Raw genomic sequence first — 225,241 nt, forward strand, 5'->3', positions numbered from 1 at the left:
GTCACGGTCGGCGCCTACATGCGCAACACCCTGCGGGTGGACAAGAACGACAACCGCGAGGACGCCCTGTTCGACGTCTATCGCGTGATGCGTCCGGGCGAGCCGCCCACCCCGGAAGCCGCCGAGAACATGTTCAACTCGCTGTTCTTCGACAGCGAACGCTACGACCTGTCGGCCGTCGGCCGGGTCAAGATGAACATGCGCCTGGAGACCCCCGAGGTTTCCGACGAGATCCGCGTCCTGCGCAAGGACGACGTGCTGAAGGTGCTGCAGATCCTGGTCGGCCTGAAGGACGGCCGTGGCGAGATCGACGACATCGACAACCTGGGCAACCGCCGGGTCCGTTCGGTCGGCGAGCTGCTGGAAAACCAGTACCGCGTCGGTCTGCTGCGGATGGAGCGCGCCATCAAGGAGCGCATGTCCTCGGTCGACATCGACACGGTGATGCCGCACGACCTGATCAACGCCAAGCCGGCCGCCGCTGCGGTGCGCGAGTTCTTCGGTTCGTCGCAGCTGTCGCAGTTTATGGACCAGACGAACCCGCTGTCGGAAATCACCCACAAGCGTCGCCTTTCGGCGCTTGGCCCGGGCGGTCTGACGCGTGAGCGCGCGGGCTTCGAAGTCCGCGACGTCCACCCGACCCACTACGGCCGCATCTGCCCGATCGAAACGCCGGAAGGCCCGAACATCGGCCTGATCAACTCGCTGGCCACCCATGCGCGCGTCAACAAATACGGCTTCATCGAGAGCCCGTACCGTCGCGTGAAGGACGGCGTGGCCCAGAACGAGGTGGTCTACATCTCGGCCATGGAAGAGTCGAAATACACGATCGCCCAGGCCAATATCGAACTGAAGAACGGCAGCATCGTCGAGGACCTGGTCCCCGGCCGGATCAACGGCGAATCCCAGCTGCTGAACCGCGACGCCGTGGACATGATGGACGTGTCGCCGAAGCAGGTCGTTTCGGTCGCCGCCGCCCTGATCCCATTCCTGGAAAACGATGACGCCAACCGCGCGCTTATGGGCGCGAACATGCAACGTCAGGCCGTGCCTCTGGTGCAGTCGGACGCGCCGCTGGTCGGCACCGGCATGGAAGCGGTCGTGGCCGTGGACTCCGGCGCCGTCGTGGTCGCCCGTCGTGAAGGCGTCGTCGAACAGATCGACGGCACCCGGATCGTCGTGCGCGCCACCGGCGACGTGGACGCCGCCCGTTCGGGCGTCGACATCTATCGCCTGTCGAAGTTCCAGCGTTCCAACCAATCGACCTGCATCAACCAGCGCCCGATCGTGCGCGTGGGCGACCAGGTGAAGGCCGGCGACGTCATCGCCGACGGCCCGTCGACGGACCTGGGCGAACTGGCCCTGGGCCGCAACGCCCTCGTCGCCTTCATGCCCTGGAACGGCTACAACTTCGAAGACTCCATCCTGATCTCGGAGCGCATCGTGCGCGACGACGTCTTCACCTCCATCCACCTCGAAGAGTTCGAAGTGATGGCGCGTGATACGAAGTTGGGTCCGGAAGAAATCACCCGCGACATCCCCAACGTCGGCGAGGAAGCCCTGCGCAACCTCGACGAAGCGGGCATCGTGGCCATCGGCGCCGAAGTCCAGCCGGGCGATATCCTGGTCGGCAAGGTGACGCCGAAGGGCGAAAGCCCGATGACCCCGGAAGAGAAGCTGCTGCGCGCCATCTTCGGCGAGAAGGCTTCGGACGTGCGCGACACCTCCCTGCGCCTGCCGCCCGGCGTCGCCGGCACGATCGTGGACGTTCGCGTCTTCAACCGTCACGGCGTCGACAAGGACGAGCGCGCCATGGCGATCGAACGCGCCGAGATCGAACGCCTGGGCAAGGACCGCGACGACGAGCTCAAGATCCTTGAACGCAACGTCTATGGCCGCCTGAAGCCGCTGATCATCGGCAAGAACGCCGTGTCGGGACCCAAGGGTATCGGCCGCGGCGAACTGACCGACGAGAAGCTGGCCGAGGTCAGCCGTGGTCTGTGGTGGCAGATCGCCCTGGACGACGAAAAGGCCATGGGCGAGCTGGAAGCGATGAAGCGCCAGTTCGAAGACGCGCGTAAGCAACTGGACCGTCGTTTCGAAGACAAGGTCGAGAAGCTGCAACGCGGCGACGAACTGCCCCCCGGCGTGATGAAGATGGTCAAGGTCTTCGTGGCCGTGAAGCGCAAGCTTCAGCCCGGCGACAAGATGGCCGGCCGTCACGGAAACAAGGGCGTCATCTCCAAGATCCTGCCGATCGAGGACATGCCGCACCTGGAAGACGGCACGCACGTGGACGTCGTTCTGAACCCGCTGGGCGTGCCTTCGCGCATGAACATCGGCCAGATCTTCGAAACCCACCTGGGTTGGGCCGCAGCCGGCCTAGGCAAGCAGATCTCCGGTCTGCTGGAAGCCTGGCAGGGTGGTGGCCAGAAGCAGGCCCTGATCGATCGTCTGACGCATATCTACGGCGCGGAAACCCCGTTGCCGCAGGATGAGGAAGAGCTGATCGAGCTGGCGAAGAACCTGTCCAAGGGCGTGCCCTTCGCGACTCCGGTCTTCGACGGTGCGCACATCGGCGACATCGAACGCCTGCTGGAAGAAGCTGGTCTGAACAAGTCGGCCCAGTCGATCCTGTACGACGGTCAGACGGGTGAGCAGTTCAAGCGTCCGGTCACGGTCGGCTACATCTACATGCTGAAGCTGCACCACCTGGTCGACGACAAGATCCACGCCCGCTCCATCGGTCCGTACTCGCTCGTCACCCAGCAACCGCTGGGCGGCAAGGCGCAGTTCGGCGGTCAGCGCTTCGGGGAAATGGAGGTCTGGGCTCTGGAAGCCTACGGCGCCGCCTACACCCTGCAGGAGATGCTGACGGTGAAGTCCGACGACGTGGCCGGACGGACCAAGGTCTACGAGGCCATCGTCCGCGGCGACGACAGCTTCGAGGCCGGCATTCCCGAGAGCTTCAACGTGCTCATCAAGGAAATGCGTTCGCTGGGTCTGAACGTGGAGCTGGGGAACAGCTGAGCCGGATCACGAGCCCTCTCCCGCCAAGGCGGGAGAGGGCGATCCCTCCGCTTCTCTCCGTTCTGAATAATTTTCGCGGGTCTACCCCGCAGAAGGAATCAAGATGAACCAGGAAGTCCTGAACATCTTCAACCCGGTCCCGGTCACCCCGACCTTCGACCAGATCAAGATCGCCCTGGCCTCGCCGGAAAAGATCCGTTCGTGGTCGTTCGGCGAGATCAAGAAGCCGGAAACCATCAACTACCGCACGTTCAAGCCCGAGCGTGACGGCCTGTTCTGCGCGCGTATCTTTGGCCCGACCAAGGACTACGAATGCCTGTGCGGCAAGTACAAGCGCATGAAGTACAAGGGCATCATCTGCGAGAAGTGCGGCGTCGAAGTCACGCTGGCTCGCGTTCGCCGCGAGCGTATGGGTCACATCGACCTGGCCGCCCCGGTCGCCCACATCTGGTTCCTGAAGTCGCTGCCGTCGCGCATCTCGCTGATGCTGGACATGGCGCTGAAGGACGTGGAACGTGTCCTGTATTTCGAGAACTACATCGTCACCGAGCCGGGCCTGACCCCGCTGAAGCAGAACCAACTGCTGACGGAAGACGAGTTCTATCGTTACCAGGAAGAGTTCGGCGATGACGGCTTCACCGCCGAAATCGGCGCCGAGGCAGTACGCAACCTGCTGATGGGCATCGACCTGCACGCCGAGGCTGAAAAGCACCGCGGCGAGCTGGCGGACAGCCCTTCGGAAATGAAGGCCAAGAAGGCGTCCAAGCGCCTGAAGCTGATCGAGGCCTTCCTGGAATCGGGCAACAAGCCCGAGTGGATGATCCTGACGATCGTGCCGGTCATCCCGCCGGAACTGCGTCCCCTGGTGCCGCTGGACGGCGGTCGTTTCGCGACCTCCGACCTGAACGACCTGTATCGCCGCGTCATCAACCGCAACAACCGCCTGAAGCGCCTGATGGAGCTCCGCGCGCCGGACATCATCATCCGTAACGAAAAGCGGATGCTGCAAGAGTCCGTCGATGCGCTGTTCGACAACGGCCGTCGCGGTCGCGTCATCACGGGCGCCAACAAGCGTCCGCTGAAGTCGCTGGCCGACATGCTGAAGGGCAAGCAAGGCCGCTTCCGTCAGAACCTTCTGGGCAAGCGCGTCGACTACTCGGGCCGTTCGGTCATCACCGTGGGACCGGAACTGAAGCTGCACGAGTGCGGCCTGCCTAAGAAGATGGCGCTGGAGCTGTTCAAGCCGTTCATCTATGCGCGCCTTGACGCCAAGGGCCTGTCGGGCACCGTCAAGCAATCCAAGCGCATGGTCGAGCGCGAGCAGCCCGCCGTCTGGGACATCCTGGACGAGGTCATCCGCGAGCACCCGGTCCTGCTGAACCGCGCGCCGACGCTTCACCGTCTGGGCATCCAGGCGTTCGAGCCCAAGCTGATCGAGGGCAAGGCCATCCGCCTGCACCCGCTGGTCTGTACGGCGTTCAACGCCGACTTCGACGGCGACCAGATGGCCGTTCACGTCCCGCTGAGCCTTGAGGCCCAGCTGGAAGCACGCGTCCTGATGATGTCGACGAACAACATCCTGTCGCCCGCCAACGGCAAGCCGATCATCGTGCCGTCGCAGGACATCGTCCTGGGCCTGTACTATCTGTCGCTGGTCAAGGACGGCGAGCCGGGTGAAGGCAAGCTGTTCGCCAACATCGGCGAGATCGACGCCGCGCTGGACGCCAAGGTCGTCACCCTGCACACGCGCATCAAGGCGCGCTGGACGGAACAGGACGCCGAAGGCAAGGAGATCACCAAGGTGATCGACACCACGCCGGGCCGGATGAAGCTGGCGGCCCTGCTGCCGCGCAACCCGAACGTCGGCTATCGCCTGCTCGAAAAGAACCTGACCAAGAAGGAAATCGGCAATCTGATCGACGTGGTCTATCGCCACTGCGGTCAGAAGGCGACGGTGATCTTCGCCGACCAGATGATGGGCCTGGGCTTCCGCGAAGCCGCCAAGGCCGGCATCTCGTTCGGCAAGGACGACATCGTGATCCCGGCCAAGAAGGTCGAACTGGTCGCCGAGACCCGCACCCAGGTCGAGGAGTACGAACAACAGTACGCCGACGGCCTGATCACGCGCGGCGAGAAGTACAACAAGGTGGTCGACGCCTGGTCCAAGGCTACGGACCGGATCGCCGACGCCATGATGGCCGAGATCGCGCAACCGCGCGTGCTGATCGAGGGTGAAAACCCCGACATCAACTCGGTGTTCATGATGGCCAACTCCGGCGCCCGTGGTTCGCAGGCGCAGATGAAGCAGCTGGGCGGCATGCGCGGCCTGATGGCCAAGCCTTCCGGCGAGATCATCGAGACGCCGATCACCTCGAACTTCAAGGAAGGCCTGACCGTCCTTGAATACTTCAACTCCACCCACGGCGCCCGTAAGGGTCTGGCCGACACCGCGCTGAAGACCGCCAACTCGGGTTACCTGACCCGTCGCCTGGTGGACGTTGCGCAGGACTCCATCGTCACCGAGATCGACTGTGGCTCGACGCGCGGCATCACGCTGCGTGCGGTTATGGAAGGCGGCGACGTGCTGGTCTCGCTGGGTCAGCGCATTCTGGGTCGCTATGCGGCCGAGGACATCAAGGAGCCGGGCACCGATAACGTCCTGTTCCCCGCCGACACCTATCTGGTGGAAGAGGTCGCCGAGGTCGTCGAGGCCGCCGGCGTCCAGTCGGTCAAGGTCCGTTCGGCCCTGACCTGCGAGGCGGAAGCCGGCATCTGCGCCCACTGCTACGGGCGTGACCTGGCGCGCGGCACCAACGTCAACATCGGCGAAGCGGTCGGCGTCATCGCCGCCCAGTCGATCGGCGAGCCGGGCACCCAGCTGACCATGCGGACCTTCCACATTGGCGGTACGGCGCAGGTGGCGGAAACCTCCTTCATGGAGGCGACCAACGCCGGCGTGGCCAAGATCACCGGCCCGACCGTCATCGCCGCCCACGGCGACCTGGTCTCCATGAGCCGCAACGTCATCGTGACCGTGGTCGTGGACGGCAAGGACCGCGAGACGCACAAGGCCCCTTACGGCGCCCGCATCCGCGTCAAGGAAGGCAGCGAGGTCAAGAAGAACCAACGTCTGGCGGAGTGGGACCCCTACACCACCCCCATCCTGACGGAAGTCGGCGGCATCATTCGCTTCGAGGATCTGGTGGAAGGCCTGTCGGTCAAGGAAGAAACCGACGAAGCGACGGGCATCGCCCAGCGCGTCGTCAGCGACTGGCGCGCCAGCCCGCGCGGTTCGGACCTGCGTCCGGCCATGGGCGTCACCCTGGGCGACGGCTACGCCAAGCTGGCTTCGGGCTCAGACGCCCGTTACCTGCTGCCCGTGGGCGCGGTTCTGTCCGTGTCGAACGGCGACGAGGTCAAGCCGGGCGAGATCATCGCCCGCGTTCCGACCGAAGGAGCCAAGACCCGCGACATCACCGGCGGTCTGCCGCGCGTCGCCGAACTGTTCGAAGCTCGCCGTCCCAAGGACTGCGCGGTCATCGCCGAGATGGATGGTCGCGTCGAATTCGGCCGCGACTACAAGAACAAGCGCCGCATCAAGATCACGCCGGAAGTCAACGCCGACGGCGTGCAGGCCGAACCGGTCGAGTTCCTGATCCCGAAGGGCAAGTACATCTCCGTCCAGGACGGCGACCTGATCCAGAAGGGCGACTACATCATCGACGGCAACCCGGATCCGCACGACCTGCTGCGCATCCAGGGCGTCGAGGCGCTGGCCGAGTATCTGGTGAACGAAGTGCAGGAGGTCTATCGCCTGCAAGGCGTGCCGATCAACGACAAGCACATCGAAGTCATCGTGCGTCAGATGCTGCAGAAGGTCGAAGTCCTGGATTCGGGTGAAACCACCCTGATCCGCGGCGACACCGTCGAAGTCGCCGAAGCCGTGCTGGAAAACCAGAAGGTCGAGAAGCGTGGCGGCCGTCAGGCCACCACCCAGCCCGTCCTGCTGGGCATCACCAAGGCGTCGCTGCAGACCCGCAGCTTCATCTCGGCGGCGTCGTTCCAGGAGACCACCCGCGTCCTCACCGACGCCTCGGTCCACGGCAAGAAGGACATGCTGGAAGGCCTGAAGGAAAACGTCATCGTCGGCCGACTGATCCCGGCAGGCACCGGCGCCTACCTGCGCGCCCTGCAGAAGATCGCCAACGATCGCGATGCAGAGCTGACCCAGGCCCGCGAAGACTCGATCGAGCCGTTGCCGGCCGATCTGCAACTGGAGCTGGAGAGCAGCGAAAGCTGATCTTCCGTTTCGGAAGCGAAGACATGAAGGGGCGGCGCTGGAAACGGCGCCGCCCTTTTTCTATGGCTGACGGCGACGTTCGCCACGGTTGATCGTCGTTTCTGCGCCCTGGCGCATGTCCACGCCAGGAACGTCAGGCAGTTGGGCACCGGCGCAGCCCGTGCCGAAGTTCGATCCCACGCAGTCCGCCGGGCCGACCACGCCCACGCCGCCTGACAAGGGGCGGCGGCGTTGCTCCCATTCCGCCAGACGACGCGCCCCCTCGCGGGCGAAGGCGGCGTCGCGCTCGGGATTGCCGGTGCCGGTGATGGGGGCGGCGTTCAGGCCGCGCCGCATGGCGTCCTCGCGACAGTTGGCGCGCTCGGCAGTGCTGAGCTGTTGGGGCGTTGTGCAGCCGATCAGGCCCTGACGCAGGGTGCGGGCCATGGCGTTCGAACGGTCATTCGGATTGACCGTCCAAGCGTCGGGCGGGGCGGTGACGCCCTGGGGCGAGGGGGCGGCGATCCGGGGACGGAGGGGCGCGGGGCGAACATCCTGCGGCGTCTCCGGGCGCGCAGAGGGGGCGGCGACCTCGCGGGCGTTGCGAGGCGTCGTCGTGGCGTCGCTGGCGGGGGGCGTCTGGACCGGGATGCGCGGCTGCTCGTCGGGCAGGAGAGGGCGCGGCGTGATGTCGACATAGATCGGCGGCGGCTCTGAAACGAAGTCGGGTCTTTTGATGCCGGGCGCCGTGAACGACAGGAAGGCGATCAGGGCCGTGTTGATGACGACCGAGGCCGTCGCCAGCCCAGCCTTGCGCCAGTCGGGCCGTCCGGGGCGTGGCAAGGGCAGGGCGGTCATTCGCGGCGCTTTCTGAGGTTGGGCAGGAAGCCGTCTCGCGAGGAGAATAGCTCGACTTGCACGGTCACGCCTTCACAACCGGCGATCGGATTGGGGCGTTCGCACGGCGGATCGCCTCGGGTCGGCATGGCGCGCTGCGCCTCCCACGCGGCAAGACGGCGCGCGCCGTGGCGGGCGAAAGTCGCATCGCGTTCCGCATTCCCCGTCCCAGCGATGGCGCGCGCGTTCTCGCGCCCGGCCCAGCGTTCGTCGCAACGACGTCGCGCCTCTGGCGACAATCGTTGTGGGGCGTCGCAGGACAGGATCGCGCCGTTCGATCCCGGCGTGACCGCGCCGACCCGCCACCGGGCGTCGATGGCGTCGTTCTCGGCAGGGCTGATCGAGGGCGCTGAGGCCGGCGCTGTTTCTGAGATCTGCGATCCCGGCGAATCATCCCGCGTCGTGGGTGTCATATCGCTAAGCGGGGTGGCGGACGCCGGTCTATCAGCGACATCAGCCCCTGCTTGCGGCGTGCGCGCCAGCCTTGGCCAGGCCTCGTCCAAATAGACGATCATCGGTTCGCTTCGCAGCGGTCGATTGCGCGGACCAAGGTCGGTCAGGGACAGTAGGGCGATCGCGCCGGCGTTGAGCCCAACGGCGGTCGCCGCCAGCCCGGCCCTGCGCCAGTCCAGCCGTACCTGCCCCGATCGACCGATCGCAGTCGCGGTCATCACCCCTGGCCCCTCCGTTCGGATCAAGCTGAACGCGAAGCGTGGCAGGTTTCAGGCAACTTGCGGTTCTATTGGAGACGGCCAAGCTTTGAGGGACAGGGCGGCGGTGGCGAGGTGTTAACGCCGCCTTCTTGACCTTGGCCCCTATCGCGCGTAGAAGCCGCCCACTTTCGAGGCGTGGCCGGTTCGCCGGTTGCTGAGATCGTGACAATCTAACGGACGGCCTGTGCGCCGCCGGAACGCCCAAAGCGCGCGTTCCGGTTTTTCTGTTTGTCGTTACGGCATCAGTCTCGATGACACCCGGGCGAGGGGATGGTCCCCCGTTCACAAGAAGGCGAGAGGCGCTTCGGTCGAAAGACACACGCCTCCATCAGAAGTCGAGATAAGTTTCGAATGCCTACGATCAACCAACTGATCCGCAAGCCGCGCAAGCCCAAGCCCACCCGTAACAAGGTGCCGGCTCTGGAGGGTTCGCCCCAGCGTCGCGGCGTTTGCACCCGCGTCTATACGACGACCCCGAAGAAGCCCAACTCGGCTCTGCGTAAGGTCGCCAAGGTCCGTCTGGCCAAGAACGGCTACGAAGCCGTTTGCTACATCCCCGGTGAAGGCCACAACCTTCAGGAACACTCGGTTGTTCTGATCCGCGGCGGCCGCGTGAAGGACTTGCCCGGCGTTCGCTACCACATCCTGCGCGGCGTGCTCGACACGCAAGGCGTCAAGGACCGCAAGCAGCGTCGTTCGCACTACGGCGCCAAGCGTCCGAAGTAAGCCATTCCTCTCCGGGCCGTCGCGCCCGGAGGCCTTTTCGAGATCTTCCCGGCGTGCGCCGGGCACTGCAAGGAATAACCTATGTCGCGTCGTCACCGCGCCCAGAAGCGTGAAGTTCTGCCGGATCCCAAGTTCGGGGACCTGATCGTCACCAAGTTCATGAACTACGTCATGTACGAAGGTAAGAAGGCCGTCGCCGAAAACATCGTCTATGGCGCCTTCGACATCCTGGCCGACAAGAAGAAAGACCAAGAGCCGGTCGCGACCTTCCACGCCGCGCTGGACAACGTCGCACCGTCGGTCGAAGTCCGTTCGCGTCGCGTCGGCGGCGCCACTTATCAGGTGCCCGTCGAAGTCCGCCCCGAGCGCCGTCGCGCATTGGCGATCCGCTGGCTGGTAAACGCTGCGCGCAAGCGTGGCGAGAACACCATGACGGAAAAGCTGGCCGCCGAGCTGCTGGACGCCTCGAACAACCGCGGCACCGCGGTCAAGAAGCGCGAAGACACCCACAAGATGGCCGAAGCCAACCGCGCCTTCAGCCACTATCGCTGGTAAGCGTCTTAAAACCGCCAACTGCGGTCACTATCTAAGACTATCCGGCGCGGGCGGTTTGAGTTAAATCGCCCGCGCTCGCTTATCCGCACAGACCGATCTCCCGAGGGCGCTGTTCGCGTCCTGAGAACATTCCCAAAGGGCGCCGGTGGCGCCCGAATTTCTGGCAAGGCACGCTTTCATGGCCCGCACGCACGCGCTCAAGGACTACCGCAACTTCGGCATCATGGCCCACATCGATGCGGGCAAGACGACGACGACCGAGCGGATCCTGTATTACACCGGCAAGAACCATAAGATCGGCGAAGTCCACGACGGCGCCGCGACCATGGACTGGATGGACCAGGAGCAGGAACGCGGCATCACGATCACGTCCGCCGCGACGACCGCTTTCTGGAAAGAAAAGCGCCTCAACATCATCGACACCCCCGGCCACGTGGACTTCACCATTGAAGTCGAGCGTTCGCTGCGCGTGCTCGACGGCGCCGTGACGGTGCTGGACGGCAACGCCGGCGTCGAGCCGCAGACGGAAACCGTCTGGCGCCAGGCCGACAAATATTCGGTGCCGCGCATCGTCTTCGTCAACAAGATGGACAAGATCGGCGCCGACTTCGACGCTTCGGTCCAGTCGATCCGCGACCGCCTGGGCGCCAAGGCCGTGCCGATCCAGTTCCCGATCGGTTCCGAGTCCTCGCTGACCGGCCTGGTCGATATCGTCGAGATGCGTTCGGTCGTCTGGGACAACGACGCCCTGGGCGCCAACTTCACCGTCGGCGAGATCCCGGCTGACCTGGTCGACAAGGCCAACGAAGCCCGCCAGTACCTGATCGACAACGCCGTCGAACTGGACGACGAGGCGATGGAAGCCTACCTCGAAGGCACCGAACCTTCGGTTGAAGTGCTGAAGAAGTGCATCCGTAAGGCCGTGCTGACCGGCGCCTTCTATCCGATCCTGTGCGGCTCGGCCTTCAAGAACAAGGGCGTGCAGACGCTGCTGGACGCCGTGGTCGACTATCTGCCGTCGCCTCTGGACATCCCGCCGACGCCTGGCATCGACTTCAAGACGGAAGAGCCGGTCGTTCGCAAGGCGTCGGACGACGAGCCCCTGTCGGTCCTGGCCTTCAAGATCATGGACGACCCCTTCGTCGGCTCGCTGACCTTCTGCCGCCTTTACTCGGGCAAGATGGAAACGGGCATGAGCCTGCTGAACTCCAGCCGCGACAAGAAAGAGCGCGTCGGCCGGATGCTGCAGATGCACTCCAACAACCGTGAAGACGTCAAGGAAGCCTACGCCGGCGACATCGTCGCCCTGGCCGGCCTGAAGGACACCCGCACCGGCGACACCCTGTGCGATCCGCTGAAGTCGCCCGTCATCCTGGAGAAGATGGAGTTCCCGGCCCCGGTCATCGAGATCTCGGTCGAGCCCAAGACCAAGGCCGACCAGGAGAAGCTGGGCGTCGCCCTGGCCAAGCTGGCTTCGGAAGATCCGTCCTTCACCGTCTCGACCGACCACGAGTCGGGCCAGACGATCCTGAAGGGGATGGGCGAGCTTCACCTGGACATCAAGATCGACATCCTGAAGCGCACCTACAAGGTCGAGGCCACCATTGGCGCGCCGCAGGTCGCCTATCGTGAATCGCTGGGCCGCAAGGTCGATATCGACTACACGCACAAGAAGCAGACCGGCGGTACGGGCCAGTTCGCCCGCGTCATGCTGACCTTCGAACCCGGCGAGCCGGGCTCGGGCTTCGTGTTCGAGAACTCGATCGTCGGCGGCGCAGTGCCCAAGGAATACATCCCCGGCGTCGAAAAGGGCCTGAACTCCATCAAGGACTCGGGTCTGCTGGCGGGCTTCCCGCTGATCGACTTCAAAGCGACCCTGACGGACGGAAAATACCACGACGTCGACTCCAGCGTGCTGGCGTTCGAAATCGCGGCCCGCGCCGCCTTCCGCGAACTGAAGGAAAAGGGCGCGCCGAAGCTGCTTGAGCCGATCATGGCGGTCGAGGTCGTGACCCCCGAGGAATACCTCGGCTCGGTTATCGGCGACCTGAACGGCCGTCGCGGCATGATCCAGGGTCAGGACATGCGCGGCAACGCCACTGTCGTGAACGCCTTCGTGCCGCTGGCCAACATGTTCGGCTATGTGAACACGCTGCGCGGCATGTCGCAGGGTCGCGCCCAGTTCACGATGCAATACGATCACTACGAGCCGGTGCCGCAACACGTCGCCGACGAAGTGATCAAGAAGTACGCCTAAGCTTTCCCTTTTCGGAAAGCGGACCTATATGCGCCCGGACCGTAAGGACCGGGCGTCCTTAACCCCCAAACTGCAGGACCCCCGGTTCGGGGACCTTAGGAGCTAGAAAATGGCCAAGGAAAAGTTCGAACGGAACAAGCCGCATTGCAACATCGGCACGATTGGTCACGTTGACCATGGCAAGACGACGCTGACGGCTGCGATCACGATGGCGCTGGCCAAGGCGAGCGGCGGCAAGGCGATGAACTACGCCGACATCGACGCAGCGCCGGAAGAGAAGGCCCGCGGCATCACGATCAACACCGCGCACGTGGAATATGAGACGGCCAACCGTCACTACGCCCACGTCGACTGCCCCGGCCACGCCGACTATGTGAAGAACATGATCACCGGCGCCGCGCAGATGGACGGCGCGATCCTGGTGGTTTCGGCCGCCGACGGCCCGATGCCGCAAACCCGCGAGCACATCCTGCTGGCCCGTCAGGTCGGCGTGCCGGCCCTGGTGGTCTTCATGAACAAGGTCGACCTGGTCGACGACGAAGAACTGCTGGAACTGGTCGAAATGGAAGTGCGCGAGCTGCTGAGCTCGTATCAGTTCCCCGGCGACGACATTCCGATCACCAAGGGCTCGGCCAAGGCCGCGACCGACGGCGTGAACCCGGAAATCGGCGAGCAGCGCGTGCTTGAGCTCATGCAGACTGTGGACGACTACATCCCGCAGCCGGCGCGTCCTCTGGACCTGCCCTTCCTGATGCCGGTCGAAGACGTGTTCTCGATCTCGGGCCGCGGCACCGTGGTCACGGGCCGCGTCGAAAAGGGTATCGTCAAGGTCGGTGAAGAAGTCGAAATCGTCGGCATCCGTCCGGTCCAGAAGACGACCTGCACGGGCGTCGAAATGTTCCGCAAGCTGCTGGACCAGGGTCAAGCCGGTGACAACGTCGGCGTTCTGCTGCGCGGCACCAAGCGTGAAGACGTCGAGCGCGGCCAAGTGCTGTGCAAGCCGGGCTCCATCACCCCGCACACCAAGTTCCTGGCCGAAGCCTACATCCTGACCAAGGAAGAAGGCGGTCGTCACACCCCGTTCTTCACGAACTATCGCCCGCAGTTCTACTTCCGCACCACGGACGTGACCGGCATCGTTCACCTGAAGGAAGGCGTCGAGATGATCATGCCCGGCGACAACGCCGAGCTGAACGTCGAACTGATCACCCCGATCGCCATGGACCAGGGCCTGCGCTTCGCCATCCGTGAAGGCGGCCGCACCGTCGGCGCCGGCGTCGTCGCCAAGATCGTCGAGTAATCGACGCACGATCCGGCCTTCGGGCCGACCAGTAAGCGTAACAGAGCGGCCCCTGGAGAAATCCGGGGGCCGTTTTGCTGTGCGGCAGCGGCGAGGATATTGAACGTCGATTGCGGCGGGGCGTTATGGGCGTCTCCCCAAAGCCAAGGTTCCCGATGCGTCTGATCTCGTTGCTTGCCTGCCTTGTGGCCCTGTCGGCCTGCGCGACCCATCCCGGCAAGGTCGATCATGTCCGGTTCGCCGGCGATGCGAAGACGGTGTTGGCGACGACCGAGGATGGCGTGCTGCGCGGCGTGGACGGGGCGGGGACGCGGGCGTTTCTGGGCGTGCCCTTCGCCGCGCCGCCAATGGACGACCTGCGTTGGCGCGCGCCGCAGCCGATGGAGGCGTGGAGCGGGGTTCGGGATGCGACGCGGATCGCCAAGGACTGCACCCAGGCCATCGGGCGGCGCTCGATCCTGGGAGGCGGCGGCGGGATCGTGGTGGGGTCCGAGGACTGTCTTTACCTGAACATCTACTCGCCGGGCGGGCAGGCGGACGAGGCCCGGCCGGTGATGGTCTATATCCCTGGCGGCGCCTTCACCGTGGGGTCGGGGGCCAATTATGACCCGTCGAAACTGGCTCGCGACCAAGGGCGGGTGGTCGTGACGATGAACTATCGGCTGGGCGCCTTGGGCTGGCTGGCCCATCCGCAGTTTCAAGGCACTGGCGAGGGATTCGGCGGCAACTTCGGCCTGATGGACCAGCAGGCGGCGCTGCAGTGGGTGCATCGCAATATCGCGGCCTTCGGCGGCGATCCGTCCAATGTCACCCTGTTCGCCGAGAGTGCGGGGGCGTGGACGGCCTGTTATCTGATGGCGTCGCCGCAGTCCGAGGGGCTGTATCAACGGGTCATCATGCAGAGCGGCGGATGTCTGGAGCCGTCGTCGCTGGTCAGTGCGCAGGATGCGGCCCAGTCCGGGCCGATGTTCGCCGAACGGCTGGGCTGCACGGGCGCGGATCAGATCGCCTGCCTGAAGGCCTTGCCGGCATGGCGGTTGTCGCGGGCGGCGTCGCTGAGGGCGGGCATCAATGGGCCTGGGTCGTGGGGGCCGGTGCATACGGATGCGACCGTGCCGGAAAGCCCGGCGGCAGCGATCCGCGAGGGGCGGTTCACGCGCGTGCCAGTGATCGTAGGCACGAACCTAGACGAGGGGCGGCTGTTCGCCAACGAGGTGCAGGACATGGACCGCTATCAGAAGGAGACGATCTGGATGTACGGCGACCAGGGCGAGCGGGTGCTGGCGCGTTATCCGGTCGGTAAGGATGGGCCGGCCTACGCCATCGCGACCAACTTCACGGACCAGAGGTTCGCCTGTCCGTCACAGGCGTTGAGGCGGGTGTTGGCGCAGCATGTGCCGGTGTGGGGCTATGAGTTCGCGGATCGCGAGGCGCCGTTCGTGCTGCCGGACTGGATCGTCGGTCTGGACCTGGGGGCCTATCACGCCAGCGAACTGGCCTATGTCTTCGGGACCAGTTGGGTGTTTGCGGACGTGAAGAAATTCACGCCGGAGCAGAAGGCCTTGTCGGAACGGATGCAGCGGCTGTGGGCGACGTTCGGAACGGCGGACTTCGCCGCAGAATGGCCCCGCATCGAGAGTGCGGGGCCGGTTCGAGTGTTCAAGCCAGAGGGCGATGCTATGGACGACGACTTTTTCGCGCGCCACCACTGCGACTTCTGGGACGGGACGCCGTTCGGCGCCGTCCACTGATCCTCAGATAAAGCGGACCGTGACGCCGGGCTTGACCTTGTCGGCCAAGGTCCAGGCATCCCAGTTGGTCAGGCGGACGCAGCCATGCGAGGCGGTCTTGCCGACCAGGTGCGGGTCGGGCGTGCCGTGGATGCCGTAGCTGGGCTTGTTCAGATCGATCCAGACGATGCCGACCGGATTGTTCGGTCCGGGTTTGACTATGACCTTTTCCTTGCTGTCGCCATAGCTGAGCTTTGACGGATCATAGGTGTAGTCGGGGTTCCGGGCGACGCCGTTGACCTTGACCGTGCCGGTCGGGGTCGGGTTGTCGCCGCTGCCGATGGTGGCGGGGAAGTAGGCGATCAGCTTGCCGTCGGCGTCGAAGGCCTTCACCGAGCCTTCGCTCTTGTCGATGTCGATGTGATCGACGTCGGCGGGCAGAGGCGTGGTGTTGACGGCCGGCACCAGCAGCGCCTGACCGACACGGTTGAAGTCGGCGCCCGGGTTCATGGCGCGCAGCAGCGCCTCGGTGACATGGAAACGTTCGGCCAGGGCCTCGACGACGTTGGCGTAGCCCATGTGCGCGGCCTGGCCCTGGGCCTCCAGGTCCGTGGGAACGACGCCCAGATAGGGACCGGCGATGTCCTGCTGCGTTATGGCGTAGGTGGTCGTGATCGCGCCCGGACCGGCGGCAGCGCGCAGCCGGCCCATCACTTCGGCGTCGAGTTCGCCGGTCACGGTCATGGCGTTCGCCTCCTGGAAGGCGGAAATGGCCTGACGCATGTTCGACCCCGCCAGACCATCGATGGCGCCGGGCGAGAAGCGGGCGCGTTCGAGCAGAACCTGGGCGCGGACCAGGGCAGGTTGAGCCTGAGCCTGAGCGGCGTCGGGCTGAGGCGACTGAGCGGCCTGGGGCGCCGGCTGGGCGGGCGGCGTATAGGCGGTGTTCTCGATGGCGTCGCGCGAGAGGGGGCCGGTCGCGCCCGCCTGCACCGCCGGGGCCGAGGCCGGCGCCTGTTCCTCCCTGGGCGAACATGCGGACAGAGACAGGGCGGCGAGGGCTGCGATGCAGGCGGATCGGTTCATTGCGGACTTTCGAGGCAGGCGGGACAGATGGGCGATATCAGTTCTGTTCGCCTGTGGCGGGATCGGTTTCGGTCTCGCCGGAGTTGGAGGAGCCTTCCGAGCCCTTGGGTTCGGTGGCGGGGCGCGGCGGCTCGCCGTCTGCGTCCGGGCGCAGGTTTTCGTTTTCGACGCTTTTGCTGTCGGGGCGTTGGTCGGTCATGGTGGTCTCCCTTTGGATCAAGGCAACGCGCAGGGGGCAAGGCGGCTCCGTCAATGCGCGTTCACCATGCCGGTGAACCCTGATGAAACGCGCGGGGTGCAGGGTGCGGTCTGGAATGGACCTTGCTGCACGGGGTTCAATGAGGATGCGTATGGCCGGAACGCTGCAGGTCGAGATCATGGACGCGGGGGCGCTGGACGCCGCCGCCGTCGCCCTGTGGCGTGCGTGGACGGACGGAAGTCCGGAGCTGGCCAGCCCCTATTTCCGCTGGGAATACGCCGAGATCGCTTCGAGGGTCTGTCCGGGCGCGGCGATCGCGGTGTTCCGGCGCGACGACGAGATCGTCGGCTTCTTCCCGCATCAGCGGCGCGGGGGGGGCGTGCAGCCGCTGGGCGCGCCGATGAACGACTATCACGGGGTCATCGCGCCGTTCGGCGAGACCATCACGCTGGAAGATGTGGCGCGGCTGCTGAAGGCCAAGCGGCTGAACGTGCCCGGCTGGATCGGCGTCGGCGAGACGGGGCAGGCGCGCGAGACGGTGCAGGTCGTAATGCCCGAGACGGGATACGACGCCTGGTACGCCGAGCGGCGCTCGACCTTCGGCAAATATTTTAAGGACAAGGAGCGGGCGCGGCGCAGCCTGGAGGCCGAACTGGGGCCGATCCGGGTGGAGCGCGGGCTGCGCGATCCGGCGCTGCTGGATCACCTGATCGCGCTGAAGGCGGCGCAGTATCGGCGGTCGGGCCTGCACGACATTTTCGCCTGCGGCTGGACGCGGGATCTGCTGCACGCGCTGATGAGCGAGCCGCGCGCGGACTTCGGGGCCTCGATGGCGTCGATGCATGCGGGCGACAAGCTGGTGGCGGTGGAGTTTTCGCTGCACGCCGGGCGGCACTATCATTTCTGGTTCCCGGTCTATGAACCGGCGCTGGCGCGCTGTTCGCCGGGCATACTGCTGAGCATGGACACGATGCGGCTGGCGGCAGCCGAAGGCTTCCGGGTGTTCGACTTCGGGTTCGAGGGCGAGACCTACAAGAAGTATTTCGTCAACGCCCGCCAGACGGTGCGCGAGGCCGTGGTGATGCGGCCCGGCGTGACCCAGGTGCTGGGCGACGTGACGGTGGCGGCGCTGAACCGCGCTGGCGGACGGGGCGAGGCGGTTCGGGCGTCGCTGCGCCGGCGCTGGGCCACCATCGAAGCCTGCGAGGCGACACCGGTCGGGCGGTTGAGAGGCGCAGCGGTTGCGGCGCGATCCGCCGTTCAGAAGGCCGCCGCCAAGAAGAAGACGCCGGCGCGCGTCGCCCACGTCTGAAGGAGAGGCTGCCATGACCGAACGCCGCACCCGCTATCCTGGGCCGATCGCCGAGGCGAAGACGCACGCCCATTCGCTGATCGATCAGGGGTTCGCCGAGGACGCGGCGCTGGCGGCCGTGCTGGATCGCTATCCGGCCGAGCTGTTCGACATCAACCTGTATGACTATGACGACGAGGGGCAGGTCAGCTTGCGCACCGGCGCGCGTGGGCGGCTGTCGGGCGAGGAACTGCTGGAGGCGATCAAGCAGGGACGGCTTTGGGTCAATCTGCGCGGGGTCGAGACGGGCTGGCCCGAGCTGTGGGCGGCGGCCATGAAGGACTTCGCCGCGATCCAGGCGACCTATCCGGGGATGCGGGCGGTGCGCAATGCCGGGCAGTTGATCCTGTCGTCGCCCAAGGCGCGAGTGCCTTATCATTTCGACGCGGCGGGGGTTGTGCTGTTCCACCTGCGCGGGCGCAAGCGTCTGTTCGTCTATCCGGGCGACGAAGGGCATCTGCCCGAGCGCAATATGGAACAGGTGGTGGCCCGCCAGACGACCGAGGAACTGCCTTATACGCTGGCGTTCGAGAACGACGCCCAGGTCATGGATCTGGAGCCGGGGCGGGCGCTGACCTGGCCGTTGTATGCGCCGCACCGGGTCGAGAATCTGGACCGGTTCTGCGTCAGCCTGTCGATGGATTTCCAGACCTGGCCGTCGCGGTTCAGGAACGGGGCGCTGTTCACCAATGCGGTGATCCGCAGCCGCGGCGGCCGGCCGCGCTTCACCGACGGCATGACGACGCCGGAGCTGGCCGCGCGCTGGGCCGCTTCGCTGGCGCTGAAGAAGGCGGGGGCGATGAAGAGCAAGATCGCAAACTTCGAACGCGATTTCGAACCCGAGGTCGGGGCGGCGGACGGGGCGGGCGTCATTGGCCGCCCATCCTGAACTCGGGGGGTTAATTCGAGTTCATGACCCCGAGTTAAAATGACTTCGGCGCGGGCGGCGCGCACCTTCTCCTCACATTCGGGAAAGGGAAGCCGCACATGAAGACCGCACTGATCGCCGCTGCCGCCGTCGCCACACTGACGGGTCTGGCCGCTGCGCCCGCTTCGGCCGCCGAGGTCGAAATCCGCAACGCCGTGGCGCGCGTCGTCGTCATCGTCGAGGATCGCCAGGACATCGGGGTCGAGGTCACGCAGGGCCAGACGCGCCTGCCGGCCATCCAGGTCCGGCGCGAAGGCGGCGACGTGAAGATCGATGGCGGTCTTCGTCGCAACGGCATGTGGGGCGGTAACGACGGCATCCGCAGCTGCAACTCGGGACGGTCGGACGCCGCCCAGCCCGGCCAGGGCGCGACGGTCGAGGTGCGCGACCTGGGGCGCATCCGTCTGGAAGACGCGCCGCTGATCGTGGTGCGCACCCCTCGCACCGTCGGTGTCAGCGCCAGCGGCGCCGTGTTCGGCTCGGTCGGGCGTGGCGCGCGGTCGGTCGAACTGAACAACGGCGGTTGCGGCAACTGGAACGTCGCCAATGTAGACGGCGATCTGGAACTGGGCCTTGGCGGGTCGGGGGCGATCCGCGCGGGCACGTCGCGTTCGCTGGACGCTAGCGTCGGCGGTTCCGGCTCCATCGCCGCCGGACCGACCGGCAGCCTGAAGGCGGCCGTGGGCGGATCGGGCAATGTGGACGTGGCCAGCGTCAACGGCCGGGGCGAGCTGTCGATCGGCGGCTCTGGCGGGGTGAACGTGCGCCAGGGCCGGATGGACAAGCTGTCGGTCGCCATCGGCGGCTCGGGCGATGTCCGCTACGGCGGCGCGACCCGTGATCTGGATGTCGCCATCGCCGGATCGGGCAGCGTTCGCGTCGCCTCGGCCACAGGCTCGGTGTCTCGCTCTGTCGTCGGATCGGGAACCCTGCATATCGGGCGCTAAGACCCGTTTCTCCGCCGCGAGAGGAAAGGCCTCCGGTCGTGGAACCCCGGGGGTCTTTTTCGTGCGTCGCGTCAGCCAAGAAAAAGCCCCGGCGGATCGCTCCGCCGGGGCTCTTCGTCTCAGATCAGACGTCGAGGATCAACGCAGGCCGAACAGCTTGGTGACGCTGCCCAGGTTGCGGCCCAGGGTGCCGCCAGCGCGGTCGCGCGATTGCAGATCGCCACCGAAGTTGTAGCGAACGCCGACTTCGAAGGTGTCGGTCGTCAGATCAGCGTCTTCCAGCTCAGCGCGGTCGTAGCCGGCGAAGACGCTGTAAGGCGTCGCAGCGAAGGCGTATTCGGCGCCGACGCCGGCCGACCAGCCGTCGGTGCTGACGCCAGCGAAGTCCACGTCCGAATAGGAGGCGCGAGCGGCCAGACGCAGGGCGGGCGTGGCGTAGAAGGCGGCTTCACCACCAACGGTCCACAGGTCCGCGTCATCGACGGTGCCATACGACACGACGCCGGTCAGCGTGGCTTGCTGGAAGTACTTCTGACCTTCAGCGCCGAACGTCATCAGCGTGTCGCCACCGGCGATTTCTTCAGCGCCGACGAAGCCGCCGAAACGCATGTCTTCGATGGCCTTGGTCAGGTGAACGGCGCCCGACAGGGTGGTCTCGTCGCCGAAGTCGTAGTCCGAATAGGTGCCGGCGGCGTTGAAGGTCACAGTCCAGTCGCCGAAGGCGGGGGTGGCGACCGTGCCGGCGACGGTGGCGCCGTCCAGGTCGGCGTCAGCGCCGGGAACTTCGATCTTGGAATGGTTGTAGGCGACGCCGACCGAACCGACGGCGTCTTGAGCGAAGGCCGGAGCGGCGAACAGGGTGGCGGCGGCAGCCGTGGCGAGGAGGATCGTCTTCATTTTCTTTTTGTCCTTAGCAGTCTGTGCCCGGATGGGGGTCCAGGGAGGGCGCCTGCTATCAGGATGTGCCGAAGCTGAGCAATAAACCGCCGTTACATAAATGTCTTGAAACTGTCGTGTGGCGGATCGGTCACGCCTTGTGGTTAGAATGTGTCAGTTCGGCGTGCTTCATGGGGCGATCGGTTAACAGAGCCAATCGCATAAACATATAAGCATATCCTTATGTATCTTGACGTGAGCCGTGCCTTGCGGTCATCTGACGGTGTCGTGGTCTGCACGCGCTCCTCGGGGTGCGTGGAGCTAAGAGGGAAGCCGGTGTGAAACCGGCGCTGCCCCCGCAACTGTAAGCGGCGAGTCGAGGGTCCATCTCGTGTCACTGGCGTTCGCGCCGGGAAGGCCGGGCCCGAGGCATCGACCCGTGAGCCAGGAGACCTGCCCCGACAGATAACGTCCTCCGGCGGGGTGCCCGGTCAGGCCGCATGCGCGCCGCCGGACCCATCGCGTCTGCGTCGGCGTCCGCGCGACCCTGTCCGAAACCTGGCCACAACACAGGTTTCGAATGTCATGACCCGCCACACCGTCCAGGTCGCCACCCTCGGCTTTCCCCGCATCGGCCCCAAGAGGGAGCTGAAGACCGCGCTCGAAGGGCACTGGGCCGGAAAGATCGATGTGGAGACGCTGCTGTCCACCGCCGCCGATCTACGTGGCCTCACCTGGGCGCGGCAACGCGATCTGGGCGCCGACATCGTGCCGTCCAACGACTTCTCTCTGTATGACCAGGTGCTGGATCTGACCGCCATGGTCGGCGCCGTGCCGGCGGCCTATGGCTGGAGCGGCGAGAGCGTCGATCTGGCGACCTATTTCGCCATGGCCCGAGGATCGCGGGGCCATGACCAGGTCTGCGAGCATGGCCATGTCCACGGCGGCGGCAATCCCGCCTCGGGGGGCGTGCCCGCCATGCAGATGACCAAGTGGTTCGACACCAACTACCACTACCTCGCGCCCGAGTTCACTGCCGACCAGGTGTTCCGCCTGGGTTCGACCAAGTCGCTGGACGAATATCTGGAGGCCAGGGCGCAGGGGATCGAGACCCGGCCGGTGCTGCTGGGGCCGGTGTCCTATCTGCTGCTGGGCAAGACGCGCGGCGAGGCCTTCGGCGTGCTGAGCCTGCTGCCGCGCCTGTTGCCGGTCTATGCCGAGGTGCTGCGGTCGCTGGCGCGGGCGGGGGCGACCTGGGTGCAGTTGGACGAGCCCTGCCTGGTCACGGACCTGAGTGACGAGGCCAGGGCGGCCTATGACCACGCCTATCGCGTGCTGACGGATGTGACGCCGCCGATCAAGGTGATGCTGACGACCTATTTCGGGGCGCTGGGCGGCAATCTGGAGACGGCGCTGAAGCTGCCGGTGCAGGGGCTGCACATCGATCTGGTGCGCGCGCCGGAACAGCTGGCGCAGGTGGCGTCGGCCGCTCGTCCCGATCAGGTGCTGTCGCTGGGCGTCATCGACGGCCGCAATGTGTGGAAGGCCGATCTGAACGCCGTGCTGGACCGGGTCGAGCCCTTGGTCGCGGCGGAGCGTCAGGTGGTGATCGCGCCGTCCTGCTCGCTGCTGCACACGCCCATCGATCTTGAGCGGGAAACGGCGCTGGATGCGGAGATCAAGGACTGGCTGGCGTTCGCAGTGCAGAAGGTTGGCGAACTGGCGATCCTGGCGCGGGCGCTGAACGAAGGTCGGGCGGCAGTGAAGACCGAGCTGGACGCCTCGACCGCGTCGGTCGCCTCGCGCCGCACCTCGCCGCACATCAACGATCCCAGGGTGCAGGCGCGGGCGGCCGATACCGATCCGGCGCTGTCGAACCGAAGCTCCAGCTTCGAGATCCGGCGCGGAGTGCAGCAGCGGCGGCTGAACCTGCCGGCCTATCCAACCACGACCATCGGCTCGTTCCCGCAGACGGCCCAGGTCCGCAAGGCGCGCGCCGAACACGGCAAGGGCGTCATCGACGATGCGGCCTATGCCCGGTTCCTGCGCGAGGAGACGGCGCGGACGGTGAAATGGCAGGAGGACCTGGGGCTGGACGTGCTGGTCCACGGTGAGTTCGAGCGCAACGACATGGTCCAGTATTTCGGCGAGCAGCTGTCAGGCTTCGTCTTCACCAAGGCCGCCTGGGTGCAGTCCTATGGTTCGCGCTGCGTCCGGCCGCCGATCATCTTCGGCGACGTGTCTCGGCCCAGGCCGATGACGGTGGAGTGGTGGCGTTACGCCCAATCCCTGACCGACCGGCCGATGAAGGGGATGCTGACGGGACCGGTCACGATCCTGAACTGGTCCTTCGTCCGCGACGACCAGCCGCGCAGCACGACCTGCCGCCAGATCGCCTTCGCCATTCGCGACGAAGTGACGGACCTGGAGACGGCCGGCGCCGCTGTGATCCAGATCGACGAGGCGGCGCTGCGTGAAGGCCTGCCGCTGCGTCGCGCCGACTGGGCGGGGTATCTGGAGTGGGCGGTCGAGAGCTTCCGCATCACGGCCTCGGGGGTCAGGGACGAGACGCAGATCCACACCCATATGTGCTATTCCGAGTTCAACGACATCATCCAGTCCATCGGGGCCATGGATGCGGACGTCATCTCCATCGAGACCTCGCGGTCCAGGATGGAGCTGCTCGACGCCTTCTCCGACTATCGTTATCCGGCCGAGATCGGGCCGGGCGTCTATGACATCCATTCGCCGCGCGTGCCGTCGGTCGAGGAGATGGCGGCCCTGCTGACGGCGGCGGCGGGCAAGCTGCCGGCGGATCGGCTGTGGGTGAACCCGGATTGTGGCCTGAAGACGCGCGGCTGGCCCGAGACCGAGGCGGCGCTGACGAACATGGTCGCCGCTGCGAAGGCTGCACGGGCTTGAGCGTCACGCTTATCGACATGGTGTTCCCTGGGGACGCCAATCACCACGGGACTTTGTTCGGGGGCGTCGTTCTGGCGCACCTGGACAAGGTCGCCTTCCTGGCCGCCGCGCGTCATGCGCGGCGGCCGACCGTGACGGCGGGGTGCGAACGGATCGACTTCGCCGTGCCTGCCCGGATCGGGGAGATGGTGGAGGCGACGGGCAAGGTCGTGCGCGTCGGCCGCACGTCCATGGGCGTCGAGGTCGAGCTATGGGCCGAGGCGCCGGTCAGCGGCGAGCGGCGGCTGTGCACACGGGGCGTCTTCAACATGGTCGCGCCGCGCGGGCCAGGGCAGGGCGACCTGCGTCCTCTTCAGGAAGATCCGCCCGAGGATGACGGCTGGCTGCGGGCGGTGGAGATGGTCTTCCCGACCTGGACCAATCACTACGGCACGCTCTACGGCGGCGACGCGCTGAAGCTGATGGGCAAGGCGGCCTTCATATGCGCCACGCGCAAGGCCAGGGCCGTCATGGTCATGGCGGCGTCGAACCGCATCGACTTCTCGTCTCCCATAAGAGAAGGCGACATGATCGAACTGGCGTCGCGCGCCATAAAGATCGGCCGGACTTCCGTCACCATAGAGGTCGAACTGTGGGCCGAGGGGCTGCTGACGGGCGAACGGAGACGGTCTGCAGCGGCCGAGTTCGTCATGGTGGCGGTGGACGAAGCCGGACGGCCCAGGCCGATTTACAGGCCGGCGTCGGCGCTGGAGATCGCCTGACGAAATCCTGTGTCAGCACGGGTTTGCGCGCTTGACGAAATCAGAATCGGTAGGCATAAGCCACCACTCTTGTTGGACCGGCTGTGCAGTTCGCTGCAAACGCGGTCCGCAGGAACGACCTAAGTCACTGTTCTTTGCAGCTTCTTGGGACTTCAGCGGCCTTCGCGGGTAACTGCGTGGGCCGATCGTTTTTGCGGATTTGCGTTCCCTGAGGGCTTTTTGCCCGAAGGCCTTCGGTCTTTGAAATAGTTCACAGGGACGCGGTCCTCCGACCGCATTGGAAGTAAGCACCGATATGGATCAAAGCATCCGCATCAGGCTCAAGGCCTTTGATCACCGCGTCCTCGATTTCTCGACGCGCGAGATCGTCAATACAGCCAAGCGCACCGGCGCGACCGTTCGCGGTCCGATTCCGTTGCCGACCCTGATCGAAAAGTTCACCGTGAACCGCTCGCCGCACGTCGATAAGAAGTCGCGTGAGCAGTTTGAAATCCGCACGCACAAACGCGTGCTCGACATCATCGACCCCACCCCGCAGACCGTGGACGCGCTCATGAAGCTCGACCTGTCCGCCGGTGTGGACGTCGAGATCAAGATTTAAAGTAGAAAGAGGCGGGATCCGATGCGCACGGGCGTGATCGCCAAGAAGCTGGGCATGACCCGCGTGTTCGCCGATGACGGCGCGCACGTACCGGTCACTGTGCTCCAGCTCGACGGCTGCCAAGTCGTCGGCCAACGTACCCAGGAGCGTGACGGTTACGTCGCCCTCCAACTGGGTGCTGGCACGAAGAAGGCCAAGAACACTAACAAGGCTCAACGCGAGACCTTCGCCAAGGCGGAAGTCGAACCGAAAGCCTATGTGACCGAGTTCCGCGTCGATGCGGACGGTCTGCTGGACGTGGGCGCCGAACTGTCGGCCGAACACTTCCTGGTAGGCCAGAAGGTCGACATCCAGGGCGAGACCATCGGTAAGGGTTTCGCCGGCGCCATGAAGCGCTGGAACTTCGGCGGCCTTCGCGCCACCCACGGCGTTTCGGTCTCGCACCGTTCGCACGGTTCGACGGGTAACCGTCAGGACCCGGGTCGCACGTTCCCCGGCAAGAAGATGGCCGGCCACTACGGCACGGAAACCGTCACCACCCAGAACCTGACCGTCGTCCGCGTGGACGCCGAGCGTGGCCTGATCCTGATCAAAGGCGCTGTCCCCGGTCATGACGGCAGCTACGTCAAGGTTCGTGACGCCATCAAGAAGGCTCGCCCGGCCGACGCTCCGTTCCCCGGTGCGCTGAAGTCGAGCAAGTCTGCTGCTCAACCCGCCTCGACTCCGGCTGAAGAAGCCCCCGTCGAAGCGACCGAAGGCGGTGAAGCGTAATGAAACTCTCTGTCATCCAACTCGACGGCAAGGCTGCTGGCGACGTGGAACTGTCGGACGCCGTCTTCGGCATCTCCGACATCCGCGGCGACATCCTGGCCCGCACCGTCAACTGGCAACTGGCCAAGCGCCGCGCCGGTACGCACAAGGTTCAAACCCGCAACGAGAACTCTCGTACGGGCAAGAAGATGTACAAGCAAAAGGGCACCGGCGGCGCTCGTCACGGTTCGCGCCGTGCACCGCAGTTCGTTGGTGGTTCGCGCGCCTTTGGTCCGATCGTTCGCGATCACGGCTTCTCGCTGCCGAAGAAGATCCGCGCGCTGGCCCTGCGTCACGCCCTGTCCTCCAAGGTCAAGTCGGGCGACCTGATCATCGTCGACACCGTCTCGGTCAAGGAAGCCAAGACCGCCTCGCTGCGCGAGACGCTCGGCAAGCTGGGCTGGACCAAGGCTCTCATCATCGCGGGTCCCGAAGTCGACACGAACTTCGGCCTGGCCGCACGCAACATCCCGCACATCGACGTGCTGCCGAACGCCGGCCTGAACGTCTATGACATCCTGCGGGCTGACAAGCTGGTGCTGACCAAGGCCGCCATCGAAGCGATCGAAGCTCGCTTCAGCGATAAGGAAGCCGCGTAATGGCCGCTCAACCTACCGCCAAGCACTACGACACGATCCTCTCGCCGATCATCACCGAGAAGGCGACGATCCTGTCCGAGCAGAACAAGGTCGTCTTCCGCGTCGCCGACACGTCGACCAAGGACGAGATCGCCGCGGCGGTCGAAAGCCTGTTCAAAGTCAACGTCCTGAAGGTCAACACCCTGGTTCAAAAGGGCAAGACCAAGCGCTTCCGGGGTATCCTGGGTCGCCGGGTCGACATCAAAAAAGCGATCGTAACGCTGGCCGACGGCCAGTCGATCGACGTCACCACGGGGCTCTGATCAGATGGCCTTGAAACATTACAATCCGACCTCGCCGGGCCGTCGCGCCCTCGTGCTGGTCGACCGTTCGGAGCTCCACAAGGGCCGTCCGGAAAAGTCGCTGACCGAAGGCCTGACCAAGTCGGGCGGACGCGGGCAGGGCGGTCGCATCGCGGTCCGCTTCCGTGGCGGCGGCGCCAAGACCCTGTACCGCCGGATCGACTTCAAGCGTCGTAAGTGGGACATGGTCGGCACGGTCGAGCGTCTGGAATACGATCCGAACCGCACGGCCTTCATCGCCCTCGTGACCTACGAAGACGGCGAGAAGACCTACATCATCGCGCCGCAACGCCTTAAGGCGGGCGACACGGTGATCGCGGGCGAAAAGACCGACGTGAAGCCGGGCAACGCCATGCCGCTCCGTTCGATGCCGGTGGGTACGATCATCCACAACATCGAAATGAAGCCAGGCAAGGGCGCTCAGCTGGCCCGTTCGGCCGGCGCCTACGCCCAACTGGTGGGTCGCGATCAGGGTTACGCCCAGATCCGTCTCGGCTCGGGCGAACTGCGCATGGTCCTGGACGGCTGCATCGCCACGGTGGGCGCGGTTTCGAACCCCGACCACATGAACCAGAACCTGGGCAAGGCCGGTCGCAAGCGTCATATGGGCTTCCGCCCGCACGTTCGCGGCGTCGCCATGAACCCGATCGACCACCCGCATGGTGGTGGTGAAGGCCGGACCTCTGGTGGTCGTACCCCGGTTACGCCGTGGGGCAAGGACACCAAGGGCACCCGTACCCGTAAGAACAAGGCTACGGACAAGTACATTATCCGTACCCGCCACGTTAAGAAGGCTCGCTAAGAATGGCCCGCTCCTCCTGGAAAGGCCCGTTTGTCGACGGGTATCTGCTCAAGAAGGCCGACGCCGTTCAAACGTCGGGCCGCAAGGACGTGATCAAGACCTGGTCGCGCCGCTCCACCATCCTGCCGCAGTTCGTCGGTCTGACGTTCGGCGTCCATAACGGTCAGAAGCATGTGCCCGTGTCGGTCTCGGAAGAGATGGTCGGCATGAAGCTCGGCGAGTTCGCCCCGACCCGGAGTTTCCCGGGTCACGCGGCGGACAAGAAGGCCAAAAGGAAGTAACTGATGGCCCAGACAAAAAATGAGCGTCGGGTCGCCCCGACAGAGGCCCGCGCAAAGCTGGTCAACGTACGCATCAGCCCGCAAAAGCTGGGCCTGGTCGCCGCATCGATCCGCGGCATGCCGGTCCAGAAGGCGCTGAACGAGCTGGAGTTCAGCCGTAAGCGTATCGCGACCGATGTCCGCAAGGTCCTGTATTCGGCGATCTCGAATGCCGAGAACAACCACAACCTCGACATCGACAACCTGATCGTCGCCGAGGCCTATGTGGGCAAGAACCTGGTGATGAAGCGCTTCGCGAGCCGTGCTCGTGGTCGTTCGTCGCGCATCCTGAAACCGTTCAGCGAGATCACCATCGTGGTCCGTGAAGCCGGCGAGGCCGCCTGATGGGTCAGAAAATCAATCCGATCGGTCTGCGCCTCGGCGTGAACCGTACGTGGGACAGCCGTTGGTTCGCCGCCGGCGCCGACTACTCCCGCCTGCTGCACCAGGACCTGAAGCTGCGCGAGTGGCTGCGGGAACGTCTGGGCGCCGCCGGTGTGTCGCGCATCATCATCGAGCGCCCTCACAAGAAGTGCCGCATCACCATCTACGCCGCCCGTCCGGGCGTCGTGATCGGTAAGAAGGGCGCTGACATCGAGAAGCTCCGCAAGGACATCTCGGCGCGCACCGAAGGTGAAGTTCACCTGAACATCATCGAAGTCCGCAAGCCGGAAACCGATGCGCAGTTGATCGCTGAAAACATCGCGCAACAACTGGAACGCCGCGTGGCCTTCCGTCGCGCCATGAAGCGTTCGATGCAGTCGGCGATGCGTCTCGGTGCCAAGGGCATTCGTATGAATGTCGCCGGTCGTCTGGGCGGTGCGGAAATCGCACGTATGGAATGGTATCGCGAAGGTCGCGTGCCGCTTCACACGCTGCGCGCCGACATCGACTATGGTTTTTATGAAGCCAAGACGACCTACGGCATCATCGGCGTGAAGGTCTGGGTCTTTAAGGGTGAAGTGCTGGAGCACGATCCCATGGCGCAGGACAAGCGTTGGGCCCAGGAAGCTTCGGGTCCGTCCTCGAACGAAGGCCGCGAACGCGGCGGCCCCCGTGGCGACCGCGGTCCGCGTCGCGACCGGGGACGTGAGAACTAAGTCATGTTGCAACCGAAGAAGACCAAGTACCGCAAGGCCTTCAAGGGCCGGATCCATGGCTCGGCCAAGGGTGGCTTCTCGCTGAACTTCGGGTCGTATGGCCTGAAGACGCTGGAGCCGGAACGCATCACTGCGCGTCAGATCGAAGCGGCTCGCCGCGCGATCACTCGCCAGATGAAGCGTCAGGGCCGCGTCTGGATCCGCGTCTTCCCCGACCTGCCCGTCACGGGCAAGCCGGCCGAAGTCCGGATGGGTAAGGGCAAGGGCGCCGTGGACCACTGGGCCGCGCGCTGCCACCCTGGCCGTATCCTGTTTGAAATCGACGGCGTTCCGGACGATGTCGCCCGCGAAGCGCTCCGTCTCGGCGCAGCCAAGCTGCCGGTCCGCACCAAGGTGGTGACCCGCATCGACGCCGGCGTCGCTCATGTCGAGGTAGCCGCCTGATGACCAAGATCGCCGACTTGCGGTCGCAAACGACCGACCAACTGTCCGACGAGCTGCTGAAGCTCAAGAAGGAACAGTTCAACCTGCGCTTCCAGGCGGCCACCGGCCAAATGGAAAAGACTCACCGCGTTGGTGAAGTCCGCAAAGACATCGCACGCATCTCGACGCTTCTGCGCGAGCAGCGTGCGGCCTCGTAAGGAAACGAATATGCCCAAGCGAATTCTTGAAGGCGTGGTCGTGTCCGACAAGGGCGAAAAGACCGTCGTCGTGAAGGTGGAGCGCACGCTGCTTCACCCCGTTCTGAAAAAGATCGTTCGTCTTTCGAAGAAGTATCACGCGCACGACGAAGCCAACGCGCTCAAAGTCGGCGACATCGCTCGCATCGTCGAGTGCGCCCCGAAATCCAAACTGAAGCGCTGGGAAGTCCTTTCCAACGCCTCGGCCTCGTAATCAGAAGGATCTGATCTTATGATCCAGATGCAAACTAACCTGGAAGTGGCCGATAATTCGGGCGCCCGCCGGGTCATGTGCATCAAGGTGTTGGGCGGCTCCAAGCGCCGCTACGCCTCGATCGGCGACACAATCGTCGCCTCCGTGAAGGAAGCCATCCCTCGCGGCCGCGTGAAGAAGGGCGACGTCGTTCGCGCCATCGTCGTGCGCACCGCCAAGGACATCCAACGCAAGGACGGCTCGGTCATTCGTTTTGACAAGTCGGCCGCCGTCATCGTCAACAAGCAGAACGAGCCTGTCGGCACGCGGATCTTCGGCCCGGTTCCTCGCGAACTGCGCGCCAAGAACCACATGAAGATCATCTCGCTGGCTCCGGAGGTCCTGTAACATGGCCGCCAAGATCAAGAAGGGCGACCGCGTCGTCGTCCTCACCGGCAAGGACAAGGGCCGCACGGGCAACGTGCTGAAGGTCCTGCCTACCGAAAACCGCGTCCTCGTCGAAGGCTGCAACATGGTTCAGCGCCACACGCGCCCGAGCCAGGCTGACCCGCAGGGCGGTATCAAGAACAAGGAAGCCTCGCTTCACCTGTCGAACGTCGCGATCGCCGACGCCAACGGCAAGGCGACCCGCGTCGGCTTCAAGATCGATGGGGACACCAAGGTCCGCATCGCCAAGACGACGGGAGACGTCATCTGATGGCTACCGAAAAGTACACTCCGCGCCTCAAGGACGAGTATCACGCTCGCATCCGCCAGGTGATGAAGGAAAAGTTCGGCTACACGAACGAAATGCAGGTGCCCAAGCTGGACAAGATCGTCCTGAACATGGGCATCGGTGAAGCTGTCGCGGACTCCAAGAAGGCGAACACCGCCCTCAAGGATCTGACGGCCATCGCCGGTCAGAAGGCCGTCGCCACCAAGGCCCGTAACTCCATCGCCGGCTTCAAGCTGCGCGAAGGCATGGTCATCGGTGGCAAGGTCACCCTGCGCGGCGACCAGATGTACGAGTTCCTGGACCGGTTCATCACGATCGCGCTGCCGCGCGTGAAGGATTTCCGGGGTCTGAAGGGCACGTCCTTCGATGGTCGCGGCAACTACGCCACGGGTCTGAAGGAACACATCGTGTTCCCGGAGATCAACTACGACCAGATCGATCAGATGTGGGGCATGGACATTGTCGTCTGCACCACGGCCAAGACCGATGAGGAAGCCAAGGCTCTCCTCACCGAGTTCAAGTTCCCGTTCGTGAAGAACTGAGCGGGAAGGGAAGAGCACAATGGCTAAGAAAAGCGCCGTAAACCGTAACGAAGCCGTCAAGGCCCTGGTTGCGAAGTATGCCGCGAAGCGGGCCGCCCTGAAGGCGACCGCCAACGACGAAAACCTGCCGCTGGAGGAGCGCTTCGACGCGCGCCTGAAGCTGGCTGAACTGCCGCGCAACTCCGCGCCGAGCCGCATTCGCAACCGTTGCGAAGTGACGGGTCGTCCGCGGGCGTTCTATCGCAAGCTCAAGATGAGCCGGATTGCGCTGCGTGAACTCGGTAACCAGGGCCAGATCCCTGGCCTGACGAAATCCAGCTGGTAAGGGGAGCGAACAGACATGATGATCAACGATCCCCTGAGCGACATGATCGCTCGCATCAAGAACGCGGCGACCCGCAAGCGTTCCAAGGTGCTGACCCCCGCTTCTCGTCTGCGTCAGCGCGTCCTCGACGTGCTGCAGGACGAAGGCTACATCCGCGGCTACAACCTGGTTCAGAACCCGGGTGAGTTTCCGCAGTTCGAGATCGAGCTGAAGTACTTCGACGGTCAGCCCGTCATCGCCGAGATCGCTCGCGTGTCCAAGCCGGGCCGCCGCGTCTATTCGGCGATCGGCGATCTGAAGCCGATCAAGAACGGCCTCGGCATCTCGATCCTCTCGACTTCGAAGGGCGTCATGTCCGACGCCTCCGCCCGCGACGCTAACGTCGGCGGCGAAGTTCTCTGCAGGGTCTACTGATATGTCCCGTATTGGCAAGAAAACCATCGCTGTGCCGAAGGGCGTGACTGTCACGCTCGACGGCCAGAAAGTCACCGTGAAGGGCCCCAAGGGCGAGAGCTCCTGGACCGTCGCCGAAGAAATCGAAGTCACCCAGGAAGGCGACGAACTGTCGCTTGGTCTGCGGTCGGACACGCAACGCGGTCGCGCGATGTGGGGCCTGTCGCGCACCCTGGTCGACAACATGGTCGTCGGCGTCACCTCCGGCTTCGAAAAGTCGTTGGAGCTGGTCGGCGTGGGTTACCGCGCCGCCATGAAGGGCGACGCCCTTTCGCTGCAACTCGGCTTCTCGCATGAAGTCGATATCGCTCCGCCGGCCGGCGTCAGCTTCGCAGTGCCGAAGCAAACCGAGATCAAGGTCTCGGGCGCTGACAAGCAAGCCGTCGGTCAGATCGCCGCGGTCATCCGCAAGCTGCGTCCGCCGGAGCCCTACAAGGGCAAGGGCGTCCGTTACGCGGGCGAGAAGGTCCGTCGCAAGGAAGGCAAGAAGAAGTAAGTCATGGCTCTTTCTCTTCGACAACAAGCCAAGCGCCGCTCGGAGCGCACTCGTCGCCGCCTGAAGGCTGTCGCCAACGGTCGCCTTCGTCTGTCGGTCAGCCGTTCGGACAAGAACATCTCGGCCCAGATCATCGACGACGCCCAAGGCGTGACCGTCGCGTCTGCCTCGTCGCTGGAAGGCGGCAAGGGCAAGCGTGGTTCGGACACCGCTGCGGCCGCCGCGATCGGCAAGCTGATCGCCGAACGCGCCATCGAGAAGGGCGTCAAGGACGTCGTCTTCGACCGTGGCGAGTACATCTATCATGGACGGGTCAAGGCGCTGGCGGAAGCCGCGCGTGAAGCCGGCCTGAACTTCTAAGGGACGCGACAGATGGCGCATCAACCCCAACGTGGCGGCGGCGGCAACGACCGCAACCGTCGTGACAACCGCAATGGCCCCCAAGCCGATGGTCCGGATTCGGACATCGTCGAGAAGCTGGTCCACATCAACCGCGTCGCCGCCACCGTCAAAGGCGGCCGTCGCTTCAGCTTCGCAGCCCTGATGGTCGTCGGTGACGGCAAGGGTCGCGTGGGCTTCGGTCACGGCAAGGCGCGTGAAGTGCCGGAAGCCATCCGCAAGGCGACCGAAGAAGCCAAGAAGACCATGATCCGCGTTCCGCTTCGCGAGAACCGCACCCTGCACCACGACGGCAACGGCCGTTGGGGCGCCGGCAAGATCATGATGCGCGCTGCCCCTCCCGGGACCGGCGTCATCGCAGGTGGTCCGATGCGCGCCGTGCTCGAAACCCTCGGCGTCCAGGACGTCGTGGGCAAGTCGACCGGTTCGTCGAACCCCTACAACATGATCCGCGCGACGTTCGAAGCGCTGAAGGTCCAGTCCTCGCCCCGTCAAGTCGCGTCCAAGCGCGGCAAGAAGGTCGCGGATCTGATGGGCCGTCGCAACGACGGCGCTTCGACGCCCGAAGCTGTGGAGTCCTAATCATGGCCCCGTCCAAGAAGACCGACGCCAAGACCGTCACCGTCAAGCAGACCGGTTCGCCGATCCGCCGCAAGAACGACCAGCGCGCCACCTTGGTGGGCCTGGGTCTGAACCGCCTGGGTCGTGAATCGACCCTGGAAGACACGCCTTCGGTTCGTGGGATGATCGCCAAGGTCGCCCACCTGACCGAGATCGTCGAAAAGTAAGCCGTTTCGCCCTCTCCCGAACCCGGGGGAGGGCGTTTCTGCACTTGCGAATACCCCAGGGGTCGCCTATCAGCGGCCCTTAAATTTTTACAGCCGAGTCCGGATCAGTGGTCCGGGCGCTAGCACCCGAAAGGATCAGGCATATGAAACTGAACGAAATCCGCGACAACGAAGGCGCGCACAAGAAGCGCATGCGTGTCGGCCGTGGCCCCGGTTCGGGCAAGGGCAAGACCGCTGGCCGTGGCGTCAAGGGTCAGAAGTCGCGTTCGGGCGTCGCCATCGGCGGCTTCGAAGGCGGCCAAATGCCGCTGTACATGCGTATGCCTAAGCGCGGCTTCAATAACGCCAACGCTCTGAAGCTGGCGGAAGTGAACCTGTGGCGCTTGCAGGACGCCATCGACGCCGGCAAGCTGGACGCCAAGTCGGAACTGAAGGGCGACGCCCTGGTCGCCGCCGGCGTCATCCGTCGTGTCAAGGACGGCGTGCGCCTGCTGGGCACCGGCGAGCTGAAGCAAGCGCTGAACTTGGTTGTCTGGTCGGCCACCTCGGGCGCCATCAAGGCCATCGAAGCCGCTGGCGGTTCGGTCGTTCAAGAGCGCATCGCCGCCGAAGCCAAGGCCGCTGCACGCGTCGAGAAGCGCAACCTGGCCAAGGGCAAGGTTCCGCCCGCCAAGGCACGTCTGGGCGACGAGAACAAGATCTCGGCCCGCACCAAGCGCGCCGCCGCCAAAGCCTGATCAACGCGTCGTTGCGGCTGATTGGGCCGTGGCCTGAACACATCGCAGCGACGAAAGAACGGAAGCGGCCTCGCAAGAGCGCCGCTTCTCGCCTATCTGACGACTCAATCAGTCGTGGGGACGCATAATGGCTTCGGCCGCAGAACAACTCGCCGCCAATATGAACATGGGCTCGTTCGCGAAAGCGACCGAGCTGCACAAGCGCCTGCTGTTCACGCTGGGCGCGCTCCTGGTCTATCGGATCGGGACGTATGTGCCGATTCCGGGCATCAACTCGCAGGCCTTCCTGCAGTTCTTCCAGGACCCGTCGGGTCAGCGCGGCATCCTGGACATGTTCAACATGTTCTCGGGCGGCGCGGTCGAGCGTATGGCCATATTCGCGCTGAACGTGATGCCGTACATCTCGGCCTCGATCATCGTGCAGCTGATGGGCACCGTGTATCCGCCCTGGGAGAAGCTGAAGAAGGAAGGCGGCGAAAGCGGCCGCAAGCAGCTGAACCAGTACACCCGCTATTTGACGGTGTTCCTGGCGCTGGCGCAGTCCTTCGGCATCGCAGCGGGCCTGAACAGCACGGCCGGCCTGGTCGACAATCCGGGCGTCTTCTTCATCGCCTCGACGGTCGTGACCCTGACCGGCGGCACCATGTTCCTGATGTGGCTGGGTGAGCAGGTGACGGCGCGCGGCGTCGGCAACGGCATCTCGCTGATCATCTTCGCCGGTATCGTGGCGGTCCTGCCGTCCACCATCGCCCGCCTTCTGGGCCTGGCCCAGCAAGGCCAGATGTCGGCCTTCGCCCTGTTGTTCATCGCCGCGCTGGCGGTGGCGACCGTGGTCTTCATCGTCTTCATGGAACGCGCCCAGCGCCGCCTTCTTATCCAGTATCCGAAGCGCCAGGAAGGCAACCGCATGGCCGGGGGCGAGCGTTCGTTTCTGCCGCTGAAGGTCAATACCGCAGGTGTGATTCCGCCGATCTTCGCCTCGTCGCTGCTGATGCTGCCGACGACGGTGGCGACCATGACGGCCAACGCCGACCTGCCCAGCTGGATGAGCTGGCTGCCGCTGGTGACGGCGCAGCTGACGCACGGCCAGCCGCTGTTCATGGCGCTGTACGCCGCCCTGATCGTCTTCTTCTGCTTCTTCTACACCTCGATCACCTTCAACCCTGAAGACACAGCCGAGAACCTGCGTAAGTATGGCGGCTTCCTGCCGGGCATCCGTCCGGGCAAGCGCACGGCGGAATATCTGGACTATGTCCTGACCCGCCTGACCGTGATCGGGGCGGCCTACATCACAGCCGTCTGCCTGCTGCCTGAGTTCCTGGTCGCCCAGATGGGCAACAGCCTCTACTTTGGCGGAACGTCTATCTTGATTGTCGTGTCGGTCACGATGGACACTGTGGCGCAGATTCAGTCCCAACTGCTGGCGCACCAGTACGAAGGCCTGATCAAGAAGGCGAAGCTGCGCGGTCGTGGCGGTCGTGGCGCGCCCACGCCTGTGCGCCGCTAGGTCTTAAGCTGACAGACGCCCAGGGGAGGGCTGAAGCATGAACTTGATCCTGTTCGGACCGCCGGCGGCGGGCAAGGGCACCCAGGCGAAGCGGCTGGTGGAAGAGAAGGGCATGGTCCAGCTCTCCACCGGCGACATGCTTCGCGCGGCGATCGCCTCTGGCTCGGAGCTGGGGCTCAAGGTCAAGGACGTGCTGGCGCGTGGCGATCTGGTCACCGACGAGATCGTCATAGCCCTGATCGAGGATCGCCTGACGGAGGCCGAGGCCGCCGGCGGCGCCATCTTCGACGGCTTCCCCCGCACCGTGGCCCAGGCCGAGGCGCTGGACGAGATGCTGGCCAAGCGTGGTGTCCAGATCGACGCCGTCGTGCGGTTGAAGGTCGATGACGCTGCGCTGACGGAACGGATCGCCAAGCGGTTCGCCGAGCAGGGCCGGCCCGACGACAATCCTGAATCGTTCAAGGTTCGGCTTGAGGCCTACAATCGCAACACGGCTCCGCTGCTTCCCTATTATGAAGCCCAGGGCAAGCTTACCGAAGCCGACGGCATGGGCACCATCGAGTCTGTGGCCAAGGCCATCGACGAGGCCCTGGCCTGATTTGCGATCTCAGGCGTTGATCGCCTGATGAACGAGCCTGCCGATCCCAGACCTGAGAAGAGCCGCCTGCGTCGCTGGCGCATGGCGGGCATCTTCGTCGCCGTCGCCGTCGCCGAGATCGGCCTGTTCCTGCTGCTGGGGCGGGTGAGGGGACCGGCGCAGACGCCAGTGGTCGAGCCGCCGCCGTTCGAAGTCGTGCTCTACGATCCCCCGCCGCCGATTTCCAACGAAGCGCTTGCACCCGAGACGGGCGGCGGCGCGCCCGCTGCGCCCTCCGTCATCCACACGCCTCCACATCCGCCCAAGGACCGTCCGCGCGAGGTTCCCGCGCCGGCTGTGAAGGCGCCCGAGCCTGCGCCCGTCGTGGGTATCGCGCCCGCCCCGTCGCCCCAGCCCGGTTTTGGCCAAGGCGGGCAGGGGACCGGCAGCGGATCCGGCGTGGGATCGGGCAATGGTCCCGGCAGCGGCTCGACCGGACCGCGCCTGGTCACTGGCCCCACCATCGGCCAGATTCGCGCCAATCACCCGTCGAACGCGCGCAGCCGTTATGGTCGGGTGGAACTGTCTTGCATAATCCGCCTGGACAGCCGTCTGGACGGTTGCCGCGTGGTGGACGAGTCGCCGCCCGGTATGGGCTTCGGCGCGGCGGGCCTTCAGGTCTCCGGCTTCTTCCGTTTTCAGCCCCCCACCGAGGACGGACGACCCGTCGAGGGACAGCGCGTCACTGTTGGTGTGGACTTCGGGCGTCCGCCGAACAGAGATTGACGAAGGCCGTGATGGATTTCATGGTGGCGGCGGAGGGAAGTATGTTCGCCGCATTACATTTTTCTTCGCCTCGACGCCGCAGCATGCGGCTCCTGACGGCGGTTCTGGTGGCTGCAATTCACCTAGCAGCCCTATGGCTGCTGGCGACCACGGCGACAAGAATGGTCGTGCCTTCCGAACCTCCAGTTTTCAATGTTGTTTTGTTTCCTCGCATCGGCGTCGGTGCGAACAGCGATTTGAGCACGTCGGGAGGCGCTCCTGCGGCGCCATCTCGTATCCACACGCCTCCGATCTTTCCTGATCTGGAAGAAGAGATCGCGGCCCCGCGCGCCCAAGACATCGCTCAGCCGTTGGTGACTGGCTTGGCCGATGTTGTAGGCCCCGCTCCCGGCATGGGCGAGGGCGGCGTCGGTGATAGGCTGGGTGCCGGGTTAGGGGCCGGCAATGGACTCGGAGATGGAGGGCAGAGCGGCCCGACGCTGATCCAGGGGCCTGCTCATTCAGTCATATCGGAATCCGTGTCCAGAGCCGCGCTTTACGATAGCGCCGGCGCGCATGTCGTTTTGCGGTGCCAGCTAAGGATATCCGAGCGGTTGGAACGTTGTCGTGTGATCGGAGAGCACCCTCGACCCTCTGGTCACCGACGAGAAGCTCTTGCGCGTGCAAGGGAGTTTCGAATTAAACCTCCTACGAGAAACGGAATTGCGATGGATCGTCACACGATGACGGTTGCCCTGGCTTTTCCGCTTCCAAAGGAAGAGGCGGACCAGCCCTCTGGTTGACGCCTCGTGAATCACATGTATAAGGGCGCCTTCCCGCGAAGGGCGCCACGCTCCTGGTCTGTTGACCGGAGCGTTTGTTGCGTCTGACTAACGCGTATCTGGAGAATTTCGTGGCCCGTATTGCTGGCGTCAACATCCCGACCAACAAGCGCGTAGAGATCGCGCTTCAGTATATCCATGGCATCGGCCCCGCCGCCGCCAAGGACATCACCGAGAAGGTGGGCATCGAGTCCGCCCGCCGCGTGAACCAGCTGACGGACGCCGAAGTCCTGTCGATCCGCGAGACGATCGACAAGGATCACACCGTCGAGGGCGACCTGCGCCGCGAGACGTCGATGAACATCAAGCGTCTGATGGATCTGGCCTGCTATCGCGGCCTGCGTCACCGTAAGGGCCTGCCGGTCCGCGGTCAGCGCACCCATACGAACGCCCGCACCCGCAAGGGTCCCGCCAAGCCGATCGCCGGCAAGAAGAAGTAAGACAGACACATGGCCAAGGAACCGGGTCGCGTAAAGAAGCGCGAGCGCAAGAACATCACCTCGGGCGTCGCCCACGTGAATGCTTCGTTCAACAACACCATGATCACGATCACCGATGCCCAGGGCAACGCGATCTCGTGGTCGTCGGCCGGACACATGGGCTTCAAGGGTTCGCGTAAGTCGACCCCGTACGCTGCCCAGATGGCCGCTGAAGATGCAGGTAAGAAGGCCCAGGAGCACGGCGTCAAGACGCTGGAAGTGAACGTCTCGGGTCCGGGTTCCGGCCGTGAGTCGGCTCTGCGCGCTCTGCAGTCGGTCGGCCTGACGATCACGACCATCCGCGACGTCACGCCGATGCCGCACAACGGTTGCCGTCCGCCCAAGCGTCGTCGCGTCTAAGCGACCCCGCCCAAAGCACCCCCATCTCCGTCCGCTCCATCATGGCCTCGTCGACAAGGCCGGAGCAGGCGAAACCCGTTCGAGGGACAAAATGATCGAAAGAAACTGGCAAGAGCTGATCCGTCCCGAGAAGCCGCAGATCGAGATCGGTTCCGACGCCCAGCGCAAGGCGCGCCTGGTGGCCGAACCTCTCGAACGTGGCTTCGGCGTGACGCTCGGCAACGCGCTTCGTCGCGTTCTGCTGTCCTCGCTGCAAGGCGCGGCTGTCACGGCCATCCAGATCGACGGCGTCGTTCATGAATTCTCGTCGCTGGAAGGCGTGCGGGAAGACGTGGTCGACATCGTCCTGAACATCAAGCAACTGGCGCTGCGCATGCACGCCGAAGGCCCCAAGCGCATGACCTTGCGCGCCACGGGCCCCGGCGTCGTGACGGCCGGCCAGATCGACGTGCCGGCGGACATCGAGGTTCTGAACCCCGACCACGTCATCTGCACGCTGGACGACGGCGCGTCGGTCCGCATGGAACTGACCGTCCAGAACGGCAAGGGCTATGTGGCGGCCGAGCTGAACCGTCCGGAAGATGCGCCGATCGGCCTGATCGCCGTCGATGCTCTGTATTCGCCGGTCAAGAAGGTGGCTTATCGCGTCGAGCCGACCCGTCAGGGCCAGTCGCTGGACTACGACAAGCTGCTGCTTGAAGTCGAAACCAACGGTGCGGTCACGCCGGTTGACGCTGTCGCTTATGCGGCGCGCATCCTGCAAGACCAACTCCAGATCTTCATCACCTTCGAAGAGCCCAAGAAGGCTGTCGAGCAGTCGGACGGCAAGCCCGACCTGCCCTTCAACCCGGCGCTGCTGAAGAAGGTGGACGAGCTGGAACTGTCGGTTCGTTCGGCCAACTGCTTGAAGAACGACAACATCGTCTACATCGGCGACCTGATCCAGAAGACCGAGGGCGAAATGCTTCGCACCCCGAACTTCGGCCGCAAGTCGCTGAACGAGATCAAGGAAGTTCTCACGACGATGGGCCTCAGCCTCGGCATGGATGTGCCGAACTGGCCCCCCGAAAACATCGAAGACCTGGCCAAGAAGTTCGACGACCAGATCTAAGTTCAACCCTCCGCCCGTCTCCCTTGGGAGAATGCCGGGGCGGTTAGAAGATTACGGTTCCAGGTCCCGCCATTCTACCATGGTTGGGGGATACCGGTTCCGGAGTAGGAGAGACCCTGATGCGCCACGGCGCCGCCCATCGTAAACTCGGTCGCACGAGCAGCCACCGCACCGCCATGTTCGCGAACATGGCCGCCTCGCTGATCAAGCACGAGCAGATCACCACGACCCTGCCCAAGGCGAAGGAACTGCGTCCCTTCGTCGAGAAGCTGGTCACCCTCGCCAAGAAGGGCGACCTGCACGCTCGTCGTCAGGCCATCAGCCAGGTTCGCGACGTGCCGCAAGTCGGCAAGCTGTTCGAAACGCTCGGCCCGCGCTACAGCGAGCGTAACGGCGGCTATATCCGCATCATGAAGGCGGGCTTCCGTCACGGCGACAACGCCCCGATGGCCGTTATCGAGTTCGTCGATCGCGACGTCGAAGCCAAGGGCAAGGACTCCGGTCCGGTCCTGGCCTTCGAAGGCGGCGACGAAGACTAGAATTTGGTCGCAGGACCAGACGCCGAAAGGGCGGTCGGAGCAATCCGACCGCCCTTTTGCTTTGCACGGACATGAGGCATGACGCGCGGATGAGCGTTTCGATCGTTGATTTCCGTCCTGATCACGCCGCTGCCTGGGCGCGGCTGAACACCGCCTGGCTGGCCGAGGGTGGATTCGCCATCGAGGCGAAGGACCGGCGGTCCATCGACGATCCGCACGGCGTCTTCCTCGCCGACGGCGGCCGTGTCTTCATCGTCGAGCGGGACGGCGAGGCGATCGGCTGCTGCGCTTTGATCCGGCTCGATGACGGGTTCGAGGTATCCAAGATGACAGTGACGCCGGCCGCGCGCGGCCTGGGCCTGGCGCGACAGCTTTTGCAGGCCTGCGAGGCTGCAGCGCGCGAAGCGGGGGCGGTGCGGCTCTACCTGGAAACCAACAGCGCCCTAACCGCGGCCATCGCTCTCTACGAGAGCTTCGGCTTCGTCCATCTGCCGGCGCGGCCGACGCCCTATGCCCGCGCCGATGTCTTCATGGAAAAGCGGCTCTAGCCTTCCGCAAAAAGCATGGCGGTGGACGCCTATTCCTTCGACAGGTCTTGGCGGTTGAACCAGGCGACTGCGGCGGCGAACGGGACGCCGATCCACAGGCCCAGGCTGATCACACCCTTGGCGAGGGCGTGATCGGGCACATCGGCCGCCGCCATTCCGCCCTGGATGACGGCTTTCAGCAGGTCCGTGGCCAGGCCCGGCGACAACAGGGGCATAAGCCAGCCGTCCGGCGTCACGCCCATGGGCAGCAGGAGCTGGGGCAGGAAGAACTGCGCGATGCCGATCACAAGCGGCGCGAACAGGGCCGCCAGCAACGACCGGGTCACCACGGCGCCGAGCAGGCCCAGCATGGTGAACTGAAGGATGCGCGCCCAAGAGGTCAGGGTCAGCAGGCCGAAATCCGCCGCCGCTGCGCCGGTCATCGAGAAGGTGACGGGGCGGCCGAACACCGCCGCCTGGATCAGGCTGGCGATCACGTCCGAGATCAGGGCGGCGAAGGTCGCCAGCACGATCACCAGGGCCACGACCACGACCTTGCCCGTCAGCAGGTTTGGGCGGGTGTTGCGCGCGCTGATCAGCCGCCAGGTCTCCCAGCGATAGTCGCCTGCGTAGATGGTGGCCGCGCCGATCAGGACGAACATCAGGATCGCGGGATTGGCGAAGTCGCCGGCGCTCTTGACCAGAGTCAGACCCAGATCGAGCGGTCCGCCCTTCATCAGTTCGGGCGGCAGCTTGCCGGCCAGCTTGGCCTCGTTGGCCTTGGCCACCACGAAACCCAGGGTGGCGAGGAGGATGCCCATGATCGGGATGAACAGCACGCTCCAGAACAGGGCGGTGCGGTTCTTGGACAGGCGGTAGGTTTCGGATCGGATCGCGTCAGCCAGCACGGTTTTGCTCCTGCACGCCGGTCCAGCCGGTTTCGCTCATGAAGACGTCTTCCAGGTCGGCGCCGATCCAGCGGGCCTCCTCGATGTCGACACCGCCTTCAACCAAGGCCTTGATCGCGGCGGCGGCCTCGGCGCGGGGCACGGCGGCCACCACGGCGTCGCCGTCCAGGGTGGCGCGGTCGCCCAGCACCGACAGGGCCTTGGCCAGGGGGGTGACGGACAGGCGCAGACGTTCGCCCGACGCGGTCAGGTCGGAGACCTTACCCTCGGTGATCACCTTGCCCTTGTTGAAGATGGCGACGCGGTCGCAGACGCGCTGAACTTCCTGGAGCTGGTGGCTGGCTAGGATGACGGTGACGCCGTCGTGGTCGGCCAGGCTGCGGATCAGGGCGCGCATTTCCTGGATGCCGGGCGGATCCATGCCGCTGGTCGGTTCATCCAGGATGACGAGGTCCGGCTTGGTCATCAGGGCGGCGGCGACGCCCAGGCGTTGCAGCATGCCGACCGAAAAGCCCTTCACGCGCCTGTTCGCCGCCTCGGTCAGGCCGACGCGTTGCAGCCAGTTGTCGATCTCGGCCGAGGTCACGCCGCCGTGCGCGCGGGCCAGCCATTCCAGCACCTGACGGGCGGTCATGAAGGGGGGAAAGCGCGGCGTCTCGATCATCGAGCCCATGCGGCGCATCGACGCCGGATCGCCGATCCGCCCGCCCATCACCGTCGCCTCGCCCTCGGTAGGGCGAATCAGGCCCAGCAGGGTGCGGAACAGGGTGGACTTGCCCGCGCCGTTAGGGCCGAGAACGCCATAGACCCCGCCACGCGGGATCGACAGGGTCAGGCCGTCCAAGGCCCTCACCGTCCCATAGGTCTTGGTCAGGCCGCGAATGTCGATGACGGTTTCCATGACGCAAGCTTGGCGCGAGAACCGTGTTCCCACAAGCCGTCGCAAGCCTGTCGTCCATTAAGTTTAGGCAATGGTTCAATGTCGTCTGTGAGTAAGCTTATGTCCCGTCTTCCCATCTCCTGTCTGGCCTTGGCCGCCGCCGTTGTGGTTGCGTCGTGCGCGAGCGCGCCAGTCTCGGTCCAACCCGTCTCGCAATCCCCGGTCGTTTCCGCGTCGTCGTCGCAGCCGGCGCGCCCCGATCTGGTGATTCTGGTCTCGATCGACGGCTTCTCGCCGGACTACCTGGGCAAGGGCCAGACGCCGGTGCTGGACGGGCTGGTGGCGGGCGGCGCCTTCGGGCCGATGCGGCCGTCGTTCCCCAGCGTGACCTTCCCCAACCACTATACGCTGGTGACGGGGCTGCACCCGGACCATCACGGCGTGGTCGGTAACCGATTCACGGACGCGCAACTGGGCGCCTTCACCATGGCCAGCAAGGAGACCGGCTTCTGGGATCAGGCCGAGCCGATCTGGGTCACGGCGGAAAAGGCCGGCATTCGCACCGGCACGATGTTCTGGCCGGGGTCGGAGGTGGATATCCATGGCGTCCGGCCCAGCCATTGGATGCCCTTCGATCAGTCCATGCCGGGCGATGCACGGGTGGATCGGGTGCTGTCGTGGCTGGACCTGCCGGCCGACCAACGACCGAAGCTGGAGACCCTCTATTTCGACATCGTCGATACGGCCGGACATCGCCATGGTCCCGACGGCGCAGAGACGCGTGCCGCCGTGGTCTCGGTCGATGCGTCCATGGGGCGGCTGGTCGAGGGGCTGAAGGCGAGGGGGCTTTATGACCGGACGATGCTGGTGATCGTGTCCGATCACGGCATGGCCGCCACATCGCCGGAGCGGGTCGTCTGGATCGACGACATCATCGACCCGGCGGCGCTGAAGATCGGCTATGGCGGGGCGGTCCTGACCGCCGACCCGGCGCCGGGCCGCGAGGCCGAGGTGCAAGCCAAGCTGGTCGGGCGTCATCCGCATATGGAATGCTGGAACAAGGCCGATGTGCCGGCGCGGCTGGTCTATGGCTCCAATCCGCGCGTGGCCCAGATCGTCTGTCTGGTCGAGACCGGCTGGCTGACGGCGACGCGCGACCGGCCGGTGACCCGCGCGGGCGGCGCCCACGGCTATGACAATCAGGCGCCGGAGATGGCGGCGGTCTTCATCGCCCATGGACCCGGCGTCGTCGCGGGGCGGCGATTGACCGATCTGGACAGTGTGGACGTTCAACCCTTCCTGGCGCGCATGCTGGGCTTCGACGCGCCTGCGGGCGACGGCCGAGCCGCCGACACCTTGCCCGTCACCACGCCCTGATCGGGTGCCCTGACTGAATAATTGGCGATCCGGCCAATTAAGCGCACAAAGGTCGGCAAGCGGGGGAGGCGGGAATGCGCAAGGTTCTGTGGGTGGCGACGGTTTCGGCCGCCTGTCTGATGGCGCCGGTCGCGGTCGCCGACGCCACGGCGACGGCGGCGACCCTGGCCCTGATCGCTAATCCCCAGGTCTGCGGTCGCGTGGACGCGGTCGGCGATGTCCAGCCCACGGCGGACATGGTCATGGTCCCCGGTTTCGGCGACGAGGCTTTCGCCGTCGATACCAAGAACCCCGAGGCCCAGGCCTGGTTCGACCACGGGGTACGGCTGCGCTGGGCGTTCGAACATTCGGAATCGGTGCGGGCCTTCCGCAAGGCGCGGCAACTGGACCCATCGTGCGGCATGTGCGCCTGGGGCGAGGCCTGGGCCATCGGGCCCAACCTGAACGGCGGCGGGAACGACCCTGATTCCGTCGCCACGGGCCTGAGGACGGCGCGCGAGGCGCGCAGGCTGGCCGGCGACGCCACGCCGATGCAGCGCCAGATGATCGACGCCCTGATCCAGCGTTATTCCGGCAAGGAAAGCACGCGCGCCCTGCGCTTCGCCCGCACCATGGACCGGATCGCCAAGCGCCATCCCGACAACGTCTCGGTGGGGTCGATCACCGCCGACGCCTGGATGTTGCAGCCCGAGGGCGACTGGTGGGACGAGAACGGCAAGGCGGCCGATCCCGCCGTGACGCGCGCCATGGCGATCCTGGAACACAGCCTGACGGTCAAGCCGAACGATCCGGCCTCCATCCACCTCTATATCCACCTGACGGAATGGTCGGATGATCCGCATCGGGCGCTGGCCTATGGCGAGCGGCTGGCGCTGCTGGCGCCGGGCGCCAGCCACCTGGTGCATATGCCGTCGCACACCTTCTATCGCGTCGGGCGGTACAAGGACGCGATGATGTCCAACGTCAACGCCGTGGCGCTGGACAAGACCTACGACCGGCTGGCTAGCCCGCCAGGCGGCATTCGCGGCATGAGGCTGCACGCTCACAACATCCATTTCGGCATGGGCGGCGCCCTGATGGCGGGCGGTGCCGAGCGGGGGCTGGAGCTGGCCGACTGGTATATGGCGACCTATCCGCAGCTGCTGGGCGCGCCCGAACCCGGTGACGACGGCTATGTCGTTTATCGTCAGATTATGGCGGCCGACGCCTATGCGCTTTACGGCCGGTTCGGGTCCGACGCCCAGGTCGCGGCCCTGCCCGAGCCGGACATCGGTCGGCCGCTGATGCGGGTCGGCTGGCGCTATGCGCGCGGCGAGGTGGCGGCCAGGCGGGGCGATGCGGCGGCCGTGCGGGTCGAGGCCCAGGCCATCGCGGCCCTGCTGGCGGACAAGGCGTTCAAGGGCGCGATGGCGGATCGTCAGATCGGTTTCGCCGAACTGTTCCAGAAGGTGCTGGAAGGCCGCGCCGCCATGATCGATCAGGATTATCCGACCGCCATCGCCGCCTATGGCCGGGCGGCGGCGATCCAGGCGATGAAACCCGAGGGCGGCGATCCGCCGATGATCTGGTACCCGACGCGCCGCAGCCTGGCCGCCGCCATGCTGGCGTCCGGCGATGCAGCCGGGGCCAAGGCCAAGATTATGGAACTGCTCAAGGACTGGCCCAGCGATCCGTACAGCTACTATGTGCTCTATCGCGCCGAGCAGACGCTGGGCGATGAACCGGCCGCGAACGACGCCCTGCGGCATGCGGGCGTCGAATGGATCGGCGGGGAAATGACGCTGGGTGAGGCGTAACGACCTTTTCCTTCTCCCGTTGGGAGAAGGTGGCCCGGAGGGCCGGATGAGGGTCGGCCGGTGGGCCAAGTCGCAAGACCCGACCCTCACCCTTTCGCGCCAGAACGACGGCTTCGCCGCCGTGCGCTCAAGCCCTCTCCCAACGGAGAGGGTTATTTCTTCGCCGCTTCGATCAGTTTGGCGATCTCGGCGGGGTCGATGCCGGGGCTGGCCTTGCCGTTGATGAAGAAGGTGGGCGTGCCGCGCAGGCGCAGGGCGGCGGCCGTGGTGTGGATGTCGGCGATGTGGCGTGTGGTGTCGGGCGAGGCGATGGCGGCCTTGGCGCGGGCCATGTCGACGCCGTTGGCGGCCAGGATGGCGTCGATGGACTGGATCGACAGGGCGCGCTCGGTCATCAGGGCGTCGTAGACCTCCAGATACTTGCCCTGCTGATGCGCGGCCAGGGCGGCGCGGGCGGCGTATTGCGAGGCGATGTCGTCGCCGCGGTCCAGGATGGGCCAGTCCTTGAAGACGAAGCGGACTTCCGGGTGGGCGGCCATCAGGGCGCGATAGTCGTGGGCCACGGCCTTGCAGCCGGGGCAGCGGAAGTCGAAGAATTCGACCACCGTGACCTTGGCGTTCGCCGGACCGAAGGCGGGGTCGCGGGCGTCGGGCGCCAAGAGGCCGGCATTGGCGGCGGCAGCCTGGTTGGTCTCTTCGACGCTGGCCTCGGCTTCCTTCGCCTGCAGCGCCAGTTGCGTCTCTTGCAGCACCTCGGGGTGCTCCAGCAGATAGGACCGGACGTCGGACCCACCGGCGCTGAAATAGGGCGCGACCGAGAACCCCAGGGCGATGACCGACAGGCCCAAGGCCAGATAGCCTGCGCGCGCGCCGCTCAGCCACGCAGGCTTGGCGGTCTTGGTTTCGGGCGCAGGCGTGGGGGCGTCGTCGGTCATACAGGCTCGCAGTCGGGGGAAGGGGTCAGTTGAGGGTGGCCGGTCGGCGCGCGGCGTCGCGACGGTCCAGGTCGTTGAGATCGTCGGGCGTGGCGCCCGAGGCCAGGACGATGTCCACGGCCCGGCGCCATTCCATGGAGCCGGGGTCCAGCATGGAGCGGGCGCGAAGGGCGAACTGGGTCGCCTCCTTCTCGCTGCCGGCCGCGAAATAGTATTCGGCGGACGCCAGGCGGGCCTCGCCTTCCTTGCCTTGCGAGGCATAGGCCTGGGCCAGCAGGCGCCAGGCCATGGTGTTGTCCTTTTCGGCCACCACGGCATGCTTCAACTGGTCGATGGCCTCGTCCAGATTGGCCTTGTCGTTGGTCTCGATCAGGGCGTGGGCCAGGTTGACGCGCAGCAGGGGGGCGTCGGGCTTGAGGCGCACAGCCTCGCGGTGGGCGGCGACGGCCTCGGCCGCGCGGCCTTCCTCGAACAGGATCTGGCCCTTCAGTTCCTGGAAATAGGGGTTGTTCACGTCGCCGGCGATCAGTTCGTCCACCGCCGTCAGCGCCTTTTCCGTCTGGCCGTCGCGATACCAGGCGATGGCGCGGGCGTAGCGGCCGGGCAGGGAGGTGTTGGTCGACGGATAGTCCCGCAGCGTCGCGTTCGGCGGATCCATGAAGGCGTGGATCTTGGCAAGGATCAGCGCGTGCTGGGCCATCCGTTCGGGGCTGTCGCGGTGATCGTAGTGCGGCTGTTCCTGCACATAGCGACGCAGGGTCTCGATCCGGTTCGACGACAGGGGGTGGCTGCGGAAATAGGGATAGCGACGGGCGTCGGAGAAGACTTCCTGCGATCTGAAGTTCTCGAAGAAGGACACCAGGCCGGCCCCGGATTCCCCTGCGCCCTCCAGTGCGCGTGCGCCCGTGATGTCGGCCTCGCCTTCCTGGCTCTGCATATAGTGCAAGGCGCCCAGGGCGCCGAAATACTGGCTGGAGCCCAGCAGGGCGACGCCGGCGTCGGGCGCGCCGGCGGCGATGGCCAAGGCGCCCAGGGCCATGGTCATCAGCATGGGCTGGCGGCCGGCGTTCTGGGCCCCGTCGCGCAGGGTGTGGCGGTTCTTGATGTGGCCCGCCTCGTGCGCCATCACGCCCAGCAGTTCGCCGGGCGTCTTGGTGCGCAGGATCAAGCCGGTGTTGACGCCCATGATCCGCCCACGCGTGGCGAAGGCGTTCAGGTCGTCGTCATTGACCAGCAGGACCTGGATGTCGGTCGGGTTCAGCCCCATCGAGACGAAGACCGGGTCGGCCCATTCGCGCACGATGCCCTCGACCTCGGTGTCGCGGATCAGGCTCTGGGCCGAGGCCTGGCCGGCGACGACGAGAGCCATCAGGCCCGCCGCCGTCGCCGCCAGAACACGAGATGCAGATCGGGGAAGCCATCTCATGGCTCTACTCCAATAGCGACCGGCCCCCGCCTGCATCCTGACAGTCTAATCGTGACCGATCAGCGGCGCCACCATCCACGCTTGGGCTTTTCAGGCGGTGCGACGATCTGGTTCGGATCTTCGGCGATGATCGCCTCGACATCGATCTCGGGGACTGGCGCGACGAACGGCTCGGCCAGAACAGCTTCTGCGACCGGAATCGGAGCCGGCTCCTCAACCGGCGAGACCTCGACAGGCTCAGCCGCCAGGGCCTCCTGCGGGGTCACGTCCAGTTCGACCGGCGCGCCCTCGACCGCAGCCTCGTTCGGCTCGATGGCCGTGTCGGGATGCGGTTCGGCCGCGATCTCGACATTGGCGCTGGCCGATTTGCGGCGAACGCGACGACGTTGCGGTTCCGGCGCGACAGCCGGGGTATCGATTTCGGTCGTCTCGGCGGGCGTATCGACCATCACGGCCATCGGCGTCTCGGGCGAGCCGTCGGGCGGCATGCCTTCGTTGGTGGCGCGGTTCTCGACCTTGATCTCGTGACCGACAGGCGCGTCGCCACGACCCCGACCGCGACGACGGCGACGGCGCGAACGGCCGCCCTCTTCGCCGGCGCCTTCACCAGCGACAGCGTCCAGGCCTTCGACCTCGGACTGAGCCACAGCGGGGCGTTCGACGCGCTCAGGACGCTCAGCCCGTTCGGAGCGCTCAGGACGACCTTCCGACCGGCCCGGATTCAGCGGGTCGAACCAGACATAGGGGTCGTCCAGCGACGGCGTGCGACCGCGCACCCAGGTATAGACGTCGCGCTCGCCATCCTCGCGGACACGGCGACCGCCACGGCGGCCACGGCGACGGCGACGGCCGTTCTCGTCTTCCTCGTCGTCCGAGGCGTCGTCGATGTTCAGGGTGTCGGCGGCTTCGACGGTTTCGGCGACCTCGGCGGTCTCGTCGTCGCGACGACCGCCACGACGGCGGCGATTGCGGCCCCGACCGCGATCGCGGTCACGACCGCCGGACTCGGCGCGTTCAGAACGTTCGCGCGGCTCGTCGTCGTCGCTGTCCTCGCGGTCCAGCGCCTCGACATCGTCGTCGTCGTCGTCGCCGACGATTTCCTCGTCGTCGTCCTCATCCTCGTCTTCGTACAGCGAGGCGTCGAAGTCGTCGTCGAGATTGGGCATCTCGATCTCGGGCGCGACGAAGTCCTCGTTGGTCTCGGTGCGCTCGATATTGTGTTCGCCCTGACCCAGGCTGTCGTCGATCTGGACGATGACGTTCAGGCCGCGACGTTCCAGCAGCGACTGCAGATAGGCGCGCTTGTGGTTCAGGATGTACAGGCCGACGGCGGTGCAGACCTTCAGCACCACGACGCCCGCGCCGTTCTTGCCGGCCTCGATGTCGACCGCGCGCAGGGTCATCAGGGCGGCGGATTCGGCCGAGCGGATGCGTCCCGTGCCCTGGCAGTGCGGGCAGGCCTCGGTGGCGCCCTCGATCACGCCCAGGCGGCGACGCTGGCGGCTGATCTCCATCAGGCCGAACGGCGAGATGCGGCCCATCTGGATGCGGGCGCGGTCGGAGGACAGGGCTTCCTTCAACACGCGCTCGACGGCGCGGTTGTTCTTGCCCTCATCCATGTCGATGAAGTCGATCACGACCAGGCCGGCGAGGTCGCGCAGGCGCAGCTGGCGGGCGGCTTCTTCGGCCGCTTCCATATTGGTCTTGAACGCCGTCTGCTCGACGTTGCGTTCCTTGGTGGCGCGGCCGGAGTTGACGTCGATGGCCACCAGGGCCTCGGTCTGGTTGATAACCAGATAGCCGCCGGACTTCAGCGGCACGACCGGCTGGTGGATCTGCGTCAGCAATTCCTCGATGCCGTTGGCGGCGAACAGGGGCCGCGAGCCGCGATACAGGTGAACCTTGTTGGCCTGGGCGGGCATCAGCACGCGCATGAAGTCGCGCGCTTCCTTGAAGCCTTCGACGCCCTCGACCTGAATGCCGTCGAAATCCTTGTCGAACATGTCGCGCACGGCGCGGCGGACAAGGTTCTCTTCCTCGTAGATCACCGAGGGGGCGTGAGAGGCGAGGGTGGTTTCGCGGATCGTCTCCCACAGACGCAGCAGATATTGATAGTCGCGCTTGATCTCGGCCTTGGTGCGCTTGGCGCCGGCCGTGCGGATGATCAGGCCCATGCCCTTGGGCACGTCCAGGGCCGAGACGGCGCTCTTCAGGCGGCGACGGTCGGAGGTGTTGGTGATCTTGCGGCTGATGCCGCCGCCCTTGCCCGTATTGGGCATCAGGACGCAGTAGCGGCCGGCCAGCGACAGCCAGGTGGTCAGGGCCGCGCCCTTGGCGCCGCGTTCGTCCTTGACGACCTGAACCAGCAGGATCTGGCGGCGCTTGATGACGTCCTGGATCTTGTAGCGACGCATCAGGCGGCGCTTCAGACGTTCCTCGTCGGCCAGGGCGCCTTCGGGATCGACGTCGTCGCCGGTGGATTCCCGATCCAGATCGTCCTCGTCCTCGTCGTCGTGCGCTTCGGCCATGATGGCTTCGCGATCGGCGACCGGGATCTGGTAATAGTCCGGGTGGATTTCGTTGAAGGCCAGGAAGCCGTGGCGGTTGCCGCCGTATTCGATGAACGCAGCCTGCAGGCTGGGCTCTACGCGGGTGACCTTGGCGAGGTAAATGTTGCCGCGAAGCTGGCGCTTCGCACGGGATTCGAAATCGAATTCCTCAATTTGGCGTCCGTCCACGATGGCGACCCGGGTCTCCTCGGGATGCGCCGCATCGATCAGCATTGTCTTTGACATGGATAGTCTCTCTCTGGCGCGCGCAGGCCGACCGTCCCGGAACACCGGGCAGGGTCATGGCGGCTCGCCGAATGAAGGTGAGGGCCGGCGCGCGCGACATCCCCTCGCCGAGAACGGCGAAGCGGGCTTGATCAAGCCGTTGGGGAACGCAGGCGGAAAGGCCCATTGAAGTCGTCGGTCCTGAACCGGGCGCGCCAATCCCTTGGGAAGGCCGCGTCCCTGGTCCGCTCTTCGAACCATCGGCGATGCCGGGGCGGTTCTCGGATTGGTGAAAGTCAACGCCGCGAGGAGGGCGCGCCAAGATTCGCAGAGGCGAAATCGGCGCGATCGGTTCGCGAGCGGTTCACAGCATAGTCACGCAACTGGAGAATTAAAAGGCGTTCGCCTTAACCCCCTGAATACGAGCCTCTGGCATGATGACGGCCTAGTAGGCTTTATTTGGGTTTGGCGTCGCAATGAGCGGTCGCGTTTTGACAGGTTTGATGCGCTGGGGCGCGAAGGAATGGGCGATGACCGCCTTGGCCTTCGTTGTCATCTGCATGGTCGGTCTGTCTGCGACGCGCGGTTTCGCCTGGGGCGCCCAAGGCGACGTGCTGGCGGTGCGCTTCGGCGCTGACGGCGACCGAACCCGTGTGGTCATCGATCTGGACAAGTCGGCGCAAGGGCGCGTCATCGACGCGGGCGGCGAGGGCCGCGTAATCCTGGCCCTGAACGGCGTTGCGCCGGGACGGGGACTGAACGGCGGCGGATCGGGCCTGGTAAGGTCTTACGAGGTGACCTCGTCTGGGGGGGCGTCGCGGGTTCAGTTGGAGCTGGCGCGCGGCAGCGAGATCGAGCGCCGTTTCCTGCTGCCGCCCGGCGACGGCGTCAGCCACTATCGTTATGTCGTGGATCTGAAGGCGACCGGCGCGGCTGCGCGCGCGTCCGCCGCGCCTGCGCCGCGCCGGGCCGAACGGCCGCTGATCGTCATCGACGCCGGCCACGGCGGCAACGATCCCGGCGCCAGCGGCGCTCGCGCCAAGGAAAAGGAAGTCACCTTGGCCGCCGCCCTGGCGCTGAAGACCGAACTGGAGAAGAACGGTCGTTACCGCGTGCGGCTGACGCGGTCCGACGATCGGTATGTCGACCTGTATCGCCGGGTGTCCATTGCGCGTCAGTCGGACGCCGACCTGTTTATATCCCTGCACGCTGACGCCGGGGCCGATCCAGCGCTGCGCGGGGCCAGCGTCTATACGCTGTCGGAACAGGGCGCCGGCCGGGCCGTGCGCGAGTTCACGCGCGGCGACAATTGGCACCGCGAACTGCACCTGCCGGGCCGCGACCCGTCGGTGGACCGAATCCTGCTGGACATGACCCAGCGCGCGACCCAGAATCGCTCGGCCCAGTTCGCCCGCGTCCTGCTGACCCATCTGGAAGGCTCGGACCAGCCCCTGCTGCGCCGCAGCCACCGCGATGCGGGTCTGGCCGTTCTGCTGGCGCCCGATGTGCCGGCCGTGCTGCTGGAGATGGGCTTCATCACCAATCCCGAGGACGAGCGGCTGCTGACCGACGAGCGCGCGCGCCGTCGTTTGATGAAGTCGGTCGCGGACGGCATCGACCGCTATTTCCGCGAACCGTCGGCGCCGATGATGACCGCTTCCAACAGCGGGGCGGCGGGTTAGGGCAGGCGCGGCGCAACCAAGCCCGGCTTCGCCGGTTCCAAGCCCATGAGAAAAGCAATCGTTACGGGTGGTGCAGGTCTGATCGGATCCGGCGTCTGCAAGGCCTTGGTCGCGCGCGGGTGGGAGGTGGCGTCCTTCGATCTGAAAGCCGGCAAGGCCGACGGCCGCCATATCCTGTGCGACATTGGCGACGAGGCCTCGGTCGCCAAAGCCTATGAGGACCTCGGCTGGTCGGAGCTGGACCTGTTGGTGAACAATGGCGGCGTGGCTGATCCGGTCAACGGGCCGCTGGCCGAGCTTTCGCTGGAGGACTGGCGCAAGACGGTGGACAGCCATCTGACGGGCGCCTTCCTGATGACCCGCAGCGCCATTCCGTTGATGGCGAAGGGCGGGAGCATCATCAACATGGCCTCGACCCGCGCCTTCATGTCGGAACCCGAGACCGAGGCCTATGCCGCATCCAAGGGCGCCATGGTCGCACTGGCTCACGCCCTGGCCATCAGCCTGGGGCCGAAGACGCGAGTGAATGCGATCGCGCCTGGCTGGATTTCCGGCGACGACGACCTGCGTCCCGTCGATCACGATCAGCATCCCGTCGGCCGGCTCGGACGCGTCGAGGACATCGCTCAGGCCGTGCTTTATCTGGCCGACGCGGGCTTCGTCACGGGTCAGGTGTTGACGGTGGACGGCGGCATGACGCGCAAGATGATCTACGCCGAATAGGCGAGATCAGGCCAGGCCGGCCTTCTTGAGCGTCTTCCAGGCCTTGATGACACGTTGCAGCTTGGCCTCCGCGCCCCGGTCGCCGTTGTTGGTGTCGGGGTGAAAGCGTTTCAGCAAGTCGTGGTACTGGGCCTTGATCTTGGCCTTGTCCGCGCCGGGATCCAGATCGAGATCGGCCAGGGCGGCGCGTTCCAGCTTGCCGATGCGGCGATCCTCGGTCGGAGACTGAGGCGCCTGATCGCCCTTGCGACCGAACAGGCCGAAGCTGTCGCGCCATGAACCTGCGCCGGTGGTGTTGGACGTGCCCATCTTGGCGGCGAAGGCGGCGGCTTCTCGCGTGAACTTGCCGGCCTGCATTTCCCAGGTCGGGCGGCCGCCGGTCATGGCCTCGTTTTCCTGAAGGTTGCGAATCTGGCCTTCGCTCATGCCTGCGTAGAAGTTCCAGCCCTTGTTGTACTCGCCGGCGTGGGGCTGGCAGAACTCATAGAAGTCGTTCAGCCGCTCTCGCGACTTCGGCGCCTTGGCGGCCGCCGCCCTGCGGCAGTCGGGCCATTGGCACGGCGTCTCGCCCGGCTTGAGGTGAAGGACGTCGGCTTTCGCCGCCTCTTCCTCGGGTTTGGGCGGCTTCACCCGAATGTCGGTGAAGCGCGGCTTGTATTGAAAGGAGGCGGACATCAGCCGAAGTGTAAGGCCGAATGGGACAGCATCAAGGAATCGATCATGTCAGAAGGCCCGGTTGCGACGATTATTCGTGCAAAACTGACCGATGGGCTCTCGCCGCAACGGCTGGAGGTCGAAGATGACAGCTGGCGACACGCCGGCCATCACCATGAAGGCGGGATGGATGCAAAGCCCGGTGGGGAAAGCCACTTCAATCTGGTGATCGTTTCAGCCGCTTTCCAGGGGCAGTCGCGTCTGGCGCGTCAACGGGCGGTCAACGACTTGCTCAAGGACGAGATGGCCGGACCCGTCCACGCCCTGTCGATCAAGGCGCTGACGCCGGAGGAGGCGGGGGAATCGATATGACGGAAAAAACAGCGTTCACATCGTCTTAGAACCTTCGTCTTAGCGTCACGCGACCAAACAGAACGTGGGGATCTGGGCTTATGGTGGAATCCGACGGCGTCGCGAAAGCGTTAGAGGGCGATCAGCGCGCCGGCGATGCAGCCCAGGCCCTGACGGCCATCCTGCAAACGCAATATCTGCGCTACCTGATCATTGCCTCGTGGGCTCTCGGGCTGCTAGGCACGGTGGGTCTGTGGCAGGCGGTGCTGTGGTTCGGCGTGACGGTCGCGGCGGGCGCGGTGCGCGGCTTGGTCGAACACCGGCTGAGCCATCGCGTGGGCACGAACTGGGGGGTCATCTTCCCCATCGTCGCTACGGTGACGACCGGCGCCTGGGCCATCGCGCCCTTGCTGGCCTGGTTTTCGCTTTCCGATTTCGGACGACCGCTGGCCCTGGCCCTGATTATCTCCGGCTATGTGCTGGTGTTCGCCCAGCTCCGCAGTTCGCCGCGTCAGGCCTTGATCATTTCGTCCCCCTACGGTGCGGCGGCGGCGGTCATTCTGTTCAGCCTGTGGGGCTCCAGCGACTTCTGGTCGATGCTGGCCGTCCTGCCGTTCACGGCGGCGGGGCTGTTCGTCCTGGTGACCATGACCCTGCTGCGCGAGGAACGCATCCGCGCCTTCCAGTCGCATCAGTCCCATCTGATCGAGGAACTGGAAGCTGCGCGCGACAAGGCCAATGCCGCCAACGACGCGAAGTCCAATTTCCTGGGCGTGATTTCCCACGAACTGCGCACGCCGATGAACGGCGTCCTGGGCGCAGCTCAACTGCTCAGCGCGACGCGTCTGGAGGCGACGCAGCGCGAGTATCTGTCGATCATCCGCAACTCGGGCGACAACCTGCTGTCGCTGCTGAACGACATCCTCGACATGACAAAGATCGAGGCGGGCAAGATGAACTTCGAGGTCGTCGATATCGCCGTCGACAGCCTGCACAAGCGGATCACCGGACCGTTCGAAGCCCAGGCCGAGGCCAAGGGGCTGGAGTTCGTCTCGACCCTGGAAGGTGAAATCCCGACGGTGGTGCGCGGCGACCCGCTGCGGGTCTGCCAGGTGGTTCAGAACCTGCTGTCGAACGCGGTCAAATTCACCGAATCTGGCCAGATCCATTACATCGTGCGCGGTCATCGCGTGTCGGACCAGCGGGTGCGGTTCGAGTTCATCGTCAAGGACAGCGGCACCGGCATTGCCGCGGCGGACCTGGAGCGGCTATTCCTGCCCTTCACCCAGGTCGACACCTCTTCCACACGCCGCTTCGGCGGCACGGGCCTGGGCCTGACCATTGCGCGGCGCATGGCCAACATCATGGGCGGCGATATCACCGTCACCTCAAGGCTGGCGGAAGGGTCGTGCTTCACCCTGGAGATTGAGGCCGAGGTGGTGGAGTGGGCCAAGCCGCTCGCGGCCGACGAAGTTCATGCCGAGATCAAGGGCGGCGAATCGCTGCGCGTGCTGGTGGTCGAGGACCATCCGGTGAACCGCATGATCCTGGAAGCCTGGATGAGTTCGGCCAGCCACGTCACCTCGACGGCCGAAAACGGCCAGATGGCGGTCGAGATCGCCAAGGATCAGCCGTTCGACCTGATCATCATGGACGTGAACATGCCGGTGATGGACGGCCTGACCGCGACCCGACTTATTCGCGACGGCGGGGGCCAGAATGCGGGCACGCCCATCGTCGTCCTCTCGGCCTCCGCCCGCAACGAAGACCACGAGGCAGGCCTGGAGGCCGGCGCCGACGCCTATCTGAACAAGCCCATCGATTTCAGCGCCCTGGCTGCCCTGATGGGACGGGTCGGGGGCGGACGCGAGGCGGTCGCGCAGATGGCGCTGCCGCCGTCCGAGACCTCCGTCGCCGCGTGATTGCGGCGGGGACGTGTTCTTAAGGTGAATGTAGGCCTCTGACGATGGTTCAGAAACGCCTCAGCCGCGAGGCTCCATAACTGCACTCAAGTCGAAACCCTTCGGCGCAGTTGGAGACACGATCATGAGAAAGATCCTTACCGCTACGATGGCCGCGTTGATGGCCACCACCGCACTGGGCGCCGCCGGCGCAGCCTCGGCCCAGTCGCGCGGCGATCACCGCTACGAGCAGCGCGATAACCGCCAGGATCGTCGTGACGACCGCCGCGAGTTCCGTCAGGACCAACGCCAGGACCGCCAGGAATATCGCCAGCAACAGCGCGCCTACGACCGTTGGCAGCGGGCCGAGCGTCGCTACAACGCCCCTCGCTACGTCGCCCCGCGCGGCTATGCGGTGCGGACCTGGAGCTATGGTCAGCGGATGCCGTCCTACTACCGGACCAACGCCTATGTGGTGAACGACTACGGACGTTATGGCCTGCGCGCTCCGCCCCGCGGCTACCAATATGTCCGCAGCGGCAATGACGTGGTTCTGGCCGCCGTCGCCGGGGGTCTGATCACCGCCGTGATCGCCGGCCTGTTCAACTGATCCCCCTGAGATTGAAGACGCGCCCCGGAGGGAAACCTCCGGGGCGTTTTTCGTTCTGCTATGCGGCGACGCTTCGAGCGCCCAAGATGGATGACGATGCGCGCCTTCGCCGAGCTTCTGGATCGCCTGTCCCTGACGGCTTCGCGCAATGCGAAACTGGTGCTGGTGAGGGATTATCTGAGGGCGACGCCCGATCCTGACCGGGGCTGGGCGCTGGCGGCGCTGACGGGCGACCTGACGTTCGACGCCGCCAAACCGGCCATGATCAGGAAGGCGGTCGAGGGGCGTGTGGACAGCGTCCTGTTCGGCTGGTCCTACGACTATGTCGGGGATTTAGCCGAGACGGTGGCCTTGATCTGGCCCGTCAGCCCCGATCACCGGCCCAACCGTGAGCCGGAACTGGCCGAGGTGGTCGAGGCCCTGCGCACCGCCAGCCGGGCCGAGGTGCGCGGTCTGCTGGAAGGCTGGCTGGACGCGCTGGAGCCGAAGGGCCGTTGGGCGTTGCTGAAACTGATGACCGGGGCCTTGCGTGTGGGCCTGTCGGCGCGGCTGGCCAAGACGGCGGCGGCGATGATGCGCCCGGACGCCGTGATGGCGCCGCCGTCGCCGGACGGCGACGAAGCCCAGATGACGCTGGACACCATCGACGCCTCGGCCATCGAGGAGGTCTGGCACGCGGTCGAACCGCCCTATGCCGACCTGTTCGCCTGGCTGGAGGGCAGGGCGGATCGGCCCAGCCCGGATGCGCCCGGCCGGTTTCGTCCCGTCATGCTGGCGGTCGCCATCGACGAGGCGGTCGATCTGCCCAAGCTGTCGCCGGCCGATTACGCCGCCGAGTGGAAGTGGGACGGCATACGGGTTCAGGCGGTGCTGGAGGGCGATGTCGGCAAGCTCTATTCCCGCACCGGCGACGAGATTTCGGCCGCCTTTCCCGATGTGATGGAGGCTCTGGCGTTCCAAGGCGCGATCGACGGCGAGCTGATCGTCTGGCGCGACGGGGCGGTGGCGCCGTTCGGAGACCTGCAGCAGCGGCTTAACCGCAAAACGGTGGACGCCAAGGCCATGCAGGCCTTTCCGGCGGCGGTGATCGCCTATGACCTGCTGGCCCAGGAAGGCGAGGATTTGCGCAGTTTGCCGCTTCGCCAGCGCCGGGCGCGGCTGGAGGCCCTGGTGGCCGGTCACACGGGTGAGCGGCTGCATCTGTCGCCGGTGGTCGATTACGCCGATTGGGGTCAGCTGGCGCGGCTCAGGGCCGATCCGCCGGTCGGGGCGGCAGCCGAGGGGCTGATGCTGAAACGTTGGGACAGCCCATATCTGGCGGGACGGCCCAAGGGGCCGTGGTTCAAGTGGAAGCGCGATCCCCACGTCATCGACGCGGTCCTGATGTACGCCCAGCGCGGACATGGGAAACGATCCAGCTTCTATTCCGACTACACCTTCGGCGTCTGGACGCCTGAAGGGGCGCTGACGCCGGTGGGCAAGGCCTATTTCGGCTTCACCGACGAGGAGCTGAAGCAGCTCGATAAGTTCGTGCGCGACCACACCATCGACCGGTTCGGGCCGGTGCGGTCGGTGCGGGCCGAACGCGACTTCGGCCTGGTGCTGGAGATCGCCTTCGAGGGGTTGAACCGATCGACGCGGCACAAGTCGGGCGTGGCCATGCGTTTCCCGCGCGTCAGCCGCATTCGCTGGGACAAGCCGGCGCGAGAGGCCAACACCATCGACGACGTGATGGACCTGCTGGACGCCATCGAAAGCGGCGGCGGGCGGATCGCCAAGGTCTGAAATCGGGCTTACGGGGGTTCCAATCGGCGCGTCAGGCGTTAGACCCGGCCCATGTCTTCGCCCATCCCAGCCGATATCACCCCTATCGCCGAAGCGGTCGCCGCAGGGCGCAAGGCCGTGTCCATCGACGCCGCCGTGATCGCCAAACTGACCGACATGGCCGGTGATTTCGCGATCAACCTGACCATCGCCATCCTGATCTTCGCCGCGACGGTCTTTGCGGCGAAATGGGCGTCAAGGGCGGCGCGAAACGGCCTGTCGCGGGTGCGCGGCTTCCGTCACGATCCGACGGTTCTGAGCTTTGCGGTGCAGGTCGTACGGGTGGTGGTGTTCATCATCGGCATGATCGCGGTGCTACAGCGGCTGGGCGTGCAGACGACCTCGATCATCGCGGTCCTGGGCGCGGCGTCGCTGGCGGTCGGTCTGGCGCTGCAAGGCACGCTGTCGAACGTGGCGTCGGGGATCATGCTGCTGGTGCTGCGGCCCTATCGCGTCGGGGACGTCGTGGACGTGGGCGGCATGTCGGGCACGGTGCAGCGGCTCGACCTGTTCACGACCCAGTTGTCGAACGCCAACAACCACAAGATCGTCATCCCGAATTCCAAGGTTCTGAGCGATCCTTTGACCAATCTGACGGGACAGCAGACGCGCCGGATTGAGATCAACTTCACCGTCGGTTACGGCGACGACCTGAACCAGGCGCGTTGCGTTCTGGCCGACATGGCCGAGGCGCACGACAAGGTGCTGCACGACCCGCACCCGTGGACGGGGGTGACGGGCCTGCTGGACAGCTCGGTCCAGGTGACCCTGCACGCCTGGGTCAAGGTCGGCGACTGGTGGCAGACCCAGGCCGACCTGATGCAGGGCGGCAAGGAGGCGCTGGACGCCGCCGGTATCGAAATCCCGTTCCCGCATCAGGTCGCCGTGCCTTATGGCGACGAGGATGTGATGCCCGTGGTCCGTGTGCGGACTGTCGAGGATGACGCAGCTGATTTGAAGGCGACGACCCGCTGATGCGCTACGATTTCGGATCCGACAACACCGCCGGCATGGCCCTGAGCGCCATCGAAGGACTGGTGCGCGCCAACAAGGGGTTCGCCCGCGCCTACGGCGGCGACGACGTCACCGCGCGCGCCGCCGATCAGATTCGCCAGCGGCTGGATGCGGACGCCGAGGTGCGGTTCGTCTTCAGCGGCACGGCCGCCAACGCCATCGCCCTGTCGATGCTGGCCCAGCCCTATGAGGCGGTTCTGACGCACAACGCCGCCCACATCTGCACGGACGAAACCGGCGCGCCGGGCTTCTTCGGTCATGGCGTAGGCCTGATCGGCCTGCCGGGCTTTTCGGGCAAGATCGATCCGCTGGCCCTGCAGGCGCATCTGGGCGAGGCCGAAGTCGGCCACCGCCAGCCGCCGGCGGCCTTGTCTCTGACCCAGGCCACCGAATATGGCGCGGTCTATACCGAGGAGGAGCTGCGCCACCTGATCGAGCCGACCAAGGCGCTGGGCTACGGCGTCCATATGGATGGCGCGCGCCTGACCAATGCGGTCGCGTCGGGGTTCGATCTGAAGGACATCCCGCGCCTGGGCGTAGACGTGCTGGTGTTCGGCGGGGCCAAGGCGGGCGCCAACTGCGCCGAGGCCATCGTCCTGTTCGACAAGCGCCTGGCGCGGCGTCTGGACAATCGTCTGAAACAGGCGGGGCAAACCGCGTCGAAGGCGCGGATGTTGTCGGGACCGATGCTGGGGCTGCTGGAAAGCGGAGACTGGGAATCGGGCGGCGCCCACGCCAATCTGATGGCGCAGAAGCTGGCGGCGGGGATCGCGGTACGCACGCCCTTCGTGCTGGCCCACCCGGTCGAGGCCAACGCCGTCTTCGTGCGGATGTCGCCTGAGGCGCACGCGCGCCTGAACGCTCTGGGCTGGGCCTGCTATCCGTTCGACGACGGATCGGTTCGCTTCGTCTGTTCGTGGGCGACGCAGGAATCGGCCGTGGACGAGTTGATCGAGGCGGTCGTCAGCCTGGGTTGAGCGACTAATCCCCGGTCGCGCGCCAGCGTGGCCTTTCCCCGGTCGCAATGGGTTTCCATATGCGGATCATGGCGATACGAGGCGAACGCTCCGGCGGCAGGCGTGACCCGATGGTCAAGGCGCAGCAGGCAGGCAGCACACAGGACAAGACGGACGGACCCCCGACGCTGACGGCGTTGGCGGACCTTGCGCGGCTGGTTGCCCGTTCAGGCGCGCCGCACCTGAAACTTAGGCTGACCTTCGCCATCCTATTGACGCTGGCGGGCAAGGGGCTGGGTGTCATGGCGCCGCTGGTGCTGGGCGCGGCGGTCAATCGGCTGGCGGCGGGGCAGGGCGCGGCGACTGCCGTCGGTCTGGGCTTTGCAGCCTTCGCCATCGGCTGGACCTTTGTGCGGTTCCTGTCGGCCGCCTCTCCCCTGATTTCGGACGTGGTGTTCGCGCCCGTGCGCGCCGCCGCCCAGCGCACCACGGCGGCCGAGGCCTTCGCCCACGCGTTGAGCCTGTCGCTGGACTTCCACCAGACCAAACGCTCGGGCGCCCTGTCGCGGACGATGGATCGCGGGTCGCGCGCGGTGGATTTCCTGCTGCGTATCCTGGCCTTCAACCTGATCCCGACCGGGGTCGAGCTGGTGCTGGCGGCGGGGGTGCTGGGCGCGAAATACGACTGGCGGTTCGCGGCCGTCGCCGTGGTCGTGGTGGTGATCTACACCGCCGCCACCTTCGCCATGTCCAACTGGCGGCTGGAACATCGCCGGATCATGAATGCGGCCGATTCCGAGGCCGCCGGCGTGTCGGTGGATGCCCTGCTGAACTATGAGACGGTCAAGTCGTTCGGCGCCGAGACGCGTGCGGCCGCCACCTATGACCGGGCGCTGGGCGACTATGCCGAGGCCTCGCTGAAGGCCAACAGCTCGCTGGCCATGCTGAACGGCATGCAGGCCCTGGTGATGAACCTGGGTCTGGGTGTCATGGCGGTGATGGCCGGGTTCGAGGCGGCGGCCGGGCGGATGGGGCCGGGCGACGTGACGGCGGCGGTTCTGATCATGATCTCGCTGTATGCGCCGCTCAACATCCTGGGCTTCGCGTATCGGGAAATCCGCCAGTCCTTCATCGACATGGAGGAGATGCTTAAGGTGACGCGTCAGACGCCCCAGGTCGCCGATGCGCCAAACGCTGTGGCCCTGCCGCGACCCGTCGATGCGCGGGGGGCGTCGGTCGCGTTCGAGGGCGTCGGCTTCCGCCACGATGCCCGCGCGAACGGCCTGGAGGACGTCAGCTTCTTCGCGGCGCCCGGCACGACGACGGCGCTGGTCGGGCCGTCCGGCGCGGGCAAGTCCACCATCGTCAAACTGGCGCTGCGGCTGCTGGATCCGCAGGAAGGGCGCGTGCTGATCGACGGGCATGACGCGCGGCAGGTGACCCAGGCGTCGTTGCGTGCGGCGGTGGCCCTGGTGCCGCAGGACGTGGCCCTGTTCAACGACACCCTGGGCGCCAATATCGCCTTCGCGCGGCCCGATGCGGACGAGGCCCAGGTCTGGGCGGCGGCCGAGGCGGCGGAACTGGCCGACTTCATTCGCGGCCTGCCGGACGGGATGGAGACCAAGGTCGGAGAACGGGGCCTGAAGCTGTCGGGCGGCGAGCGCCAGCGTGTGGGCATCGCGCGAGCCTTGCTGGCCGATCCCTGTATCCTGATCCTTGACGAGGCGACCAGCGCCCTGGACAGCCGCACCGAGGCGGCGATCCAAAGGACCCTGCAAAAGGCCCGACACGGCCGCACGACCCTGGTGGTGGCGCACAGGCTGTCGACCGTGGCGGACGCCGATCAAATCCTGGTTCTGAAGGCCGGGCGGATCGTCGAGCGCGGCGGGCACCATGAGCTTGTGGCGCGTCAGGGCGGGGAATACGCCGCCCTGTGGCGCAAGCAGACGCGCGCCGGCAAGGCGTCTCAGGTCGCGGACTGATCGCTCGCGGGCAGCTTCTTGCGAAGGACTTCGTGCAGATTGGTCAGGATGGCCGTTCGCGCGGCCTGTTCCTCGGCCGGCAGGGACAGCAGCAGCTTCATCGCCTGGGCGTGAACGGTGGCGATGCGCCAGTCGAATCCCCCCTGGCGCGGCGCGGCGTCCAGCAGGTCGCACAGACCCTTGGCCGCCGTGCACAGGTCGTCCATCGCAAACGGGCTGGCCGCGTCGATGATCTGGCTGGAGGCGGAATAGGCCAGGTCCAGCCGCATCGGCTCGATCAGCCCGGGCTCGGGCTTGGCCAGCAGGACGGCGATATTGTCGGCGATGATGGCGCGGGCCTGGTCCTGCAAGGCGTCCAGATTGGCCCTGGCCTGGGCCAGGGCGACGCCGACGCTGACGCCGCCGGGGCGATCCAGCATTTCGGACAGGCGCGACTTGCGCTGGGTGTGGGTGATGACGGTCATAGGGCCAGGCTCTCCATCGCATTGGCCTTGCGCAGCATGTCGGCCCGGCGTTCGACGCCCTCATAGCCGCTGTGTCGGAACCGGCGATCCGGTCCCAGATAGTCGCCGACCTCCAGGAAGGGCCGACTGTCGCGCGCGACCCACAGGATGCGCTCCAGCAGCATGGCGGGGCTGAAGGGTTTGGTGACGACGAAGTTGGCGCCGCAGTCGCGGGCCTCGGCCACGCGACCGCGCCGGATATGGCTGGCGGTCATGATGACGGGCGTGAAGGCGTTGGGGTTGGGTCCGGATCGACGCAGCCAGCGCACCAGCTCGAACCCGTCGATGTCCGGCATGTCGGTGTCCACCACCAGGAGGTCGATGGGCTTGTCGGTCAGCAGCTTCTTGGCCTGGGTTCCCGTGCTGCAGGCGAAGGCCGGGCGGATGCCGAAACCGGTCAGGGCGTTGGACGTCAGCGTCAGGGAGAAGGGCGAATCGTCGACGATCATCGTGATCGCGCCGCTCAGGTTGAAGACGGCGCTTTCGCGCAGGGATTCGCCGCTGCTCATGCCGCGTAGGCCTCGATCTGTCCCGCCGTCGTCGTGATCATGGCCGGTCGCAAATCCCGAAGCCCCTCGATAAAGGCCAAGGTTGGCAGACGATGGTGGACGCTGCGTTAACGCTGTCTGTTACAGCGCTCCGATGGAGTAGAAGCGGTCGGCGCGGCGCTTCTTGATCTGCTGGGGCGACAGGCCCTCGAAACCCTTCAGCTCTTCGGCCAGCACGTCGCCGACATTGGCCATGGCGGCGTCGCGGTCGGTATGGGCGCCGCCGACCGGTTCCTCGATCAGGCGATCCACGATCTTTAGGCCCATCAGGTCCGGGCCGGTGATCTTCATGGCCATGGCCGCGTCCCGGGCCCGCGCGCCATCGCGCCACAGGATGCCGGCCGCGCCCTCGGGCGAGATGACCGAATAGATCGAATGCTCCAGCATCAGCACGCGGCTGGCCGCCGCGATGGCGATGGCGCCGCCCGAACCGCCTTCGCCGGTGATGGTGGCGATGGAGGGCACGCCCAGCGTCAGGCAGCGCTCGGTCGAACGGGCGATGGCCTCGGCCTGGCCGCGCTCCTCGGCGCCCAGGCCCGGATAGGCGCCGGCGGTGTCGATGAAGCTGAGGACCGGCAGGCCGAACTGCTCGGCCATGTCCATCAGGCGCACCGCCTTGCGATAGCCCTCGGGCCGGGCCATGCCGAAGTTGTGGGTGATGCGGGTGGCGGTGTCGTGGCCCTTCTCGTGGCCCATGATCACGACCGGGCGACCGCGAAAGCGCGCCAGGCCGCCCAGTATGGCCTGGTCGTCGCCGAACTGACGGTCGCCGTGCAGCTCGTTCCAGTCGGTGAACAGGCTCTGGACGTAATCGATGAAGTGCGGACGCTGCGGGTGGCGCGCGACCTGGGTCTTCATCCAGGGATCGAGACCGGCATAGGTCTTCTTGCGCAGCTGCTCGGCCTTCTTGCGCAGGCCCTCGATCTCATTGTCGAAATCGCCCGAGGCGTCGGACAGCAGCGACAGCTCCTCGATCTTGGCTTCCAGATCGGCGATCGGCTTTTCGAAGTCGAGATAGTGCGTGGCCATCAAGGCGTCCGGGAATTGCGAGCGGGCAAGAGCGCCCTTAGGGAAGGCGGGGGAACCTAGAGAGGTCAACGCCGCCGGGCAAGCGGCGGTTCAGTCGTCGCGCGCCAAGGGGTGGTTTTGGTGGACGACCTGGGCCAGGCGGTCGGTGGCGACGTGGGTGTAGATCTGGGTCGTGGCGATGTCGGCGTGGCCCAGCAGGGTCTGGACGACGCGCAGGTCGGCGCCGCCTTCCAGCAGGTGGGTGGCGAAGGCGTGGCGCAGGACGTGGGGGCTGACGCGGGCCGGGTCGATGCCGGCCGTGATCGCGGCCTCGTCCAAAAGTTGGGCGAAGCGGCGCGGGGTCAGGTGGCCGGTGCGGCCTGAAGAGGGGAAGAGCCAAGGACTGTCGGGCGCCTCGGGCTTACGCCCATCCTTGCCCTTGAGCTTGGCGTCGCGGGCCGTCAGCCAGGCCTTGATCGCCTCGCGCGCGGCGGTGTTCAGCGGCGCGAGACGTTCCTTGCCGCCCTTGCCGCGCACGATCAGATAGGCGGGGTCGCGGCGGATGGCCTCGACCTTGAGCCCCAGCAGTTCCGAAACGCGCAGACCCGAGGCGTAGGCCATCTCGACCATGGCGACCAGGCGCAGGCCTGCCGCCGCATCTCGGCTGGCTGAGGCGGTCAGCAGGGCGTCGATCTCCTGGCGGCTCAGCACCTTGGGCAGGGACCGGCCATGTTTCGGCGCGTCGATGCGACGCGACGGATCGTCGGTGCGCCAGCCCTCGGCCAGGGCGAAACGATAGAACTGGCGCGCGGAAGACCGACGTCGTGCGGCGGTGGCGGCGGACAGGCCGCGCCGCGACAGGTCGGCGAACCATCCTTCGACGGCCTCGGCATCGGCCTTCATCAGACCGCCGGCGTCCGACAGCGCCGTCTCGGCGTCCGCCAGGTCGCGGCCATAGGCGGACAGAGTGTGGGGCGAGGCGTCGCGTTCGACGGCCATCATCTCCAGAAAGGCCTCGATCTGGGGCGTCATCGCACCGTCCGTCCTTCGAACGGATGGCGTGGGGGCGGGCTTGGTGTAGAGGTTTGATCGATCATGCTTGCCTGCGTCGCCGCCTTCGCCGTCCTTTCGACCGACCGTTCCGCCGGAGCCGCCGGATGAGGCGGCGCGCGAATCCGGGACCGACCCGCACCATAGCCCTGGTTGGGCTGATGGGGGTGGGCAAATCGTCGGTGGGGCGGCGACTGGCCAATCGGCTGAAACTGCCCTTCGCAGACGGGGACGTGGAGATCGAATCGGCGGCCGGAATGACGGTGTCAGAAATCTTCGCAGCCCTGGGCGAGGCCGAGTTCCGGGCGGGCGAGGCGCGGGTGATCCGCCGCCTGCTGGAAGGACCGCCCATCGTTTTGGCCACCGGGGGCGGGGCGATGATGAACCCGGAAACGCGGGCGCTGTTGAAGGCGCGGTCCGACACGGTCTGGCTGAGGGCGGATCTTGCGGTGATCGCGGAGCGGGTCGCGCGGCGCGACACGCGGCCCCTTCTGCGGGGCAAGGACCCGCTGGAGGTGCTGACGACCTTGGCCGAGGCGCGCTATCCGATCTATGGCGAGGCGGACGTGACCGTGGACGTCGGGCAGGGCTCGCACGGCCAGGCGGTGGACGCCATTCACAAGAACCTGCGCCGACACTGGCGCCACAGACGGCGCGCGGAGACGAAGACGTGACGATCATTCCGGTCAGCGGCGGGGCCTTCGCGGCCTATGACGTGGTGGTGGGACGCGGGCTGCTGGCCCAGGCGGGGGCGCATATCGCGCCGCTGGCCAGGGGACGGACGGTCATCGTCACCGACGAGACGGTGGCGGGCATCCATGCCGAGGCCCTGACGGCGTCGCTGACGGCGGCGGGCGTCAAGAGCGAGATCGTGGCCGTGCCGGCGGGGGAGGGCTCCAAGTCCTTCGCCGAGTTGGAGCGGGTGCTGGACCGGTTGCTGGAGATCGGGCTGGACCGCAAGGACGTGGTCATCGCCCTGGGCGGCGGGGTCGTCGGCGACCTGGCGGGTCTGGCGGCGGCGCTGTTCATGCGCGGCATAGACTTCGTGCAGATCCCGACGACCCTGCTGGCCCAGGTGGATTCGTCGGTCGGCGGCAAGACCGCCATCGACACGCCGCGCGGCAAGAACCTGGTCGGCGCCTTCCATCAGCCGCGTCTGGTCCTGGCCGACATCGACGTGTTGGCGACGCTGCCGGAACGTCAGGTGAAGTCCGGCTGGGCCGAGGTGCTGAAACACGGGCTGATCTGCGACGCGGCCTTCTTCGACTGGCTGGCCGGCGAAGGCGCGGTGGGCGCGACCGGCGATCCGGCGGCGCTGGAGCGGGCGGTGATCCGCTCGGTCGAGATCAAGAGCGCCGTGGTCGGCGAGGACGAAAAGGAGGCCGGGCGTCGCGCCCTGCTGAACCTGGGCCACACCTTCGGCCATGCGGTCGAGACCGAGGTCGGCTTCGACGAAGGCGCGCTGGCGCACGGCGAGGCGGTGGCCCTGGGGTGCTGCATGGCCTTCCGGTATTCGGCGCGCGAGGGGCTGTGTTCGGTCGCCGATGTCGAAAGAGTCGAGGCGGTGGTCGCGGCGGCGGGTCTTCCGACACGCCTGACGCAGGCGGGATCGTTCACAGCCGACCGGCTGCTGGCCCTGATGGCGGGTGACAAGAAGGCCGAGGGCGGGGCGCTGACCCTGATCCTGGCGCGCGGGATCGGCCAGGCCTTCGTGGCCAAGGGCGTGGACGCGGACAAGGTCCGGGCCTTCCTGATCGAGGAAGGCGCGACCGCGTGATGCGGATCGCGACGGTTCCGCTGGAGGACAGGTTCGTGCGGCTGGAGCCGTTCGAGAACGGGCTGAAGGCCGAGGTGCGGACGGCGCTCGATTGCGACGCCGCCGCCTGGGACATCATGGTCGCGCCGGCCTATGGCGGCCATTTCGACGGTTGGTGGGACAACGCCCTGGCGGCCATGCAGGCGGGCACACGGATCGCCTATGCGGTGCGGCGGCTGTCTGACGGCGTCGTCGTTGGCACGACCAGCCTGTACGAGATCAACCGGGCCTATCGCCGATGCGAGATCGGTTCGACCTTCTATCGGCCGCAAGCGCGGGGCGGAGCGATCAATCCGGCCTGCAAGCGGCTGTTGCTGGGCCACGCGTTCGACGCGGGCGCGGTGCGGGTCGAGATCATCACCGACGCCGTCAACGCCCAGAGCCAGGCGGCCATCCTGAAGCTGGGCGCCAAGGCCGAGGGCGTGCTGCGCAAGCACAAGATCACCTGGACCGGCCGAGCACGCGACACCGCCATGTTCGCCGTGATCGACGACGACTGGCCCGAGGTGCGCGACGGGCTGGATCGACGGTTGGCGGCATTCGGGGCCGATTAGGCAGCGCCTTCAAACCCTTCGCCCATTACCAAAGCTTCACTGGCGACCTGAGGATTGAAGTGGTCGGTTGCCGGCTTCTCGAACGGGGCCGGCATCATGTTTCGACAGCTTACAGCGACACTGGCGATTGTCGTCGCCCTGACCGGTGCGCCGCTCCACGCCCTGGCCCAGTCTTCGACCAGTGCGGACCTGGACGCCTGGGCCCAGCGCCAGATGAGCCTGCGCTCCATTCCAGGCATGCAGATCGCGGTCGTGAAGGATGGGCGGATCGTCCATTCGGGCGCCTATGGCCTGGCCAATCTGCAGACGCCGGTCCCTGTGACCGAAGAGACCGTCTTCTCGATCAACTCGGCGACGAAGACCTTCGCCGGCGTCGAGATCCTGCGGCTGGTCGAGCGCGGCGAGGTGGACCTGGATGCGCCTGTTTCGACCTATCTGGCGGACTTGCCGCAAGCCTGGCGTCCGATCACCGTGCGTCAGTTGCTGACCCATATGTCGGGGCTGCCGGACATCATCACGCCCGACGGCGGCTATGTCGGTCGCGACAGGGCGGGCGCGCTGGCGGCCCTTGCCGACCTGCCCTTGAGGTCGGTTCCGGGCGAGCGGTTCGCCTATAACCAGACCAACTATATGCTGCTGCAATGGATCGTCGAACAGGCGCAGGGGCGTCCGTTCGAGGCGGTCTTGGGCGAGGACGTCTTCAGGTCGCTGGGCATGACCCATTCGGGGTTCGGCGATTCCCTGGATCTGATCCCCGGCAAGGCCGACAGCTATCGCTTCAGTCGTCCCGGAGAGGGCGAGGCGCCGCGCCTTCAGAACGTGCACGAGCTGTTTCCGCCGTTCGCCCGCGCCGCCGCCGGCATCAACAGTTCGGCGCCCGATTTGGCGCATTGGCTGATCGCTCTACAAGCCGGCGAAATCCTCAAGCCCGAGACGCTTGAGGCGCTGTGGACGCCGGGACGCTTCAACGACGGCAAGGCGGGCGAGTGGGCCAATGGATGGGTCGTCGTCGACCGCCAGGATCACCCCTCGGTCGGCATGACGGGCGGCGGCCGATCCGCCTTCTTCGTTTATCCGAAGGATCGGGTGGCGGTGATCATCCTGACCAATCTCGCGGGCGCCTCTCCCGAGGAACTGGTGGATTCCGTCGCGACCCGCTTCATTCCGGGCATGAAGTTGACGGGCGTGGCCGCGCTGCAGGAACGGCTTGAAGCGGAAGGGTTCGATCAGGCCGAACGGGTTGCGGCGGAACTCGCAGCACGGGACGGGGCTGGTTCGCTGCCAGAAAGCGATCTGAACAACTGGGGCTATCGACTGCTGTCCAGGGGACGGGTCGCAGACGCCCTGACCATGATGAAGCTGATCGTCAGCCTCTATCCGCAAAGCGGCAACGCCTACGACAGCCTGGCCGAGGCCTATGCAAAGTCAGGCGACCGTGCGCGGGCCAGGGAGAACTACCAGCGCTCGCTCGCGCTGGATCCGGACAACACCAACGCCGTCGAGCAACTGCGTCTGCTGGGAGCCGAACCGTCCTAGAGGCGTCAGGGAATCAGGCGCTCGGACCTCAGCTGTTCGAACAGGGCGAAGTAGGCGTCGTCGGTGGGCTGGTAGTCGAGGAAGCCCAGGCGGCGGCTCTTGCCCATGTCGGTCACCACCTCGATGGGGCGGCCGAGGTCGGCGTCGGTGTGCCAGGGCGAGGCCAGCCGATCCAGATCGGGCTCGATCAGGGTCTCGCGTTCGGCGATCCGGCGCCAGACGGCGTGGTCGCCGGCCATCTGGGTCTCCAGTGGAGAGAGTGTCCCGTCGAACTCGGCCGGGTGCAGGCCGAACCAGTCGGCGATCCGTCCCCACATCCACTTCCAGCGGAAGACATCGCCGTTGACGACGTTGAAGGCCTGGTTCGCCGCAGCGGGCGTGGTGGCGGCCCAGACCAGGTGACGGGCCAGCTGGGTGGCGCTGGTCATGTCTGTCAGGCCGTTCCACTGGGCCTCGGAACCGGGGAAGCGGAACGGGCGGCCCGTCTCGCGGCACAGGCTGGCGTAGGCGGCCAGGGTGGTTCCCATGTTCATGGCGTTGCCGACGGCCTTGCCGATGATGGTGTGGGGGCGGTGGACGCTCCAGGTGAAGCCGTCGCGTTCGGCGGCCGAGAAGACCTCGTCCTCCTGGGCGTAGTAGAAGTTGTCGATATCCAGTCGGCCCTGTTCCTCGCGGAACGGGGTCTGGGGCAGGACGCCCTGGCCATAGGCCTCGAACGGGCCGAGGTAGTGTTTCAGGCCGGTGACAAGGGCGACGTGGCGCACCGAGGCCGCCGGGCGCACGGCGTCCAGCACGGCGCGCACCATTGCGGCGTTGACGCGGATGTTCTCCGCCTCCGTATCCTGGCGCGCCCAGGTGGTGAAGAAGACGGCGTCGGGGCGGGCGTCGGCGAGGGCCGTCGCTGTCGCCGCAGGATCGTGCAGGTCGGCGACAATGGGCGTGACGCCCGCCTGCGCGACCGGGCGGCGGGCGAGGCCCAGCACCGACCAGCCTTGCGACACGAGTTCGGCCGCGACGGCGCCGCCGGCGATGCCGCTGGATCCCACCACAAGGGCTGTTTTCGACATGGTCGTCTCCTGTTGGTTCGCACATCACCTAGTGGGGGCGACGCCGGGTCGCTAGAAGGCACCATTTGGGGACCTGGGTCCCGAAAGGCGACCACCATGCAGGCAAGCGGCGAAGACGAGGACTGGCGCGAGGACTGCGCGCCCCGGCGGGTGCTGGAGCTGTTCGCGACCAAATGGACCAGCATGGTTCTGCACACCCTGCATGCGCGTCATGGCGGCTGTGCGCGGGCCGGCGTGCTGCTGCGCAGTCTGCCGGGGGTGTCCAAGAAGATGCTGACCCAGACGCTGCGCGAGATGGAGGTCAGCGGCCTGATCAGCCGCCATGTGCTGGAGACGATGCCGCCCGCCGTCGAATACCGGCTGACGGACCTGGGCGCGCGGTTCGTGGAGCCGGTCGAGCTGCTCTACGCCTGGGGGCGGGACAATGCGGAGGCGCTTGACCGGCTCGCGCCGCGACCGACGTCGCGCAGGGGCTAGGCTTTAGTCCACGGCCCGGCACTGCGTCGGCTGGCGGCCTTCGACGGACCAGGTGGCGAGGACGCCCTTGCCGCGCAGTTCGACGTTGGAGGCGCGGTACCAGATGCCGTCGGCGGCGCGTTCCTGATACAGGTCGATGGCCTCGCCGGACGAGTTGCGGATGGTGGCCATCTGGCGCGGATTGTCGAAATCGACCGACAGGCGCTCGCCGTTGTCGCACAGATAGACGGTGTGGACGACGCGGTTCAGGGTGCGGTCCTGGATCTCGGCGCCGGTGCGCTGGCGGGCGGTCTGGGCGTCGATGGCGCGTTCCTTGACCTCGTCGCCGGTGGTGGGGGCCTTGTCGGGGTCGGGACCGCAGGCGGTCAACAAAGCAAGGGCGGCGAGGCCGCTGAAGACGATCGACTGCGGCAGATCCGGCTTGAACAACGCTATTCCCTCCAACGGCGCCGCTTGGCGCGGCGTTCTAACGTGCGCCGCCTGCCGCCGTTCCCCGCCGTTGACGGAAGAAGGACTTGAGCAGGGTGGACGCCTCCTCCGCCAGAAGACCTGAGTCCGTCGTCGGGCGCCAGTGGCAGGTGGGTTGTTCGAACAGGCGAGGGCCGTGGATGACGGCGCCGCCCTTGGGATCGTCGGCGGCCCAGACGACGCGGCCGATGCGGGCGTGGCTGATGGCGCCAGCGCACATGGCGCACGGCTCCAGCGTCACATACAGAGTCAGGCCCGTCAGGCGGTAGTTGTCGAGCGCCGTCGCCGCGCGCCGCATGGCCACGATCTCGGCATGGGCGGTGGGGTCGTGTGACGCGATCGGACCGTTGGCGCCGGTCGAAATTACCTCACCTGAGGCAGGATCGACAAGAATTGCACCCACAGGCACCTCTCCTGCGTCCGCCGCCGCTTGCGCTTGGTCCAGCGCCATGCGCATGAACCGCTCATCATGGTCCGCCATACAGACGACAACGACAAGAAGCCCCGCGCCCGTCAAGACGAACGGTCGCCCCGGCCCTTTAAATCCTCCGGTCCCCGCAAGAGCGGCGACGGGACGAAATCCTATGGCGACAAGCCGCGCAGCCCTCGCGAAGACGGCCCCAAACGGTTCGGCGACAAGCCTGATCGCGGCGACAAGCCGCGCGCCGGCAAGGACGGAAAGCCGTCCAAGACGCCTGACACGCCCCTGCGCGCCGAGCGAATCGCCAAGACCATGGCCCGCGCGGGCATCGCCTCGCGCCGCGAGGTCGAGCGACTGATCGGCCTGGGCAAGGTGGCGGTCAACGGCCGCATCCTGGACACGCCCGCCACCCTGGTGACGCGCGACGACGTGATCACGGTGGACGGCAAGCCCATGGGTTCGACCCAGGCGACGCGCGTCTGGCGCTATCACAAGCCTGCCGGCCTGCTGACAAGCCACCGGGATCCGACCGGACGCCCGACGGTGTTCGACGCCCTGCCGGCCGGTCTGCCGCGCGTGATCTCGATCGGACGCCTGGATCTGTCCACCGAAGGCCTGCTGCTGCTGACCAACGACGGCGAGCTGAGCCGGGCGATGGAACTGCCCTCGGCCGGGCTGGTGCGTCAGTACCGGGCGCGGGCGCGGGGCAAGATCACCCAGGCCCAGCTGGACGAGCTGAAGAACGGCGCCGTCGTGGAGGGCATCTCCTACGGTCCCATGGTCGCGACGCTGGACAAGGCCAAGGAGTCCAAGTCCGAGGACGGCCGGACGCCGAGCAACCTGTGGATTTCGGTCTCGATCACCGAAGGCAAGAACCGCGAAGTCCGCAAGGTGTTGGAGTCGGTCGGCCTGACGGTGAACCGCCTGATCCGCCTGGCCTATGGCCCGTTCCGCCTGGACGTCCTGCCTGTCGGATCGGTCGAGGAGATCGGGCCGCGCGTGATCCGCGAGCTGCTGGCCGACTACATCCGGCCCGAGAACCTGCCGACCGGCAATACGGTCGAGACGCCTGCGCCCATTCCCGGTCGTCGCCTGTCCACGCCGATCCTCAAGGGGAACTCGGGCTCGGCCATGTCGGACCCGTCGCGCAAGCCCAGCCGGGTGCGCGCCGCCGAGACGGCCCAGGCCGATGCGGTCGAGCGCCGCGAGCGCCCGCCCAAGAAGGAGGGCTGGGCCAAGGCGACGCCCCGCACCGTCCATCCCAAGAAGACCTACAAGCCCCGCGAGGACGGCGAACGTCCGGCGCGCGCCTATACGCCCCGCGAGGACGGCGACCGTCCGGCCCGCGCCTATACGCCGCGCGACGGCGCCCCGGCGCGCACCAGCGACGGGCCCAAGCGCGAGTACAAGCCCCGCACGGCGGGGGCCGACGACGGCAAGCGCGACTTCAAGCCGCGCGGCTTCGGCGCCAGCGGCAGCAGTCGCGAGACCCGGCCGCCCCGCACCGGCGGCGGCAAGCCGGCCGGGCCTTCGGGCACCAGCGGCCGCGCGCCAGGGGGCAAGCCCCGCACGCCGCGCTAAGAGGCGAACGGAGACCTGACGATGGATGCACGCCTGTCCGGCCGGTGCCTGTGCGGCGCGGTGACCTTCACCGCCACGCCCAACGGCGGCATGCACGCCTGCCATTGCCCCACCTGCCGGCGGCAGTCGGGCGGCATCCTGTTCAGCGTCGATTGCGGCGACAGCGTCGAGGTCCAGGGCGATGTGGCGACCTATGCCTCGTCTGACTGGGCGACGCGGCAGTTCTGCCCGGCCTGCGGGACCGGGCTGTTCTGGCGCGCCAACGACGGCGGGCTCACCATGGTCTCGGCCCAGGCGTTCGACGATCCGACGGCCTTCGCGCTGGAGGACGAGTTCTGCATCGAGAGCAAGCCGGACGGCTATGCGCTGGCGGGCGACCGGCCGCGCCTGACGACCGAGCAACTGTGGGCGCAGTTCGCGCCGCCGCAGGCCTGACGCCGTGCGGATCGTCGCCGGCAGCCTGAAGGGCCGGGCCATCGTCGCGCCGGAGGGGCAGGGCACGCGCCCGACCTCGGACCGGGCGCGGCAGGCCGTGTTCAATGTGCTGGAACACGCGGCCTGGGCCGAGAGCCTGAACGGCGCGCGGATCATCGACCTGTATGCCGGTTCGGGCGCCCTGGGGTTCGAGGCCGTCAGCCGGGGGGCGGGCTTCTGCCTGTTCGTCGAGACCGACGACGGGGCGCGGGGCGCCATCCGCGAGAACGCCGACGCCTATGGGGTGATGGGGCGCACGCGGGTGCATCGACGCAGCGCCACGGACCTGGGCGTCAGGCCCGGATCGGACGGCGAGGCCTTCGACATCGCCTTCCTGGACCCGCCCTACGGCAAGGGGCTGGGGGAACAGACGCTGCTGCGGCTGCTGGAGGGGAACTGGCTCAAGCCCGGCGCCCTGGTGGTGTTCGAGCGCGGGTCAGTCGAGCCGGAGATCGAAACGCCCGGCTATCAGCGGCTGGACGCGCGCGACTATGGCGCGGCGCGGGTGCTGTTCCTGAAGGTCCTGACCCCGACCGCCTGAGCGGGAAAAGTGCACTCTGAATTTTTTGAGTGCACTTTAGTGCAGATTTTTGCGAGCGGATTGCAGGGCGATCAGTCCTAAGGCGGCGGACCCAGCAGGGCCTCGTCCTCCTCTTCGATCTCGCGGCGCATCTCGTCGAGGCAGGCGCGGACTTCCTCGCGGCTCTGGCCCTTGAAGAAGTCGGCGTCGAAATCGCGGGCCTCGCGGGCCAGGTCGTCGGCCAGACGCCGCCAGCGGCGGGCGTCCGTCGCGCGCCCGCTTTCCACCGCCTCGGCGAAGCGCAGGCGTGCGGTGCGGGCCAGGTCGTCCATGTCCAGGTCGGAATAGAGACCGAGATCGATCTCGCCGGGCGGCGGCTCGACCTGGTCGCTGCGCCGCCAGCCGTATTTGCGGGCGCGACGGCGAAAGGCGGACAGGCCCAGGTCGTGGCGGCGACACACGGCCTCGGCGCTGAGGCCGGACAGATAGTCGGCGCGGGCCTGGGCCCAGGTTTGAGCGGCGCGGATGCGATAAACGTCGGTCATGACCGCAGCCGTAAACCAACGCTACGTCAAATGCGGACATGGGGTTTCTCCTGTCCTTCTCCCATTGGGAGAAGGTGGCCCGAAGGGCCGGATGAGGGTCGGCTCCATCCGTCGGCGTCAGCCGTCGCAGGGGCTCGGGTCCAGCATGCGACCCTCACCCTTTGGCTGCTTCGCGCCGCCCTTCGGGTCGCGCGAAGGCCGATCGCTGGCGCTCTCGGGCGCTCAAGCCCTCTCCCAACGGGAGAGGGTTACAGCTTTTCGACTAGGCCGCGCGCGGCGGCCGTCACCTCGGCCCAGGTGATTTCGAACCCGGCGTCGTCGCCGAAATAGGGGTCGGTCACGGCTTGGCCCTCGCGGCCGGGGACGTGGTCGAGCAGCAGGCTGAGTTCGGCGGCCGCGTCGGCGGGGGCCAGGCGGCGCAGGTTTTCCAGATTGTCGTGATCCAGGGCCACCACATGGGTAAAGCGGTGGAAATCGGCCTGCGTCACCTGCCGCGCCCGCAACCCCGAGATCTCGACCCCATGCCGCCGCGCCGTCGCCTGCGCCCTCGGGTCCGGCGGCTCGCCCGCATGCCAGTCCCCGGTCCCGGCGGAATCGACGATCAGGCCGAGGCGGAGCCGCTCCGCCTCGGCGCGCAGGGCGGCCTCGGCGAGGGGCGAGCGACAGATGTTGCCGAGGCAGACGAAGAGGATGGAGGGCATGGGCTTGATAATAAGATATTGCAGGTGATGTGAAACTTCAGAAAGTCCAAATTGCTTTTGAGGGAAGACAGACGATAGAGAGAGTGACGGCTGACGTGTGCGCTGGGGAGGGCGAATGTCGTGACTAACAAGCGCAAACAGCGGCGAGCTAGAGGTCGTGAAAAAGGACAATCTGTCCTCCGATCAAGATACCCCGAACATTACTTCTTCAAAGGCCCAAATCGACTTTCTACATACACGCCTGGAGAACTTCAATCGACGCTGGAATTTCTTATTAGATTTGATGAATGTACGAAAATTTGTACCAAATCGGTTTTGTTGGACCTTCACGAAACGAAGTATATTGACGCAACCGCTTGCGTAATGCTTGCTGCAGCTATCCAACGCTGCCAACTTGGACAAAATTTGCATGTCGATGTGAGGATGCCACGCAATGGGTCAGCCCGGTTTGCACTTAAAGTGTTCGGGGTTGCCGACGATGCCCGTGCTGGAGATGACGTGCCGGAAGAAATCGGTGAGCAGGTGATGAAAGTCACTTCTGGGATGAAGGGAGATCCTTCCCCTGGAGAGAGGACTTTCGAAGTGGCTCGGCTAGCTGAGCGTCTTGATACAGGTGAAACGCTTGCCGACCGCGTGCATGGGGCGCTTAACGAAGCGGCCGATAATGTGCTGTCGTGGGCTTACGGTATGAATGCTTCGCCAGACTCCACTGAGCGGTGGTGGGTCGCTGGCCTGCTTACAGATCGAAGCGCCACATTCATCGCACTGGACCATGGTGCTGGAATTCCCACCACAGCACCGCAAAATTTGGGTGACTCGCTTACCGGTCTCATCAAAACGATGATGCAGGATAAAGGCTGGCGGCAAATCAATTTGAAGCCGACCGACTCGCAAATTCTTTTAGCGACGATACATCAGCGTCGGACCATGAGTGGGCTTGAAGAGCGTGGCAAAGGCCTGAATAACATGATTGCATTGATCGACCGCTTCTCAGCAGGCTTCATAAACATTTTTTCAGGCGATGCGGTTTATGGCTATCGTACTCCTGCCGCAAACGAGGCTGATAAAGAGCACTGTACCCCGTTGGGCTTTCAGTTTCCTGGCACGCTGATTGTGTGGTAGTTGCAATCGCAGGCGTTCGAGGCTTGAAGTTGAGATGTTGGCAAAAATGACCAAGAAAATTAGCTTGGCAACCGACTTCAACCCGTTTCCCTTCGGGCGTTATCCGTCTCATGGTGAGTGGAACGGACAGCGCTTCCGTGAGGAATGGCTTGCTCCTGCGCTAAAATCTGGAGAATCAATAGAAATTGATTTGGATGGGGCTCGTGGGTTGTCGCCCTCCTTCTTGGAGGAAGCTTTTGGAGGCCTTGTTCGCATTGGGTTTGCTGCAAAAGATCTGACGGCCCGTCTTCAGATTAAATCTGATCGAGATCCATCGTTTGTCGATACGATCTTTGGATACATTCGAGATGCAAAGGCGGCATAGATAGTGGCAACGCCAACGGAGGCACTTTTTAGTGCGTGCTTGGGCCTTGCTGGCGGCGTGATAGGCGCAATAGCCATTGAGCGCTTAAAGGCGGGCGTTGCTTCTCTAGAGGCTGAATTTGTTCGACTGGATACCGTCGAAGATGAGCTTTTTGAAATCTTCGAGATGCCCAACGATGTAATTGAGCGTGGCCCTGCATTGCGACGTTTGGTCAGCAAGCGCCGTCGCCTTGGCCAGAATATTCGCCGAAAAGTTATTGATGGCGAAGCCTACAAGTCGTGTAAGGTGCAACTAGTTTTGCTGGATGGCCTTTTGGCAAAGGCCGAGGATGCAATTCCTCTGACTGACGATATTGAACGCGATATTGAGGCGGCAATGGCCCGACTACGTAGTCAACTGCGTCGTTCCTCCAAAACAGCAAGAGCCTTTGCGTTTCTCAGAGGGGACGCTTAGCAGCTGAACTCGTTGTGCGTCTAACGTATTGCCCTTTTCTCACCTCCGCCCGAACAGCTTCTCCAGATCGTACAGCTTCAGCTCCACATAGGTCGGGCGGCCGTGGTTGCACTGGCCGGAATGCGGGGTGGCTTCCATCTGGCGGAGAAGGGCGTTCATCTCAGGGGCCGAGAGGACGCGGCCGGAGCGGACGCTGCCGTGGCAGGCCATGGTGCCGCAGATGGCGGCGAGGCGTTCCTTGAGCGACAGGGCCTGGCCGTGTTCGGACAGGTCGTCGGCGATGTCGCGGATCAGGCCCTGGACGTCCGTGTCGCCCAGCATTGCCGGGGTCTCGCGCACCAGGACGGCGCCGGCGCCGAAGGCCTCGACGATCAGGCCCATCTCGGCCAGTTCCTCGGCGCGGGCGGCGACGCGTTCGGCCTCGGCCGGGTCCAGATCGACCACCTCGGGCGTCAGCAGGGCCTGGCGGGTCACGGACCCCTCGGCCATCTGGGCCTTCATCCGCTCATAGACCAGCCGCTCGTGGGCGGCGTGCTGATCGACGATGACCAGGCCGTCGCGGGTCTGGGCGACGATATAGTTGGCGTGGAGTTGGCCCCGGGCGGCGCCCAGGGGGTAGTCGAGGGGGTCTGTGGGCGGGGCGTGATTGGTGAAGGGTGAGTCGTGACTGGCGGGGTCGGCAGCGGCGGGGTGTTGGGGCCATGACGGGCCGTCCCAGCTGGGTTCCACGCGGGCGCTGCGTTCGTTGAGGCCGGGGATGATCTGGGCGGCGGCGGCGGGTTGGGACCAGCCGGTCCAGCCGCTGAAACCCTGGGCCGAGGGGGCGCTGGGGCTGTAGGCGGGGCCGGTGGAAAGGCCGGTGTGGGCCTGGAAGTTGGACAGCGTATCGGCGGCGACGGTGGTGGAGGCGCGGTGGCCGGCGGCGTGCAAGGCGTGCCTCAGGGCGCCGACGATCAGGCCGCGCACCAGGGCCGGATCGCGGAACCGGACCTCGGCCTTGGCGGGGTGGACGTTGACGTCGACATAGAGCGGATCGATGTCGAGGAAGAGGACGGCGGCCGGGTGCCGGTCGCGCGCCAGGAAGTCGGCGTAGGCGCCGCGCAGGGCGCCTTGCAGCAGGCGATCCTTCACCGGGCGGCCGTTGACGAACAGATACTGATGCGCCGCATTGCCGCGCGAATAGGTGGGCAGGCCGGCGTAGCCCGACAGGCGCACGCCGTCGCGTTCCTGATCGATCAGCAGGGCGTTGGCCTCGAAGTCGCGACCCAGCAGGGCGGACAGCCGCTTCAGCCGGCCCTCGTCGCCGGGGTGTTCGGCGGGCAGGCGCAGGGTGACCTTGCCGTCCAGCGACAGGGTGAAGGCGACGGCCTCGTGCGCCATGGCCTGGCGCTTGATCTCTTCCGAGATGGCCATGGCCTCGGACCGTTCGGACTTCATGAACTTGAGCCGGGCGGGGGTGGCGTAGAAGAGGTCGCGCACCTCGACCCGCGCGCCGTGCGGGCCGGGGAAGGGGGCGGGGGCCAGGGGACGGGTCTCGCCGCCCTCGACCGTGATGACCCAGGCGTCGGTCTCGTCGCGCGAACGCGTGGTGATCGACAGGCGGGCGACCGAGCCGATGGAGGGCAGGGCCTCGCCCCGGAAGCCCAGGGTGTGGATGCGCAACAGGTCCACATCGCCGGCGTCGTCGGGCTCCAGCTTGGACGTGGCGTGGCGTTCGATGGCGAGCGGCAGTTCGGCCTTCGGAATGCCCTTGCCGTCGTCGGCGATCAGGATGCGCGACAGGCCGCCGCCGTCGGCCTGGATCTCGATATTGCGCCCCCCGGCGTCCAGGGCGTTCTCGACCAGTTCCTTGATGGCGCTGGCCGGCCGCTCGACCACCTCGCCGGCGGCGATGCGGTTGACGGTTTCGGGGGAGAGGCGGCGGATGGGCATGAGGGCAGGAAGATAGGGGGCGCGGGGGATTCGCGCCATGAGGCACGACGGCGTCCTTCTCCCCTTGGGGGATAAGGTGGGGCCGCAGGCCTCGGATGAGGGGGTTCTGTCCGCCTCGGGACGGTGAGGGCGAAACGGCGGACACAGCCCCCTCATCCGTCTCGCTGCGCGAGCCACCTTCTCCCCCGAGGGGAGAAGGATTACTCGGCGGTCTTCTTCTTCGCCGGAGCCTTCTTGGCGGCGGGCTTCTTGGCTGCGGCCTTTTTGGCGGCCGGGGCCTTCTTCTTCGGCGCGGCGCCGGCCTTGGCGGCGAGCAGGGGCAGGGCGTCTTCCAGGGTCAGGTCTTCGGGCGCCACGCCCTTGGGCAGGGTGGCGTTGATCTTGCCGGACTTGACGTAGGGGCCGAAGCGGCCGGCCATGACGTGGATCGGCTCGCCCGTTTCCGGGTGGGCGCCCAGGTCCTTGAGCGGGGCCGTGGCGGCGCCGCGACCGGGACGACCGGCGCGCTTTTCGGCCAGCAGGGCGACGGCGCGGTTCAGGCCGACCTCGAACACCTCGTCGATGTCCGAGACGTTCGCATAGGTGCCGGCGTGCAGGACGAAGGGACCGTAACGGCCCAGGCCCGCCGTGATCATCTTGCCGTCCTCGGGGTGAACCCCGACCTCGCGCGGCAGGGCCAGCAGGCGCAGGGCCTGGTCCAGCGACAGGGAGGCCGGCGACCAGCCCTTGGGCAGGGACGAGCGTTTGGGCTTGTCGCCTTCCGGCGGCGTGATTTCGACATAGGGGCCGAAACGACCGATCTTGAGTTGCACCGGCTGGCCGGTCTCCGGGTCAATGCCCAGTTCGCGGTCGCCGCTCTCGGCCGAACCGTCCTCGGCCGACGGGCTGGCGACGGGGCGGGTGTATTTGCAGTCGGGGTAGCGTTCGCAGCCGATGAAGGCGCCGAAACGGCTGGTCTTCAGGCTGAGCTGACCGATGTGGCACAGGGGGCATTCGCGCGGGTCGGAGCCGTCTTCCTTGGCCGGGAAGATGTGGGCGCCCAGGCTTTCGTTCAGGGCGTCCAGAATGGCCGTGGTGCGCAGTTCGCCGGCGGCCTGGGTCGCGGCGTGGAAGTCCGACCAGAACTCGCGCAGCAGCACCTTCCAGTCCAGCTGACCGGCCGACACCTCGTCGAGGCGCGTCTCCAGCGCGGCGGTGAAATCGTATTCCACCCATTTTCTGAAGAACTGCTCCAGGAAGGCCGTGACCAGCCGTCCCTTGTCCTCGGGATAGAAGCGGTTCTTGTCGACGCGGACGTATTCGCGGTCGCGCAGCGTCGACAGGGTCGAGGCGTAGGTCGAGGGGCGGCCGATGCCCAGCTCTTCCAGCTTCTTGACCAGGGTGGCTTCCGAATAGCGCGGGGGCGGTTCGGTGAAATGCTGGTCTGTGCGGATGGCGTCGACCTTGGCCTTGGCGCCTTCCTTCAGCGCGGGCAGGCGGCTGGTGTCGTCGCTCTCGTCCTCTTCGGCGCCCTTCTGCTTCTCGTCGCGGCCTTCCTCATAGACGGCCATAAAGCCGTCGAAGGTCACCACCTGGCCGGTGGCGCGCAAGCCGGTCAGGCCGTCGGGCGTCTCGATATCGACCGTGGTGCGGTCCATGCGGGCCGCCTCCATCTGGGAGGCGACCATCCGTTTCCAGATCAGTTCGTAGAGCCGCTGAAGATCGGATTCGAGGCGCAGGCTGTCGGGATGGCGCGCGATGTTTGTCGGCCGGATCGCTTCGTGCGCTTCCTGAGCATTCTTGGCCTTGGTCTTGTAATAGCGCGGTTCCTGCGGAACGAAGGCCGGGCCGAACGCCTGGCTGATGACCTCGCGCGCCTGGGCGATGCCCTCAGGCGTGGTCTGGACGCCGTCGGTCCGCATATAGGTGATCAGGCCGCCGGTCTCGTCCACGCCCTCATACAGTTTCTGCGCCGCCTGCATGGTGCGCTGGGCGGAAAAGCCCAGCTTGCGCGAGGCTTCCTGTTGAAGGGTCGAGGTGGTGAAGGGCGGGGCCGGGTTGCGGCGGACGGGCTTCTTCTCGACCGAGTTGATGGTGAAGTCGCCGGCGTCGATGGCCGCACGCGCGGCGGCGGCGGTCGCCTCGTCCTTGATGTCCAGACGCTGGATCCGCTTGCCTTCATGCTTGACCAGGCGGGCGGTGAAGGGCGGGCTGTCGGCGTTCAGGTCGGCCTCGATGGACCAGTATTCCTGGGCCTTGAACTTCTCGATCTCCATCTCGCGATCGACGACGATGCGCAGGGCGACCGACTGGACGCGGCCGGCCGAACGGGCGCCCGGCAGCTTGCGCCACAGGACGGGCGACAGGGTGAAGCCGACGAGGTAGTCCAGGGCGCGGCGGGCCAGATAGGCGTTCACCAGCTCCATGTCGATCTGGCGCGGGGCGGCCATGGCGTCGAGGACGGCGGACTTGGTGATGGCGTTGAAGGTGACGCGTTCGACATGCGTATCCTTCAGCACCTTCTTCTTGTTCAGCACCTCCAGCACGTGCCAGCTGATGGCTTCCCCTTCGCGGTCGGGGTCGGTCGCGAGGATGACGCGGTCGGCGCGCTTGGCGGCCTCGGCGATTTCGGACAGGCGTTTGGCGCCCTTGGCGTCGGCCTCCCAGTGCATGGAGAAGTCGTCGTCGGGCAGGACCGAGCCGTCCTTGGACGGCAGGTCGCGGACGTGGCCGTAGGAGGCCAGGACTTCGTAGTCCGGGCCGAGATACTTATTGATGGTCTTGGCCTTTGCGGGGCTCTCGACGATGACGAGGTTCATATCTGTCCGGTCTCGGGAAGGGGCGCGAACGTGGTTGGAGCGGGGCCGTGTGTCAATCGCACCTGTCGTCTTACAGCCCAAGGTAGTTGTGTTTTAATGAAACACGATTAGATTGCGTCTCTGACAACGGAGGCGATCATGGCGACGGCACACCCCCAATCGGCGAGCGCGCCGGAGTTCCGATCCGACATAGAGGCGGCGGCCTTTCCTACCCGGGAATACATCGGCGCCATGGCGCTGGAAATGGCCCGGCTGGCGCGCGACGAGGGCGACGCCCGGCTGGCGGGGATGCTGGAACAGGTCGCGGGCGTGGCGGGCCATCCGGCCGCCTAGATCGACGCCAGACCGCCGGGCAGCAGTTCGGCGCGGCCGGTCAGGCTGAGTTCCAGCAGGGCGGCGGCGACTTGGGAGACGGGCATGTTGAGGGCGCGGGCGATCTCGTCGCGCGGCGTCGGGGTCGGAGACAGCAGGGCGGCGACGCAGTCGAGGAAGGCGTCGTCGATATCGCCGTCGAATCGCATCGGATCGGCAGGCGGCTCGCGCAGGGTGCGCAGGGTGTTGAAGGCGCGGTCGATGTCGTCGATCCCCTCGCACAGGATGGCGCCCTGACGCAGCAGCTCGTTGGGGCCGCGCGCGCGGGGATCCAGCGGCGAGCCGGGCACGGCGAAGACGTCGCGCCCCTGTTCTGCGGCGAGGCGGGCGGTGATCAGGGAGCCGGACCTGATCTCGGCCTCGACCACCACGACGCCGCGCGACAGACCAGAGATGATGCGGTTGCGGCGGGGGAAGTCCCGCGCCTGGGCGCGAGCGCCGACCGGGCTTTCGGAGACGATGCAGCCCTGATCCGTCAGGCGGGCGTAGAGGTCGGCGTGTTCGGGCGGATAGATGTCGTTCACCCCGCCGCCCAGGACGGCGACGGTCCCGGTGTCCATGCTTCCTTCGTGGGCGGCGGCGTCGATGCCGCGCGCCATGCCCGAGACGACGACGTGGCCGGCCTGACCCAGCTCTTGCGCCAGGCCGCGCGCGATCCGCTGACCGCCCGCAGAGGCGATGCGGGCGCCGACGATGGCGACCGAGGGGTGGTTCAGCAGGTCGGTACGGCCGCGCGTCCACAGGATGGGCGGGGGCGGATCCAGCGCGGCCAGCATCTCGGGATAGTCGTCGTCGCCCAGCACCAGCAGGCGGGCGCCGATGGCTTCGCCGGCGGCCAGTTCACGCTCGACCGCCTCGACCGGCGGGGGCGTGGAGGCGCCGCCGGACTTGCGCACCAGATCGGGCAGGGCGTCCAGCGCGCTGGCGGCGGACCCGTAGCGGTCGATGAGTTGGGCGAAGGTAACGGGACCGATGCGGTCGGTGCGGGCGAGCCGCAGCCGGGCAAAGCGTTCGGCCGGGCTCAGGCTCACGCCTTCTTGGCCCCGATGCGCGGTTCCTCGCCCTTCAGCAGCCGGGCGATGTTCTGGTGGTGACGCACCCAGATCAGGACGGCGGCGAAAACGGTCAGGGCGAGGATGGGCAGACCCACCGGCAGGCCGACGACGGCGAGCGGCAGCAGGGCCAGCAGCGGGGCAGTCGCCGCCGAGATCAGGGCGGCCAGCGACGAATAGCGGAAGACGAAGGCGCTGATCAGCCAGACCGCCCCGGCCATCAGGCCCAGGGGCCAGGCGGCGGCGAGCAGCAGGCCATAGAAGGTGGCGACGCCCTTACCGCCCTTGAAGCCCAGCCAGACGGGAAAGAGATGGCCCAGGAAGGCCGCGCCGCCGGCGACGGCGCCCGCGACCTCGCTGTCGAACAGGTGGCGGGCGATCAGCAGGGCGACTGCGCCCTTGCCTGCGTCCAGCAGCAGGGTGGCCAGGGCCAGATCCTTGCGGCCCGTGCGCAGGACGTTGGTCGCGCCGATATTGCCCGAGCCGATATTGCGCACGTCGCCGGCGCCGGCCGCGCGGGTGATCACCACGCCGAACGGAATCGAGCCGAGCAGATAGCCGCCCAGCGCGACCAGCGCCAAGGTCCCGATCGCGGGGCCCACCAGATCCTGCACGTTGATTCTCTCCCCGCGAAATGCTGCGGCAAAATGCGTCGGCGAGCGTTGCGGAGCAAGGGCGATCCGACCTCTTGACCCGACGATCGGCGCAGCGTCTGGTCCGTCCGACTTGCCGGAGCGCCTCAATGACCCGAATCCCCACCGCCGCCGCCGTGATTTTGCTGTTGTCCACGGCAGGTTGTGTTGGCGCGCCGCCGGCGTTCACGCAACCCGCCGCCGGGCCGGCGATGGCGGCCTATTTCGACTGCGTCCGGGACGGCGGCGTGGCGATCTCGGCGCACCGGGCGGTCTCCGCCATGGATCAGCCTGAAAACTCCATCGCCGCCATCGAGGCGACGGGACGGGCGATCCCCAATGCGATCCTTGAGCTAGATGTCGTCCTGACCAAGGACCGGCAGTTGGTGCTGATGCACGACGACACGATGGACCGCACGACGACCGGGCGCGGCCGGGTCGCGGACCTGACCCTGGCGCAGGTGAAACAGGCGCGGTTGAAGGCGTCTAACGGCGCCCTGACCCGCGCCGCGCCGCCGACCCTGGGCGAGGCGCTGGACGCCGCCGGGCGCGTCGGGGGCATCGCCAGCATCGATCTGAAACCCGCAGACGGCGAAACGACCGTCGATCTGGCGCGGGCGGTGATCGATCAGGTGCGCCGGTTGCGGGCGTCAAACCGGGTGATCCTGATCACCTATAACGAGGCCGATGCGCGGGCCGTGGCGGCCATGGCGCCGGAGATGATGATCTCGGCCGGACTGAGCGGCGTGGACGATCTGCAAGGGCTGAACGCGCCGCAAATCCTGGCCTGGACCGGCACGCGCGAGGAACGGCCGGCCCTGTGGCGCGCGCTGCGTGAGGCCGGCGTCGAGGTGCAGTTCGGCACCCTGGGCCGGGAAGGCGTGCGCCGCGACGACCGCTACGCCGCCGATGGCGACGTGTCGGAATACCGCGACCTAGCGCGCCAGGGCGTGACCGTGATCGCCACCGACACGCCGCTGGCGGTCAAGTCGGTGCTGGGCGCCGAGCTGGCCAAGGCGGCGACGTGCGAGCGGGTGCTCTAAACAACATATCCGTCACCCTCGGGCTCGTCCCGAGGGCCTACGGTTAGCCTGTCGCCGGCATCAACCGTGCTGCTCCGGCCCATGCCACCAGACTGGCGGCGCATTCCAGACCAGGGACAAATCGTCCCAGTTCGGATTGTCGCGCTCGATCAGATTGATCTTCCAATCTCGCAGATAGCGTTTGATCGCCTTCTCGCGTCGAATCGCGCTGACAATCAGCTCGTGAGGTTCGAACCAGACCAGGCGTTTGAGGTCGTGATCCTTCGTAAAGCCGGGGATTGCGCCTGCCTGATGTTCGCTGACGCGCCTGTACAGATCGCTGGTCACGCCGACATACAGAGTGCCGCGTATGCCGTTCGTCATGATGTAGACGGCGACCAGACCTCGTTCCATGAGCGAAGTGTTGTCAGGCGTGGGCCCTCGGGACAAGCCCGAGGGTGACGGGGTTTTTTGAGTTCAGTGAACCTTGCGGCCGCCCACCCAGGTTCCGATCACCTTGCCCTGGAGCCTGCGGCCATCGAACGGGGAGTTCTTGGATTTGGAGTGCAGGGCGTCGGCGTCGACGATGATCGGCGCGCCGAGGTCGAACAGGACCAGGTCGGCGGGGGCGCCTTCGGCCAGCACCCCGGCGTCGAGGCCCAGCAGGACGGCGGGGCCCTGGGTCAGGGGACGGAGCACGTCCAGCAGGTCCAGCCCGTCCTCGTGGTGCAGGGTCAGGGCGGCGGGCAGCAGGGTTTCCAGGCCGATGGCGCCGGGCGCGGCCTCGGCGAAGGGACGGCGCTTGTCCTCGGCGGGGGCGGGGGCGTGGGCCGAGGTGATGACGTCGATCAGCCCCTCGCGAACCGCCTCGATCAGGGCCTGACGATCGGCCTCGGAGCGCAGCGGCGGGTCCAGCCGGTAGAAGGTGCGATAGTCGCCGATATCCACCTCGTTGAAGCACAGGTGGTTGATCGAGACGCTGACGGCGACCTCCAGTCCCTTGGCCCGCGCCCGGGCCAGGGTCTCCAGCGCGCCCTCGGTCGAAATCTGATCCACCAGGAACCGGGCGCCGGTCTGTTCGACCAGGGCCAGGTCGCGCTCCAGGCCGATGCGCTCGGCGATAGCCGGGCTGCCGGACAGGCCCAGACGCGTGGCCAGTTCGCCGGAGGCGGCGACGGCGCCTTCCGTCAGCCAGGGGTCGGACGGGCGGCAGGCGATCAGGGCGTTGAAGGCGGCGGCGTAGCTCATCACCCGTTGCAAAGTACGGCTGTTGACGATGACCTTGTCGCCGTCGGTGAAATACAGGGCGCCGGCTTCGTCCATCAGGCCGATCTCGGCCATGCGCTGGCCGTCCAAGGCCTTGGTCGCGGCGCCTGCAGCGCGGACGTTGACCAAGTTCAGGGCCGCGCCGCGCCGCTGGATGAAGTCGATCATCGCCGGGTCGTCGACGGCGGGGTCGGTGTCGGGCTGGACCACGATGGTGGTTACGCCCCCGGCGGCGGCGGCCAGACTGGCCGACTTCAGCGTCTCCTTGGGCTCGGCGCCCGGTTCGCCGGTCTTGACGCGGATGTCGATCAGGCCGGGGGCCAAGCACAGGCCGTCGGCGTCGATGGTCTGGTCGGCGTCGATGGGCGATGCGCCGTGAACGACGCGGACGATGCGGCCATTCTCGATCAGGACGCCGCCGGGACCGTCATAGTCGGTGGCGGGGTCCAGCAGGCGGGCGTTGATGATTGCGAGCGTGTTCATCGGAAATCCTCCCCCGTTGGGGGAGGGGGACCGCCCGAAGGGTGGTGGAGGGGGCCTGCCGCGAACAGGGTGTCTGGGGCGTGCCCCCTCCACCGCTTCGCGGTCCCCCTCCCCCAACGGGGGAGGATTTGAGCGTTCGTCGTCATCACTTATCCCCCCAACGGGCCGACAGGGAGGCCAGCACGGCCATGCGGGCGGCGACGCCCATCTCGACCTGATCCTGGATCAGCGAGACGTCCAGGTCGTCGGCGACGTCGGAATCGATCTCGACCCCCCGGTTCATCGGCCCGGGGTGCATGACCCGGGCCCCCGGCTTGGCCCAGGCCAGCTTCTCGCGATCCAGGCCCCAGAAGCGGAAATATTCGCGGGTCGAGGGCACCAGGGCGCCGGCCATCCGCTCCAACTGAAGGCGCAGCATCATGACCACGTCGCAGCCGGCCAGCCCCTCGCGCATGTCGTGGAAGACCTCGCAGCCCCATCGGTCGGCGTCGCCGGGCACCAGGGTGGGCGGGCCGATCAGGCGCACCCGCGCCCCCATCATCTGCAACAGGGCGACGTTCGACCGCGCCACGCGGCTGTGGGTGATGTCGCCGCAGATGGCGACCGTCAGGCTGGTCACATCGCCGAAGGCGCGGCGCATGGACAAGAGGTCCAGCAGTGCCTGGGTCGGGTGTTCGTGGCGGCCGTCCCCGGCGTTGACGACGGCGCAGCCGACCTTCTGGCTGAGCAGTTCCGCCGCGCCCGAGGCCGAGTGGCGGATGACCAGAATGTCGGGTTTCATGGCGTTCAGGGTGACCGCCGTGTCGATCAGGGTCTCGCCCTTCTTCACCGAGGACGAGCCGACCGGCATGGTGACGACGTCGGCGCCCAGCCGCTTGGCGGCGATCTCGAACGAGGAACTGGTGCGGGTCGAGTTCTCGAAGAACAGGTTCACGACCGTGCGGCCGTGCAGCAGGTCCAGCGCCTTGGACGACTGGCGATTGAAGTCGACGAAGGCGTCGCCGAGATCCAGCAACTGCGGCGTGACGAACGGATTGAGGTCCGACGCGGCCAAGAAGTGGGGTTTCGGGAACGGGACCAGCCGGTCGCGGATGGTCTGGTCGGTGACGTCTTGGGGCTGGGTCATCGAGACGCGGCTATAGGCGTGACTCGGTCTGAACGCCAGTGTCGGGCGTCAGTCAGACGAAATGGAACAGCGCCAGAAGAACGGGGATGACCACGGCGCTGCCCACGGTGGTCAGGGCGATGACGCCGGCGATCAGGGGCGCGTCGCCGCCCATCTGACGCGCCAGGATGTAGGAGGCGGCCGATCCGGGCGCGGCGCCGCAGATCAGGGCGATGCCCTGGGCCAGGCTGTCGCCGCCCAAGGCCCAGGCGATGAACCACATCAGGGGCGGCATGACCCCCAGTTTGACCAGGGTCACGGCGGCGATGGTGGTGCGGCTTCGCTTGACCTCGGCAAACGACAGCCCCGCCCCGGCGACGATCAGCCCCAGCGGCAATGCGGCGGCGCCCAGTAGGTCCATCGCGTCCGACAGGCCGGGTATCAGGGGCACGCGCAACAGGTTCAGCGCCAGTCCGATCAGACAGGCCAGCAGGATCGGATTGGCGAGCATCGACTTCGCCAGCCCCAGGGCCGACGGTTCGCGCCGCAACGACCCCCATTTGGCCAGCACCGCCACACAGGCGATATTGGTGACGGGAATGATGAAGGCGATGGCGACGGCGGCAAGCGCGGTGCCCTCCGAGCCATAGACCGACTGGATCACCGGCACGAAGACGAAGCTGTTCCAGCGGATCACCCCCTGGAAGACGCTGGTGTAGGCCGGGCCGTCCAGGGTGATCAGGGGCTTGGCCGCCAGGGTCGCCGCCGCCACGATCAGCGTCGCCCCCACCGCCGCCGCCCCTGCCACCGTCGCCCCGCCGCCGGCCAGGTCCGCGTGCCAGATCGCGGGGATCAGGAAGCTGGGATAGAAGATGTTGATCGACAGCTTCTCGATCGGCCGCCAGGCCTCGTCGGGCAGGAAGCCGGATTTTCGCAGCCCATAGCCGAGGGCGATCATCAGAAAGACCGGCAGGACGCCGGCGATCAGCCCCGTCAAACCCAGGTCGCCTGATCCCGCACTCGATCCAGCGCCCCTTGCAGAATCCAGGCGGCGGCGGTGCGGTCCACGACCTGCGCCCGGCGCTTGCGGTTCAGGTCCAGGTCCTCGATCAGAAACCGCTCGACCGCGCTGGTGGACAGCCGCTCGTCCCAGAAGGCGACGTTGATCGACCGCAGCCGCTCCAGATTGCGGGCGAAGGCGCGGCACGACTGGGCGCGCGGCCCCTCGGTTCCGTCCATATTGGCGGGCAGGCCGATCACCAGGGCCGAGACCTTGCGATGGGCCATCAGCTTGAACAGCTGTTCGGCCTCCAGCGTGAACTTGGACTTGCGGATCAGTTCCAGCGGCGAAGCGATCAGACGCGTGGCGTCCGACACGGCGACGCCGATGGTCTTCTCGCCCAGATCAAGTCCCATCCACGGCGTGTCGGGCGGGCAGGCGGCGGGCAGGTCGAGGAGGTCGAGAACGGGCACGGGCGGGCGGTAGGCCGCAAACCGGCGGAAGTCAAAGCCGTCACCTTGTGAATCCGAGGTCGGAAGGCTAATCCCGCCGATACATTCCCTATCGACGTGCATTGGAGGGCCGCATGGCCATCGACGCTGCGACGGTGCGCAAGGTTGCGCATCTCGCCCGCATCAAGACCCCCGAGGATCGGCTGGAGCCGCTGGCCCAGGAGCTGAACGGCATCCTGCAGTGGATCGAACAGCTGAACGAGGTCGATGTCGACGGCGTCGAGCCCATGACCTCGAATGTCGCCCAGCCCCTGCGCCTGCGCGAAGACGTGGTCACCGACGGCGGCAAGATCGACGCCGTCCTGTCCAACGCCCCGAAGTCGGCCGACGGCTTCTTCGTCGTGCCCAAGGTGGTCGAATAGTCATGAGTGACCTGACCAAACTGACCCTGAAGGGCGCCGTCGACGGCCTGAAGGCCAAGGACTTCTCCTCGGCCGAGATCACCCAGGCCTTCCTGACCAAGATCGAGGCCGCCAATCCGACCCTGAACGCCTATGTCGAGGTGACGGCGGACAAGGCCATGGACATGGCCCGCGCGTCCGACGCCCGCATCGCCGCCGGCGAGGGCGGGGTGCTGGAAGGCGCGCCGCTGGGCATCAAGGACCTGTTCTGCACCGAGGGCGTGCAGACCACGGCCGGCTCCAACATGCTGCGCGGCTTCGTGCCGCCGTATGAATCGACCGTCACCGCCAATCTGTGGCGCGACGGGGCGGTCATGCTGGGCAAGCTGAACATGGACGAATTCGCCATGGGTTCGTCGAACGAGACCTCGGCCTTCGGTCCGGTCAAGAACCCGTGGAAATCGACTGGTTCCAACGCCAATCTGACGCCGGGCGGATCGTCGGGCGGTTCGGCCTCGGCCGTCGCCGCCGACCTGTGCCTGGCCGCCACCGCGTCCGACACCGGCGGCTCGATCCGCCAGCCCGCCGCCTTCACCGGCACGGTCGGGATCAAGCCCACCTATGGCCGCGCCAGCCGCTTCGGCATGGTGGCCTTCGCCAGTTCGCTGGACCAGGCCGGACCGATCACCAAGACGGTCGAGGACGCGGCCCTGCTGCTGCAATCCATGTGCTCGTTCGACGCCAAGGACTCCACCAGCCTCGACGTCCCGACGCCCGACTGGACCCAGTCGGTCGGCAAGTCGGTCAAGGGGCTGCGCATCGGCGTGCCGCGCGAATATGTCGTGGACGGCATGCCCGCCGAGATCCAGGCCCTGTGGGACCAGGGCGTGGCCTGGCTGAAGGACGCGGGCTGCGAGATCGTCGAGATCAGCCTGCCGCACACCAAATACGCCCTGCCGACCTATTATATCGTCGCGCCGGCCGAGGCCTCGTCCAACCTGGCTCGCTATGACGGGATGCGGTTCGGGCACCGGGCGGATCAATTCAGCTCGCTGGACGACCTCTACGCCACCTCGCGCGCCGAGGGCTTCGGCAAGGAGGTCCAGCGTCGCCTGACCATCGGTGCCTATGTACTGTCGGCCGGCTTCTACGACGCCTATTACGTCCGCGCCCTAAAGGTTCGTCGCCGCATCGCCGAGGACTTCGACAATGTCTGGGGCCAGGTGGACGCCATCCTGACGCCGTCGACGCCGTCGGCCGCCTTTGCTCTGGGGGACAAGCAGATCGATCCGCTGACCATGTATCTGAACGACGTCTTCACGGTCACGACCAACCTGGCCGGCCTGCCGGGCATCTCGGTGCCGGCGGGCGTCGACGCCGGTGGGTTGCCGCTGGGTCTGCAGGTCATCGGCAAGGCGCTGGACGAGGCGACAGTGTTCCAGGTCGGCGCCGTGCTGGAACAGGCGGCGGGCTTCACGGCCAAGCCGGGGCAGTGGTGGTGATTTCTCAACCAGGAGTTTAGCATTCCCGAATCGAGGGGGAGTGCCATGCAAGAACAGCTTCTAAGAGAGATTGCCAACCAATACTTGGTGCCCTTGTTTTCGGGTGCCTATTTGACGCCTGCTATCGATAAAAAGACGAGCTCCCAGTTGGTCGCTTGGCGCGATCCAATGTCCATAGCTTTCAAAGTAGAGCGTAGTGACAATTATCGTTTAATATTGACGCGTCCGCAGCGTTTTGCGCAGCCGGGAGAAGTAACGCTCACAGAATATCAAGTTGTTCAAGCCTTTGTGGATATCGTGGGTGGGATGGCATCACAGCTGGCTTCTGACCTACGGCATGATTTGCTCTCCACCTTCCAGCGAAGGGTTGTGGCTAGGGCAGTTCAAGGGGCTGCGAGAGAGTCATTGATTCTCAATGGTATTGATCGGCTAGCCCATTGGGGCAATCGTCTCTATGAAGGCGCCCCAATATCAGCGTCGATTGGGTTCCGAAATCTGCCCCAATCCGACGGAATTACACTAGAAGAGCTTTCAAAATCAGACTTTGGAGCCGTTATAAGCAACGGATTTGACACGTTGTTAGAGTTCGATTTTTCGGGGCGTCTTGTTTCGCATCAAAGTAACTTATCCACGTCAGGTTCGGTGCCATCTTATTGTCCGCTCCGTCAGGCCTACATCGCCGAGTGGACGACAAAGAAAGAAACTCGTGTAGCGTTATCCCTGAATAGGTTGGGGGAGGTTCTCATATTTCGAAATCAAGAGCTGCTATTTGCCCGACGCTCCGGGCAATGGCATTTTTTGACTCATGATCCAGTAATAATGCAGATGGGTATCCCTAAGGATACTCAACTTAGAAAAGCGATCTATGAAACCTGCCTTGATGCCTCATTCGCGAGAACTGGTGCATGCATTGGGGTTGTCGGTTTTGACGATCGACAAAAATGGAAAGAAGTGGTTGTACATAAAGACGACTATTTATCCGTTCCTACGTCTAGTAAATCCCAAACTCTGAAGAAGATTATAGGTAGCCGAACCTACACTCAGCTGGATCGGAGGTTGAGGCAAGAATTGGCGGCTATCGACGGAGCAACTGTCTTATCCCACTCTGGTCAAGTGCTGGCGATAGGAGCTATTCTCAAAATTGACGGCGGCAGTACCGGTGGTGGACGGCTGGCAGCCGCAAAGGCGCTAAGCAAGGTTGGCTTGGGCATTAAGGTGTCTCAAGACGGAAGCATCACAGGATTCCGTAAGGGGCGGAAAGACGCCGCATTTAAAGTCATGTGATCAGGTCATTTTTGCCGTTCCGAAACGACGACAGATAGCGCTAATAAGGGTCATGATAGACACGAAAACTGCCGACGCCTCCAAACTCATTCAAGGCCGCACCGGCGATTGGGAAATCGTCATGGGGCTGGAAATCCACGCCCAGGTGGCGTCGAAGGCCAAGCTGTTCTCCGGCGCCGCCGTCGGCTTCGGCGCGGGGCCGAACGAACAGGTCTCGCTGGTGGACGCCGGCTTCCCCGGCATGCTGCCGACCCTGAACAAGCACTGCGTCGAACAGGCGGTGAAGACCGGCCTGGGCCTGCGCGCGCAGATCAACAAGCGCAGCCAGTTCGACCGCAAGAACTACTTCTATCCCGATCTGCCGACTGGCTATCAGATCAGCCAGCTCTATTACCCCATCGTCGGCGAAGGCGTGGTCGAGGTGGAGGCCGAGGACGGCAGCTTCTTCAACGTCGGCATCGAGCGGCTGCACCTGGAGCAGGATGCGGGCAAGCTGATCCACGACCTGTCGCCGACCGAGAGCTATGTCGACCTGAACCGCGCCGGTACGGCCCTGATGGAGATCGTCTCGCGCCCCGATCTGCGCACGCCGGAAGAGGCGGTCGCCTACGTCAAGAAGATCCGGACCATCCTGATCTATCTGGGCACCTGCGACGGCGACATGGAGAAGGGCAATCTGCGCGCCGACGTGAACGTCTCGGTCTGCCGTGCGGGCAACTACGAGAAGTTCAAGGCCAGCGGCGATTTCAGCTTCCTGGGCACGCGCTGCGAGATCAAGAACGTCAACTCGTTCCGCTTCATCTCCCAGGCGATCCAGTACGAGGCGCGCCGCCAGATCGAGATTCTGGAGGACGGCGGCTCGATCACTCAGGAGACGCGCCTGTACGACCCGACGGCCGGCGAGACGCGCTCGATGCGGTCCAAGGAAGAGGCGCAGGACTATCGCTATTTCCCGGATCCCGACCTGTTGCCGCTGGACCTGGAAGAGGCCTGGATCGCCGAGATCAAGGCGTCCCTGCCTGAGTTGCCGGACGACAAGCGCAAACGGCTGATAAGCCAATATGGCCTGTCTCAGTACGACGCCATCGTGCTGATCTCCGAACAGGCCAAGGCGGACTATTTCGAGGCCGCCGCCAAGGGACGCGACGCCAAGCTGGTGTCGAACTGGGTCACGAACGAGGTCTCGGCCCGTCTGGCGGCCGACAATAAGGACTTCAGCGAGAACACGCTGCCTGCGGCGCATGTGGCGCAACTGGTCGAGCTGATCGAGACCAACGTCATCTCGTCCAAGATCGCAAAGGAAGTGTTCGATCACGTCTGGAACGGCGAGGGTTCGCCGGCCGAGGTCGTCGAGAAGCACGGCCTGAAACAGGTCACCGACACCGGGGCCATCGAGAAGGCCGTGGACGAGATCATCGCCGCCAACCCGGACAAGGCGGCGGCCGTGGCCGACAAGCCCCAAGCCATCGGCTGGTTCGTCGGTCAGGTCATGAAGGCCACGGGCGGCAAGGCCAATCCGGCGGCGGTCAACGACATCCTGAAGGCCAAGCTGGGTCTTTGATGCTTGGGGGCTGCGGCCCCCAAACCCCTAGTTGGTCGCTAACGCTCGCGACGCGGTCGCTCGCTGCTTGAGCGACGCGTTCAACTAAAAAGGCCCGGAAATCGCTCTCCGGGCCTTTTCAGTTTTGGGCTCAGGCCGAGGGCGGCGTGGGCGTGGGCGGGGTCGGCGGTTCGGGGGGAGCCGGCGGGACCGGCGCATCCGGATCGGTGGGCTCCGTCGGCTCGGGGGGCGGCGGCGGCGCAGGTTCCTCGACGGGCGGGGGAGCCGGCGGCGCGGGCGGCGTCGGGGCGTTCGGATCCCACGTCGGCGGGGGAGCGGGATCTTGCGGCGTCTGCTGATCGACCGGCGGGGGCGGCGGGGGAGGCGCGGTCGGGGCTTGCTGAGCCGTCGCGGCGCCGGCCAGCAACAGCGAGGAGGCCAAGGCGGTCAAGGCGATCTTCATTGGGGAATATCCTTTACGTGAAAGTGCGTCTTGAAGGCGTTCGGGCGTCGTCGGGGATGACAACGACAAGCAGGCTCGGACCCTAACGAGGCCGATTTTCGTCCCCGGCCCGTGGAGTAGTTCTGGGAGCTCTATGCTGGGTGTCGTCTTTCGATAATCTTGTGACACGCCTTCGCGTCGGGGCGCGGATACAGGCCGATACAGTCGCGTCGGGGATCACGGCGCACTCGCCCAGGTCACGAGAGGGCCATGGTTGGGCGTGCGCCGGTGCGCCAAGTTACGAAAAAGCCCGACGGCCGGGGGCCGTCGGGCTGAAGGTTCGAAATCGTCAGGCGGTCACCAGCGCCAAGCGTCACGGATGACGTCGACAATATAGCCGTCGTATTCGTCGATCAGATAGATGGTGTTGTCGACGGAAACCCAGCGCGTGCCCTCGGGCGGATAGCCCAGGCCATAGGTGCGCCAGTCGTTCAACTGATAGCGCCAGAAGGTGTCGGGCAGATACTGGCCGACAGACCATGTGCGGTTCCAATAGGAGCGCGGGACGCTGTAGTAGCCCCAGCCCGGCGCGAAATAGAAGCCGGCGCGGACGCCGCTGTAGCCTCTGAAGCGGTTGTCGTTCCTCCACCAGTCCGAGCGGTGGTTGCGATAGAAGTCACGACGCCACTGGTCAGCGTTGAAGCGCTGGCGGAACTCGCGGTGCTGGCGATCACGGTCCGGCCGGTTCCAGCCCGAGCCGGGGCGGTCAGGACGTTGACCGCCGGCGTTGGGACGGTCGGGCCGGTTCCATCCGCTGCCGGGACGATCCGGGCGTTGGCCGCCAGTGCTGGGGCGATCAGGACGGTTCCATCCGCCGTCAGGACGGCCGGGGCGTTGGCCGCCCGTATTGGGGCGGTCAGGCCGGTTCCAGCCACCCTCGGGCCGGTCGGGGCGTTGGCCGCCGGTGTTGGGACGGTCGGGGCGATCCGGGCGTTGGCCACCCGTGTTCGGACGGTCGGGCCGGTTCCAGCCGCCTTCGGGCCGTTCGGGACGTTCGCCGCCCGTGTTCGGCCGGTCGGGGCGGTTGAAGCCGCCTTGGGGACGATCCGGGCGCTGCCCGCCTGTGCTGGGGCGGTCAGGGCGCTCGCCACCGGACGGCCGCTCGGGGCGGGGCGCGGTGTTTTCAGGTCGGCTGGGGCGCTCAGCACGCGGTTGGCGCGGCGCGTCCTCACGGCCCATCTGGGGACGTTCCGGGCGGTTCATGCCTCGGGCGCGACCTTCGCGTCGCGGTTGCTCTTGTTGAGCCTGGTCCTGGGCCAGGGCCTGAACGGGTGCTGCGAGCGGGCCGGAGACGGCGGCGATGGCGGTGAAAGCCATCAGGAGGCGTTTCATGGTCTTTGGTTCCTGCACGCCGGTTCTCCGGCGGCTTGGGGTGATGATCGGCCGGTGGCGATGAACCCAGGCTGAACATCGTTCGCAATCAAGGCTCTGCCTGAAAAACAGAACCCCGCAGACAAGGCCTGCGGGGTTCGAGAGGTCGATCTGTCGCGCGGTCTAGTAGACGCCCGACAGGACGCTGGCGATCAGGCCGCTGGCGACGGCGATCAACAGGATGTCGTTGCCGGCGTGGACGTAGCGATAGCCGCGGGGGGCTTGGCGAAGGCCGTAAACATAGGGGTCGCGGACATAGTAGCTGCGATACTGGTGGGGCAGGTAGCCGCCCGTGCGCCAGCGATAGCCGCTGTAGCGTGGCTCGACGCGGTAGTAGCCATAGCTGGGCGCATACCAGTAGCCCGCGCGCGGACCATTGTAGCCGCGGAAGTCGGAGCGCCCGCGCCACCAGTTGCTGTTGTTGCGATCCCAGCGGTCGTTGCGCCAGTCGCGGCGGTCGTCACGGCGTTCGGCCCGATAGTCACGACGGTCGTCGCGGCGGTCCTGACGATAGTCCTGGCGATTGTCGTAACGGCCGTTGCGCCAGTCGCGGTTGTCGTCGCGGCGATCCTGGCGGAAATCGCGGCGGTCGTCGCGGCGATCCTGGCGATATTCGCGGCGGTCGCGATCCTGCGCCTGGACGAGCATCGGCACGGCCGTGGTCGACAGGGCGATGGCGACGACGGCGGCCTTGGTGAGGCGGTTCATCTTCGTGCTCCATTCTGGGCCGACGACGGAGATGCCGAACAGACCCGTTAATGACGTTGAAGGTCGGATTTTGCGCCTGAACGCCCGCTGAACGATCGCGTCAGGTTTGCGAGACCGCATCGCGGCGGGCGTCTGCGCGATGCGGGTAGTCGTAAACGAAAGATTTCCAAGAGATTTCCGAAGCCTGAATTCCGCGAGAAGTATTCATCCCTGCTTTACTGAAAAGTCGGCACGACCCATTCGCCCGTTAACTTTAACTTCAAACCACGGGTATTTGATGGCGTCTCAGAGGCGGGCCCAGAATGGCGCCCGATCAGGAGATACGGTGATGACCGCGCAAGAATTGGCGCACGACCTGCAGGCCCCGCAAGACGGTCTGCCGCTGCCGACCCCGGACATGTCCGGCGACGACCTGTTCAAACTGGGCATGATGTATTCGGCCGGATCGGGCGGTTGCCCGATGGACCGGGTGTCGGCCCACATGATCTTCAACCTGGCGGCCATGAAGGGCTCGATCGAGGCGCGCGTCTATCGCCGCGAGATGAGCATGGAGATGGAGCGCGAGGAGATCGCCGAGGCCCAGAAGGCCGCGCGGCGCTATATCGACCAGGGCGTGGTTCAGCTGGTCGCCTGAAGCGACCCGTTCAGAACTGCGCGAAGCCGCTGCCGTTCGATCCATTGATCGAATAGCTGAAGCCGATAGGCAGGGCGGCGCGCACCTGGGTGAAGAAGGCCGCCAGTTCGCCAAGGGTCGAACGCGGCACGAAGATGATGTCGCCCCGGCGCAGGGGAACCACCTCGCCGCGACGTGGACGCAGGTCAACGACGCGCATCATGCGCGACCCGCCCGGACCGCGACGGATCAGGGCCACGCTGTCCTGGCGTGACGTGGGCTCGAAGCCGCCGGCCTGGATGACCGCCTGATAGGCGTCCAGATCGCCGATCATTTCGAAGACGCCAGGCGTGCGAACCTCGCCGTCGACCCAGACACGGATCGGGCCGGCCTGGCGCAATGTCACCTCGACCGTCGGCCGCACCAGTTGCGGCGCATAGGCCGCCGACACGACCTGCTGCAGCTGGGGCAGGGTGCGATCCGCCGCCATGACCGATCCGATCAGGGGCAGGGCGATCCGACCGTCGGGGCCGATCCTTACCGTGCGGGTCAGTTCCGAGGCCGTGGGCGTGGCCACCTCGATCTCGTCGCCGGGATAGAGCAGATATTCCGGCTCCTGATCCGTCCAGTCGGCGAAGGGAATGCCGGGGAAGTCGCCGTTCATGGGTCGTTCGACGCGCTGCGGGCCGCTGGCGCACGCCGCCAACGAGGCGGCGAGGGAGGCTGAACCCAGGGTCAGCAGGAACAGGCGGCGATCTGACAGCATGAGAATCGGTCGGCCTCGACGAGGAGATTTGAGGCAACCTCGCCGGTTATGGGTAATCATCGGTTAACGCCGGTGGGTGAAGGGTGGCGAGAACAAGCCTTTCAAGGGATTCGGCCCGCTCTATGCGTTCCACGGCACACGTCACGGCAAGACCACGCTACGGCGTGCTGGACGTCATCGGCCTGCTGTTCCGCGAGCTGTTGCTGATGATCGTGGTCTTCGTCGTGATCCTGGCGCTGGGGTTCGCTGCGGCGATGACGCTGAAGAAGAGCTATACCGCCACCGGATCGGTCTTCGCCGGAGTGGGCCAGGAATACGTCTATCAGCCGCGCGTCGGCACGGCCGAGCGAGGCCAGGCGCCGCAGGGCGACGAGGTCGCCAACTCCGAAGCCGCCATCCTGGGATCGGGCGCAGTGCGTCAGAAGGTGGTCGAGGCCCTGGGTCCCGCCGCCATCCTGGGCGAGGCGCCCAAGGGCGGACCGCAGAAGGCCGAGGCGGCGGCGCGGCGTGTGATCGGAACCAGCCTGGGCATCGCCACCGCGCCGGGCAGCGCCGTTATCCGCCTCAACTACAAGGCCGGCGATCCCGAGCAGGCGGCGCGGGTGCTGAACACCATCATCGAACAGTATCTGGTCTATCGCCGCGAAGTCTTTCAGGACAAGACGCCGGCCATCGCAAGCCAGCGCGTCGCCTTCGAGGACGAGCTGGGCAATGCGGACCGGGCCTATGAAAACTTCCTGATGTCCAACGACATCGGTGATTTCGCGGCGGCCAAGGCGACGCTGGCGGCGACCTATCAGACGATCTTCACCGACCGGATGTCGACGCAGAGCCTGTTGAATCAGACTGCCCAAAGGCTGAATACCCTGGTCGCGCAGCAGGCGGGCACGCCGGCGGAAGTGGCCCTGCAGCAGGATCTGAACATTTCGGCCCAGGATCAGGTGCTGCAACTGCGCACCGAGCGCGAGCAACTTCTGTCGCGCTATCAGCCCGACGCCCAGCCGGTGAAGGATATAGAGGCCCGGATCAACCAGCTTCAGGCCTATGTTGCGACCGGCACGGCCGTGGGCGCAAAGGAGGTCCGCACCGGGCCGAACCCCGTCTGGACCGAGCTGGAGACGACGCGGATCAATACGCGGGCCGAGCGGGACTCGCTGGCGGCGCGGCTGGCGGTCCTGGATCGGCAACTGAACGACATTCGCGCCCGCCAGACGCGGCTGACCGCGCTGGAGTCCGAGAACTCGACCCTGGCCGGCAATCGCGAGGTGCTGAGCGCCTCGATCCGCGAGTTCCAGCAGCGCGAGACCCAGAGCCGCGCCGACAACGCCCTTGTCGCCGCCGGCGCCGATAATGTCACCGTCATCGAACGCGCCCAGCCGCCGTCGACGGGCAAGAGCCTGAAGATCCCGCTGCTGGCGGCGGTCTTCCTGTTCGCGGGCTTCACGGCCCTGTGCGTCGGTCTGTTGCGGGTGTTCACGCGGCGCGGCTTCACGACGCCGGCTTCGATGAGCCGGACGCTGGACATGCCGGTCCTGGCCGTCGCGCCCGCCAAGGCGGCGTAGCGAAAGCCGTGCTAGGCTGAGGGCTTAGGGAGCGCCTTGGCGATTCGATGGTCGATCTGACTTCAGAAATGGCGGGCCTTTGGGCGGCGCTGGGACCGGCGCCGGCGCATCGCGCACGCGTCATTCAGTTCGCCTCGGCCGCGACCGGCGAGGGCGTCTCGACCGTGGCGCGCGAATTCGCGCGTCTGGCGGCGGTGCGGGCGAGAAAGCCCGTCTGGCTGATCGACGGCGACCTGGCCCAGCAGGGACAGCTGGAGACCGTGTCGGCCGAGCCGGATCGGTTCGGCCAGGTCGGCAAGGCGGCGCAGGCCTCGCCCGACGGATCCAGCTTTTACGCCGTGACGCCGCGCGTGACGGGGCGCGACGGCAAGCCGGTGCCGGATTCGCGGTTGCTGACGGCGCGGTCGTGCCTGGGCGGACGGCTGTGGGTCACGCATTTCCACATGGAGGCGCTGCGGTCCGGGCACCGGGTCGAGGCGATCGGAGAGCCCCGCTACTGGGAGGCGCTGCGGCCCCATGCGGACACCATCGTCATCGACGCCCCGGCCGCCGACCGCAACGACATGGCGATCATCCTGGCGCCCTTCGTGGACATGACGGTGCTGGTGGTCGCGGCCGAGAGCACGGCGGCCAGCGCCCCGGTCATCCTGCGCGACGAGATCGAGGCCGTGGGCGGGCGGATCGCCGGGGTGGTGATGAACCGCTCGACCTACAAGCCGCCCAGCTTTTTGCAGCGGCTGACGGGCTGATCGTGTACGATTCCGCAAGTTCGCGTAGGAAATTAGTGGGTTGAGCTGAAAGCTGACCCATCTGCGGCGCCTTTGTGCGCGTCGCGCATTGTGGGGGCCATGACCACGTCAATCGCCTTCGTAGGAGCCGGGCCGACAACCCTCTATGCTCTGTACGCCCTTCTCGCGCAGGGCGCCGGTTTGGCGCGCATAACTGTCTTTGAGGCGAACAAGGTCGCCGGGTGCGGCAGTCCCTACAGTCCGGACTGGAACGATCGGGCGATGCTGTCCAACATCGCCAGTATTGAAATCCCCCCTCTGTACGACACTCTGGCGGACTGGCTTGGCGCACGGACGAGCGCCGAGCTTGAGGCGCTGGACATCGACCGCACTTCGCTGGACGAGCGCACTTTTGTGCCGCGCATCGCCCTGGGCCAGTATTTTGAAAGCCAGTTCGCGATCATGGTGGAACAGGCTCGGGCCGCCGGGGTCATGATCGACGTCAAGACGGGCTGTCGCGTCGTCGACGCCGCAAACAGAAAGGCGGGCGTGGAGTTGGCATTCATGTCCCCGCCCTCGCGGCGAACGACCAAGGCGGTGTTCGATCATGTCGTTCTGGCGACTGGTCATCAGTGGCCATCTCGCCAGCATGCCCAGCCCGGCTATTTTCTCAGCCCTTGGCCGGCTTCGGTCCTCGCGGACCTTCCAGCGACGACCGTCGGCATCCGTGGCTCGTCGCTGACAGCCATCGACACGGCGGTCGCACTGGCCACGTCGCATGGAGAGTTCGTTCACCGCGACGGACGGCTGGTTTATAAGGCGATGCCGGGGACGGACGGCTTTCACATCACCATGATGTCGCGCAAGGGCCTTCTGCCGGAGGCCGATTTCTTCTTCCCCTTGCCGCATCCGCCGCTTGAGCATTGCACCCCCGAGGCGGTCGCGGCCGCTGTGAACAGGGGCCCGGCGGGGCTGCTTGATGCGGTCTTCGACCTGTTTCGAAAGGAATTGATCCAGATCGATCCCGACTACGCCGCCGAGACAGGACTGCACCAAGCCACGCTTGAGACGTTCGCCGAGGCGTATTTCGCCCGACGCGCAGCGGTCGATCCCTTCGTTTGGGCCGCCGCCAACCTGAATGAGGCGCGGGCGAACCACGCGGCGCAAGTGACCGTGCCATGGCGCGACGCCATCCTTCGCATGCACGAGATCGTCGCCGTCATCGTCCCTCATCTGCACACAGGCGAGTTCGACCGTTTCAGCCGCGTGTTCAAACCGATCTTCGTCGATATCTATGCCGGCGTGCCGCATGAATCGATTGAGCGAATGTTGGCCCTGCACGCGGCGGGCAAGCTTGAGGTTCTGGCGGTCGGCGACGACTATGCGGTCGATACCCGTTGCCCCGAGGGCGGGGCGCGCGTGACGATCGATGGGGCGACCCGGCACTTCCCCGTCTTCATCGAGGCGACGGGACAGCCGGCCTTGAGCGGCATCCAGTTCCCGTTCTTGTCGCTGCTGGAACAGGGAATCGTCCGAGACGAGGTCGCGAATGACGCGCCCGATGTCGTCCGCGGAATCGCCGTCGATGACCTGTTCCGCCCGGTCAATGCTCCGCTGCCCATAGACCGACTGTTCTGTCTCAGCCTGCCCTTCCTGATGGGGCGCTATCCCTTCGCGCAAGGCATCACCAGTTCACACGAGATGGGTGGGATCGTCGGTCGGCGACTGGCGTTGATCCTGAATACCGCAAAGCCTGCGGTCGATCTCGCCGAAACGGCGGCCTGAAGCGAGGACTGATGAAACTGTTTGCGATCTACATCGGGGGCGAACATCCGGCCGCGAACATCGAGGTACACGACATGCGGTTCATCGCCGCCCCCTCTATCGAGGCGACGTATGAGACCTTGCTCGCCCAGTGGTGGGGGCGCGAGGGCACGCTGCACATCGATTGCTGGTCAGAGCTTTCGCAAGCCGACGGCTATGAGATCAGCCTTTTGCCGGAGCCCTACGACGGCAAGGAAAAACTCTATTACGTGAACCTCGGCGGCTATGACGGCGTGGCCTTTGCCGAGCAGCACCGGAACGTCTTCGTCGTCGCTGACAGCCTGGCTGCGGCCAAGGCGCGCGCCATCAAACAGTCGACAGGATGGACCGACGCGCATCGTGACGAAATGTACGAAGCAGAGCAGGCCTTTGCACTGGACGACGCCGCTCAGGCTGAACGGCTACATATTCACCTGAAGCCGAGCTTGATGACCGGAGACCCGAACTTCACCTGCCATTACACCCCGATCCGCTGATTCTGAGGTCAGGCTTCAGGGCGGCCGAGCATCGCTGAGCCATAGAGTTTTGGCTCGAATCCCTTGGTCCAGAAGACCTTGCCCAGGCCTCTGGCGCAGCGGTCGTAGGTGTGGGCGCGGTCGGGGCGACGCAGGAGGGCGGCCGCCAGCGACAGGGCGCCCCAGACGCCGGTCTGGGCCAGGCCGACCAGCATCCATTTGACGACGCCGGGCCAGTCGCGGCGGTCGGCGGCCATCTGGGTCGGGCTCTGGCCATAGGCGAAGGCGCGGGTGAGGGCGTAGTTCAGGGTGGCGCGGTGAGGCGGGGCGAACTCGTCCGCCCAAGCGTCGGCGGCCCAGCCGAACCGGCCGCCGCCCGCCGACAGGGCGGTAAACAGCCGGTCGTCCTCGCCCCCGGTCTCGTTCATGGCGACATCGAAGGGCGCGTCGCCGGGCAGGGCGGTCGCGCGCACCATCAGACTGTTGCCGCAGCCGTGGATTTCGTCGGTCAGGCCGGTCTCGCGCGGGCCGTCGCGGCCGAAGAACCGTTCCAGATAGGCGGTGGTCCAGCCGGTATTATCCGGCACGCGCCCGCGAATGGGGCCGAAGACGACATCGGCGCCGGTCTGGCCTTGCGCGTCCAGCAGGGCGGCGAGCCAGCCGGGCGAGGCGGCCTCGTCGTCGTCGAGGAAGGCGATCAGGGGCGCGTCGGTCGCCGACAGGCCGATGTTGCGTGCGGTGGCCACGCCGGGCACGGGGGAGTGGACGTAGGTCAGGGGGATGGGCGCCTCGGCGCGCAGGCGCTCGATCAGAGTGGCGGCGGACCCTTGCGGGTCGTTGTCGGCGATGACGACGGCGGCGACGCGGTCCAGCGATCCGGTCTGGGCGAAGACGGATCGCAGGGCGCGCTCCAGGCTGTCGGGGCGACGCAGGGTCGGGATGATGACGGCGACATCGCGCATGGTCAGACGGCGTCCGCATAGACGGCGGCGCGGTAGAGCCTGAGCGCAAAGGCGCGGGCCTTGACCGGCAGGACCGTCGTCAGGGCGGCCTGTTTCATCAGGCGGCGCGCGAGGGGCAGGGCGGGCAGGCGTTTCAGGGCGCGCGCGGCCTTGTAGCTGGGATAGGTCTGGACGATGGCGGGATGCAGGGCGACGACGCGGGCGAAGTTGCCAGCGCCCTGGTCGAACTTGCGCGCCAGGTCCTCGACGGTGTCCAGGCCCATGTGGGTGGCCGGATTGTCGATGTGGACGACGGGAAATCGGCGCGAGACGCGCATGGCCCATTCCACGTCTTCCCAGCCCCAGCCGCTGAAACCGGGATCGAAGGATTCGGCGGCGAAGACGTCGCGGCGCACCAGGAGGTTGGAGGTGTAGACGTATTTCTCGGGCGTCAGTGTGCGCTGGGACGCCGGCAGGCATTCCGAGGCGCCGGACAGGGCGCGGTGGACGGCGAACCGGGCGTCGGTCGGGGCCTGATCGAGAGAGAAGCCGCCGAAGGCCACGGCGGGTGCATCCTGGGCGAACAGGCGCAGCCAGGTCTGAAGGAAGACCGGGGTGTCGGGCCGCATGTCGCTGTCGAGGAACAGATAGGCCTCGCCCCGGGCGGCGGTGGTCAGCCGGTTTCGTCCCCTGGCCCGGCCCTCGTTGGCGGCCAGGGTGATCAGGCGGATGGGCAGTTGGAGACTGTCGATGGTCGCCTGAAGCCGGGCAGTCAGGTTGGCGTCGGCCGTGCCGTCGTCCAGCAGGATCAGCTCGACCGCGCCGGACAGAGCGGCACCCTCGGTGTCCAGTTGGCGCAGCAGGGCCTGGGGATCGTCGCGCAGGAAGGGGATCAGGACCGAGATCGTCGGCGTGGCCTGCGACCAGGCGACGTTGTCGTGGATGTGGGCGCTCATGCCGGCACGCTCCGGCGCGCGCGGATCAGGCGCAGCAGCACGTCGCGGACCCCTGCGGCGTTCAGGGTCAGGGCGACGACGGCATAGACGAGACCGCCCACGCCGGCGTCCAGCATCAACTCCACGAAGCCGCCGATGGGGGGCAGCAGCCAGACGACCCCGGCCATGACCGCCGACGCGATCCCGCAGCGGATCAACGCCTCCCAGGGCATGGGCAGGGCGATGGCGCGGCGGCTGAGCAGCAAGCAGGCGATCAGGCCGATAGCGAAGCTGGCGGCGGTGGAGACGGCCGCGCCGAGGACGCCCAGCCGAGGGATCAGAATCAGGTTCAAGCCGACGTTGCACAGCGCCGGGATGGCCATGGTGACCAGCAGCAGGCCGGTCTTCTTACCCAGGGTGAAGCCGAAGCCGAAGTAGTAGGCGATCATGCCGGACAGGAAGGACGAGGCCGCGATCCAGGGCGTGACCAGCGCAGCGGCGGCGCGCAGGTCCTGGCCGATCATCAGCTCCGCCATCGGCCGTGCGACCATCGACAGGCCGACGGCGGCGGGCAGGCCGATCAGGATCAGGGTCGATCCCTGCTCCAGCGCCGTGCGACGTAGGGCCTCGCGTCCCCCGCGCTCCAGCGCCATGACCATCGCCGGCGCCCCGGCCGCGCCCAGCCAGATGAAGATCACGTCCAGGGTGCGGTTCGCCAGGCTGTAGCTGGCGTGATAGGCGCCGACCGCCCCCGCATCCATGAAGGCGGCCAGCAGGAAACGATCCGTGGAGGCCAGCACCACGGCCAGCGTCAGCGACGCCGCTATCGGATAGCCGTAGGCGGCATAGGCCTTGAGCCGCGCCCGATCGACCGTTCCGCCGGTCGCCTGACGCAGTTCGCCGGGCAGGATGAAGGGCAGGGCGAACAGGGGGGCGATGGCCAGGCCCAGCAGGGGCGAGGCCGCGCCGGCTCCGGCGACGGCGAATCCGGCGCCGACCAGAAAGCCCAGAATGGAGACGCCGATGTCCACGCGGGCGGCCTTGGACACCTCGCCCGCCGCCCGGTACCGCTCCTGCGCCAGCTTGGCCAGGTTGCGCACCGGCGCGCCGGCCAGGCCGAAGGCGACAGCGATCTTGAGCGCAGGCGGCAGGGGCGCCAGCCACACCACCAGGGCGGCGATGGGGGTGAAGACGGCGATGATGGCGAAGGAGGTGCGGTACAGGCTGGCGAAATGCGTGGCCAGGCCCTGGGGCGTGCGTTCGGCCGCCCAGAAGCGCGCCATCGACGCCTCAAGCCAGCTGAAGGTCACGGTGTGGGCCAACGTCGTGACCGAAAAGGCCAGGGCGTAGTGGCCGAAGTCGTCGGGGCTGAGCAGGCGCGTGAAGACGAAGATGGTCAGGAACCCGACCACCCCCTGGACGATCTGGGCCGGCAGATAGCCCCAGACGCCGCGCCAGAACATGCGCTGTTCGCTCAACGCACGGCCGCCCGGTCGCCCAGCAGGACGGGGATGGTGACGGCGATGACCCACAGGTCCAGCCAGAAGGACTGGCGTTCGATATATTCGATGTCCAGCTGGACGCGCTCACGCACCTGGGCCTCGGTGTCCACGGGACCGCGCGAGCCCTTGATGGCGGCCCAGCCGGTCATGCCGGGCTTGATGCGGTGGCGATGGGCGTATTCGGCGACCAGCAGGGCGGATTCGGTCTCGCCGGTCTTCATGCCGATGGCGTGGGGGCGCGGGCCGACCAGGGACATCTCGCCCGACAGGACGTTGAAGATCTGGGGCAGCTCATCCAGGCTGGTGGCCCGGATGAAACGGCCGACGCGGGTGACGCGGTCGTCGCCGGGGCAGACCTGGCGGCTGGCGGTGGCGTCGGCGGCGTCATGACGCATCGAGCGGAACTTCCACACCACGATGGTCTCGTGATTGAAGCCGTGGCGACGCTGGCGGAAGAGGATCGGACCAGGGCTGTCCAGCCGCACCGCCAGGGCGACCAGGGCCATGACGGGGGCGGCGACCACCAGGGCGACCGCGCCGATCAGCAGGTCCTGCATCCGCTTGTTGAAGGCCCGACGATCCGGATCGGCCGGCCCGTCCAGCGACGCCAGCGGCGCATTGGCCAGCCGGTTCAGCACCCCGTCACGACCCAGTTCCGAATCGACCAGCACCGTCAGCGGATTGGGCAGAGCGTTCAGCCGCTGCGTCAGGTCGCGCACCCGTTGGCCCGCATTCGGATCGATGGCCAGGACGATCCGGTCCACATAGGGGGTCATCCGGTGGGTCAGCAGGGCGTTGGCGTCACCCAGAACCGGCACGCCGGCGACGCTGTCGGGCGAACGGGCCAGCCGATCGTCGAACACGCCCAGCACATTCATGTCGCGCCGCTCCAGCGCCCGCTCGATCAGGGTCTGGGCGTTACGCGTCGCGCCGACGATGACGATATTGGGCGACAGGGCGCCGAGACGCCGCCAGCGGGCGATCACCGCCAGCCACAGCCCATGCAGCACGATCAAGGCCGCCGTCGTCGTCAGCGCCCAGGGCGCGACGATGTCCAAGGCTGGTCGATCCAGCAGCCATCCCAGGATCAGGGCGACGCCGGCCGAGACCACTCCCACGCTCGCAACCCCGGCCAGATGCAGGGTCCAGGGCGTGTCGCGACCGAATCGATAAAGCTGTAGCGCCCGCATCGACACAAGGACCAGCACTGCGCCGCCGATGACGGGCGCGGCGTCGCCGACCGTGATGTCGGCCAGGCCCATGGGCTGGATCGCCAGGATCGCGCCCAAGGCCAGACCGACGACCACCAGCACATCGACGAGCCTGAAATAGTGGGCCGACAGCCGCACGGTCGACCGCTGGCGCGCATTCAGCCACACCTCGGGGCGGAACGGCCCACGCGCGGCGCGGCTCTTGGGCGGCGCGTCGGCGGCGAGAGTGGCGGGGCGGTCGAGCAAAGGGCGATCCAGAGGCGAAGAGCGGCCGCGATACTGCCGGTATCGCCTCTATGTCGCGTTAACGTGGACACTTTCGCCCGAACCGGATTGCGCGACGCATCAGCCTCCGCTATCGACGCCGTCGCAGGAGACGTGGCCGAGTGGCTGAAGGCAACGGTTTGCTAAATCGTCGTACCCCGTAAGGGGTACCGAGGGTTCGAATCCCTCCGTCTCCGCCACGCACCTTCAGCTGGATGTCTCCAAGCTCAACATCTTCCAAGAACCTCTGAAGCTGCCGCGGCTTAGGCTCGCCAGTCTGGGCTATTCACCCCCTCTAACCTCCGTGACTTCCCGCGTTCGCCGCAGAATGTCGGGCTGCGTCTCTGCGTGCCCGACTTGACCGACGATTTCCCTGCTAACAGGGAAATTTCGACGATTCTTGGAGGCGAGAATACAAACCGCCGTGGGCAAACGCCCACGACGGCTGAAGTCAAATCCTGCGACCCAAGCCGCATCAGGGAAATTGTCAGGGAATCATAGCGCCGAAGATTTCGCGCTACGCCGACAAGACGGTAGCGCTGACGTGATCATTACTTGGAGACAGGAAGCGGGTTTTCTTCACTTCGACGCCGATAATCGTGTAGTAGGGTCCAGCCCTGCTTCCAGCACTCTTTCGAGCAGCGTCGATGCAAGCGGCTGGGTCATGGTCGGGCTCAATTCTGAACGCTACAGCTTTCCGGTGGAACTCCTACGAGGGGACTGAGCCAATAAGCTTCAGTGATTGCGCCGCGTCCGGTCCTGGCGCTTTTCCGAAATGAGAGTGCAGGGCGATTTGCGCCTAAGCGGCATTTGCGGAGATGGGACCGGTCACTGAAATCCATTCAGCTTCGTCGAAAACTTAGGCCAATATCCTTAGGTAAGAAGTCGAAAGACAATCCCTCCAACCAGGCCAGATCTCTTCCCGCCGCGATTGCTCAAGTGAAACTGGGCGTCTTGGGCTTCAGCGAGAGTGTGAACGATCGCCAGGCCGAGGCCGGAGCCGGACGCTTGGGATGAGGCGGCGCGGAAGAAGCGGTCGGTAAGGTGGGGAAGCGTGGCTTCATCGACGCCTGGGCCGTGATCCCAGACGCAGATCGCACCCGTCGTTTGAACATGCACGATCACAGGCGGTGCGCCGTGGTGGAAGGCGTTGTCGATCAGGTTGAGGATCTGTTCGGTGATGAGGTCCTCGGCCCCGAGGACGGTGACCGGTTCGGCTGGAAGACGAAGACGCAGGGCGCCGTCAGGAAAGCTGCGGCGCTCACGGGCGGCCTGGCAGGCGCGGCGTGCGGCGCGGCCGAGGTCGGCGGAAGACTCGATGCGGGCGCCGTCGGCGCGGGCCGTGGACAGCAGTTGTCCGACGAGGCGCGTCATGCCGCTGACGGCGTCGCGAGAATCGGCGAGCAACCTTCTCTCCTGATCCGTCCAGGGACGGGAAGAGCCTGCGAGGAGTTCGAGATTGGCGGACACCACCGACAGCGGCGTGCGCAGCTGATGCGAGGCGTCGGCTGCGAACCGCTGAATGCCTGAGGTCGAGGTCTCCAGCCGCGCGAGCAGATGGTTGAAGGCGTTCAGAACCGGCCAGAACTCGCGCGGGGCCAGATCGACATTGGTCGGGGCGAAGTCGGCCGAGGGGCTGGGGCGGCGCGTCAGATCGTCGATCAGACGTTTGAGCGAGTTCAGGCCCCATTGCAGGGCAGGCCAGATCAGAAGGGCGGCTAGCACGACCAGAAGGCCGGGAAGGAGCAGCATGCTGCGGTAAAGCTCGCGCAGACTGGCGCGGCGGGAGTCCAAACTTTGGGCGACCGAGACGCGGATGGGGGCGTCGCGGCCAGGGATGATCAGGGTCTGTTGCGCCATCCGCACCGAAACGCCCCGGACCGACAGGTCTGCGAAGACCGGGCGGTCCGCCTGGGCCTGAGCGAGGTTGGGCAGTTCTGAATAGCCAGTGACGAGCCGGTCGCCTTCGCTGACGCTGTAGAAGACGGCGTCACGCTCGGGGCCGTCCAGCAGGGCAAGCGCCCAGGGTTCCACGTTCACGGTGATGCGGTCATCCGCGACCGACACGGTCTCGCGGATCGTTTGCAGCGCGCCGGCCAGCAACCGGTCCGCATTGTTCGCCACCACCCGCTGGGCCGTCCAGGCGCCGACCGCCAGGACGACGACGGCGAAGATCGCCAGCGGAACCACCTGTGCGATCAACAGGCGTGTGACCAGGCTGTGGGAACGGGCAGGCCGGGCGCGGCTCATGGATCGAGGCGATACCCGCGACCACGGATGTTGGTCACGGCGGGGCCGTCGGGCTGAAGCTTGCGACGCAGCCGTCCGACGTGGATTTCCAGCGCATTGAGGGACGGCGCCTCGTCCTGCGGGAAGACCTCGGCGGCCAGCAGGTCGCGGTCCACCACCTGTCCCGGCCGGGACGCAAGGACGCGCAGGGCGGCCCATTCGCGGGGGCGCAGAGCAAGGTCTCGGTCGTTGACCAAGGCGCGCCCGGTGCGCCAGTCGCAGAAGAGGGTTCCGACCACGACCGCGCCGGCGGCCTGTCCCTGACGCCGGCGCACGATGGCGCGCAGGCGCGCGACCAGTTCCGACGGAGCGAACGGCTTGACCAGATAGTCGTCGGCCCCGAGGTCCAGGCCCGCGACGCGGTCGCCGAGCGCGTCGCGCGCCGTCAGCATCAGAACCGGCGTCGACGATCCTCGACGCCTCAGGGTTCTGAGCACTTCGAAGCCGTCGATGTCGGGCAGGCCGATGTCCAGGATGGCGGCGTCGAAGACCTCTGCGCTCTCCAGCTGCAAGGCCTGTTCGCCGCTGTCGATACAGCTTGCCTCGAAGCCCGCCTCATGAAGACTGGCTTCAAGCGAATGCCGCAGCGCCTTGTCATCTTCGACGACGAGTATTCTCATGGCGACGGAACGGGGCGACGGATCATGCGCGACACCATAGCCAGAAAGCCGGAGCGGTGAAGACGGATCGACGACATCTGCTGATGGGGCTGGCGGGAGGCATGGCCGGATTGGGCGCCGCCGCCTGTTCGTCGGAACCGGAGGGGGCGGGCACGGCGCAGCGTGTGCGCTGGCTGGCGCGTCGCGAAGGGGCGCTGCACATCCTGACCAACACCAGCCTTATGGGGCCGGTGCTGGAGGCCTTTCGTCGTCGCTGGCCCGGGATCAGCGTGCGTCTCGAAGACATAAACTCCACGCGGATCGCCGAACAGGTTCGCGCGCTGGCGGATACGGGGCAGGACGGGCCGGATCTGGTCTGGAGCACGGCGATGGACGTGCAGGTCAAGCTGATCAACGACGGCTATGCCCAGGCCTACAAGTCCCCGCATCGGGCGGCGATGCCCGATGGGTCGGTGTGGCGCGACCAGGGGTATGGGCTGACCGCCGAGCCGATCGTGTTCGCCTACAACAAGGGCCAGCTTGCGGGCGATGTCGTGCCCCGCAGTCACGCGGATCTGCTGCGGTTGCTCAGGACGCGGCCTGACGTCTTCGACGGACGCGTCACTCTCTATGATGCGGAACGCAGCGGCGTGGCCCTGATGCAGTTGTCGGCGGACGTGCAGATCTATCCCGACGCCTGGCCGTTGATGGAGGCGCTGGGCGCGCAGCGTCCGCGACTGGACACCTCGGGGCAGAGGATGATGGCCCAGATCGCCGATGGGCGGATGGTGTTCGCCTACAATATGAACCGATCCTACGGCGAGTCCTGGGCCGAGCGTGTTCCCCAGATCGGACTGATCACGCCTGACGACTATCATCTGTCCGTGTCCCGGGTGGCCTTCATTCCCCGCAACGCCGCGCACCCGAATGCGGCGCGACTGTTCCTGGACTTTCTGCTGTCGCGCGAAGGCCAGCGGGTGATCGGCGCGCTGGGTGTCCGGCCGGTGCGCGACGATGTCGATGCGCCCATACGTCCCGCTTCGCCCGGCGTTCGGCCTATCCGTGTGGGGCCGGCCCTGCTGGCCAATCTGGATCAGGCGCGCCGTGCGACCCTGCTGACGCGCTGGGACACAGCGATGCGTTCTGGCGTCAGGGCGCCCTCGGATCCTGCAGCGCCCTGAGCGTTCCTGTGGATAAGTCCACAAAGTCCGAAACCCGCCTTTCTGTCACGCCGCCGTCACTGCCGCATGAGCCGCCGTTCGAGCGCGGCCATAAACGATGCGCGCCGATCTGGAAGAGCAATGAAATGCGAACCTGGCGCTTATTGCCGCAATAAAATTGCGGTTTTCACGTATTTGACACCAGGCGCGGGGTCGATCTTACTCAGCTTCAGCAAGGCGGGAGAAATCGGCTCCGGCCGACGCCGAAGGCGCAACCGCCCCGGAAACGCTCAGGCAAACGGACCGTCTTGCTGAAGGAACGCTGGAGAGAAGGACGGGTCCGGGGGATCCGCCCTCGCCGAAGGAGAAACGGGTCGCAAGGCCCCGAAGCTCTCAGGCCTGATGACAGCGGGGGCGAAACGACGCCGCAGAGCGTCGCTCGCGTCAGACACCCCTGGGGAGGGGCGTCATCTTTATGAGGACCATCGCCTTGTCTCGTCTCAACCGCCATCTGACCACCTGCTGCAGCGCCATCGCCCTTCTGTCGTGCGCCGGGATCGCTCACGCACAGGACGCCCAAACCGCTCAAGAGGCCGCCGCCTCGGTGGACGACATCGTCGTCACCGCGTCCCGGATCGACCGGGCCGGCTTCCAGGCGCCCACGCCCACCATCCATCTGACGGCCGAGGATCTTTCGGTCGGCGCGCGCCAGAACATCGCCGCCGCGCTGAACGACATGCCTCAGTTCAAGGCCAGCAGCTCGCCCCAGACGACCGGCACCAACACCGGCGCCGGCAATGCGCCGGTCGATCTGCGCGGCCTGGGGATCAACCGCACGCTGGTCCTGATCGACGGGCGACGGGTGTCGAGCGAGAACGACCTCAACAGCATTCCGTCCGTTCTGGTGAAGAGCGTCGACGTCGTCACCGGCGGTGCATCCGCAGCCTGGGGTTCGGGCGCCGTCGCCGGCGTTGTGAACATCGGCATCGACCGCTTCTTCACCGGCGGCAAGCTGGGCGCCGAATACGGCATCTCTTCCTTCGACGACGCCGAGCAACAGCGGTTCGAAGCCGCATGGGGCACGCCTTTCGCGAACGGCCGCGGTCATTTCGTGATCGGCGGCGAATATCTGGACAATGACGGCGTCGTTCCCAAGACCTCGCGTCCGGCCATCGGTCGCTGGGCTCAGGTCTCGAACGGCGCAGGCGCGTTTGTCACCGTTCCCAACGTCGGCTTCTCCAACGCGGCCTACGGCGGTCTGATCATGTCCGGCGTGAATGCTGGCAAGGTGTTCAATCCCGACGGCACGCTGCGCGCCTTCAACTATGGCACGGTGGTCGGCACGAATACGGTCGGCGGCGAGGGGCCGTCGAACGACGACCTCAGCCCCCTGGTCACGCCCCAGCGGCGTTACGCCGGTCTGGCCAGCGCCACCTACGAGCTTTCCGACAAGCTGCGGCTGACGGCCGACGTTCGTCACTCGCGGATGTGGAACAACTACATCTGGTTCGGCGATCACAACCGCGGCAATCTGACGATCAAGAACGACAACGCCTTCCTGTCTGCGGCGATCAAGCAGCAGATGGCGGCGGCGAGTCAGACCTCCTTCACCATGGGCCGCTTCAACTCCGACCTGTCCTATTCGACGATCGATTTCGAGCGGGTCACGACCCAGGCGACCATCGCCCTGGACGGCGAGTTCGGCGACAACTGGCGCTGGGGCGCCTACTACAGCCATGGCGAATACGAGAACAATATCGACACGCCGGGCTTCCTGCTGACCACCAACTACGCCCAGGCGGTCGACTCGGTCATCAGCCCCGTGACGGGGCAGGCCGTCTGCCGCGTGACCCTGACCAACGCCAACTCCGGCTGCGTGCCGATCAACCTGTTCGGCCTGGGCGCACCGTCACAGGAAGCCATCGACTATGTCACCGGCACGCCGCAACAACGGACCACGACGAAGCTGGACGTCGCCGGCGTCAGCCTGCGCGGCGAGCCCTTCAGCCTGCCTGCGGGGGACGTCTCGATCGCCGTCGGTCTGGAGGCCCGCAAGGAGCAGACCGATCAGCGCGTCGGTGAGCTGGATGCGGCCAAGGCGTTCCAGACCTTCAGCTTCTCGGCCATGTCGGGCGAGTTCACCGTCAAGGAAGCCTTCGGCGAAATCTTGGTGCCGATCGTTCGCGACCTGCCGGTGCTGAACAATCTGGAATTCAACGCTGCGGCCCGCATATCGGACTACGACACCACGGGCTCGATCTGGTCGTGGAAGGTCGGCGCGACCAACGAGTTCTTCCCAGGTTTCCGCGGGCGCATCACCCAGTCGCGCGACATCCGGTCGGCGAACCTGGCCGAACTCTACACCACCACCACGACCGGCTATAACAACATCAACGACCCCTTGAAGGGCCAGACCGTCTACACGCTGAACAACGGCGGTGGTAACCCGAACTTGGCGCCGGAAACGGCGGACACCCTGACGCTGGGACTGACCTATTCGCCTCCGTCGATCCCCGGCCTGAACATGTCGGTCGACTACTACAACATCAAGATCGACGACGTGATCACGACGATCGCGCCTCAGGATCTGGTCAGCCGCTGCTTCAACGGCAACACCGCCCTGTGCGCCAATGTCGATCGCGACGCCTCGGGCAATCTGATCCGCACGCGGTCCACCTATGTGAACCTGGCCGAGTATCACACCGACGGCATCGACGCCGAAGTCTCCTATTCGTCCCCGGCGGACCTGTGGGTTCCGGGCGCGACCGGACGGGTACAGATGCGCCTTGTCGGAACCTGGGTGAACAGCCTGACGACGGACGACGGCATCTCCGAGATCGAATACGTCAAGTCGCAGGGCTACGCCTTCGGCCTGGGCGTGCCGGAACTGCGGGTCAACGCCAGCCTGGGCTGGCAGGGCGAGGTGTTCGGCGCAAACCTGCGCGCCCGCTACATCTCGGAGGGCGTCTACAACAGCACCGTCAAGATCGTGAACAACGACATCGACGCCTTCACCTATGTCGATCTGGGGCTGACGGCCGATCTGGCCCATTACGGCGCCGACGGCGTTGAGCTTTACGCCAATGCGACCAACCTGTTCGACAAGTCGCCGCCGGATGGGTCGCTCTTCTCTCCGTACTACGACGTCGTCGGTCGGTACGTCACGGTCGGCGCGCGTTACCGCTTCTAGTTCGGGTAGTGCGTGCCCGGTCGCCGGCTTCGTTCTCCCGATCGGGAGCCGGCGACCCCTTCTTCTTTCCCCCAGTTCACGGTCTGAATGATGATCTCTCGTCTCCCGCTGGCCCTTGCGCTCGCCCTTTCCGCAGCGCCCGCCGCCTTCGCCGAAGCGCCCAAGCCGGCCGCGATCGTGGCCGATGGACTGCCGGCGGTGCCGGACGATCTGGTCGCTGCGACCCAGCCCTATCTGCAGGCGCGTCGCGCCGCCTTCATGGGGTGGAACGCCGCAGACCGGTCCATGCTGGTCAAGACCCGGTTCGGCGCCACGGACCAACTCCACGTCGTGGCGTCGCCCGACGGCGCCCGGACCCAGATCAGCTTCGAGGCGGAGCCGATCGTGGGCGGCGCGTTGTCGCCTTCCGGCCAGACCCTGCTGGTCCAAAAGGACAATGGCGGGGATGAGTTCTATCAGCTCTACACCCTGTCCGGCGGCCGGCTGAATCGCATCACCGACGGCAAGAGCCGCAACTGGTTCGGCGCCTGGAGCCCGGACGGTAAACGTGTCGGCTATGCCTCGTCGCGCCGCAACGGCGCCGACATGGACCTCTATGTCGTCGATCCCGCCGACCCCTCGACCGACCGTCTGGTGGCGCAGGTTTCGGGCGGCGGCTGGAACATCGCCGACTTCTCCAAGGATGGGGCCAAGGCCCTGGTTCTGAACCGGATGTCGATCAACAACGCCGTGGTCTATGAGCTGGACCTGGCGTCCGGCCGCATGACCCCGCTGACGGATCCGGCGGCGCAGGTTTCTTATGTCGATCCCAAATATGCGGCCGACGGCACGGTCTGGGCGACGTCCAACAAGGACAGCGACTTCCTGCGCCTGGGGCAGATCGGGCAGGGCGGGTTCGTCCCCGTCAGCACCGAGGCGCGATGGGATGTCAGCGATTACGCCCTGGCGCCGGACGGCAGCTTCATCGCCTATGCGGTGAACGAGGCGGGCGTCTCGCGGCTCAAGGTCATGGATGTCGCCACGGGCGCCGTGCGCGTCGTCACGGGCCTGCCGGAGGGCGTCATCCCCTACAGCATCGGCCCCGCCATCGACATAGCCCCCTGGGGCGCGATCGGGCTGAGCCTGTCCTCCGCCCGCGTGTCGGGAGACGCCTTCTCCATCGATCCGACCACATTGGCGGTCACCCAGTGGACCCACAGCGAGACCGGCGGCCTGGACCCCGCGATCAACATCGAACCCAAGCTGGTGGAGGTGAAGAGCTTCGACGGCGAGACCGTGTCCGGCTTCCTCTATCAGCCCGATCCGGCCAAATTCCCCGGCAAGCGCCCCCTGATCGTCGATATCCACGGCGGCCCGGAAGGCCAGACCCGTCCCGATTTCCTGGGCTCTCAGAACTATCTGCTGAACGAACTGGGCGTGGCGATCTTCTTCCCCAACGTGCGCGGGTCGTCGGGTTACGGCACGCGTTTCGTTAACCTGGACAACGGCCCGTTCCAGCGCGAGAATTCGGTCAAGGACATCGGCGCCTTCCTCGACGCGCTGGAGGTCAACCCTGAGCTGGACGCCTCGCGGTTCGCCGTGACCGGCGTCTCGTACGGCGGCTATATGTGCTACGCCACGGCGGTGCATTACAGCGACCGGCTGAAGGGGGCGAACTGCTACGTCGCCATCTCCAACTTCGTCACCTTCCTGGAAAACACCCAGTCCTATCGCCGCGACCTGCGACGCGTGGAATACGGCGACGAGCGTGATCCGGCCCAGCGCGCGCAACTTCAGGCGATCTCGCCACTGACCAGCGTGGACAAGATCACCATTCCGCTGCTGGTCGCCACAGGCGGCAATGACCCCCGTGTGCCGGCGTCCGAAGCCGACCAGATCGTCAGCGCGGTCCGCAGCAACGGCGGCACGGCCTGGCACCTGCTGGCGCAGAACGAGGGTCACGGTTTCCACAAGAAGGAGAACGAGGACTACTATTTCTGGACCAGCCTGTTGTTCTGGAAACAGACGCTGCTGGGCGACGCCGCGCGCTGAGCCCCCCCCGGGCGCGTTTCAGAAATCTATCCATGACCTTCAGAAGCATCGTCGCGGCGAGCGCGGTTTCGGCCGCGCTGCTTGCGGCGCCCGCGATGGCGCAGACCCGCACGCCCGTTCGAACCGACCATCACGTCCACGTCCATTCGCCCGCCATTCTGGAGATATTGCCGGCCTATTGCAGCAGTCCGGGACGGCTCGGCGCCTGCGACCCGGCCTTCGTCAAACCGCTGACAGCCGATGCTCTGCTGGCGGATATGGACGAAGCGGGGGTGCAAACGGCCTGGATGATGTCCAAGGCCTATCTGGCTGAAAGCCCGATGATGGTTCCCCCGCTGGCCGACGCCGCGACGCGGGTTCACGACGCCAACGCCTTCACCGTGGCCACGGCGGCGGCGCACCCGGGGCGACTGGTCGCCTTCGTGTCGGTCAACCCGCTGGCGTCCGATGCTCTGGCTGAGATCGAAGCGTGGAGGGACGCGCCCTTCGCCGACGGATTGAAGGTGCACCTGACCAACTCGGGCGTTGATCTGCGCAATCCCGACCACGTGCGTCGCCTGGCTGACGTCTTCGACGCCGCGTCGGACGCTCGGCTGACCATCATGATCCACATGCGCACCCGGGCAGAGGACTATGGCGCGCCCGACGTTCGCATCTTCGTCCAACAGGTTCTGCCCCACGCCCGCAACGTCCCCGTCGTCATCGCCCATTCCGGCGGCTGGGGCGGCCTGGACGCGAACACCTGGGACGCGCTGGAGGCGTTTCGATACGTCCTGGCGGACCGGCCTGACACATTCCCCAACCTCTACTTCGACCTGGCCCAGGTTTTCGACGCCGATACGTCGCCGGAAAACCGGGCGCGACTGGTCGAGGTCATGAGAAGCATCGACGTCGAGCGTTTCGCGCCAGGTTCCGACTGGCCCTTCTCCGGGTCTTTGGACGGCTATCTGAACGACGCGATGGGGTCTTTGCCGCTGTCGTCACGGGAAGCGGCTGCCCTGCGGCAAAGACGCGTCGCGGTGAGATAGCGAGCCGAATGGCGTCCGCAGCCTCGACGCTTTGACGGAAAGTTCGTCCGCGCGCATCGTGCTCCCAACGGGGGAGCGACGGTAGGTGCAAGGCGGCGGGGAATCGGAACGGGCGCGGGTGCGCTGGTTGGCGCAGGAAATCCTGCCCCATGAGCAGGACGTTCGTGTCTGGTTGAAGCGTTCGCTCGTCACGTCCAACGATGTCGATGACGTCGTTCAGGAAGCCTATTGCCGACTGGCGAACCTCAAGGCGGTCGAACAGATCGAAAGCCCGCGGGCCTATTTCTTTCAGACCGCGCGGTCCGTGGTGCTGGAGCAGATGCGGCGCGCCCGGATCGTGCGGATCGACGCCGTGACGGAAATCGACGCCCTGCGCATCGAGTGGGACGAACCGTCGCCCGAGCGTATCGCCGGGGGGCGCAAGGAACTCGAACGCGTAATGAAGATCGTCGCCACATTGCCGGAACGCAGCCGGCGCATCTTCGAGATGCGCCGGATCATGGGGCTGTCGCAAAAGGAAATCGCGGTTCAGCTGGGCGTGACCGAAAACGTGGTCGAGAACGAAGCCGCGCGGGGGCTGAAGGCAGTTTTGGCCGGCCTGGCGAAGGCGGATTCCCAAATCCATGCGTCGTCGAGCGGGGAGCGGCGCGCATGAGCCGGGAAATCTCGACCGAAATCGACGCCGTCGCCGCTGATTGGGCCGCTCGGCTTGACGTGGGCGCGTTGGGCGCTGCGGATCAGATCGCACTGAACGACTGGCTCGCAGGCGACAGCCGTCGTCAGGGCGCCTTGTGGCGGGCGCGGGCGGTCATGACCTTGATGGTCGATCCCGTGTCGGAGGCGAAGGGGCGCCAGACGCCGGCAAAGCTCGACCGCCGCATCCTGTTGGGCGGTTTTGGCCTGGCGGCGGCGGTCGCCGCCGGCGTCGTGCTGACGCCGGTCTTGTCGCGACAGCGTTATCGCACCCTGGTGGGGGAGATCCGCCGGGTGCCGTTGGCGGACGGGTCGATGGCGGCGATCAATACCGATACGACGCTGGATATCCGCTTCCAGAAGGCCGAGCGCGCCGTGACGCTGGACCACGGCGAGGCCTGGTTCCAGGTCGCAAAAGATCGGGCGCGTCCGTTCGTCGTGGCGGCGGGCGACATTCGGGTTCAGGCGGTCGGCACCGCCTTCTCCGTCCGCCGCAAGGCCGGCGGGGCCGAGGTTCGGGTGACCGAAGGCGTGGTGGAGGTCTGGAGCGACAAGGGCGCCGAAGGACTGCGTCGCCGCGTCGTGGCCGGCGAACAGGTCTTCGTCAGCGATCAGGCCGGCGCCTCCAGCCCGGTCAAGCGTCCGTTGGAGATGGAGCGCGCGCTGTCGTGGCGGGATGGCCAGATCGTCCTGGACGGCGACACAATCGCCGCCGCCGCCGCCGAGTTCAATCGCTACAACAGCCGCAAAATCGTGATCGTCGATCCCGATCTGGAAGGCCGCACAGTGGTCGGCTGGTTCCGCACCAACGAGCCGGAGAGCTTCGCCGAGGCCGTCGGCGTCGCCCATGGTGCAGGGGTGACGGTCGGAAATGACGTCATCATGCTGGGTGGAGCGAAATAAATCTTTTGATCCGGCGACGGAAAGTCGATCGCCGGACATCGAGACTCTTGGAACCCTCGCAGAAGGGTCCGGGAACCAGGAAACAGAAAAGGGAGGGCCGACGCATGGCCATGTCGCGAAACCAAGGCGCGAGGGCGTCGCTGATGATCGCCGTCAGCACGATGGCTCTGGCCGGCGCTGGCGCCGCCCAGGCGCAAGACAGGCAGTTCAATGTTCCGGCGCAACCCGCCTCGACCGGCGTGGCCGCATTTGCACGTCAGGCCGATCTGCAGGTTCTGGCTTCGACGGATGCGGTCGCCGGACAACGGACCGCCGCCGTGCAGGGCGTCTATTCCGTCAATCAGGGCCTGAACCAGCTTCTGCAGGGCAGCAATCTTGTCGTGGCGTCCAACAACGGACGTACGGCCGTTCTCGCCGGTGCGACCGTCGCGCCGCAGACCGCCGCTCAGGGGAGCGAGGTCGAGGATCAGGCCGACGAAGTCGAAACTATCGTGGTAACCGGTTTCCGCGCTTCGTTGGGCAGTGCGCTGACGGCCAAGCGTCGGGCAAACGGCGTCGTCGATGTGATCAAGGCCGAGGACATGGCCGACTTCCCCGACGCCAATCTGGCCGAGTCCATCCAACGGGTGCCGGGCGTCTCCATCGCGCGCGACGCCGGCGAAGGCCGTCAGATCACGGTGCGGGGTCTGGGACCGCAGTTCACGCGTGTCCGCATCAATGGCGTCGAGGGTCAGAGCACGGCGTCGGGCACCGACAGTTCGGGCGGCGCGAACCGCAATCGCGCGTTCGACTTCAACGTCTTTGCGTCCGAGCTTTTCAACAGCATCACCGTGCGCAAGACCGCCTCGGCCGAGACCGAAGAAGGTTCGCTGGGCGCGACGGTCGATCTGCAGACCGGGCGACCCTTCGACTATGCCGGCGCCAATCTCGTGCTGTCGGGCCAGTACGGCTACAACGACCTGTCGCGCAAATGGGACCCCAGGTTCGCCGCGCTCGCCAGCAACACCTGGATGGACGGCCGGCTCGGCGCACTCGTGTCGGTCGCCTACACCAAGCGTCAGTTGTTGGAAGAAGGCCACGGCTCCGGCGGCTGGCTGAACGGCACGGAGGCCGGCGGTTACAATCCCGCGTCGCCCTTTGCCGATGCGAGGCGGGCCGATGTCTATACGCCGCGCTTCCCGCGCTACGGCCGGCTCACCCATGATCAGGAGCGTCTCGGCCTGACCGGTTCAGTACAGTTCCGCCCGCAGGAACAGACGCTGATCAACCTCGATCTGCTCTATTCCGACTTCAAGGCGACGCGTCAGGAGAACTGGCTGGAGGCCCTGTCCTTCGCCCGTAACGCGTCCCAGGGCGGACGGCCGGAAATCATCGTGCGCGACGGCGTCATCGATGCGAACGGGGACATGGTCTATGGCCTGTTCGACGACGTCGATGTGGAGACCGAGACTCGCTACGACGAGCTGGACACCAAATACACCCAAGGCACGCTGAGCATCGAACATGCGTTCAGCGACCGGTTCCGCGTCAAGGGGCTGATCGGCTATTCCAAGTCCGACTTCGACAATCCGATCCAGACGACGGTGATCCTGAATCGTGAGAATTCGGACAACTACTTCTACGACTATCGGCAGAACCGCGACGCGCCGCTGATCGGCTTCGGCTACGATGTCACCGACCCGCTGGCCTATAATTTCGGAGCCGCGCGTTCGGAGATCCGCCTGCGTCCGCAGGGCGTGACGAACACGATCAAGACGGCGCAGCTCGACGGAGGCTTTGACCTGACGCCGTCGCTGACGCTGAAGGCCGGGGTGAACTACAAGGAATACGAGTTCGATTCCTGGGCTCTGGCGCGCGTCAACGAGGGCGTGGTGCCCCAACTGCCCGCAGGTGTGACCCTGGCAAGCCTGACCGAGTTGGTCAGCGGCTTCGGACGCAATCTGGGTGCGCCGGACGGCACTGTGACCAACTGGATCGCGCCGAACCTCAACGCCTTTGCGGACCTGTTCAACATATACAGCGGCACGGGTCTGTTCGAACTGAGCGGCGCATCGAACGCCAATGCGCGGGGCAACATCCGCAATGTGACCGAGAAGGATACGGCCGCCTATCTGCAACTGGACTTCGATACGGAGCTCGGCGGTATTCCGGTGCGTGGCGACATCGGCGTTCGCTATGTGAAAACCAAGCAAAGCTCGACCGGCTATCAACTTGTCGCCGGCGCCGCACAGCAGACGACGGTCGATCGCGACTATGACGACGTGCTGCCGGCACTGAACCTGACGGCCGAGGTCACGCCGGACTTCCTGCTGCGCTTCGGTGCGGCCAAGGTCATGACGCGTCCCAATCTCGGCAGCGTAACGCCGGGCGGAAGCCTCAGCACGGTCGGCGTGTTCAGCGTCAGTTCGGGCAATCCGTACTTGGATCCCATTCGCGCCACGACCTACGACCTGTCGGCCGAATGGTATTTCGCCCCGGACGCTCTGCTGTCCGTCGGGCTCTTCTACAAGGACATCGAAAGCTACATCCAGACCTCGCGGATCTCGCAGCCGTTCAATCAGTCAGGCCTGTCGCCGGACTTGCTCAACGGCCTGGGCGTGTCGCCCAGCGATGTCTTCCTGTTCAGCCAGCCGGTCAATACGGAGGGCGGGCCGCTGAAGGGGATCGAGATCAGCTATCAGCAGCCGTTCACCTTCCTGCCTGGGCCGTTCGACAATCTCGGCGCCATTTTCAACGTCACCCTGGTGGATTCGAAGATCAGCTACATCTCGTCGCGGTCTCCGTCGGGCTTCGTCGAAAACGACCTGCTCGGCCTGTCGAAGACCGCCTACAACGCCACCCTCTATTATGAGGACGACCGGTTCAGCGCCCGTGTGTCGGCCGCCTATCGCGATCGCTATCTGACGGCGGTGCCCAGCGGCACCAGCACCAATGATATCGACGGGGTGCGCGAGATCGTGACGGTGGACGCCTCGGCCTCCTACGCCCTGACCGATCGCATCAAGGTGACGTTCGAAGGGTTGAACCTGACCGACGCCGTCAACGAGCAGTACACCGACAGCCGCCGCGACAGCATCTACATCTATTCGCACACGGGGCGGCAGTACAACTTCGGCGTCCGCTACACTTTCTAAGATACTTCCAACTCCCCCCAAGGAGACCTGGCGCTGACCGGTTCGCCGGTCGGCGCCGATTTTCATTCGGAGCCGCCATGATCCCGCTGGTCTCACGTCGCAAGCTTCTGGCCGCTGGCGCCGTCCTGCCCATGATGGCGTCGACGCCATCATGGTCGGCTGCGACAGCATTCGACGCGGTCATCTGGGCGGGATCCGGCGACCGCCGATTTGGAGCGCCTGTCTATCCCAGCCTGTCCGCCGCCATCGCCGCCGCGCCAGCAGACGGACGAAAGCCGTTCCGCATTCTGGTGACCCGCGGCATCTGGACCGAGCAGGTCGTTGTGGACAAACCCTTCATCCATCTGATCGGCGAGGATCGGGCGGGGTCAGTGATCAATCACCTGGCGGCCTCGGGGCTGGCGGCGCCGGATGGCCGGATGTGGGGCACGTTCCGCACACCGACCCTGTTCGTGCGGGCGCCCGATTTCCATGCCGAGACTTTGACGATCAACAACGCCTTCGACGGTCTGGCCGAGATGACCAAGCCGAACGGCCTGCATTCGCACAATGGGGCAGGGCCGCAGGCCGTGGCCTTGATGATGGACAAGGGGTCAGACCGCGCCGTGATCCGCAACTGCGATATTCTCAGCTATCAGGACACCCTGTTCCCCGATGCAGGCGCGACCCTGTTTGATCGCTGCCTGATCACGGGCAGCTATGATTTCATCTTCGGGGGCGGGCGCGCCTGGTTCGAACGCTGCGAAATCCGGTCGCGCCTGCGGCCTGCCGATCCGGTCGAGGGCTATGTAGTGGCCCCCAGCACGCCCATCGAACAGGCTTACGGCTTCGTCTTCCACGACTGCCGGTTGACCAAGGATGCGGACGTCGCACGACACTCCGTCTTTCTGGGACGGCCGTGGCGTCCCTCCAGCGCCTTCCTGGATGGACGATATGGCGACCCGCGCTTCGTCGGAGCGGCGACCTTCCTTGACTGCTGGATGGACGACCACATCGCGCCGGCCGGCTGGACCGAGATGTGGTATACGGGACGCGACGGCAATCCGCGCACCATGCTCCAGCCTGAAGACGCCCGCTTTGCCACCTTCGGCTCGCGCGGGCCCGGTCGGGCGGAGTTCTCACGTGGTATGCGCCTGACGGGGGCGCAGGCTGCACGGATCAAAAAGGAGATGGTGCTCGCAGTGCTGTCAGCTTAATCGAGGCGGCCCGCAACTTGCCCAACCCGACGACATCTCAGGCGACAGCGACGGCCCACGCCGCATCCGCCCAGGCGCGGAAAAGGCGCAGGGTTGGTTGGCTGATGAGATTTCTTTGAGTGTAGAATGTATTGTAGGTCGCGGCGTGGGTGGTGAGGAAGTGCTGTGGTGAAGCCTGGAACTTGAACAGCTGCTGTTGCCGCTCTCGCCGGCCGACGGGCAGATGAGAGTGTCCGCCCAATAGTTCTCTCGCAATCGGCCCGGGGAATGCAGATGGCGCAGGCCAAGCTGGCTCAAAGTCGCCTGGTATGATGCGAGGCCATCGGTCACGATCTTTTCTGGCTCAACAGGCTGGTTTCGCAGCAGACGCCGGAGCAGTTTTAAGGCCGCATTGGTATCCCGTCGTGGCTGAACGATGACGTCCAGCACTTCGCCCTCATCATCCACGGCGCGCCAGAGGAACATGCGTTTTCCACCGATCAAGCAAACAACCTCGTCAAGGCGCCAGCGGGGAGAGGGGGAGAGGGCGAAGCTTCTTCAGCCGTCGTGCGATCTGAGGTCCGAACTTGATCGTCCAGCACCTGATCGTCTCATAGCTGACGTCGATTCCGCGCGCGGCCACTAGCTCTTCAACGTCGCGAAGGCTGAGGCTGAAGCGAAAGTAGAGCCACACGGCCTGCCGGATCACCTTCGATGGGAAGCGATGGCGCTTGAACGATAGCGGCTTCACGAAATGCGATCTCCGATCAGACTCTTAGGGGTCCGAAGTGGAGACAGGTTAGCGTTAGACTGACAGCACCGCCATCCTCTCAAGAGAATCCTGGATTGGCGACCTGAGACATGATCCAGGCGGTTGCTCCGTTTACGATTTCTGACGCTGAGGCGACGGACCCGCTCTCTTTATCTAGCTGAACAATCGCCACCAGGGCTTCCACGGGGTCAGATGGTGCTCGTGGTGGCGGCCGAAGTGGAAGCAGGTCAGCAGCGACAGGACTGGGCCGAACGGGCTGCTGCGGGCGTTGTGGTGGTCGGCGAAGGCGTCGTCGGTGTGGCGGTGGGGCAGCCAGGTGCCGAAGGTGAAGAGCTGGAGCGCCGAGAGCAGGGCGGGAGCGGCCCAGAAGACCAGCAGGTTCGGGATGTGCGCGCCCAGGGCGAAGACGGCGATGCAGACCAGCAGGGTCAGCACGGCCAGCTCGCGCCAGCCGAAATAGGTGCGGAAGAAGCCGTAGAACCACGGAAGAAAGGCGCGCGGGGCGTCGGCATGGAAGTCGGGATCGTCGGCGGTGCCGGGCGCGGCGTGATGGCCGTGGTGGGCGGTCTTCAACGGGGTGAACCGGAAGCCGGCGTAGAGGCCCAGGGCCAGGCTGCCGACCGCGACGTTCAGCCTGGGTCGGCCCGGCGCCAGCGAGCCGTGCATGGCGTCGTGCGCGACGATGAAAAGGCCCACGGACAGCCAGGTCTGGATCACGACGATCAGCGGGGCGATCAGAACGCTCCACGCCGTCCAGCGGTGAAGATAGACGCCGTAGATGTGCAGAACCAGCCAGGCCGACGCGATCATTCCGGCGAGCGTCAGACCGATCAGGGTCTGGTTCGGGACGATCCGGGGCGCAGGGGAGACGGCGGACATGGCGTCACACTAGCGCACTGTGCGCGGGTAAGCACCCTGTTCGCTTGCCGCATCCGTCGTCGCGTGTCACCTGTCGGGAATGCAGGCCGACGCCGTTGACACCTCTGGGGCTGATCTCCTCCTGATCGGCGGCGGCCTCGCCAACGGTCTGTTGGCGCTGCGCCTGTCGCAGGTTCGGCCCGACCTGGATGTCCGCATCGTCGAGGCGGCCGAGACGCTGGGCGGCGTGCACACCTGGTCCTTCTTCGAGGGGGATTTGACGGCGGCGCAGCACGGCTGGATCGACCCCTTGGTCGTGCATCGCTGGCCCGGCTATGCGGTTCGGTTTCCGCAGTTCGAGCGCAGTCTGTCCACCGGATATCGCAGCGTGACGGCCGAACGGTTCGCGGCGGTGGTCAGCGCGGCCTTGCCCGGCCGCATCATGCTGGGCGCGCCTGTCGTGTCGGTGTCCGAGACCGAGGCGGTCCTGGCCGACGGTCGGCGGCTGAAGGCGAGGGCGGTCATCGACGGGCGAGGGCCGGTCGGCACGCCGGACCTGGCGCTGGGCTTCCAGAAGTTCGTCGGGCTGGAGGTTCGACTGGCGGCGCCGCACGGCCTGACCGCACCCATCGTCATGGACGCCCGCGTCGATCAGGCGGGAGGCTATCGTTTCCTCTACACCCTGCCGTTCGACGACCGGACCCTGTTGATCGAGGACACCCGCTATACCGACGGAGCCGAGCTGGATCGCGACGTGTTCCGGCAGGGTGTGCGCGACTATGCCGCACAGCAGGGGTGGGTCATCGAGACGGTGCTGAGGGAGGAAGACGGCGTCTTGCCCGTGGCCCTGGACGGCGACATCGCCGCGCACCTGACCCGCATGGGGCCGACGGCCTTGAGCGGCCTGCGTGCCGGACTGTTTCATCCGACGACCGGTTATTCCCTGCCGGATGCGGTGCGCCTGGCCGATCATCTGGCGGACCTCTGGGCGAAAGATTTCGAAGGCGCGACCCTGGCCGCCGACATCCGCCGCCATGCGTGCGACGTATGGGTCGGGCGAGGTTTTTATCGGTTACTGAATCGGATGTTGTTTCGCGCGGCGCGCCCCGAAGAACGATACAGGGTGCTGGAGCGGTTCTATCGTCTGCCCCAGCCGTTGATCGAACGCTTCTACGCCGCAGGATCCACCCTCGCCGACAAGGCGCGGATCCTCAGCGGAAAACCCCCGGTGCCCCTGGGCGCCGCACTGACCTGTCTGGTCGAAAAAGGACGTGCGTGATGCGGGCTGCAGTGATCGGATCGGGTTTCGGGGGGCTGTCGCTGGCCATACGGCTGCAGTCGGCGGGCATCCAGACCACGGTGTTCGAGGCGCGCGATTTGCCGGGCGGCCGGGCCTATGTGTTCAAGGACAAGGGCTACACCTTCGACGCCGGTCCCACCGTCATCACCGATCCGTCGGCGCTGGAGGAACTGTTCGAGGCCAGCGGCCGCAAGCTGTCGGACTATGTCGAACTGCTGCCCGTCGCGCCCTTCTATCGGCTGTGCTGGGAAGACGGCGACGTGTTCGACTACGTCAACGACCAGGACGAGCTGGATCGCCAGATCGTGGCTCGCAATCCGGCGGACAAGGAAGGCTATCGCAAGTTCCTGGCCTATTCCGAAGACCTGCTGAAGGAAGGCTATCTGAAGCTGGGGGCCGTGCCGTTCCTGGACTTCGCTAGCATGATCAAGGCGGCGCCCGAGCTGATGCGGCTTCAGGCCTGGCGGTCGGTCTATGACAAGGTGGCCAGTTTCATTCAGGACGAGCACCTGCGCCAGGCCTTCAGCTTCCACTCCCTGCTGGTCGGCGGCAATCCGTTCGCGACCTCCTCGATCTATGCGCTGATCCATGCGCTGGAGCGGCGCTGGGGCGTGTGGTTCCCGCGCGGCGGGACCGGCGCCCTGATCCAGGCCATGGTGCGCCTGCTTGAGGACCTGGGCGGCGAGGTCAGGCTGAACAGTCCGGTCGAGCGGATCACCATGGCGAACGGTCGCGCGACCGGCGTGGTCGTGGGCGGCGAGACCCTGGCCTTCGACATGGTCGCGTCGAACGCCGACGTGGTTCACACCTATCAGCGCCTGCTGGGCCAGGAGCCGCGCGGTCAGAAGGAGGGCGCCAAGCTGGCGTCGCGGCGCCATTCCATGTCGCTGTTCGTCATCTATTTCGGCCTGAAGCGCGTCCACCCCGAGGTGCGCCACCACACGGTGCTGTTCGGCCCGCGCTATCGCGAGCTGATCGCTGAAATCTTCAAGGGTCCGGACCTGCCCGACGATTTCTCGCTGTATCTGCACGCGCCGACGCGGACCGATCCGTCCCTGGCGCCCGAGGGTTGCGACGCCTTCTATGTGCTGGCGCCCGTGCCGCACCTGGCCTCGGCTGACATCGACTGGGAGGTCGAGGGGCCGCGCTATCGCGACCGGATCCTGGCCTATCTGGAGGAGCGCTACATCCCCGGCCTAACCGCCGATCTGGACACCTGCCGCATCTTCACGCCGGTCGATTTCCGCGACCAGCTGAACGCGCACCAGGGCTCGGCCTTCTCGCTGGAGCCGATTCTGACCCAGAGCGCCTGGTTCCGGGTGCACAATCGCGACGACCAGATCCCGAACCTCTATTTCGTCGGCGCAGGCACCCATCCCGGCGCGGGCGTGCCCGGCGTGGTCGGCTCGGCCAAGGCCACCGCCGCCCTGATGATCGAAGACGCGAGGCTGCCGGCATGACCGACGCCGTCCTGGACCACAGCCGCCAGGCGATGGAGCAGGGCTCCAAGAGCTTCGCCGCCGCCGCGCGCCTGTTCCCGGCGGCGATCCGCGACGACGCCTGGATGCTCTATTCCTGGTGCCGACACTGCGACGACGAGATCGACGGCCAGGTCCTGGGCCACGGCGCGGTCGGCATCGACCCGGTGCTGGCCAGCGAAAAGCTGGTCGAACTGCGCGCCCGCACCGCAGCGGCCCTGGCCGGAGAGCCCCAGACCGACCCGGTCTTCACCGCCTTCCAACGCGTGGCGGATCGTCATTCCATCCCGGCCGAGGAGGCCATGGACCTGTTGCACGGGTTCGAGATGGATGTGGTCGGGCGGCGCTACGACACGCTGGAGGACACGCTGGACTATGCCTATCACGTTGCGGGCGTGGTCGGGGTGATGATGGCCCGGATCATGGGGGTCGAGGATGCGCCTACCCTGCGCCGCGCCCAGGATCTGGGGCTGGCCTTCCAGCTGACGAACATTGCGCGCGACGTGGTCGAGGATGCGAGGGGCGGGCGGGTCTATCTGCCGGGCGCTTGGCTGGACGAAGCCGGGGTGCCGCGCGATCAGGTCGATCAGCCCCAGCACCGCGCCGCCGTCGCCCGCACAGCCCAGCGCCTGGTGGCGGCGGCCGAACCCTTCTACGCCTCGGCCCGGTGGGGCTTGCGCGATCTGAACCCGCGTTCGGCCTGGGCCATCGCCACGGCGCGCGGCGTCTATCGGTCGATCGGCCGGCATGTCTCGCGCGCCGGGCCAGCGGCCTGGGACGGTCGGACCTCGGTCGACAAGGCGGGCAAGCTGATGCTGCTGGGGCGGGGCGGACTGATCGCCCTGTGGTGCAAGACGCTGGACGCCTGGCGCGAACCGCCGCCGCGTCCCGCCCTGTGGACCCACGTCTGAGGGTCAGCGCGCCGCGCGCCGCCGTTCCAGAACGAGCGATACCCCCAGGCCCGCCGCGCCGAGACCGGCCAGAACCGCCCAGCCGGCGACGACGCCCGGCGTGAACTCGGCCCGCCAGATCACGGCCTGATAGGCCTCGATGGCCCAGGCGTGCGGCGTGATCCAGCCCAGGGCGCGGAAGGCCTCGGGCATCAGGAAGCGCGGCGCCATCGACCCGCCCAGCGCCGCCAGCAGCAGAACGACGAAGGTGGTCAAGGGCTGGGCCTGTTCGCGCGAGCGACAGGCCGCCGTCAGCGCCAGGGCCAGACCGGCTGCAGAGAACCCGACCAGACCCGCCGTCACGGCCGCCGCCGCTGCCTGCCATGGCGCGAGGTCGGGCAGTTTCGCCCAGGCCGCGACGAAGACGGCGGCCGACTGCATTACCCCCACGACCGTCAGCCACGCCGCCCGCCCGGCCAGGATCGGCGCCAGGCCGCCCCTCGCCAGAGCCAGCCGCGCCTGAAGCCCCGAACGCCGCTCGTCCAGTCCGCCCATGGCCCCGTGCATGGCGGCGAAGAAGACGAACATGACGCTGACCGCCCCGGCGTAATAGGCGGCCTGGACATCGCCGGTCGGCCCGACCTGCACCGTCGCGACACGGGCGGTGGGCGGCGCGACCTGGCCGGACAGGGCGGCCGCCATCGGCTCCAGCCGCGCCTGAAGCGCCGCCGCCGCCACGTCGCGACCGGCGGCGGACATCACCACGATCTGGGGCGGACGCCCCGTAGAGGGGCGGATCAGGATGCCGGCGTCCGCGCGACCGTCGATCACCGCACGCTCCAGCTCGCCTGCATCCTCGACCGTGCGCAGCCGGGCGCCCATGTCGCGCGCCAGGGCGTCATGCATCGCCGCCGTCGCCGGGGTGCGCGCCGCATCGTGCATCACCACGGCCGTGTCGATCTCGCCCCGCGCGCCCGCGCCGAAGATGGCCGCGAACAGCAGATAGACCAGGGGCGGCAGCAGCAGCGTCAGCAACACCCCGGCCCGGTCGCGCCAGAAACCCCTGGCCCAGGCGCCCGCCACGGCCATCATGACGACGCTCCCGACAGATGCGCGACAAGGTCGTCCAACCCCGGCCGCCGCACGGCGACCTCTCCCCCCTCGCCATCGACCACGGCGGCCAGCATCTGGGCGACCGCGAGCGCATCGTCGCAGAGGCGACGCCATTCCAGCCTGTCGTCGGCCTGGATCAATCCGGCCTGGGCGAACCATTGGGCGGCGGCGTCCGAGGCCGGCCGCTCCAGACGAATGCTGAGCAGCCGCGCCGCGCCGAAGGCCTGGTGCAACAGGGCGTTCGGCGCGCCTTCCGCCAACAGCCGACCCTGCGCCAGCACGCCGATCCGGTCTGCCGTATCGGACACGAAGACCGCGTCGTGGCTGATCAACAGGCAGCCGGCGCCCGCCTTGACCGTCTCGCGCAGGGCGGCGGACAGGACGCCGCGCGTGCCGGCGTCCACCCCTTCCGTCGGCTCGTCCGCGATCAGCAATCGGGGCTGTCCGACCAGGGCGGCGCTCAGGTTCGCGCGGCGTCGCCATCCGCCGGACAGGGTGCGCACAGGCTGATCCGCGCGCGGACCGCAGCCGGTCAGATCGAGGGCGCGGTCCACCGCCGCCCGACGGTCACCGCGCGCGACCCCGCAAAGCCGCGCCGTCACCTCGACATTCTCGCGCGGCGACAAGGCGGGAAACAGGGCGCTGTCCTGGGGCGCCAGGCCGATGCGGGCGCGCGCCTGAGTTCCGTCGCCCACCGCCACACGCCCCCGGCGCACGGGCAGAAGGCCGCAAGCGACGCGCGCCACCGTGGACTTGCCCGCGCCGTTCGCGCCCAGCAGGGCGTAGACCTCCCCCGCGTTCAGGGTCAGGCTGAAATCCCGCAGCACCGGCCGGCCGTCATAGCCGGCCTCTATTCCGTCCAGGACCAGCGCCGGCGCGACGCTAGATCCCAAGATCGGCCTGCTGGAAGAGATCGCGGACATAGAGGGTCAGGGGGCTGTCGTGGCCGACCGCCTCGGCCGCCCTGGACAGGGACTGACGCACCGCCGCGCGGACGCGCCCTTCGCCCCACAGATCGACGAAGGTGGTCGTGTCCTGATCCTGGCCCACATCCTTGCCGACGGCGCTGGTGGTCGAACAGGCGTCCAGCAGATCGTCATAGAGCTGGAAGGCGAAACCGACCGACTCGCCGAAGGCCGACAGACGGGCCAGGTCGTCGGCGTCGCCCCCGCCCAGCAGACCGCCGCCGCGCACTGTCGCCACGAACAGGGCGCCGGTCTTCAGGTCGTTGATCTGACGCAGGGCCACGGCGTCCCGCTCTTGCGCGTCGTCGCGCAGGTCGCGCATCTGCCCCTCGGCCAGACCGTCGAAACCGACGGCCTGCGTCAAAAGGTCCAGCGTGGACAGGCGCACCTCGGCCGGCAGCCGGCTTTGCAGAATCAGTCGTGTGGACTGGTTCAGCAGGGCCACCGCCGCCAGCACGGCCGCGTCCTCGCCATGGCGGCGATGCAGCGTCGGTTGTCCCCGCCGCAGGACCGCATCGTCCATACAGGGCAGGTCGTCCAGCACCAGCGACGCCGCATGGACCATCTCCAGCGCACAGCCGTAATCCAGCGCATCGTCGGGACGCCCGCCCACATGGGCCGCCGCCAGCATGGCCAGCACCGGCCGAACCCGTTTTCCCTGTCCCAGCAAGGCCTCGCGCGCCGCCAGCGACAGCAGGCTCTCCGGCGACGGCGCCAGTTCGGTCAGGCGCGACTGGACCCGCAGACGCAGGTCGTCGGGCGCGCAAGGTTCGCATGCCACGGGCGGCTGGGGCCTCGCGCCGACGATCGCCATACAAGTCTCCTGGTGTCGTCTGACCGTCGCGTTGCGACGACGATCCGAACCGTTGTGATCGCATACGGCATCACGACCGCGTCGGATGCAAGCCGCCGTCGCCGTGTTTCCCGGTCATGAGATGCTCAGGAAAACCGGCTGGCTCAGGCGCCGCTGCTGGAAGAGCCGCGCTTCTGGGTCAGTTCGGCCTTCAGCGCTCGCGCCGACCGCACCCACAGAAAGCCGAACGAGACACAGCCTTCTTTCGTCCGTACCGCGTGGTGCAGGCGGTGCGCCTGGATGCGCCGCGTCCAGAAGCCTGACCGACCTTCGACGCCGGTCGGGAATCGCCGATGCACCAGGCCGTCGTGGAAATAGAAATAGATCATCCCATAGGCCGTCACGCCCAGACCGATCGGCAGGGCCCAGGCCCAGACGTGCAGGCCCAGCGCGATCAGAATGATCGCCGGCGCCGCGAACACCACGGCGAACAGGTCGTTCTTTTCCAGGACATCGTCGTGCGGTTCGTGGTGACTGCGGTGCCAGTCCCACAGCAGGCCGTGCATGACGTAGCGATGCATGGCCCAGGCGAAGACCTCCATCCCGAAGACGGTCACAAGGAACAGCAGGATCATCACCGGCAAGGACATGATCGCATCATAGGCGGTTTGAACGGCGCCCGCCACGACTTGACCCGGACATATGTTTGGCCGTCTGTGCGCCCATGCTGATGGACCTGCTCGTCACGACCCTCGCGCTCAGCCTGATCATCGGCGTGCGCTATCTGCTGGTCGGCGTCACGACACACTGGTTGCTGTGGGGCGGGCCGGGGCGGGGGCGTCAGTTGAACCACAAGGCGCCGGCCGCGAAACGCATCCGCGCCGAAATTATCGCCTCCCTGATCTCCTGCCCGATCTACGCCTTGCCGGCCGCCCTGGTGCTGGAGCTTTGGAAGCGGGGCGGGACGGCGATCTACGGCGATGTTCACGCCTGGCCGCTGTGGTGGCTGCCGGTCAGCTTCGTCGTCTATATGCTGGCCCACGACGCCTTCTATTATTGGGTCCACCGGGGGCTGCATCACCCGCGCGTCTTTCCCTGGGCCCATGCCGAGCACCATCGGTCGCGCGACCCCAGCGCCTTCGCCTCCTTCGCCTTCGACCCGGCCGAGGCCGTCGCCACCGCCTGGTTCCTGCCGGCCCTGGCCCTGTTCGTGCCTATCCATTGGGGCGTGGCCTTGGCGCTGTTGACCCTGATGACCGCGACGGCCGTGTTGAACCACGCGGGTCGCGAGGTCTGGCCCGCGTCCTGGCTGCACCGCGCACCGTTGCGCTGGCTGATAACCGCCACCCACCACGACGCCCATCACAAGCGTTTCAACGGCAACTACGGCCTCTATTTCCAGATGTGGGACCGCTGGGCCGGAAGCGAGATTTCACAGCGACGCGACACTTCGGCTGATCGTCCGCGATAGCGCAGCTTCATCGGAAGGCGGCGGGTTTCAATCCATGTCGCTGGAGCTTGTCGTATAGGGTCTTTCTGGGAACCTGCAGCTCATTGAGGACGGCGCCGATGTCGCCTCGATGGGCGTTAAGGGCGTCACGCAGCAGTTCCGCTTCGAAGCGGTTCATTCGTTCCGGCAAGCTAAGGCCTTGCTCGTGAGGACGCGACGCGTCATCCAGCGACAGGGCGACGCGTTCTGCGAAGTGGGCCAGTTCGCGGATGTTGCCGGGCCAGTCGGCCTCGACCAGCAGACGCCGAACATTGTCGCCGACGGCTGGCGGTTCGATCCCGTGGCGATCGGCGGCGCGGCGCAGGAAGTGGGCGAACAGCAGGGGGATGTCCTCGCGCCGTTCTCGCAAGGGCGGCACACGCAGCCGCACCACATTCAGCCGGTAATACAGGTCTTCGCGAAAGGCGCCGGTGCGCGCCGCCTCGCCCAGGTCGATCTTCGACGAGGCCAGTATCCGCAGGTCCAGGGCGCGGGGTTCGTTGGCGCCGATGGGGTGCACCTCGCGTTCCTCCAGCACCCGCAGCATCTTGACCTGAACGGCCAAGGGCATGCTTTCGACCTCGTCCAGGAACAGGGAGCCGTTATGCGCCCGCTCCACATGGCCGACGCGGCGACGCAGGGCGCCGGCGAAGGCGCCCAGTTCGTGGCCGAACAGTTCGCTCTCGATCAGACCGTCGGGCAGGGCGCCGCAGTTGACCGCGACGAAGGCGGCCAGCCGACGTCGGCCGCCGTTGTGGAGGGCGCGCGCGACCGCCTCCTTGCCGGTTCCGGTCTCGCCCTCGATCAGCACGTCCATTCTGGCGTCGGCGATCTGGGCGATGGTGGCGCGAAGGGCGGTGATCGCGCGAGACGACCCGGCCAGCGGCAGCTCCTGCCCGCCGTCCGAGGCCATGGCCAGCAGGCGGCGGTTCTCCAGCACCAGGCCGCGTTTCTCAAGCGCCCGGTTCAGGCTGTCCTGAAGGCGTTCGAACGGGAAGGGCTTGGCGACGAAATCATAGGCGCCGTCCTTCATGGCCGCCACAGCGTCGGTGATGTCGCCGTGGCCGGTGATCATGATGACCGGCAGGGCGGGGTCCAGAGCCTGCAGGCGACTAAGGAACTGGCGCCCGTCCAGACCGGGCATCCGCAGGTCGGTGACGACGACGCCGGGGAAGTCGGCGTCGATCCCCCTCAGCGCCGGCTCGGCGCCGGCGAAGGCGCGCACGTCATAGCCTTCCAGCGTCAGGCGTTCGACCAGGGCCTGGCGAAAGTCGGCGTCGTCCTCGATCAGGGCGACGGCGTTGGGGCGGGCGAACTCCATCAGGCGATCCTCAGCGTGGCGACGAAGGTCGCGCCTTCGCCCTCGTCGATCAGGTCAAGCTCGCCGCCGAAACCGGCGACCAAGTCGCGGCAGATGACCAGGCCAAGGCCCAGGCCATTGGCGCGGGTGGTGACGAAGGGGGTGAACAGCTGGGCGCGCACGGCGGGCGGCACGCCGGGGCCGTTGTCGGAAATGATCAGGCGAACACGGTCGCCCTCGCGCGTGACCTTCAGCATCAGCCGTGGCCGGTCGCGGCCTTCCAGCGCCTCGGCGGCGTTTTTGACCAGGTTGACGATCACCTGTTCCAGCCGGAATTGATCGGCGCGCACCGTGACGTCGGCGTCACCTTCGCGGATCAGTTCGACGCCGCCCTCGTCCAGCCGACCTCTGATCAGCAACAGGGCGCCGTGAATGGCGTCTTCCAGCCGGACCACGCCGATCTTGGGGTCCGACTTTCGGGAGAAGACCCGCAGGCCTTCGGTGATGGCGCCGATGCGCTGGGTCAGGTCGCCTATGCGCGCCAGGGCGCCGCGCGCCTTTTGCGGTTCGTCACGGTCCAGCAGGACGCCGGCGGTTTCGGCCTGGGTCTGGATTGCCGCGACCGGCTGGTTGATCTCGTGCGCCACACTGGCGACAATCTGGCCCAGGGCGGCCAGCTTGCTGGCCTGGACCAGTTCGTCACGAAGCAATTCGCGAGCGGTCTCGGCGCGGCGGCGCTCCTCGATCTGGCGGTTCAGGGCGGCGTTTGCGTCGCGCAGTTCGCGGGTGCGTTCGTCAATGCGCCGTTCCAGCTCCAACCGGGCCAGTTCCTCGGCGCGGCCGCGGACCAAGGCCAGCTGGCGACGGCGCAAGAGAAGCACGATCACGCCGCCTAAAAGGACAAGCACAAGCCCTGCAAACGCGCGCGCGGTCGTGACCGCAGTCTCGATGGCGCCACGCGTCGGAGACAGAAGATGCAGGGTCCAGCCGGGGGTCTCGGTAGAGACTGCGGCGTGCATCCAGGTTTGCCGGGGGCCATCGACAGAAGTCTGGACCAGACGCGGGCGATCGCCTGACGGAGTGCTGAAGGGGAGGGGGCGAAGAGCCTGGGGTTGAAGCGTCTGGTCCGTCAGAGTCAGGCGTCGGCGATGCGCATCCAGCGCCTTGGTCGTCCGAAACCGCCAGTCCGGCACGCTGGTGATCAGGACGACGCCTCCGGGACCGACGACGAAGGCCGGTTCGCCCGACGCACGCCATTCAGCCTCCAACGCGTTGAACTCGACCTTGACGACCACCACGCCCAAGGGGCGGGCGTCAGGTCCCTCCACACGGCGCGCAAGATAAAGACCGGGGCGACGCGAAACCGTGCCCAGGGCGAAAAACTCGGCCTGGCCGTCGCGCATGGCGTTGATGAAATAAGGCCTGAAGCTGTAGTCCGCACCGACAAAGCTCGTGGGCAGACGCCAGTTGCTGGCGGCTTGCGTTTGGCCATCGACCCCGATGACGTAGATGGCGGCGGCGCGTGTCTGGCTTGCCAGACCTTCCAGCTTTTTGCTGACGACATCGCCTGCAGCATATGGCCCGGCCGCCAGCAGGTCGGCGATGTCGGGATCTCCGGCCAGGGCGACAGGCAAGGAGCGGTGTTTTTCCAGCTCGCTGCGCAGGACGGCGGCATGGAGCGCGGCCGAGGCATCGGCCTGGCGGGCCAGTTCCGTCGTCACGTCGCGCCGTGCGGCTTCTCCAACACCGAACGCAGTGATCGCCGCCACGATCGCCCAAGCGGACACGAGCGCCAGCCACGGTCCTCGCGTCTGTTTTACAGAGCCCTCAATGGGAGCCGACGTCGTCATTCGACCACTGTGCGGATTATCGCACGAACTCGCCAGTCTTTTGCGCGAAAAACCGCATGAGGTTCATATGTGCCGGGTCAGTATTTCGAAAATAAACAATATAAAACAACAATTTATTGGCGATAAGGTATTCGCTTCTTCCCGTCGCCGAAATCACTGATGGTTCTATCGAACGGAGCGTGGCGAAGACCGCGTCCATCGAGGAAACCGCGAGATCGCGTTCTCGCCCATCAGGAGCCTATCGTGATCCAGATATCGTCAGAGGCCGCGCCAGTGGTCCGCAAGCCCTTCTATCGGCATCTCTACTTCCAGGTTCTCCTCGCCATTTTCGCCGGCGGCCTCATCGGGCATTTCTTTCCCACGTTCGGCGAGAGTCTGAAGCCGCTGGGCGACGCCTTCATCAAGCTGGTGAAGATGATCATCGCGCCGGTGATCTTCCTGACCATCGTCACCGGCATCGCGGGGATGCGCGACATCGGCCGGGTCGGCCGGGTCGCCGCCAAGGCCTTCGCCTACTTCCTGACCTTCTCGACGCTCGCACTGATCATCGGCATGATCGTGGCCAACCTGGTCCAGCCGGGCAACGGGCTGAACATCGATCCAGCCAGCCTGGATGCGAGCGCGGTCTCCAAATATTCCGAGCAGGCGCATGAGACGACCATCGTCGGCTTCCTGACCAGTATCATCCCCGACACCTTCGTCAGCGCCTTCTCCGAAGGCAATATCCTGCAGGTCCTGTTCGTCTCGGTCCTATTCGGCTTGGCCCTGGCCATGATCGGCGACGTCGGCAAGCCTGTCCTGAACTTCCTGGAATCGATCAGCACGGCCTTCTTCAAGCTGGTCGCCATCCTGATGAAGGCCGCGCCGATCGGCGCATTCGGGGCCTTCGCCTTCACCATCGGCAAATACGGCATCGGCTCGATCGCCAACCTGGCCGCGCTGGTCGCCACCTTCTATGCGACCGCCGCCATCTTCGTGGTCGGGGTGTTGGGCCTCGTCGGCTGGGCCAACGGCTTCAACATCCTGAAGCTGATCCGCTATCTGAAGGAAGAGCTGTTGCTGGTGCTGGGCACCTCCTCGTCCGAGGCCGCCTTGCCCAGCCTGCTGCAGAAGATGGAGCGGGCTGGCGCCTCCAAGTCCGTGGTCGGCCTGGTCGTGCCGACGGGTTATTCGTTCAATCTCGACGGCACCAACATCTATATGACGATGGCGGCCCTGTTCATCGCTCAGGCTCTGAACATCGACCTCAGCCTTCAGGACCAGATCGTGCTGCTGCTGGTCGCCATGCTCAGCTCCAAGGGCGCGGCGGGCATCACCGGCGCCGGCTTCATCACCCTGGCCGCCACTCTGTCGGTCGTCCCGGCCGTGCCGGTCGCGGGCATGGCGCTGATCCTCGGCATCGACCGCTTCATGAGCGAGTGCCGGGCCCTGACCAACTTCATCGGCAATGCAGTGGCCACCATCGTCGTGGCCCGGTGGGAAGGCGACCTGGACCGCGACGCGCTGCGAGACGCCCTGAATGGCGCGCCCCGTCCGATCGCGGCTCAGCCCGATCCGGCCGCCGGACCCGGCGACAAGGCGCTCATCACCGCCGACTAAGGCGTCTTCAAGAAGGCAGGCGGCGTCAGAGCGCCGTCTGCCCTCGGCGCGCAACGCCATGCAGCGCTGACCAATCCCGCAATCGCGAATTTCAGGTAGATCTATGCACATTCACCGCACTTTCGCGGCGGGTGTCGGCCTTGCCGCGCTCGCCACCTCCGCCTTCGCCCAGTCGGCGCCGTCCGCCGACGAGATCGCCGCTCTGCGCGCTCAGGTGCAGGCCCTGTCCGCCCGCCTCGAACAGCTTGAGGCCCAGTCGCGGACGGCGGTTCCGGTCCAGGCCGCCCCCGCCGTCGCAGGATCCCCGGCCGCCATCGCGCCCCGCCCGGTTCAAACCGCCGCCGCGACAGCCTCGCCCACTCCCGCGCCTGTCGATTGGGCCACGGGCCTGCCCGAACTGCGCAGCCCGGACGGCAGCTTCACCTTCAAGCCCCGCATCCGCGTCACGGCCGACCTGTCCAACACATTTGGCTCGGACTTCGATGGTCGCAATCTGACCACGACCGAGCTGCGCGGCCTGCGCCTGGGCGGCCAGGGCAAGATCGCCGGCGGCTTCACCTACTGGATCGAAGCCGACCTCGCAGACAACGCCGTCAGCGTCGCCAACGCCTTCGTCGCCTATAACACCAAGATCGGCGGCCGCGACCTGGAGGTCTCGGCCGGCCAGCGCCTGAACGACCGCGGCGTCGAGGGCGGCACGGCGGAAGACGTGGTTCCCTTCCTGGAACGCAGCCTGATGGTCTCGACCATCGGCCCGGAACGCGGCGCTTACGGCGTCGGCGTGACCTCCAAACTGACCGGCAGCGTCTGGCACGCCTCGCTCTCGGTGACCGGCGACGCCATCAGCACCGGCACAGCCAATGACAGCGTCACCCTGATGGGCCGTACCCACTGGTCGCCGTTCAAGACCGACGCTGGCTTCCTGCATCTCGGCGGCTGGGGCTTCGTCGAGGATCTGACGCCGAACGCATCGATCGCCTCGCGCAGCCTGGTCGTCTCGTCGCGCGGCAACGACAATCTGCGCCTGTCGGGCGGAACGATCGCCGATCCCAAGGGCAGCAAGGGCCTGGGGCTGGAACTGGGCGGCGTGCATCGCTCGGGCTGGCTGATGGCCGAAGGCGGCAAGCGCGTGGTCGAGACCGCCGCGCGCGACTTCGATCAGGACGCCTACAGCCTCTCCGCCGGCTTCTTCATCACCGGCGAGAAACCGCCGCTTTCGCCCCGCACCGGAACCTGGGGCCGACCCAAGGTGCTGAACCCGCTGGGAACCGACGGCTACGGCGCGGTCGAGATCGTCGGCCGCTACGACACCGCCGACTACAGCGACAACCCGACCGGCGGCGAAGCCGACACCTGGTTGCTGGGCGTCAACTGGTACCCGACGAACAACACCCGCGTCTCCGCCCACTGGAGCGCCTGGTCGGTCGATAACCGCACCGGGACCTTCATCGGCGACGACAACGGCAACACCGCCACCGTCCGCGTCCAGACCGCCTTCTGACGACCTTATAGATCAGTAGGCGGATCAACCGTCGCCGCATCGTCTCGACCTCGTCGTCAAGGCGATGCGGGGATGTCGTCGCCCCGACATGGGCTCGGCGTAGGCAGCCCCCAGATTAGTCGAATCTGGGGGATCAGATGTTCAAGACCACTTTGAAGACGCGCCTGTTGGCAGCCGCGACCCTGACGGGCGCCATGACGGCCGGATCGGCCGCCTGGGCGCAGGAGCAGGCGCCGGTCAACAGCGTGGACGATGTCATCGTCACCGCGCAGCTGCGCGAGCAGAAGACCATCGACGTGCCGTTCGCGCTGACGGCCTATTCCGGCCAGTTCCTGGAAGACCTGGGCATTCAGGAGTTCGAACAGCTGTCGGCCTTCGTGCCGGGCTTCCTGGTTCAGAACCAGTCGCCGAACAATCCGGGTTTCGTGATGCGCGGCATCACGTCGGATTCCGGCGCCGCGACCTCGGAGGCCCGCGTGTCGGTGTTCCAGGACGGGGTGTCGATCTCCAAGTCGCGCGGCTCCTACGTCGAGCTGTTCGATCTTGAACGCGTCGAAATCGCCAAGGGGCCGCAATCGACCCTGTATGGGCGCGGCGCCCTGATCGGCGCGGTCAATCTGGTGCAGAACCGAGCGCGTCCCGGCGCGACCGAAGCCTATGCCAATATCGAGGCCGGGAACGAAGGCTATCGCATGGTCGAGGGCGCGCTGAACCTGCCGGTCGGCGACACCGGCGGCGTTCGCCTGGCCTCGCGCCTGAAGACGCGTGACGGCTCGGTCGAGAACCTGCGGGGCGGCGAAGACTTCAACGCCATCGAGACCCGCGCTTTCCGCCTGTCCGGCGCCTGGACGCCGTCGGACGCGATGCGCTTTGACGTGATCGGCAACTATCAGAAGGACAACGCCTCGGGCACATCGTTCAAGTCCATCGCCTATGCGCCGGCCGATCCGAACACCGGCGCCGTGCTGGGCGGCAAAGAACCGTGGGAGGGCGCGGCCCTGACGCGGGGCGCCGCGTTCGACGGCGGCAAGGCGCTGGGTCTGGACCGCGAGGTCTGGGGCGTGACGGGTCTGGCGCGCATCGACCTGAACGCTGCCTGGAGCCTGAACGCGACCACGGCCTATCGCGAGTTCACCAACTACGAGACGTTCGACGCGGACGGCGTGTCCCTGCCGCTGCTGACCGCAGCCGAGGATACGCATGGCGAACAGTGGAGCCAGGATCTGCGTCTGGGCTTCGACAACGGCGGTCGCCTGACGGGCTTCGTCGGCGCCGGCTGGTTTCATGAGGAAGGCTATCAGCGCACCCCGACCCAGTTCGACGAGCGCCTGATCCTGGCCCAGCTGTCGGGCCTGCTGGACGGTTCGCCCACGACGGTCGGCGACCGGACGCTGCCGCTGGCGGCCTATCCGGCCATCGCCCAGGCTGCGCTGGGCGGCCTTCTGACGCCGCTGGGCGCCGGCGCCTTCGCCACGCCCATCGCCGCCAATCTGAAGTCGGCCCATATCGAGACGCCGATCAACAGCTCGGAACTGACGTCCTACGACGTCTTCGCCGACGCCACATACGCCTTCACCGACCGGTTCGAGATGTCGGCGGGCGTGCGCTACACTCGCGACGACAAGACGACGGGTTTCGCGAACTCGGTCCAGAGCCGTTCGACCCTGGGCGCCCTGCTGGCGTTGCAAGCCGGCGCCATTCCGGCGGCGCAGGTTCCGACCTTCCTCGGCGCCCTGGCCAATCCGGCCTATCTGGCCATTCCCGCCAGCGCCTTCCCGCTGTTCGGCCTGATCGCCCAGCCGACCGCCAACAACGGCGACTTCGCCTACTTCGACTCCGAGGATGACGGCGTGACCTGGCGCCTGACGGCGCGCTACGCCCTGAGCGCCGACACGAACGTCTATGCCAACTATGCGCGTGGTCGCCGCCCGGAAGTGATCAGCGCCTCGGCCCCGTCGGCGCCGCTGGGCTCGCCCCGGTTCGCAGCCGTCGATGCCGAGACGGTCGACAGCTATGAGGTCGGGGCCAAGTCGTCGCTGCTGGACGGCCGCCTGCGCGTCGACGGCGCGGTGTTCCTGTACGACTATCAGAACTTCCAGACGACGGTTCAGGAAGGCACGACCTTCATCGTCACCAACGCCGGCGAGGCCAAGTCGTATGGGTTCGAGACCCAGGCCAACTTCGCCGTCACGTCGAACTTCGACCTGTTCGCCACCTATGCCTACAACCACTCGCGGTTCGAGAACGGCATCTATGACGGCAACCAGTTCCGCCTGTCGCCGGACAACGCCGCCTCGATCGGCGCGACCTGGCGCCTGCCGGTCAGCGGCGGCGAGATCGCGGTTCAGCCGACCTACACCTGGCAGTCCAAGGTCTTCTTCAGCGACGACAACGACCTGCCGGCGCTGCAGAGCCGCAACATCGTGCCCGACCGGGTTCAGGACGAGTATCAGGACGCCTACGGCCTGCTGAACCTGCGCGTCCGCTACACCCCGGACTCGGGCGACTGGGGCGTCGAGGCCTTCGGCGAGAACGTGCTGGACGAGGAATACATCAAGGACGCCGGCAATACGGGCGACGGTCTGGGCATGCCGACCTTCATCGCCGGACGGCCTGCGTCCTACGGCCTCGTGTTCAAGCTGAAGCTCTGAGGATCTGACGATGAAAATGGATCGCCGCAGTCTTCTGGGTCTCCTCGGCGCGGGGGCGGCGTCGCCGGCCGTTGCGCAGGCGACCAACACCGGATCGGTCGCCTTCCGGCATGGGGTGGCCAGCGGCGATCCCGATACGCGCTCGGCCGTCTTCTGGACCCGCGTCACCCCGGCCGGTTCGTCGGTCGGGGAGGTCGCCGTGGTGCTGGAAGTCGCACATGACGCCGGATTCGGCGACATCGTGCGCCGCTCGACCGGTCTGCGCGCGCGGGCCGAGCGGGACTTCACCGTCAAGCACGACCTGGACGGCCAGGGTCTGGAGCCGGGGGCTGAGTATTTCTACCGCTTCGTCGCCAATGGCGTGACCTCGCCGGTCGGGCGGGTGCGGACCTTGCCTGAGGGTGCGACGGCTGATCTGGCTCTGGCCGTGGTGTCCTGCCAGCTTTATCCAGGCGGGCTGTTCAACGCCTATGACGCCCTGTCGAAGCTGGATCGGCTGGACGCCGTCGTCCACCTGGGCGACTACATCTACGAATACGGGGCCGAGCCGTCCGACTATGGGATGAGTTCAGGCGCGGCCCTGGGGCGGGTTCCGCAGCCGGCGCACGAGATCGTCAGCCTGGCCGACTATCGGACGCGCCACGCCCAGTACAAGAGCGACCCCGACCTGCAGGCCGCCCACGCTCGCGCGCCCTTCATCTGCGTATGGGACGATCACGAGGTCGCCAACGACGCCTGGATGATGGGCGCCGAAAACCACCAGCCGGAGACCGAGGGCGACTTCGCGACCCGCAAGGCCGCCGCCCTTCGCGCCTATTACGAATGGATGCCGATCCGCGAGCCCAAGGCCGGCGCGCTGAACGAGGCGATCAACCGCAGCTTCGACTTCGGCGACCTGGCCACCCTGACGATGGTCGAGACCAGGCTGCTGGCTCGGGGCGAGCAGATGACCTTCGCCGACATCCCCAAGACGGCCGAAGGCGCGCCAGATGTCGCGGCGTTCGAGACGCTGCGCCAGGCGCCGGACCGCGACCTGCTGGGCGAGCGTCAGCGTCAGTGGATCGGCGAGACGTTAGCCCGATCCAGGGCGGCGGGCCGTCCGTGGCAGATTCTCGGCAATCAGGTGGTGATGGCCAAGGTCAAGGGGCCGGACATCTCGCGCATGATGCCGCCGGAGCAGATCCAGCAGATGCTCGCGAGCCTGGCGGAGGATGTCCGACCGCAAATCGAGGCGGCGATCCAGCTGTTCAAGCTGGGCCTGCCGTTCAATCTGGACAGTTGGGACGGTTATCCGGCCGGGCGCGAGCGTCTTTACGAGACCTTTGCGGCGGCGGACGTGGCGCCCATCGTCCTGGCGGGCGACAGCCATGCCTTCTGGATCAACGAACTGCACGACAATGCGGGCGCGCGCCGGGCGGTGGAGTTCGGCACGTCCTCGATCTCCAGCCCTTCGCCGGGCGACCATGTCGGCGGCCTTCCGCTGGGCGTGGCGCTGTCGGCGGCCAATCCCGAGGTCAAGTTCTGCGACCAGACGTCAAAGGGCTATGTCCTGCTGACCATCACCCGCGATCAGGTCGTCGGCGAGCTGTGGGCGGTGTCGACCATCATGGCCAAACCCTATGAGCTGAAGAAGGTGAAGACCTTCGCTGTCTCGCCGCAAGGCGATCTGACGGAAGTCTGACCCCGCCATAGACCCAAACGAAACACGGCCCGCAGGCGACTGCGGGCCGTGTCTTTTTGTGCGTTGTGAACCGGCGGATCAGACCGCCTTGGCGCGGTCCTTGTCGGAGGAGCTGCGGGCCAGTTCGCGGTTCAACCACAGGGCCACGAGGGTGCAGATGGCGCCCGACAGCAGATAGGCGCCGGCGGCGATCAGGCCGAACTGGCTGGAGATCCACAGGGCCGCCAGCGGGGCGAAGCCTGCGCCGAACAGCCAGGCCAAGTCCGAGGTCAGGGCCGAGGAGGTGTAGCGATGGGTCAGGCTGAAGCTGGACGCCACCGGACCCGAGGCCTGGCCGAACGACAAGCCCAGCAGGATGAAGCCGGAGATCATGAACGTCAGCTCGCCCGCCGCGCCGCCGTTCAGCAGCTGCGGCGCAAAGCCCGAGAAGGCCGCGATGCCGGCGGCGGTGATCGCCAGCAGGGTGCGGCGGCCATAGCGGTCGGCCAGAACGCCCGACGCCAGGATGGCGATCAGGCCGAACACGGCGCCGACCATCTCGATCATCAGGAAGCGCACAGGCGTCTCGTTGGTGAACAGGAAGACCCACGACAGGGGGAAGACGGTGACCATGTGGAACATGGCGAAGCTGGCCAGGGGGGCGAAGGCGCCGATGGCGATCTTGGGGCCTTCGGCGCGCAGGGCCTGCGACACTGGGGTGGGCTGAAGCTCGCGGGTTTCGAACAGCTTCTGGAAGGCCGGGGTCACCACGATGCGGAGGCGGGCGAACAGGGCGACCACGTTGATGGCGAAGGCCACGAAGAACGGATAGCGCCAGCCCCAGTCCAGGAAGTCGGGGGCCGACAGGGTGTTCAGGAAGAAGGCGAACAGAGCCGAGGCGACCAGCAGGCCGATGGGCGCGCCCAGTTGCGGGATCATGGCGTACCAGCCGCGCTTGCCCTCCGGCGCATTCAACGCCAGCAGCGAGGCCAGACCGTCCCAGGTGCCGCCCAGGGCGACGCCTTGGCCGATGCGGGTGAGGGCCAGCAGCACCGGCGCCCACATGCCGATGCTTTCATAGCTGGGGATGAAGGCGACCGACACGGTCGAGGTGCCCAGCAGCAGCAGGGCGGTCGTCAGCTTGGCGCCACGCCCGAACTTGCGGTCGATGGCGATGAACAGGACCGTGCCCAACGGGCGGAACAGGAAGGCGAGGGCGAAGATCGCAAACGACAGCAGCGTGCCGCCCACTGCACCCGCGTAGGGGAAGATAAGCTGGGGGAAAACCACCACCGAGGCGATGGCGTAAACAAAGAAGTCGAAAAACTCGGAAGTTCGGCCGATAATGACGCCGATGGCGATTTCGCCCGCATCCACCTTGCCATGGTGCGAGTTTATCTTGGCGGCGTCGCGTTCCAGCGACTCTGACGAGGGGGTCGTCGAGGCGGACATGGGCTTGGTCGCTCCGTGTGAGACAGGATTATCAGGCGTACGGCCGATTGCCGCATTATGACCGGGCGCCCTTTGCGATGAAAGCGGCCTCAAGAGGATAGGACAGATTGTCCAATGTCGTTCCAGAACGAAGCTGACTATCCCGCAGCCTACGAACGCCAACCGTCGCGGCGCCTCCCCTTCGCCCGACGCTTTTCGATTGGATCCGCCTTGCGCAGTCTGCGCCTACTCCTGCTCGCGCCCCTCGTGGCCCTGCTGTCGGCCTGCAATCTGGTCGTGCTGAACCCTGCCGGCGACGTCGCCGCCCAGCAGGGCGACCTGCTGATGATCTCCACGCTGCTGATGTTGATCATCATCGTGCCGGTGATGGCGCTGATCGTCTTCTTCGCCTGGAAATACAGGGCGTCGAACAAGGAGGCCGAGGCCGAGTATCAGCCCGACTGGGATCACTCCACGTCGCTGGAGCTGGTCATCTGGGCCGCGCCGCTGATGATCATCATCTGCCTGGGCGCCCTGACCTGGGCCGGCACCCACCTGCTGGACCCCTATCGGCCGATCGACCGGATCAAGCCGGGTCAGGCCGTCGACGAGAGCGTCGAGCCGCTGCAGGTCAATGTCGTCGCGCTCGACTGGAAGTGGATGTTCATCTACCCGCAGTACGGCATCGCCACGGTCAATGAACTTGCGGCGCCGATCGATCGTCCGATCCGCTTCCACATCACCTCGTCCTCGGTGATGAACAGCTTCTACATTCCCGCTCTGGCTGGTCAGATCTACGCCATGCCGGGCATGGAGACGAAGCTGCACGCCGTGATCAACCGTCCGGGCGAATACGAAGGCTTCTCGGCCAACTATTCCGGCGACGGCTTCTCCAACATGCGCTTCGCCTTCCACGGCCTGGACCAGGCCGGTTTCGACCAGTGGGTGTCGGGCGTCCGCCAGGGCGGCCAGACGCTGGATCGCGATCAGTATCTGGAGCTGGAAAAGCCCAGCGAGAAGGTGCCGGTCCTGCACTTCGGCGCTGTCGACGGCGCGCTGTGGGACGCCATCCTCAACATGTGTGTCGAGCCGGGCAAGATGTGCATGGGCGAGATGATGGCCATCGACCGCCAGGGCGGCCTGAGCATGGCCTCGGTGCGCAACACCATGCCGCTGGTTTACGACAAATATGCCGGGCGCGGTAAGTCGCCGGCCTATTTCGGGTCGAACGAAAGCTACGTCATGACCATCTGCACCCCGTTGCAGGCCGAGGCCGCCGCCGCCGACCGCATGCGTCGCGCGGAACTGGACACCGTCGTCGGCCCGACCAGCCTGGAGCGTCTGACGGGGCAGGGGCTGTCGCCCAAGCAGACCCCCATGGCCTCGTTGACGAACCTGGCCCGCAATCCCTTCGCTGCGGGGCCGGTTCCGACCGACGTCCGTTCCGCCCCCAACGCCTGAGCGAACACAGTCGATGAACGCTGACCAACTCATTCCGCTAATCTTCGGGCGCCTCACGTGGGAGGCCCTGCCTCTGCACGAGCCGATCCTGGTCGTGACCATGTCCGTGGTCATACTGGGCGGCCTCACCCTGTTCGGCGCCCTGACCTATTTCAAACTGTGGGGCTATCTCTGGAAGGAGTGGTTCACCACCGTGGACCACAAGAAGATCGGGATCATGTACATGATCCTGGGTCTGATCATGTTCGTGCGCGGCTTCGCCGACGCCATCATGATGCGTATCCAGCAGGCCATGGCCTTCGGCGGATCCGAGGGCTACCTGAACGCCCACCACTACGACCAGATCTTCACCGCCCACGGCGTGATCATGATCTTCTTCGTGGCCATGCCGCTGGTGACGGGCATCATGAACTATGTCGTGCCCCTTCAGATCGGCGCACGCGACGTGTCCTTCCCCTTCCTGAACAACTTCAGCTTCTGGATGACCACGGCTGGTGCCCTTATCGTCATGGCCTCGCTGTTCGTGGGCGAGTTCGCGCGCACCGGCTGGCTGGCCTATCCGCCGCTGTCGGGCATCGGTTACAGTCCCGGCGTCGGGGTCGACTATTACATATGGGCGCTGCAGATCGCGGGGGTGGGGACGACCCTGTCCGGCATCAACCTGATCGCGACCATCGTGAAGATGCGCGCGCCCGGCATGGGTATGATGAAGATGCCGGTCTTCACCTGGACCTCGCTGTGCACCAACGTGCTGATCGTGGCGTCCTTCCCGGTCCTGACCGCCGTCCTGGCCCTGCTGACGCTGGACCGTTACGTCGGCACCAACTTCTTCACGAACGACTTCGGCGGCAACCCGATGATGTACGTGAACCTGATCTGGATCTGGGGTCACCCCGAGGTCTACATCCTGATCCTGCCGCTGTTCGGCGTCTTCTCGGAGATCGCCTCGACCTTCTCGGGCAAGAAGCTGTTCGGCTATACGTCGATGGTCTACGCCACGGTCGTCATCACGATCCTGTCCTACCTGGTCTGGCTGCACCACTTCTTCACCATGGGCTCGGGCGCGTCGGTGAACAGCTTCTTCGGCATCACCACGATGATCATCTCGATCCCGACCGGGGCCAAGATCTTCAACTGGCTGTTCACGATGTACCGGGGGCGAATCCGCTTCGAACTGCCGATGATGTGGCTGATCGCCTTCATGCTGACCTTCGTGATCGGCGGGATGACGGGCGTGCTGCTGGCGGTGCCGCCGGCCGACTTCGTGCTGCACAACTCGCTGTTCCTGGTGGCGCACTTCCATAACGTCATCATCGGCGGCGTGCTGTTCGGTCTGTTCGCGGCCATCAACTTCTGGTGGCCCAAGGCCTTTGGCTTCAAGCTGGACAAGAAGTGGGGCCTGATCAGCTTCTGGTGCTGGGTGCCCGGCTTCTGGCTGGCCTTCCTGCCGCTGTATGTGCTCGGCCTGATGGGCGTGACGCGCCGGATGCGGGTGTTCGACGATCCGTCGCTGCAGATCTGGTTCGTGATCGCCGCCATCGGCGCGGGCGTGATCGCCCTGGGCATCGCGGCCATGTTCATCCAGTTCGCCGTGTCGATCATCAACCGCGACAAGCTGCGCGACACCACGGGCGATCCGTGGGGCGGCCGCACGCTGGAGTGGGCGACGTCCTCGCCGCCGCCGGCCTACAACTTCGCCGCCACGCCGGTCATCCATGACGCCGACGCCTGGTGGGACATGAAGAAGAAGAACTATCAGCGCCCGCTGACCGGCTACAAGGCGATCCATATGCCCTCGAACACGGGAACGGGCGTCATCATCTCGGGCCTGTGCCTGGTGATGGGCTTGGCGCTGATCTGGTACATCTGGTGGCTGGCGGCGATCAGCTTCATCGGGGTGCTGGCCGTCTCGATCGGGCACACCTTCAACTACAAGCGCGACTACTACATCCCCGAGGATGAGGTTCGCGCGACCGAAGAGGCGCGCACGCGCGCCCTGGCCGGAACGGAGGCCTGATCCATGAGCGCGACCACGATCAAGCTCGACGACCCCACCGTCTTCCACCTGGAAGAGGAGCCGCATCACGAGGAAGGCTCCAGCACCATGCTGGGCTTCTGGCTCTATCTGATGAGCGACTGCCTCATCTTCGCGATGCTGTTCGCCGTGTTCGGTGTCTTGGGCGGCAACTATGCCGCCGGGCCGGGTCCCAAGGAACTGTTCGACCTGGAGCTGGTGGCGATCAACACCGCCATGCTGCTGTTCTCGTCGATCACCTACGGCTTCGCCATGCTGGCGATGGACAGGAACAACCAGCGTCAGACCTTGATCTGGCTGGCGGTCACCGGCCTGTTCGGCCTGGCCTTCCTGGGGATCGAACTCTACGAGTTCGCGCACCTGATCCATGAAGGCGCGACGCCGCAACGCAGCGCCTTCCTGTCGGCCTTCTTCACCCTGGTGGGCACCCACGGCCTGCACGTCACCTTCGGCATCATCTGGCTGGTGACGCTGATGGTTCAGGTCAGCATGAAGGGCCTGATCCCCGCCAACAAACGCCGCCTGATGTGCCTGTCGATGTTCTGGCACTTCCTGGACGTCATCTGGATCGGCGTCTTCACCTTCGTCTATTTGCTGGGCATGCTGCGATGAGCGCCGACAAGAACGACCACTCGCCCGAGTCCCACGACGCGGACCATCTGGGCCACGAGGGGCACAATCACGGCTCGTTCAAGAGCTATATGATCGGGTTCGTCCTGTCGGTGATCCTGACGGCGATCCCGTTCGCCCTGGTGATGACCGGCGTCCTGCCGACCCAGGCGACGGCCCTGATCGTCATGGGCTTCGCCGTGGTGCAGATCGTGGTCCACATGATCTACTTCCTGCACATGAACTCGAAGTCCGAGGGCGGCTGGATCATGCTGGCGCTGATCTTCACCATCATCGTCGTCGTCATCGCCCTGTCGGGTTCGCTGTGGGTCATGTACCACCTGAACACCAACATGATGCCCATGACCCACGACATGACGAACATGGGCAGCTGAGGTCGAGATCACGGACCCGTCTTCAGCCCCGGCCCCCGATAAGGCCAAGCGCTCGCGACCGATCCGCATCGTCGTATCGGTCGTGGGGCTGGTCTTGTTCGTCGGCTTCCTGGCCTTGGGCGGCTGGCAGATTCAGCGACTGGCCTGGAAGACGGACCTGATCGCCCAGGTCGACGCCCGCGTCCATGCGCCGACTGTGCCCGCGCCGGGACCGGGGCAGTGGCAGAGCGTGACGCGACAGGACGACCAGTATCGTCGAGTCGCCGTGCAGGGGGTCTTCGAGCACGACAAGGAAACCTTGGTTCAGGCCGTGACCGACGCAGGCGGCGGCTTTTGGGTCATGACGCCGCTGGTCGATGCGCGCGGCTTTACCGTCCTGATCAACCGGGGCTTCGTGCCTGCCGGACGGCGCGATCCGGCCGCGCGCGCCAATGGACAGGCCATGGGGCCGCAGACCATCGTGGGGCTGCTCAGGATCACGGAACCCAAGGGCGGCTTCCTGCGCGCCAACGACGCCGTGGGGGACCGCTGGCGGTCGCGCGACGTGACGGCGATCGCGGCGCGGCGTGGCCTGACGAACGTCGCGCCCTATTTCATCGATGCGGACGCGACGCCCAATCCGGGCGGCTGGCCGTTGGGCGGGCTGACCGTGATCCGGTTCGCCAACAGCCATCTGGTCTATGCCCTGACCTGGTTCGGCATGGCCTTGCTGACGCTGGTCGGCCTTTGGCTGTTCCTGCGCGACGGCAGGCGCAACCGGCCATGACCACGGCCCTGCAACGGCTGCTGGGGCTGGGGCTCAGAGGTGGCGTCGCCTCGCACGGCGGGGCCAACCGGCGCAACATGCTGCTGCTCATCCAGCTGCGCTGGCTGGCGGTCGCCGGGCAGATGGCGACGATCCTGCTGGTCCAGTATGTGATGCATATCCCGCTGCCGGTGCTGTGGTTGCTGGCGGCGCCGGCGGGGCTGGTGCTGGTCAATCTGATCAGCGCACCGCTGACCGCGCGCCGCGAGGAGGTCGAGGATCAGGCCCTGATGATCGCCCTGCTGGCGGATGTGGCGGCCCTGACCTGGCTCCTCTTCCTGACCGGGGGCGCGGCCAATCCGTTCGTGGCGCTGTATCTGCTGCAGGTCGTGCTGGGCGCCGTGCTGCTGGCCCCCGTCTATGCCTGGGCGCTGATCGCCATCACCAGCCTGTGTTTCGCCGGGCTGGGCCTGCATTCCCAGCCGCTGAACCTGCCGCCGGCGCGTGAGGATTCGCTGCTCAGCCTGTATCTTCAGGGCAGTTTGATCTGTTTCGTCCTGATGGCGGTGCTGCTGGTGCTGTTCGTCACCCGGATCAGCCAGAACCTGCGCGAGCGCGACGCCTCCGTCGCCGCCATGCGCCAGCAGAACGCCGAGCACGACCACATCGTCCGCATGGGCTTGCTGGCGTCAGGCGCCGCGCACGAACTGGGCACGCCGCTGGCGTCACTGTCGGTGATTCTCAGCGACTGGAAGCGGATGCCGGCCCTGACCCAGGACGCAGATTTGGTTCAGGACATGACGGTGATGCGGGCCGAGGTCGAGCGGTGCAAGGCCATCGTCACGGGCATCCTGATGTCGGCGGGCGAGGCGAGGGGACAGGCGCCCGAGCGCACCACTCTGCGGGCCTTCGTCGCCGATGTCGTCGCCAGCTGGAACGGCGACGGCGTGGCCGTGCAGATCCGCGACGAACTGGCCCAGAACCCGTCCATCATCGCCGACCCGGCCCTGCGCCAGGTGCTGGGCGTGCTGTTCGACAATGCTGTAGAGGCGGGGGCCAGGCGCATCGCCGTCACCACGACGCGGACAGACGACACGCTGGGCATCGCCGTGCGAGACGACGGGCCGGGGTTCCCGGCCGTCATCCTTCAGGCCTGGGGCAAGCCCTACAACTCGACCAAGCCCCGTGCGGGCGCCGGCCTCGGGCTGTTTCTGCTAATGAATGTGATCCGGTCGCTGGGCGGTCGGGTCGAGGCTTCCAATCCTCCGGCCGGCGGCGCAGAGGTTCGGCTGACGTTGCCGCTGTCGGCGCTGGCGCCCAAGGACGAGATCGTTCCATGACCGATGAGGCCAGACTGCTGCTGATCGTCGAGGACGACGAATCCTTCTCGACCACCCTGCGACGCTCGTTCGAACGACGCGGCTATGCCGTCGTCAGCGCCGCCAATCCCGACCAGATGACCGAGGTGCTGAAGACGCACCGGCCCGGCTATGCGGTCGTGGATCTGAAGCTGGGCGGTCACTCGGGCCTGACCTGCGTGGAGGCCCTGCACGCCTTCGATCCCGAGATGAACATCGTCGTCCTGACCGGCTTCGCCAGCATCGCTACGGCGGTCGAGGCCATCAAGCTGGGCGCGCGCCACTATCTGGCCAAGCCCGCCAGTTCCGACGACATTGAGACGGCGTTCGGGCGGGCGGACGGCGACGCCGAGACGCCGCTGGGCACGCGCCCGACCTCGATCAAGACCCTGGAATGGGAGCGGATCCACGAGACGCTGGTGGAAACCGAATTCAACATCTCCGAGGCCGCGCGCCGCCTGGGCATGCACCGCCGCACCCTGGCGCGAAAGCTGGAAAAGCGGCGCGTGACCTAGTCGAGATCGGCCGCGATCCGGTCGGCCAGAGCCTGCAAGGTCGCCGTATCGGCCATGGGTGCATGGCCGTGACCCTTCATCTCCCGGTCGGCCCAACGCGGCACGATGTGGAAATGCAGGTGGAATACGGTCTGTCCGCCCGCGTCGCCGTTGAACTGAAGGATGGCCAGACCCTCTGGCTGCAACGCCTTCTCCACCGCCTTGGCCGTGCGTTGCAGGGCGGCGGTCATGCGGGCCAGAATCTCCGGCTCGACCTCCAGCAGATTGCGGGCCTGGGACTGTTTGGCGATGATCAGGACGTGGCCTTCCGACTGGGGGAACACGTCCATGAAGGCCAGGACGTGGTCGTCCTCCCACACCTTCACCGAAGGGATGTCGCCGCGCAGGATCTTGGCGAAGATGTTGTTCGGGTCATAGGCGCCGTGCAGGCTCATGAGCGGTCTCCGTGCAGTCTGGGGGTTGGATAGCAGCGGTGGCCGCGAAGGGGGAGCCTTCGAGGACGCCGTGCATTATGGTCACGCTTGAACACAACGAGGCACGACATGATCCGTTTCATCATCCAGGCGCTGGTCACCATGGCGGGCCTGTGGCTGTCCGCCCGTTTCGTGCCGGGCGTCGACTTCACCAGCACGGGATCGCTGATCGCAGCGGCCATCATCCTGGGGCTGGTCAACGCCTTCGTGCGGCCGATCCTGGTGGTGCTGACCTTCCCGATCACCGTGGTGACCCTGGGCTTGTTCCTGCTGGTGGTGAACGCCGCCATGATCGGGCTGACATCCATCTTTCTGGACGGCTTCCGGGTCGACGGCCTGTGGGCCGGCATCGGCGCCGCCATCGTCACCGGCGTGGTCAGCTGGATCGCCGGCGCCTTCATCGGCGGCGGCGAAGAGGCGCGCCGCTAGGCGTCCACCGCCACGGCGCCTAGGATGACGCTCTGAAGAGCGACGATCTCAATGGGCTTCTTCAGCACCCCGTCGGCGCCGGCCGCCCTGTAGCGCGCGACATCCTCGTCGAAGACATTGGCCGTCAGCATATGGATCGGCGTGCGGGGGCGTCCGGATGCGGCCTGTTCGGCGCGGATGGCGATCAGCGCCTCTACGCCATCCATGACGGGCATCATCACGTCCATCAGCACGAGGTGGAAGGTCTGGTCGCGCACGGCGGCGACCGCCTCCTGTCCGTTCTCGACCAGGGTCAGATCGACGCCGAACGGTTCAAGCAGCAGCGTCAGCAGCTTGCGATTGGCGGGATGGTCTTCGGCGGCGAGGATCCGTGGCGCCTGACTTGAGGCGACCGGCGCAGGTGCCGCCGGCGAAGTAGGCATGGATGCCGGCGTCGCTCGGTCGGCGGTGAAGCGGAACCAGAAAACAGCGCCTTGCGGGCGCGCCGACCGGACGCCCAGGGCGCCGCCCAGCGCCTCGACGCTGGCGCGGCAAAGGGCCAGGCCCAGGCCCGAACCGCCCGCCGCGCGCCCGGCTGGGAGCTGTTCGAAGGGTTGGAAGATGCGCTCGCGTTGGTCCGCCGGCACGCCAGGTCCCTGGTCGTGGACTTCGAAGTCCAGGTCGATGCGCCCGTCAGGGGCGAGCAGGGCGCGGGCCAGGATGTGGATCGTTCCGTTCGGCGTCAGCTTCAGCGCGTTGGACAGATAGTTGATCAGCACCTGTTCCACCCGCGCCTCGTCGGTCATGACGACGAAATGCTCTGGCGCGCCCTGGCGTTCGATCTCCAGCGTCAGGCCCAGTTCCTCGACGCGCGAGCGCCAGACGCGGGCGATGGCGTCCAGCCGTTCGGAGAGATCGACGGGGGCGAGCTGGAGGTCGTCCTGGCCGGATTCGATCTTGGAGATGTCCAGGGCGCCGTTCAAGAGCCTCAGCAGCATGCCGCCTGCGTCCGCCATGTCTGTGACCACGGCGGCTTCCGCTGCAGGGCGTGGACGGCCGCGCAGCACCTCGGTCAGGCCCAGGATGACGTTCAGAGGCGTGCGGACCTCATGGCTGATCATCGCCAGGAAGCGGGACTTGGCCTTGTTCGCCCGTTCGGCGGCGGCGCGGTTGACCTCGGCCTCGGCCAAGGCGGCGCGGATCTCGCGAGAGCGTTCCGTGACGGTGATCATCAAATCGATGGTCTCGCGGTCGCTGCGCCATTGACGCCAGGCGGCTGCGCTGACGCCTATGACGAACAGGGCCACGGCGCCCAGAAGGCGGGGGTCCGAACCGACCTGATACGAGGCGATCACCATGGCGGCGATGGAAGGCGGCAGAACGGCGGCGGCGAAGCTCGCGCGGCTGATATGCACCTGATGGGCGCCGACCATCAGGTTGCCGGCCAGCAGCAGGCGAAGATAATCGAGATGTTCAGGTTCGGCCTGCCAGGCGGCGAGGATGAACACGGCGTTGTGGCCGGCCAGACATAGGGTGATGATTTCAGCCGACAGTCGGAATCTGCGCGCCGCGCCAGACGCGTCGGGTCGGGCGAGGGCGGTTTGAACCGCATGCCAGAGAGGGACATAGAGGCCGAATTGGAAGAGCGCGAAATTTGCCGCCCATCCCCATCCCAGCACCCAGAAGGTCAGGAGAACGATGGCGGCGATGGTGGCCAGCCGCACCGGGAACATGTCCCGGTACCGCTCGGCATAGGCTTTTAGGTAATCTGTACTGTCGGCCACGACGCCATGTCCCCTCTTCAAGCTTGGCCATAAGCCAGGGAGCTTAACGAGGCATCAACCGTGGATGGGATCAGCCGATCTTCACCCGCGTCGCCGCTTCCGGCAGGTCCTCGCCGAAGGCGCGCTGGTAGAACTCGGCGATGGTGGGGCGTTCCAGTTCGTCGCACTTGTTCAGGAAGGTCAGGCGGAAGCTGAGCGCCAGGTCGCCGTTGAAGATCAGGGCGTTCTGGGCCCAGGTGATGACGGTGCGGGGCGACATGACGGTGGAGATGTCGCCGTTCATGAAGGCGTTCCTGGTCATGTCGGCGACGCGGACCATGGCGGCGATTCGGCGACGGCCCTCGGCGTCGGACCATTCGGGCACCTTGGCGGCCACGATCTCGGCCTCGACGTCGTGGTCGAGGTAATTCAGCGTCGTGACTATGTTCCAGCGGTCCAGCTGGGCCTGATTGATCTGTTGCGCGCCGTGATACAGACCCGTGGTGTCGCCCAGGCCGATGGTGTTGGTCGTGGCGAACAGGCGGAAATGCTTGTTGGGACGGATGACGCGGTTCTGGTCCAGCAGGGTCAGGCGACCCTGGGCTTCCAGCACGCGCTGGATCACGAACATCACGTCGGGACGGCCGGCGTCGTATTCGTCGAACACCAGGGCGATGGGGCGTTGCAGCGACCAGGGCAGGATGCCCTCGCGGAACTCGGTGATCTGCTTGCCGTCCTTCAGCACGATGGCGTCCTTGCCGATCAGGTCGATGCGGCTGACGTGGCTGTCCAGGTTCACGCGCACCAGGGGCCAGTTCAGGCGGGCGGCGACCTGTTCGATATGGGTCGACTTGCCGGTGCCGTGATAGCCCTGAACCATGACGCGGCGGTCGAAGGCGAAGCCGGCGCATATGGCGATCGTCGTCTGCGGATCGAATTGATAGGCCTCGTCGATCTCCGGCACATGGCTGTCGCGCTCCGCGAAGCAGGGCACGGTCATGTCGCTGTCCACGCCGAAGGCCTCGCGCAGGGTCACCCGGCGGTGCGGTTCGAGCGTCAGCAGGGGATCGGGGGAGGCGTCGAGCGGGGAGGTCATGGACCTCATCTAGAGGCGCCGCGCGCGCGGCTCAACACGCGCGCGGCCCTTAGCGTCGCTTATTTCGCGCTGAGGCGAACATCCACGTTGCCGCGGGTGGCGTTGGAGTAGGGGCAAACCTGGTGCGCCTTCTCGATCAGGTCGTCGATGACGGTCTGCTCCAGGCCATGATCGGTGACGGTCAGGTCCACGTCGAGGTTGAAGCCCTCGCCCTTGGTGTTCTTGCCGAAGCCGACGCCGGCGGTGACCTTGGTGTCGGGGCCGACAGGCGTTCCGGCCTTGCCGCTGACCAGGCGCAAGGCGCCAAGGTAGCAGGCGGCGTATCCGGTGGCAAAAAGCTGCTCGGGGTTGGTCCCGTCGCCGCCCTTGCCGCCCATTTCCTTGGGCGTGGACAGTTTGACGTCGATCTTGCCGTCGTCGGTGGCCGAGCGGCCGTCTTCGCGGCCTCCGCCGGAGGCGGTGGACTGGGCGCGATACAGAACTTCCATGGCAGGCTCCTTGGGTTGGGATGCTTGAGATGGGGTCTTAACGGGAGACGGGAAGGGGACGTTGCACGCCCGCTCTAGCAATCGACCGGCGACGCGGGCTAAAGCACCCTTTCGGGGCGCGTCGTCGGAGTACGCAGTGAAGATTGCCGAACGCTGGTTCGTGTGGGCGGGCATGGTTCTGCTGGGCGGCATCGCCCTGGCGGGGCTTGTGGTCGCCGTCTATGCGGCGTGGCTGTTCCACGACCTGCCCGATGCGTCGGAACTGGCGGATTATCGCCCGCCGACCGCGACGCGCGTCTATGCCGGCGACGGCACCCTGATCGGCGAGTTCTCGGACGAGCGCCGAATCTATGTCTCCTACGACCAGATTCCGACGCCGGTGATCCATGCCTTCCTGGCGGCCGAGGATCGTAACTTCTTCCAGCACGGCGGCATCGACGTGGGCGGCATCGGCCGCGCCTCGATCAAGAACGTCTTCAACCTGGCGCAAGGCCGACGGCTTGAGGGCGGTTCGACCATCACCCAGCAGGTGGCCAAGAACGTCCTGCTGACCAACGAATCGAGCCTGAACCGTAAGCTGAAGGAAGCCATCCTGGCCAATCGTCTGGAGGCGACCCTGTCCAAGGAGCAGATCCTCGAACTGTATCTGAACGAGATCTTCCTGGGGTATCGGTCGTTCGGGATCGCCTCGGCGGCCTACAACTATTTCGGCAAGTCGCTGGGTCAGCTGACGCCGGACGAGGCGGCCTTCCTGGCGTCCCTGCCCAAGGGGCCGAACAACTATCACCCCAAACGCCACCCCGGCGCGGCCAAGGGCCGGCGCGACTGGGTGTTGGGCGAGATGGAACAGAGCGGCTGGCTGACGCCTGCGGAACTGATCGCCGCCCGCGCCAAGCCGTTGGTCACGCGCGATGCGCCCCAACGTTCGGACTACAAGGACGCGGACTTCTTCGTGGAGGAGGCCCGTCGTCAGGCCGCCGCCAATCCCCAGTTCGGCGAGCAGCTTCGTGCCGGCGGCTTCTACATGCGTACGACGCTGGATCCGACGTTGCAGACGGCGGCGCGTCAGGCCCTGATGCAGGGGCTGGAAAACTATGACCGACGTCACGGCTGGCGCGGCGGCTGGGGCACCACCGACTTCGCCGACGGCTGGCAGGCGGTCGCGCTGAAGGAACAGGCGCCGCCCGAACGCCGCACCTGGCAGCCCGCCGCCATCGAGAGCGTCAGCGGCAACACCGTCCGCATCCGCACGGCCCGCGACGACAAGACCGGCACGCTGCTGGCGGCGGACGCGGCCTGGGCCAACGCCAACCGTCAACTGAAGCGCGGCGAGCTGATCTTCGTGGAGCCCAAGGGCGGCCAGTACGCCCTAAAGCAAGTGCCGCGCGTCAACGGCGCCCTGGTGGCCATCGAGCCGCAGTCGGGGCGCGTGCTGGCCATGGTCGGCGGCTACTCCTATGCCCTGTCCAGCTTCAACCGCGCCACCCAGGCGCGGCGTCAGCCCGGTTCGGCGTTCAAGCCCTTCGTCTATGCGACGGCGCTGGAAGGCGACTTCACCCCGGCCTCCATCGTGCTGGATGCGCCGATCAGCTTCGCCGGCGGGGCCAATGGCCAGCGCTGGACGCCGGAAAACTACAGCCGCCAGTACTACGGGCCGCAGACGCTGCGGCGCGGGCTGGAGCTGTCGCGCAACGTCATGACGGTGCGGCTGGCCCAGTCGGTCGGCATGAAGAAGATCGTGGATCAGTCGGCCAGGATGGGTATTCCCGGCCTGACCCCGAACCTGTCGGTGTCGCTGGGCGCCGGTGAGGTGACGCCGCTGGAGATCACGGCCGCCTATTCCGCCTTCGCCAACGGCGGACGGCGGGTGACGCCCTATCTGATCGACTATGTCCAGGACCGCGACGGCGAGACCATCTTCCGGGCCGACAACCGCAGCTGCCGCGAATGCGGACGTGGCTTCTCCGGCCAGGAATCGCCGCGTCTGCAACAGCGCGGAACTCAGGTCATCGATCCGATCACCGCCTATCAGATGAGTTCGATGCTGGAAGGCGTCGTTCAGCGCGGCACCGCCGCGAGCGCTAGGGGCTTGGGTCCGTGGGTCGCCGGCAAGACGGGCACGACCAACGAGTATCGCTCGGCCTGGTTCGTGGGCTTCACCACCGACATCGTGGTCGGCGTCTTCATCGGCTTCGACGACAACCGGTCGCTGGGTTCCGGCGAAGCGGGGGCCTCGGCCGCCGTGCCGGTCTTTACGGAGTTCATGCAGACGGCGCTGAAGGAACGGCCCGCCCGGCCCTTCGTGCGGCCTAAGAACGCCATCTTCCGCACCGTCAACGGCATCGAGGAAGCCTTCCGCCCCGGCACCGAGCGTCAGGCCCCGCCGCCTGCGCCGACCGGGCCGGTGCAGCCCACCGGACCGCAGAATTACTACGAGGTCATCCGACGTGAGCAGGAGGCCGCGAGCGGCGCCCCGGCTACTGCACCGGCGCCCACCGCACCGCCGCCGCCGAAGAAGGCGCCGGCCGAGGACTTGAGCGGACTGTACTGAAGCTCTAGGTAGGGCTTTCGAACAGCGCGTCCTCGTGGCGCGCCGTTTTCCTTTCATCCGCCCTGTTCGAGGGCGTTGTGTCGCTGGAGAATGCGATGAGACCGGATGTCGAGGCCATGAAGGCCGACATCGAGCAGAGCGTCGCTCTGCTCAGGAGGCGTCTTTGACTGGGATGTCGCTCTAAGAAAGCTCGATGAGCTGAACGCGCGGGTCGAGGACCCGACGCTGTGGGACAAGCCCGAACAGGCCCAGGCCGTCAGCCGCGAACGCTCGCAGCTGGAAGCCAAGATCAACACCGTCAAGGCGATGGAGCAGGACCTCGAAGACGGGGTCATGCTGGCCGAGATGGCGGACGAGGAAGGCGACGAGGGCGCGCTGGAAGACGCACGCGCGTCGCTGCGGGGCATCAAGGAACGCGCCGCCCGCGCCGAGCTGGAAGCCCTGCTGTCTGGCGAGGCCGACGGCAACGACGCCTATCTGGAAGTGAACTCCGGCGCCGGCGGCACCGAATCGAACGACTGGGCCGGCATGCTTCTGCGGATGTATTCCCGCTGGGCCAAGGCGCATGACTATGAGGTCACGATCGAGGCGTATGAAGAAGGCGAACAGGCGGGGGTCAAATCGGCCACCATCCTGATCTCCGGCCCGAACGCCTACGGCTGGCTGAAGTCGGAATCGGGAGTTCACCGCCTGGTGCGCATCAGCCCCTATGACGCGGCGGCCAAGCGGCACACCAGCTTCGCCTCCATCGGGGTGTCGCCGGTCGTCGATGACGCCATCGAGATCGACATCAATCCGTCGGACGTGCGCACCGACACCTACAGGGCCTCGGGCGCGGGTGGTCAGCACATCAACAAGACCGACTCGGCCGTGCGACTGACGCACATCCCGACCAACACCGTGGTGGCCTGTCAGGCCGGCCGGTCGCAGCACCAGAACCGCGAACAGGCGTGGAAGATGCTGCGGGCGCGCCTGTACGAGCTGGAACTGCAGAAGCGCGAGGCTGTGGCCCAGGCCCTGGCCGACGCCAAGACCGACATCGGCTGGGGTCACCAGATCCGGTCCTATGTGCTGCAGCCGTATCAGATGGTGAAGGACCTGCGGACCGAGGTCGAGACCTCGGACACGCAAGGGGTTCTGGACGGCGACCTGGACGCCTTCATGGGCGCAGCCCTGGCGGCCCGGGTCGGCGAGACGCGCGGGTCCAGCACGGATTAAAGAAAAAGGGCGGCCTGTCAGGCCGCCCTTTGTTTGTTGGGCTATCGGCATTCCGTTTGGGCTACCGGCCTTCGGCCTGCTTGAGCCCGTTGTGTTGGAGCGTCAGGCCGGGGTCTTGGCTTCCGGCTTGTCCGTCTTGGCGGGCTTCTCGGGGGCTTCCAGCATGGCGGCGCCGGGCGTGTCGCGCTTGGCCTGGTTACAGCGGCCCTGGAACCAGGCGCCCTGGTCGATGGACAGCTGCTCCTGGGTGATGTCGCCCTCGACGCGGGCGGTGGCGTAGAGCTTGACCTGTTTGGCGACGATGGCGCCGGTGATGCGGCCGCGAACGTCCAGCACGTCGGCGTGGACGGTGCCTTCGACCGCGCCGCCTTCGCCGATGACGACACGGGCCACGCGGACGTCGCCCTTCAGATTGCCTTCGACCTGAAGCTCGCCGGCGCCGGAGATGTTGCCTTCGTATTTCACCCCGGCCGCCAGGGTGGACAGGTTGCTGGACCGGGTCGCCGGGCGGGCCGGTTCGGGCGCGCGGGCGGCGGGCGTCGCCGCCGGCATATTGGGGGTCGGCGACGGCGTCGGTTCAGGGGCGGGGGGAATGCCCAGCCCGGTCGATCCGCTATCGTAGGATTTGCTCTTGGTGAACATGGTGCGCTCCGCATCTGCCAGCCAAGGCCGGCCAAGCCCCTAGTAGCCCTGAAGGCCACTAGGCCGTGGGCGAGGCCCCAAGGTCAAGCACGGCTTCCGAACCGTGGTCGTCGATCACAGAGCCTTGACAGCCTCCAGCACGGCGGCGGCGTGGTCGGCGACCTTCACACTGCGCCAGGCGCGGGCGATCCGGCCCTCGGCGTCGATCAGGAAGGTGGCGCGCTCAATGCCCATATATTCGCGGCCGTAGAGCTTCTTTTCCACCCAGACGCCCCAGGCCTCGCAAGCCGCGCCGTCCTCGTCCGAGGCCAGGACGACGGAGAGGTCGTATTTGGCTTTGAACTTGTCGTGCTTCTTCACCGTGTCCTTGGATACGCCGATCACGGGCACGCCCAGGGCGGCGAAGTCGGGGGTCAGGGCGGTGAAGTCCTGGGCCTCGCGCGTGCAGCCGGTCGTGTCGTCCTTGGGATAGAAATAGACGACGGCCGGCTTTCCCTTGAGGGCGACGAGGGAGACCCGGCCGCCGTTGTCGGTCGGCAGGTCGAGAGCGGGGGCGGGCTGGCCTTCGGTGGCGGACATCAGACGGGCCTCACCAGAACGATCTTCTTCTTGCCGGCCGCCAGCTTGATCACGCCGTCCTTGAGATCGGCCTCGGTCAGCAGATGGGCGCCGTCGGCGACAGGCGCGTCGTTCAGACGCAGGCCGCCGCCCTGGGCCAGGCGACGGGCCTCTCCGTTGGATGCCGTCAGGCCGGCCTTCGTCACGACGGCGGCGATCATGGCGCCGTAAACCTCGGCCGACGGCAGTTCGACGGTCGGCAGGTCGGCGGAGACCTGACCCTTTTCGAAGTTGCTCTCGGCGGCGGCGCGGGCCTTGGCGGCTTCTTCGGCGCCGTGCAGCAGGGTGGTGGCGGCGTCGGCGAGGGCCTTCTTGGCGTCGTTGGTGGCGGCACCCTCCAGCGCCTCGAAACCGGCGATCTCGTCCAGCGACAGGTCGGTGAACAGGCGCATGAAACGGCCGACATCCGCGTCCTCGGCGTTGCGCCAGAACTGCCAGTAATCATAGGGGGACAGCTGTTCGGCGTTCAGCCAGATCGCGCCTTGGGCCGTCTTGCCCATCTTGCCGCCCGAAGCGGTGGTCAGTAGCGGCGTGGTCAGGCCGAAGGCGGCCTTCTGATCCACGCGACGCACAAGATCGACGCCCGAGGTGATGTTGCCCCACTGGTCCGACCCGCCCATCTGAAGCGTGACCTTGTGGCTGCGGTTCAGTTCCAGGAAGTCCACCGACTGCATCAGCATGTAGTTGAACTCAAGGAAGGTCATCGGCTGCTCGCGCTCGAGGCGCAGCTTGACCGAGTCGAAGCTCAGCATGCGGTTGACGGTGAAATGGGTGCCGAAATCGCGCAGGAATTGGATGTAGCCGTAGCCGGACAGCCAGTCGTCGTTGTTGACTATGACCGCGTCGGTCGGGCCGTTGCCGAAGGTCAGGAATTTGGCGAAGACCGTCTGGATCGAGTCGATGTTCGACTGGATGGTTTCCTCGGTCAGCTGGGGGCGCGAGGTGTCCTTGCCGGTCGGGTCGCCGACCTTGGTGGTGCCGCCGCCCATCAGGACGATGGGTTTGCCGCCGGCCTGCTGGAGCCGGCGCAGCATCATGATCTGGATCAGGCTGCCGACGTGCAGCGACGGGGCGGTGGCGTCGAAGCCGATGTAGCCCGCAACCACGCCCTCGGCCGCCGCATGGTCCAGTTCGACCGGGTGGGTGATCTGATGGATGTAGCCGCGCGCCTGAAGCGTGCGCAGGAAGTCGGACTTGAAGGCTTGATCGGTCATGGCGGGGCTCCGTTAGCAGGGATGCCGGCGGTCGTCTTCCATTTCCGAAGAACGCGTCGCCAGCGAAGGCGGCGCGTGTTCGCGGGCCGCTCGCTTACAGCGGGCGGTAATACAGGCCGGTGGCGGCGTGTGCGGCGAACATGGGTTCATCGATAAGGCGCAGCGTTGACCGGCGTCAAGCCTTCGCTACGAAGGACCAATGCGTCTGCCCCTGATCCCGCACCCGACCTGTTCCCCCGCCGGGCTGACGCTGGATGTCGAGGCGCGACGCGTGGGGCGGGTGTTGAGCCTGGAGTATGGGCTGGCCGGGCCGGTCGAGATGGTGCGTTGGCCGCAGGCGACGGCGCGGGTGCGGACGGACGAACTGTGGCGGACGACCTGTTTCGAGGCCTTCGTGCGGACGGCGGACGGCTATGTCGAATATAATTTGTCGCCGTCGGGGGCCTGGGCGGCCTATCGGTTCGACGGCTATCGCGAGGGGGTGCGGGCGCTGGAGATCGCGCCGCCCTTCATCGTGACGCGGATGGCGCAGGGGCGGTTCGTACTGACGGTCGATTTCGAACTGCCGGAGGATGCGACGGACGCGGTCGGGCTGACGGCGGTGGTCGAGGGGCTGGATGGGGCGATCGCCTATTGGGCCCTGGCGCATCCATCGGATAAGCCGGACTTTCATCATCCCGACTCTTTCGCGCTGGAACTGCCATGAATTTCGGTCTCGACCGCCTGCTGTCCGACGACGCCCTGAGGGCGCAGCTGAAGGGACGGCGCGTGGCGCTGCTGGCGCATCCGGCCTCGGTGACCAAGGATCTGAGCCATGCGGTGGACGCGCTGGCCGCCTGTCCGGAGATCACCCTCACCGCCGCCTTCGGCCCGCAGCACGGGATGAAGGGCGATCTTCAGGACAATATGATGGAGAGCCCGGATTATCGCGATCCGGTGCACGGGTTTCCGGTCTTCAGCCTGTACGGCGAGGTGCGCCGGCCCAAGGACGAGTGGATGGAGACGTTCGACGTCGTCCTGATCGACCTGCAGGACCTGGGCTGCCGCATCTACACCTATGTGACCACGCTTCTGTATGTGCTGGAGGCGGCGGCGAAACACGGCAAGTCGGTGTGGGTGCTGGACCGGCCCAATCCGGCGGGGCGGCCGGTCGAGGGGCAGACGCTGAAGCCCGGCTGGGAGAGTTTCGTCGGGGCGGGGCCGATGCCGATGCGGCACGGGATGACGATGGGCGAACTGGGCCTGTGGTTCATCGGCCAGTTCAAGCTGGAGGTGGATTATCGCGTGGTGGAGATGCAGGGTTGGGCCCCCGAGGCGGGGCCGGGCTTCGGCTGGCCGCTGGGCGAGCGGGCCTGGGTCAACCCCAGCCCGAATGCGCCGAACCTGTCGATGGCGCGGGCCTATGCCGGGACGGTGATGCTGGAGGGGGCGACCCTGTCGGAAGGCCGGGGCACGACCCGGCCGCTGGAGCTGTTCGGGGCGCCGGATATCGATGCGCGGGCGGTGATCGCCGAGATGCGCGCGCTGGCGCCGGAGTGGCTGGGCGGGTGTAGCTTGCGCGACATGTGGTTCGAGCCGACCTTCCACAAACACGTCGGGAAGTTGTGCAGCGGGGTTCAGATCCATGTCGATCACCCCGGCTATGACCATGCCGCCTTCAAGCCGTGGCGGGTGCAGGCCTTGGGGTTCAAGGCGATTCGGCGGCTGTATCCCGACTACGACCTGTGGCGCGATTTTCCGTATGAGTATGCGTTCGGGAAACTGCCCATCGATGTGATCAACGGCGGACCGGGGCTGCGGGAATGGGTGGACGACGCGGCGGCGGGGGCTGGGGATCTGGATGCGGCGACGCGGCCGGATGAGGCGGCGTGGGAAGAGGCGAGGCGGGCGTTCCTGCTGTATTGAACCTCGCCTAAACTTCGCCATGAAGGCGCGATGAGTTCCTCTTTCGGTTGTGGAGAGGCGCTATGATTGGATTGATTTTGGCTGCGGCGATGCTTGTTCAGCACGCGCCAACCGAGGTGAGCGCCGAGGCAAGAGCCTTAGTTGCGCCGGTCGCCGAGGCCATCGCAGTCGAGAAGGCGCGACAGGCCGATTTACCTCCCCCAACGTCAGACCGCGAGCGGCTCGAACGTATGGGGGCTTTGGATCAGGTCGGGAGGCGCGCCTTTACGGTTCTGGACTTCAGCACCTTGCCTGCGGATGAGCGACAGTCCGCTGAGGCCTTGGCTTGGGAAAGCATCGGGGCCGTAGACAAGGCTTTGCTCGAAGAACTTCTGACCATGGTACCACCTGAGGGCTGGTTCAAGAAATCGGTCTATGGCGAGCGCGCTGCGGGCGCGGCATTCCTGATCATTCAGCATTCTGATCTGGAAAACTGGCGACGATTCGTTCCGGTTCTAGAGCCCCTCGTCGCGCAAGGAGAGGTCGACGGTCAGAGCTATGGCCTGATGTATGACCGTTTGGCGATCAATGAGGGTCGGCCGCAGCGCTATGGCACGCAGATGACGTGCAAAGACGGGCGTTGGGTCGTGGACAAGCTGGAGGATCCCGAGCACGTCGATGAAAGACGCAGCGCCATGAATTTTCCGGGCACGGTGGCCGAGTACGAAGCGCATTTCCGAACCTATCCGCCCTGCACCTGATGCCGCCACTTCATATAACCAAAATCTATTGTGCATCTGCAAATAAGTGATTGGGCTTATTTGTTGCGGTGCGGTAGGGAGAGCGTCTCCCAACCACCCTGCATTGGATTTTCCGCATGGCCTTGATCAACACGACCATCAAACCCTTCACGGCCGAGGCCTACAAGAACGGCAAGTTCCTGACGGTCACGGACGCCGATGTCGCGGGCAAGTGGGCGATCTTCTTCTTCTATCCGGCCGACTTCACCTTCGTGTGCCCGACCGAGCTGGAAGACCTGGCCGATCACTATGACGCGTTCCAGAAGCTGGGCGTCGAGATCTATTCGGTGTCGACCGACACCCACTTCTCGCACAAGGCCTGGCACGACTCGTCGCCGGCCATCGGCAAGATCAACTACACCATGCTGGGCGACCCCTCGGGCCAGGTGACCAACAACTTCGACGCGATGCGTCCGGGCGTGGGCCTGGCCGACCGTTCGACCTTCCTGGTCGACCCGGACGGCGTGATCCAGTTCACCGAGACCACGTCGGAAGGCATCGGCCGCAACGCCGCCGAACTGCTGCGCAAGGTCAAGGCCGCCCAGTACGTTCGTGCGCATCCGGGTGAAGTCTGCCCGGCCAAGTGGGAAGAAGGCGAAGCCACCCTGGCCCCGTCGCTCGACCTCGTCGGCAAGATCTAAGACTAAAGACGCCTATCGGGTCCGGCCTTCGGGTCGGACCCACCCGGCCGCCTCCTTATCTCGTGGGGGCCGGACGCTATCGCGCAAGCCTCGCCGGGATCGGCTTGAAGGCGGCGCGCAACCCCTGAAATTCGAGGACTGCCTCATGCTGGACGCCAATCTGAAATCTCAGCTTGAGGGGTACCTCAAGAATATCGTCCATCCGGTCGAACTGGTCGCCTCTCTGGGCGCCGGGCCCAAGTCGATCGAGCTGAAGACACTGCTGGAGGAGATCGTCTCGGTCTCGCACGGCAAGGTCGAGATGGGCCGCGACTATGACGACGAGCGCCAGCCCAGCTTCCTGATCCGCAGGAAGGGCACGGACATCGGCGTGCGGTTTGCGGGCATTCCGCTGGGCCACGAGTTCACCTCGCTGGTTCTGGCCCTGCTGCACGTCGGCGGCCATCCGTCCAAGGCGGCGCAGGAGCTGATCCAGCAGGTCAAGGACCTGGACGGCGACTATGTGTTCGAGACCTATTTCTCGCTGTCGTGCCAGAACTGCCCCGACGTGGTGCAGGCCCTGAACCTTATGAGCGTGCTGAACCCGCGCATCAAACACGTCGCCATCGAGGGCGGCCTGTTCAAGGACGAGGTGGACGAGCGCAAGATCATGGCCGTGCCGACGGTCTTCCTGAACGGCGAACTGTTCGGCCAGGGCCGGATGGAGCTGGAGCAGATCTTCGCCAAGCTGGATTCGGGCGCCGAGGCGCGCGCGGCCGAGAAGATCAAGTCCAAGGACCCGTTCGACGTCCTGGTGATCGGCGGCGGCCCCGCCGGGGCGGCGGCCGCCATCTATACGGCGCGCAAGGGCATCCGCACCGGGATCGCGGCCGAACGATTCGGCGGCCAGGTGCTGGACACCATGGCGATCGAGAACTTCATCTCGGTGCCGCACACCGAGGGGCCGAAACTGGCCGCCCATCTGGAACAGCATGTCCGCGAATATGAGGTGGACCTGATGAACCTGCAGAAGGCCGCCAAGCTGGTGCCGGCCAAGGTTCCGGGCGGGCTGCACGAGGTGGTGCTGGAGAACGGTGCGTCGCTGAAATCGCGGACCGTCATCCTGGCCACCGGCGCCCGCTGGCGCCAGATGAACGTGCCGGGCGAGGATCAGTACAAGAACAAGGGCGTGGCCTATTGCCCGCACTGCGACGGGCCGCTGTACAAGGGCAAGCGAGTGGCGGTCATCGGCGGCGGCAACTCGGGTGTCGAGGCGGCCATCGACCTGGCCGGCATCGTGGCCCATGTGACCCTGATCGAATACGACAGCGAGCTGCGGGCCGATGCGGTGCTGCAACGCAAGCTGGCGACCCTGCCGAACGTGCGGATCGTCACCTCGGCCCTGACGACCCAGGTGCATGGCGACGGCGAGAAGGTGACGGGCCTGTCCTACAAGGACCGCAACTCCGACGCCCATCACGACGTCGATCTGGAAGGCATCTTCGTTCAGATCGGGTTGGTGCCGAACACCGAATGGCTGAAAGGCGCCGTGGGCCTGACGGCGCGTGGCGAGATCGAGGTGGATCATCGCGGCGAGACCTCGCAGCCGGGAATCTTCGGCGCGGGCGATGTGACGACCGTGCCCTACAAGCAGATCGTCGTGGCGATGGGCGAGGGCTCCAAGGCGGGGCTGGCGGCCTTCGACTACATGATCCGCACCGTGCCGGCGGAACAGGTCGTCGAGGCGGCGTGATCTATCTGGGCCGTGCGAATGCGCTTCACACGGCCCGCCCGATCTCGACCAGGATCGCCCAGGCCAAGGTGACGACGAAATAGACCCAGCGCGCCGCGAGCACGATCAGCAGCGGGACCGCCCACAGCACGGCCCAGACGTAATAGGTCAGGTCGGAATGGGTGACGGCGCGCAGGATCAGCGCCACACCGAACATCGGTAGGGTCAGCAGCAGGTAAGGCTTGATCGGAAGACGGCCGATTGCCCGCGTCAGTCGGATAATCTTGCTGGAGAATGCGGGCGTTTGCTGTGGGGCAGGCGTGGTCATCGGAACAGCGCCCATCCTGCGAGTGCTGACAGGGCCAGGACCACGGCCGCAGCGTAGCGGCTCTTCCAGAACCACACCGCCGCGAAGGCCGTCGCAAAGATCAAGAGCGCGATGGGGATAGACGGTGCACGTTGAAGCGTCGTCAAACCCAGTTGAAGACTGGTGGCCGCAATGATGCCGACAACGGCGGCGGCGACCCCGGCCAGTACACGGTGCAGGCGTTCGTCGGCGACGACCGCCTCCAGCCGCTCATAGAAGATCATCGAAAACGCGAAGGCGGGCAGGAAGACGCCGGCCGTCATCGCCAGGGCGCCCACCCACCCGCCCACGACGAAGCCCACGAAGGTGCAGAAGATGACCAGCGGCGCAGGAATGACGCCGGCGAAGGCCAGGCCGTCCAGGAAGGTTCCATCATCGATCAGGCCGCGTCCGACGGTATCCGCGCGGACATAGGGAATGGCGGTATAGGCGCCGCCGAAGGTCAAGAGACCGGCCTTCAATCCGGTCCAGAGCATGGCCCACGCGGTCGGATCGGCGGATGATGCGGCGCCGTGCGCGTCCATGGGGTTCGCCCAGAGGTAAAGAGCCACGGCGGCGGCAAGCGCGATCGCCATGACGATGAGGGCGGAGACGCGCCGTCCGGCCTTGATGAAGGCATAGGCCGCGCCGCCGGCGATCAGGACGATCCAGAAGCCGGTCTCCGCCAAGGTGGCGACGAAGCCTATGGCGGCGACGGCCCAGAGCCAGCGATCCTCAAGGATATGCGCGCCGATCTTGTGGACCGCGCGCATCACGACCGCCACGACCGCCGACTGGACGCCCAGGAAGGCGCCGGCCAGAAGGCCCATGACCGGGGTCAGCGACACATAGGCCCAACCGATCCCAAGCATGATCAGGAAGCCCGGCAGCATGAAGCCGAGGCCCGCTAGCAGACCGCCGATCCGACCCTTGGCGCGCATGCCCAGATGCACGCACAGCTCGTGCGCCTCGGGTCCCGGAAGGACCTGAAGGACCGCCAGCAGCCGATTGAAGTAGGCGCTGGACATCCAGCCTTCCTGGTCCACCAGATCGCGGCGGATCATGGCGATCTGCGCCACCGGCCCGCCGAAGGCCAGAAGGCCGAAGCGAAGGAAGCGGAGAAACAGGGCCGCGTAGGACAGAGAGGGCGGGGAGGGCTCTTGATCGCTTGGGGTCACAGGCCGTGCTCCAGTTCACACCCTTTGGCGCGGAAAAAGGAGCGGAGCTTGGACGCCAAAGCGCCTGATCGGGCGTCCGCATGGCCCGGTCAGGCAGCCTAATGCCGATCCCAGCCTTTTCCAAGCGTCGTCTGCATCAGGCCGCCTTCGCGCCTGTCAGGTCGTCTGCGGAACGCTGCCTTGTGGGTGACCGCAGCCGATGAGCCCGAGAGGGTCTTTGAAAGCGCCGTAGACGCTTTCCGGCATCTTGTCGGAGGGCTGTTGCGGCGGGTTTGAGGCTCAGACCGGCTTTCGCGGCCTGAACCCAAACCCTGGTCAGGCCGGCTTTTCTTCCAGACGCTTGTCCAGATAGGCGCCGACGCGGCGATCGACGGCGCCGATGTGGTCCTGCCAGAAGTGGCTGGCGCCCTCTTCCAGTTCGTAGTCGATGATGATGCCCTTTTGGGTGCGCAGCTTGTTGACCACGCGTTCGACCTCGACCGGCGGCACGACGGTGTCGGCGGTTCCGTGCAGGAACAGGCCGGACGCCGGGCAGGGGGCCAGGAAGCTGAAATCATACATGTTCGACGGCGGCGAGACCGAGATGAAGCCGTCCGTCTCGGGGCGGCGCATCAGAAGCTGCATGCCGATGTAGGCGCCGAACTGATAACCGCCGACCCAGGTCTGGCTGGCGCCGGGATTGTTCGTCTGAAGCCAGTCGAGGGCCGTGGCGGCGTCAGCCAGCTCGCCGATGCCCGAATCGAACTCGCCCTGCGACTTGCCGACGCCGCGCGAATTGTAGCGCAGGGTGGCGAATCCACGCTGCTGGAACAGCTGGTGCAGGGTGACCGTCACCGGGTTGTTCATATGCCCGCCCGCCTTGGGGTGCGGGTGCAGGATCAGGGCGATCGGTGCGTTCGGGCGCTTGCCCGGGGAATAGCGGCCTTCGATGCGACCGGAGGCGCCGGGCAGGATGACTTCAGGCATAGGGGCTCTGGAATCCGTTCAACTGTCATTTCGCAGGTGCGTAATACTTGACCAAGGAGGTGGGACTTTCTAAGTCCCTCCGCAAGCACGCCGCCTTCGCGAAGGCGCGGGTTCTAGCACAAGAGCCCCGAAAAGCGCGCAATTTTTGAAGGTGCGAAATGCGTCTGTCGACCAAGGGACGATACGCCGTAATGGCGATGGCCGATCTGGCCAAGAACGGACGCGGCGAGAGCGGCGAAATCCGGGCGGTTTCGCTGGCCGAGATCGCCGCGCGCCAGGAGATTTCACTGAGCTATCTGGAGCAGTTGTTCGCCCGGTTGCGCAAGAGTGAGCTGGTCAAGAGCGTGCGCGGACCCGGTGGCGGCTATCGCCTGGCCAAGGCTGCGCACGAGACGGTGGTGGCCGAGATCGTGCTGGCGGTGGACGAGCCGATCCGGGCGACGCGCTGCGTGGCGCACGGGTCGCCCAAGGGCTGCATGTTGGCCGGCGAACGCTGCATCACCCACAATCTGTGGGAAGATCTGGGCGACGAGATCCATCGCTATCTGGCCCGGGTGTCGCTGGAGGATGTGGTGATGAACCGCACGGGCCAGCGTCGCCGCAATGTCGATCAGTCCGCTCCGGTTGGAGTGGCGGCATGACCGGCGTCTATCTGGATTACAACGCCTCGGGTCTGGTGCGGCCGGAGGTGCAGGACATCATGGCGCGCGCCCTGGCCGACAACGGCAACCCCTCGGCGGTCCATGCGGCCGGACGACGGGCGCGGGCGCGGGTCGAGACGGCGCGGGCCCAGGTCGGAGAACTGGTCGGGGCCGATCCGACGGCGGTGGTGTTCAGCAGCGGCGGTACGGAAGCCAATGCGCAGGGCATCGTCAGCGCCCTGGCGGCCGGATGCGAGCGTCTGATCATCTCGGCGACCGAACATCCGTGCGTGGCCGAGGCGGCGGCGCATGCGGGGGCGCCGGTCGAGGTGGCGCCGGTTGATGTGAACGGCGTCGTCGATCTGGACTGGTTGGCGCAGGCGTTGGCGCGTTCGGGCCGGGCCGTGGTCGCCATCCACCATGCGAACAACGAGAGCGGCGTGATCCAGCCCGTGGGCGAGGCCGCCGCTCTGGTGCGCGCGGCTGGGGGCTGGCTGCATGTCGATGCCATCCAGTCGGCGGGCAAGATCCCTGTCGATATGCGCGTTCTTGACGCGGACAGCCTGACCCTGTCAGCGCACAAGCTGGGCGGGCCGCAGGGCGTCGGGGCGTTGATCCTCAAGGACGGCGTGTCCGGCGTTCGGATTCTGCACGGAGCGGGGCAGGAGCGGGGCCTGCGCGCCGGGACCGAAAACGTGCCGGGCATTGCGGGCTTCGGCGTGGCCGCCGACTGCGCTGGACGGGACCTGGAGACGATGGCTTCGCATGTCGGCTGGCGCGATTCCGCCGAGGCCAAGGTCAAGGCCGCCGGGGCGACCGTTATCGGCGGTGGCGTGCCGCGGCTGCCCAACACCCTGTTCATGGCGGTCGAGGGCTGGGACAGTCCGCAGCAGCTGATCACACTCGATCTGGCCGGGGTCATGGTGTCGGCGGGGTCGGCCTGTTCTTCTGGCAAGGTGAAGCCGTCCAAGACCATCAGCGCCATGGGGCTGAATACGCTGGCGACCGGAGGCGTGCGCGTGTCCGGCGGCTGGGGCACGACCGAAGGCGACTGGGTGCGGTTCGCCGACGCCTGGGTCTCCGCCTACAACAAGCATAAGACACGCGCCGCCGAGCGCGTGAGAGAGGTCGCCTGATGGCCGCCGTCAAGGAAACCATCGACGCCGTCGCCGCACTGGAAAAGTACGAGCACGGCTTCACCTCGGACATCGAGACGGAATATGCGCCGCGTGGCCTGAGCGCCGAGATCGTGCGCTTTATCTCCGAGAAGAAGGGCGAGCCGGAGTGGATGCTGGAATGGCGCCTCGCCGCCTATGAGCGCTGGCTGGCGATGGAAGAGCCGACCTGGACGGCAGTGAAGTACGAGCCGATCGATTACCAGTCGCTGTTCTACTATGCGGCGCCCAAGAAGAAAGACGGACCGAAGTCGCTGGACGAGGTCGATCCCGAAATCCTGGAAATCTACAAGAAGCTGGGCATCCCGCTGAGCGAGCAGGCGGTGCTGGCGGGCGTCGAGGGCGCGCCCCGCTATGCCGTGGACGCGGTGTTCGACAGCGTGTCGGTGGTCACGACCTTCAAGGCCGAGCTGGCCAAGGTCGGCGTGATCTTCATGCCGATTTCCGAGGCCTTGCGCGAATATCCCGAGCTGGTGCGGCAATATCTGGGGTCGGTGGTGCCGGTCTCGGACAACTATTTCGCGGCCCTGAACAGCGCGGTCTTTTCGGATGGATCGTTCGTCTACATCCCGCCGGGCGTGCGTTGCCCGATGGAGCTGTCGACCTATTTCCGCATCAATGCGAGCCAGACGGGCCAATTCGAGCGGACCCTGATCATCGCCGACAAGGGCAGCTACGTCTCGTACCTCGAGGGCTGCACCGCGCCGATGCGCGACGAGAACCAGCTGCATGCGGCGGTGGTCGAGATCGTGGCGCTGGACGACGCCGAGGTGAAATATTCGACGGTCCAGAACTGGTATCCGGGCGACGCCGAGGGCAAGGGCGGCATCTACAACTTCGTCACCAAGCGGGCGGATTGCCGGGGTGATCGGTCCAAGGTGTCCTGGACCCAGGTCGAGACCGGTTCGGCCGTGACCTGGAAATATCCGTCTTGCATCCTGAAGGGCGATGAGAGTTCGGGCGAGTTCTATTCCATCGCCATCACCAACGGACATCAGCAGGCCGACACCGGCACCAAGATGATCCATCTGGGCAAGAACACCAAGTCGCGGATCATCGCCAAGGCGGTGTCGGCGGGGAAATCGGACTCGACCTATCGCGGCCTGGTCTCGGTGCATCCGAAGGCGACGGGGGTGCGCAACTTCACCCAGTGCGACAGCCTGCTGATCGGGAAAGAGTGCGGCTCGCACACCATCCCCTATATCGAGGCCCGCAACGGCTCGGCGCAGCTGGAGCACGAGGCGACGACGACGCGGTTGTCGGACGACCAGATGTTCTACGCTCAGCAACGCGGTCTGTCGCAGGAGGAGGCGGTGGCCCTGCTGGTCAACGGCTTCGTCCGGGACGTGATGCAGAAGCTGCCGATGGAGTTCGCCGTCGAGGCGCAGAAGCTGGTGGCGATCAGTCTGGAAGGCTCGGTCGGATGACTTATCCCGAAACCGAGATCGACAAGATCGGACTGGAGTTGCACCAACTTGCCGAGGCTTACGCCAAGAAGGCCGAGAGCCTCGCGTTCGATCCATACTTCCGGGACGCCGTGATGAAGGTCTCTGTCTCGTCGTTCGTCTGGGCGCTCTATCACGCCGCAGACGAGCGGGGGCGCGCCGTTCTCGCCGAAGAACTCATTGAACAAACCACAGCCGTTCGCCGCGCTGTCGATCCTACCGAATTGGCTAACTGAATGCTCTCGATTTCCAACCTCCACGTCTCTGTCGGCGACAAGCCGATCCTCAAGGGCCTGACGCTCGACGTTCCGGCGGGCGAGGTGCACGCCATCATGGGGCCGAACGGGGCCGGGAAATCGACGCTGGGTTACGCCCTGTCGGGACGGCCGGGCTATGAGGCGACCGAAGGCGCGGTCGAATGGGCGGGCGAGGACCTGCTGGCGCTGGACCCGGCCGAGCGGGCGGCGAAGGGCGTCTTCCTGTCGTTCCAGTATCCGATCGAGATTCCCGGCGTGCCGGCCCTGACCTTCGTGCGGACGGCGCTGAATGCGCAGAAGCGTGCGCGGGGCGAGGAGGAGGTGGCGGCGCCGGCCTTCCTGAAGCTGGTCCGCGAGGCGTCCAAGGCGCTGAAGATGGACTTCGACATGCTGAAACGGCCGCTGAACGTCGGCTTCTCAGGCGGTGAGAAGAAGCGGATGGAGATCCTGCAGATGGCCCTGCTGGAGCCGTCGCTGCTGATCCTGGACGAGACGGACTCAGGGTTGGACATCGACGCCTTGCGCATCGTGTCGGAAGGGGTGAACGCCCTGCGCCGTCCCGACCGGGCCATGCTGGTCATCACCCACTATCAGCGCCTGCTGGACTACATCAAACCGGACCGGGTCCATGTGCTGGCCGGCGGGCGGATCGTGGCCTCGGGCGGGCCGGAGCTGGCGCATCAGTTGGAGGCGGAAGGGTACGACAAGTATCTTCTGGAACCGGCATGAGCGCGGCCTTCGCTATTGATCTGGCCGACGCCGAAACCTTTCCGTCCCGGCGGACAGAGGCGTGGAAATACAGCGACCTGAAGCGCTGGCTTCGCGCGGCGCCGGAGCCTTCGGGCACGGCGGCGGTCGGGCCGCCAGGGCCGTTCTATGACCTGGGCGGAGAGGCTATCGTCTTCGCCAATGGGCGCGCCGTGGGTGTGACCGACTTCATCGCCTCGGGCGAGCAGACGCTGCGGCTGCGCTATATCTCCGACGCGGTCGGGACGGGGCACACGGCCGGGGCGCGGGTCTCGGCGCGGGCGGGCGCCAAGCTGCTGCTGCTGGAGACGCACGAGGGCGCGGGCTCGGCCTATGTGGCGCACAATACGCTGGAGCTGGATGTGGCCGCCGGGGCCGAGGTGACGCGCGTCGTCTTGGTCGAGGAGCCTGAGGACGCCATCTCCATCGCCGAGGCCCATGTGAAGGTCGAGGCCGGCGGCGTCTATCGCCAGACCATCGTCACGACCGGCGCCAAGCTGCAGCGGATCGAGACCCGCATCACGCATTACGGCCAGGGTGCCCAGGTTCAGGCGGACGGCCTGTATCTGCTGAACGGATCGCGTCACACCGACCTGACCAGCGTGGTGCGCCACGTCGAGCATGACGGCGCGACCAGCCAGTTGATCAAGGGCGTGGCCCGCGACACCGCGCGCGGCGTCTTCCAGGGCAAGATCGTGGTCGAGCGCGGGGCCGACGGCACGGATGCGCGCATGGGCCATCACGCCCTGATCGCGTCGGAACGGGCCGAGATCGACGCCAAGCCGGAACTGATCATCTATGCCGACGACGTGCAGTGCGCGCACGGCAATACGGTGGGGACGCTGGACGAGAGCGCCCTGTTCTACATGCAGCAGCGCGGCATTCCGGCCGGGGAAGCCCGCGCTCTGCTGACCCAGGCCTTCCTCATCGAGGTCATCGACCGTATCGAACATGAAGGCGCGAGAGAGGTGGCGCGGGAATGGCTGACGGCTCGGTTGTGAACCTTTTCGATCCCTATGCCGTCCGGGCGCAGTTCCCGATCCTGTCGCGACAAGTGAACGGCAAGCCTCTGGTCTATCTGGACAATGCGGCCTCGGCGCAGAAGCCGCGGGCGGTGATCGACGCCTTGGTGGCGACGATGGAGGGCGGCTACGCCAACGTCCACCGGGGGCTGCACACCCTGTCAAACGAGGCGACCGAGGCGTTCGAAAAGGCGCGCGAGATCGTCGCCCGCTTCTTGAACGCCGAAAGCCCCGAACAGGTCGTCTGGACTAAGGGCGGCACCGAGGCGATCAACCTGGTGGCCAACGGGCTGGGGCTGAGCATCGAGCCGGGCGACGAGATCATCGTCTCGGAGATGGAGCACCATTCCAACATCGTCCCGTGGCATCTGCTGCGCGAACGGCGCGGGGCGGTGATCAAATGGATCCCGGTGCTGGACGACGGTTCGCTGGACATGGCGGCCTATGCCGACCTGCTGGGACCGAAGACGCGCATGGTCGCGGTCACCCATATGTCGAACGTGCTGGGCACCATCAATCCGGTGGCCGAGATCACGCGCCTCGCCCATGCGGCCGGGGCTCAGATCTTGATCGACGGGTGCCAGGGCGCGGTCCATGCGACGCCGGACGTGAAGGCCATCGGTTGCGACTTCTATGTCCTGACCGGCCACAAGCTGTTTGCGCCGACCGGCATCGGCGCCCTGTACGGCAAGGCCGAGGCGCTGGAGGCCCTGCCGCCCTATCAGGGCGGAGGCGAGATGATCGAGACGGTCGAGCGTGACCGCGTGACCTACGCCAAGCCGCCGCATCGGTTCGAGGCTGGGACGCCGCCGATCCTGGAGGCCATCGGCTTGGGCGTGGCGCTGGAATGGTTGGCGCAATACGACCGCGCGGCGGTGCAGGCGCACGAACATGCGCTGTATCAGCACGCCGTGGACCAGTTGGACGGCCAGGGCTGGCTGCGGATCCTGGGGCAGGCGGACGGGAAGGGCGCGATCCTGACCTTCGCCGTCGAGGGCGCCCACGCCCATGACGTGGCCCAGATCATGGACCGTTACGGCGTCGCCGTGCGGGCCGGGCTGCATTGCGCCGAGCCGCTGTCGAAAAGAATGGGCGTGACGTCGAGCACCCGCGCCTCCTTCGCCCTATATAACACCGTGGAGGATGCCGACGCCTTCGTGGATGCGCTGATCAAGGCGCGGAACTTCTTCGTGTAAGCCGATGACAGATCAACCTATTCAAGACAGCGACGCCTTCAAGGACGCCTGGGACGAACCCCAGAAGAGCGCCCTGTCTCAGGCTGAGCTGGACACGCTGACCGATCAGCTGATCGAGGCGTTGAAGTCGGTCTATGACCCGGAAATCCCGGTCGATATCTATGAGCTGGGTTTGATCTATCGCGTGGACGTCAACGACGACCGCGACGTGGTGGTGGACATGACCCTGACGGCGCCAGGCTGTCCGGTCGCCGGCGAGATGCCGGGCTGGGTCGAGACGGCGGTCGAGAAGGTCGAGGGCGTGCGCAGCGCCAAGGCCAATCTGGTGTTCGACCCGCCGTGGGACAGCTCCAAGATGAGCGACGAGGCCAAGCTGGCCCTGAATATGTTCTGATGACCGATCTTCAAACCACATCCCGTCCCCGCCGCCCGCGCCCCAAGGCCGTCACCCTGACCGACGCCGCCGCCGAGCGCGTGCGCGAGATCCTGGACAATGCCGAGAACGACCACATCGGTTTGCGGATCGGGGTCAAGAACGGCGGCTGCGCGGGGCAGGAATACACCTTCGCCTATGCCGACAGCGTCGGGCCGCTGGACGAGGTGGTCGAGGACAAGGGCGTCACCATCCTGATCGAGCCCAAGGCCGTGCTGTTCCTGATCGGCACAGAGATCGACTACGAGACGACGCGTCTGGCGTCCAAGTTCGTGTTCAACAACCCGAACCAGACCGACGCCTGCGGTTGCGGCGAAAGCGTCACCATCGTTCCGGTCGCCGCCGATTGACATGGCGTACGACGCCGATTTCGGCGAGTGGGTGCGTGAGCATTTCCACGCGCTCGGCCGGCTGGAGATCAAGCGGATGTTCGGCGGGGCGGGGGTCTATGCCTCCGGCGTCATGTTCGCCCTGCTGGATGACGGCATCGTTTGGCTGAAAGGCGACGAGCCGCTGGGCGAGGCGTTCGTGGAGGCCGGCTCGCGTCAGTTCACCTATCCGACCAAGGACGGGCGAACGATGAGCATGGGCTATTGGACCCTGCCGGAGACGGCGCTGGACGACCCCGACGAGGCGGTCGCCTGGGCGCGGCGGTCGCTGGATGTTGCGGTTCGCAAGGCGTCGAAAAAGACCCGACAGCCTCCATCTCTATGAGCCAGGCACGATCTGGATGGCATGACCGGAATGCGCTTCCGCCTCGGCCCTTGCGCACTGGACGGCGCTCTTGGCGTCGGTGAAGACGCCTTCGAACAGACCGTCGCTGGAGGTGACGCGCCAGCGGCCGCCGACAGGCTGGATCGTCAGCGTCTCGATGGCCGGCGGCGATGGGGGTGCAGCCGCGATCATTGGGTGCGCCAGTGCTGGTCGCGGTTCAGGCGGTCGGCCTCGGCCTGCAATCGTGCAGCCAGGCGTTCGGCGGCGGCGCGGTCGGGCAGGGGGCGGGTCGTGGCTCTGTTGACCGCCACCGCCCAGCCGCTTGCGCGTGCCACCACCGTGTATCGTCGGGGCGGGACGGGGGCTGCGGCCCCGCCTTCGACATGGCCCTGCATCATCGCGACGGTCCCCGAGGAATCGGCGCGCCGAACAGGGCGCCGATGAAGGTCATCGCCATCTGGACGGAGGTCGGCTTTTGGGCGGGGCGTTTCAGCGATTCCGCCAGCAGGTGTGAACGGCTCATGGGTCATCTCCTTGGATCCCAAGCAGACGCCCGAACCCCGTAAAGCCGCCATGTCGAAAGCGCCGCGCCGCATAATACGGACGTAAAGCGGCGCGATCGCGGGCCTTGCGACCACGCAGATGTGGGCGGTTCATCGGTCACGCTTGAACCGTGGGTCTTTCAAACCACATACTCATCCGAACGCCGTCGGAATCGACGGGCCGTCATGCGCCGGTCGGGCCTCTTGCCCGGCGGACCGTGGCGGCGGGCCGGAGATGATCAATGGCCCAGGAGTACGCATCATGACTGAACCAAAGATCCTGCCCGTCCTGCCGCTGAGAGACATCGTCGTCTTCCCGCACATGGTCGTGCCGCTCTTCGTGGGCCGCGAGAAGTCCGTGAAGGCGCTGGACGAAATCATGAAGGGCGAAAAGCAGATCCTGCTGGCGACCCAGAAGAACAGCGTCGATGACGATCCGTCGCCCGACGCCATCTATCCCATCGGCGTGCTGGCCACTGTGTTGCAGCTGCTGAAACTGCCCGACGGCACGGTGAAGGTGCTGGTCGAAGGCAAGGGCCGTGCGCGCCTGACCCGATTCACCGACCGCGAGGAGTATTTCGAGGCCGAGGCCGTCGAGATCGAGGACGAGCCGGGCGATGCCTCGCAGACCGAGGCCATGCTGCGCGCCGTCGTCGAGCAGTTCGAAAACTATGTGAAGCTGAACAAGAAGGTCCCGCCCGAGGCCCTCAGCTCCATCCCCCAGATCACCGACGCCTCCAAGCTGGCCGACTCGGTCGCCGCGCACCTGTCGGTCAAGATCGCCGACAAACAGGGCCTGCTGGAAACCTTCGACGTGCCGAAGCGGCTTGAGAAGGTCTATGGCCTGATGGAGGGCGAGATTTCCGTCCTTCAGGTCGAGAAGAAGATCCGCTCGCGTGTGAAGCGCCAGATGGAGAAGACCCAGCGCGAATATTATCTGAACGAACAGATGAAGGCGATCCAGCGCGAGCTGGGCGAGACCGACGACGCGCGCGACGAGATCATGGATCTGGAGAAGCGCATCCGTAAGACGCGCCTGTCCAAGGAAGCTCGCACCAAGGCCGAGGCCGAGGTCAAGAAGCTGCGCAACATGAGCCCGATGTCGGCCGAATCCACGGTCGTGCGGAACTACCTCGACTGGCTGCTGTCCGTGCCGTGGGGCAAGGCCAAGCAGAAGCCGATTGATCTGGTCAAGGCCGAGGAGATCCTTGAGGAGGACCATTTCGGCCTGGAGAAGGTCAAGGAACGGATCGTCGAATATCTGGCCGTCCAGGCCCGAACGGGCAGCCTGAAGGGGCCCATCCTGTGCCTAGTCGGCCCTCCCGGCGTCGGCAAGACCTCGCTGGCCAAGTCCATCGCCAAGGCGACCGGGCGTGAATACGTCCGCATGTCGCTGGGCGGCGTACGCGACGAGAGCGAGATCCGCGGTCACCGCCGGACCTATATCGGCTCCATGCCCGGCAAGATCATCCAGTCGATGAAGAAGGCCAAGACCACCAATGCCTTCGTCCTTCTGGACGAGATCGACAAGCTGGGCTCCGACTGGCGCGGCGACCCGTCCTCGGCTTTGCTTGAGGTGCTGGACCCGGCCCAGAACTCGAGCTTCGGCGACCACTATCTGGAGGTGGACTACGACCTGTCCCAGGTGATGTTCGTGACGACGGCGAACAGCCTGAACATGCCGCAGCCGCTGATGGACCGGATGGAGATCATCCGGGTGTCTGGCTACACCGAGGACGAGAAGGTCGAGATCGCAAAGCGGCACGTCCTGCCCAAACAGCTGACGGACCATGGTCTGAAAGCCGACGAGTTGATCGTGCCGGAAAACACGATCCGCGACCTGATCCGCTACTACACCCGCGAAGCCGGCGTGCGGTCGCTGGAACGCGCCTTGGGCGGTCTGGCCCGCAAGGCCGTGCGCGAGATGGCCAAGACGGGCGCCAAGTCGATCACGGTGGATGACGCCAAGCTGGCCGAATACGCGGGTGTGAAGAAGTTCCGCTACGGCGAGACGGACGAGGAGGATCAGGTCGGCATCGTCACGGGCTTGGCCTGGACCGAGTTCGGCGGCGACATCCTGACAATCGAGGCGATCAAGATGCCGGGCCGCGGTCGCATGACCGTGACCGGCAATCTGAAGGAGGTAATGAAGGAGTCGATCTCCGCCGCCGCCTCCTACGTCCGATCGCGGGCGCTCGACTTCGGCGTCAAGCCGCCGGTGTTCGAGAAGACCGACATCCACGTCCACGTGCCGGACGGCGCTACGCCCAAGGACGGTCCGTCCGCCGGCGTGGCCATGACGGTGGCGATGGTCTCGGTTCTGACCGGCATCCCGATCCGCAAGGATATCGCCATGACCGGCGAGATCACCCTGCGCGGCCGGGTCACCGCCATCGGCGGCCTGAAGGAGAAGCTGCTCGCGGCCCTGCGCTCCGGCGTCAAGACCGTGCTGATCCCGCAGGAGAACGAGAAAGACCTCGCTGATGTGCCGGACAACGTGAAGTCGGCGCTGGAGATCGTGCCGATCTCCACGGCAGACGAAGCGCTGAAATGGGCCCTGATCGGTCCCCTGACTCCAGTCGAATGGGACGAGGCGACGGATCCGTTGCCGGCGCCAGTTCCGTCTCTCGACGGGCCGACGGCCGCCATCAGCCACTAACGTCAAGTTGAACAGGGAGCGCCGCCGGTGAGCAAGCCGGCGGCGTTTTCGTTTTTGACGCAACCGTCGATCTGCCCTTTAGTGATTCGCCTGGGGGAACAGATGACCAAAGCGGAACTGATCGGTCGAATGGCCAGCGCGGCGAACATCAGCCGCGACCAGGCTAAGTCGGCGCTGGAGGCATTTACCGACGGCGTGGCTGAAGCCTTGGCGGATGGTCGGGACGTCAAGCTGATCGGCTTCGGCAGCTTTGTGGCCATGGAACGCAAGGCCGGCGTCGCCCGCAATCCTCGGACGGGGGCCGCCGTGGCGCGCCCTGCATCCCGCACCGCGCGCTTTCGTGCTGGGGAGGGTTTGAAAAGCGCCTTGAACGGTTGAAGTCCAACGGGCATAAGCCCGGCTCTGTATTGAGGGCGGCTAGCTCAGCTGGTCAGAGCATCTCGTTTACACCGAGAGGGTCGGCGGTTCGAACCCGTCGCCGCCTACCAAACAAAAAGGCCGCCGGATCGCTCCGGCGGCCTTTCGTGTTTCTGGCGTTCGCTTTCGATCAGAAGCGGAAGCTGGCCCGCAGCAGCAGCGAGTATCGGACGTAGTCTTCAAGCAGCTCTGCGTCGCCGGTAACCGACAGCATGCCCAGTTCGTTGCCGAAGTTCAGGCGGAAGCCCAGGATCGGCCCGCCGCCCTCGACGGCGTCCGGCGACAGGATGAAGTCGGGGCCGCCGCTGGCGAAGCGGGCGATGGTCTCGCCGGCGTCCACGGAGATGTTCTGGCGATAGCCTATGCGCAGTTCGGGACGGACCCAGCCGTTACGACCGAAGCCGTAGCCGATGTTCATGGCGGCCACCGCCGAGAAAATGTGGCTTTCGCGCGAATCGATGTCGAGGTCGAAGCCGTCGCCGCCGCCGGTCTCGCTGCGGGCGCCTTCGGACAGGCTGAAATACTCGCCGTAGATTTCGGGACGAACGTTCAGGCGACCGAAGTTGCGCTCATACGATGCTCCGCCGGCGACCGCCGCTGTCCAGCCATGCCAGTCGGATTTGTTGTTCAGATAGACGCCGCTGGCGACCAGAGACCGGTCGGCGGTGAAGGAGGCATAGCCGCCGGCCGCACGGGCCCAGGTCGTCCAGTACTGTCCTTGGGCGCGCCAGTAGAGGCCCAGTTCCAGCAGGTTGGCCGACAGCACCTCTTCGGCCTCGGCTTCGGGGTCCTTGATGTCCGACGAGGTGAAGGCGGCCGTGATGCCGAAAGCGCCCAGGCTGGAGCCTTTCTCCACACCGCCCGCAACGCCGAAGCCTTCCGAGCGGAAGCCGTAGGAATCGGTCTTGTCCTTGTCGGCGTAGAAGTTGATCTCCTGCACCCAGGCGCTGGTTTCGCCAGGCGCGGCGACCGCGTTGCGGCCCGTCAAGGCGCGGGTGACCGCGTCCACGCCGGCCGACAGCGACATCAGCGGACCGCCGGAGTGGTCCGGCAGCATCTGCTCATAGGCGTCGATAAAGCCGTCGCGCGACGTCTGCGACAGGAAGAGGTTGCGCAGCGTCTCATTGGATCCCAGCGCGCCATAGACGGCGTCATAGGCGGAGGCCTCGACCGGGATCAGGCCGGCTTCCGTTGCGGTCCGGCGGCGCGCATCGACATAAACGGTGTTGCCCGCAACGCCGCCTTCCACAACATAAAGATAAGGCGAGTTGTCGGACAGTAGGGTCTGGTTGATCTGGCCCACATTCAGTGTGCCGGCGGTGATGATGTTGAATCGCTCGGGCCCATCAATGAGCGACGCGAAGCGAACACCAAGGGTCGAGCCGGTCGCCAGGGTCGCATTGCCGCTGACATTGAAGCCGCCGGCGCGGTCATTCGCTGGGTCCAGATTGACCAGCAAAGTGCCTTCTGCGCCGATGTTCAGGTTGGAGATGGCCGTCGCGCCAGTCTGGGTGGCGGCCAGCGTGCCCTTGGACACGTTGATGTCCAACAGGCCGTCAGCGTTCCCGATGGCGCCCGAGACGACAGCGCCGCCGCTGATGTTCAGACGGTCCGCGCCGGCCCCGAAATCGATATCACCATTGACGACGCCGTTTTCGATGTTGAGCGTATCTGCGCCCGAGCCGAGCTTGATCGCGCCCACGATGGCCGGTTCGGTGGCGTCCGGCACGCCGTCCTTGTCCGTATCGACCGCCGTGCTGTCCGAGGCGGCGAGGACGCCGTACTGGCGCAGCGTGATCCCGGTCGTGTTGGCGGACAGGTCGATCGCCGTGACTGTCCCATCGACGGCGGTCGTGTCCGTGCTGTTAGCCGTCAGTGAGCCGATGATCGACCCGGCGTTGTTGAGCTGGGTCAGCGAACCCGATTGGTCGCGGATGACAGTGGCCGAGCCATGGTTGCCGCCGAACGAGGCCACGAGGTTGCCGGTGTTGGTCAGCGATCCGACGTTCGCGCCGGCGCCGATCAGAATGGCCGTGGCGTTCTCGGTCTTGCTGCCCGAGGCGACGGCCTGGATCGCGCCCGAGTTGTTGATCGTGGGAGCGGTGACGCCCGATCCAATCCACACGCCGGTGGCGTTGGCGTCTACGGCGGTCGATGAGATGCCGCCTTCGTTGCGGACGCCGCCGACCACGTTGACCGCTTGGCCGCCCGTTACACCGAGTTGAACCGCCCGAGATTCGACGCCAGAATAGAGGCCGGAACCGATGATGGTGCCACGATTGATCAGGCCATAGGCCGCGTCGCCCGTGCCGACGGCGCCCAGGGTCACGGCATTGGTGGTAGAGCCGATCAGAAGAGCCGGCGCACCGCCCAGCGAGGTGATCGAAGCAGCGGTTTCGCTGGCGTCCGGGATGCCGTCGCCGTCACGGTCCGTGTCGTCGCGGTTCTTGACGCCGTCGCCGTCATCGTCCTCGTCGCCGTTCTTGACGCCGTCCTTGTCGTCGTCGCCCTCAATGCCCGTGTCGGAATAGGCCAGGGCCTTGTCCAGCAGGACGCCGCCGGCGACGTTGGCGCCCACGCGCACGGCCGGCCCACCTTGGAGCAGGTCATCCGCGTCCAGTTCGTCGAGGAACAGGGTCGTGGCGTTGTCGAATGTGCCCGTCGTCGGACGCGCGGAAGGGGGTGTCGTGTAGCGGTAGCCTGTGGCGACGACCGAGGAGTGGATCTTCAGCGCGCCGCCGACGTCGCCCTCAATGGAGACGCCGGTCGCATTGGCCCCGAGCGCCGAGATGGAGCCGGAGAGATCGACGTTGCCGGAGACAGGGCCGGTCGTACGAATGGCGGTGCTGTCATTGCCGGTCACGCGTACCGTGCCCAGGCTCTGCAGCTTACCGCTCACCGCAGATTCGACCGACAGGCCGTAGGAGTTGTTGCCCTCGACCGCGATCGCTCCAGTGCCTTCAACCAGGATGTTGCCGGTGAAGGGTGACGCGCCGGTCACTCGCACGCCATATCGGTTGGTTCCGGTCGCAAAGGGACCGTCCAAGTCGCCGTCGCCGTCCGTATCCTTGATGTCGGCCGTTTCCTGCGTGTCGTTGACGGTGATGGTGCCACCGACGATGACCGAGCCGGTGTTGCCGCCGTTGATCAGGATGCCCGTCGAACCGTCGGCCGACTTGTCCATGGTGATCGAGCTGCCGCTGTCCAGATCGACGGTGTTGTTCGAGTTCAGGGTCACTGCCGCGCCTGTGGCGACCGCGATGCTGCCCCCGCTGGCGATGCGGATATTATCGGCGGCCGTGCCGGTCGCATTGGAGGTCTGGATCGGCGTCGTCCGGGCGGTCGAGATGACGATCTCGGCCTGAGCTCCGGCGGCGGCCATCAAGGGGGCGATCGCTACGGCGGTCGCGAGCAGAATACGCATTCGGTAGAAACCCCTGGTGGTCACGCATCACGGTACGGCCGATCCCTTAGCAGGGTCCGCGCCAGCCTTCCAAGTTTATCGAATTTGAGGCGAATACAAGGCCGCAGTTGCTGGCGACCCTGCCTATGAACGGACCCGTGTTTTCCGGTTTGCGAGCGTTGCGGGGGATACGGAGCGTTTTGCAGCGCGTCGCTCTTGAGCTTTGCCGCGACGGGGTTTACGGCCGTCGCAAGGTCTAAAGGCCGCGTCCCGGCGACGCATCCAACGAACCCCTTCGGCGTTCGACAGCCCAGACCAGGCGAGAACACCCCATGAGCATGACAGACCTCGACGTTCAGGAAAGCGAACTCCGACTGATTCCGGGGCTGGACGTGGAAGTCGCCGACACCTTGCGGGCCCTGAAGGCGGCGGCGATGGACGAGCGTCCTCGCCTGGTGGACACCACCATGCTGTATGCGCCGCGTTCGGGCGGGGTGAAGCGCTACATCCTGTCCAAGAAGGCTTGGATCGAATCAAACCGGCCTGGAGTCAGCCATTCGCTTATCGTGCCCGGCGCCCGGCACAAGGCGCGCACCGACGGCATCGTGCAGTTGCGGGCTACCAAGTTGCCGTTCGGGGATGGCTATCGCTGGCCCAGCTCGGTCAAGCGGTGGAGCGCCTGGGTGGCGGCGATGAAGCCCTCGATCATCGAGGCCGGCGATCCCTATACGCCGGGGCAGGGCGCTCTGGAGGCCGGTCAGCGGGTCGGATGCCCCGTCGTCGGCTTCTGTCATTCCGATCCGGCGGGTCTGGCGGCGCTGCACTTCGGCGAATGGGCCAAGAAGCCGGTCGAGAAGCGCTGGGCCAAGCTGTTTTCCCAGTTCGACCGAGTGGTGTCGCCCAGCCGTTTCATCGCGCGACGGCTTGAGGAGGCCGGAGTCGACAATATCGTCATCCGTCCCTTGGGCGTGGAGATCGACACCTTCCGGCCAGAACGCCGGGACCGTCAATGGCTGCTGAACAAGCTGGGCCTGGGCGAGGACGCCCGATTGCTTTGCTTCGCCGGACGGCCCGCGAAGGAGAAGAACGTCGATGTGCTGATCGAGGCGGTCCAGAAGCTGGGCGCCCCCTATTATCTGGTTCTGGTCGGCGCGGGCGCCGGGATGCCGGAAGAAGATCGCGTCATCTCCATGCCGTACGAAAGCGATCCTAAGGCGGTCGCCAAGATCATCGCCAGCTGCGACGCCTTCGTTCACGCCAACGACAAGGAGCCGTTCGGCCTGATCGTGCTGGAGGCCATGGCGTGCGGGCGACCCGTGGTGGGGGTCAACGCAGGCGGTGTCGCCGAGACGGTGGACGAGACCGTGGGTCAGTTAGCCGTCAGTGCTGACGCCGACGACTATGCCCAGGCGGTCGAGGCCCTGTTCGCGCGCGACATCGAAGCCATCGGTCGGGCGGCGCGCGAGAAGGCGGTCAGCCAGTTCGCCTGGAATCGAGTGTTCGAGGACCTGTGCATGGTCTATGGCGAACTGACGGGCGAGGCGGCCTTCGTGAACCCGGATACGGCGCTGCCGCTGCATTGATGGGGTCGTGCAGACGCACGGCGATCAGCAATTGAGTAAGGCGCGTTCCGAAACGGGGGCGCGCCACTTCTTTTTGCAATGTCTGGAAAAGAAGTGGCGCGAGTGACGGGGCTCGAACCCGCGACCTCCGGCGTGACAGGCCGGCACTCTAACCAACTGAGCTACACCCGCGTATCAGGTCGAAACTTTTGAGCTGTTTCGAAAGCTTTTTGGGAAGGCGGTGTGCGCCACTCTATCTATTGCTAGAGAGAGTGGCGCGAGTGACGGGGCTCGAACCCGCGACCTCCGGCGTGACAGGCCGGCACTCTAACCAACTGAGCTACACCCGCGTTTCCCGGCCGAAGCGGCTGTGCGCCCCGGCGAGGGGCGTCGTTTAGGCGGGCTGGCACATCGCGTCAAGCGACCTTTTCGGAGAAACGCGACCCTCAACGCGACGGGGCTGTGGACGGCGTGACGATCGCCGCCTGTGGCGGGCTGTGCGGGCCCGCCAGGCCGCCGCTCGTTGGCTCCTGAGCGGCCACGGCCGGGGCGGGAGGCTCATAGTGGACGCCCACGCCCGGCCCCAGCGGTAGGTCGAAGGCGACCCAGGCCGCCACCATGGCCAGACCGGCGACCAGGAAGGCCCCGGCATAGGGCAGCATGGTCGCCATCAGCGATCCCAGGCCGAATCGCGGATCCCAGCGCTGGGCGAAGGTCAGGATCAGCGGGAAGTAGCTCATCAGGGGCGTAGCGATATTGGTGACCGAATCGCCCATCCGATAGGCGGCCGTCGTCATCTCGGGCGAAATGCCCAGCAGCATGAACATGGGCACGACGATGGGCGCCAGGGCCGACCATTTGGCCGAGGCCGAGCCGATGAACAGGTCGAAGAAGCACGAGACGAAGACGACGCAGATCAGCAGCAGCGGAGCGGGCAGGGCCAGGGTCTTCAGTCCGGCGGCCGCGTTCACCGCCAGGATCGGTCCCAGGCCCGACCAGTTGAACATGGCCACGAAGTGGGCGGCGAAGAAGGCGAGCACGATATAGGGCGCCAGCTGGGCGATGCCGTCGCGCATCATCGTCACCATGTCGCGGTGCGACTTGATCGTCCCGGACCCGGCGCCATAGGCCCCACCGGCGACGAAGAAGGTAATTGCGAAGAAGGCGACCAGGGACTTGTAGAGCGGATTGAACTTCTGCTCCGGATCGACCTCGGGATCGACGAACGGCGAGCCGGGCAGGAAGGTCAGCGTGGCCCACAGGGCGATCATGCCCAGAACCGCCAGGCCGGCGAACCGCAGGCCGCGCTTCTCGGCGGCGGTCAGGGGCTGTTTTTCCGTGGCGTTGGGGGCGGCGACGCCCTCGGCCGGCTTCCAGACGCCCAGGCGCGGCTCGATCACGCGATCCGTCAGGAACCAGACGATGGGAGTGAAGACGAAGACGACCCCGACGATGAAGAACCAGTTGCCGGCGATGTTCACCGAGTATGACGGGTCGATCAGTTGAGCGGCGGGCTCCGTGATGCCCAGGATCAGCGCATCGCTGGCCCCAGGAAACAGATTGCCGGCGTATCCGCCCGAGACGGCGGCGAAACCGGCTGCGAGGCCGGCCAGCGGGTTACGGCCCGCAGCCGCGAAGATCACGGCCGCCAGAGGAATGACGACCACATAGGACGCGTCCGACGCGTGGTGGGACACCATGCCGGTGACGACGACGATTGGCGTCAGTATGGCGCGCGGCGCGTTCAGCAGGGCGCCGCGAATGGCGGTGGCGAACAGGCCCGTCCGCTCGGCGACCGATGCGCCGTATATAATGGTGATGACGATCCCCAGCGGCGGAAAGTCGGCCAGGGTGCGCGGCATGCCGATGATCAGCTGGCCCAGGTTCTCAGGCGACAGCAGGCTCTTGGCGACCAACTGGTCGCCGGTCACCGGATTGACGGCGGACCATCCCAAGCCCGCGCCGACCATGCTGAGGACGATCAGTCCGCCGATCAGCCAAAGGAACAGGAAGACTGGATCGGGCAGGCGATTCCCGATCCGCTCCACGGCGTTCAGGGCGCGGCTGGCTGCGCTCATTCGGATGACTTTCGGTTACACGATCAGGTCCGCAATAGGGCTTTGCGGACGCCAGCCGCGCAAGCGTCGGGCCTGCGACATATGGCGCAGAAACTTGCGATCCATTCTCAATGAAAAGCCAATGTCCGCAGGGGTTTGAACGGCGACGTTCTTGGGTCTAAGAAGCGCCGAATCCCGCCTCTCCCCGGCGGACGAGGTTCTTCGAATGAACGCATTCCTTCTCGAATATCTTCCGGTGGTCATCTTCGCGGGCGTCGCCGGCCTGATCAGCATCCTGTTCATCGCGCTGCCGCTTCTGCTGGCGCCGAAGAATCCGGATTCCGAAAAGCTTTCGGCCTATGAGTGCGGGTTCAACGCCTTTGACGATGCGCGCATGAAGTTCGACATCCGCTTCTATCTGGTGTCGATCCTGTTCATCATCTTCGACCTGGAGGTGGCCTTCCTGTTCCCGTGGGCGGTGTCGATGTTCGACCTGTCGCACGGCAGCATGATCTTCGCCTTCTGGTCCATGATGGTCTTCCTGGGCGTGCTTACCATCGGCTTTATCTACGAGTGGAAGAAGGGAGCCCTGGAATGGGAGTAGTCGCCACTTCCACGCCGACGACCCTGGTCACGGCTTCCGGCGCGCCGCTGGTTCCGGCCGGCGCCGCCGCGCGCTCGACCGTCGAGGGCTATGACCCCAAGGTCCACGACAAGTTCTTCGAGGCCGTGAACATGGAACTCGGCGAGCGGGGCTATCTGGTCGCTGCCGCCGACGACGTCATCAACTGGGCGCGCACGGGCTCGTTGATGTGGATGACCTTCGGTCTGGCCTGCTGCGCCGTCGAGATGATCCAGATGTCGATGCCGCGCTTCGATGTCGAGCGCTTCGGCATGGCGCCCCGCGCCAGTCCGCGCCAGTCGGACCTGATGATCGTCGCCGGCACCCTGACCAACAAGATGGCTCCGGCCATCCGCAAGGTCTACGACCAGATGCCCGACCCGCGTTACGTCGTGTCGATGGGCAGCTGCGCCAACGGCGGCGGCTACTACCACTATAGTTACAGCGTCGTGCGCGGTTGCGACCGCGTCGTACCGGTGGATGTCTATGTGCCCGGCTGCCCGCCGACGGCGGAGGCGCTGCTTTACGGCCTGCTGCAGCTGCAGAAGAAGATCCGTCGCACGGGGACGATCGACCGATGACGTCTCTGGCTGTTCAAGCGCAACACGAAGCCGCCCTGACGCCGCTGGGCGCGGAGATGGTCGGCGCTCTGGGCGTCGAGGCGCAGATCGCATTCGGCGAACTGACGCTGGTCGCGCCGCGCGAGCGGATCGTCGAGGTGCTGACTGCGCTGCGCGATCAGTTCGGTTTCCAGCAGCTCCTGGACCTCTGCGGCGTGGACTATCCGGATCGCAAGGAGCGTTTCGAGGTCGTCTATCATCTGCTGTCGATGACGCGGAACGCGCGCCTGCGCGTCAAGGTGTCGACCGATGAGACCCAGCCGGTGCCCTCGGTCATTTCGGCCTATCCGGCCGCCAATTGGTTCGAACGCGAAGCCTACGACATGTACGGCATGCTGTTCTCGGGCCACCCGGATATGCGTCGCCTGCTGACGGACTACGGCTTCGAGGGGCATCCCCTTCGCAAGGACTTCCCGATGACGGGCTATGTCGAGGTTCGCTACGACGAGGAACAGCGCCGCGTGGTCTATGAACCGGTCAAGCTGACGCAAGAGTTCCGCACGTTTGACTTCCTGTCGCCTTGGGAAGGCGCCGAATACCCCGCGCCGGTTCTGCCGGGCGACGAGAAGGTGGGAGGCCAGGCGTAATGGCTGACGGAAACCCCACCCTGCCGCCGCTGGGCGTCGATGTGTTCGAGGACGACCTCGACACGCGCACCGCCCACGCGCGCGAGATGGAAGACCGCAAGTTCACCATCAACTTCGGTCCGCAACACCCGGCCGCGCACGGCGTGCTGCGCCTGGTGCTGGAGCTGGACGGCGAGATCGTCGAGCGCGTCGATCCGCACATTGGCCTGCTGCACCGCGGCACCGAGAAGCTGATGGAGGCGCGCACCTATCTGCAGAACGTGCCGTATCTGGATCGTCTCGATTATGTGTCGCCGATGAACCAGGAACACGCCTTCTGCCTGGCCATCGAAAAACTGCTGGGCATCGAGGTGCCTTACCGGGCGCAACTGATCCGCGTCCTGTATTCGGAAATCGGCCGCATCCTGTCGCACATGCTGAACGTGACGACCCAGGCCATGGACGTCGGCGCCCTGACGCCGCCGCTCTGGGGCTTCGAGGAACGCGAGAAGCTGATGGTGTTTTACGAGCGCGCCTGCGGCGCCCGTCTGCACGCCAACTACTTCCGTCCGGGCGGCGTCCACCAGGACCTGCCGATGGACCTGATCGACGACATCGGCCGCTGGTGCCACGAGTTCCCGCCGGCGCTGAAGGATATCGAAAGCCTGGTCACCGAGAACCGTATCTTCAAGCAACGCAACGTCGACATCGGCGTGGTGTCGAAACAGCAGGCCCTGGAGTGGGGCTTCACCGGCGTGATGCTGCGCGGGTCGAACATAGCCTGGGACCTGCGCAAGTCGCAGCCCTACGAGTGCTATGCCGAGCTGGAGTTCGACGTGGTCGTCGGCAAGAACGGCGACTGCTGGGACCGCTATCTGGTGCGCATCGAAGAGATGAAGCAGTCGGTGCGGATTATGGAGCAGTGCATCCACAAGCTGCGCAACTGCCCCGGCGAGCCGGTGATGATCGAGGACAACAAGATCGTTCCGCCGCGCCGTGGCGAGATGAAGCGCTCGATGGAATCGCTGATCCATCACTTCAAGCTGTATACCGAAGGCTTCAAGACGCCTGAGGGCGAGGTCTACGCCTCGGTCGAAGCGCCCAAGGGCGAGTTCGGCATCTATCTGGTGTCGGACGGCACCAACAAACCGTATCGCGTGAAGATCTCGGCGCCGGGCTTCCGCTCGCTGCAGGCGATGGACTGGATGAACCGCGGCCACCAGTTGGCCGACGTGTCCGCCATTCTGGGCTCGCTCGACATCGTTTTCGGAGAAGTGGACCGATGAGCGTTCGTCGTCTCGCCAAGGAACAGCCGGCCTCGTTCGCCTTTACGGCCGACACGACAGCCAAGGCCGAGTGGTGGATCAAGAAATACCCGGAAAGCCGTCGCCAGTCGGCGGTGATCCCGATCCTGTGGCTGGTGCAGAAGCAGGAGGGCTGGGTCTCCGAACCCGCCATCCGCGCCGTCGGCGAGCTGCTGGGCATGCCCTTCATCCGGGTGCTGGAGGTCGCGACCTTCTATACCATGTTCATGCTGGAGCCTGTCGGCAAGACCGCCCTGATCCAGGTGTGCGGCACAACGCCGTGCATGCTGCGCGGCGCCAATGAGCTGATGAAGGTCTGTAAGGACAAGATCGGTCCCAAGGATCATATGTCCGCCGACGGCCGCTTCACCTGGCAGGAAGTCGAATGCCTGGGCGCCTGTTCGAACGCGCCGATGGCCCAGATCAACGACTACTATTTCGAAGACCTGACGCCCGAGACCATCGGCCAGATCATCGACGATTTCGCGGCGGGCAAGACGCCGAAGCCGGGATCGTATGCCGGCCGCGTCACGTCAGAACCGGCGGGCGGCGCCAAGACGCTGCTGGACGCTACACTGTATGACGGGTCGGCCGCCAAGCCGATCACGAAGCTGCCGAACAGCGACCCGGCGCCGGTCGAGAAGGCGCCGGCCTGATGGCGCCGCCTGATCTGAGCACCGACGAGGGCCGCGCGGCCTATCGCAAGGAACTGCGCGGCGTCGGGCGTCCGTTGCGGGCCGGCGGCCTGGCGATGGTCGTCGGCGCGGCCGTTCTAATCCTGATCTCGCGTCAGGGCGCGGTCGGACCGTGGGCGGTCAATCTCTCCTACTTCATGCTGGCGGCGGGCTGGGTGATGGTCATTGCGGCCATCTGGATGCGTACTCGTCACCACAAGCGCCGTCTGGCGGAAGGACTCTGAGGGCCATGATCGGCATTCTCGAAGACAAGGATCGCATCTTCACCAACCTGTACGGCTTCCAGGACTGGACGCTGGACGGGGCGAAGAATCGCGGCGCCTGGAACGCCACCAAGGACATGTTGGACCTTGGCCGCGACTGGATCATCAACAACGTCAAGGCCTCGGGTCTGCGCGGCCGTGGCGGCGCGGGCTTCTCGACAGGCCTGAAGTGGTCGTTCATGCCCAAGGAAATGAAGGATCGCCCTCACTACCTGGTCATCAACGCCGACGAATCCGAGCCCGCGACCTGCAAGGACCGCGAGATCATGCGCCATGATCCGCACCTGCTGATCGAAGGCGCGCTGATCGCCAGCTTCGCGATGCAGGCCCACGCCTGCTACATCTACCTGCGCGGCGAATACGTGCTGGAGCGCGAGCGTATGGAAGCCGCCGTCAAGCAGGCCTATGAAGGCAAGCTGATCGGCAAGGACAACGTCCACGGCTGGGACTTCGACGTCTACATCCACCACGGCGCCGGCGCCTACATCTGCGGCGAAGAGACGGCCCTTCTGGAATCGCTGGAAGGCAAGAAGGGCCAGCCGCGTCTGAAGCCGCCGTTCCCGGCCGGCGCGGGTCTGTACGGCTGCCCGACCACGGTGAACAACGTCGAGTCGATCGCCGTCGTCGGCACGATCCTGCGTCGCGGCGCGGACTGGTTCGCCAGCTTCGGTCGTCCGAACAACACCGGCACCAAGCTGATGTCCCTGTCGGGGCACGTGAACACGCCATGCGTCGTCGAAGAGGCCATGTCGATCCCGCTGCGCCAGCTGATCGAGGATCACGGCGGCGGCGTTCGCGGCGGCTGGGGCAATCTGAAAGCCATCATCCCCGGCGGCGCATCCTGCCCGGTCATCACGCGCGAACAGGCCGAGACGGTCCTTATGGACTTCGATTCCATGCGCGAGGTTCGCTCGTCGCTGGGAACGGCCGGCGTCACCGTCATGGACGAGTCGACCGACATCGTGAAGGCGATCGCCCGCATCAGCTACTTCTTCAAGCACGAGAGCTGCGGCCAGTGCACGCCGTGCCGCGAAGGCACCGGCTGGATGTGGCGCGTGCTGGAGCGGATGGCCGTAGGCGAGGCCGATCCGTCGGAGATCGACCTGCTGCTGGACGTCGCCAGCCAGGTCGAGGGCCACACCATCTGCGCCCTGGGCGACGCCGCCGCCTGGCCCGTTCAGGGCCTGATCCGTCACTTCCGTCACGAGATCGAAGACCGCATCGCCAACTACCGCAGCCGCCGCGCGAATTTCGCCGGCCACGCCATCGCCGCGGAGTAGGAATGCGCCTTTCCACCGCCATCGTGATCGGAGCCTTCGCTCTCGCCGCCTGCGGCGAGCGTGAAGCTGCGCCCACGCCTGCGGAAAAGGTGTCGGCCGAGGTCAAGGCTTCGGACGCCGTGCAGGCGGCGCCCAAGGTTCTGACCGTCGGCGAGCTGCGCCGCGTGTGTCAGGCCGGTCTGGCCCAGGTGCATGGCCAGGAGCCTGCGGCAATCGCTGTCGACGGCGTCGAGAACGGCGTAGTCCACGCCTCGTGGCGCGCACCGGTCGATGGCGGGCGGATGCGCGCCGACTGCCGTGTCGAAAACGATCTGATCGTGTGGAAACCGCTCGATCTGCCCGATGCAACGCTCGTTCGCTGGATGAACCAGTCGGGCGACCCGGTGATCCGTTACGTCATGGACGGCGACACGATCACCATCACACAGACGCTCCCGGATGGGACCACGGAACAGGCCGAACTGGCCGTTCCCGCTGAAGAAGAGGCCCGCTGATGCCAGTCGCCAAGGTCAACGGCGTCGAAACCGAGTTCGAGCCCGGCATGACGGTGCTCCAGGTCGCCGAACGCGCGGGGCAGGAGATTCCGCGCTTCTGCTATCACGAACGCCTGTCCATCGCCGGCAACTGCCGCATGTGCCTGGTCGAGGTGAAGCCCGGACCGCCGAAGCCGCAGGCCTCGTGCGCCTTGCCGGCCGCCGAAGGTCAGGAAATCTTCACCGACACGCCGATGGTCAAGAAGGCGCGCGAAGGGGTGATGGAGTTCCTGCTCATCAACCACCCGCTGGATTGCCCGATCTGCGACCAGGGCGGCGAGTGCGACCTGCAGGACCAGGCCATGGGCTATGGCCGCGACGGCTCTCGCTATGCCGAGAACAAGCGAGCGGTCGAAGAAAAGGTCATGGGTCCGACCATCAAGACCTTCATGACGCGCTGCATCCAGTGCACGCGCTGCGTCCGCTTCATCACCGAAGTCGCCGGCGTGCCGGACATCGGCATGATTTCGCGCGGCGAGGATGCCGAGATCACGACCTATTTGGAGAAGTCGGTTGCTTCGGAACTGTCAGGCAACGTCAACGACCTGTGCCCGGTCGGCGCCCTGACGCACCGTCCGTGGCAGTACCACTATCGTCCGTGGGAACTGAAGAAGACCGAAACCATCGACGTCATGGACGCCCTGGGCTCGAACATCCGCGCCGATTTTCGCGGCTCCGAGGTGATGCGGGTGCTGCCGCGCGTCAACGAGGGCATCAACGAAGAGTGGCTGTCGGACAAGAGCCGCTATGTCGTCGACGGCCTGACCGCGCGTCGTCTGGATCGCCCGTGGATACGCGAAAACGGCAAGCTGCGCGCCGCGTCGTGGAACGAGGCGCTGGACGCCGTCGCCGCCAAGCTCAAAGCCGCACCGGCTGACCGTATCGGCGTGATCGCCGGGGACCTGCAGGACGCCGAGTCGATGAAGGCGACGCTGGACCTGTTCCGCGCGCTTGGCTCGAACAACACCGACTGCCGCCAGGACGGCGCCGCCCTGGGCTATGGTCCGCGCGAGGGCTGGCTGTTCAACACCGGCGTGGAAGGCATTGAAAAGGCTGACGCCATCCTGATCGTGGGTGTGAACCCGCGCATTGAGGCGCCGCTGCTGAACGCCCGTCTGCGCAAGAGCTGGATCAAGGGCGACGTCGAGATCGGCCTGATCGGCGAACAGGCCGATCTGACCTTCGACTACGCCTATCTGGGCGCCGGTTCGCAGACCCTGGGCAAGCTGCCCAAGTCGGCGATGGACTTCCTGACCAAGGCCGAGCGTCCGGCGATCATCGTCGGATCCGGCGCGCTGAACGGGGAGGGCGGCCCGGCCGTCCTGAACGCTCTGGGCGCCTTGGCGAAAAAGGTCGGCGTCGTCACCGACAGCTGGAACGGCTTCAACGTCCTGCACCACGCCGCATCGCGCGTCGCCGGTCTGGACATGGGCTTCGTGCCCGCTGAAGGCGGCCTGACGGTCGCCGAGATGCTGAAGCCGGATGCGCTGGACGTGCTGTTCTTGCTGGGCGCCGACGAGGTCGATCCGACGGGTTCGAACGCCTTCCGCGTCTATCTGGGCAGCCACGGCGACCGTGGGGCGCACGGCGCAGACGTGATCCTGCCGGGCGCCGCCTATACCGAGAAGTCGGGCCTGTATGTGAACACCGAGGGCCGGGTGCAGATGGCCGAACGCGTCGTCTTCCCCAAGGGCGAGGCCAAGGAAGACTGGGCCATCATCCGCGCCCTGTCGGCCCGCGTCGACCAGACCCTGCCTTACGACACGCTGGAGCAGCTTCGCGCCAAGCTGATGGGCGATCATCCGACCTTCGGCCGGATCGACTATCTGCCCGCGCCGGCGTCGTTCGACGTGGCGGCCCTGGGCGCCAAGGGCGACCTGGGCGACCGGGTGTTCGCCTCGGCGATCACCGACCCCTATCTTTCCAATCCGATAGCGCGCGCCAGCGCGACGATGGCCGAGCTGTCCGCCCTGCGGATCGCGCCGGTCGCAATGGCGGCGGAGTAAGCCATGGACCCCGTTTCTTTCTGGGCCACGCCTCTGGGCTGGACGCTGATCACGCTCGGTCAGGTTCTGCTGATCACGGTCGGCGTGCTCATCGCCGTCGCCTTCCTGCTGCTGGCCGACCGCAAGGTCTGGGCCGGTGTGCAGATGCGCAAGGGTCCGAACGTCGTCGGTCCCTTCGGCCTGCTTCAGTCCTTCGCGGACATGATCAAGTTCGTGCTGAAAGAGGTCGTGATCCCGGCCGGTGCGGACAAGGCGGTCTTCATCATCGCCCCGATCATCACCGTGATCCTGGCCTTCATGGCCTGGGCGGTCATTCCGTTCGCGCCCGGCTGGGTGGTTTCTGACCTGAACGTCGGCATCCTGTACATCTTCGCGGTGTCGTCGCTGGGCGTGTACGGCATCATTATGGGCGGATGGGCTTCGAACTCGAAGTATCCGTTCCTGGGCTCGCTGCGCTCGGCGGCGCAGATGGTGTCCTATGAAGTGTCGCTGGGCCTGATCATCATCAATGTGATCCTGCTGGCCGGCACGATGAACCTGTCGGCCATCGTCGACAGCCAGAAGGGTGTGTTCTGGAACTGGTACGGCTTCGGCGGCGGCGCCGACACCTGGCCGTTGGTCGTGATCCTGTTCCCGATGTCGATCATCTTCTTCATCTCGGCCCTGGCCGAGACCAACCGTCCGCCATTCGACCTGCCCGAGGCCGAGTCCGAGCTGGTCGCCGGTTATCAGGTCGAATACAGCTCGACCCCGTATCTGCTGTTCATGATGGGCGAGTACGTCAACATCGTCTTCATGTCGGCGATGATCAGCCTGCTGTTCTTCGGCGGCTGGAACCCCGGCGTACCGCAGGCCTGGATGGATGGGCTGCCAGCCTGGATCGCCTATACGATCTATCTGCTGACCTTCATGGCCAAGACGGTCTTCTGGTTCGTCTGCATCTCGATGGTGAAGGCCTTCGTGCCGCGCTATCGCTATGACCAACTGATGCGCCTGGGCTGGAAGATCTTCCTGCCGACCTCGCTGGTGGCGGTCGTGATCGTCTCGGCCTGGCGCGTCTTCGTGGTGGGGTCGTGATGAAGGGTCTTGTCATCGCTTTCGGCCTGCTGACGCTGACGGCCGCCTGCGCGCCCGACAATACGCGCATGCCCGAGTCGAGCTATCAGTGGCAGCAGCGCCAAGACCGCATCGAACAGGACTGGCGCGCCAGCCAGACCGCTCCTCAGTCCGCCCCCAAGACGACGCCCGCCCCCAAGGATAAGCCCTGATGTTCACCCGTATCGTCCAGGCGACCAAGGGCGCGATGATGCTGGACGTCATCGGCGCCATCGGTCTGTCGCTGAAGTACATGGCGCGGCCCAAGATGACCGTGAACTATCCGTTCGAGCGGAACCCGCAGTCGCCGCGCTTCCGCGGCGAACACGCCCTGCGTCGCTATGCGAATGGCGAGGAACGCTGCATCGCCTGCAAGCTGTGCGAAGCCATCTGCCCGGCCCAGGCCATCACCATTGAGGCCGAACCGCGCGCCGACGGCAGCCGCCGCACGACCCGCTACGACATCGACATGGTCAAATGCATCTACTGCGGCCTGTGCCAGGAGGCCTGCCCGGTGGACGCCATCGTGGAGGGGCCCAACTCCGAATTCGCCGTCGAGACGCGCGAGGAGCTGCTCTACGACAAGCAACGCCTGCTCGATAACGGCGACCGCTGGGAACGGCAGATCGCCAAGAATCTGGAACTCGACGCGCCTTACCGCTAGAGCGTGATCCCGAAAAGTGGCTACCGGTTTTTCGGATAAGATCACGCTCCACTCAAGTTGCCGTTCAAGACCTCTTCAAGAGGAAGAGGTCTTGAACTAGGCAGCTCACGCTAACGGGTCGGCGATTCCAAAAACGGGGTCGCGGCCGATACGAAAGGGGCTTCGTCCCGACATGCTGCAAGGCATAGCCTTCTATCTGCTGGCGGCGGTCGCCACGGTTTCCGGCCTTCTGGTCGTGACCGCGCGCAATCCCGTGCACAGCGTGCTGTGGTTGATCCTGGCATTCTTCTCGTCGGCCGGTCTGTTCGTTCTGCTGGGCGCCGAGTTCCTGGCGATGTTGCTGGTCGTCGTCTATGTCGGCGCGGTCGCGGTCCTGTTCCTGTTCGTCGTCATGATGCTGGACGTGGACTTCCTGAAGCTGCGCGAAGGTTACGCGCGCTATCTGCCGCTGGGGGCGATCATCGCCGCCGTGCTGCTGGTGGAGATGATCATCGTCTCGGTCGCCGTGGTCCAGGGCGGGGCGGCGGCGGGCCTGCCGGCGCCGGGCGCGCCGGATGCCAGCGTCACCAATGTCGAGGCCATCGGTCGCGTGCTCTACACGGACTACGTCTACTTCTTCCAGGCGGCCGGGATCGTGCTGCTGATCGCGATGATCGGCGCCATCACCCTGACGCTGCGCCACAAGCCGAATATCAAACGCCAGAACCCCGGCGATCAGGTGAACCGCGACCGTCGCAAGTCGGTCGAGATCAAGCCTGCCGCGACGGGCGAGGGCGTCAGCGCCGAGGAGCTTCTCTGATGGACATCGGTCTGACCCACTATCTGACGGTCGCCGCGATCCTGTTCACCATCGGGGTGTTCGGCATCTTCGTGAACCGCAAGAACGTCATCATCATCCTGATGTCGATCGAGCTGATCCTGCTGGCGGTGAACATCAACTTCGTAGCCTTCTCGACCTATCTGAACGACATCAGCGGGCAGATCATGGCGATGTTCGTCCTGACCGTCGCCGCGGCCGAGGCCGCCGTCGGCCTGGCCATTCTGGTGACCTTCTTCCGTAACCGCGGCGACATCGCCGTCGACGACGCCTCCGTGATGAAGGGTTGAGCGTGACTTTCCATACCCTCGTCATTCTCGGGATCTTCGCCCCGCTGCTGGGCGCGGCCATCGCCGGCTTCTTCGGACGCCGGATCGGCAATATCCCGTCGCAGGCCGTCACGACCGGCCTGCTGTTTTTCTCCTGCGCCGTCGCCTGGACGGTGTTCGGGCAATGGACCTGGGGCCACATGGAGCCCTTCACCATTCGCCTGGCGCCCTTCATCAATGTGGGCGACTTCCAGTCGGCCTGGTCGATCCGCATCGACGCCCTGTCGGCGACCATGCTGATCGTGGTCACCAGCGTCTCGTCGCTAGTTCACCTGTATTCCTGGGGCTACATGGCCGAGGACGACAGCCGGCCGCGCTTCTTCGCCTATCTGTCGCTATTCACCTTCATGATGCTGGCGCTGGTGACGGCCGCCGACTTCATGCAGATCTTCTTCGGCTGGGAAGGCGTGGGCCTGGCCTCCTATCTACTGATCGGCTTCTGGTTCAAGAAGCCGACGGCCAGCGCCGCCGCCATCAAGGCCTTTGTCGTCAACCGCGTCGGCGACTTTGGCTTCGTCCTGGGGATCATGACGATCTTCTGGATGTACGGCACGATCGAGTTCGCCGAGCTGTTCCCGATGATCGCCACCAAGGCGAACACGACGTGGGAGTTCCTGGGCGTCCAATGGTCCGCCCTGGATCTGGCCGGCTTCCTGCTGTTCATCGGCGCCATGGGCAAGTCGGCCCAGTTCTTCCTGCACACCTGGCTGCCCGACGCGATGGAAGGCCCGACCCCGGTTTCGGCCCTGATCCACGCCGCCACCATGGTGACCGCAGGCGTCTACATGGTCTGCCTGCTGTCGCCGATCTATGAGTATGCGCCGGGCGCGTCGCAGATCATCGCCATCATCGGCGCGATCACGGCCCTGTTCGCCGCGACGGTCGGCCTGACCCAGAACGACATCAAGCGGGTCATCGCCTATTCGACCTGTTCGCAGCTGGGCTACATGTTCTTCGCGGCGGGTGTCGGCGCCTATCAAGCCGCCATGTTCCACCTGTTCACGCACGCCTTCTTCAAGGCCCTGCTGTTCCTGGGCGCCGGTTCTGTGATCCACGGCATGCATCACGAGCAGGACATGCGGAAGATGGGCGGACTGTGGAAGCTGCTGCCGGTCACCTATGCGGTGATGACCATCGGCACCATCGCCATCACTGGCCTGGGCATCCCCGGCGTGGGCGGCTTCGCAGGCTTCTATTCCAAGGATTCGATCATCGAGAGCGCCTACGCCTCGGCGGCCTCGGGTCATTCGGCTATCGGCCTGTTCGCCTTCTTCGTCGGCATCATCGCCGCCGGTCTGACGGCCTACTATTCGTGGCGCCTGGTCTTCATGACCTTCCACAACAAGCCTGTGTGGAAGGAAGAGGGGGCGCACCACGGCGACGATCACGCCACGGATGCGCAGTTGGAGACGCACTCCGAGCCGTTGCCTGACGATCATGGTCATGCCGTCGCGCATACCGCCCATGACGACCATGCCCACGACGACCACGGTCATCATGGCCCACTCAAGCCGCACGAGAGCCCGTGGGTGATGCTGGTTCCGCTGATCCTGCTGTCGGTCGGCGCCGTCGCCGCCGGTTTCGTGTTCGCGCCGCACTTCATCGGCCACCACGAGGGCGAGTTCTGGCGCGGGGCGATCTTCACCGGAGAAAACAACCACGTCCTGCACGAGAGCCACGACGTCCCGACCTGGGTGAAGTGGTCGCCGCTGATCCTGACCCTGATCGGTACGGCCTTCGCCTACTGGATCTATGTCGCTCGCGAGGGCATGGGCCGTCGCATGGCCGAGCGGAACGGCGTCATCTACCGCTTCCTCTACAACAAGTGGTATTTCGACGAGCTGTACGACTTCGTCTTCGTGCGCGGCTTCAAGGCCATCGGCGACGTCTTCTGGAAGATCTTCGACGTGAAGATCATCGATGGTCTCGGTCCGAACGGCGCTGCCTGGGTGTCGCTGAAATCCGCCGCTCGACTGGCCAAGATCCAGTCCGGCTATGTCTATCATTATGCCTTCGTGATGCTGCTGGGGGTCGCCGGTCTGCTCACCTTCGCCATCCTCGCGTGGGGAGCCTGATCTCGTGCCCTACATCCTGAGCCTCGTTACATTCCTGCCCCTGATCGGGGCCCTGGCGCTCTTCGTCGCCCGGCTGACCTTCAAGTCGGCCGACGCCGCCGCTCCGGCCGCGCGCTGGATCGCCCTGGTCACGACGCTGGTCACGCTGGCGGTTTCGGTCGTGCTGGTCGCCGGCTTCGATCCAGCGAACACCGGCTATCAGTTCGTGGAGTTCGTCCCGTGGTTCGCGGGCGCCAGCTATCACCTCGGCGTGGACGGGATCTCGATCCTGTTCGTGCTGCTGACCGCCTTCCTGATGCCGATCTGCATCCTGGCCAGCTGGAAGTCGATCGAGACGCGCGTCGTCGAATATATGATCGCCTTCCTGGTGCTGGAGACGCTGGTCATCGGCGTGTTCACGTCGCTGGACCTGTTCCTGTTCTACATCTTCTTCGAAGGCACCTTGGTGCCGATGTTCCTGATCATCGGCATCTGGGGCGGGGCGAACCGGATCTACGCGGCCTACAAGTTCTTCCTCTACACCCTGCTGGGGTCCGTCCTGATGCTGCTGGCCATGCTGTGGATGGCGCATGAGGCCGGCACCACCAGCATCCCCGAGCTGAAGCAATACGCCTTCGACCCGGCGGTTCAGCCGTTGCTCTGGCTGGCCTTCTTCGCCTCGTTCGCGGTCAAGATGCCGATGTGGCCGGTTCACACCTGGCTTCCGGACGCCCACGTTCAGGCGCCGACGGCCGGTTCGGTCATCTTGGCCGGCATCCTGCTGAAGCTGGGCGGCTATGGCTTCATCCTGTTCAACGTGCCGATGTTCCCGGTCGCGTCGGAGATGTTCCGTCCGCTGGTCTTCACCCTATCGGTGATCGCCATCGTCTATACGTCGCTGGTCGCCTGGCGTCAGACGGACATCAAGAAGCTGATCGCCTATTCGTCCGTGGCCCACATGGGCTTCGTGACCCTGGGCATCTTCTCGGGCAATGACGTCGGCATGCAGGGCGCCATCTTCCAGATGATCAGCCACGGTCTGATCTCGGGCGCGCTGTTCCTGTGCGTCGGCGTCGTCTATGACCGGATGCACACTCGTGAGATCGCCTTCTACGGCGGCCTGACGTCGCGCATGCCCTGGTATGCGGCGATCTTCCTGATGTTCACCATGGCCAACGTCGGCCTGCCGGGCACCTCGGGCTTCGTCGGTGAAGTGCTGACCATGACGGGTGCCTATCAGGCCTCGACCTGGGCGGCTCTGGTGGCGGCCTCGGGCGTGATCTTCTCGGCGGTCTATGCGCTGACGCTGTACCGCGCGGTCATGTTCGGCGAGATCACCAATCCAAAGCTTCAGGCCATCACCGACATCGACAAGCGCGAACTGCTTCTGTTCGTGCCGTTGATCGTCGGCACCATCTGGCTGGGGGTCCATCCGGCCGCCGTCCTCGATTACACCGGGCCTGCCGTCGAGGCCCTGACCAGCGCCTATCGCGCCGCGATCGGCGGGTGAGACCATAATGCCTGATTTGTCCTCCGCCCTGCATCTCGCCGCCTCGGAAGTCACCCTCGCGGTCGGCGCCCTGGTCCTGCTGATGGTCGGCGCCTTCATCGGCGACAAGAGCGCCCGTCTGGTCTCGATCCTGTCGGTCCTCTTGCTGATCGCCGCATCGGTCATCGCCATCGTCGGCCCGTGGGGCGTCGCCTTCAACGGCGCCTATGTCGCGGATCCCTTGGCCATCTACGCCAAGAGCCTGATCTATCTGTCGGCCGCCGTGGCGGTCGTCTTGGGCGACGGCTGGATGAAGCGCACGCGCATCGCCAAGTTCGAATATCCGGTCCTGATCGTGCTGGCCTCGGTCGGTATGGGGATGATGGCGTCCTCGGGCGACCTGATCTCCATGTATGTGGGCATCGAGTTGCACTCGCTGGCCCTCTATGTTTTGGCCGCCTTCCACCGCAACGACGTCAAGGCGTCGGAAGCGGGTCTGAAGTATTTCGTCCTGGGCGCCTTGTCGTCGGGCCTACTGCTCTACGGCTCCAGCCTGATCTACGGCTTCGCCGGTTCGATGCGGTTCGAGGACATCGCCGCCTTCGCGCAGGACAACCCCGGTCCCGGCCTGGTCTTCGGCCTGGTCTTCCTGATTTGCGGTCTGGCGTTCAAGGTTTCGGCCGCGCCGTTCCACATGTGGACGCCCGACGTCTATGAGGGCGCGCCGACGCCGGTCGTGGCCCTGTTCGCCACGGCCCCCAAGGTCGCCGCCATGGTCCTGATCGCGCGCGCGCTGGAACACGGCTTCGGCGACGCCCACGCCCAGTGGTCCCAGGTCCTGATCGCCATCTCCCTGATCAGCTTCGTCGTCGGCGCCTTCGGCGGTCTGGCTCAGAAGGACATCCAGCGCCTGTTGGCCTATTCTTCGATCGCCAACATCGGCTATGCGCTTCTCGGCATCGCGGCGGGCACGGCCGAGGGCCTGCAGGCCATGCTGATGTTCATGACCCTGTATGTCATCGACCAGCTGGGCTTCTTCGCCATCCTGCTCAGCCTTTCCAAGTCGGGCCGTCCGATCCGCCGCATCGCCGACCTCGCCGGTCTGAAGAAGGATCGTCCTTTGACGGCCGTGGCGCTGACCATCCTGTCGCTGTCGGTTCTGGGCATGCCGCCGTTCTCGGGCTTCTGGGGCAAGTACTATGTGTTCGGCGCCGCCGCCGATGCGGGTCTGTGGCCTGTCGCCGCCGCCGGTCTGGTCGCCTCGGTCGTCGCCGCCTTCTACTATCTGCGCATCCTCAAGCTGATGTGGTTCGATGCGCCCGTGGACGATATCGCCACAGACGCCGCGCCGGTCGAGGCCAGGTGGATCGGCTGGGCCTGCGCCGCCTTCGCCTTCCCGCTGGTGATCGTGGGTCTGACCTGGCTGGAGCCGCTGACCAAGGTTGCGAGCGCCGGCTTCGGGAACGGGTAGGGCGTTGACGCCCGTCCCCCTGGTAATTCTCGACGAGATCGACTCGACCAACGCCGAGGCGCGCCGCCTCGCCGAGGCCGGTGAGGCCGGGCCGCGCTGGATCGTGGCGCGGCGTCAGACCGCCGGTCGCGGGCGTCGCGGACGCAAGTGGGAAAGCGATCAGGGCAATCTGGCCGCCACCCTGCTGGTCACCACGCCCAAGTCGGCGGCCGAGGCGGCCCAGGCCACCTTCGTCGCGGCCCTGGCTGTCGCCGACCTGCTGGACGTGTTCGTCTCGCCAGCCCTGGTGTCGATCAAATGGCCCAATGACGTCCTGCTGGACGGGGTGAAGGTCTCGGGCATCTTGGTCGAGTCGGGCGCTCATGCGAACGGTGATCTGTGGCTGGCGGTCGGCATCGGCGTGAACCTGGCCCATGCGCCCGAAGGCACCGAACGTGGCGCAACCTCCATCGCCGCTCGCCTGCGCGCCGACCTGGCCTATGTCCCGCCCATCGAGGCGGCTGCCGAGATTCTGGCCGAGACCTTCGCCGTTTGGTGGGGGCGCTGGCAGACCTTGGGCTTCGACCCGGTTCTGGACGCCTGGACCAGCCGTCTGACCGGGCTGAACGGTCCGTGTGTCGCTCGACTTGACAATGAAACCCTGGAAGGCCTGGCCGAGGGCGTTGAGCCGGACGGTGCGCTGCGCCTGCGTTTGACCGATGGTTCGGTGCGCCTCATCTCCGCCGGCGACGTGTTTTTCGGCAAGGCCGCCTGATGCTGCTGGCGATCGAACAGGGCAATACCAATACGCTGTTCGCGGTTCACGACGGCTCGGACTGGATCGCCCAATGGCGCGCCGCGACAGAGGCCAGCCGCACGGCCGACGAATACGCCGTCTGGCTGAATCAGCTGATGGTCATGAAAGGGCTGAAGTTCGACGCCCTCAGCGGCTGCATCATTTCCAGCGTCGTGCCGCAATCGATCTTCAACCTGCGCAATCTGGCGCGGCGCTATCTGAACATCGAACCCCTGGTCATCGGCGAGAACGCCGAACTGGGCATTGAGGTGCGGATCGCCAAACCCAGCGAGGCCGGCGCTGACCGACTGGTCAACGCTGTCGGGGCGTCGCTGATGTATTCCGGCGACCTGCTGCTGATCGACAGCGGCACGGCGACGACATTCGACATCGTGTCCGCTGATGGCGCGTTCGAAGGCGGTCTGATCGCGCCGGGCATCAATCTGTCGCTTCAGGCGCTTCACGAGGCGGCGGCCAAACTGCCCCGCATCGCCATCCAGAAACCCGAACACGTCATCGGCAAGGGCACGGTCGAGGCCATGCAGTCCGGCGTCTTCTGGGGCTATATTTCGTTGATCGAAGGCCTGGTCCAGCGCATCAAGGCGGAGTGGGCGCGGCCCATGACCGTCATCGGAACCGGCGGCGTCGCCAGCCTGTTCGAAGGCGCGACCGACAGCATTGATCACTTCGATCCCGATTTAACTATTCGCGGCCTCCTCGAAATCTGGCGTCGTAACGCCCATTTGACTGATTGAATGAAAAAGCAAAACCAAGACGAACTCGTTTTCCTGCCTCTGGGCGGCTCCGACGAAGTCGGTATGAACCTCAACGCCTATGGCTTCGGCCCGGCGGACAATCGTGAATGGCTGATCGTCGATGTCGGCGTCACCTTCGGCGACCTGTCCACGCCCGGCGTCGACGTGATCGTGCCTGATCCCTCCTTCCTCGAAGGGGAGAACATCAAGGGCATCATGCTGACCCACGCGCACGAGGATCACATCGGCGCTCTCGGCTGGCTGTGGCCGCGCATCAAGGCGCCGGTCTACGCCACCCCCTTCACCGCCTATCTGATCAAGGACAAGCTGCGCGAGCGCGGTATCTTTGATGAGGTCCAGGTGATCGAGGTGCCGCTGGGCGGGACTGTGGACGTCGGTTCGTTCGGCGTGACCTTCGTCAACATGAGCCACTCGATCGCCGAGCCCAGCGGCCTGGCCATCGACACCCCCCTGGGCATGGTGTTCCACACCGGCGACTGGAAGATCGACGACCAGCCGATCATCGGCGAAAAGACCGACGCGCCCGCCATCCGCGCCCTGGGCGACGAGGGCGTGCTGGCCATGGTCTGCGATTCGACCAATGTCTTCGTGCCGGGCGTCGCCGGGTCAGAAGGCGATGTCGCCGTGGCGATCGCCAAACTGATCGGCAGCCTCAAGGGTCGTGTCGCCGTGGGCTGTTTCGCCTCCAACGTCGCGCGTATGGACAGCGTAATCCGCGCGGCCGAGGCCTGCGGCCGTCGCGTGTCCCTGGCCGGCCGCTCGATGCACAAGATCACTGCGGCCGCCAAACACGTCGGCATGTTGCAGGACGTGAAGCCCTTCCTGTCGGACGAAGAGGCCCGCGTCTGGCCCGCCGACCAGATTTTGTATCTGTGCACCGGCAGCCAGGGCGAGGCCCGTGCGGCATTGTCGCGCGTCGCCGACGGCACCCACCCGGTCGTGAAGCTGGGCCTGGGCGACCACTGCATCTTCTCGTCGCGCCAGATCCCCGGCAACGAACTGGCCATCGGCAATCTGCAGGACCGGCTCGCGGACCGGGGCGTGCGCCTCTACACCGAGAAGGATCACCCCGGCATCCACGTCTCGGGTCACCCGTGCCGTGACGAACTGAAGCAGATGTACGACTGGGTCCGGCCGCAGATCGCCGTGCCGACCCACGGCGTGCGCCGCTTCCTGCTGGAACACGCCAACCTGGCCAAGGACATCGGCATCAAGGAGACCGTCACGCCGCGCAACGGCGACATGGTCCGTCTGGCGCCTGGCCCGGCCAAGATCATCGACGAGGTGCCTAGCGGCCGCCTGTACGTCGATGGCGGCATGCTGGTGACCGAACAGGGCGAGGCCCTGAAGGAGCGTCGCCACGCCTCTACCAACGGCGTGCTGATCGTCAGCTTCGCCCTGGACAAGCGCGGCCGTATCGCCAGCGACATCGACATCCGCAGCGTCGGCCTGCCCGGCGACACGGGCACACCCCTGGGTGACGCTCTGGACAAGCTGGCCGAGCGGGTCGAGCAGGTGATCAAGGGTCTGAAGGGCGACGCCCTGGACGACGAAATGGTCATCGAACAGGCTGTGGCTCGCGTGCTGAAGAAGGCCAGCCAGCAGATCTGGGATCGCCGTCCCATCGTCGAGACCGTGGTCCTGCGGGTCTGATGCAACCTTGACCGTTCGGGCGCATTTCCTGCGCCTGAATGGTCGGGGGAACCCATGTCTGACAAACCCACCCGCGCGCGCCGCCTGCTGGAACGTGTGCGCCATGCCCGCCATCCGTTGCACGGCTGGCGGCGGTGGGCGCTTATCGTGGGGCAGGGGATGGTCGGCTTCGTCGCCCTGTTCGCCGCCGTCAATCTGGTCCTCAGCCTATCGACGTTTCGTGGCGAAGATCCGCTGTCCCGCACGGTCCATGAACTGCGCGTCCTGTGGTTCAGTCCGCCTGACGGCGCACCCATGTCGCCCACGGCCTTTCCTACCGTCTATGGCCGCGACCTGGGGCCGGCGCCCGACACCGTCGCCATCCACGCCTTCCTGGAGCGCGAGGCAGAGGACGGCGTCTTCCTGCTCGACCATGTGATGGTGGATCGGATCCTGAAGCTGAACGGCCGGATCGATGCGCGCAGCGTGCCGAGCGGCGTCTATGTCGGCGCCCACGCCTTGGGGCCGGACGATATGCCTCTGGTGCCGGTGACCAAGTTCATGGCCCACTATCTGCTGTTTCCGCGCCACGCCTATATTCTGGTGGTGCCCGAGAGCGGGCCGGCCATCGCCTTTTCCGCGAGCCAGAACGCCAAGTTCGGCATCGATACCCACCCCGAACGCCTGTCCGCCGAGATCGCGCCGTTCGATCCGAACGCCTATGACTTCCCCAGTTCGGGCGAGGCGCTGCACGAGATGACCCGCATCACCAACGATCCCGCCAGCGTCGCCACGGCCGTCGAGATGCTGAAGGGCGCGCAGGCGCGACTGGCGGCCGAGGGGCTGACCTATGGTCTCTTGGCGCCGAACTCCAACACGGCTGTCGGCTGTGTGCTGCAAGGCTCGGGTGCGATCACCCAGCAGGCGCGATCGTCGATCCTGCTCGCCCTTCGCGCGCCGGGGTTCGGGGCGGAATGCGAATAGCGGTCGCGACAATCGGCTCAACTCGGATATATCCACGCAAATGGCCGAGCGACTTTTCCTGTTGAACCCCGACTGGCACGACGACCAGGGTGGACCGTGGTTTTGCCCGCCCGGCGCCTATATCGAGGGCGTGCTGGCCTTCTATCCTCAGCTTCGTGATGTGCTGGAGGTCGTCTATCTCGACCATCCCCGTCCGCGTCAGCCGGTCATCGACCAGGTCGGCGAGACACATCAAAGCTGCCCCATCCTGATCCTGGACGATACGCTCGACTGGCCTGACGCACAGGTCAGCGAAACGACCGGCCGTCGCTTCCTTCAGGATCACGCCATCGCCCCCTATCTGGCCGCCCGATACGGCGTCGGCCGGCCCCATCCCTAGAGGTCCATCATGCCCATCGGCGTCTTCACCATGGTCGGCATCTACATCATCGCCTGGTGGACGGTGCTGTTCGCCGTGCTGCCGCTGGGCACGTCGCGCGAGACGCACGAGCCGCCGACCGACGGCACGCAATGGGGGGCGCCCACGACGCCGAACCTGAAGAAGAAGTTCGTGACCACCACCTGGGTCTCGGCCCTGGTGTGGGTGTTCGTCATGGTGCTGATCTTCACCGGTTGGCTGCCCTTGCCGAACTTCGCCAACGGCCCGGCCGTCTAAACCGCAACCCGGCCTAGCTTTCGCCCCGGTCCAGCGGCTAAAGCCTTGTTCCGTCTCTACGCCTAGGATTCCCATCATGCGCCTGTCGCGCTTTTTCCTGCCCACGCTGAAGGAAGCCCCTTCGGACGCCCAGATCGTCTCGCACCAGCTGATGCTGCGCGCCGGCATGATCAAGCAGGAGGCCGCCGGCATCTACGCCTGGCTGCCGCTGGGCCTGCGGGTGCTGCGCAAGGTCGAGCAGATCGTCCGTGAGGAGCAGCAGCGGGCCGGGGCGGTCGAACTGCTGATGCCGACCCTGCAACTGGCCGACCTGTGGCGCGAGAGCGGCCGCTACGACGCCTATGGCCCCGAGATGCTGCGCATCACCGACCGGCACGAGCGCGAGCTGCTGTACGGGCCGACCAACGAGGAGATGATCACCGACATCTTCCGGGCCTATGTGAAGTCCTACAAATCGCTGCCGCTGAACCTGTTTCACATTCAGTGGAAGTTCCGCGACGAGCGCCGTCCTCGCTTTGGCGTGATGCGCGGTCGCGAGTTCCTGATGAAGGACGCCTATTCCTTCGACGTGGACGAGGCCTCGGCCCGCAAGGCCTACAACCGCATGTTCGTGGCCTATCTGAACACCTTCGCCCGCATGGGGTTGAAGGCCGTGCCGATGCGCGCCGACACCGGCCCTATCGGCGGCGACCTGAGCCACGAGTTCATCGTTCTGGCCGAGACCGGCGAGAGCGCCGTCTTCTGCGACAAGGCCCTGGTCGAAATGCCCGCGCCCGGCGCGGATGTGGACTGGGACGATCTTCAATCCATCGTCGATGAGCGCACAGCGCTTTACGCCGCGACCGAGGAAATGCACGACACGGCCCAGTTCGAGGCTCAGACCGCCGAGGGCGACCGCCTGTCGGCGCGCGGCATCGAGGTCGGCCACATCTTCTATTTCGGCACGAAATACTCCGCCCCGATGAAGGCCAAGGTCGCAGGACCCGACGGCCAGGACGCCGAGGTCCATATGGGCAGCTATGGCGTCGGCGTATCGCGCCTGCTGGGCGCCATCATCGAGGCCAGCCACGACGAGAGCGGCATTATCTGGCCCGACGCCGTGGCCCCGTTCGACGTGGTCGTGATCAATCTGCGCGCCAATGACGCCGCGGTCTCAGCCGCGTGCGAGGACGCGGTCGCCCAGCTCGAAAAGGTCGGCAAGGACGTGCTGTACGACGACACCGACGAACGCCCGGGCGGCAAGTTCGCCACCGCCGACCTGATCGGCGTGCCGTGGCAACTGACCATCGGTCCCAAGGGCCTGGCCGACGGCGTGGTCGAGCTGAAGCGTCGCGCCACCGGCGAGAAGGTCTCCGTGCCCCTAGCCGAAGCCATCGAAAGGCTGACCGCTTGAGCCTGCCGTCCCGTCCTTCCGGCGCCTTCTCCTCGTGGGAGATCGGCCTGGCCCTCCGCTACTTGCGCGCAAAGCGCAAGGAGGGCGGGGTCGCCACCATCGCCGTCATCAGCTTCATCGGCATCATGCTGGCCGTCGCCGTCCTGATCAGCGTCATGAGCATCATGTCCGGCTTCCGCAGCGAACTGCTGGGCCGGATGCTGGCCTTCAACGGGCACATGTATGTGCAAGGTCCGGTGTTGACCTCGCCGGATCGTGACGCGGTCCTGGCCAAGATCGAGGCGATCCCCGGCGTCTACAGCGTCAACCCGCTGAACGAGGCCCAGAGCCTGATCCGTGTCGGCGGCTATACGACTGGTGTAATGGTAAAGGGCATCCGCCCGCAGGATCTCGCCAAGACGCAATATGTCTTCGATAGCCTGACTCCGCAGGAACGCGCTTCCTTTGGTCAAGGCGCCTATGGCGGGGACCGTGTGTTGATCGGCGCCGCGTTGGCGACTTCGATGGGTTTGCGTGTCGGCGATCCGATCACCGTCTACTCGCCGACTGGCGCCGACAGCGCCTTCGGCAATCTCGGCGGATTAGAGAAGACCTATTTCGTCGGAGGTCTGTTCCGCTCGGGAGCAGCCGATTACGACCGTGCATTCATGTTTATGCCGCTGGAGCAGCAGCAGCTCTTCTTCGGCAAGGAAGGCGTTTGGGACGCCATCGAGATCAAGGTCGATGACCCCGATCAGGTCGGCGCCCTGACCGCCGCCATCCGCGATGCGGCCGGCCCCGGCGCGGTCGTCAATGACTGGCGCGAGCGCCTCGCCGCCTTCTATGGCGCGCTGAAGGTCGAGCGCGTGGCCATGAGCATCATCCTGGGCTTGGTCGTCGCCATCGCCGCCATGAACATCATCTCCGGCATCGTCATGCTGGTGAAGAACAAGGGCCGCGACATCGCCATCCTGCGCACCATCGGCGCCAGTCCGTCGTCCATCCTGCGGGTCTTTTTCATGGCCGGCGCCATGATCGGGGTGGCGGGCACGATCGCGGGGTTGGTGCTGGGGCTGCTGTTCTGCTGGAACATCGGCTCGATCCAGCATTTCCTGGAGTTCGTGCTGCAGACCAAGCTGTTCGATTCCGACGTCTATATGCTGGACGCCATTCCGGCCCTGGTTGATCCGGCCGACGTCGCCTGGGTGACCTTCTGGTCGCTGCTGATGAGCTGTATCGCCAGCCTGCCGCCGTCCTGGAACGCGTCTCGCATCGATCCCGTGGAGGCGCTCCGCTATGAGTAAGGCTCCGATCCTGTCGGTGCGCGGCCTGACCCGCACCTATGACACCGCCCAGGGCGGCCTGACCGTCCTGAAGGGTGTCGATCTGGACGTGTTTCCGGGCGAACTGGTCGGGCTGATCGGCCCGTCGGGCTCGGGCAAGTCGTCCCTGCTGCACGCCGCCGGCCTGTTGGAGAAACCGACCAGCGGCACGGTCGCCATCGACGGCGAACAGGTGGGAAATCTGGACGAGCGTGCGCGCACCCGCCTGCGTCTGGGACGGATCGGCTTCGTCTATCAGTTTCATCACCTGCTGCCCGAGTTCGACGCGCGCGACAACGTGGCCTTGCCGATGCGGATCGCGGGCCTGCCCCAGGACGAGGCTCGCAAACGCGCCGAAATCACCCTGACGGCGCTTGGTCTGGGCGAGCGGTTGACGCACCAGCCGGCTCAGTTGTCGGGCGGGGAACAGCAGCGGGTCGCTATAGGCCGGGCCCTGGCCAATGGGCCGCGTCTGCTGCTGGCGGATGAACCGACCGGCAATCTGGATCCGACCACCAGCCAGTCGGTGTTCGAAGCCCTGCGCGACCTGGCCAAGAACACGGGCGTCGCCGCCCTGATCGCCACCCACAATATGGAGCTGGCCGGCCATATGGACCGCGTCTTCGCCCTGAAGGACGGCCATCTGGAGGAGCGCGCGGCCCAAAGCCAAGCCTACTGATCAGCTGACGGCGGCGTCGCCCCAGATCGCCCGCAGGCGTTCAGGGCGGCGGCAACCGACCCGATAGGCCTGATAGCTGGCGGCGTGTCGCTTGGCATAGTCCTGATGCTCCGCCCCCGCCGGCCAGAACCGCTGAAGGCCGACGACCGGCGTAGTGAAGCTCTTGCTCAAGATCCGCATGGCTGCATCGCGAGAGGCGACGGCGTCGGCACGTTGGGCGCCCGTGGCGAAGACGGCGGCCCGATACGACGGCCCCTGATCGCAGAACTGACCATTTGGATCGGTGGGGTCGATGGTGCGCCAGTAGCGATCCACCAAGGCGCGATAGCTGACGACCTGCGGATCGAACGTGACCTGAACGGCCTCCATATGACCTGTGCCGCCTCGCACCACCTGTTCGTAGGTCGGATTGGCGGTATGGCCGCCGACGAAGCCGGACACCGCTGACCGCACGCCGGGCAGGTCGTCAAAGGCCTTTTCCTCGGACCAGAAACAGCCGCCCGCAAAGATGGCCGTCTGCAGGCCGGCGGATCGCGCCTGGGCCTGGCTCGTGTGGACAACAGCGGCGCCGGTGGCGGTCAGGGTTGCGGCGGCGAAGAGGGCGAGGGCTGCTCTGCGGTTCAGCATGGGTTGTCTCCAATGTCCTTCATCATACGACGGCGCCGCGCCGATGGTTTCAGTGAAGCCAGTTGACGAGAACAAAAAGCCAACATAGAACATTACCGGAACAAATTGAGTGAGCAGGAGCCGAGACCATGCCGCGTTTGATGAGGGATATGCTGTCGCTAGCGTCGTGCGGCGGTTTCGTGTGGATGGCCTGGACCGTGGCGATCAGCGTCACTGCGGCCTGATTTCAGACGATTGAGACGATTCAGACTCTGTTTTTCATCCGCGCCGTCGGAACCGGGCCTATCCACAGCCCATCGGGGCGAGGACGGGTTTGTGATGTTCGCACGTCGCCCGATATGAGACTCAGGTCAGGATAGGCAGCCCATCCAGGGTCGAGGTCGGAGAAGGTGTGAGCGAGCCGGTGAACAGTCAGGGTTTCGTCCATCTGCGGGTCCGCTCGGCCTATTCGCTGCTCGAAGGCGCGATCAAGGCCGCCAAGGTCGGCAAGCTGGCCGCCGATGCGGGCATGCCGGCGGTCGGGGTCGCGGATAGGGCCAATCTGTTCGGCGCGCTGGAGTTCAGCCAGACGGCCAAGGAGGCGGGCGTCCAGCCTCTAGTGGCCTGCGCCCTGCCGGTGTTCGGCATCGGCGGTCAGATCAAGGCCCGCTGGGCCAAGGTCCCGACCGTGGTGGTGCTGGCTCAGAATACGGCCGGGTGGCTCAACCTGTGTGCGCTGTCGTCGTCAGCCTATCTGGATGCAGGCGAGATGGCCGAGCCGGGCGTGTCTTGGGAACAGGTTGTCGCGCGTTCCGAAGGATTGATCCTGCTGTCCGGCGGCCCGGACGGCCCGGTCGATCCGCTGTTCGCCCAAGGGAATAAAGCTGAAGGCGCCACGACCCTGGCGACCATGAAGGCAGCTTTCGGCGACCGCTTCTATGTCGAGCTTCAGCGCCACGGGCTGGATGACGAGAAGCGGGCCGAGCCGGGTCTGGTCGAATGGGCATACGCCAACGACACGGCTTTGGTGGCCACAAACGATGTCTATTACGCCAAGGCGGCGCAGGCGAAGTCGCATGACGCCCTGCTGTGCATCGCCGACGGCGCCTTCACCGGCCAGGAAGATCGCCGTCGCATCACGGGCGAGCACTGGTTCAAGCCGGCCGCCGTCATGCGCGAACTGTTCGCCGACCTGCCCGAGGCCTGCGACAACACCATCGACATCGCGCGCCGTTGCGCCTTCCTGGTCAACACCCACGCGCCCATCCTGCCGCGGTTCGACACCGGGGCAGGGCGGTCCGAGGCCGACGAACTGGCGCACCAGGCGCGCGAGGGGCTGAAGGTCCGCCTGACCGAGGTCACGCCGGCCTTTCCCGAGGCGGAATACTGGAGCCGTCTGGAATGGGAGGTAGGGATCATCCAGCAGATGGGGTTCCCGGGCTACTTCCTCATCGTGGCGGACTTCATCAAATGGGCCAAGACCCACGGCATCCCCGTGGGGCCTGGGCGGGGCTCCGGCGCGGGGTCCTTGGTCGCCTGGTCGCTGACCATCACCGACCTGGATCCGCTGCGGTTCGGCCTGCTGTTCGAACGGTTCCTGAATCCCGAGCGGGTCTCCATGCCCGACTTCGACATCGACTTCTGTCAGGAGCGGCGTGAGGAGGTGATCGACTATGTGCAAGACCGCTACGGCAAGGACCGGGTGGCCCAGATCATCACCTTCGGCACGCTTCAGGCGCGGGCCGTGCTGCGCGACGTGGGGCGGGTGCTGCAGATGCCGCTGGGCCAGGTGGACCGGCTCTGCAAGATGGTGCCGAACAACCCGGCCGCGCCCGTTACCCTGGCCCAGGCCATCGAACTGGAACCGCGTCTGAAAGAGGCGAGGGACGCCGAGCCGGCGGTTCGCACCCTGCTGGAAACGGCGCTGGAGCTGGAGGGGCTGTATCGCAACGCCTCGACCCACGCCGCCGGCATCGTCATCGGCGACCGGCCGCTGACTGAACTGGTGCCGCTGTATCAGGATCCACGCTCCACCATCCCGGCGTCCCAGTTCAACATGAAATGGGTCGAGCCGGCGGGTCTGGTGAAGTTCGACTTCCTGGGCCTGAAGACCCTGACTGTGCTGGACCGGGCGCGCGCCTATCTGGAACGGCGTGGCGCGGCCAAGGACTGGAACACCCTGCCGCTGGACGACGCGCGCACCTATGAGCTGATGGCTTCGGGCCAGACGGTCGGGGTGTTCCAGCTGGAATCCCAGGGCATGCGCGACACCCTGCGCAAGATGCGCTGCGGCTCGATCGAAGAGATTACCGCCCTGATCTCGCTCTATCGGCCGGGCCCGATGGAGATGATCGATACCTATATCGACCGCAAGTTCGGTCGGGCCGAGGTGGATTATCTGCACCCCAGCCTGAAGGAGGTGCTGACCGAGACCTACGGCGTCATCATCTACCAGGAACAGGTGATGAAGATCGCCCAGATCCTGGCGGGATACAGCCTGGGCGAGGCCGACCTGCTGCGGCGCGCCATGGGCAAGAAGAAGAAGGAGGAGATGGACTTCCAGCGGGCGCGCTTCATCGCGGGCGCGCTTGAAAAGACGGTGCCCGAGGCGCAGTCCGGCTCCATCTTCGATCTGGTGGCCAAGTTCGCGGGCTATGGCTTCAACAAGTCCCACGCCGCCGCCTATGCGCTGATCTCCTTCCAGACGGGGTGGTTGAAGGCCAACCAGCCGGTGGAGTTCTTCGCCGCCTCGATGAGCCTGGACCTGTCGAACACCGACAAGCTGGCGGTCTTCTATCAGGACGCGCGACGGTTCGAGGTGCCGGTGCTGTCGCCCGACATCAACCGCTCGTCGGCGGACTTCGATGTGGCCTTCGACGACGACAAGGGGGCGGTGCTCTACGCTCTGGGCGCGATCCGCAACGTTGGCCTGGAGGCGATGAAACACGTCATCGAGGTTCGCGAGACAGGCGGTCGTTTCGCCGATATCTTCGACTTCCTTGAACGCGTCGATCCGCGCAGCGTCAACAAACGTGCGCTGGAAGGCTTGGCCAAGGCCGGCGCCTTCGACAGCATCCACCCCAACCGGCGTCAGTTGCTGGAACAGGCCGACGTGCTGATGGCCTATTGTCAGAGCGTGGCGGCCGAGCGCGCTTCGTCACAGGTCAGCCTGTTCGGCGGGGACCAGGCCCACGCCGGTCGTCCGCGTCTGAAGACGGTCGAACCCTGGGTCGGGCCGGAACGGCTGGATCACGAACTCTCGGCGGTCGGTTTCTATCTGTCCGGTCACCCGCTGGACGAGATGACTTCGGCCCTGAAGCGCAAGCGCGTCACCTTCGTTGCCGAAGCCATTTCCCTGGCCGAGGCCGGCCACGAGGCCTTCCAGATGGCGGGGGTCGTGCGTCGCAAACAGGAGCGGGCCAGCGCGCGTACGGGCGAGAAGTTCGCCTTCGTCACCTTCTCGGACCCCACGGGCGAGTTCGAATGCCTATTCCCGCCCGAACAACTGCGCAAATGCCGCGAAGTGCTGGAGCCCGGCGCCTCGGTCATGGTGCGGGTGCGCGCCAAGTCGTCGGAAGGAGAGGTCCGCTTCTTCGGCGACGACGCCTCGCGCATGGACAACCTTCTGGACGACGCCAACATCGGCCTGCGCATCCACGTTTCGGCGCGCAGCGCGGACGCCGAAGCGCTGAAGGCCCGGCTGGAACGCGCCCGCTCCGGCGCCATCGGCAAGGGTGGCGAGATTTCTCTTGTCGCCTCGCTGGAGGGCCGCCAGGAGGTCGAGGTCAAACTGCCCGGCCGCTACCGGCTGGACGGCGCCCTGCGCGGCGCGCTGAAGTCCGCGCCGGGCGTGGTGATGCTGGAGGACGCCTAGGCCGCGACAGACTTGGGTATGGTCAAGCTATTGATATTTCGGAACCTCACGGGGGCGTGATGGGTTTGGTCAGTGCATAGGGAGACTGTTCCAATGAAATATCTCGCCATCGCCAGCGTCGCCTCGCTGGCCCTTCTCGCCGCCTGCAACCAAGGTGGCGACAGCGCCGCCCAGAACACCAGCGAAGCCGTCAACGCGACGCAGGACGCCACCTCCGGCGTCGTCGGCCAGACCTCCGCCATGACCATGGGCGCCAATACCGTCGATGGCTTCGTCACGGGCCTGGGCACCGGCAACATGTACGAGCTTGAAGCCGCCAAGATCGCCGCCGCCAAATCGACCAACGCCGACGTCAAGGCGCTGGCCGCCATGATCACCAAGGATCACACGGCTGCGGGTGAGAAGCTTGGAACGGCCGCCGCGGCCGCTGCGCCCAACGTCGCTATCCCGACCGCTCTTGACGAGCGTCGCAAGGGGCTGATCGACAATCTGAACGCCGCCACGCCGGGCGATTTCGACAAGGTCTATCTGGACCAGCAGGTCGCCGCTCATAACGAGACCCTGACGCTGCTCAACGGCTTTGACGACAATACAGACGCGCCGGCGCTCGCGACCCTGGCTCGCGAACTGATCGCGCCCGTCACGGCCCATCGTGACCGCGCCCAAGCGCTGCTCGATGCGATGAACTAGCGAAAGCCGTCTATCGATCTTGGAAAGGCGGTCCCGAAAGGGGCCGCCTTTCTTGCATTTGGCGAGGCGACGCTTGCTATTGCGGCCCATCCGGCCTACACGGCCCCCGCATTTCGCAACGCGGGTGAGGCGCATCTCGGGGAGAAATCCTGAGACGCACCATTCCGAGGGTCGTCAGACCTTTAATCCCCCGCGCCACGTTTGATCGGAAAAAGGACTGAACGATCATGGCTTTGCCAGAATTCTCGATGCGCACCCTGCTTGAAGCAGGCGCTCACTTCGGCCACCAGACGCACCGCTGGAACCCGAAGATGGACCGCTACATCTTCGGCTCGCGCTCGAACATCCACATCATCGACCTGTCGCAGACGATGCCGTTGTTCCACCAGGCTCTGGTGGCCGTGCGTGACGTCGCCGCCAAGGGCGGCCGCGTCCTGTTCGTCGGCACCAAGCGCCAGGCCGCTGAGCCGGTCGCCGAAGCCGCCAAGCGCTGCGCCCAATACTACATGAACAACCGTTGGCTCGGCGGCACGCTGACCAACTGGCGCACCGTCTCGGGCTCGATCGCTCGTCTGCGCGAACTGGAAGGCATCCTTGAGAACGGCGGCGAAGGCCGCGTCAAGAAGGAGCTGCTGAACCTGGAGCGCGAGAAGGACAAGCTGGAACTGTCGCTGGGCGGCATCAAGGACATGGGTTCGATTCCGGACATCATGTTCGTGATCGACACCAACAAGGAAGCGATCGCGATCCAGGAAGCTCGCAAGCTGAACATCCCGATCATCGCCATCCTGGACACCAACTCGGATCCGGACGGCATCACCTATCCGGTCCCCGGCAACGACGACGCCGCCCGCGCCATCCAGACCTATTGCGACCTGATCGCCGACGCCGTCCTGGACGGCCTGGCCGCCGGCGCTTCGGCCTCGGGCGTGGACCTGGGCGCTGCGATCAATCCGGAAGAGCCCATGCTGCGTGAAGCCTCGACCCCGGTCGAAGCCGACGCCGCTCCGGCCGGCACTGAATCGGTCGCCGCCGAACTGGAAGCCGCTGCTGAACCGGCTGTCGCCGACGAAGCGGCGCAAGCCGCCACTTCGGAAGCGAACGACGCCGTCGAAACCGAGAAGGCCGCAGTCTGAGACTGCCCTTAGGCCTTCCCGCTTTAAGGTGAAGGCCGTGCGTTGAACTGACACACGGCCGGGCTACATCAGCCCGGCCGTTCCCACATACGAAATCCCCCAAGGAGAAGAACATGGCCGAGATCACTGCCGCCCTCGTGAAGGAACTTCGCGAGCGTTCGGGCGTCGGCATGATGGACTGCAAGAAGGCGCTGGTCGAAAACGACGGCAACATCGAAGCATCGATCGACTGGCTGCGCGCCAAGGGCCTGTCCAAGGCCGCCAAGAAGGCCGACCGCGTCGCCGCTGAAGGCCTGGTCGCCGTGGCGTCCAAGGAAGACGGCAAGGGCGAAGTCGCCGCCGCCATCGAGTTCAACGCGGAAACCGACTTCGTCGCCCGCAACGAACTGTTCCAGAACGCCGCCAAGTCGTTCGCCCAACTGGGTCTGGACCATCACTCGGTCGAAGCCCTGCACGGCGCCGAACTGGAAGCCGGCAAGACGGTCCAGGACGAAGTGACCAACATGATCGCCACCATCGGCGAGAACATGCAACTGCGCCGCGCCGCCCGCCTGTCGGTGTCGGAAGGCGTCGTCTCGACCTACGTCCACAACGCGGTTTCGCCGGGCGTGGGCCGTATCGGCGTGCTGGTGGCTCTGGAAGGCGAGGGCGACAAGACTGCGCTTCGCGAACTGGGCCGCAAGATCGCCATGCACGTTGCAGCGACCGCTCCGCTGTCGCTGAACACCGACGATCTGGACCCCGCCGCCATCGAGAAGGAACGCACCGTTCTGACCGAAAAGGCCAAGGAAGAAGGTCGCCCGGAAGCCATGATCGCCAAGATCGTGGAAGGCCAGATCAACAAGTTCCAGAAGGATGTGGTGCTGTCCAAGCAGCCGTTCGTCATGGATCCTGACGTGACCATCGAACAGCTGGTCGCCAACTCGGCCAAGGAACTGGGCTCCTCCAACCTGCACCTGGCCGGCTTCGTCCGCCTGGCGCTGGGTGAAGGCGTCGAGAAGGTCGAAGGCCCCGACTTCGCGTCGGAAGTCGCCTCCATGATGGGCGGCAACTAAGAAATCTTCCCCTCATTCGTGAGGGTTTTGTATCAGAAGGGCGCGTTCGGCTTTGATGGCCGGCGCGCCTTTCGTCTATAAGAAGCCGCCTGATTCAATGGCGCCGCAGTCAAACGGACCTTCCCGCATGCCCGACGCCACCTCGACGTTCCGTTACAAACGCGTCCTGCTGAAGGTTTCCGGCGAGGTGCTGATGGGCGATCAGTCGTTCGGCGTCGATATGAAGACGGTCGATGCGGTCGCCAAGGCCGTCGCGGACGTGGCCGCAGAAGGCGTCGAGATCTGCCTGGTGATCGGCGGCGGCAACATCTTCCGCGGCCTGTCCAAGGCGGCGGCGGGTATGGAGCGCTCACAGGCCGACTATATGGGCATGCTGGCGACCATCATGAACGCCCTGGCGATGCAGTCGGCGCTGGAGAAGATCGGCGTCTCGACCCGCGTACAGAGCGCCATTCCCATGGCCGCCATCGCCGAACCCTACATCCGTCGTCGCGCCCTTCGTCATCTGGAAAAGGGCCGTGTCGTGATCTTCGCCGCCGGCGTCGGCGCACCGTTCTTCACGACGGACTCGGGCGCGGCCCTGCGCGCCGCCGAAATGGGCTGCGACGCCTTGCTGAAGGGCACCAGCGTGGACGGCGTCTATACCGCCGACCCCAAGAAAGACCCGACCGCCACCCGCTATGAAACCCTGACCTATCAGGATGTCCTGGCCAAGGACCTGCGGGTCATGGATGCCTCGGCCATCGCCATGATGCGCGACACGGGCATACCGATCGTGGTCTTCTCCATTCGGGAAGAAAACTCGCTGCGCCGGACCCTGACTGGCGAAGGCACGTTCACGGTCATTCAGGACGTCGCTTGAACGTCTGCGTGACCAGGAAAGACAAGAGAGACCAAGACCATGGCAAAGCCTGAACTGAAGACCTATCGCGACCGCATGGAGCGGTCGGTCACCGCCCTGAAGGAAGAGTTCAGCGGTCTGCGCACCGGACGCGCCAATGCCGGCCTGCTGGAGCCAGTGCGGGTCGAAGCGTATGGCTCCGCCTCGCCGCTGAGCGCCGTCGCCGCCATCAGCGTGCCCGAGCCGCGCATGATCAGCGTCAACGTCTGGGACAAGGGCATGGTCGTCGCCGTCGAAAAGGCGATCCGCAACGCCAACCTGGGCCTGAACCCCATCGTCGACGGCCAGACGCTACGCATCCCTGTGCCGCCCCTGACCGAGGAACGCCGCAAGGATCTGGTCAAGCTGGCCGGCAAATACACCGAGCAGCAGAAGATTTCGGTCCGCAACGTCCGCCGCGACGCCAACGACGACCTGAAGAAGGCCGAGAAGGCCGGCGAGATCAGCCAGGACGAACAGAAGAAGATGGAGACCGAGGTCCAGAAGGAAACCGACGCGGCCATCAAGCGCATCGACGAGGCCTTGAAGACCAAGGAACAAGAGATCATGCAGGTCTAGGCGAAACGGCTTGGCCCTGAAGGGATCACACCACAGATGACGGCAGACAGCGCCGCGCCTTCAGGCCAAAGCCCAAAGGAACGGGGCCCGGATGGGCCGCGCCATGTCGCCATCATCATGGACGGCAATGGACGCTGGGCCCAGGCGCGCGGCCTGCCGCGGGCTCTGGGCCACCGCGAGGGCGTGCAGGCGTTGAAGCGCACGATCCAGGCGGCGCCGGACCTGGGCATCGACTGTCTGACCGTGTTCGGTTTCTCGACCGAGAACTGGAGCCGACCGGAAGACGAGGTGTCGGACTTGATGGGGCTGGTGCGGACCTATGTCGCCAGCGATCTGACGCGCCTGACCAAGGCGGGTGTGCGCCTGAAGATCCTGGGCCGTCGCGAAGGCCTGCCTGCAGACATCGCCGCCATTATCGAAAGAGCCGAGGCGCAGACGGCGCATAACGACCGCTTCCTGCTGCAGGTCGCCTTCAACTATGGCGGCCGGGCCGATCTGGTGGACGCCGCCCGTCGCCACATGGAGCGTGTGCTGGCCGGCGAAACGGTCGAGCCGATCACCGAGGCGGTCCTGACCTCCGGGCTGGCGACGGCGGGTTCGCCGCCGCTGGACCTGATCGTCCGGACGTCCGGCGAGCAGCGGCTGTCGAACTTCCTCCTGTGGGAAGCCGCCTACGCCGAACTGGTGTTCCAGGACATCCTGTGGCCCGACTATGGACCCAAGGCGCTGGCCGAGGCGATCTCGGCCTTCGGTCAACGTGATCGTCGCTATGGCGGCCGTGTGGTCGCGCCTGAGCGCGCGACGGCCTGATGGCGGTCAAGGGGCGTGACATTGCGTTGAGGGCCGCTTCCGCCGCCGTGCTGGCGCCAGCTGCGGTCGCTGCGACCTGGTTTGGAGGGGTTTGGTTCCTGGCGCTGGTCGTCGTCGCCGCCGTCGTTCTCGCTTTCGAATGGGGTGCGATGAGCGCGCCGAAAGCGCCGCGGCCGATCGGCTTGGCCGTTGCTCTTGCGGTCATAGCCTCAGTCGTCAGCGCCTACTTCGGCGTCATGTCGGTGGCTTTTGTCACCTTGGTATTTGGCGCCGCGGCCGCGGGCCTGCTCGCCCGCAAGCGCGGACAACAGGCGGTCGATGCTGCCTACGGCGTCCTTTATCTCGGCTGGCCTTCAATCCTGCTGATCTGGCTACGGGACGGCGAGAGCCCGGTGGGTCTGCATTGGACGGCGCTGGTCTTCGCCGTGACCTGGTCGGCGGATATTCTGGCCTATCTGGCAGGATCTACGGTTGGCGGTCCCAAGCTTTGGCCGCGCTATTCGCCCAACAAGACGTGGTCGGGCTTCATCGGCGGCATTCTGGCGGGGGCGGTGGCCGGCGCCGCCATGACCGCTTGGTTCGACATGGGCCGGCTGACCATATTCTGGGGTGCGATTCTGGGGCTGGCGGCGGCGCTGGCGACCATGGGCGGCGACCTGTGGGAATCGGGCCTGAAGCGTCGGTTTGGGGTCAAGGACGCGGGCAACACCATTCCCGGCCATGGTGGGCTGTTGGACCGGGTCGATGGCCTGATGTTCGCGGTCGTCATTGTCGCGGCGGGGCGGCTGGTCGTTCTGATGCTGGAGCGCGGAGCGTGATCCGGCGTCGCGTCACGGTCCTGGGCTCGACCGGCTCGGTCGGCGCCTCGACGCTGGACCTGATGGCTCAGGCCGAAGCGACGGGCACGGGCGTTTTCGAGGTCGAGGCGCTTACGGGCGGGGCGAACATCGCCAAATTGGCCGAACAGGCGCGACGCTGGCGTCCGAAAGTGGCGGTCACGGCCGATCCGGCGAGACTGGACGCGTTGCGAGACGCCTTGGCAGGAACCGACATTGCGGTGGCTGCCGGCGACGCCGCAATCGTCGAGGCTGCGACGCGGCCGGTCGATTGGATCATGGCCGCCATCGTGGGTGCGGCGGGACTGAAGTCGGCCTGGGCGGCGGCGGCCACCGGCGCGACCCTGGCGCTGGCCAACAAGGAAAGCCTGGTCTGCTGCGGCCCAGCCCTGATCGAGCGGGTCAAGCGGGCAGGGGGGCGGCTGATCCCGGTCGATTCCGAGCACTCGGCCATCTTCCAGGTCTTTCCCGCCGATGCTCCTGAACGGGTATCAAGGCTGATCCTGACCGCATCGGGCGGGCCTTTCCGGCAGACCCCGCGCGATCAGATGACCGGCATCACGCCCGAACAGGCGGTGGCGCATCCGAACTGGAGCATGGGGGCCAAGATTTCCGTCGATAGCGCCACCATGGCCAACAAGGGCCTGGAGATGATCGAGGCGGCCTATCTGTTCGACATGCCGCAGGACCGAATCGACGTGGTGGTGCATCCCGAATCGATCATCCACAGCCTTGTGGAATATGTGGATGGTTCGACGCTGGCCCAGATGGGGCCGCCGGACATGCGAACGCCCATCGCCTGCGCCCTGGCCTGGCCTGACCGGATCGCCTGGCCGGCGCCCAAGCTGGACCTTGCGGCCCTCGGGCGACTGACGTTCGAGGCGCCCGATCTGGTGCGTTTCCCGGCCCTGGATCTGGCCCGTCAGGCTTTGAAGGCGGGGGGCGCGGCGCCCGCCGTGTTCAATGCGGCCAATGAGGTCGCGGCCTTCGCATTTCTTGACCGCAAGCTGGCCTTTCTCAATATTGCCGCAGTCGTCGCCGAAACCCTTGAGCGTGCGACGAAAGCGGGAATGGCTTTCGGTCCTGGAGACGCCTGCGGCGCGGCCCTGTCGGTCGATGCCGAAA

General features: G+C 66.0%; 217 protein-coding genes, 4 tRNA genes, 1 pseudogene and 2 riboswitches (2 of these 224 cut by a window edge). Of the genes and pseudogenes, 156 read left to right on the plus strand and 66 right to left on the minus strand.

The features are described from left to right. Positions 1–3,030 carry the 3' portion of a DNA-directed RNA polymerase subunit beta gene (gene rpoB, locus ACP7BH_RS01440; protein WP_425984299.1) on the plus strand. It extends 1,086 nt beyond the left edge of the window, so 3,030 of the gene's 4,116 nt are visible here — the last part of the coding sequence; the start codon falls outside the window, past its left edge; it ends in the stop codon at positions 3,028–3,030. Positions 3,031–3,133: 103 nt separating this feature from the next. Beyond that, positions 3,134–7,330 (plus strand): DNA-directed RNA polymerase subunit beta', encoded by a 4,197-nt coding sequence (rpoC, locus tag ACP7BH_RS01445; protein ID WP_409718734.1) that lies wholly within the window; start codon positions 3,134–3,136, stop codon positions 7,328–7,330. 60 nt (positions 7,331–7,390) lie between these two features. On the opposite strand, the gene ACP7BH_RS01450 is transcribed toward rpoC, so the two are convergent. Together ACP7BH_RS01450 and ACP7BH_RS01455 are read right to left on the minus strand one after the other, a co-directional pair. Continuing rightward, entirely contained in the window at positions 7,391–8,167 is a 777-nt protein-coding gene (locus ACP7BH_RS01450; protein WP_425984297.1) for a hypothetical protein, read from the minus strand. After that, positions 8,164–8,877 carry a hypothetical protein gene (locus ACP7BH_RS01455; RefSeq protein WP_425984295.1) on the minus strand — a complete coding sequence of 238 codons (714 nt, stop codon included), beginning with the start codon at positions 8,875–8,877 and terminating at the stop codon, positions 8,164–8,166. Before ACP7BH_RS01455 ends, ACP7BH_RS01450 begins: the two co-directional genes overlap by 4 nt. Positions 8,878–9,270: 393 nt before the next feature. Between ACP7BH_RS01455 and rpsL the strand changes: the two genes are divergently transcribed. From rpsL to ACP7BH_RS01480, 5 genes are all read left to right on the plus strand, one after another. Continuing rightward, positions 9,271–9,645 (plus strand): 30S ribosomal protein S12, encoded by a 375-nt coding sequence (gene rpsL, locus ACP7BH_RS01460; RefSeq protein ID WP_008260482.1) that lies wholly within the window; start codon positions 9,271–9,273, stop codon positions 9,643–9,645. An 81-nt stretch (positions 9,646–9,726) separates the two neighbouring features. Then, positions 9,727–10,200, plus strand: coding sequence for a 30S ribosomal protein S7 (gene rpsG, locus ACP7BH_RS01465; RefSeq protein WP_135195309.1), 474 nt, complete (start codon positions 9,727–9,729; stop codon positions 10,198–10,200). Positions 10,201–10,378: 178 nt separating this feature from the next. Continuing rightward, positions 10,379–12,457: an elongation factor G gene (fusA, locus tag ACP7BH_RS01470; RefSeq protein ID WP_135195310.1), complete on the plus strand. Its 2,079-nt coding sequence runs from the start codon at positions 10,379–10,381 to the stop codon at positions 12,455–12,457. Between the two features lie 109 nt (positions 12,458–12,566). Next, positions 12,567–13,757, plus strand: coding sequence for an elongation factor Tu (gene tuf, locus ACP7BH_RS01475; RefSeq protein ID WP_135195311.1), 1,191 nt, complete (start codon positions 12,567–12,569; stop codon positions 13,755–13,757). A gap of 155 nt (positions 13,758–13,912) precedes the next feature. Then, positions 13,913–15,508: a carboxylesterase/lipase family protein gene (locus ACP7BH_RS01480; RefSeq protein ID WP_425984293.1), complete on the plus strand. Its 1,596-nt coding sequence runs from the start codon at positions 13,913–13,915 to the stop codon at positions 15,506–15,508. Positions 15,509–15,511: 3 nt separating this feature from the next. Here ACP7BH_RS01480 and ACP7BH_RS01485 read toward each other — a convergent pair whose 3' ends face one another. After that, complete coding sequence (locus tag ACP7BH_RS01485; RefSeq protein WP_425984291.1) at positions 15,512–16,573, minus strand: L,D-transpeptidase family protein; 1,062 nt, start codon at positions 16,571–16,573, stop codon at positions 15,512–15,514. A 37-nt stretch (positions 16,574–16,610) separates the two neighbouring features. Then, positions 16,611–16,772, minus strand: coding sequence for a hypothetical protein (locus tag ACP7BH_RS01490; protein WP_167762547.1), 162 nt, complete (start codon positions 16,770–16,772; stop codon positions 16,611–16,613). A 151-nt stretch (positions 16,773–16,923) separates the two neighbouring features. On the opposite strand from ACP7BH_RS01490, the gene ACP7BH_RS01495 reads away from it, so the two are divergent. The 3 genes from ACP7BH_RS01495 to ACP7BH_RS01505 all read left to right on the plus strand — a co-directional run bounded on the left by ACP7BH_RS01495 (position 16,924) and on the right by ACP7BH_RS01505 (position 19,998). Then, entirely contained in the window at positions 16,924–18,084 is a 1,161-nt protein-coding gene (locus tag ACP7BH_RS01495) for a GNAT family N-acetyltransferase (protein WP_425984289.1), read from the plus strand. A gap of 13 nt (positions 18,085–18,097) precedes the next feature. Next, entirely contained in the window at positions 18,098–19,012 is a 915-nt protein-coding gene (locus tag ACP7BH_RS01500) for a transcriptional regulator (RefSeq protein WP_425984287.1), read from the plus strand. A 98-nt stretch (positions 19,013–19,110) separates the two neighbouring features. Next, the gene (locus tag ACP7BH_RS01505; RefSeq protein ID WP_425984285.1) at positions 19,111–19,998 is read left to right on the plus strand and encodes a GIN domain-containing protein; all 888 of its coding nucleotides are present in this window, start codon (positions 19,111–19,113) and stop codon (positions 19,996–19,998) included. A gap of 138 nt (positions 19,999–20,136) precedes the next feature. Here ACP7BH_RS01505 and ACP7BH_RS01510 read toward each other — a convergent pair whose 3' ends face one another. Then, positions 20,137–20,895 (minus strand): hypothetical protein, encoded by a 759-nt coding sequence (locus ACP7BH_RS01510; protein WP_425984283.1) that lies wholly within the window; start codon positions 20,893–20,895, stop codon positions 20,137–20,139. Between the two features lie 251 nt (positions 20,896–21,146). Next, positions 21,147–21,349, plus strand: a riboswitch (cobalamin riboswitch). Between the two features lie 110 nt (positions 21,350–21,459). Here ACP7BH_RS01510 and metE point away from each other — a divergent pair. From metE to ACP7BH_RS01670, 32 genes are all read left to right on the plus strand, one after another. Then, positions 21,460–23,796, plus strand: a complete 2,337-nt coding sequence (gene metE, locus ACP7BH_RS01515) for a 5-methyltetrahydropteroyltriglutamate--homocysteine S-methyltransferase (protein ID WP_425984281.1) — start codon at positions 21,460–21,462, stop codon at positions 23,794–23,796. After that, entirely contained in the window at positions 23,793–24,557 is a 765-nt protein-coding gene (locus tag ACP7BH_RS01520; RefSeq protein ID WP_425984279.1) for an acyl-CoA thioesterase, read from the plus strand. The genes metE and ACP7BH_RS01520 overlap by 4 nt, the downstream gene beginning before the upstream one ends. Positions 24,558–24,852: 295 nt before the next feature. Then, entirely contained in the window at positions 24,853–25,158 is a 306-nt protein-coding gene (gene rpsJ / locus ACP7BH_RS01525; RefSeq protein ID WP_105563630.1) for a 30S ribosomal protein S10, read from the plus strand. Between the two features lie 21 nt (positions 25,159–25,179). Next, positions 25,180–25,929 (plus strand): 50S ribosomal protein L3, encoded by a 750-nt coding sequence (gene rplC / locus ACP7BH_RS01530; RefSeq protein WP_055753390.1) that lies wholly within the window; start codon positions 25,180–25,182, stop codon positions 25,927–25,929. Continuing rightward, a complete protein-coding gene (gene rplD / locus ACP7BH_RS01535) occupies positions 25,929–26,567 on the plus strand; it encodes a 50S ribosomal protein L4 (RefSeq protein WP_135195321.1) in 639 nt (212 codons plus the stop codon). The genes rplC and rplD overlap by 1 nt, the downstream gene beginning before the upstream one ends. Beyond that, positions 26,567–26,869, plus strand: coding sequence for a 50S ribosomal protein L23 (locus ACP7BH_RS01540; RefSeq protein ID WP_135195322.1), 303 nt, complete (start codon positions 26,567–26,569; stop codon positions 26,867–26,869). The genes rplD and ACP7BH_RS01540 overlap by 1 nt, the downstream gene beginning before the upstream one ends. A 4-nt stretch (positions 26,870–26,873) precedes the next feature. After that, the gene (rplB, locus tag ACP7BH_RS01545; RefSeq protein WP_135195323.1) at positions 26,874–27,710 is read left to right on the plus strand and encodes a 50S ribosomal protein L2; all 837 of its coding nucleotides are present in this window, start codon (positions 26,874–26,876) and stop codon (positions 27,708–27,710) included. Positions 27,711–27,712: 2 nt separating this feature from the next. Then, positions 27,713–27,991, plus strand: coding sequence for a 30S ribosomal protein S19 (rpsS, locus tag ACP7BH_RS01550; protein WP_135195324.1), 279 nt, complete (start codon positions 27,713–27,715; stop codon positions 27,989–27,991). 3 nt (positions 27,992–27,994) lie between these two features. After that, positions 27,995–28,375, plus strand: a complete 381-nt coding sequence (gene rplV, locus ACP7BH_RS01555) for a 50S ribosomal protein L22 (RefSeq protein ID WP_135195325.1) — start codon at positions 27,995–27,997, stop codon at positions 28,373–28,375. Then, entirely contained in the window at positions 28,375–29,130 is a 756-nt protein-coding gene (gene rpsC / locus ACP7BH_RS01560; protein ID WP_135195326.1) for a 30S ribosomal protein S3, read from the plus strand. The genes rplV and rpsC overlap by 1 nt, the downstream gene beginning before the upstream one ends. Before the next feature lie 3 nt (positions 29,131–29,133). Next, a complete protein-coding gene (gene rplP / locus ACP7BH_RS01565) occupies positions 29,134–29,574 on the plus strand; it encodes a 50S ribosomal protein L16 (protein WP_087119314.1) in 441 nt (146 codons plus the stop codon). After that, the gene (gene rpmC / locus ACP7BH_RS01570) at positions 29,574–29,771 is read left to right on the plus strand and encodes a 50S ribosomal protein L29 (protein WP_135195327.1); all 198 of its coding nucleotides are present in this window, start codon (positions 29,574–29,576) and stop codon (positions 29,769–29,771) included. The genes rplP and rpmC overlap by 1 nt, the downstream gene beginning before the upstream one ends. Before the next feature lie 10 nt (positions 29,772–29,781). Next, a complete protein-coding gene (rpsQ, locus tag ACP7BH_RS01575; protein WP_008262472.1) occupies positions 29,782–30,024 on the plus strand; it encodes a 30S ribosomal protein S17 in 243 nt (80 codons plus the stop codon). 18 nt (positions 30,025–30,042) lie between these two features. Then, a complete protein-coding gene (gene rplN, locus ACP7BH_RS01580; RefSeq protein ID WP_003164378.1) occupies positions 30,043–30,411 on the plus strand; it encodes a 50S ribosomal protein L14 in 369 nt (122 codons plus the stop codon). A 1-nt stretch (position 30,412) separates the two neighbouring features. Next, positions 30,413–30,721 carry a 50S ribosomal protein L24 gene (gene rplX / locus ACP7BH_RS01585; RefSeq protein ID WP_135195328.1) on the plus strand — a complete coding sequence of 103 codons (309 nt, stop codon included), beginning with the start codon at positions 30,413–30,415 and terminating at the stop codon, positions 30,719–30,721. Continuing rightward, positions 30,721–31,281, plus strand: a complete 561-nt coding sequence (gene rplE, locus ACP7BH_RS01590; protein WP_017506049.1) for a 50S ribosomal protein L5 — start codon at positions 30,721–30,723, stop codon at positions 31,279–31,281. Before rplX ends, rplE begins: the two co-directional genes overlap by 1 nt. A gap of 19 nt (positions 31,282–31,300) precedes the next feature. Continuing rightward, entirely contained in the window at positions 31,301–31,606 is a 306-nt protein-coding gene (gene rpsN / locus ACP7BH_RS01595) for a 30S ribosomal protein S14 (RefSeq protein WP_135195330.1), read from the plus strand. Between the two features lie 15 nt (positions 31,607–31,621). Then, positions 31,622–32,020 (plus strand): 30S ribosomal protein S8, encoded by a 399-nt coding sequence (gene rpsH, locus ACP7BH_RS01600; protein ID WP_135195331.1) that lies wholly within the window; start codon positions 31,622–31,624, stop codon positions 32,018–32,020. A gap of 1 nt (position 32,021) precedes the next feature. Next, the gene (gene rplF / locus ACP7BH_RS01605) at positions 32,022–32,555 is read left to right on the plus strand and encodes a 50S ribosomal protein L6 (protein WP_346495982.1); all 534 of its coding nucleotides are present in this window, start codon (positions 32,022–32,024) and stop codon (positions 32,553–32,555) included. A gap of 3 nt (positions 32,556–32,558) precedes the next feature. Then, on the plus strand, positions 32,559–32,915 hold the full coding sequence (rplR, locus tag ACP7BH_RS01610) for a 50S ribosomal protein L18 (RefSeq protein WP_135195333.1): 357 nt from the start codon (positions 32,559–32,561) through the stop codon (positions 32,913–32,915). A 12-nt stretch (positions 32,916–32,927) separates the two neighbouring features. Beyond that, positions 32,928–33,536, plus strand: coding sequence for a 30S ribosomal protein S5 (gene rpsE / locus ACP7BH_RS01615; RefSeq protein WP_135195334.1), 609 nt, complete (start codon positions 32,928–32,930; stop codon positions 33,534–33,536). 2 nt (positions 33,537–33,538) lie between these two features. After that, a complete protein-coding gene (gene rpmD / locus ACP7BH_RS01620) occupies positions 33,539–33,742 on the plus strand; it encodes a 50S ribosomal protein L30 (protein WP_135195335.1) in 204 nt (67 codons plus the stop codon). A gap of 143 nt (positions 33,743–33,885) precedes the next feature. After that, on the plus strand, positions 33,886–34,479 hold the full coding sequence (gene rplO, locus ACP7BH_RS01625; protein ID WP_135195336.1) for a 50S ribosomal protein L15: 594 nt from the start codon (positions 33,886–33,888) through the stop codon (positions 34,477–34,479). 127 nt (positions 34,480–34,606) lie between these two features. Beyond that, positions 34,607–35,986 carry a preprotein translocase subunit SecY gene (secY, locus tag ACP7BH_RS01630; RefSeq protein ID WP_409718676.1) on the plus strand — a complete coding sequence of 460 codons (1,380 nt, stop codon included), beginning with the start codon at positions 34,607–34,609 and terminating at the stop codon, positions 35,984–35,986. Positions 35,987–36,023: 37 nt separating this feature from the next. Further along, positions 36,024–36,584 (plus strand): adenylate kinase, encoded by a 561-nt coding sequence (locus tag ACP7BH_RS01635; protein WP_409718673.1) that lies wholly within the window; start codon positions 36,024–36,026, stop codon positions 36,582–36,584. 27 nt (positions 36,585–36,611) lie between these two features. Continuing rightward, positions 36,612–37,349, plus strand: coding sequence for an energy transducer TonB (locus tag ACP7BH_RS01640; RefSeq protein ID WP_425984277.1), 738 nt, complete (start codon positions 36,612–36,614; stop codon positions 37,347–37,349). Next, the gene (locus tag ACP7BH_RS01645) at positions 37,346–38,131 is read left to right on the plus strand and encodes a hypothetical protein (protein WP_425984275.1); all 786 of its coding nucleotides are present in this window, start codon (positions 37,346–37,348) and stop codon (positions 38,129–38,131) included. The genes ACP7BH_RS01640 and ACP7BH_RS01645 overlap by 4 nt, the downstream gene beginning before the upstream one ends. Positions 38,132–38,241: 110 nt before the next feature. Next, complete coding sequence (gene rpsM / locus ACP7BH_RS01650; RefSeq protein ID WP_135195340.1) at positions 38,242–38,610, plus strand: 30S ribosomal protein S13; 369 nt, start codon at positions 38,242–38,244, stop codon at positions 38,608–38,610. 9 nt (positions 38,611–38,619) lie between these two features. Further along, complete coding sequence (gene rpsK / locus ACP7BH_RS01655; protein WP_013268944.1) at positions 38,620–39,009, plus strand: 30S ribosomal protein S11; 390 nt, start codon at positions 38,620–38,622, stop codon at positions 39,007–39,009. 91 nt (positions 39,010–39,100) lie between these two features. Beyond that, positions 39,101–40,120 (plus strand): DNA-directed RNA polymerase subunit alpha, encoded by a 1,020-nt coding sequence (locus ACP7BH_RS01660; protein ID WP_135195341.1) that lies wholly within the window; start codon positions 39,101–39,103, stop codon positions 40,118–40,120. Positions 40,121–40,239: 119 nt separating this feature from the next. Then, positions 40,240–40,659, plus strand: coding sequence for a 50S ribosomal protein L17 (gene rplQ, locus ACP7BH_RS01665; RefSeq protein ID WP_055753399.1), 420 nt, complete (start codon positions 40,240–40,242; stop codon positions 40,657–40,659). 89 nt (positions 40,660–40,748) lie between these two features. Further along, positions 40,749–41,207, plus strand: coding sequence for a GNAT family N-acetyltransferase (locus ACP7BH_RS01670; RefSeq protein WP_425984273.1), 459 nt, complete (start codon positions 40,749–40,751; stop codon positions 41,205–41,207). A gap of 29 nt (positions 41,208–41,236) precedes the next feature. On the opposite strand, the gene ACP7BH_RS01675 is transcribed toward ACP7BH_RS01670, so the two are convergent. Together ACP7BH_RS01675 and ACP7BH_RS01680 are read right to left on the minus strand one after the other, a co-directional pair. Next, positions 41,237–42,094: an ABC transporter permease subunit gene (locus tag ACP7BH_RS01675; protein WP_425984271.1), complete on the minus strand. Its 858-nt coding sequence runs from the start codon at positions 42,092–42,094 to the stop codon at positions 41,237–41,239. Further along, positions 42,084–42,995, minus strand: coding sequence for an ABC transporter ATP-binding protein (locus ACP7BH_RS01680; RefSeq protein WP_425984269.1), 912 nt, complete (start codon positions 42,993–42,995; stop codon positions 42,084–42,086). The genes ACP7BH_RS01675 and ACP7BH_RS01680 overlap by 11 nt, the downstream gene beginning before the upstream one ends. 99 nt (positions 42,996–43,094) lie before the next feature. On the opposite strand from ACP7BH_RS01680, the gene ACP7BH_RS01685 reads away from it, so the two are divergent. Next, on the plus strand, positions 43,095–44,351 hold the full coding sequence (locus ACP7BH_RS01685; protein WP_425984267.1) for an ectonucleotide pyrophosphatase/phosphodiesterase: 1,257 nt from the start codon (positions 43,095–43,097) through the stop codon (positions 44,349–44,351). A 74-nt stretch (positions 44,352–44,425) separates the two neighbouring features. Next, entirely contained in the window at positions 44,426–46,147 is a 1,722-nt protein-coding gene (locus tag ACP7BH_RS01690; RefSeq protein ID WP_425984265.1) for a hypothetical protein, read from the plus strand. Between the two features lie 152 nt (positions 46,148–46,299). Here ACP7BH_RS01690 and ACP7BH_RS01695 read toward each other — a convergent pair whose 3' ends face one another. The 3 genes from ACP7BH_RS01695 to ACP7BH_RS01705 are packed head-to-tail and all read right to left on the minus strand — an operon-like array spanning position 46,300 to position 51,303. Beyond that, positions 46,300–47,082, minus strand: a complete 783-nt coding sequence (locus tag ACP7BH_RS01695; protein ID WP_425984263.1) for a thioredoxin domain-containing protein — start codon at positions 47,080–47,082, stop codon at positions 46,300–46,302. A 25-nt stretch (positions 47,083–47,107) separates the two neighbouring features. Next, positions 47,108–48,508 carry a M48 family metalloprotease gene (locus ACP7BH_RS01700; protein ID WP_425984261.1) on the minus strand — a complete coding sequence of 467 codons (1,401 nt, stop codon included), beginning with the start codon at positions 48,506–48,508 and terminating at the stop codon, positions 47,108–47,110. A 59-nt stretch (positions 48,509–48,567) separates the two neighbouring features. Next, positions 48,568–51,303 carry an Rne/Rng family ribonuclease gene (locus tag ACP7BH_RS01705; RefSeq protein ID WP_425984259.1) on the minus strand — a complete coding sequence of 912 codons (2,736 nt, stop codon included), beginning with the start codon at positions 51,301–51,303 and terminating at the stop codon, positions 48,568–48,570. Positions 51,304–51,812: 509 nt separating this feature from the next. Between ACP7BH_RS01705 and ACP7BH_RS01710 the strand changes: the two genes are divergently transcribed. Both ACP7BH_RS01710 and ACP7BH_RS01715 read left to right on the plus strand, forming a co-directional pair. Further along, positions 51,813–52,964: an N-acetylmuramoyl-L-alanine amidase family protein gene (locus ACP7BH_RS01710; protein WP_425984257.1), complete on the plus strand. Its 1,152-nt coding sequence runs from the start codon at positions 51,813–51,815 to the stop codon at positions 52,962–52,964. Positions 52,965–53,009: 45 nt separating this feature from the next. After that, positions 53,010–53,687: an SDR family oxidoreductase gene (locus tag ACP7BH_RS01715; RefSeq protein ID WP_425984255.1), complete on the plus strand. Its 678-nt coding sequence runs from the start codon at positions 53,010–53,012 to the stop codon at positions 53,685–53,687. A 6-nt stretch (positions 53,688–53,693) separates the two neighbouring features. Here ACP7BH_RS01715 and ACP7BH_RS01720 read toward each other — a convergent pair whose 3' ends face one another. Beyond that, complete coding sequence (locus tag ACP7BH_RS01720) at positions 53,694–54,362, minus strand: J domain-containing protein (protein WP_425984253.1); 669 nt, start codon at positions 54,360–54,362, stop codon at positions 53,694–53,696. A gap of 45 nt (positions 54,363–54,407) precedes the next feature. Between ACP7BH_RS01720 and ACP7BH_RS01725 the strand changes: the two genes are divergently transcribed. The 7 genes from ACP7BH_RS01725 (at position 54,408) to ACP7BH_RS01755 (ending at position 62,979) form a co-directional block, all read left to right on the plus strand. Beyond that, positions 54,408–54,713: a BolA family protein gene (locus ACP7BH_RS01725; RefSeq protein ID WP_425984251.1), complete on the plus strand. Its 306-nt coding sequence runs from the start codon at positions 54,408–54,410 to the stop codon at positions 54,711–54,713. A gap of 80 nt (positions 54,714–54,793) precedes the next feature. Beyond that, positions 54,794–56,614 carry a response regulator gene (locus ACP7BH_RS01730; protein ID WP_425984249.1) on the plus strand — a complete coding sequence of 607 codons (1,821 nt, stop codon included), beginning with the start codon at positions 54,794–54,796 and terminating at the stop codon, positions 56,612–56,614. A 124-nt stretch (positions 56,615–56,738) separates the two neighbouring features. Beyond that, complete coding sequence (locus ACP7BH_RS01735; protein WP_425984247.1) at positions 56,739–57,203, plus strand: RcnB family protein; 465 nt, start codon at positions 56,739–56,741, stop codon at positions 57,201–57,203. A 96-nt stretch (positions 57,204–57,299) separates the two neighbouring features. After that, the gene (locus ACP7BH_RS01740) at positions 57,300–58,988 is read left to right on the plus strand and encodes a cisplatin damage response ATP-dependent DNA ligase (protein ID WP_425984245.1); all 1,689 of its coding nucleotides are present in this window, start codon (positions 57,300–57,302) and stop codon (positions 58,986–58,988) included. A 51-nt stretch (positions 58,989–59,039) separates the two neighbouring features. Then, positions 59,040–60,002 (plus strand): mechanosensitive ion channel family protein, encoded by a 963-nt coding sequence (locus ACP7BH_RS01745; RefSeq protein ID WP_425984243.1) that lies wholly within the window; start codon positions 59,040–59,042, stop codon positions 60,000–60,002. Then, positions 60,002–61,018 (plus strand): threonine aldolase family protein, encoded by a 1,017-nt coding sequence (locus ACP7BH_RS01750; protein WP_425984241.1) that lies wholly within the window; start codon positions 60,002–60,004, stop codon positions 61,016–61,018. Before ACP7BH_RS01745 ends, ACP7BH_RS01750 begins: the two co-directional genes overlap by 1 nt. A 68-nt stretch (positions 61,019–61,086) precedes the next feature. Next, positions 61,087–62,979: an ABCB family ABC transporter ATP-binding protein/permease gene (locus ACP7BH_RS01755; protein WP_426043322.1), complete on the plus strand. Its 1,893-nt coding sequence runs from the start codon at positions 61,087–61,089 to the stop codon at positions 62,977–62,979. Here the strand turns inward: ACP7BH_RS01755 and ACP7BH_RS01760 are convergent. The 4 genes from ACP7BH_RS01760 to ACP7BH_RS01775 form a co-directional block, all read right to left on the minus strand. Next, positions 62,964–63,443 (minus strand): chemotaxis protein CheE, encoded by a 480-nt coding sequence (locus tag ACP7BH_RS01760; protein ID WP_425984237.1) that lies wholly within the window; start codon positions 63,441–63,443, stop codon positions 62,964–62,966. The two genes, ACP7BH_RS01755 and ACP7BH_RS01760, sit on opposite strands and share 16 nt — an antisense overlap. Next, positions 63,440–63,991 carry a response regulator gene (locus ACP7BH_RS01765; RefSeq protein WP_425984235.1) on the minus strand — a complete coding sequence of 184 codons (552 nt, stop codon included), beginning with the start codon at positions 63,989–63,991 and terminating at the stop codon, positions 63,440–63,442. Before ACP7BH_RS01765 ends, ACP7BH_RS01760 begins: the two co-directional genes overlap by 4 nt. Before the next feature lie 120 nt (positions 63,992–64,111). Continuing rightward, on the minus strand, positions 64,112–65,059 hold the full coding sequence (locus ACP7BH_RS01770; protein WP_425984233.1) for an acetyl-CoA carboxylase carboxyltransferase subunit alpha: 948 nt from the start codon (positions 65,057–65,059) through the stop codon (positions 64,112–64,114). A gap of 90 nt (positions 65,060–65,149) precedes the next feature. Further along, positions 65,150–66,070 (minus strand): site-specific tyrosine recombinase XerD, encoded by a 921-nt coding sequence (locus ACP7BH_RS01775; protein WP_425984231.1) that lies wholly within the window; start codon positions 66,068–66,070, stop codon positions 65,150–65,152. A 125-nt stretch (positions 66,071–66,195) separates the two neighbouring features. Between ACP7BH_RS01775 and ACP7BH_RS01780 the strand changes: the two genes are divergently transcribed. The 4 genes from ACP7BH_RS01780 to ACP7BH_RS01795 all read left to right on the plus strand — a co-directional run bounded on the left by ACP7BH_RS01780 (position 66,196) and on the right by ACP7BH_RS01795 (position 69,994). Further along, complete coding sequence (locus ACP7BH_RS01780; protein ID WP_135195364.1) at positions 66,196–66,762, plus strand: shikimate kinase; 567 nt, start codon at positions 66,196–66,198, stop codon at positions 66,760–66,762. After that, positions 66,759–67,865, plus strand: a complete 1,107-nt coding sequence (aroB, locus tag ACP7BH_RS01785) for a 3-dehydroquinate synthase (protein WP_425984229.1) — start codon at positions 66,759–66,761, stop codon at positions 67,863–67,865. Before ACP7BH_RS01780 ends, aroB begins: the two co-directional genes overlap by 4 nt. Continuing rightward, positions 67,865–68,458: a GNAT family N-acetyltransferase gene (locus ACP7BH_RS01790; protein WP_425984227.1), complete on the plus strand. Its 594-nt coding sequence runs from the start codon at positions 67,865–67,867 to the stop codon at positions 68,456–68,458. The genes aroB and ACP7BH_RS01790 overlap by 1 nt, the downstream gene beginning before the upstream one ends. 96 nt (positions 68,459–68,554) lie before the next feature. Next, a complete protein-coding gene (locus tag ACP7BH_RS01795) occupies positions 68,555–69,994 on the plus strand; it encodes a serine hydrolase (RefSeq protein WP_425984225.1) in 1,440 nt (479 codons plus the stop codon). 5 nt (positions 69,995–69,999) lie between these two features. On the opposite strand, the gene ACP7BH_RS01800 is transcribed toward ACP7BH_RS01795, so the two are convergent. Next, complete coding sequence (locus tag ACP7BH_RS01800; protein WP_425984223.1) at positions 70,000–71,061, minus strand: SDR family oxidoreductase; 1,062 nt, start codon at positions 71,059–71,061, stop codon at positions 70,000–70,002. Positions 71,062–71,157: 96 nt separating this feature from the next. On the opposite strand from ACP7BH_RS01800, the gene ACP7BH_RS01805 reads away from it, so the two are divergent. Beyond that, the gene (locus tag ACP7BH_RS01805) at positions 71,158–71,538 is read left to right on the plus strand and encodes a winged helix-turn-helix transcriptional regulator (RefSeq protein WP_425984221.1); all 381 of its coding nucleotides are present in this window, start codon (positions 71,158–71,160) and stop codon (positions 71,536–71,538) included. Between the two features lie 3 nt (positions 71,539–71,541). On the opposite strand, the gene ACP7BH_RS01810 is transcribed toward ACP7BH_RS01805, so the two are convergent. Together ACP7BH_RS01810 and tadA are read right to left on the minus strand one after the other, a co-directional pair. Beyond that, positions 71,542–71,967, minus strand: a complete 426-nt coding sequence (locus tag ACP7BH_RS01810; RefSeq protein ID WP_425984219.1) for an MliC family protein — start codon at positions 71,965–71,967, stop codon at positions 71,542–71,544. A 37-nt stretch (positions 71,968–72,004) separates the two neighbouring features. Beyond that, positions 72,005–72,463 (minus strand): tRNA adenosine(34) deaminase TadA, encoded by a 459-nt coding sequence (gene tadA / locus ACP7BH_RS01815; protein ID WP_425984217.1) that lies wholly within the window; start codon positions 72,461–72,463, stop codon positions 72,005–72,007. 12 nt (positions 72,464–72,475) lie between these two features. On the opposite strand from tadA, the gene ACP7BH_RS01820 reads away from it, so the two are divergent. From ACP7BH_RS01820 to rsmD, 3 genes are read left to right on the plus strand one after another with little or no spacing between them, the layout of a single operon-like run. Beyond that, positions 72,476–74,008, plus strand: coding sequence for a pseudouridine synthase (locus ACP7BH_RS01820; protein ID WP_425984215.1), 1,533 nt, complete (start codon positions 72,476–72,478; stop codon positions 74,006–74,008). A gap of 21 nt (positions 74,009–74,029) precedes the next feature. Next, on the plus strand, positions 74,030–74,443 hold the full coding sequence (locus ACP7BH_RS01825) for a GFA family protein (protein WP_425984214.1): 414 nt from the start codon (positions 74,030–74,032) through the stop codon (positions 74,441–74,443). A 4-nt stretch (positions 74,444–74,447) separates the two neighbouring features. Continuing rightward, a complete protein-coding gene (gene rsmD, locus ACP7BH_RS01830) occupies positions 74,448–75,023 on the plus strand; it encodes a 16S rRNA (guanine(966)-N(2))-methyltransferase RsmD (protein WP_425984212.1) in 576 nt (191 codons plus the stop codon). A gap of 77 nt (positions 75,024–75,100) precedes the next feature. Here the strand turns inward: rsmD and ACP7BH_RS01835 are convergent, their stop codons facing one another. Both ACP7BH_RS01835 and ACP7BH_RS01840 read right to left on the minus strand, forming a co-directional pair. Continuing rightward, positions 75,101–75,547, minus strand: a complete 447-nt coding sequence (locus ACP7BH_RS01835; protein ID WP_425984210.1) for a hypothetical protein — start codon at positions 75,545–75,547, stop codon at positions 75,101–75,103. 248 nt (positions 75,548–75,795) lie between these two features. After that, positions 75,796–76,248 carry a low molecular weight protein-tyrosine-phosphatase gene (locus tag ACP7BH_RS01840; protein WP_425984209.1) on the minus strand — a complete coding sequence of 151 codons (453 nt, stop codon included), beginning with the start codon at positions 76,246–76,248 and terminating at the stop codon, positions 75,796–75,798. 120 nt (positions 76,249–76,368) lie between these two features. On the opposite strand from ACP7BH_RS01840, the gene ACP7BH_RS01845 reads away from it, so the two are divergent. The 3 genes from ACP7BH_RS01845 to ACP7BH_RS01855 are packed head-to-tail and all read left to right on the plus strand — an operon-like array spanning position 76,369 to position 78,187. After that, positions 76,369–77,370: a hypothetical protein gene (locus ACP7BH_RS01845; RefSeq protein WP_425984207.1), complete on the plus strand. Its 1,002-nt coding sequence runs from the start codon at positions 76,369–76,371 to the stop codon at positions 77,368–77,370. A gap of 46 nt (positions 77,371–77,416) precedes the next feature. Beyond that, the gene (locus ACP7BH_RS01850; protein WP_425984205.1) at positions 77,417–77,734 is read left to right on the plus strand and encodes an STAS-like domain-containing protein; all 318 of its coding nucleotides are present in this window, start codon (positions 77,417–77,419) and stop codon (positions 77,732–77,734) included. 39 nt (positions 77,735–77,773) lie between these two features. Beyond that, positions 77,774–78,187: a hypothetical protein gene (locus tag ACP7BH_RS01855; RefSeq protein WP_425984203.1), complete on the plus strand. Its 414-nt coding sequence runs from the start codon at positions 77,774–77,776 to the stop codon at positions 78,185–78,187. 39 nt (positions 78,188–78,226) lie between these two features. On the opposite strand, the gene mutL is transcribed toward ACP7BH_RS01855, so the two are convergent. Both mutL and topA read right to left on the minus strand, forming a co-directional pair. After that, positions 78,227–80,119, minus strand: a complete 1,893-nt coding sequence (mutL, locus tag ACP7BH_RS01860) for a DNA mismatch repair endonuclease MutL (RefSeq protein ID WP_425984823.1) — start codon at positions 80,117–80,119, stop codon at positions 78,227–78,229. A 200-nt stretch (positions 80,120–80,319) separates the two neighbouring features. After that, positions 80,320–82,917 carry a type I DNA topoisomerase gene (gene topA, locus ACP7BH_RS01865; RefSeq protein ID WP_425984201.1) on the minus strand — a complete coding sequence of 866 codons (2,598 nt, stop codon included), beginning with the start codon at positions 82,915–82,917 and terminating at the stop codon, positions 80,320–80,322. Positions 82,918–83,055: 138 nt separating this feature from the next. Between topA and ACP7BH_RS01870 the strand changes: the two genes are divergently transcribed. After that, positions 83,056–83,250 carry a hypothetical protein gene (locus ACP7BH_RS01870; protein WP_425984200.1) on the plus strand — a complete coding sequence of 65 codons (195 nt, stop codon included), beginning with the start codon at positions 83,056–83,058 and terminating at the stop codon, positions 83,248–83,250. Here the strand turns inward: ACP7BH_RS01870 and dprA are convergent. Together dprA and plsY are read right to left on the minus strand one after the other, a co-directional pair. Then, the gene (gene dprA, locus ACP7BH_RS01875) at positions 83,247–84,320 is read right to left on the minus strand and encodes a DNA-processing protein DprA (RefSeq protein ID WP_425984198.1); all 1,074 of its coding nucleotides are present in this window, start codon (positions 84,318–84,320) and stop codon (positions 83,247–83,249) included. The genes ACP7BH_RS01870 and dprA overlap by 4 nt on opposite strands. Next, positions 84,317–84,955, minus strand: coding sequence for a glycerol-3-phosphate 1-O-acyltransferase PlsY (plsY, locus tag ACP7BH_RS01880; RefSeq protein ID WP_425984196.1), 639 nt, complete (start codon positions 84,953–84,955; stop codon positions 84,317–84,319). Before plsY ends, dprA begins: the two co-directional genes overlap by 4 nt. 128 nt (positions 84,956–85,083) lie before the next feature. Between plsY and ACP7BH_RS01885 the strand changes: the two genes are divergently transcribed. Then, a complete protein-coding gene (locus ACP7BH_RS01885; protein WP_425984194.1) occupies positions 85,084–86,016 on the plus strand; it encodes a glycerophosphodiester phosphodiesterase family protein in 933 nt (310 codons plus the stop codon). Positions 86,017–86,076: 60 nt separating this feature from the next. Here ACP7BH_RS01885 and ACP7BH_RS01890 read toward each other — a convergent pair whose 3' ends face one another. From ACP7BH_RS01890 to ruvX, 5 genes are all read right to left on the minus strand, one after another. After that, positions 86,077–86,409 carry a GIY-YIG nuclease family protein gene (locus tag ACP7BH_RS01890; RefSeq protein WP_425984192.1) on the minus strand — a complete coding sequence of 111 codons (333 nt, stop codon included), beginning with the start codon at positions 86,407–86,409 and terminating at the stop codon, positions 86,077–86,079. A gap of 63 nt (positions 86,410–86,472) precedes the next feature. Next, positions 86,473–87,744 carry a dihydroorotase gene (gene pyrC, locus ACP7BH_RS01895; protein WP_425984190.1) on the minus strand — a complete coding sequence of 424 codons (1,272 nt, stop codon included), beginning with the start codon at positions 87,742–87,744 and terminating at the stop codon, positions 86,473–86,475. A 145-nt stretch (positions 87,745–87,889) separates the two neighbouring features. Next, positions 87,890–88,870 (minus strand): aspartate carbamoyltransferase catalytic subunit, encoded by a 981-nt coding sequence (locus ACP7BH_RS01900; RefSeq protein WP_425984188.1) that lies wholly within the window; start codon positions 88,868–88,870, stop codon positions 87,890–87,892. A 52-nt stretch (positions 88,871–88,922) separates the two neighbouring features. Further along, the gene (locus ACP7BH_RS01905; protein WP_425984186.1) at positions 88,923–89,846 is read right to left on the minus strand and encodes an AEC family transporter; all 924 of its coding nucleotides are present in this window, start codon (positions 89,844–89,846) and stop codon (positions 88,923–88,925) included. Beyond that, the gene (gene ruvX, locus ACP7BH_RS01910; protein ID WP_425984184.1) at positions 89,843–90,322 is read right to left on the minus strand and encodes a Holliday junction resolvase RuvX; all 480 of its coding nucleotides are present in this window, start codon (positions 90,320–90,322) and stop codon (positions 89,843–89,845) included. Before ruvX ends, ACP7BH_RS01905 begins: the two co-directional genes overlap by 4 nt. Positions 90,323–90,435: 113 nt before the next feature. On the opposite strand from ruvX, the gene gatC reads away from it, so the two are divergent. The 4 genes from gatC to gatB are packed head-to-tail and all read left to right on the plus strand — an operon-like array spanning position 90,436 to position 95,049. Further along, entirely contained in the window at positions 90,436–90,723 is a 288-nt protein-coding gene (gatC, locus tag ACP7BH_RS01915; protein ID WP_008261275.1) for an Asp-tRNA(Asn)/Glu-tRNA(Gln) amidotransferase subunit GatC, read from the plus strand. Between the two features lie 2 nt (positions 90,724–90,725). Next, positions 90,726–92,204 (plus strand): Asp-tRNA(Asn)/Glu-tRNA(Gln) amidotransferase subunit GatA, encoded by a 1,479-nt coding sequence (gatA, locus tag ACP7BH_RS01920; protein ID WP_425984182.1) that lies wholly within the window; start codon positions 90,726–90,728, stop codon positions 92,202–92,204. Positions 92,205–92,249: 45 nt separating this feature from the next. Beyond that, positions 92,250–93,488: a hypothetical protein gene (locus ACP7BH_RS01925; protein ID WP_425984181.1), complete on the plus strand. Its 1,239-nt coding sequence runs from the start codon at positions 92,250–92,252 to the stop codon at positions 93,486–93,488. A gap of 52 nt (positions 93,489–93,540) precedes the next feature. Further along, the gene (gatB, locus tag ACP7BH_RS01930) at positions 93,541–95,049 is read left to right on the plus strand and encodes an Asp-tRNA(Asn)/Glu-tRNA(Gln) amidotransferase subunit GatB (protein ID WP_425984179.1); all 1,509 of its coding nucleotides are present in this window, start codon (positions 93,541–93,543) and stop codon (positions 95,047–95,049) included. 130 nt (positions 95,050–95,179) lie between these two features. On the opposite strand, the gene ACP7BH_RS01935 is transcribed toward gatB, so the two are convergent. The 3 genes from ACP7BH_RS01935 to ACP7BH_RS01945 all read right to left on the minus strand — a co-directional run bounded on the left by ACP7BH_RS01935 (position 95,180) and on the right by ACP7BH_RS01945 (position 97,609). After that, a complete protein-coding gene (locus ACP7BH_RS01935; RefSeq protein WP_425984177.1) occupies positions 95,180–95,491 on the minus strand; it encodes a hypothetical protein in 312 nt (103 codons plus the stop codon). Between the two features lie 336 nt (positions 95,492–95,827). After that, entirely contained in the window at positions 95,828–96,862 is a 1,035-nt protein-coding gene (locus tag ACP7BH_RS01940; RefSeq protein WP_425984175.1) for an RcnB family protein, read from the minus strand. A 162-nt stretch (positions 96,863–97,024) separates the two neighbouring features. After that, positions 97,025–97,609 (minus strand): RcnB family protein, encoded by a 585-nt coding sequence (locus ACP7BH_RS01945; protein ID WP_425984173.1) that lies wholly within the window; start codon positions 97,607–97,609, stop codon positions 97,025–97,027. Positions 97,610–97,937: 328 nt separating this feature from the next. Here ACP7BH_RS01945 and ACP7BH_RS01950 point away from each other — a divergent pair, with 328 nt between their 5' ends. Next, positions 97,938–98,243, plus strand: a complete 306-nt coding sequence (locus ACP7BH_RS01950; RefSeq protein WP_135195394.1) for a sel1 repeat family protein — start codon at positions 97,938–97,940, stop codon at positions 98,241–98,243. A 10-nt stretch (positions 98,244–98,253) separates the two neighbouring features. On the opposite strand, the gene ACP7BH_RS01955 is transcribed toward ACP7BH_RS01950, so the two are convergent. After that, the gene (locus tag ACP7BH_RS01955; protein ID WP_425984171.1) at positions 98,254–98,988 is read right to left on the minus strand and encodes a polysaccharide biosynthesis/export family protein; all 735 of its coding nucleotides are present in this window, start codon (positions 98,986–98,988) and stop codon (positions 98,254–98,256) included. Positions 98,989–99,110: 122 nt separating this feature from the next. Between ACP7BH_RS01955 and ACP7BH_RS01960 the strand changes: the two genes are divergently transcribed. From ACP7BH_RS01960 to ACP7BH_RS01975, 4 genes are all read left to right on the plus strand, one after another. Beyond that, the gene (locus ACP7BH_RS01960; RefSeq protein ID WP_425984169.1) at positions 99,111–100,550 is read left to right on the plus strand and encodes a GumC family protein; all 1,440 of its coding nucleotides are present in this window, start codon (positions 99,111–99,113) and stop codon (positions 100,548–100,550) included. A 47-nt stretch (positions 100,551–100,597) separates the two neighbouring features. Beyond that, positions 100,598–101,299, plus strand: a complete 702-nt coding sequence (locus tag ACP7BH_RS01965; RefSeq protein ID WP_425984167.1) for a hfsB — start codon at positions 100,598–100,600, stop codon at positions 101,297–101,299. A gap of 99 nt (positions 101,300–101,398) precedes the next feature. Continuing rightward, the gene (locus ACP7BH_RS01970; protein WP_425984165.1) at positions 101,399–103,063 is read left to right on the plus strand and encodes an FAD/NAD(P)-binding protein; all 1,665 of its coding nucleotides are present in this window, start codon (positions 101,399–101,401) and stop codon (positions 103,061–103,063) included. Between the two features lie 11 nt (positions 103,064–103,074). Further along, positions 103,075–103,578: a DUF1543 domain-containing protein gene (locus ACP7BH_RS01975; protein WP_425984163.1), complete on the plus strand. Its 504-nt coding sequence runs from the start codon at positions 103,075–103,077 to the stop codon at positions 103,576–103,578. An 8-nt stretch (positions 103,579–103,586) separates the two neighbouring features. Here the strand turns inward: ACP7BH_RS01975 and ACP7BH_RS01980 are convergent, their stop codons facing one another. From ACP7BH_RS01980 to ACP7BH_RS01995, 4 genes are read right to left on the minus strand one after another with little or no spacing between them, the layout of a single operon-like run. Continuing rightward, positions 103,587–104,519 (minus strand): glycosyltransferase family 2 protein, encoded by a 933-nt coding sequence (locus ACP7BH_RS01980; RefSeq protein WP_425984161.1) that lies wholly within the window; start codon positions 104,517–104,519, stop codon positions 103,587–103,589. A 2-nt stretch (positions 104,520–104,521) separates the two neighbouring features. Continuing rightward, a complete protein-coding gene (locus ACP7BH_RS01985; RefSeq protein ID WP_425984159.1) occupies positions 104,522–105,454 on the minus strand; it encodes a glycosyltransferase family 2 protein in 933 nt (310 codons plus the stop codon). Beyond that, the gene (locus ACP7BH_RS01990) at positions 105,451–106,911 is read right to left on the minus strand and encodes a lipopolysaccharide biosynthesis protein (RefSeq protein WP_425984158.1); all 1,461 of its coding nucleotides are present in this window, start codon (positions 106,909–106,911) and stop codon (positions 105,451–105,453) included. Before ACP7BH_RS01990 ends, ACP7BH_RS01985 begins: the two co-directional genes overlap by 4 nt. Next, positions 106,908–108,392: an exopolysaccharide biosynthesis polyprenyl glycosylphosphotransferase gene (locus tag ACP7BH_RS01995; protein ID WP_425984156.1), complete on the minus strand. Its 1,485-nt coding sequence runs from the start codon at positions 108,390–108,392 to the stop codon at positions 106,908–106,910. The genes ACP7BH_RS01990 and ACP7BH_RS01995 overlap by 4 nt, the downstream gene beginning before the upstream one ends. A gap of 126 nt (positions 108,393–108,518) precedes the next feature. Here ACP7BH_RS01995 and ACP7BH_RS02000 point away from each other — a divergent pair. Then, positions 108,519–108,610, plus strand: a tRNA-Ser gene (locus ACP7BH_RS02000). Positions 108,611–109,283: 673 nt separating this feature from the next. On the opposite strand, the gene ACP7BH_RS02005 is transcribed toward ACP7BH_RS02000, so the two are convergent. Then, positions 109,284–110,660, minus strand: a complete 1,377-nt coding sequence (locus tag ACP7BH_RS02005) for a sensor histidine kinase N-terminal domain-containing protein (RefSeq protein ID WP_425984154.1) — start codon at positions 110,658–110,660, stop codon at positions 109,284–109,286. Next, entirely contained in the window at positions 110,657–111,319 is a 663-nt protein-coding gene (locus ACP7BH_RS02010; protein WP_346497299.1) for a response regulator transcription factor, read from the minus strand. Before ACP7BH_RS02010 ends, ACP7BH_RS02005 begins: the two co-directional genes overlap by 4 nt. 56 nt (positions 111,320–111,375) lie before the next feature. On the opposite strand from ACP7BH_RS02010, the gene ACP7BH_RS02015 reads away from it, so the two are divergent. The 8 genes from ACP7BH_RS02015 (at position 111,376) to ACP7BH_RS02050 (ending at position 124,633) form a co-directional block, all read left to right on the plus strand. After that, entirely contained in the window at positions 111,376–112,479 is a 1,104-nt protein-coding gene (locus ACP7BH_RS02015) for an ABC transporter substrate-binding protein (RefSeq protein ID WP_425984152.1), read from the plus strand. Positions 112,480–112,686: 207 nt separating this feature from the next. After that, positions 112,687–112,774, plus strand: a riboswitch (glycine riboswitch). Between the two features lie 174 nt (positions 112,775–112,948). Beyond that, the gene (locus ACP7BH_RS02020; protein ID WP_425984150.1) at positions 112,949–115,648 is read left to right on the plus strand and encodes a TonB-dependent receptor domain-containing protein; all 2,700 of its coding nucleotides are present in this window, start codon (positions 112,949–112,951) and stop codon (positions 115,646–115,648) included. 90 nt (positions 115,649–115,738) lie between these two features. Continuing rightward, positions 115,739–117,679 carry a S9 family peptidase gene (locus ACP7BH_RS02025; RefSeq protein WP_425984148.1) on the plus strand — a complete coding sequence of 647 codons (1,941 nt, stop codon included), beginning with the start codon at positions 115,739–115,741 and terminating at the stop codon, positions 117,677–117,679. A gap of 32 nt (positions 117,680–117,711) precedes the next feature. Further along, positions 117,712–118,707: an amidohydrolase family protein gene (locus tag ACP7BH_RS02030; protein ID WP_425984146.1), complete on the plus strand. Its 996-nt coding sequence runs from the start codon at positions 117,712–117,714 to the stop codon at positions 118,705–118,707. Positions 118,708–118,792: 85 nt separating this feature from the next. After that, on the plus strand, positions 118,793–119,362 hold the full coding sequence (locus ACP7BH_RS02035) for an RNA polymerase sigma factor (protein WP_425984144.1): 570 nt from the start codon (positions 118,793–118,795) through the stop codon (positions 119,360–119,362). After that, positions 119,359–120,303 (plus strand): FecR family protein, encoded by a 945-nt coding sequence (locus tag ACP7BH_RS02040; RefSeq protein ID WP_425984142.1) that lies wholly within the window; start codon positions 119,359–119,361, stop codon positions 120,301–120,303. Before ACP7BH_RS02035 ends, ACP7BH_RS02040 begins: the two co-directional genes overlap by 4 nt. A 104-nt stretch (positions 120,304–120,407) precedes the next feature. Next, positions 120,408–123,437 carry a TonB-dependent receptor gene (locus ACP7BH_RS02045; protein WP_425984140.1) on the plus strand — a complete coding sequence of 1,010 codons (3,030 nt, stop codon included), beginning with the start codon at positions 120,408–120,410 and terminating at the stop codon, positions 123,435–123,437. A gap of 77 nt (positions 123,438–123,514) precedes the next feature. Then, positions 123,515–124,633, plus strand: coding sequence for a pectinesterase family protein (locus ACP7BH_RS02050; protein WP_425984139.1), 1,119 nt, complete (start codon positions 123,515–123,517; stop codon positions 124,631–124,633). 37 nt (positions 124,634–124,670) lie between these two features. On the opposite strand, the pseudogene ACP7BH_RS02055 reads toward ACP7BH_RS02050, so the two are convergent. Together ACP7BH_RS02055 and ACP7BH_RS02060 are read right to left on the minus strand one after the other, a co-directional pair. Then, positions 124,671–125,363: pseudogene (locus tag ACP7BH_RS02055) on the minus strand (IS6 family transposase). A gap of 174 nt (positions 125,364–125,537) precedes the next feature. Then, on the minus strand, positions 125,538–126,263 hold the full coding sequence (locus ACP7BH_RS02060; RefSeq protein ID WP_425984137.1) for a fatty acid desaturase: 726 nt from the start codon (positions 126,261–126,263) through the stop codon (positions 125,538–125,540). A gap of 79 nt (positions 126,264–126,342) precedes the next feature. On the opposite strand from ACP7BH_RS02060, the gene crtY reads away from it, so the two are divergent. From crtY to ACP7BH_RS02075, 3 genes are read left to right on the plus strand one after another with little or no spacing between them, the layout of a single operon-like run. Further along, entirely contained in the window at positions 126,343–127,521 is a 1,179-nt protein-coding gene (gene crtY / locus ACP7BH_RS02065) for a lycopene beta-cyclase CrtY (RefSeq protein ID WP_425984135.1), read from the plus strand. Then, entirely contained in the window at positions 127,521–129,002 is a 1,482-nt protein-coding gene (locus ACP7BH_RS02070) for a phytoene desaturase (RefSeq protein ID WP_425984133.1), read from the plus strand. The genes crtY and ACP7BH_RS02070 overlap by 1 nt, the downstream gene beginning before the upstream one ends. Continuing rightward, positions 128,999–129,931 (plus strand): phytoene/squalene synthase family protein, encoded by a 933-nt coding sequence (locus ACP7BH_RS02075; protein WP_425984131.1) that lies wholly within the window; start codon positions 128,999–129,001, stop codon positions 129,929–129,931. The genes ACP7BH_RS02070 and ACP7BH_RS02075 overlap by 4 nt, the downstream gene beginning before the upstream one ends. A gap of 3 nt (positions 129,932–129,934) precedes the next feature. Here the strand turns inward: ACP7BH_RS02075 and ACP7BH_RS02080 are convergent, their stop codons facing one another. The 4 genes from ACP7BH_RS02080 to ACP7BH_RS02095 form a co-directional block, all read right to left on the minus strand. Then, positions 129,935–131,002 (minus strand): ABC transporter permease, encoded by a 1,068-nt coding sequence (locus tag ACP7BH_RS02080; protein ID WP_425984129.1) that lies wholly within the window; start codon positions 131,000–131,002, stop codon positions 129,935–129,937. After that, positions 130,999–131,946 carry an ABC transporter ATP-binding protein gene (locus ACP7BH_RS02085; RefSeq protein ID WP_426043323.1) on the minus strand — a complete coding sequence of 316 codons (948 nt, stop codon included), beginning with the start codon at positions 131,944–131,946 and terminating at the stop codon, positions 130,999–131,001. The genes ACP7BH_RS02080 and ACP7BH_RS02085 overlap by 4 nt, the downstream gene beginning before the upstream one ends. Beyond that, the gene (locus ACP7BH_RS02090) at positions 131,906–132,802 is read right to left on the minus strand and encodes a polyprenyl synthetase family protein (RefSeq protein ID WP_425984125.1); all 897 of its coding nucleotides are present in this window, start codon (positions 132,800–132,802) and stop codon (positions 131,906–131,908) included. The genes ACP7BH_RS02085 and ACP7BH_RS02090 overlap by 41 nt, the downstream gene beginning before the upstream one ends. 143 nt (positions 132,803–132,945) lie before the next feature. Further along, positions 132,946–133,431 (minus strand): sterol desaturase family protein, encoded by a 486-nt coding sequence (locus tag ACP7BH_RS02095; RefSeq protein WP_425984123.1) that lies wholly within the window; start codon positions 133,429–133,431, stop codon positions 132,946–132,948. A 56-nt stretch (positions 133,432–133,487) separates the two neighbouring features. On the opposite strand from ACP7BH_RS02095, the gene ACP7BH_RS02100 reads away from it, so the two are divergent. Next, positions 133,488–134,252, plus strand: a complete 765-nt coding sequence (locus ACP7BH_RS02100; RefSeq protein WP_425984121.1) for a sterol desaturase family protein — start codon at positions 133,488–133,490, stop codon at positions 134,250–134,252. A 7-nt stretch (positions 134,253–134,259) separates the two neighbouring features. Here ACP7BH_RS02100 and ACP7BH_RS02105 read toward each other — a convergent pair whose 3' ends face one another. Both ACP7BH_RS02105 and ACP7BH_RS02110 read right to left on the minus strand, forming a co-directional pair. Continuing rightward, a complete protein-coding gene (locus ACP7BH_RS02105; RefSeq protein ID WP_425984119.1) occupies positions 134,260–135,591 on the minus strand; it encodes a sigma-54-dependent transcriptional regulator in 1,332 nt (443 codons plus the stop codon). Then, positions 135,591–137,357 carry a sensor histidine kinase gene (locus ACP7BH_RS02110; RefSeq protein WP_425984117.1) on the minus strand — a complete coding sequence of 589 codons (1,767 nt, stop codon included), beginning with the start codon at positions 137,355–137,357 and terminating at the stop codon, positions 135,591–135,593. Before ACP7BH_RS02110 ends, ACP7BH_RS02105 begins: the two co-directional genes overlap by 1 nt. A 309-nt stretch (positions 137,358–137,666) precedes the next feature. Between ACP7BH_RS02110 and ACP7BH_RS02115 the strand changes: the two genes are divergently transcribed. From ACP7BH_RS02115 to ACP7BH_RS02130, 4 genes are all read left to right on the plus strand, one after another. Then, on the plus strand, positions 137,667–139,019 hold the full coding sequence (locus ACP7BH_RS02115) for a dicarboxylate/amino acid:cation symporter (protein WP_425984821.1): 1,353 nt from the start codon (positions 137,667–137,669) through the stop codon (positions 139,017–139,019). A 103-nt stretch (positions 139,020–139,122) separates the two neighbouring features. Further along, positions 139,123–140,520 carry an OprO/OprP family phosphate-selective porin gene (locus ACP7BH_RS02120; RefSeq protein WP_425984115.1) on the plus strand — a complete coding sequence of 466 codons (1,398 nt, stop codon included), beginning with the start codon at positions 139,123–139,125 and terminating at the stop codon, positions 140,518–140,520. Between the two features lie 137 nt (positions 140,521–140,657). Beyond that, on the plus strand, positions 140,658–143,171 hold the full coding sequence (locus tag ACP7BH_RS02125) for a TonB-dependent receptor (protein ID WP_425984113.1): 2,514 nt from the start codon (positions 140,658–140,660) through the stop codon (positions 143,169–143,171). 10 nt (positions 143,172–143,181) lie between these two features. Further along, positions 143,182–144,852: an alkaline phosphatase D family protein gene (locus tag ACP7BH_RS02130; protein ID WP_425984111.1), complete on the plus strand. Its 1,671-nt coding sequence runs from the start codon at positions 143,182–143,184 to the stop codon at positions 144,850–144,852. A 78-nt stretch (positions 144,853–144,930) separates the two neighbouring features. Here the strand turns inward: ACP7BH_RS02130 and ACP7BH_RS02135 are convergent, their stop codons facing one another. Beyond that, the gene (locus tag ACP7BH_RS02135; RefSeq protein ID WP_135195406.1) at positions 144,931–146,283 is read right to left on the minus strand and encodes an MFS transporter; all 1,353 of its coding nucleotides are present in this window, start codon (positions 146,281–146,283) and stop codon (positions 144,931–144,933) included. A 210-nt stretch (positions 146,284–146,493) separates the two neighbouring features. Between ACP7BH_RS02135 and cyoA the strand changes: the two genes are divergently transcribed. The 7 genes from cyoA (at position 146,494) to ACP7BH_RS02170 (ending at position 153,380) form a co-directional block, all read left to right on the plus strand. Next, a complete protein-coding gene (gene cyoA / locus ACP7BH_RS02140) occupies positions 146,494–147,723 on the plus strand; it encodes a ubiquinol oxidase subunit II (protein ID WP_425984110.1) in 1,230 nt (409 codons plus the stop codon). 13 nt (positions 147,724–147,736) lie between these two features. After that, positions 147,737–149,740: a cytochrome o ubiquinol oxidase subunit I gene (gene cyoB, locus ACP7BH_RS02145; RefSeq protein ID WP_425984108.1), complete on the plus strand. Its 2,004-nt coding sequence runs from the start codon at positions 147,737–147,739 to the stop codon at positions 149,738–149,740. Positions 149,741–149,743: 3 nt separating this feature from the next. Then, positions 149,744–150,370 (plus strand): cytochrome o ubiquinol oxidase subunit III, encoded by a 627-nt coding sequence (gene cyoC / locus ACP7BH_RS02150; RefSeq protein WP_425984106.1) that lies wholly within the window; start codon positions 149,744–149,746, stop codon positions 150,368–150,370. Then, complete coding sequence (gene cyoD / locus ACP7BH_RS02155) at positions 150,367–150,762, plus strand: cytochrome o ubiquinol oxidase subunit IV (protein WP_135195410.1); 396 nt, start codon at positions 150,367–150,369, stop codon at positions 150,760–150,762. The genes cyoC and cyoD overlap by 4 nt, the downstream gene beginning before the upstream one ends. A 94-nt stretch (positions 150,763–150,856) precedes the next feature. Further along, positions 150,857–151,528 (plus strand): SURF1 family protein, encoded by a 672-nt coding sequence (locus ACP7BH_RS02160; protein ID WP_425984104.1) that lies wholly within the window; start codon positions 150,857–150,859, stop codon positions 151,526–151,528. Further along, a complete protein-coding gene (locus ACP7BH_RS02165; protein ID WP_425984102.1) occupies positions 151,525–152,847 on the plus strand; it encodes an ATP-binding protein in 1,323 nt (440 codons plus the stop codon). The genes ACP7BH_RS02160 and ACP7BH_RS02165 overlap by 4 nt, the downstream gene beginning before the upstream one ends. Continuing rightward, complete coding sequence (locus ACP7BH_RS02170) at positions 152,844–153,380, plus strand: response regulator transcription factor (protein ID WP_425984100.1); 537 nt, start codon at positions 152,844–152,846, stop codon at positions 153,378–153,380. The genes ACP7BH_RS02165 and ACP7BH_RS02170 overlap by 4 nt, the downstream gene beginning before the upstream one ends. Here ACP7BH_RS02170 and ACP7BH_RS02175 read toward each other — a convergent pair. Then, on the minus strand, positions 153,377–153,814 hold the full coding sequence (locus tag ACP7BH_RS02175; RefSeq protein ID WP_425984098.1) for an HIT family protein: 438 nt from the start codon (positions 153,812–153,814) through the stop codon (positions 153,377–153,379). The genes ACP7BH_RS02170 and ACP7BH_RS02175 overlap by 4 nt on opposite strands. 108 nt (positions 153,815–153,922) lie before the next feature. Between ACP7BH_RS02175 and ACP7BH_RS02180 the strand changes: the two genes are divergently transcribed. Continuing rightward, complete coding sequence (locus tag ACP7BH_RS02180) at positions 153,923–154,282, plus strand: phage holin family protein (protein WP_425984096.1); 360 nt, start codon at positions 153,923–153,925, stop codon at positions 154,280–154,282. Here ACP7BH_RS02180 and ACP7BH_RS02185 read toward each other — a convergent pair. From ACP7BH_RS02185 to ACP7BH_RS02195, 3 genes are all read right to left on the minus strand, one after another. Continuing rightward, complete coding sequence (locus ACP7BH_RS02185) at positions 154,279–156,045, minus strand: response regulator (RefSeq protein ID WP_425984094.1); 1,767 nt, start codon at positions 156,043–156,045, stop codon at positions 154,279–154,281. The genes ACP7BH_RS02180 and ACP7BH_RS02185 overlap by 4 nt on opposite strands. Positions 156,046–156,115: 70 nt before the next feature. After that, complete coding sequence (gene cobS / locus ACP7BH_RS02190; protein WP_425984092.1) at positions 156,116–157,120, minus strand: cobaltochelatase subunit CobS; 1,005 nt, start codon at positions 157,118–157,120, stop codon at positions 156,116–156,118. Between the two features lie 59 nt (positions 157,121–157,179). Next, positions 157,180–157,608 (minus strand): organic hydroperoxide resistance protein, encoded by a 429-nt coding sequence (locus ACP7BH_RS02195; protein WP_425984091.1) that lies wholly within the window; start codon positions 157,606–157,608, stop codon positions 157,180–157,182. Between the two features lie 136 nt (positions 157,609–157,744). Between ACP7BH_RS02195 and ACP7BH_RS02200 the strand changes: the two genes are divergently transcribed. Together ACP7BH_RS02200 and prfB are read left to right on the plus strand one after the other, a co-directional pair. After that, complete coding sequence (locus ACP7BH_RS02200; protein ID WP_425984089.1) at positions 157,745–160,159, plus strand: penicillin-binding protein 1A; 2,415 nt, start codon at positions 157,745–157,747, stop codon at positions 160,157–160,159. A gap of 95 nt (positions 160,160–160,254) precedes the next feature. Then, a protein-coding gene (prfB, locus tag ACP7BH_RS02205; protein WP_135195420.1) for a peptide chain release factor 2 occupies positions 160,255–161,377 on the plus strand; the annotation gives its coding sequence in 2 pieces (ribosomal slippage) (positions 160,255–160,323 and positions 160,325–161,377; 1,122 coding nt in all). 102 nt (positions 161,378–161,479) lie between these two features. Here the strand turns inward: prfB and ACP7BH_RS02210 are convergent. From ACP7BH_RS02210 to tyrS, 3 genes are all read right to left on the minus strand, one after another. Continuing rightward, complete coding sequence (locus ACP7BH_RS02210; protein WP_425984087.1) at positions 161,480–162,019, minus strand: bactofilin family protein; 540 nt, start codon at positions 162,017–162,019, stop codon at positions 161,480–161,482. A gap of 114 nt (positions 162,020–162,133) precedes the next feature. After that, positions 162,134–162,598, minus strand: a complete 465-nt coding sequence (locus ACP7BH_RS02215; protein ID WP_425984085.1) for a peroxiredoxin — start codon at positions 162,596–162,598, stop codon at positions 162,134–162,136. Next, a complete protein-coding gene (tyrS, locus tag ACP7BH_RS02220; RefSeq protein ID WP_425984083.1) occupies positions 162,598–163,851 on the minus strand; it encodes a tyrosine--tRNA ligase in 1,254 nt (417 codons plus the stop codon). Before tyrS ends, ACP7BH_RS02215 begins: the two co-directional genes overlap by 1 nt. Before the next feature lie 199 nt (positions 163,852–164,050). Between tyrS and ACP7BH_RS02225 the strand changes: the two genes are divergently transcribed. The 5 genes from ACP7BH_RS02225 to ahpF all read left to right on the plus strand — a co-directional run bounded on the left by ACP7BH_RS02225 (position 164,051) and on the right by ahpF (position 168,908). Next, positions 164,051–164,557: a DOMON-like domain-containing protein gene (locus ACP7BH_RS02225; RefSeq protein ID WP_425984081.1), complete on the plus strand. Its 507-nt coding sequence runs from the start codon at positions 164,051–164,053 to the stop codon at positions 164,555–164,557. Beyond that, a complete protein-coding gene (locus ACP7BH_RS02230; RefSeq protein WP_425984079.1) occupies positions 164,554–165,756 on the plus strand; it encodes an exo-beta-N-acetylmuramidase NamZ family protein in 1,203 nt (400 codons plus the stop codon). The genes ACP7BH_RS02225 and ACP7BH_RS02230 overlap by 4 nt, the downstream gene beginning before the upstream one ends. 62 nt (positions 165,757–165,818) lie before the next feature. Beyond that, on the plus strand, positions 165,819–166,496 hold the full coding sequence (locus tag ACP7BH_RS02235; RefSeq protein WP_425984077.1) for a DUF6624 domain-containing protein: 678 nt from the start codon (positions 165,819–165,821) through the stop codon (positions 166,494–166,496). 116 nt (positions 166,497–166,612) lie between these two features. Continuing rightward, positions 166,613–167,176, plus strand: coding sequence for an alkyl hydroperoxide reductase subunit C (ahpC, locus tag ACP7BH_RS02240; protein ID WP_425984075.1), 564 nt, complete (start codon positions 166,613–166,615; stop codon positions 167,174–167,176). 145 nt (positions 167,177–167,321) lie between these two features. Then, entirely contained in the window at positions 167,322–168,908 is a 1,587-nt protein-coding gene (gene ahpF, locus ACP7BH_RS02245) for an alkyl hydroperoxide reductase subunit F (RefSeq protein ID WP_425984073.1), read from the plus strand. A 25-nt stretch (positions 168,909–168,933) separates the two neighbouring features. Here ahpF and ACP7BH_RS02250 read toward each other — a convergent pair whose 3' ends face one another. The 3 genes from ACP7BH_RS02250 to ACP7BH_RS02260 form a co-directional block, all read right to left on the minus strand. Beyond that, positions 168,934–169,215 (minus strand): hypothetical protein, encoded by a 282-nt coding sequence (locus ACP7BH_RS02250; protein WP_425984071.1) that lies wholly within the window; start codon positions 169,213–169,215, stop codon positions 168,934–168,936. After that, positions 169,212–170,411, minus strand: coding sequence for a chromate efflux transporter (chrA, locus tag ACP7BH_RS02255; RefSeq protein WP_425984069.1), 1,200 nt, complete (start codon positions 170,409–170,411; stop codon positions 169,212–169,214). Before chrA ends, ACP7BH_RS02250 begins: the two co-directional genes overlap by 4 nt. Positions 170,412–170,726: 315 nt before the next feature. After that, positions 170,727–171,377: an alpha/beta hydrolase gene (locus ACP7BH_RS02260; RefSeq protein ID WP_425984067.1), complete on the minus strand. Its 651-nt coding sequence runs from the start codon at positions 171,375–171,377 to the stop codon at positions 170,727–170,729. A gap of 158 nt (positions 171,378–171,535) precedes the next feature. On the opposite strand from ACP7BH_RS02260, the gene ACP7BH_RS02265 reads away from it, so the two are divergent. From ACP7BH_RS02265 to ACP7BH_RS02310, 10 genes are read left to right on the plus strand one after another with little or no spacing between them, the layout of a single operon-like run. Continuing rightward, a complete protein-coding gene (locus tag ACP7BH_RS02265; protein ID WP_425984065.1) occupies positions 171,536–172,018 on the plus strand; it encodes an Rrf2 family transcriptional regulator in 483 nt (160 codons plus the stop codon). After that, positions 172,015–173,154, plus strand: coding sequence for a cysteine desulfurase family protein (locus ACP7BH_RS02270; RefSeq protein ID WP_425984063.1), 1,140 nt, complete (start codon positions 172,015–172,017; stop codon positions 173,152–173,154). Before ACP7BH_RS02265 ends, ACP7BH_RS02270 begins: the two co-directional genes overlap by 4 nt. Then, complete coding sequence (gene sufB, locus ACP7BH_RS02275; RefSeq protein ID WP_425984061.1) at positions 173,154–174,620, plus strand: Fe-S cluster assembly protein SufB; 1,467 nt, start codon at positions 173,154–173,156, stop codon at positions 174,618–174,620. The genes ACP7BH_RS02270 and sufB overlap by 1 nt, the downstream gene beginning before the upstream one ends. Continuing rightward, the gene (locus ACP7BH_RS02280) at positions 174,617–174,874 is read left to right on the plus strand and encodes a hypothetical protein (RefSeq protein ID WP_425984059.1); all 258 of its coding nucleotides are present in this window, start codon (positions 174,617–174,619) and stop codon (positions 174,872–174,874) included. The genes sufB and ACP7BH_RS02280 overlap by 4 nt, the downstream gene beginning before the upstream one ends. After that, entirely contained in the window at positions 174,875–175,624 is a 750-nt protein-coding gene (gene sufC, locus ACP7BH_RS02285) for a Fe-S cluster assembly ATPase SufC (protein WP_425984057.1), read from the plus strand. Next, positions 175,621–176,643 (plus strand): Fe-S cluster assembly protein SufD, encoded by a 1,023-nt coding sequence (gene sufD / locus ACP7BH_RS02290; RefSeq protein ID WP_425984055.1) that lies wholly within the window; start codon positions 175,621–175,623, stop codon positions 176,641–176,643. The genes sufC and sufD overlap by 4 nt, the downstream gene beginning before the upstream one ends. Continuing rightward, on the plus strand, positions 176,622–177,860 hold the full coding sequence (locus ACP7BH_RS02295; RefSeq protein WP_425984053.1) for an aminotransferase class V-fold PLP-dependent enzyme: 1,239 nt from the start codon (positions 176,622–176,624) through the stop codon (positions 177,858–177,860). Before sufD ends, ACP7BH_RS02295 begins: the two co-directional genes overlap by 22 nt. Before the next feature lie 4 nt (positions 177,861–177,864). After that, positions 177,865–178,254 carry an SUF system Fe-S cluster assembly protein gene (locus ACP7BH_RS02300; RefSeq protein ID WP_159850384.1) on the plus strand — a complete coding sequence of 130 codons (390 nt, stop codon included), beginning with the start codon at positions 177,865–177,867 and terminating at the stop codon, positions 178,252–178,254. After that, entirely contained in the window at positions 178,254–178,643 is a 390-nt protein-coding gene (locus tag ACP7BH_RS02305) for a HesB/IscA family protein (protein ID WP_135195444.1), read from the plus strand. The genes ACP7BH_RS02300 and ACP7BH_RS02305 overlap by 1 nt, the downstream gene beginning before the upstream one ends. 1 nt (position 178,644) lies before the next feature. Continuing rightward, positions 178,645–179,007: a TfoX/Sxy family protein gene (locus ACP7BH_RS02310; RefSeq protein WP_425984052.1), complete on the plus strand. Its 363-nt coding sequence runs from the start codon at positions 178,645–178,647 to the stop codon at positions 179,005–179,007. Here the strand turns inward: ACP7BH_RS02310 and ACP7BH_RS02315 are convergent. Genes ACP7BH_RS02315 through ACP7BH_RS02325 form a run of 3 tightly spaced genes read right to left on the minus strand, consistent with a single transcriptional unit; the run spans position 179,002 to position 179,530 of the window. Further along, positions 179,002–179,199 carry a hypothetical protein gene (locus ACP7BH_RS02315; protein ID WP_425984051.1) on the minus strand — a complete coding sequence of 66 codons (198 nt, stop codon included), beginning with the start codon at positions 179,197–179,199 and terminating at the stop codon, positions 179,002–179,004. The genes ACP7BH_RS02310 and ACP7BH_RS02315 overlap by 6 nt on opposite strands. After that, the gene (locus ACP7BH_RS02320; protein WP_425984050.1) at positions 179,196–179,342 is read right to left on the minus strand and encodes a hypothetical protein; all 147 of its coding nucleotides are present in this window, start codon (positions 179,340–179,342) and stop codon (positions 179,196–179,198) included. The genes ACP7BH_RS02315 and ACP7BH_RS02320 overlap by 4 nt, the downstream gene beginning before the upstream one ends. A gap of 59 nt (positions 179,343–179,401) precedes the next feature. Next, a complete protein-coding gene (locus ACP7BH_RS02325; RefSeq protein ID WP_425984049.1) occupies positions 179,402–179,530 on the minus strand; it encodes a hypothetical protein in 129 nt (42 codons plus the stop codon). Between the two features lie 281 nt (positions 179,531–179,811). Here ACP7BH_RS02325 and lon point away from each other — a divergent pair, with 281 nt between their 5' ends. From lon to ACP7BH_RS02340, 3 genes are all read left to right on the plus strand, one after another. Next, on the plus strand, positions 179,812–182,208 hold the full coding sequence (gene lon / locus ACP7BH_RS02330) for an endopeptidase La (RefSeq protein ID WP_425984047.1): 2,397 nt from the start codon (positions 179,812–179,814) through the stop codon (positions 182,206–182,208). A 102-nt stretch (positions 182,209–182,310) separates the two neighbouring features. Then, the gene (locus ACP7BH_RS02335) at positions 182,311–182,586 is read left to right on the plus strand and encodes an HU family DNA-binding protein (RefSeq protein WP_425984819.1); all 276 of its coding nucleotides are present in this window, start codon (positions 182,311–182,313) and stop codon (positions 182,584–182,586) included. Between the two features lie 33 nt (positions 182,587–182,619). After that, positions 182,620–182,696 (plus strand) — tRNA-Val (locus tag ACP7BH_RS02340). Positions 182,697–182,755: 59 nt separating this feature from the next. Here the strand turns inward: ACP7BH_RS02340 and ACP7BH_RS02345 are convergent. After that, positions 182,756–186,049, minus strand: coding sequence for an autotransporter outer membrane beta-barrel domain-containing protein (locus ACP7BH_RS02345; protein WP_425984045.1), 3,294 nt, complete (start codon positions 186,047–186,049; stop codon positions 182,756–182,758). A 311-nt stretch (positions 186,050–186,360) separates the two neighbouring features. Between ACP7BH_RS02345 and ACP7BH_RS02350 the strand changes: the two genes are divergently transcribed. Next, positions 186,361–187,611, plus strand: coding sequence for a glycosyltransferase (locus ACP7BH_RS02350; protein WP_425984043.1), 1,251 nt, complete (start codon positions 186,361–186,363; stop codon positions 187,609–187,611). A gap of 94 nt (positions 187,612–187,705) precedes the next feature. Here the strand turns inward: ACP7BH_RS02350 and ACP7BH_RS02355 are convergent. From ACP7BH_RS02355 to ACP7BH_RS02365, 3 genes are all read right to left on the minus strand, one after another. Then, positions 187,706–187,782: transfer RNA gene (locus ACP7BH_RS02355), tRNA-Asp, on the minus strand. Between the two features lie 81 nt (positions 187,783–187,863). Then, positions 187,864–187,940: transfer RNA gene (locus ACP7BH_RS02360), tRNA-Asp, on the minus strand. 96 nt (positions 187,941–188,036) lie between these two features. Then, positions 188,037–189,668, minus strand: a complete 1,632-nt coding sequence (locus ACP7BH_RS02365; protein ID WP_425984042.1) for an AbgT family transporter — start codon at positions 189,666–189,668, stop codon at positions 188,037–188,039. 205 nt (positions 189,669–189,873) lie between these two features. On the opposite strand from ACP7BH_RS02365, the gene ACP7BH_RS02370 reads away from it, so the two are divergent. The 26 genes from ACP7BH_RS02370 to ACP7BH_RS02495 all read left to right on the plus strand — a co-directional run bounded on the left by ACP7BH_RS02370 (position 189,874) and on the right by ACP7BH_RS02495 (position 213,650). Beyond that, complete coding sequence (locus tag ACP7BH_RS02370; RefSeq protein WP_346495319.1) at positions 189,874–190,251, plus strand: NADH-quinone oxidoreductase subunit A; 378 nt, start codon at positions 189,874–189,876, stop codon at positions 190,249–190,251. After that, positions 190,221–190,850, plus strand: a complete 630-nt coding sequence (locus ACP7BH_RS02375; protein WP_159851101.1) for a NuoB/complex I 20 kDa subunit family protein — start codon at positions 190,221–190,223, stop codon at positions 190,848–190,850. Before ACP7BH_RS02370 ends, ACP7BH_RS02375 begins: the two co-directional genes overlap by 31 nt. Beyond that, entirely contained in the window at positions 190,847–191,476 is a 630-nt protein-coding gene (locus ACP7BH_RS02380; protein ID WP_425984040.1) for an NADH-quinone oxidoreductase subunit C, read from the plus strand. Before ACP7BH_RS02375 ends, ACP7BH_RS02380 begins: the two co-directional genes overlap by 4 nt. Positions 191,477–191,562: 86 nt before the next feature. Next, on the plus strand, positions 191,563–192,741 hold the full coding sequence (locus tag ACP7BH_RS02385) for an NADH-quinone oxidoreductase subunit D (protein WP_425984817.1): 1,179 nt from the start codon (positions 191,563–191,565) through the stop codon (positions 192,739–192,741). After that, positions 192,738–193,415 (plus strand): NADH-quinone oxidoreductase subunit NuoE, encoded by a 678-nt coding sequence (gene nuoE, locus ACP7BH_RS02390; protein WP_425984038.1) that lies wholly within the window; start codon positions 192,738–192,740, stop codon positions 193,413–193,415. The genes ACP7BH_RS02385 and nuoE overlap by 4 nt, the downstream gene beginning before the upstream one ends. Continuing rightward, positions 193,415–193,678, plus strand: a complete 264-nt coding sequence (locus ACP7BH_RS02395; RefSeq protein WP_409715316.1) for a hypothetical protein — start codon at positions 193,415–193,417, stop codon at positions 193,676–193,678. The genes nuoE and ACP7BH_RS02395 overlap by 1 nt, the downstream gene beginning before the upstream one ends. Before the next feature lie 5 nt (positions 193,679–193,683). Beyond that, complete coding sequence (gene nuoF, locus ACP7BH_RS02400; protein ID WP_425984036.1) at positions 193,684–194,997, plus strand: NADH-quinone oxidoreductase subunit NuoF; 1,314 nt, start codon at positions 193,684–193,686, stop codon at positions 194,995–194,997. A 2-nt stretch (positions 194,998–194,999) separates the two neighbouring features. Continuing rightward, the gene (locus ACP7BH_RS02405) at positions 195,000–195,491 is read left to right on the plus strand and encodes a hypothetical protein (RefSeq protein WP_425984035.1); all 492 of its coding nucleotides are present in this window, start codon (positions 195,000–195,002) and stop codon (positions 195,489–195,491) included. Beyond that, positions 195,491–197,536 carry an NADH-quinone oxidoreductase subunit NuoG gene (nuoG, locus tag ACP7BH_RS02410; protein ID WP_425984033.1) on the plus strand — a complete coding sequence of 682 codons (2,046 nt, stop codon included), beginning with the start codon at positions 195,491–195,493 and terminating at the stop codon, positions 197,534–197,536. Before ACP7BH_RS02405 ends, nuoG begins: the two co-directional genes overlap by 1 nt. A 3-nt stretch (positions 197,537–197,539) precedes the next feature. Then, positions 197,540–198,613, plus strand: a complete 1,074-nt coding sequence (nuoH, locus tag ACP7BH_RS02415; RefSeq protein WP_425984031.1) for an NADH-quinone oxidoreductase subunit NuoH — start codon at positions 197,540–197,542, stop codon at positions 198,611–198,613. Beyond that, on the plus strand, positions 198,613–198,804 hold the full coding sequence (locus ACP7BH_RS02420) for a hypothetical protein (RefSeq protein WP_425984029.1): 192 nt from the start codon (positions 198,613–198,615) through the stop codon (positions 198,802–198,804). The genes nuoH and ACP7BH_RS02420 overlap by 1 nt, the downstream gene beginning before the upstream one ends. Continuing rightward, positions 198,804–199,295: an NADH-quinone oxidoreductase subunit NuoI gene (nuoI, locus tag ACP7BH_RS02425; protein ID WP_017503987.1), complete on the plus strand. Its 492-nt coding sequence runs from the start codon at positions 198,804–198,806 to the stop codon at positions 199,293–199,295. The genes ACP7BH_RS02420 and nuoI overlap by 1 nt, the downstream gene beginning before the upstream one ends. A 172-nt stretch (positions 199,296–199,467) precedes the next feature. Then, positions 199,468–200,094 (plus strand): NADH-quinone oxidoreductase subunit J, encoded by a 627-nt coding sequence (locus ACP7BH_RS02430; RefSeq protein WP_135195886.1) that lies wholly within the window; start codon positions 199,468–199,470, stop codon positions 200,092–200,094. Next, a complete protein-coding gene (gene nuoK / locus ACP7BH_RS02435) occupies positions 200,094–200,402 on the plus strand; it encodes an NADH-quinone oxidoreductase subunit NuoK (protein ID WP_135195887.1) in 309 nt (102 codons plus the stop codon). Before ACP7BH_RS02430 ends, nuoK begins: the two co-directional genes overlap by 1 nt. A gap of 2 nt (positions 200,403–200,404) precedes the next feature. Further along, positions 200,405–202,516 carry an NADH-quinone oxidoreductase subunit L gene (gene nuoL, locus ACP7BH_RS02440; RefSeq protein ID WP_425984027.1) on the plus strand — a complete coding sequence of 704 codons (2,112 nt, stop codon included), beginning with the start codon at positions 200,405–200,407 and terminating at the stop codon, positions 202,514–202,516. Positions 202,517–202,520: 4 nt separating this feature from the next. Further along, positions 202,521–204,005, plus strand: a complete 1,485-nt coding sequence (locus ACP7BH_RS02445) for an NADH-quinone oxidoreductase subunit M (RefSeq protein WP_425984025.1) — start codon at positions 202,521–202,523, stop codon at positions 204,003–204,005. Positions 204,006–204,012: 7 nt separating this feature from the next. Further along, entirely contained in the window at positions 204,013–205,455 is a 1,443-nt protein-coding gene (gene nuoN / locus ACP7BH_RS02450) for an NADH-quinone oxidoreductase subunit NuoN (protein ID WP_425984023.1), read from the plus strand. Between the two features lie 4 nt (positions 205,456–205,459). Continuing rightward, on the plus strand, positions 205,460–206,209 hold the full coding sequence (locus ACP7BH_RS02455) for a biotin--[acetyl-CoA-carboxylase] ligase (protein ID WP_425984021.1): 750 nt from the start codon (positions 205,460–205,462) through the stop codon (positions 206,207–206,209). Continuing rightward, positions 206,206–206,985, plus strand: a complete 780-nt coding sequence (locus ACP7BH_RS02460) for a type III pantothenate kinase (protein ID WP_425984816.1) — start codon at positions 206,206–206,208, stop codon at positions 206,983–206,985. Before ACP7BH_RS02455 ends, ACP7BH_RS02460 begins: the two co-directional genes overlap by 4 nt. Beyond that, positions 206,986–208,659 carry a ribonuclease J gene (locus ACP7BH_RS02465; protein WP_425984019.1) on the plus strand — a complete coding sequence of 558 codons (1,674 nt, stop codon included), beginning with the start codon at positions 206,986–206,988 and terminating at the stop codon, positions 208,657–208,659. Positions 208,660–208,713: 54 nt separating this feature from the next. Further along, positions 208,714–209,622 (plus strand): hypothetical protein, encoded by a 909-nt coding sequence (locus ACP7BH_RS02470; RefSeq protein WP_425984018.1) that lies wholly within the window; start codon positions 208,714–208,716, stop codon positions 209,620–209,622. 40 nt (positions 209,623–209,662) lie between these two features. Next, the gene (locus ACP7BH_RS02475) at positions 209,663–210,001 is read left to right on the plus strand and encodes a DUF3088 family protein (protein WP_425984016.1); all 339 of its coding nucleotides are present in this window, start codon (positions 209,663–209,665) and stop codon (positions 209,999–210,001) included. Positions 210,002–210,010: 9 nt separating this feature from the next. Further along, the gene (locus ACP7BH_RS02480; RefSeq protein WP_425984014.1) at positions 210,011–210,277 is read left to right on the plus strand and encodes a DUF1467 family protein; all 267 of its coding nucleotides are present in this window, start codon (positions 210,011–210,013) and stop codon (positions 210,275–210,277) included. A gap of 76 nt (positions 210,278–210,353) precedes the next feature. Next, complete coding sequence (gene proS, locus ACP7BH_RS02485; protein ID WP_425984012.1) at positions 210,354–211,670, plus strand: proline--tRNA ligase; 1,317 nt, start codon at positions 210,354–210,356, stop codon at positions 211,668–211,670. Then, positions 211,667–212,953, plus strand: a complete 1,287-nt coding sequence (locus ACP7BH_RS02490) for a lipoprotein-releasing ABC transporter permease subunit (RefSeq protein ID WP_425984010.1) — start codon at positions 211,667–211,669, stop codon at positions 212,951–212,953. The genes proS and ACP7BH_RS02490 overlap by 4 nt, the downstream gene beginning before the upstream one ends. Next, positions 212,946–213,650: an ABC transporter ATP-binding protein gene (locus ACP7BH_RS02495; RefSeq protein WP_425984008.1), complete on the plus strand. Its 705-nt coding sequence runs from the start codon at positions 212,946–212,948 to the stop codon at positions 213,648–213,650. Before ACP7BH_RS02490 ends, ACP7BH_RS02495 begins: the two co-directional genes overlap by 8 nt. Here the strand turns inward: ACP7BH_RS02495 and msrA are convergent, their stop codons facing one another. Further along, positions 213,651–214,277 carry a peptide-methionine (S)-S-oxide reductase MsrA gene (msrA, locus tag ACP7BH_RS02500; RefSeq protein WP_425984006.1) on the minus strand — a complete coding sequence of 209 codons (627 nt, stop codon included), beginning with the start codon at positions 214,275–214,277 and terminating at the stop codon, positions 213,651–213,653. A 391-nt stretch (positions 214,278–214,668) separates the two neighbouring features. Here msrA and dnaE point away from each other — a divergent pair, with 391 nt between their 5' ends. The 9 genes from dnaE to dxr form a co-directional block, all read left to right on the plus strand. Beyond that, the gene (gene dnaE, locus ACP7BH_RS02505) at positions 214,669–218,130 is read left to right on the plus strand and encodes a DNA polymerase III subunit alpha (RefSeq protein ID WP_425984004.1); all 3,462 of its coding nucleotides are present in this window, start codon (positions 214,669–214,671) and stop codon (positions 218,128–218,130) included. A gap of 93 nt (positions 218,131–218,223) precedes the next feature. Then, on the plus strand, positions 218,224–218,820 hold the full coding sequence (locus tag ACP7BH_RS02510) for a DUF4142 domain-containing protein (RefSeq protein ID WP_409715374.1): 597 nt from the start codon (positions 218,224–218,226) through the stop codon (positions 218,818–218,820). A gap of 227 nt (positions 218,821–219,047) precedes the next feature. After that, entirely contained in the window at positions 219,048–219,956 is a 909-nt protein-coding gene (rpsB, locus tag ACP7BH_RS02515; RefSeq protein ID WP_425984002.1) for a 30S ribosomal protein S2, read from the plus strand. A gap of 113 nt (positions 219,957–220,069) precedes the next feature. Continuing rightward, on the plus strand, positions 220,070–221,011 hold the full coding sequence (tsf, locus tag ACP7BH_RS02520) for a translation elongation factor Ts (RefSeq protein ID WP_135195904.1): 942 nt from the start codon (positions 220,070–220,072) through the stop codon (positions 221,009–221,011). Positions 221,012–221,138: 127 nt separating this feature from the next. Further along, the gene (gene pyrH / locus ACP7BH_RS02525; protein WP_135195905.1) at positions 221,139–221,873 is read left to right on the plus strand and encodes a UMP kinase; all 735 of its coding nucleotides are present in this window, start codon (positions 221,139–221,141) and stop codon (positions 221,871–221,873) included. A 39-nt stretch (positions 221,874–221,912) separates the two neighbouring features. Further along, complete coding sequence (gene frr / locus ACP7BH_RS02530) at positions 221,913–222,470, plus strand: ribosome recycling factor (protein ID WP_135195906.1); 558 nt, start codon at positions 221,913–221,915, stop codon at positions 222,468–222,470. A 36-nt stretch (positions 222,471–222,506) separates the two neighbouring features. Then, positions 222,507–223,280 carry a polyprenyl diphosphate synthase gene (gene uppS / locus ACP7BH_RS02535; protein ID WP_425984000.1) on the plus strand — a complete coding sequence of 258 codons (774 nt, stop codon included), beginning with the start codon at positions 222,507–222,509 and terminating at the stop codon, positions 223,278–223,280. Beyond that, positions 223,280–224,098: a phosphatidate cytidylyltransferase gene (locus ACP7BH_RS02540; protein WP_425983998.1), complete on the plus strand. Its 819-nt coding sequence runs from the start codon at positions 223,280–223,282 to the stop codon at positions 224,096–224,098. The genes uppS and ACP7BH_RS02540 overlap by 1 nt, the downstream gene beginning before the upstream one ends. Continuing rightward, positions 224,095–225,241, plus strand: partial view of a 1-deoxy-D-xylulose-5-phosphate reductoisomerase gene (gene dxr / locus ACP7BH_RS02545; RefSeq protein ID WP_425983996.1) — the 5' portion only. It continues 50 nt past the right edge of the window; the window shows 1,147 of its 1,197 coding nt (coding positions 1–1,147); it begins with the start codon at positions 224,095–224,097; the stop codon falls past the right edge of the window. The genes ACP7BH_RS02540 and dxr overlap by 4 nt, the downstream gene beginning before the upstream one ends.

The organism is Brevundimonas sp. TWP2-1 (genome assembly GCF_049897645.1).
GTDB lineage: Bacteria > Pseudomonadota > Alphaproteobacteria > Caulobacterales > Caulobacteraceae > Brevundimonas.

Bases quoted from the DNA above. Each gene is read 5' to 3' on its own strand.
- rpoC (WP_409718734.1), top strand. From the start codon at position 3,134: ATGAACCAGGAAGTCCTGAACATCTTCAACCCGGTCCCGGTCACCCCG.
- ACP7BH_RS01450 (WP_425984297.1), bottom strand. From the start codon at position 8,167: ATGACCGCCCTGCCCTTGCCACGCCCCGGACGGCCCGACTGGCGCAAG.
- ACP7BH_RS01455 (WP_425984295.1), bottom strand. From the start codon at position 8,877: ATGACCGCGACTGCGATCGGTCGATCGGGGCAGGTACGGCTGGACTGG.
- rpsL (WP_008260482.1), top strand. From the start codon at position 9,271: ATGCCTACGATCAACCAACTGATCCGCAAGCCGCGCAAGCCCAAGCCC.
- rpsG (WP_135195309.1), top strand. From the start codon at position 9,727: ATGTCGCGTCGTCACCGCGCCCAGAAGCGTGAAGTTCTGCCGGATCCC.
- fusA (WP_135195310.1), top strand. From the start codon at position 10,379: ATGGCCCGCACGCACGCGCTCAAGGACTACCGCAACTTCGGCATCATG.
- tuf (WP_135195311.1), top strand. From the start codon at position 12,567: ATGGCCAAGGAAAAGTTCGAACGGAACAAGCCGCATTGCAACATCGGC.
- ACP7BH_RS01480 (WP_425984293.1), top strand. From the start codon at position 13,913: ATGCGTCTGATCTCGTTGCTTGCCTGCCTTGTGGCCCTGTCGGCCTGC.
- ACP7BH_RS01485 (WP_425984291.1), bottom strand. From the start codon at position 16,573: ATGAACCGATCCGCCTGCATCGCAGCCCTCGCCGCCCTGTCTCTGTCC.
- ACP7BH_RS01490 (WP_167762547.1), bottom strand. From the start codon at position 16,772: ATGACCGACCAACGCCCCGACAGCAAAAGCGTCGAAAACGAAAACCTG.
- ACP7BH_RS01495 (WP_425984289.1), top strand. From the start codon at position 16,924: ATGGCCGGAACGCTGCAGGTCGAGATCATGGACGCGGGGGCGCTGGAC.
- ACP7BH_RS01500 (WP_425984287.1), top strand. From the start codon at position 18,098: ATGACCGAACGCCGCACCCGCTATCCTGGGCCGATCGCCGAGGCGAAG.
- ACP7BH_RS01505 (WP_425984285.1), top strand. From the start codon at position 19,111: ATGAAGACCGCACTGATCGCCGCTGCCGCCGTCGCCACACTGACGGGT.
- ACP7BH_RS01510 (WP_425984283.1), bottom strand. From the start codon at position 20,895: ATGAAGACGATCCTCCTCGCCACGGCTGCCGCCGCCACCCTGTTCGCC.
- metE (WP_425984281.1), top strand. From the start codon at position 21,460: ATGACCCGCCACACCGTCCAGGTCGCCACCCTCGGCTTTCCCCGCATC.
- rpsJ (WP_105563630.1), top strand. From the start codon at position 24,853: ATGGATCAAAGCATCCGCATCAGGCTCAAGGCCTTTGATCACCGCGTC.
- rplC (WP_055753390.1), top strand. From the start codon at position 25,180: ATGCGCACGGGCGTGATCGCCAAGAAGCTGGGCATGACCCGCGTGTTC.
- rplD (WP_135195321.1), top strand. From the start codon at position 25,929: ATGAAACTCTCTGTCATCCAACTCGACGGCAAGGCTGCTGGCGACGTG.
- ACP7BH_RS01540 (WP_135195322.1), top strand. From the start codon at position 26,567: ATGGCCGCTCAACCTACCGCCAAGCACTACGACACGATCCTCTCGCCG.
- rplB (WP_135195323.1), top strand. From the start codon at position 26,874: ATGGCCTTGAAACATTACAATCCGACCTCGCCGGGCCGTCGCGCCCTC.
- rpsS (WP_135195324.1), top strand. From the start codon at position 27,713: ATGGCCCGCTCCTCCTGGAAAGGCCCGTTTGTCGACGGGTATCTGCTC.
- rplV (WP_135195325.1), top strand. From the start codon at position 27,995: ATGGCCCAGACAAAAAATGAGCGTCGGGTCGCCCCGACAGAGGCCCGC.
- rpsC (WP_135195326.1), top strand. From the start codon at position 28,375: ATGGGTCAGAAAATCAATCCGATCGGTCTGCGCCTCGGCGTGAACCGT.
- rplP (WP_087119314.1), top strand. From the start codon at position 29,134: ATGTTGCAACCGAAGAAGACCAAGTACCGCAAGGCCTTCAAGGGCCGG.
- rpmC (WP_135195327.1), top strand. From the start codon at position 29,574: ATGACCAAGATCGCCGACTTGCGGTCGCAAACGACCGACCAACTGTCC.
- rpsQ (WP_008262472.1), top strand. From the start codon at position 29,782: ATGCCCAAGCGAATTCTTGAAGGCGTGGTCGTGTCCGACAAGGGCGAA.
- rplN (WP_003164378.1), top strand. From the start codon at position 30,043: ATGATCCAGATGCAAACTAACCTGGAAGTGGCCGATAATTCGGGCGCC.
- rplX (WP_135195328.1), top strand. From the start codon at position 30,413: ATGGCCGCCAAGATCAAGAAGGGCGACCGCGTCGTCGTCCTCACCGGC.
- rplE (WP_017506049.1), top strand. From the start codon at position 30,721: ATGGCTACCGAAAAGTACACTCCGCGCCTCAAGGACGAGTATCACGCT.
- rpsN (WP_135195330.1), top strand. From the start codon at position 31,301: ATGGCTAAGAAAAGCGCCGTAAACCGTAACGAAGCCGTCAAGGCCCTG.
- rpsH (WP_135195331.1), top strand. From the start codon at position 31,622: ATGATGATCAACGATCCCCTGAGCGACATGATCGCTCGCATCAAGAAC.
- rplF (WP_346495982.1), top strand. From the start codon at position 32,022: ATGTCCCGTATTGGCAAGAAAACCATCGCTGTGCCGAAGGGCGTGACT.
- rplR (WP_135195333.1), top strand. From the start codon at position 32,559: ATGGCTCTTTCTCTTCGACAACAAGCCAAGCGCCGCTCGGAGCGCACT.
- rpsE (WP_135195334.1), top strand. From the start codon at position 32,928: ATGGCGCATCAACCCCAACGTGGCGGCGGCGGCAACGACCGCAACCGT.
- rpmD (WP_135195335.1), top strand. From the start codon at position 33,539: ATGGCCCCGTCCAAGAAGACCGACGCCAAGACCGTCACCGTCAAGCAG.
- rplO (WP_135195336.1), top strand. From the start codon at position 33,886: ATGAAACTGAACGAAATCCGCGACAACGAAGGCGCGCACAAGAAGCGC.
- secY (WP_409718676.1), top strand. From the start codon at position 34,607: ATGGCTTCGGCCGCAGAACAACTCGCCGCCAATATGAACATGGGCTCG.
- ACP7BH_RS01635 (WP_409718673.1), top strand. From the start codon at position 36,024: ATGAACTTGATCCTGTTCGGACCGCCGGCGGCGGGCAAGGGCACCCAG.
- ACP7BH_RS01640 (WP_425984277.1), top strand. From the start codon at position 36,612: ATGAACGAGCCTGCCGATCCCAGACCTGAGAAGAGCCGCCTGCGTCGC.
- rpsK (WP_013268944.1), top strand. From the start codon at position 38,620: ATGGCCAAGGAACCGGGTCGCGTAAAGAAGCGCGAGCGCAAGAACATC.
- ACP7BH_RS01660 (WP_135195341.1), top strand. From the start codon at position 39,101: ATGATCGAAAGAAACTGGCAAGAGCTGATCCGTCCCGAGAAGCCGCAG.
- rplQ (WP_055753399.1), top strand. From the start codon at position 40,240: ATGCGCCACGGCGCCGCCCATCGTAAACTCGGTCGCACGAGCAGCCAC.
- ACP7BH_RS01670 (WP_425984273.1), top strand. From the start codon at position 40,749: ATGAGCGTTTCGATCGTTGATTTCCGTCCTGATCACGCCGCTGCCTGG.
- ACP7BH_RS01680 (WP_425984269.1), bottom strand. From the start codon at position 42,995: ATGGAAACCGTCATCGACATTCGCGGCCTGACCAAGACCTATGGGACG.
- ACP7BH_RS01685 (WP_425984267.1), top strand. From the start codon at position 43,095: ATGTCCCGTCTTCCCATCTCCTGTCTGGCCTTGGCCGCCGCCGTTGTG.
- ACP7BH_RS01690 (WP_425984265.1), top strand. From the start codon at position 44,426: ATGCGCAAGGTTCTGTGGGTGGCGACGGTTTCGGCCGCCTGTCTGATG.
- ACP7BH_RS01695 (WP_425984263.1), bottom strand. From the start codon at position 47,082: ATGACCGACGACGCCCCCACGCCTGCGCCCGAAACCAAGACCGCCAAG.
- ACP7BH_RS01700 (WP_425984261.1), bottom strand. From the start codon at position 48,508: ATGAGATGGCTTCCCCGATCTGCATCTCGTGTTCTGGCGGCGACGGCG.
- ACP7BH_RS01705 (WP_425984259.1), bottom strand. From the start codon at position 51,303: ATGTCAAAGACAATGCTGATCGATGCGGCGCATCCCGAGGAGACCCGG.
- ACP7BH_RS01710 (WP_425984257.1), top strand. From the start codon at position 51,813: ATGACCGCCTTGGCCTTCGTTGTCATCTGCATGGTCGGTCTGTCTGCG.
- ACP7BH_RS01715 (WP_425984255.1), top strand. From the start codon at position 53,010: ATGAGAAAAGCAATCGTTACGGGTGGTGCAGGTCTGATCGGATCCGGC.
- ACP7BH_RS01720 (WP_425984253.1), bottom strand. From the start codon at position 54,362: ATGTCCGCCTCCTTTCAATACAAGCCGCGCTTCACCGACATTCGGGTG.
- ACP7BH_RS01725 (WP_425984251.1), top strand. From the start codon at position 54,408: ATGTCAGAAGGCCCGGTTGCGACGATTATTCGTGCAAAACTGACCGAT.
- ACP7BH_RS01730 (WP_425984249.1), top strand. From the start codon at position 54,794: ATGGTGGAATCCGACGGCGTCGCGAAAGCGTTAGAGGGCGATCAGCGC.
- ACP7BH_RS01735 (WP_425984247.1), top strand. From the start codon at position 56,739: ATGAGAAAGATCCTTACCGCTACGATGGCCGCGTTGATGGCCACCACC.
- ACP7BH_RS01740 (WP_425984245.1), top strand. From the start codon at position 57,300: ATGCGCGCCTTCGCCGAGCTTCTGGATCGCCTGTCCCTGACGGCTTCG.
- ACP7BH_RS01745 (WP_425984243.1), top strand. From the start codon at position 59,040: ATGTCTTCGCCCATCCCAGCCGATATCACCCCTATCGCCGAAGCGGTC.
- ACP7BH_RS01750 (WP_425984241.1), top strand. From the start codon at position 60,002: ATGCGCTACGATTTCGGATCCGACAACACCGCCGGCATGGCCCTGAGC.
- ACP7BH_RS01755 (WP_426043322.1), top strand. From the start codon at position 61,087: ATGGCGATACGAGGCGAACGCTCCGGCGGCAGGCGTGACCCGATGGTC.
- ACP7BH_RS01760 (WP_425984237.1), bottom strand. From the start codon at position 63,443: ATGACCGTCATCACCCACACCCAGCGCAAGTCGCGCCTGTCCGAAATG.
- ACP7BH_RS01765 (WP_425984235.1), bottom strand. From the start codon at position 63,991: ATGAGCAGCGGCGAATCCCTGCGCGAAAGCGCCGTCTTCAACCTGAGC.
- ACP7BH_RS01770 (WP_425984233.1), bottom strand. From the start codon at position 65,059: ATGGCCACGCACTATCTCGACTTCGAAAAGCCGATCGCCGATCTGGAA.
- ACP7BH_RS01775 (WP_425984231.1), bottom strand. From the start codon at position 66,070: ATGACGCCCCAGATCGAGGCCTTTCTGGAGATGATGGCCGTCGAACGC.
- ACP7BH_RS01780 (WP_135195364.1), top strand. From the start codon at position 66,196: ATGAGGCGGCGCGCGAATCCGGGACCGACCCGCACCATAGCCCTGGTT.
- ACP7BH_RS01790 (WP_425984227.1), top strand. From the start codon at position 67,865: ATGCGGATCGCGACGGTTCCGCTGGAGGACAGGTTCGTGCGGCTGGAG.
- ACP7BH_RS01795 (WP_425984225.1), top strand. From the start codon at position 68,555: ATGTTTCGACAGCTTACAGCGACACTGGCGATTGTCGTCGCCCTGACC.
- ACP7BH_RS01800 (WP_425984223.1), bottom strand. From the start codon at position 71,061: ATGTCGAAAACAGCCCTTGTGGTGGGATCCAGCGGCATCGCCGGCGGC.
- ACP7BH_RS01805 (WP_425984221.1), top strand. From the start codon at position 71,158: ATGCAGGCAAGCGGCGAAGACGAGGACTGGCGCGAGGACTGCGCGCCC.
- tadA (WP_425984217.1), bottom strand. From the start codon at position 72,463: ATGCGCATGGCGCTGGACCAAGCGCAAGCGGCGGCGGACGCAGGAGAG.
- ACP7BH_RS01820 (WP_425984215.1), top strand. From the start codon at position 72,476: ATGGTCCGCCATACAGACGACAACGACAAGAAGCCCCGCGCCCGTCAA.
- ACP7BH_RS01825 (WP_425984214.1), top strand. From the start codon at position 74,030: ATGGATGCACGCCTGTCCGGCCGGTGCCTGTGCGGCGCGGTGACCTTC.
- ACP7BH_RS01835 (WP_425984210.1), bottom strand. From the start codon at position 75,547: ATGACCGACGTTTATCGCATCCGCGCCGCTCAAACCTGGGCCCAGGCC.
- ACP7BH_RS01840 (WP_425984209.1), bottom strand. From the start codon at position 76,248: ATGCCCTCCATCCTCTTCGTCTGCCTCGGCAACATCTGTCGCTCGCCC.
- ACP7BH_RS01850 (WP_425984205.1), top strand. From the start codon at position 77,417: ATGACCAAGAAAATTAGCTTGGCAACCGACTTCAACCCGTTTCCCTTC.
- mutL (WP_425984823.1), bottom strand. From the start codon at position 80,119: ATGCCCATCCGCCGCCTCTCCCCCGAAACCGTCAACCGCATCGCCGCC.
- topA (WP_425984201.1), bottom strand. From the start codon at position 82,917: ATGAACCTCGTCATCGTCGAGAGCCCCGCAAAGGCCAAGACCATCAAT.
- ACP7BH_RS01870 (WP_425984200.1), top strand. From the start codon at position 83,056: ATGGCGACGGCACACCCCCAATCGGCGAGCGCGCCGGAGTTCCGATCC.
- ACP7BH_RS01885 (WP_425984194.1), top strand. From the start codon at position 85,084: ATGACCCGAATCCCCACCGCCGCCGCCGTGATTTTGCTGTTGTCCACG.
- ACP7BH_RS01890 (WP_425984192.1), bottom strand. From the start codon at position 86,409: ATGGAACGAGGTCTGGTCGCCGTCTACATCATGACGAACGGCATACGC.
- pyrC (WP_425984190.1), bottom strand. From the start codon at position 87,744: ATGAACACGCTCGCAATCATCAACGCCCGCCTGCTGGACCCCGCCACC.
- ACP7BH_RS01900 (WP_425984188.1), bottom strand. From the start codon at position 88,870: ATGACCCAGCCCCAAGACGTCACCGACCAGACCATCCGCGACCGGCTG.
- gatC (WP_008261275.1), top strand. From the start codon at position 90,436: ATGGCCATCGACGCTGCGACGGTGCGCAAGGTTGCGCATCTCGCCCGC.
- gatA (WP_425984182.1), top strand. From the start codon at position 90,726: ATGAGTGACCTGACCAAACTGACCCTGAAGGGCGCCGTCGACGGCCTG.
- ACP7BH_RS01925 (WP_425984181.1), top strand. From the start codon at position 92,250: ATGCAAGAACAGCTTCTAAGAGAGATTGCCAACCAATACTTGGTGCCC.
- gatB (WP_425984179.1), top strand. From the start codon at position 93,541: ATGATAGACACGAAAACTGCCGACGCCTCCAAACTCATTCAAGGCCGC.
- ACP7BH_RS01935 (WP_425984177.1), bottom strand. From the start codon at position 95,491: ATGAAGATCGCCTTGACCGCCTTGGCCTCCTCGCTGTTGCTGGCCGGC.
- ACP7BH_RS01940 (WP_425984175.1), bottom strand. From the start codon at position 96,862: ATGAAACGCCTCCTGATGGCTTTCACCGCCATCGCCGCCGTCTCCGGC.
- ACP7BH_RS01945 (WP_425984173.1), bottom strand. From the start codon at position 97,609: ATGAACCGCCTCACCAAGGCCGCCGTCGTCGCCATCGCCCTGTCGACC.
- ACP7BH_RS01950 (WP_135195394.1), top strand. From the start codon at position 97,938: ATGACCGCGCAAGAATTGGCGCACGACCTGCAGGCCCCGCAAGACGGT.
- ACP7BH_RS01955 (WP_425984171.1), bottom strand. From the start codon at position 98,988: ATGCTGTCAGATCGCCGCCTGTTCCTGCTGACCCTGGGTTCAGCCTCC.
- ACP7BH_RS01960 (WP_425984169.1), top strand. From the start codon at position 99,111: ATGCGTTCCACGGCACACGTCACGGCAAGACCACGCTACGGCGTGCTG.
- ACP7BH_RS01965 (WP_425984167.1), top strand. From the start codon at position 100,598: ATGGTCGATCTGACTTCAGAAATGGCGGGCCTTTGGGCGGCGCTGGGA.
- ACP7BH_RS01970 (WP_425984165.1), top strand. From the start codon at position 101,399: ATGACCACGTCAATCGCCTTCGTAGGAGCCGGGCCGACAACCCTCTAT.
- ACP7BH_RS01975 (WP_425984163.1), top strand. From the start codon at position 103,075: ATGAAACTGTTTGCGATCTACATCGGGGGCGAACATCCGGCCGCGAAC.
- ACP7BH_RS01980 (WP_425984161.1), bottom strand. From the start codon at position 104,519: ATGCGCGATGTCGCCGTCATCATCCCGACCCTGCGTCGCCCCGACAGC.
- ACP7BH_RS01985 (WP_425984159.1), bottom strand. From the start codon at position 105,454: ATGAGCGCCCACATCCACGACAACGTCGCCTGGTCGCAGGCCACGCCG.
- ACP7BH_RS02005 (WP_425984154.1), bottom strand. From the start codon at position 110,660: ATGAGCCGCGCCCGGCCTGCCCGTTCCCACAGCCTGGTCACACGCCTG.
- ACP7BH_RS02010 (WP_346497299.1), bottom strand. From the start codon at position 111,319: ATGAGAATACTCGTCGTCGAAGATGACAAGGCGCTGCGGCATTCGCTT.
- ACP7BH_RS02025 (WP_425984148.1), top strand. From the start codon at position 115,739: ATGATCTCTCGTCTCCCGCTGGCCCTTGCGCTCGCCCTTTCCGCAGCG.
- ACP7BH_RS02030 (WP_425984146.1), top strand. From the start codon at position 117,712: ATGACCTTCAGAAGCATCGTCGCGGCGAGCGCGGTTTCGGCCGCGCTG.
- ACP7BH_RS02040 (WP_425984142.1), top strand. From the start codon at position 119,359: ATGAGCCGGGAAATCTCGACCGAAATCGACGCCGTCGCCGCTGATTGG.
- ACP7BH_RS02045 (WP_425984140.1), top strand. From the start codon at position 120,408: ATGGCCATGTCGCGAAACCAAGGCGCGAGGGCGTCGCTGATGATCGCC.
- ACP7BH_RS02050 (WP_425984139.1), top strand. From the start codon at position 123,515: ATGATCCCGCTGGTCTCACGTCGCAAGCTTCTGGCCGCTGGCGCCGTC.
- ACP7BH_RS02060 (WP_425984137.1), bottom strand. From the start codon at position 126,263: ATGTCCGCCGTCTCCCCTGCGCCCCGGATCGTCCCGAACCAGACCCTG.
- crtY (WP_425984135.1), top strand. From the start codon at position 126,343: ATGCAGGCCGACGCCGTTGACACCTCTGGGGCTGATCTCCTCCTGATC.
- ACP7BH_RS02070 (WP_425984133.1), top strand. From the start codon at position 127,521: ATGCGGGCTGCAGTGATCGGATCGGGTTTCGGGGGGCTGTCGCTGGCC.
- ACP7BH_RS02075 (WP_425984131.1), top strand. From the start codon at position 128,999: ATGACCGACGCCGTCCTGGACCACAGCCGCCAGGCGATGGAGCAGGGC.
- ACP7BH_RS02080 (WP_425984129.1), bottom strand. From the start codon at position 131,002: ATGATGGCCGTGGCGGGCGCCTGGGCCAGGGGTTTCTGGCGCGACCGG.
- ACP7BH_RS02085 (WP_426043323.1), bottom strand. From the start codon at position 131,946: ATGTCCGCGATCTCTTCCAGCAGGCCGATCTTGGGATCTAGCGTCGCG.
- ACP7BH_RS02090 (WP_425984125.1), bottom strand. From the start codon at position 132,802: ATGGCGATCGTCGGCGCGAGGCCCCAGCCGCCCGTGGCATGCGAACCT.
- ACP7BH_RS02095 (WP_425984123.1), bottom strand. From the start codon at position 133,431: ATGTCCTTGCCGGTGATGATCCTGCTGTTCCTTGTGACCGTCTTCGGG.
- ACP7BH_RS02105 (WP_425984119.1), bottom strand. From the start codon at position 135,591: ATGGAGTTCGCCCGCCCCAACGCCGTCGCCCTGATCGAGGACGACGCC.
- ACP7BH_RS02120 (WP_425984115.1), top strand. From the start codon at position 139,123: ATGCACATTCACCGCACTTTCGCGGCGGGTGTCGGCCTTGCCGCGCTC.
- ACP7BH_RS02125 (WP_425984113.1), top strand. From the start codon at position 140,658: ATGTTCAAGACCACTTTGAAGACGCGCCTGTTGGCAGCCGCGACCCTG.
- ACP7BH_RS02130 (WP_425984111.1), top strand. From the start codon at position 143,182: ATGAAAATGGATCGCCGCAGTCTTCTGGGTCTCCTCGGCGCGGGGGCG.
- ACP7BH_RS02135 (WP_135195406.1), bottom strand. From the start codon at position 146,283: ATGTCCGCCTCGACGACCCCCTCGTCAGAGTCGCTGGAACGCGACGCC.
- cyoB (WP_425984108.1), top strand. From the start codon at position 147,737: ATGAACGCTGACCAACTCATTCCGCTAATCTTCGGGCGCCTCACGTGG.
- cyoC (WP_425984106.1), top strand. From the start codon at position 149,744: ATGAGCGCGACCACGATCAAGCTCGACGACCCCACCGTCTTCCACCTG.
- cyoD (WP_135195410.1), top strand. From the start codon at position 150,367: ATGAGCGCCGACAAGAACGACCACTCGCCCGAGTCCCACGACGCGGAC.
- ACP7BH_RS02165 (WP_425984102.1), top strand. From the start codon at position 151,525: ATGACCACGGCCCTGCAACGGCTGCTGGGGCTGGGGCTCAGAGGTGGC.
- ACP7BH_RS02170 (WP_425984100.1), top strand. From the start codon at position 152,844: ATGACCGATGAGGCCAGACTGCTGCTGATCGTCGAGGACGACGAATCC.
- ACP7BH_RS02175 (WP_425984098.1), bottom strand. From the start codon at position 153,814: ATGAGCCTGCACGGCGCCTATGACCCGAACAACATCTTCGCCAAGATC.
- ACP7BH_RS02180 (WP_425984096.1), top strand. From the start codon at position 153,923: ATGATCCGTTTCATCATCCAGGCGCTGGTCACCATGGCGGGCCTGTGG.
- cobS (WP_425984092.1), bottom strand. From the start codon at position 157,120: ATGACCTCCCCGCTCGACGCCTCCCCCGATCCCCTGCTGACGCTCGAA.
- ACP7BH_RS02195 (WP_425984091.1), bottom strand. From the start codon at position 157,608: ATGGAAGTTCTGTATCGCGCCCAGTCCACCGCCTCCGGCGGAGGCCGC.
- ACP7BH_RS02210 (WP_425984087.1), bottom strand. From the start codon at position 162,019: ATGTTCACCAAGAGCAAATCCTACGATAGCGGATCGACCGGGCTGGGC.
- ACP7BH_RS02215 (WP_425984085.1), bottom strand. From the start codon at position 162,598: ATGTCCGCCACCGAAGGCCAGCCCGCCCCCGCTCTCGACCTGCCGACC.
- tyrS (WP_425984083.1), bottom strand. From the start codon at position 163,851: ATGACCGATCAAGCCTTCAAGTCCGACTTCCTGCGCACGCTTCAGGCG.
- ACP7BH_RS02225 (WP_425984081.1), top strand. From the start codon at position 164,051: ATGCGTCTGCCCCTGATCCCGCACCCGACCTGTTCCCCCGCCGGGCTG.
- ACP7BH_RS02230 (WP_425984079.1), top strand. From the start codon at position 164,554: ATGAATTTCGGTCTCGACCGCCTGCTGTCCGACGACGCCCTGAGGGCG.
- ACP7BH_RS02235 (WP_425984077.1), top strand. From the start codon at position 165,819: ATGATTGGATTGATTTTGGCTGCGGCGATGCTTGTTCAGCACGCGCCA.
- ahpC (WP_425984075.1), top strand. From the start codon at position 166,613: ATGGCCTTGATCAACACGACCATCAAACCCTTCACGGCCGAGGCCTAC.
- ahpF (WP_425984073.1), top strand. From the start codon at position 167,322: ATGCTGGACGCCAATCTGAAATCTCAGCTTGAGGGGTACCTCAAGAAT.
- ACP7BH_RS02250 (WP_425984071.1), bottom strand. From the start codon at position 169,215: ATGACCACGCCTGCCCCACAGCAAACGCCCGCATTCTCCAGCAAGATT.
- ACP7BH_RS02260 (WP_425984067.1), bottom strand. From the start codon at position 171,377: ATGCCTGAAGTCATCCTGCCCGGCGCCTCCGGTCGCATCGAAGGCCGC.
- ACP7BH_RS02265 (WP_425984065.1), top strand. From the start codon at position 171,536: ATGCGTCTGTCGACCAAGGGACGATACGCCGTAATGGCGATGGCCGAT.
- ACP7BH_RS02270 (WP_425984063.1), top strand. From the start codon at position 172,015: ATGACCGGCGTCTATCTGGATTACAACGCCTCGGGTCTGGTGCGGCCG.
- sufB (WP_425984061.1), top strand. From the start codon at position 173,154: ATGGCCGCCGTCAAGGAAACCATCGACGCCGTCGCCGCACTGGAAAAG.
- ACP7BH_RS02280 (WP_425984059.1), top strand. From the start codon at position 174,617: ATGACTTATCCCGAAACCGAGATCGACAAGATCGGACTGGAGTTGCAC.
- sufC (WP_425984057.1), top strand. From the start codon at position 174,875: ATGCTCTCGATTTCCAACCTCCACGTCTCTGTCGGCGACAAGCCGATC.
- sufD (WP_425984055.1), top strand. From the start codon at position 175,621: ATGAGCGCGGCCTTCGCTATTGATCTGGCCGACGCCGAAACCTTTCCG.
- ACP7BH_RS02295 (WP_425984053.1), top strand. From the start codon at position 176,622: ATGGCTGACGGCTCGGTTGTGAACCTTTTCGATCCCTATGCCGTCCGG.
- ACP7BH_RS02300 (WP_159850384.1), top strand. From the start codon at position 177,865: ATGACAGATCAACCTATTCAAGACAGCGACGCCTTCAAGGACGCCTGG.
- ACP7BH_RS02305 (WP_135195444.1), top strand. From the start codon at position 178,254: ATGACCGATCTTCAAACCACATCCCGTCCCCGCCGCCCGCGCCCCAAG.
- ACP7BH_RS02310 (WP_425984052.1), top strand. From the start codon at position 178,645: ATGGCGTACGACGCCGATTTCGGCGAGTGGGTGCGTGAGCATTTCCAC.
- ACP7BH_RS02315 (WP_425984051.1), bottom strand. From the start codon at position 179,199: ATGATCGCGGCTGCACCCCCATCGCCGCCGGCCATCGAGACGCTGACG.
- ACP7BH_RS02325 (WP_425984049.1), bottom strand. From the start codon at position 179,530: ATGAGCCGTTCACACCTGCTGGCGGAATCGCTGAAACGCCCCGCCCAA.
- lon (WP_425984047.1), top strand. From the start codon at position 179,812: ATGACTGAACCAAAGATCCTGCCCGTCCTGCCGCTGAGAGACATCGTC.
- ACP7BH_RS02335 (WP_425984819.1), top strand. From the start codon at position 182,311: ATGACCAAAGCGGAACTGATCGGTCGAATGGCCAGCGCGGCGAACATC.
- ACP7BH_RS02345 (WP_425984045.1), bottom strand. From the start codon at position 186,049: ATGCGTATTCTGCTCGCGACCGCCGTAGCGATCGCCCCCTTGATGGCC.
- ACP7BH_RS02350 (WP_425984043.1), top strand. From the start codon at position 186,361: ATGAGCATGACAGACCTCGACGTTCAGGAAAGCGAACTCCGACTGATT.
- ACP7BH_RS02365 (WP_425984042.1), bottom strand. From the start codon at position 189,668: ATGAGCGCAGCCAGCCGCGCCCTGAACGCCGTGGAGCGGATCGGGAAT.
- ACP7BH_RS02370 (WP_346495319.1), top strand. From the start codon at position 189,874: ATGAACGCATTCCTTCTCGAATATCTTCCGGTGGTCATCTTCGCGGGC.
- ACP7BH_RS02380 (WP_425984040.1), top strand. From the start codon at position 190,847: ATGACGTCTCTGGCTGTTCAAGCGCAACACGAAGCCGCCCTGACGCCG.
- ACP7BH_RS02385 (WP_425984817.1), top strand. From the start codon at position 191,563: ATGGAAGACCGCAAGTTCACCATCAACTTCGGTCCGCAACACCCGGCC.
- nuoE (WP_425984038.1), top strand. From the start codon at position 192,738: ATGAGCGTTCGTCGTCTCGCCAAGGAACAGCCGGCCTCGTTCGCCTTT.
- ACP7BH_RS02395 (WP_409715316.1), top strand. From the start codon at position 193,415: ATGGCGCCGCCTGATCTGAGCACCGACGAGGGCCGCGCGGCCTATCGC.
- nuoF (WP_425984036.1), top strand. From the start codon at position 193,684: ATGATCGGCATTCTCGAAGACAAGGATCGCATCTTCACCAACCTGTAC.
- ACP7BH_RS02405 (WP_425984035.1), top strand. From the start codon at position 195,000: ATGCGCCTTTCCACCGCCATCGTGATCGGAGCCTTCGCTCTCGCCGCC.
- nuoG (WP_425984033.1), top strand. From the start codon at position 195,491: ATGCCAGTCGCCAAGGTCAACGGCGTCGAAACCGAGTTCGAGCCCGGC.
- nuoH (WP_425984031.1), top strand. From the start codon at position 197,540: ATGGACCCCGTTTCTTTCTGGGCCACGCCTCTGGGCTGGACGCTGATC.
- ACP7BH_RS02420 (WP_425984029.1), top strand. From the start codon at position 198,613: ATGAAGGGTCTTGTCATCGCTTTCGGCCTGCTGACGCTGACGGCCGCC.
- nuoI (WP_017503987.1), top strand. From the start codon at position 198,804: ATGTTCACCCGTATCGTCCAGGCGACCAAGGGCGCGATGATGCTGGAC.
- ACP7BH_RS02430 (WP_135195886.1), top strand. From the start codon at position 199,468: ATGCTGCAAGGCATAGCCTTCTATCTGCTGGCGGCGGTCGCCACGGTT.
- nuoK (WP_135195887.1), top strand. From the start codon at position 200,094: ATGGACATCGGTCTGACCCACTATCTGACGGTCGCCGCGATCCTGTTC.
- nuoN (WP_425984023.1), top strand. From the start codon at position 204,013: ATGCCTGATTTGTCCTCCGCCCTGCATCTCGCCGCCTCGGAAGTCACC.
- ACP7BH_RS02465 (WP_425984019.1), top strand. From the start codon at position 206,986: ATGAAAAAGCAAAACCAAGACGAACTCGTTTTCCTGCCTCTGGGCGGC.
- ACP7BH_RS02470 (WP_425984018.1), top strand. From the start codon at position 208,714: ATGTCTGACAAACCCACCCGCGCGCGCCGCCTGCTGGAACGTGTGCGC.
- ACP7BH_RS02475 (WP_425984016.1), top strand. From the start codon at position 209,663: ATGGCCGAGCGACTTTTCCTGTTGAACCCCGACTGGCACGACGACCAG.
- ACP7BH_RS02480 (WP_425984014.1), top strand. From the start codon at position 210,011: ATGCCCATCGGCGTCTTCACCATGGTCGGCATCTACATCATCGCCTGG.
- proS (WP_425984012.1), top strand. From the start codon at position 210,354: ATGCGCCTGTCGCGCTTTTTCCTGCCCACGCTGAAGGAAGCCCCTTCG.
- ACP7BH_RS02495 (WP_425984008.1), top strand. From the start codon at position 212,946: ATGAGTAAGGCTCCGATCCTGTCGGTGCGCGGCCTGACCCGCACCTAT.
- msrA (WP_425984006.1), bottom strand. From the start codon at position 214,277: ATGCTGAACCGCAGAGCAGCCCTCGCCCTCTTCGCCGCCGCAACCCTG.
- ACP7BH_RS02510 (WP_409715374.1), top strand. From the start codon at position 218,224: ATGAAATATCTCGCCATCGCCAGCGTCGCCTCGCTGGCCCTTCTCGCC.
- rpsB (WP_425984002.1), top strand. From the start codon at position 219,048: ATGGCTTTGCCAGAATTCTCGATGCGCACCCTGCTTGAAGCAGGCGCT.
- tsf (WP_135195904.1), top strand. From the start codon at position 220,070: ATGGCCGAGATCACTGCCGCCCTCGTGAAGGAACTTCGCGAGCGTTCG.
- pyrH (WP_135195905.1), top strand. From the start codon at position 221,139: ATGCCCGACGCCACCTCGACGTTCCGTTACAAACGCGTCCTGCTGAAG.
- frr (WP_135195906.1), top strand. From the start codon at position 221,913: ATGGCAAAGCCTGAACTGAAGACCTATCGCGACCGCATGGAGCGGTCG.
- uppS (WP_425984000.1), top strand. From the start codon at position 222,507: ATGACGGCAGACAGCGCCGCGCCTTCAGGCCAAAGCCCAAAGGAACGG.
- ACP7BH_RS02540 (WP_425983998.1), top strand. From the start codon at position 223,280: ATGGCGGTCAAGGGGCGTGACATTGCGTTGAGGGCCGCTTCCGCCGCC.